General features: G+C 72.8%; 192 protein-coding genes, 2 tRNA genes, 1 pseudogene and 2 riboswitches (2 of these 197 only partly in view). Of the genes and pseudogenes, 84 read left to right on the forward strand and 111 right to left on the reverse strand.

Going from position 1 to position 228,097, the window contains the following annotated elements; all coding sequences use genetic code 11:
• Window positions 1-447: the 3' portion of a hypothetical protein gene (locus ACZ46W_RS00945; protein WP_468329263.1), read on the forward strand. The gene continues 33 nt to the left of window position 1, outside the view; the window shows 447 of its 480 coding nt (coding positions 34-480); its start codon lies beyond the left edge, outside the window; it ends in the stop codon at window positions 445-447.
• A gap of 23 nt (window positions 448-470) precedes the next feature.
• Here ACZ46W_RS00945 and ACZ46W_RS00950 read toward each other — a convergent pair whose 3' ends face one another.
• Window positions 471-1,910, reverse strand: a complete 1,440-nt coding sequence (locus ACZ46W_RS00950) for a dihydrolipoyl dehydrogenase family protein (RefSeq protein ID WP_468329266.1) — start codon at window positions 1,908-1,910, stop codon at window positions 471-473.
• Window positions 1,911-2,035: 125 nt separating this feature from the next.
• On the opposite strand from ACZ46W_RS00950, the gene trxA reads away from it, so the two are divergent.
• On the forward strand, window positions 2,036-2,404 hold the full coding sequence (gene trxA / locus ACZ46W_RS00955) for a thioredoxin (RefSeq protein WP_468329269.1): 369 nt from the start codon (window positions 2,036-2,038) through the stop codon (window positions 2,402-2,404).
• 149 nt (window positions 2,405-2,553) lie between these two features.
• On the opposite strand, the gene ACZ46W_RS00960 is transcribed toward trxA, so the two are convergent.
• From ACZ46W_RS00960 to ACZ46W_RS00970, 3 genes are all read right to left on the reverse strand, one after another.
• Entirely contained in the window at window positions 2,554-3,744 is a 1,191-nt protein-coding gene (locus ACZ46W_RS00960; RefSeq protein ID WP_468329272.1) for a thiolase family protein, read from the reverse strand.
• A 122-nt stretch (window positions 3,745-3,866) separates the two neighbouring features.
• The gene (locus ACZ46W_RS00965) at window positions 3,867-4,121 is read right to left on the reverse strand and encodes a hypothetical protein (RefSeq protein WP_468329275.1); all 255 of its coding nucleotides are present in this window, start codon (window positions 4,119-4,121) and stop codon (window positions 3,867-3,869) included.
• A gap of 74 nt (window positions 4,122-4,195) precedes the next feature.
• Window positions 4,196-5,233, reverse strand: a complete 1,038-nt coding sequence (locus tag ACZ46W_RS00970; protein ID WP_468329278.1) for a LacI family DNA-binding transcriptional regulator — start codon at window positions 5,231-5,233, stop codon at window positions 4,196-4,198.
• A 131-nt stretch (window positions 5,234-5,364) separates the two neighbouring features.
• Here ACZ46W_RS00970 and ACZ46W_RS00975 point away from each other — a divergent pair, with 131 nt between their 5' ends.
• Entirely contained in the window at window positions 5,365-6,681 is a 1,317-nt protein-coding gene (locus tag ACZ46W_RS00975; RefSeq protein WP_468329281.1) for an MFS transporter, read from the forward strand.
• Window positions 6,682-6,735: 54 nt separating this feature from the next.
• Window positions 6,736-7,434: an alpha/beta fold hydrolase gene (locus ACZ46W_RS00980; RefSeq protein WP_468329284.1), complete on the forward strand. Its 699-nt coding sequence runs from the start codon at window positions 6,736-6,738 to the stop codon at window positions 7,432-7,434.
• 9 nt (window positions 7,435-7,443) lie between these two features.
• Here ACZ46W_RS00980 and ACZ46W_RS00985 read toward each other — a convergent pair whose 3' ends face one another.
• Window positions 7,444-8,277, reverse strand: coding sequence for a TIGR02452 family protein (locus tag ACZ46W_RS00985; RefSeq protein WP_468329287.1), 834 nt, complete (start codon window positions 8,275-8,277; stop codon window positions 7,444-7,446).
• A 156-nt stretch (window positions 8,278-8,433) separates the two neighbouring features.
• On the opposite strand from ACZ46W_RS00985, the gene egtA reads away from it, so the two are divergent.
• The 4 genes from egtA to egtD are packed head-to-tail and all read left to right on the forward strand — an operon-like array spanning window position 8,434 to window position 12,816.
• The gene (gene egtA, locus ACZ46W_RS00990) at window positions 8,434-9,777 is read left to right on the forward strand and encodes an ergothioneine biosynthesis glutamate--cysteine ligase EgtA (RefSeq protein ID WP_468329290.1); all 1,344 of its coding nucleotides are present in this window, start codon (window positions 8,434-8,436) and stop codon (window positions 9,775-9,777) included.
• The gene (gene egtB, locus ACZ46W_RS00995; RefSeq protein WP_468329293.1) at window positions 9,774-11,096 is read left to right on the forward strand and encodes an ergothioneine biosynthesis protein EgtB; all 1,323 of its coding nucleotides are present in this window, start codon (window positions 9,774-9,776) and stop codon (window positions 11,094-11,096) included. The genes egtA and egtB overlap by 4 nt, the downstream gene beginning before the upstream one ends.
• A complete protein-coding gene (gene egtC, locus ACZ46W_RS01000) occupies window positions 11,096-11,854 on the forward strand; it encodes an ergothioneine biosynthesis protein EgtC (RefSeq protein ID WP_468329296.1) in 759 nt (252 codons plus the stop codon). Before egtB ends, egtC begins: the two co-directional genes overlap by 1 nt.
• Entirely contained in the window at window positions 11,851-12,816 is a 966-nt protein-coding gene (gene egtD / locus ACZ46W_RS01005) for an L-histidine N(alpha)-methyltransferase (protein WP_468329298.1), read from the forward strand. The genes egtC and egtD overlap by 4 nt, the downstream gene beginning before the upstream one ends.
• Here egtD and ACZ46W_RS01010 read toward each other — a convergent pair.
• The 3 genes from ACZ46W_RS01010 to ACZ46W_RS01020 all read right to left on the reverse strand — a co-directional run bounded on the left by ACZ46W_RS01010 (window position 12,711) and on the right by ACZ46W_RS01020 (window position 16,444).
• On the reverse strand, window positions 12,711-13,574 hold the full coding sequence (locus tag ACZ46W_RS01010) for a lysophospholipid acyltransferase family protein (RefSeq protein ID WP_468332336.1): 864 nt from the start codon (window positions 13,572-13,574) through the stop codon (window positions 12,711-12,713). The two genes, egtD and ACZ46W_RS01010, sit on opposite strands and share 106 nt — an antisense overlap.
• Window positions 13,575-13,711: 137 nt before the next feature.
• Window positions 13,712-14,491 (reverse strand): GNAT family N-acetyltransferase, encoded by a 780-nt coding sequence (locus ACZ46W_RS01015; protein WP_468329301.1) that lies wholly within the window; start codon window positions 14,489-14,491, stop codon window positions 13,712-13,714.
• 681 nt (window positions 14,492-15,172) lie between these two features.
• The gene (locus ACZ46W_RS01020) at window positions 15,173-16,444 is read right to left on the reverse strand and encodes an extracellular solute-binding protein (protein ID WP_468329304.1); all 1,272 of its coding nucleotides are present in this window, start codon (window positions 16,442-16,444) and stop codon (window positions 15,173-15,175) included.
• Between the two features lie 228 nt (window positions 16,445-16,672).
• Here ACZ46W_RS01020 and ACZ46W_RS01025 point away from each other — a divergent pair, with 228 nt between their 5' ends.
• On the forward strand, window positions 16,673-16,900 hold the full coding sequence (locus ACZ46W_RS01025; RefSeq protein ID WP_366126009.1) for a dodecin: 228 nt from the start codon (window positions 16,673-16,675) through the stop codon (window positions 16,898-16,900).
• Here the strand turns inward: ACZ46W_RS01025 and ACZ46W_RS01030 are convergent, their stop codons facing one another.
• Complete coding sequence (locus ACZ46W_RS01030) at window positions 16,901-17,389, reverse strand: phosphatase domain-containing protein (RefSeq protein WP_468329308.1); 489 nt, start codon at window positions 17,387-17,389, stop codon at window positions 16,901-16,903.
• Window positions 17,390-17,687: 298 nt separating this feature from the next.
• Between ACZ46W_RS01030 and ACZ46W_RS01035 the strand changes: the two genes are divergently transcribed.
• The 4 genes from ACZ46W_RS01035 to ACZ46W_RS01050 all read left to right on the forward strand — a co-directional run bounded on the left by ACZ46W_RS01035 (window position 17,688) and on the right by ACZ46W_RS01050 (window position 22,124).
• Complete coding sequence (locus ACZ46W_RS01035) at window positions 17,688-18,698, forward strand: MsnO8 family LLM class oxidoreductase (protein WP_468332338.1); 1,011 nt, start codon at window positions 17,688-17,690, stop codon at window positions 18,696-18,698.
• Window positions 18,699-18,708: 10 nt separating this feature from the next.
• Entirely contained in the window at window positions 18,709-21,054 is a 2,346-nt protein-coding gene (locus tag ACZ46W_RS01040; RefSeq protein WP_468329310.1) for an ATP-binding cassette domain-containing protein, read from the forward strand.
• A gap of 127 nt (window positions 21,055-21,181) precedes the next feature.
• Entirely contained in the window at window positions 21,182-21,604 is a 423-nt protein-coding gene (locus ACZ46W_RS01045; protein WP_468329313.1) for a hypothetical protein, read from the forward strand.
• A 70-nt stretch (window positions 21,605-21,674) separates the two neighbouring features.
• A complete protein-coding gene (locus ACZ46W_RS01050) occupies window positions 21,675-22,124 on the forward strand; it encodes a nuclear transport factor 2 family protein (protein ID WP_468329316.1) in 450 nt (149 codons plus the stop codon).
• Window positions 22,125-22,285: 161 nt separating this feature from the next.
• Here ACZ46W_RS01050 and melC2 read toward each other — a convergent pair whose 3' ends face one another.
• From melC2 to ACZ46W_RS01075, 5 genes are all read right to left on the reverse strand, one after another.
• Window positions 22,286-23,113, reverse strand: coding sequence for a tyrosinase MelC2 (gene melC2, locus ACZ46W_RS01055; protein ID WP_468329319.1), 828 nt, complete (start codon window positions 23,111-23,113; stop codon window positions 22,286-22,288).
• Window positions 23,114-23,137: 24 nt separating this feature from the next.
• On the reverse strand, window positions 23,138-23,533 hold the full coding sequence (gene melC1 / locus ACZ46W_RS01060; protein ID WP_468329322.1) for an apotyrosinase chaperone MelC1: 396 nt from the start codon (window positions 23,531-23,533) through the stop codon (window positions 23,138-23,140).
• Between the two features lie 297 nt (window positions 23,534-23,830).
• A complete protein-coding gene (locus ACZ46W_RS01065; RefSeq protein ID WP_468329325.1) occupies window positions 23,831-24,583 on the reverse strand; it encodes a succinate dehydrogenase/fumarate reductase iron-sulfur subunit in 753 nt (250 codons plus the stop codon).
• Complete coding sequence (locus ACZ46W_RS01070; RefSeq protein WP_468329328.1) at window positions 24,580-26,526, reverse strand: fumarate reductase/succinate dehydrogenase flavoprotein subunit; 1,947 nt, start codon at window positions 26,524-26,526, stop codon at window positions 24,580-24,582. The genes ACZ46W_RS01065 and ACZ46W_RS01070 overlap by 4 nt, the downstream gene beginning before the upstream one ends.
• A gap of 1 nt (window position 26,527) precedes the next feature.
• The gene (locus tag ACZ46W_RS01075) at window positions 26,528-27,232 is read right to left on the reverse strand and encodes a succinate dehydrogenase cytochrome b subunit (RefSeq protein ID WP_468329331.1); all 705 of its coding nucleotides are present in this window, start codon (window positions 27,230-27,232) and stop codon (window positions 26,528-26,530) included.
• A 96-nt stretch (window positions 27,233-27,328) separates the two neighbouring features.
• Between ACZ46W_RS01075 and ACZ46W_RS01080 the strand changes: the two genes are divergently transcribed.
• From ACZ46W_RS01080 to ACZ46W_RS01090, 3 genes are all read left to right on the forward strand, one after another.
• Window positions 27,329-28,210, forward strand: coding sequence for a LysR family transcriptional regulator (locus ACZ46W_RS01080; protein WP_468329334.1), 882 nt, complete (start codon window positions 27,329-27,331; stop codon window positions 28,208-28,210).
• Window positions 28,211-28,352: 142 nt separating this feature from the next.
• Entirely contained in the window at window positions 28,353-30,131 is a 1,779-nt protein-coding gene (locus ACZ46W_RS01085; protein WP_468329337.1) for an aminotransferase class I/II-fold pyridoxal phosphate-dependent enzyme, read from the forward strand.
• Window positions 30,128-30,931 (forward strand): phosphatidate cytidylyltransferase, encoded by an 804-nt coding sequence (locus ACZ46W_RS01090; protein WP_468329340.1) that lies wholly within the window; start codon window positions 30,128-30,130, stop codon window positions 30,929-30,931. The genes ACZ46W_RS01085 and ACZ46W_RS01090 overlap by 4 nt, the downstream gene beginning before the upstream one ends.
• Window positions 30,932-31,155: 224 nt before the next feature.
• On the opposite strand, the gene ACZ46W_RS01095 is transcribed toward ACZ46W_RS01090, so the two are convergent.
• The 3 genes from ACZ46W_RS01095 to ACZ46W_RS01105 form a co-directional block, all read right to left on the reverse strand.
• Window positions 31,156-33,324 (reverse strand): putative bifunctional diguanylate cyclase/phosphodiesterase, encoded by a 2,169-nt coding sequence (locus ACZ46W_RS01095; RefSeq protein WP_468329343.1) that lies wholly within the window; start codon window positions 33,322-33,324, stop codon window positions 31,156-31,158.
• Window positions 33,321-34,133: an SAM-dependent methyltransferase gene (locus tag ACZ46W_RS01100; protein ID WP_468332340.1), complete on the reverse strand. Its 813-nt coding sequence runs from the start codon at window positions 34,131-34,133 to the stop codon at window positions 33,321-33,323. The genes ACZ46W_RS01095 and ACZ46W_RS01100 overlap by 4 nt, the downstream gene beginning before the upstream one ends.
• Window positions 34,134-34,458: 325 nt before the next feature.
• Window positions 34,459-35,487 (reverse strand): SCO0930 family lipoprotein, encoded by a 1,029-nt coding sequence (locus ACZ46W_RS01105; RefSeq protein WP_468329346.1) that lies wholly within the window; start codon window positions 35,485-35,487, stop codon window positions 34,459-34,461.
• A 217-nt stretch (window positions 35,488-35,704) separates the two neighbouring features.
• On the opposite strand from ACZ46W_RS01105, the gene ACZ46W_RS01110 reads away from it, so the two are divergent.
• The 3 genes from ACZ46W_RS01110 (at window position 35,705) to ACZ46W_RS01120 (ending at window position 37,807) form a co-directional block, all read left to right on the forward strand.
• The gene (locus tag ACZ46W_RS01110) at window positions 35,705-36,259 is read left to right on the forward strand and encodes a hypothetical protein (protein ID WP_468329349.1); all 555 of its coding nucleotides are present in this window, start codon (window positions 35,705-35,707) and stop codon (window positions 36,257-36,259) included.
• Window positions 36,260-36,301: 42 nt separating this feature from the next.
• On the forward strand, window positions 36,302-37,066 hold the full coding sequence (locus ACZ46W_RS01115) for a bestrophin-like domain (protein WP_468329352.1): 765 nt from the start codon (window positions 36,302-36,304) through the stop codon (window positions 37,064-37,066).
• Between the two features lie 180 nt (window positions 37,067-37,246).
• Window positions 37,247-37,807, forward strand: a complete 561-nt coding sequence (locus tag ACZ46W_RS01120) for a hypothetical protein (RefSeq protein ID WP_468329355.1) — start codon at window positions 37,247-37,249, stop codon at window positions 37,805-37,807.
• A gap of 127 nt (window positions 37,808-37,934) precedes the next feature.
• Here ACZ46W_RS01120 and ACZ46W_RS01125 read toward each other — a convergent pair whose 3' ends face one another.
• The gene (locus ACZ46W_RS01125; protein WP_468329358.1) at window positions 37,935-38,420 is read right to left on the reverse strand and encodes a hypothetical protein; all 486 of its coding nucleotides are present in this window, start codon (window positions 38,418-38,420) and stop codon (window positions 37,935-37,937) included.
• A gap of 321 nt (window positions 38,421-38,741) precedes the next feature.
• Here ACZ46W_RS01125 and ACZ46W_RS01130 point away from each other — a divergent pair, with 321 nt between their 5' ends.
• A complete protein-coding gene (locus tag ACZ46W_RS01130; protein WP_468329361.1) occupies window positions 38,742-39,404 on the forward strand; it encodes a class F sortase in 663 nt (220 codons plus the stop codon).
• A gap of 49 nt (window positions 39,405-39,453) precedes the next feature.
• On the opposite strand, the gene ACZ46W_RS01135 is transcribed toward ACZ46W_RS01130, so the two are convergent.
• Window positions 39,454-40,317, reverse strand: coding sequence for a polysaccharide deacetylase family protein (locus ACZ46W_RS01135; RefSeq protein ID WP_468329364.1), 864 nt, complete (start codon window positions 40,315-40,317; stop codon window positions 39,454-39,456).
• Window positions 40,318-40,502: 185 nt separating this feature from the next.
• On the opposite strand from ACZ46W_RS01135, the gene ACZ46W_RS01140 reads away from it, so the two are divergent.
• Window positions 40,503-41,951, forward strand: a complete 1,449-nt coding sequence (locus ACZ46W_RS01140) for an amino acid permease (RefSeq protein WP_468329367.1) — start codon at window positions 40,503-40,505, stop codon at window positions 41,949-41,951.
• Between the two features lie 13 nt (window positions 41,952-41,964).
• Here the strand turns inward: ACZ46W_RS01140 and ACZ46W_RS01145 are convergent, their stop codons facing one another.
• Window positions 41,965-43,173, reverse strand: coding sequence for a CapA family protein (locus ACZ46W_RS01145; RefSeq protein WP_468329370.1), 1,209 nt, complete (start codon window positions 43,171-43,173; stop codon window positions 41,965-41,967).
• A gap of 286 nt (window positions 43,174-43,459) precedes the next feature.
• Between ACZ46W_RS01145 and ACZ46W_RS01150 the strand changes: the two genes are divergently transcribed.
• Together ACZ46W_RS01150 and ACZ46W_RS01155 are read left to right on the forward strand one after the other, a co-directional pair.
• A complete protein-coding gene (locus ACZ46W_RS01150) occupies window positions 43,460-43,999 on the forward strand; it encodes a sigma-70 family RNA polymerase sigma factor (RefSeq protein ID WP_468329373.1) in 540 nt (179 codons plus the stop codon).
• Between the two features lie 183 nt (window positions 44,000-44,182).
• Window positions 44,183-44,698 (forward strand): hypothetical protein, encoded by a 516-nt coding sequence (locus tag ACZ46W_RS01155; RefSeq protein WP_468329376.1) that lies wholly within the window; start codon window positions 44,183-44,185, stop codon window positions 44,696-44,698.
• Window positions 44,699-44,716: 18 nt separating this feature from the next.
• Here ACZ46W_RS01155 and ACZ46W_RS01160 read toward each other — a convergent pair whose 3' ends face one another.
• From ACZ46W_RS01160 to ACZ46W_RS01190, 7 genes are all read right to left on the reverse strand, one after another.
• Entirely contained in the window at window positions 44,717-44,944 is a 228-nt protein-coding gene (locus ACZ46W_RS01160) for a DUF6296 family protein (protein ID WP_468329379.1), read from the reverse strand.
• 58 nt (window positions 44,945-45,002) lie between these two features.
• On the reverse strand, window positions 45,003-46,223 hold the full coding sequence (locus ACZ46W_RS01165) for a sensor histidine kinase (RefSeq protein ID WP_468329382.1): 1,221 nt from the start codon (window positions 46,221-46,223) through the stop codon (window positions 45,003-45,005).
• Complete coding sequence (locus ACZ46W_RS01170) at window positions 46,220-47,977, reverse strand: sodium/solute symporter (RefSeq protein ID WP_468329385.1); 1,758 nt, start codon at window positions 47,975-47,977, stop codon at window positions 46,220-46,222. The genes ACZ46W_RS01165 and ACZ46W_RS01170 overlap by 4 nt, the downstream gene beginning before the upstream one ends.
• 17 nt (window positions 47,978-47,994) lie before the next feature.
• Window positions 47,995-48,414, reverse strand: a complete 420-nt coding sequence (locus ACZ46W_RS01175; RefSeq protein WP_468329388.1) for a hypothetical protein — start codon at window positions 48,412-48,414, stop codon at window positions 47,995-47,997.
• 90 nt (window positions 48,415-48,504) lie between these two features.
• Window positions 48,505-48,777 (reverse strand): hypothetical protein, encoded by a 273-nt coding sequence (locus tag ACZ46W_RS01180; RefSeq protein ID WP_366126037.1) that lies wholly within the window; start codon window positions 48,775-48,777, stop codon window positions 48,505-48,507.
• A 123-nt stretch (window positions 48,778-48,900) separates the two neighbouring features.
• A complete protein-coding gene (locus tag ACZ46W_RS01185) occupies window positions 48,901-49,545 on the reverse strand; it encodes a maltokinase N-terminal cap-like domain-containing protein (protein WP_468329392.1) in 645 nt (214 codons plus the stop codon).
• A 74-nt stretch (window positions 49,546-49,619) separates the two neighbouring features.
• Window positions 49,620-50,363, reverse strand: a complete 744-nt coding sequence (locus ACZ46W_RS01190; protein ID WP_468329395.1) for a LytR/AlgR family response regulator transcription factor — start codon at window positions 50,361-50,363, stop codon at window positions 49,620-49,622.
• A 119-nt stretch (window positions 50,364-50,482) separates the two neighbouring features.
• On the opposite strand from ACZ46W_RS01190, the gene ACZ46W_RS01195 reads away from it, so the two are divergent.
• Entirely contained in the window at window positions 50,483-51,136 is a 654-nt protein-coding gene (locus tag ACZ46W_RS01195) for an anti-sigma factor (protein ID WP_468329398.1), read from the forward strand.
• A 1-nt stretch (window position 51,137) separates the two neighbouring features.
• Here the strand turns inward: ACZ46W_RS01195 and ACZ46W_RS01200 are convergent, their stop codons facing one another.
• The 4 genes from ACZ46W_RS01200 to ACZ46W_RS01215 all read right to left on the reverse strand — a co-directional run bounded on the left by ACZ46W_RS01200 (window position 51,138) and on the right by ACZ46W_RS01215 (window position 56,792).
• Window positions 51,138-51,998 carry an Fpg/Nei family DNA glycosylase gene (locus ACZ46W_RS01200; protein ID WP_468329401.1) on the reverse strand — a complete coding sequence of 287 codons (861 nt, stop codon included), beginning with the start codon at window positions 51,996-51,998 and terminating at the stop codon, window positions 51,138-51,140.
• A gap of 36 nt (window positions 51,999-52,034) precedes the next feature.
• The gene (locus tag ACZ46W_RS01205; RefSeq protein WP_468329404.1) at window positions 52,035-53,384 is read right to left on the reverse strand and encodes a wax ester/triacylglycerol synthase family O-acyltransferase; all 1,350 of its coding nucleotides are present in this window, start codon (window positions 53,382-53,384) and stop codon (window positions 52,035-52,037) included.
• Window positions 53,385-53,496: 112 nt separating this feature from the next.
• Window positions 53,497-55,569 (reverse strand): SpoIIE family protein phosphatase, encoded by a 2,073-nt coding sequence (locus ACZ46W_RS01210; RefSeq protein WP_468329407.1) that lies wholly within the window; start codon window positions 55,567-55,569, stop codon window positions 53,497-53,499.
• A 62-nt stretch (window positions 55,570-55,631) separates the two neighbouring features.
• Entirely contained in the window at window positions 55,632-56,792 is a 1,161-nt protein-coding gene (locus ACZ46W_RS01215) for a DUF6777 domain-containing protein (protein WP_468329410.1), read from the reverse strand.
• Between the two features lie 167 nt (window positions 56,793-56,959).
• Between ACZ46W_RS01215 and ACZ46W_RS01220 the strand changes: the two genes are divergently transcribed.
• The 3 genes from ACZ46W_RS01220 to ACZ46W_RS01230 are packed head-to-tail and all read left to right on the forward strand — an operon-like array spanning window position 56,960 to window position 59,755.
• Window positions 56,960-57,778 carry a YndJ family protein gene (locus ACZ46W_RS01220; protein ID WP_468329413.1) on the forward strand — a complete coding sequence of 273 codons (819 nt, stop codon included), beginning with the start codon at window positions 56,960-56,962 and terminating at the stop codon, window positions 57,776-57,778.
• Window positions 57,775-58,320, forward strand: a complete 546-nt coding sequence (locus ACZ46W_RS01225) for a DUF1990 family protein (protein WP_468329416.1) — start codon at window positions 57,775-57,777, stop codon at window positions 58,318-58,320. The genes ACZ46W_RS01220 and ACZ46W_RS01225 overlap by 4 nt, the downstream gene beginning before the upstream one ends.
• Window positions 58,321-58,342: 22 nt before the next feature.
• Complete coding sequence (locus ACZ46W_RS01230) at window positions 58,343-59,755, forward strand: lipase maturation factor family protein (protein WP_468329419.1); 1,413 nt, start codon at window positions 58,343-58,345, stop codon at window positions 59,753-59,755.
• A gap of 93 nt (window positions 59,756-59,848) precedes the next feature.
• Here the strand turns inward: ACZ46W_RS01230 and ACZ46W_RS01235 are convergent, their stop codons facing one another.
• Both ACZ46W_RS01235 and ACZ46W_RS01240 read right to left on the reverse strand, forming a co-directional pair.
• Window positions 59,849-60,019: a hypothetical protein gene (locus ACZ46W_RS01235; protein ID WP_366126048.1), complete on the reverse strand. Its 171-nt coding sequence runs from the start codon at window positions 60,017-60,019 to the stop codon at window positions 59,849-59,851.
• A 251-nt stretch (window positions 60,020-60,270) separates the two neighbouring features.
• On the reverse strand, window positions 60,271-61,737 hold the full coding sequence (locus ACZ46W_RS01240; protein WP_468329422.1) for an SDR family NAD(P)-dependent oxidoreductase: 1,467 nt from the start codon (window positions 61,735-61,737) through the stop codon (window positions 60,271-60,273).
• A 229-nt stretch (window positions 61,738-61,966) separates the two neighbouring features.
• On the opposite strand from ACZ46W_RS01240, the gene ACZ46W_RS01245 reads away from it, so the two are divergent.
• A complete protein-coding gene (locus ACZ46W_RS01245; protein WP_468329425.1) occupies window positions 61,967-62,896 on the forward strand; it encodes a DMT family transporter in 930 nt (309 codons plus the stop codon).
• Here the strand turns inward: ACZ46W_RS01245 and ACZ46W_RS01250 are convergent.
• Window positions 62,777-64,015, reverse strand: a complete 1,239-nt coding sequence (locus ACZ46W_RS01250) for a transglycosylase family protein (protein WP_468329427.1) — start codon at window positions 64,013-64,015, stop codon at window positions 62,777-62,779. The genes ACZ46W_RS01245 and ACZ46W_RS01250 overlap by 120 nt on opposite strands.
• A 207-nt stretch (window positions 64,016-64,222) precedes the next feature.
• Here ACZ46W_RS01250 and gndA point away from each other — a divergent pair, with 207 nt between their 5' ends.
• Window positions 64,223-65,662: an NADP-dependent phosphogluconate dehydrogenase gene (gene gndA, locus ACZ46W_RS01255; protein WP_468329430.1), complete on the forward strand. Its 1,440-nt coding sequence runs from the start codon at window positions 64,223-64,225 to the stop codon at window positions 65,660-65,662.
• A 377-nt stretch (window positions 65,663-66,039) separates the two neighbouring features.
• On the opposite strand, the gene panD is transcribed toward gndA, so the two are convergent.
• Window positions 66,040-66,468, reverse strand: a complete 429-nt coding sequence (panD, locus tag ACZ46W_RS01260; protein ID WP_468329433.1) for an aspartate 1-decarboxylase — start codon at window positions 66,466-66,468, stop codon at window positions 66,040-66,042.
• A gap of 625 nt (window positions 66,469-67,093) precedes the next feature.
• On the opposite strand from panD, the gene ACZ46W_RS01265 reads away from it, so the two are divergent.
• The 5 genes from ACZ46W_RS01265 (at window position 67,094) to ACZ46W_RS01285 (ending at window position 72,180) form a co-directional block, all read left to right on the forward strand.
• Window positions 67,094-67,612: a Pycsar system effector family protein gene (locus tag ACZ46W_RS01265; protein WP_468329436.1), complete on the forward strand. Its 519-nt coding sequence runs from the start codon at window positions 67,094-67,096 to the stop codon at window positions 67,610-67,612.
• 57 nt (window positions 67,613-67,669) lie between these two features.
• Window positions 67,670-68,314, forward strand: coding sequence for a Crp/Fnr family transcriptional regulator (locus tag ACZ46W_RS01270; protein WP_468329439.1), 645 nt, complete (start codon window positions 67,670-67,672; stop codon window positions 68,312-68,314).
• Window positions 68,315-68,419: 105 nt separating this feature from the next.
• Window positions 68,420-69,223, forward strand: coding sequence for a hypothetical protein (locus tag ACZ46W_RS01275; RefSeq protein ID WP_468329442.1), 804 nt, complete (start codon window positions 68,420-68,422; stop codon window positions 69,221-69,223).
• A gap of 51 nt (window positions 69,224-69,274) precedes the next feature.
• Window positions 69,275-71,491, forward strand: a complete 2,217-nt coding sequence (locus ACZ46W_RS01280; protein ID WP_468329445.1) for a hypothetical protein — start codon at window positions 69,275-69,277, stop codon at window positions 71,489-71,491.
• Entirely contained in the window at window positions 71,488-72,180 is a 693-nt protein-coding gene (locus tag ACZ46W_RS01285; RefSeq protein ID WP_468329448.1) for a hypothetical protein, read from the forward strand. Before ACZ46W_RS01280 ends, ACZ46W_RS01285 begins: the two co-directional genes overlap by 4 nt.
• Window positions 72,181-72,594: 414 nt before the next feature.
• On the opposite strand, the gene ACZ46W_RS01290 is transcribed toward ACZ46W_RS01285, so the two are convergent.
• From ACZ46W_RS01290 to ACZ46W_RS01355, 14 genes are all read right to left on the reverse strand, one after another.
• Window positions 72,595-73,254: a nucleotidyl transferase AbiEii/AbiGii toxin family protein gene (locus ACZ46W_RS01290; RefSeq protein ID WP_073759566.1), complete on the reverse strand. Its 660-nt coding sequence runs from the start codon at window positions 73,252-73,254 to the stop codon at window positions 72,595-72,597.
• Window positions 73,251-73,613 (reverse strand): hypothetical protein, encoded by a 363-nt coding sequence (locus ACZ46W_RS01295; RefSeq protein ID WP_468329451.1) that lies wholly within the window; start codon window positions 73,611-73,613, stop codon window positions 73,251-73,253. Before ACZ46W_RS01295 ends, ACZ46W_RS01290 begins: the two co-directional genes overlap by 4 nt.
• Window positions 73,614-74,410: 797 nt before the next feature.
• Window positions 74,411-74,920: a protease inhibitor I42 family protein gene (locus ACZ46W_RS01300; protein ID WP_468329454.1), complete on the reverse strand. Its 510-nt coding sequence runs from the start codon at window positions 74,918-74,920 to the stop codon at window positions 74,411-74,413.
• A gap of 132 nt (window positions 74,921-75,052) precedes the next feature.
• The gene (locus ACZ46W_RS01305) at window positions 75,053-75,541 is read right to left on the reverse strand and encodes a hypothetical protein (protein ID WP_468329457.1); all 489 of its coding nucleotides are present in this window, start codon (window positions 75,539-75,541) and stop codon (window positions 75,053-75,055) included.
• Between the two features lie 211 nt (window positions 75,542-75,752).
• Complete coding sequence (locus ACZ46W_RS01310; protein ID WP_468329460.1) at window positions 75,753-80,315, reverse strand: caspase, EACC1-associated type; 4,563 nt, start codon at window positions 80,313-80,315, stop codon at window positions 75,753-75,755.
• 3 nt (window positions 80,316-80,318) lie between these two features.
• Complete coding sequence (locus tag ACZ46W_RS01315) at window positions 80,319-80,711, reverse strand: effector-associated constant component EACC1 (RefSeq protein ID WP_468329463.1); 393 nt, start codon at window positions 80,709-80,711, stop codon at window positions 80,319-80,321.
• Window positions 80,712-80,786: 75 nt separating this feature from the next.
• Window positions 80,787-81,737, reverse strand: a complete 951-nt coding sequence (locus ACZ46W_RS01320) for a DUF6114 domain-containing protein (protein WP_468329466.1) — start codon at window positions 81,735-81,737, stop codon at window positions 80,787-80,789.
• A gap of 140 nt (window positions 81,738-81,877) precedes the next feature.
• Window positions 81,878-82,399, reverse strand: coding sequence for a DUF6230 family protein (locus tag ACZ46W_RS01325; protein WP_468332342.1), 522 nt, complete (start codon window positions 82,397-82,399; stop codon window positions 81,878-81,880).
• Between the two features lie 252 nt (window positions 82,400-82,651).
• On the reverse strand, window positions 82,652-83,434 hold the full coding sequence (locus ACZ46W_RS01330) for an ABC transporter ATP-binding protein (RefSeq protein ID WP_468329469.1): 783 nt from the start codon (window positions 83,432-83,434) through the stop codon (window positions 82,652-82,654).
• The gene (locus ACZ46W_RS01335) at window positions 83,431-84,444 is read right to left on the reverse strand and encodes a FecCD family ABC transporter permease (RefSeq protein ID WP_468329472.1); all 1,014 of its coding nucleotides are present in this window, start codon (window positions 84,442-84,444) and stop codon (window positions 83,431-83,433) included. The genes ACZ46W_RS01330 and ACZ46W_RS01335 overlap by 4 nt, the downstream gene beginning before the upstream one ends.
• A complete protein-coding gene (locus tag ACZ46W_RS01340; protein ID WP_468329475.1) occupies window positions 84,441-85,472 on the reverse strand; it encodes an ABC transporter substrate-binding protein in 1,032 nt (343 codons plus the stop codon). Before ACZ46W_RS01340 ends, ACZ46W_RS01335 begins: the two co-directional genes overlap by 4 nt.
• A gap of 39 nt (window positions 85,473-85,511) precedes the next feature.
• A riboswitch (cobalamin riboswitch) is annotated at window positions 85,512-85,707 on the reverse strand.
• A gap of 17 nt (window positions 85,708-85,724) precedes the next feature.
• Window positions 85,725-86,543: a class II fructose-bisphosphate aldolase gene (locus tag ACZ46W_RS01345; RefSeq protein ID WP_468329477.1), complete on the reverse strand. Its 819-nt coding sequence runs from the start codon at window positions 86,541-86,543 to the stop codon at window positions 85,725-85,727.
• Entirely contained in the window at window positions 86,531-87,502 is a 972-nt protein-coding gene (locus ACZ46W_RS01350; protein WP_468329479.1) for an ROK family protein, read from the reverse strand. Before ACZ46W_RS01350 ends, ACZ46W_RS01345 begins: the two co-directional genes overlap by 13 nt.
• Window positions 87,499-88,446, reverse strand: coding sequence for an SIS domain-containing protein (locus ACZ46W_RS01355; RefSeq protein ID WP_468329481.1), 948 nt, complete (start codon window positions 88,444-88,446; stop codon window positions 87,499-87,501). The genes ACZ46W_RS01350 and ACZ46W_RS01355 overlap by 4 nt, the downstream gene beginning before the upstream one ends.
• Before the next feature lie 161 nt (window positions 88,447-88,607).
• Between ACZ46W_RS01355 and ACZ46W_RS01360 the strand changes: the two genes are divergently transcribed.
• A complete protein-coding gene (locus ACZ46W_RS01360) occupies window positions 88,608-89,393 on the forward strand; it encodes a DeoR/GlpR family DNA-binding transcription regulator (protein WP_468329484.1) in 786 nt (261 codons plus the stop codon).
• A gap of 168 nt (window positions 89,394-89,561) precedes the next feature.
• A complete protein-coding gene (locus ACZ46W_RS01365) occupies window positions 89,562-92,747 on the forward strand; it encodes a discoidin domain-containing protein (RefSeq protein WP_468329487.1) in 3,186 nt (1,061 codons plus the stop codon).
• A 96-nt stretch (window positions 92,748-92,843) separates the two neighbouring features.
• On the opposite strand, the gene ACZ46W_RS01370 is transcribed toward ACZ46W_RS01365, so the two are convergent.
• The 3 genes from ACZ46W_RS01370 to ACZ46W_RS01380 all read right to left on the reverse strand — a co-directional run bounded on the left by ACZ46W_RS01370 (window position 92,844) and on the right by ACZ46W_RS01380 (window position 96,555).
• The gene (locus tag ACZ46W_RS01370; protein ID WP_468329490.1) at window positions 92,844-93,740 is read right to left on the reverse strand and encodes a geranyl diphosphate 2-C-methyltransferase; all 897 of its coding nucleotides are present in this window, start codon (window positions 93,738-93,740) and stop codon (window positions 92,844-92,846) included.
• Window positions 93,741-93,743: 3 nt separating this feature from the next.
• A complete protein-coding gene (locus ACZ46W_RS01375) occupies window positions 93,744-95,048 on the reverse strand; it encodes a family 2 encapsulin nanocompartment cargo protein terpene cyclase (protein ID WP_468329493.1) in 1,305 nt (434 codons plus the stop codon).
• Window positions 95,049-95,142: 94 nt separating this feature from the next.
• A complete protein-coding gene (locus ACZ46W_RS01380; RefSeq protein WP_468329496.1) occupies window positions 95,143-96,555 on the reverse strand; it encodes a family 2B encapsulin nanocompartment shell protein in 1,413 nt (470 codons plus the stop codon).
• A 365-nt stretch (window positions 96,556-96,920) separates the two neighbouring features.
• Between ACZ46W_RS01380 and ACZ46W_RS01385 the strand changes: the two genes are divergently transcribed.
• Together ACZ46W_RS01385 and ACZ46W_RS01390 are read left to right on the forward strand one after the other, a co-directional pair.
• On the forward strand, window positions 96,921-101,531 hold the full coding sequence (locus tag ACZ46W_RS01385; protein WP_468329499.1) for a phage tail protein: 4,611 nt from the start codon (window positions 96,921-96,923) through the stop codon (window positions 101,529-101,531).
• A gap of 60 nt (window positions 101,532-101,591) precedes the next feature.
• Window positions 101,592-102,191: a hypothetical protein gene (locus tag ACZ46W_RS01390; RefSeq protein WP_468329502.1), complete on the forward strand. Its 600-nt coding sequence runs from the start codon at window positions 101,592-101,594 to the stop codon at window positions 102,189-102,191.
• A 24-nt stretch (window positions 102,192-102,215) separates the two neighbouring features.
• On the opposite strand, the gene ACZ46W_RS01395 is transcribed toward ACZ46W_RS01390, so the two are convergent.
• Genes ACZ46W_RS01395 through ACZ46W_RS01495 form a run of 21 tightly spaced genes read right to left on the reverse strand, consistent with a single transcriptional unit; the run spans window position 102,216 to window position 126,787 of the window.
• Window positions 102,216-102,515 (reverse strand): hypothetical protein, encoded by a 300-nt coding sequence (locus ACZ46W_RS01395; RefSeq protein ID WP_468329505.1) that lies wholly within the window; start codon window positions 102,513-102,515, stop codon window positions 102,216-102,218.
• 5 nt (window positions 102,516-102,520) lie between these two features.
• Window positions 102,521-104,782, reverse strand: coding sequence for an ATP-binding protein (locus ACZ46W_RS01400; protein WP_468329508.1), 2,262 nt, complete (start codon window positions 104,780-104,782; stop codon window positions 102,521-102,523).
• 5 nt (window positions 104,783-104,787) lie between these two features.
• The gene (locus tag ACZ46W_RS01405; protein ID WP_468329511.1) at window positions 104,788-106,557 is read right to left on the reverse strand and encodes a hypothetical protein; all 1,770 of its coding nucleotides are present in this window, start codon (window positions 106,555-106,557) and stop codon (window positions 104,788-104,790) included.
• Window positions 106,554-107,108 carry a hypothetical protein gene (locus ACZ46W_RS01410; protein WP_468329514.1) on the reverse strand — a complete coding sequence of 185 codons (555 nt, stop codon included), beginning with the start codon at window positions 107,106-107,108 and terminating at the stop codon, window positions 106,554-106,556. The genes ACZ46W_RS01405 and ACZ46W_RS01410 overlap by 4 nt, the downstream gene beginning before the upstream one ends.
• 2 nt (window positions 107,109-107,110) lie before the next feature.
• Window positions 107,111-108,250, reverse strand: a complete 1,140-nt coding sequence (locus ACZ46W_RS01415; RefSeq protein ID WP_468329517.1) for a hypothetical protein — start codon at window positions 108,248-108,250, stop codon at window positions 107,111-107,113.
• Complete coding sequence (locus tag ACZ46W_RS01420) at window positions 108,247-110,238, reverse strand: hypothetical protein (RefSeq protein ID WP_468329520.1); 1,992 nt, start codon at window positions 110,236-110,238, stop codon at window positions 108,247-108,249. Before ACZ46W_RS01420 ends, ACZ46W_RS01415 begins: the two co-directional genes overlap by 4 nt.
• A 2-nt stretch (window positions 110,239-110,240) precedes the next feature.
• The gene (locus ACZ46W_RS01425; protein ID WP_468329523.1) at window positions 110,241-111,569 is read right to left on the reverse strand and encodes a hypothetical protein; all 1,329 of its coding nucleotides are present in this window, start codon (window positions 111,567-111,569) and stop codon (window positions 110,241-110,243) included.
• A 12-nt stretch (window positions 111,570-111,581) separates the two neighbouring features.
• Window positions 111,582-113,561: a phage tail protein gene (locus tag ACZ46W_RS01430; RefSeq protein WP_468329526.1), complete on the reverse strand. Its 1,980-nt coding sequence runs from the start codon at window positions 113,559-113,561 to the stop codon at window positions 111,582-111,584.
• Entirely contained in the window at window positions 113,558-115,597 is a 2,040-nt protein-coding gene (locus ACZ46W_RS01435) for a putative baseplate assembly protein (protein ID WP_468329529.1), read from the reverse strand. The genes ACZ46W_RS01430 and ACZ46W_RS01435 overlap by 4 nt, the downstream gene beginning before the upstream one ends.
• Window positions 115,594-117,534: a putative baseplate assembly protein gene (locus ACZ46W_RS01440; RefSeq protein WP_468329532.1), complete on the reverse strand. Its 1,941-nt coding sequence runs from the start codon at window positions 117,532-117,534 to the stop codon at window positions 115,594-115,596. Before ACZ46W_RS01440 ends, ACZ46W_RS01435 begins: the two co-directional genes overlap by 4 nt.
• Complete coding sequence (locus ACZ46W_RS01445; RefSeq protein WP_468329535.1) at window positions 117,531-117,944, reverse strand: GPW/gp25 family protein; 414 nt, start codon at window positions 117,942-117,944, stop codon at window positions 117,531-117,533. Before ACZ46W_RS01445 ends, ACZ46W_RS01440 begins: the two co-directional genes overlap by 4 nt.
• Complete coding sequence (locus ACZ46W_RS01450; RefSeq protein ID WP_468329538.1) at window positions 117,941-118,642, reverse strand: phage baseplate assembly protein V; 702 nt, start codon at window positions 118,640-118,642, stop codon at window positions 117,941-117,943. The genes ACZ46W_RS01445 and ACZ46W_RS01450 overlap by 4 nt, the downstream gene beginning before the upstream one ends.
• The gene (locus ACZ46W_RS01455) at window positions 118,639-119,820 is read right to left on the reverse strand and encodes a phage late control D family protein (protein WP_468329541.1); all 1,182 of its coding nucleotides are present in this window, start codon (window positions 119,818-119,820) and stop codon (window positions 118,639-118,641) included. Before ACZ46W_RS01455 ends, ACZ46W_RS01450 begins: the two co-directional genes overlap by 4 nt.
• 10 nt (window positions 119,821-119,830) lie before the next feature.
• The gene (locus ACZ46W_RS01460; protein WP_366126083.1) at window positions 119,831-120,502 is read right to left on the reverse strand and encodes a CIS tube protein; all 672 of its coding nucleotides are present in this window, start codon (window positions 120,500-120,502) and stop codon (window positions 119,831-119,833) included.
• Window positions 120,499-120,684 carry a putative phage tail protein gene (locus ACZ46W_RS01465; RefSeq protein WP_366126084.1) on the reverse strand — a complete coding sequence of 62 codons (186 nt, stop codon included), beginning with the start codon at window positions 120,682-120,684 and terminating at the stop codon, window positions 120,499-120,501. Before ACZ46W_RS01465 ends, ACZ46W_RS01460 begins: the two co-directional genes overlap by 4 nt.
• Window positions 120,685-120,689: 5 nt before the next feature.
• Window positions 120,690-121,208, reverse strand: a complete 519-nt coding sequence (locus ACZ46W_RS01470; RefSeq protein ID WP_366126085.1) for a phage tail protein — start codon at window positions 121,206-121,208, stop codon at window positions 120,690-120,692.
• Complete coding sequence (locus ACZ46W_RS01475) at window positions 121,205-122,728, reverse strand: phage tail sheath family protein (protein ID WP_468329547.1); 1,524 nt, start codon at window positions 122,726-122,728, stop codon at window positions 121,205-121,207. Before ACZ46W_RS01475 ends, ACZ46W_RS01470 begins: the two co-directional genes overlap by 4 nt.
• 1 nt (window position 122,729) lies before the next feature.
• Window positions 122,730-123,185, reverse strand: a complete 456-nt coding sequence (locus ACZ46W_RS01480; protein ID WP_468329550.1) for a phage tail protein — start codon at window positions 123,183-123,185, stop codon at window positions 122,730-122,732.
• Between the two features lie 34 nt (window positions 123,186-123,219).
• Window positions 123,220-125,484, reverse strand: a complete 2,265-nt coding sequence (locus ACZ46W_RS01485) for a phage tail sheath C-terminal domain-containing protein (RefSeq protein WP_468329553.1) — start codon at window positions 125,482-125,484, stop codon at window positions 123,220-123,222.
• Between the two features lie 11 nt (window positions 125,485-125,495).
• Complete coding sequence (locus ACZ46W_RS01490) at window positions 125,496-126,227, reverse strand: carboxypeptidase regulatory-like domain-containing protein (RefSeq protein ID WP_468329556.1); 732 nt, start codon at window positions 126,225-126,227, stop codon at window positions 125,496-125,498.
• Window positions 126,224-126,787, reverse strand: coding sequence for a Pvc16 family protein (locus ACZ46W_RS01495; protein WP_366126452.1), 564 nt, complete (start codon window positions 126,785-126,787; stop codon window positions 126,224-126,226). The genes ACZ46W_RS01490 and ACZ46W_RS01495 overlap by 4 nt, the downstream gene beginning before the upstream one ends.
• A gap of 201 nt (window positions 126,788-126,988) precedes the next feature.
• Here ACZ46W_RS01495 and ACZ46W_RS01500 point away from each other — a divergent pair, with 201 nt between their 5' ends.
• Together ACZ46W_RS01500 and ACZ46W_RS01505 are read left to right on the forward strand one after the other, a co-directional pair.
• Window positions 126,989-127,186, forward strand: coding sequence for a hypothetical protein (locus ACZ46W_RS01500; protein WP_468329559.1), 198 nt, complete (start codon window positions 126,989-126,991; stop codon window positions 127,184-127,186).
• A gap of 149 nt (window positions 127,187-127,335) precedes the next feature.
• On the forward strand, window positions 127,336-128,097 hold the full coding sequence (locus ACZ46W_RS01505) for an AfsR/SARP family transcriptional regulator (RefSeq protein ID WP_468329562.1): 762 nt from the start codon (window positions 127,336-127,338) through the stop codon (window positions 128,095-128,097).
• A gap of 128 nt (window positions 128,098-128,225) precedes the next feature.
• On the opposite strand, the gene ACZ46W_RS01510 is transcribed toward ACZ46W_RS01505, so the two are convergent.
• Together ACZ46W_RS01510 and ACZ46W_RS01515 are read right to left on the reverse strand one after the other, a co-directional pair.
• Window positions 128,226-128,585, reverse strand: coding sequence for a hypothetical protein (locus ACZ46W_RS01510; protein WP_468329565.1), 360 nt, complete (start codon window positions 128,583-128,585; stop codon window positions 128,226-128,228).
• A complete protein-coding gene (locus tag ACZ46W_RS01515) occupies window positions 128,582-135,685 on the reverse strand; it encodes a polymorphic toxin-type HINT domain-containing protein (RefSeq protein WP_468329568.1) in 7,104 nt (2,367 codons plus the stop codon). Before ACZ46W_RS01515 ends, ACZ46W_RS01510 begins: the two co-directional genes overlap by 4 nt.
• Before the next feature lie 395 nt (window positions 135,686-136,080).
• Between ACZ46W_RS01515 and ACZ46W_RS01520 the strand changes: the two genes are divergently transcribed.
• Window positions 136,081-141,012: an FG-GAP-like repeat-containing protein gene (locus ACZ46W_RS01520; RefSeq protein WP_468329571.1), complete on the forward strand. Its 4,932-nt coding sequence runs from the start codon at window positions 136,081-136,083 to the stop codon at window positions 141,010-141,012.
• 114 nt (window positions 141,013-141,126) lie between these two features.
• On the opposite strand, the gene ACZ46W_RS01525 is transcribed toward ACZ46W_RS01520, so the two are convergent.
• The 3 genes from ACZ46W_RS01525 to ACZ46W_RS01535 form a co-directional block, all read right to left on the reverse strand.
• Entirely contained in the window at window positions 141,127-141,552 is a 426-nt protein-coding gene (locus tag ACZ46W_RS01525; RefSeq protein ID WP_468329574.1) for an ATP-binding protein, read from the reverse strand.
• Between the two features lie 4 nt (window positions 141,553-141,556).
• On the reverse strand, window positions 141,557-142,432 hold the full coding sequence (locus ACZ46W_RS01530) for an MEDS domain-containing protein (RefSeq protein ID WP_468329577.1): 876 nt from the start codon (window positions 142,430-142,432) through the stop codon (window positions 141,557-141,559).
• A gap of 73 nt (window positions 142,433-142,505) precedes the next feature.
• The gene (locus tag ACZ46W_RS01535) at window positions 142,506-142,697 is read right to left on the reverse strand and encodes a hypothetical protein (RefSeq protein WP_468329580.1); all 192 of its coding nucleotides are present in this window, start codon (window positions 142,695-142,697) and stop codon (window positions 142,506-142,508) included.
• 216 nt (window positions 142,698-142,913) lie between these two features.
• Here ACZ46W_RS01535 and ACZ46W_RS01540 point away from each other — a divergent pair, with 216 nt between their 5' ends.
• The 4 genes from ACZ46W_RS01540 to ACZ46W_RS01555 are packed head-to-tail and all read left to right on the forward strand — an operon-like array spanning window position 142,914 to window position 149,615.
• Entirely contained in the window at window positions 142,914-144,038 is a 1,125-nt protein-coding gene (locus ACZ46W_RS01540; RefSeq protein ID WP_468329583.1) for a macro domain-containing protein, read from the forward strand.
• Entirely contained in the window at window positions 144,035-144,712 is a 678-nt protein-coding gene (locus tag ACZ46W_RS01545; RefSeq protein WP_468329586.1) for a hypothetical protein, read from the forward strand. Before ACZ46W_RS01540 ends, ACZ46W_RS01545 begins: the two co-directional genes overlap by 4 nt.
• A 5-nt stretch (window positions 144,713-144,717) precedes the next feature.
• A complete protein-coding gene (locus tag ACZ46W_RS01550; protein ID WP_468329589.1) occupies window positions 144,718-145,371 on the forward strand; it encodes an RES family NAD+ phosphorylase in 654 nt (217 codons plus the stop codon).
• 2 nt (window positions 145,372-145,373) lie between these two features.
• Entirely contained in the window at window positions 145,374-149,615 is a 4,242-nt protein-coding gene (locus tag ACZ46W_RS01555; protein ID WP_468329592.1) for a CHAT domain-containing protein, read from the forward strand.
• Here the strand turns inward: ACZ46W_RS01555 and ACZ46W_RS01560 are convergent.
• Window positions 149,596-151,473, reverse strand: a complete 1,878-nt coding sequence (locus ACZ46W_RS01560; protein ID WP_468329595.1) for a caspase family protein — start codon at window positions 151,471-151,473, stop codon at window positions 149,596-149,598. The genes ACZ46W_RS01555 and ACZ46W_RS01560 overlap by 20 nt on opposite strands.
• Before the next feature lie 193 nt (window positions 151,474-151,666).
• Between ACZ46W_RS01560 and ACZ46W_RS01565 the strand changes: the two genes are divergently transcribed.
• Genes ACZ46W_RS01565 through ACZ46W_RS01585 form a run of 5 tightly spaced genes read left to right on the forward strand, consistent with a single transcriptional unit; the run spans window position 151,667 to window position 156,527 of the window.
• Complete coding sequence (locus ACZ46W_RS01565) at window positions 151,667-152,176, forward strand: hypothetical protein (protein WP_468329598.1); 510 nt, start codon at window positions 151,667-151,669, stop codon at window positions 152,174-152,176.
• Window positions 152,177-152,226: 50 nt separating this feature from the next.
• A complete protein-coding gene (locus ACZ46W_RS01570) occupies window positions 152,227-153,996 on the forward strand; it encodes a hypothetical protein (RefSeq protein WP_468329601.1) in 1,770 nt (589 codons plus the stop codon).
• A 2-nt stretch (window positions 153,997-153,998) separates the two neighbouring features.
• Entirely contained in the window at window positions 153,999-154,301 is a 303-nt protein-coding gene (locus ACZ46W_RS01575) for a hypothetical protein (protein WP_468332344.1), read from the forward strand.
• On the forward strand, window positions 154,298-154,906 hold the full coding sequence (locus ACZ46W_RS01580) for a hypothetical protein (protein ID WP_468329604.1): 609 nt from the start codon (window positions 154,298-154,300) through the stop codon (window positions 154,904-154,906). Before ACZ46W_RS01575 ends, ACZ46W_RS01580 begins: the two co-directional genes overlap by 4 nt.
• A gap of 55 nt (window positions 154,907-154,961) precedes the next feature.
• Window positions 154,962-156,527, forward strand: a complete 1,566-nt coding sequence (locus tag ACZ46W_RS01585) for an AAA family ATPase (RefSeq protein ID WP_468332347.1) — start codon at window positions 154,962-154,964, stop codon at window positions 156,525-156,527.
• 49 nt (window positions 156,528-156,576) lie between these two features.
• On the opposite strand, the gene ACZ46W_RS01590 is transcribed toward ACZ46W_RS01585, so the two are convergent.
• Both ACZ46W_RS01590 and ACZ46W_RS01595 read right to left on the reverse strand, forming a co-directional pair.
• On the reverse strand, window positions 156,577-156,888 hold the full coding sequence (locus ACZ46W_RS01590; RefSeq protein ID WP_468329607.1) for a hypothetical protein: 312 nt from the start codon (window positions 156,886-156,888) through the stop codon (window positions 156,577-156,579).
• 26 nt (window positions 156,889-156,914) lie between these two features.
• Window positions 156,915-158,129 (reverse strand): FAD-dependent monooxygenase, encoded by a 1,215-nt coding sequence (locus tag ACZ46W_RS01595; protein ID WP_468329610.1) that lies wholly within the window; start codon window positions 158,127-158,129, stop codon window positions 156,915-156,917.
• A 138-nt stretch (window positions 158,130-158,267) separates the two neighbouring features.
• Between ACZ46W_RS01595 and ACZ46W_RS01600 the strand changes: the two genes are divergently transcribed.
• Complete coding sequence (locus ACZ46W_RS01600) at window positions 158,268-158,438, forward strand: DUF6131 family protein (protein WP_468332350.1); 171 nt, start codon at window positions 158,268-158,270, stop codon at window positions 158,436-158,438.
• A gap of 101 nt (window positions 158,439-158,539) precedes the next feature.
• Here ACZ46W_RS01600 and ACZ46W_RS01605 read toward each other — a convergent pair whose 3' ends face one another.
• From ACZ46W_RS01605 to ACZ46W_RS01615, 3 genes are all read right to left on the reverse strand, one after another.
• Window positions 158,540-159,103 carry a DoxX family membrane protein gene (locus tag ACZ46W_RS01605; RefSeq protein WP_468329613.1) on the reverse strand — a complete coding sequence of 188 codons (564 nt, stop codon included), beginning with the start codon at window positions 159,101-159,103 and terminating at the stop codon, window positions 158,540-158,542.
• 324 nt (window positions 159,104-159,427) lie between these two features.
• Complete coding sequence (locus ACZ46W_RS01610; protein ID WP_468329616.1) at window positions 159,428-159,904, reverse strand: hypothetical protein; 477 nt, start codon at window positions 159,902-159,904, stop codon at window positions 159,428-159,430.
• Window positions 159,901-161,343 carry a WGR domain-containing protein gene (locus ACZ46W_RS01615; RefSeq protein ID WP_468329618.1) on the reverse strand — a complete coding sequence of 481 codons (1,443 nt, stop codon included), beginning with the start codon at window positions 161,341-161,343 and terminating at the stop codon, window positions 159,901-159,903. Before ACZ46W_RS01615 ends, ACZ46W_RS01610 begins: the two co-directional genes overlap by 4 nt.
• Before the next feature lie 127 nt (window positions 161,344-161,470).
• Here ACZ46W_RS01615 and ACZ46W_RS01620 point away from each other — a divergent pair, with 127 nt between their 5' ends.
• Window positions 161,471-162,121 carry a class I SAM-dependent DNA methyltransferase gene (locus ACZ46W_RS01620; protein WP_468329621.1) on the forward strand — a complete coding sequence of 217 codons (651 nt, stop codon included), beginning with the start codon at window positions 161,471-161,473 and terminating at the stop codon, window positions 162,119-162,121.
• A 132-nt stretch (window positions 162,122-162,253) separates the two neighbouring features.
• Window positions 162,254-162,805 (forward strand): annotated as a pseudogene (locus ACZ46W_RS01625) (peptidoglycan recognition protein family protein); the annotation flags it as partial.
• A gap of 350 nt (window positions 162,806-163,155) precedes the next feature.
• Here ACZ46W_RS01625 and ACZ46W_RS01630 read toward each other — a convergent pair.
• Entirely contained in the window at window positions 163,156-163,776 is a 621-nt protein-coding gene (locus ACZ46W_RS01630; protein WP_468329624.1) for a CAP domain-containing protein, read from the reverse strand.
• A 299-nt stretch (window positions 163,777-164,075) separates the two neighbouring features.
• On the opposite strand from ACZ46W_RS01630, the gene ACZ46W_RS01635 reads away from it, so the two are divergent.
• Genes ACZ46W_RS01635 through ACZ46W_RS01650 form a run of 4 tightly spaced genes read left to right on the forward strand, consistent with a single transcriptional unit; the run spans window position 164,076 to window position 172,906 of the window.
• Window positions 164,076-164,360, forward strand: coding sequence for a phosphopantetheine-binding protein (locus tag ACZ46W_RS01635; protein WP_468329627.1), 285 nt, complete (start codon window positions 164,076-164,078; stop codon window positions 164,358-164,360).
• The gene (locus tag ACZ46W_RS01640) at window positions 164,357-166,072 is read left to right on the forward strand and encodes an amino acid adenylation domain-containing protein (RefSeq protein WP_468329630.1); all 1,716 of its coding nucleotides are present in this window, start codon (window positions 164,357-164,359) and stop codon (window positions 166,070-166,072) included. The genes ACZ46W_RS01635 and ACZ46W_RS01640 overlap by 4 nt, the downstream gene beginning before the upstream one ends.
• On the forward strand, window positions 166,069-170,649 hold the full coding sequence (locus tag ACZ46W_RS01645) for a non-ribosomal peptide synthetase (protein ID WP_468329632.1): 4,581 nt from the start codon (window positions 166,069-166,071) through the stop codon (window positions 170,647-170,649). The genes ACZ46W_RS01640 and ACZ46W_RS01645 overlap by 4 nt, the downstream gene beginning before the upstream one ends.
• A gap of 37 nt (window positions 170,650-170,686) precedes the next feature.
• Window positions 170,687-172,906 (forward strand): NADP-dependent isocitrate dehydrogenase, encoded by a 2,220-nt coding sequence (locus ACZ46W_RS01650; protein WP_468329635.1) that lies wholly within the window; start codon window positions 170,687-170,689, stop codon window positions 172,904-172,906.
• 69 nt (window positions 172,907-172,975) lie between these two features.
• Here the strand turns inward: ACZ46W_RS01650 and ACZ46W_RS01655 are convergent, their stop codons facing one another.
• From ACZ46W_RS01655 to ACZ46W_RS01665, 3 genes are all read right to left on the reverse strand, one after another.
• The gene (locus ACZ46W_RS01655) at window positions 172,976-173,302 is read right to left on the reverse strand and encodes a GYD domain-containing protein (RefSeq protein ID WP_468329638.1); all 327 of its coding nucleotides are present in this window, start codon (window positions 173,300-173,302) and stop codon (window positions 172,976-172,978) included.
• Window positions 173,303-173,480: 178 nt separating this feature from the next.
• A tRNA-Pro gene (locus tag ACZ46W_RS01660) sits at window positions 173,481-173,554 on the reverse strand.
• A 52-nt stretch (window positions 173,555-173,606) separates the two neighbouring features.
• On the reverse strand, window positions 173,607-176,276 hold the full coding sequence (locus tag ACZ46W_RS01665; RefSeq protein WP_468329641.1) for an ATP-binding protein: 2,670 nt from the start codon (window positions 176,274-176,276) through the stop codon (window positions 173,607-173,609).
• Window positions 176,277-176,400: 124 nt separating this feature from the next.
• Between ACZ46W_RS01665 and ACZ46W_RS01670 the strand changes: the two genes are divergently transcribed.
• The gene (locus ACZ46W_RS01670) at window positions 176,401-176,871 is read left to right on the forward strand and encodes a DUF309 domain-containing protein (protein WP_366126117.1); all 471 of its coding nucleotides are present in this window, start codon (window positions 176,401-176,403) and stop codon (window positions 176,869-176,871) included.
• Here ACZ46W_RS01670 and ACZ46W_RS01675 read toward each other — a convergent pair whose 3' ends face one another.
• Window positions 176,872-178,248: a cytochrome P450 gene (locus ACZ46W_RS01675; RefSeq protein ID WP_468329644.1), complete on the reverse strand. Its 1,377-nt coding sequence runs from the start codon at window positions 178,246-178,248 to the stop codon at window positions 176,872-176,874. It abuts the gene before it with no gap.
• Window positions 178,249-178,359: 111 nt separating this feature from the next.
• Entirely contained in the window at window positions 178,360-178,971 is a 612-nt protein-coding gene (locus tag ACZ46W_RS01680) for a TetR/AcrR family transcriptional regulator (protein WP_468329647.1), read from the reverse strand.
• Between the two features lie 174 nt (window positions 178,972-179,145).
• On the opposite strand from ACZ46W_RS01680, the gene ACZ46W_RS01685 reads away from it, so the two are divergent.
• Entirely contained in the window at window positions 179,146-179,883 is a 738-nt protein-coding gene (locus tag ACZ46W_RS01685; RefSeq protein WP_468329649.1) for a phosphatase PAP2 family protein, read from the forward strand.
• Complete coding sequence (locus ACZ46W_RS01690; protein WP_468329652.1) at window positions 179,880-180,779, forward strand: DMT family transporter; 900 nt, start codon at window positions 179,880-179,882, stop codon at window positions 180,777-180,779. The genes ACZ46W_RS01685 and ACZ46W_RS01690 overlap by 4 nt, the downstream gene beginning before the upstream one ends.
• A gap of 19 nt (window positions 180,780-180,798) precedes the next feature.
• Here the strand turns inward: ACZ46W_RS01690 and ACZ46W_RS01695 are convergent, their stop codons facing one another.
• The 3 genes from ACZ46W_RS01695 to ACZ46W_RS01705 are packed head-to-tail and all read right to left on the reverse strand — an operon-like array spanning window position 180,799 to window position 182,817.
• The gene (locus ACZ46W_RS01695; RefSeq protein WP_468329655.1) at window positions 180,799-181,176 is read right to left on the reverse strand and encodes a DUF488 domain-containing protein; all 378 of its coding nucleotides are present in this window, start codon (window positions 181,174-181,176) and stop codon (window positions 180,799-180,801) included.
• 10 nt (window positions 181,177-181,186) lie between these two features.
• Window positions 181,187-182,500: an NAD(P)/FAD-dependent oxidoreductase gene (locus ACZ46W_RS01700; protein WP_468329658.1), complete on the reverse strand. Its 1,314-nt coding sequence runs from the start codon at window positions 182,498-182,500 to the stop codon at window positions 181,187-181,189.
• Window positions 182,497-182,817, reverse strand: coding sequence for a bifunctional 3-phenylpropionate/cinnamic acid dioxygenase ferredoxin subunit (locus ACZ46W_RS01705; RefSeq protein ID WP_468329661.1), 321 nt, complete (start codon window positions 182,815-182,817; stop codon window positions 182,497-182,499). The genes ACZ46W_RS01700 and ACZ46W_RS01705 overlap by 4 nt, the downstream gene beginning before the upstream one ends.
• A gap of 178 nt (window positions 182,818-182,995) precedes the next feature.
• On the opposite strand from ACZ46W_RS01705, the gene ACZ46W_RS01710 reads away from it, so the two are divergent.
• The 9 genes from ACZ46W_RS01710 (at window position 182,996) to ACZ46W_RS01750 (ending at window position 195,251) form a co-directional block, all read left to right on the forward strand.
• Entirely contained in the window at window positions 182,996-183,814 is an 819-nt protein-coding gene (locus ACZ46W_RS01710; protein WP_468329664.1) for an IclR family transcriptional regulator, read from the forward strand.
• Window positions 183,815-184,038: 224 nt separating this feature from the next.
• Window positions 184,039-185,124, forward strand: a complete 1,086-nt coding sequence (locus ACZ46W_RS01715; protein WP_468329667.1) for an S-(hydroxymethyl)mycothiol dehydrogenase — start codon at window positions 184,039-184,041, stop codon at window positions 185,122-185,124.
• Entirely contained in the window at window positions 185,121-185,750 is a 630-nt protein-coding gene (locus ACZ46W_RS01720) for an MBL fold metallo-hydrolase (RefSeq protein WP_468329670.1), read from the forward strand. Before ACZ46W_RS01715 ends, ACZ46W_RS01720 begins: the two co-directional genes overlap by 4 nt.
• 142 nt (window positions 185,751-185,892) lie before the next feature.
• Window positions 185,893-188,340 carry a GcvT family protein gene (locus ACZ46W_RS01725; protein ID WP_468329673.1) on the forward strand — a complete coding sequence of 816 codons (2,448 nt, stop codon included), beginning with the start codon at window positions 185,893-185,895 and terminating at the stop codon, window positions 188,338-188,340.
• A 15-nt stretch (window positions 188,341-188,355) separates the two neighbouring features.
• On the forward strand, window positions 188,356-189,510 hold the full coding sequence (solA, locus tag ACZ46W_RS01730) for an N-methyl-L-tryptophan oxidase (protein WP_468329676.1): 1,155 nt from the start codon (window positions 188,356-188,358) through the stop codon (window positions 189,508-189,510).
• A gap of 9 nt (window positions 189,511-189,519) precedes the next feature.
• Entirely contained in the window at window positions 189,520-190,650 is a 1,131-nt protein-coding gene (locus ACZ46W_RS01735) for an aromatic ring-hydroxylating oxygenase subunit alpha (RefSeq protein WP_468329679.1), read from the forward strand.
• Window positions 190,643-192,115 (forward strand): aldehyde dehydrogenase family protein, encoded by a 1,473-nt coding sequence (locus tag ACZ46W_RS01740; protein WP_468329683.1) that lies wholly within the window; start codon window positions 190,643-190,645, stop codon window positions 192,113-192,115. Before ACZ46W_RS01735 ends, ACZ46W_RS01740 begins: the two co-directional genes overlap by 8 nt.
• Before the next feature lie 32 nt (window positions 192,116-192,147).
• Window positions 192,148-193,704: an APC family permease gene (locus ACZ46W_RS01745; protein ID WP_468329686.1), complete on the forward strand. Its 1,557-nt coding sequence runs from the start codon at window positions 192,148-192,150 to the stop codon at window positions 193,702-193,704.
• Window positions 193,701-195,251, forward strand: coding sequence for a GMC family oxidoreductase (locus ACZ46W_RS01750; RefSeq protein ID WP_468329689.1), 1,551 nt, complete (start codon window positions 193,701-193,703; stop codon window positions 195,249-195,251). The genes ACZ46W_RS01745 and ACZ46W_RS01750 overlap by 4 nt, the downstream gene beginning before the upstream one ends.
• A 137-nt stretch (window positions 195,252-195,388) precedes the next feature.
• Here ACZ46W_RS01750 and ACZ46W_RS01755 read toward each other — a convergent pair whose 3' ends face one another.
• Window positions 195,389-196,747, reverse strand: a complete 1,359-nt coding sequence (locus tag ACZ46W_RS01755) for a carbohydrate-binding protein (RefSeq protein ID WP_468329692.1) — start codon at window positions 196,745-196,747, stop codon at window positions 195,389-195,391.
• Window positions 196,748-197,237: 490 nt separating this feature from the next.
• On the reverse strand, window positions 197,238-198,128 hold the full coding sequence (locus tag ACZ46W_RS01760) for a ketopantoate reductase family protein (RefSeq protein ID WP_468329694.1): 891 nt from the start codon (window positions 198,126-198,128) through the stop codon (window positions 197,238-197,240).
• A gap of 184 nt (window positions 198,129-198,312) precedes the next feature.
• Here ACZ46W_RS01760 and ACZ46W_RS01765 point away from each other — a divergent pair, with 184 nt between their 5' ends.
• Window positions 198,313-199,215, forward strand: a complete 903-nt coding sequence (locus ACZ46W_RS01765; RefSeq protein ID WP_468329696.1) for a LysR family transcriptional regulator — start codon at window positions 198,313-198,315, stop codon at window positions 199,213-199,215.
• Between the two features lie 3 nt (window positions 199,216-199,218).
• Here ACZ46W_RS01765 and ACZ46W_RS01770 read toward each other — a convergent pair whose 3' ends face one another.
• Entirely contained in the window at window positions 199,219-200,490 is a 1,272-nt protein-coding gene (locus ACZ46W_RS01770; protein WP_468329698.1) for an aspartate aminotransferase type Ic, read from the reverse strand.
• A gap of 357 nt (window positions 200,491-200,847) precedes the next feature.
• On the opposite strand from ACZ46W_RS01770, the gene ACZ46W_RS01775 reads away from it, so the two are divergent.
• Window positions 200,848-202,014, forward strand: a complete 1,167-nt coding sequence (locus tag ACZ46W_RS01775; protein ID WP_468329700.1) for a globin domain-containing protein — start codon at window positions 200,848-200,850, stop codon at window positions 202,012-202,014.
• Window positions 202,015-202,080: 66 nt separating this feature from the next.
• Entirely contained in the window at window positions 202,081-202,695 is a 615-nt protein-coding gene (locus ACZ46W_RS01780; protein ID WP_468332353.1) for a pyridoxamine 5'-phosphate oxidase family protein, read from the forward strand.
• A gap of 107 nt (window positions 202,696-202,802) precedes the next feature.
• Here the strand turns inward: ACZ46W_RS01780 and ACZ46W_RS01785 are convergent.
• Window positions 202,803-202,876, reverse strand: a tRNA-Pro gene (locus tag ACZ46W_RS01785).
• A gap of 138 nt (window positions 202,877-203,014) precedes the next feature.
• Here ACZ46W_RS01785 and ACZ46W_RS01790 point away from each other — a divergent pair.
• Window positions 203,015-203,746 carry a transketolase gene (locus ACZ46W_RS01790; protein ID WP_468329703.1) on the forward strand — a complete coding sequence of 244 codons (732 nt, stop codon included), beginning with the start codon at window positions 203,015-203,017 and terminating at the stop codon, window positions 203,744-203,746.
• Window positions 203,747-203,767: 21 nt separating this feature from the next.
• Window positions 203,768-204,673 carry a transketolase family protein gene (locus tag ACZ46W_RS01795; RefSeq protein WP_468329706.1) on the forward strand — a complete coding sequence of 302 codons (906 nt, stop codon included), beginning with the start codon at window positions 203,768-203,770 and terminating at the stop codon, window positions 204,671-204,673.
• Here the strand turns inward: ACZ46W_RS01795 and ACZ46W_RS01800 are convergent.
• The 3 genes from ACZ46W_RS01800 to ACZ46W_RS01810 form a co-directional block, all read right to left on the reverse strand.
• The gene (locus ACZ46W_RS01800) at window positions 204,642-205,043 is read right to left on the reverse strand and encodes an MmcQ/YjbR family DNA-binding protein (RefSeq protein ID WP_468329709.1); all 402 of its coding nucleotides are present in this window, start codon (window positions 205,041-205,043) and stop codon (window positions 204,642-204,644) included. The genes ACZ46W_RS01795 and ACZ46W_RS01800 overlap by 32 nt on opposite strands.
• Before the next feature lie 84 nt (window positions 205,044-205,127).
• Entirely contained in the window at window positions 205,128-205,586 is a 459-nt protein-coding gene (locus ACZ46W_RS01805) for a carboxymuconolactone decarboxylase family protein (protein WP_468329711.1), read from the reverse strand.
• Between the two features lie 103 nt (window positions 205,587-205,689).
• On the reverse strand, window positions 205,690-206,895 hold the full coding sequence (locus ACZ46W_RS01810; protein ID WP_468329714.1) for a Gfo/Idh/MocA family protein: 1,206 nt from the start codon (window positions 206,893-206,895) through the stop codon (window positions 205,690-205,692).
• 865 nt (window positions 206,896-207,760) lie between these two features.
• Here ACZ46W_RS01810 and ACZ46W_RS01815 point away from each other — a divergent pair.
• Entirely contained in the window at window positions 207,761-208,957 is a 1,197-nt protein-coding gene (locus ACZ46W_RS01815; RefSeq protein WP_468329717.1) for an acyl-CoA dehydrogenase family protein, read from the forward strand.
• Between the two features lie 77 nt (window positions 208,958-209,034).
• On the opposite strand, the gene ACZ46W_RS01820 is transcribed toward ACZ46W_RS01815, so the two are convergent.
• The 5 genes from ACZ46W_RS01820 to ACZ46W_RS01840 are packed head-to-tail and all read right to left on the reverse strand — an operon-like array spanning window position 209,035 to window position 212,676.
• Window positions 209,035-209,610, reverse strand: coding sequence for a GAF domain-containing protein (locus ACZ46W_RS01820; RefSeq protein WP_468329720.1), 576 nt, complete (start codon window positions 209,608-209,610; stop codon window positions 209,035-209,037).
• Complete coding sequence (locus ACZ46W_RS01825) at window positions 209,607-210,245, reverse strand: GTP-binding protein (RefSeq protein WP_468329723.1); 639 nt, start codon at window positions 210,243-210,245, stop codon at window positions 209,607-209,609. The genes ACZ46W_RS01820 and ACZ46W_RS01825 overlap by 4 nt, the downstream gene beginning before the upstream one ends.
• Entirely contained in the window at window positions 210,223-210,594 is a 372-nt protein-coding gene (locus ACZ46W_RS01830) for a DUF742 domain-containing protein (protein ID WP_366126147.1), read from the reverse strand. The genes ACZ46W_RS01825 and ACZ46W_RS01830 overlap by 23 nt, the downstream gene beginning before the upstream one ends.
• A 2-nt stretch (window positions 210,595-210,596) precedes the next feature.
• Entirely contained in the window at window positions 210,597-211,031 is a 435-nt protein-coding gene (locus ACZ46W_RS01835) for a roadblock/LC7 domain-containing protein (protein ID WP_366126148.1), read from the reverse strand.
• A 7-nt stretch (window positions 211,032-211,038) separates the two neighbouring features.
• Entirely contained in the window at window positions 211,039-212,676 is a 1,638-nt protein-coding gene (locus ACZ46W_RS01840; RefSeq protein ID WP_468329726.1) for a sensor histidine kinase, read from the reverse strand.
• A 722-nt stretch (window positions 212,677-213,398) separates the two neighbouring features.
• On the opposite strand from ACZ46W_RS01840, the gene ACZ46W_RS01845 reads away from it, so the two are divergent.
• From ACZ46W_RS01845 to ACZ46W_RS01870, 6 genes are all read left to right on the forward strand, one after another.
• Window positions 213,399-213,581, forward strand: coding sequence for a hypothetical protein (locus tag ACZ46W_RS01845; RefSeq protein ID WP_468329729.1), 183 nt, complete (start codon window positions 213,399-213,401; stop codon window positions 213,579-213,581).
• Between the two features lie 131 nt (window positions 213,582-213,712).
• Window positions 213,713-214,363, forward strand: coding sequence for a DUF7691 family protein (locus tag ACZ46W_RS01850; RefSeq protein WP_468329732.1), 651 nt, complete (start codon window positions 213,713-213,715; stop codon window positions 214,361-214,363).
• 167 nt (window positions 214,364-214,530) lie between these two features.
• Entirely contained in the window at window positions 214,531-217,800 is a 3,270-nt protein-coding gene (locus ACZ46W_RS01855; protein WP_468332356.1) for an amidohydrolase family protein, read from the forward strand.
• Complete coding sequence (locus ACZ46W_RS01860; protein ID WP_468329735.1) at window positions 217,797-218,384, forward strand: NUDIX hydrolase; 588 nt, start codon at window positions 217,797-217,799, stop codon at window positions 218,382-218,384. Before ACZ46W_RS01855 ends, ACZ46W_RS01860 begins: the two co-directional genes overlap by 4 nt.
• 132 nt (window positions 218,385-218,516) lie before the next feature.
• A complete protein-coding gene (locus tag ACZ46W_RS01865) occupies window positions 218,517-218,924 on the forward strand; it encodes a YciI family protein (protein ID WP_468329737.1) in 408 nt (135 codons plus the stop codon).
• An 8-nt stretch (window positions 218,925-218,932) separates the two neighbouring features.
• Window positions 218,933-220,117, forward strand: a complete 1,185-nt coding sequence (locus ACZ46W_RS01870) for an RNA polymerase sigma factor (protein ID WP_468332359.1) — start codon at window positions 218,933-218,935, stop codon at window positions 220,115-220,117.
• Between the two features lie 54 nt (window positions 220,118-220,171).
• Here the strand turns inward: ACZ46W_RS01870 and ACZ46W_RS01875 are convergent, their stop codons facing one another.
• The 3 genes from ACZ46W_RS01875 to ACZ46W_RS01885 all read right to left on the reverse strand — a co-directional run bounded on the left by ACZ46W_RS01875 (window position 220,172) and on the right by ACZ46W_RS01885 (window position 222,514).
• Complete coding sequence (locus ACZ46W_RS01875; protein WP_468329740.1) at window positions 220,172-221,044, reverse strand: MOSC domain-containing protein; 873 nt, start codon at window positions 221,042-221,044, stop codon at window positions 220,172-220,174.
• Between the two features lie 36 nt (window positions 221,045-221,080).
• On the reverse strand, window positions 221,081-221,347 hold the full coding sequence (locus ACZ46W_RS01880) for a helix-turn-helix domain-containing protein (protein ID WP_468329743.1): 267 nt from the start codon (window positions 221,345-221,347) through the stop codon (window positions 221,081-221,083).
• Between the two features lie 300 nt (window positions 221,348-221,647).
• On the reverse strand, window positions 221,648-222,514 hold the full coding sequence (locus tag ACZ46W_RS01885) for a D-alanyl-D-alanine carboxypeptidase family protein (RefSeq protein ID WP_468332362.1): 867 nt from the start codon (window positions 222,512-222,514) through the stop codon (window positions 221,648-221,650).
• Between the two features lie 219 nt (window positions 222,515-222,733).
• On the opposite strand from ACZ46W_RS01885, the gene ACZ46W_RS01890 reads away from it, so the two are divergent.
• Window positions 222,734-223,378: a TOPRIM nucleotidyl transferase/hydrolase domain-containing protein gene (locus ACZ46W_RS01890; RefSeq protein ID WP_468329746.1), complete on the forward strand. Its 645-nt coding sequence runs from the start codon at window positions 222,734-222,736 to the stop codon at window positions 223,376-223,378.
• A gap of 26 nt (window positions 223,379-223,404) precedes the next feature.
• Here the strand turns inward: ACZ46W_RS01890 and ACZ46W_RS01895 are convergent, their stop codons facing one another.
• The gene (locus tag ACZ46W_RS01895) at window positions 223,405-224,568 is read right to left on the reverse strand and encodes an MBL fold metallo-hydrolase (RefSeq protein WP_468329749.1); all 1,164 of its coding nucleotides are present in this window, start codon (window positions 224,566-224,568) and stop codon (window positions 223,405-223,407) included.
• Between the two features lie 184 nt (window positions 224,569-224,752).
• On the opposite strand from ACZ46W_RS01895, the gene ACZ46W_RS01900 reads away from it, so the two are divergent.
• Both ACZ46W_RS01900 and ACZ46W_RS01905 read left to right on the forward strand, forming a co-directional pair.
• Entirely contained in the window at window positions 224,753-225,304 is a 552-nt protein-coding gene (locus tag ACZ46W_RS01900; protein WP_468329752.1) for a carboxymuconolactone decarboxylase family protein, read from the forward strand.
• Window positions 225,305-225,370: 66 nt separating this feature from the next.
• Window positions 225,371-226,084 carry a TetR/AcrR family transcriptional regulator gene (locus tag ACZ46W_RS01905; protein ID WP_468329755.1) on the forward strand — a complete coding sequence of 238 codons (714 nt, stop codon included), beginning with the start codon at window positions 225,371-225,373 and terminating at the stop codon, window positions 226,082-226,084.
• A gap of 112 nt (window positions 226,085-226,196) precedes the next feature.
• Here ACZ46W_RS01905 and ACZ46W_RS01910 read toward each other — a convergent pair whose 3' ends face one another.
• Complete coding sequence (locus ACZ46W_RS01910; protein WP_468329758.1) at window positions 226,197-226,991, reverse strand: SGNH/GDSL hydrolase family protein; 795 nt, start codon at window positions 226,989-226,991, stop codon at window positions 226,197-226,199.
• Window positions 226,992-227,165: 174 nt separating this feature from the next.
• On the reverse strand, window positions 227,166-228,062 hold the full coding sequence (locus ACZ46W_RS01915) for a M23 family metallopeptidase (RefSeq protein WP_468329761.1): 897 nt from the start codon (window positions 228,060-228,062) through the stop codon (window positions 227,166-227,168).
• Window positions 228,063-228,066: 4 nt separating this feature from the next.
• A riboswitch (cyclic di-AMP (ydaO/yuaA leader) is annotated at window positions 228,067-228,097 on the reverse strand; it runs 127 nt beyond the window's last position.

Genomic DNA, 228,097 nt, shown 5'->3' on the forward strand with positions numbered 1-228,097 from the left:
CACGGCCGTCCGCCGCGCGCCGTCCTCGTCCTGGCCATGGCGGCGCTGCCGCTCTGTCTGGCCGGGTGCTCGGCCGATGCCCCGTCACCCAGGGAGCGGTCCGTCGCCGCGATCGACGCGTTCTGCGAGGACCTCGGGGCGCTGCGGATGGACGCGGGCCGGCTGGCCGACCTCAGCCCCCGGTCGAAGGGGCGCGAGGAGCTGAGGGACCTGCGGGAGGCCGTCGCCCACGACCTCGGGCTCGTGACGCGCAGCGTGCGGGGCGTGCACAAGGCACGGGCGCGGGCACGCGCGCGTGCGGTGTCGGACGCGTACGGCCGGGTCAGCAGGGCCATCGACGAGCTGCCCGGCGCCACCACGGGCACGCAGGCCGCCAAACTGATCAGGCCTCACCTGGAGGCGCTGGACCAGGCCATCGCGGCCTCGCAGGCGTCCGTGAAGTGCTGATCCCGGCCTGGCCGAAGCCGGGCTCATCCCCGGTAGCCCTCCAGCAGCCTCAGCCACATCTCGCTGATCGTGGGGTACGCCGGGACCGCGTGCCACAAGCGGGCGATCGGGACCTCGCCGGCGACCGCGATGGTGGCCGAGTGGAGCAGTTCGCCGACCGCCGGGCCCACGAGGGTGACGCCGAGGAGGATCTCGCGTTCGAGGTCGACGACCATCCGGGCGCGGCCGCGGTAGCCGTCCGCGTAGAGGCCGGAGCCGGCCACCGCCGCGAGGTCCTGGTCGACCGCCCGTACCCGGTGGCCCGCCGCCTCCGCCTCGGCGAGGGTGAGGCCGACGGAGGCGGCCTCGGGGTCGCAGAAGACGACTTGCGGTACGGCGGCGTGGTCGGCGGTCGCGGCGTGCGCGCCCCAGGCTCCGGTGTCGAGCGGGGCCCCGCCGTCGGCGCGGACGCCGATGGCCGCCCCGGCGATACGGGCCTGGTACTTGCCCTGGTGGGTGAGGAGGGCCCGGTGGTTGACGTCGCCGACGGCGTAGAGCCAGTCGCTGCCGTCGACCAGGCAACTGTCGTCCACGGACAGCCAGGAGCCCGGTTCCAGGCCGACGGTCTCCAGGCCCAGGTCGTCGGTGCGGGGCGCGCGGCCGGTGGCGAAGAGGACCTCGTCGGCCTCGACGCGCTCGCCGTCGTCCAGGACGACCGTGACCGGTCCGGTGGGGTGCGGGCGCTCGACGGCGGTGACGGAGACGCCGGTACGGATGTCGGCGCCCGCCTCGGTGAGCGCGTCGGCCACGTGCTCGCCGACGAACGGCTCCATGCGCGGGAGCAGGCCCCGGCCGCGTACCAGCACGGTGACGCGGGAGCCGAGCGCCTGCCAGGCGGTGGCCATCTCGGTGCCGACCACTCCCCCGCCCACCACGACGAGCCGGCCAGGCACGTGCTTGGCGCTGGTCGCCTCGCGGCTGGTCCAGGGCCGGGCGCCGGCGAGGCCGGGCAGGTCGGGCAGGACGGCGCGGCTCCCGGTGCACAGCGCGACGGCGTGCCGGGCGGTCAGCAGCCGCCGTTCCCCGTCGGGGCCCTCGACCGTGACCCTCTTGCCGCCGTCGAGCCTGCCGTGGCCGCGGTGGAGGCGGGCGCCGATCGAGTCGAGCCAGGCCGCCTGGCCGTCGTCCTTCCAGTGCGACACGTAGGCGTCGCGGTGGGCGAGCACCGCGGGGGCGTCGAGGGGGCCCTGTACGGCGCCGCGCAGGCCGGGGACCTTGCGGGCGTCGGCGCGGGCGATCGCCGGGCGGAGGAGCGCCTTGCTGGGCATGCAGGCCCAGTACGAGCATTCGCCGCCGACCAGTTCGCTCTCGACCACCGCCACGCTCAGCCCGGCCGCCGCCGCCCGGTCGGCCACGTTCTCGCCGACGGGGCCGGCGCCCACCACGACGACGTCGTACTCCAGCGTCTCCACCGTTTCGGTCATGGGGTCAGTCTGGTGGTACGTGTGCGCCGTGGCCACATGGGAAGTCGGAATAGCGCGGCTCCGGACACCGTTGTGCGGGGGCCGGGGCGACCCCCACATAAACCGGATGGGAAGAGGTAGGCAGCATGAGCACCGTAGAGCTCACCAAGGACAACTTCGATCAGGTTGTGACGGACAACGACTTCATCCTGATCGACTTCTGGGCTGCCTGGTGCGGGCCGTGCCGCCAGTTCGCCCCGGTCTTCGAAAGCGCGTCCGAGCGCCATCCCGACCTGGTGTTCGCCAAGGTCGACACGGAGGCGCAGCAGGAGCTTGCCGCGGCGTTCGAGATCCGGTCGATTCCCACGCTGATGATCGTCCGTGACAACGTCGCGGTCTTCGCCCAGCCCGGAGCGCTGCCCGAGGCCGCCCTCGAGGACGTGATCGGCCAGGCCCGCAAGCTCGACATGGACGAGGTCCGCAAGTCCATCGAGGAGGGCAAGGCTGGCGCCTGACCGGGGGGCCGCCCTTCCGGCGGCGGGCCACCGGTGCGGGTGCGGACACCGTCCGGGCCTACGCGCGGGGCCGATGCGCGGGGCCGCCGCGCGGGGGCGCCGCACCGGGCCCACGCGCGGGCAGACGCAGCCCGCGCGGGGCCTCCCGGTCAGCGTTCCAGGACCAGTGCCAGTCCCTGGCCCACGCCGATGCACAGCGCCGCGAGGCCCGTACCCGAGCCCGCGGCCGCGAGCTGGTGGGCCACGGAGCCGGCCAGGCGCGCGCCCGAGGCGCCCAGGGGGTGGCCGATGGCGATGGCGCCGCCGCGCGGGTTGACCACCGACGGGTCCAGCTCGGGCCACTCGGCGAGGCAGCCCAGCGACTGGGCGGCGAACGCCTCGTTCAGCTCGAAGGTGGTGAGGTCGGCGAACGTGCGGCCCGACTTGGCGAGGGCACGCTGGACGGCCTCCACCGGTCCGAGGCCGAAGAGCTGCGGCTCGATGCCCGTGACGGCGGAGGCGCGGACACGGGCGAGCGGCTCGCGGCCGCAGGCCTTCAGGCCCTCCTCGTCGACCAGCAGCAGCGCGGCGGCGCCGTCGTTGAGCGGCGAGGCGTTGCCGGCGGTCACCGTGCCGGTGCCGTCGGTACGGAAGGAGGGCTTCAGCTTGGCGAGCGCCTCCATGGACGTGTTGTCACGGACGCACTCGTCGCGGGTGAGGTCCGCTCCCTCGTACGGCACCACCTCGCCGTCGTACAGCCCCTGCGCCCATGCGGCCGCCGCCTTCTGATGACTCGTCAGGGCGAAGGCGTCCTGCTGCTCCCGGGTGATCGCGTGCTTGTCGGCGATCAGCTCGGCGCCCTCACCGAGGGAGACGGTCCATTCGGCGGGCATCTTGGGGTTGGTCATGCGCCAGCCGAGCGTGGTCGAGTGGAGCTGCTGGTGGCCGGCCGGGAAGGCGCGCTCGGGCTTCTGGAGCACCCAGGGCGCCCGCGACATGGACTCGACGCCGCCCGCGAGGACGACGGACGCGTCGCCCAGTGCGATGGCCCGCGCGGCCTGGATGACCGCTTCGAGGCCGGAGCCGCACAGGCGGTTGACGGTGACGCCGGGTACGGAGACGGGGAGCCCGGCGAGCAGGACGGCCATCCGGGCCACGTCGCGGTTGTCCTCGCCGGCCCCGTTGGCGTCGCCGAAGTAGACGTCGTCGAGCCGGGCGGGGTCGAGCGCGGGCGTGCGGTCCATGAGCGCCCTGACGACGTGCGCGGCGAGGTCGTCCGGCCGGACGGAGGAGAGGGCGCCGCCGAACTTGCCGATCGGCGTGCGGACGGCGTCGACGATGTAGACGTCGCGGATGCTCATCGGGTGCTCTCCCACGTGACCTCGTGCCCTGATTGCCGCTTGTTCGCCAGGTGAAGTAAACTTCGAGGCCCGGCCTGGCCCGAGTTTCGGCCGGGGGCCCGGCCGCTGTCAACGGCACGCGGTCAGCGGATGCGCGCCGAGAGCCCGTAGTCCAGCTCCGCGCCGTCCACCAGCAGGGCCTCCACCGTGCGGGTCTCGGGGTCGATGTCGGCCTCGACGCCCTCGCCGGCGTACCGGGGATAGCCCGACGCACCCGTCTCACCGGTGGCTTCGACGACGGCCGAACGGATCGCGACCTCAGCGAGGTGCGCCGGGTCGCGCCCCTCCGCGTGCTCGGGCACCAGCAGGATCTCGAAGCGCTGCGGATCTGTGCTCATGCAGGCGACGCTAGAGACGTTCGGCGCGGCCTGCACCTCAGGTACCCCCCAGGACGCCAGACACCTCAGGCACCTCAGGTGGACTCGCGGTGGATCGCGCGGGCGCCCATGAGGTCGTGCCCCTCCGGTGTGCGGTCCGGGTCGCCAACCACGCGGTCGACCAGCTCGGCCAGGTGCTGGCCGGTCTCCATGTCGATCTGGACCGTGCTCAGCCGGGGCCTCAGCAGTTTGCCGAGCAAGAGGTCGTCGGAGCCCATCACGGCCGTGTCGTCCGGGACGGACACGCCCGCGTCCTGCAAGGCGCGCATCAGGAGCATCGCGTACTCGTCGTTGTACGCGAAGACGGCGTCCAGGCCCAGGGCGGGCCAGCGGGCGGCCAGGGCCCCGGCCGACTCTTCCGTGTAGGCCAGCGGCACCGGCACGACCTCCGCGCCGGTGCCCGCCACCGCGCCGCGCACCCCTTCGAGGCGGGGCCCGGAGAACAGCTCCAGACCGGTCTCCTCGGGCACGACGACACCGATGCGCCGGTACCCGCGCTCCACCAGGTGCGCGCCGGCGCAGCCGCCCACCCGGCGCTGGTCCATCGGCAGGGCGTGGGCGCCCTCGACGGGCCGGGGGCCGAGGGTGATCACGGCCCGGGCACCGGACCGCTTGAGGACGTCGACGCCCTGCGGGGTGAGCTCCACCTCGCCCAACGACACGACGGCGACGGGCCTCAGCTCCGCCCAGGCGCGGGCCGCCTCGTCCCCGTCCAGGCCCATGGTGGCGTACTGCACGACCGTGTAGTCGAGCCGGCGCAGCGCCCACTGGAGCTCGTTGAGGAAGTGGCCGTAGAGCGGGCCGACGGGGATCTGCGCCGTGGGCAGCAGCACGATCCGGGTGCGGCCGGCCCGCAGACTGCGGGCGGCGGCGTGAGGTACGTAGCCCAGCTCCTCGGCGGCCTCCCGCACGCGGCGGCGGGTCGGTTCGCTGATCCGTACGGCCGAGGTGTTGTTGAGGACGTACGAGACGGTGGCCCGCGAGACACCGGCCAGCCGCGCGACATCGGCGCTGGTCGGGACCGGGCGGGGCGCCGGAGGCCCGGCGGACGGTCTGGGGGGTGTCTGGGTCATCGCTCCCGCATCTTTCCAGACCGGTCCCCGCCCGGGTCTGGCGGATGGCCGGAAAGGGGTGCTACACAGTCCCCCACCAGTTTACTGACACGTGTCACCAATGCGTGTGACCCCACCTCCAGGAGGGCAACGTGGCCCTTTCCGCGTCCGGTGCGGAAACATCCGGGACATCCGGGACGTCCGGCACCGGCTCCCCGCCCGGCTCCCCGTCCGACTCGGCGGCCTCTCCCCCGTCCCCCGCCCCCGCCCCCGTCCGGCGCCCCACGCGCGGGCTGCTGCCACTGCTCCTCATGGGCAACGCGGCCATGTACGCGCTGTACGTCGGCGTCCCGGGCGTCCTGCTGGCCCTCCAGATCGAGGACATCGACCCGGCCGGCAAGGTGACCAGCTTCGGACTCGTCTCCGGCGTCTCGGCGGTGTTCGCGACCGTCTTCAACCCGGTCGCGGGCGCGCTGTCGGACCGCTCCGGCCGCCGCAATCCGTGGATCCTCGCCGGCGGGCTCCTGGCGCTCCCCGTGATGCTGCTGCTCGGCAGCGTCGACACGATCCTTCTGGTGACGATCGCCTGGTGCCTGGGCCAGGCCGTGATGAACGTCTACCAGGCCGCCCTGACCTCCGTGGTCCCCGACCGGGTCCCGGTCGCCGCGCGCGGCCGGGCCTCCGCGGCCGTCGGCCTGGGCCTGCCCGTGGGCACCACCGCCGGCGCCCTGCTGGCCGCGGCGTTCTCGGAGGACTACCGCACCGGCTACCTGGTGTTCGGCGCCGTCGTGGCGGCCGCGGCCGTGCTGTTCACCGCCTGCGCCCGCGAGGAGCGGCTGCCCGCCCGCCGCCCGATGCCGGTCCGGGAGCAGATCGCCGCGTTCGGCAGTGCGCTGCGGGCCCATGACTTCCGGTGGGCCTTCATCGGGCGGGCGCTGCTGATCCTCGGGTACTTCGCGGTCGCCGCGTTCCAGCTCTACGTCCTCCAGGACCACACCGAGCTGCCCGCCGGGCTGAGCGCCGAGGAGGCCGTGGCGATCCTGATGCCGGTCGGCAGCGCGGCGATGGCCCTGTCCACCGTCGCCGGGGGCTGGCTGTCCGACCGGTTCGACCGCCGCAAGCTCTTCGTCGGCGCCTCGGCGGCGCTGACCGCGGCCGCCCTGCTGGTCCCGGCCGTGTCGGCGAGCTGGCCCGCCATGCTGGTCTTCTCCGTGCTCAACGGCCTGGGCTTCGGCTGCTACATGGCGGTCGACACGGCCCTCGTCACGATGGTGCTGCCCAAGGCCGAGGACGCCGCCCGGGACATGGGCGTGCTCAACATCGCCAACGCGGGGCCGCAGATCGTCGCCCCGTTCGTCGCCTCGATGATCGTCACCGCCACCGGCGGGTACACCGCTCTCTTCCTCGTCGCGGCCGCGCTGTCGGTGCTCGGCGCACTGGCCGTACGGCCGATCCGTACCGTGTCCTGATCACCTGTCACACCTGCCACCTGCCACCACTCCTGCTACCGGAAGGGCAGCAACGTGCGGCTGCACACCACCACCTGGGGCGAGGGCGACCGCGTCGCCCTGCTCATCCACGGCATCATGGCTGACCACCGCACCTGGCGGCGGGTCGGGCCGGCCCTCGCCGAGCGGGGTTACCGCGTCCTCGCAGTCGACCTGCGCGGTCACGGCGCCAGCGAGCGGGCGGAGACGTACACGGCGCGGGACTTCGCCGACGACGTCGTCGACACCCTGCCGAAGGGCGCCGAGCTCGCCGTGGGGCACTCGCTCGGCGGCCTGACGCTGTCCCTCGCCGTCGAGCGCCTCGCACCGCGCCGCGCGGTCTACTCGGACCCGGCGTGGCACCTCCCGGTGGGCGAGGGGGGCTTCCGGGGCGACCTGTTCGCCCGGTTCAAGGGCGCGACGCGGGAGATGGTCATGGCGATGAACCCGCGCTGGGAGGCGGCGGACGTCGACATCGAGCTGGAGACCCTGAAGATGTGGGACGAGGCGACGGCGTACGGGCTCGAACCGGTCGCCGGGACCGATCTGCTGCCGCCCGCGCCCGTCGTCCCGTCGCTGGTGACCCTGGCCGATCCGAGTCAGCTCATATCCCCGGAGCGGGCCGCGCTGCTGCGGGAGCGCGGTTTCGAGGTCCGTACGGTCGAGGGGGCCGGGCACACCATCCACCGGGACGACTTCGACGCGTTCATGGCGGCGCTGGACGGATGGGTCTGACCGGCCCCGTCAGGCGGCGGTGACGGCCGCGAAGGTGTCACGGAACGCGCCCAGGGTCGTCCCCCGGGGCGTCCGGTCCAGCACCGCGAACACGACCTCGTCGAAGTGGCGGGCGAACCGGCCCTCCCCGGTCAGCAGCGCCCGGAAGGCGCGCGCCACCTCGGCGGGGTCGTTGCGGAAGACCCCGCATCCCCACGCGCCCAGCACCAGCCGCCGGTACCCGCACACCGCCGCCGTCTCCAGCACGCGTTCCGCGCGGGAGGCCAGGGCCGCCGGTATGCGGCCGGCGTCCTCGGGCGTACGGCCGGCGATCACCCCGGCGTTGGGTGCGGGCGACGTGAGAAATCCCACTGCGCAAGGGGAGTTGAGGAGTCGGCCGCGGTCGTCGCGGAAGACCGGGACGCCCGGCGAGTGGATGACCCGGTCAGTGTAGAAGGGGCTGCGGTCGGCGCGGTGGTGGGCGTAGAACTCCGGTACGCGCAGCAGCGTGGCGTACAGCGCCGAGGACCGGCACAGGGCCTCCTCCTGCGCCTGCGCTCCGTTCAGGTAGCCGCCACCGGGGTTGCGGGCGGAGGAGAAGTTGAGGACGGCGACCTCGCCCGGGGCTTCGTGTGCGAGCCGTCGCGCGGCCTCCAGGCTGGACTCGCCCGTGACCTCGAAGCGGGTGGTCCGGTCGGTGTCCGGCGTCACCGCGACGGGCTCGGGGCCGTACATCGTGGTCCCGGCGAGGGCGGCGGCGATCTCGGCGCCGATGGTGACCGTGCGCCCGTCGGGGGCCTCGTACCGGCCGGCCTCGACGATCTCCTCGGTCCGCTTCGCGATCTCTCGCAGACGTGCACTCATACCCGGCATGGTCGATAATCATTCAAGCGCGCGGCAACCGGTTTTCCGCCCCTGAGGGCACTCTTGTGCGATCACAGACCGGTGGCTTAGGTGGGACGGAACGCCTTCAACGGGCTGTCGGACGACCTTCGACGGCCTTCGACAGGAGGAGCCCGCATGCCACTGGGAGACACGCCGGACAGCGGCGGTCCGCTCGCCGAGGACGAGGCGGAGGACCTGCTGCGCTGCATCTGTTTCAAGACCGGCCCCCCGCGCGCGGTGGGGGTCGAACTGGAGTGGTTCGTCCACGACCTGCACGTCCCGCACCTTCCCGTCACGCACGACCGGCTCCGTACCGCCTTCGGCGGACTGCGGGCCCTGCCGCTGAAGTCGGCACTCACCCTCGAACCCGGCGGGCAGCTCGAGCTCAGCTCGCCGCCCGCGGCGTCCCTCATGGAGTGCGTCAGCACCGTCTCGGCCGATCTGACGGCCGTGCGGACCGCGCTGGGCGCCCTCGGCCTCACCCTCACCGGCTCCGGTACCGATCCCTGGTACCCGCCCCGCGACCGGCTGCTCAGCGAGCCGCGCTACGACGCGATGGAGAGCTACCTGGACCGTACGGGTCCGGCGGGGCGCGCCATGATGCGGGACACCGCCTCGGTGCAGGTGTGTCTGGACGCCGGTCACGAGGAGCCCGGGCCGCTGGGCTTCGAGCGGCGCTGGCGGCTGGCCCACCTGCTGGGGCCGGTCCTGGTCGCCGCGTTCGCCAACTCCCCCGTCCTGCACGGCAAGCCGTCCGGTCTGCGGTCGGCCCGGCAGGGCCTGTGGGCGGACCTCGATCCGGTACGGGGCACGGCGCCCGACGCCGGGCTGGAGCCGCGTGCCGCGTGGGCGGCGCACGTGCTGGACGCGCCGGTGATGTGCGTCCGGGGCGGTGACGACGCCCGGCCGTGGGAGGTGCCCGAGGCGCTGACCTTACGGGAGTGGCTGCGGTCCGGGGAGCCGAGGCCCGCCACCCGGGCGGACCTCGACTACCACGTGACCACGCTGTTCCCGCCCGTCCGGCCGCGCGGGCACCTGGAACTGCGCATGATCGACGCCCAGCCGGGCGAGGACGGCTGGATCGTGCCGCTCGCGGTCACGACCGCGCTGTTCGACGACCCGGAGGCGGCCGAGGCCGCGTACCGGGTGGTCGAGCCCCTGGGGGCGACGGCATCGCCGTCGGGCGCGCCGCCGCGTGACGCGCTGTGGCGCGGCGCCGCCCGCGACGGTCTGACCGCGCCCGCGCTGCACGAGGCCGCCGTCGCCTGTTTCGCGCTCGCCCTGGAGGCCCTGCCCCGGCGGGGCGCCACCACCGCCGTCCTGGACGCGGTCGCCGCGTTCCACGAGCGCCATGTCGTACGGGGCCGGTGTCCCGCCGACGACCAGTTGACCCCCGCGACCGTGACCGTGACGGGCATGACCGTGAAGGACATGACCGTGACGGGGGCCGGGACATCCGGGAAGGACCTCCGTACATGACCGACCCCGAGAAGCTCAGGCGGCGGGCGCTGGACGCGCTGACCACCACCCGGGCTCGCACCGCGCTGCTCACGAGCTGCGTCGACGACGGTGAACTGACCGCACAGCACTCGCCGTTGATGTCCCCGCTGGTGTGGGACCTGGCCCACATCTCCAACCAGGAGGAGCAGTGGCTCTGGCGGGCGGTGGCGGGCCGTGAGGCGCTGCGCCCCGAGATCGACTCGATCTACGACGCGTTCGAGCACCCGAGGGCCTCCCGGCCCACGCTGCCGCTGCTGGCGCCGGCCGAGGCGCGCGCGTACGCCTCCGACGTCCGCGACCGGGTGCTGGACGTCCTGGAGAGCACCCCGCTGGAGGGCGGCCGGCCGCTGGTGGACGCGGCGTTCGCCTTCGGGATGATCGCCCAGCACGAGCAGCAGCACGACGAGACGATGCTGATCACCCACCAACTGCGGCGCGGCCCCGCCGCGCTGGACGCCCCGGCGCCGCCTCCCGGTCCGGGCGCGGCGGACCTGCCCGCCGAAGTGCGGGTGCCGGGCGGGCCGTTCACCATGGGCACCTCTGCCGAGCCGTGGGCACTGGACAACGAACGCCCGGCGCACGCGCGCGTGGTGCCCGATTTCTTCATCGACACGGTGCCGGTCACCAACGGCGCGTACATGGCCTTCATCGCGGACGGGGGCTACCGCGACGAGCGCTGGTGGGCGCCGGAGGGCTGGGCGCAGATCCGCGAGCACGGCATCGGCGCGCCGCTGTTCTGGCGCCGCGAGGGCGGCCAGTGGCTGCGGCGCCGGTTCGGTGTCGTGGAGCCGGTGCCCGAGGACGAGCCGGTGCTGCACGTGAGCTGGTACGAGGCCGATGCCTACGCCCGTTGGGCGGGGCGGCGGCTGCCGACCGAGGAGGAGTGGGAGAAGGCAGCCCGGCACGACCCGGTCTCGGGCCGCTCCCGGCGCTACCCGTGGGGCGACGAGGACCCGACGCCCGACCACGCCAACCTGGGCCAGCGCCATCTGCGGCCCGCGGCGGCCGGGAGCTATCCGGCGGGGCAGTCCCCGCTGGGCGTACGGCAGTTGATCGGCGACGTCTGGGAGTGGACGTCCAGCGACTTCCTGCCGTACCCCGGTTTCGTCGCGTTCCCGTACAAGGAGTACTCGGAGGTCTTCTTCGGGCCGGGGCACAAGGTGCTGCGCGGCGGTTCGTTCGCCGTGGACCCGGTGGCCTGCCGGGGCACGTTCCGCAACTGGGACCTGCCCGTGCGGCGGCAGATCTTCTCCGGGTTCCGCACGGCGCGGTCCGCCGGAGAAGGGGCGGCCGCCTGATGTGCCGTCATATCGCCTACGTCGGACCGCCGGTGCCGCTCGGCGAGGTGCTGGTGGATCCGGCGCACCCGCTGTACCGGCAGTCCTGGGAGCCGCGCCGGCAGCGGTACGGGACGGTGAACGCGGACGGGTTCGGTGTGGGCTGGTACGCGGACGGCGACCCCGTGCCGGCCCGTTACCGGCGCGCCGGGCCCATCTGGGCCGACCTGTCGTTCGCCGATCTGGCCCGGGTGGTACGCACCGGGGCCCTGCTGGCCGCCGTCCGGGACGCCACCCTGTCCGGGGCCGACGCGGAGGCGGCCGCCGCGCCGTACACCGCCGGGCCGTGGCTGTTCAGCCACAACGGGGCGGTGCGCGGCTGGCCCGGTTCGCTGGCGCCGCTCGCGGGGCGACTGCCGGGCGACGAGCTGCTGTCGCTGGAGGCCCGCAACGACTCCGCCCTGGTGTGGGCGCTGGTCCTGCACCGGCTGCGGAGCGGCGACGACCCCGCCCGGGCGCTGGCCGACACCGTGTACGACGTCGCCGCGGCGGCGCCCGGTTCGCGGCTGAACCTGCTGCTCACCGACGGCGAGGCCGTCTGGGCGACCGCCTGGGGCGACACCCTGTGGTACCTGGCCGAGCCCGGCCGGGGCCGCGTGGTCGTGGCCTCGGAGCCGTACGACGACGATCCGGGCTGGCGCGAGGTGCCCGACCGCACCGTGCTCGCCGCGACCCGCACCGATGTTCTTCCGACCCCGCTCAAGGAGCCACCCGCGTGAGCCCGTTCCTGCTGACCCGTACCCTGCCGGAGGACGCCACCGGTGCCGATCTGCGCGCCGACGTCCTGCACGGCCTGACCCGTACGCCCAAGGACCTGCCGCCCAAGTGGTTCTACGACGCGCGGGGCAGTGAACTGTTCGAGGAGATCACCAGGCTGCCCGAGTACTACCCGACCCGGGCGGAGCGGGAGATCCTGATCGCCCGGTCGGCGGAGATAGCCGCCGCCACCGGGGCCCGCACCCTGGTGGAGCTGGGCTCGGGCTCGTCGGAGAAGACCCGCCACCTGATCGACGCGTTGCTGCCGGAGCTGGAGAGCTACGTACCGGTGGATGTGAGCGAGAGCGCTCTGACCGGGGCGGCCGAGGCGCTGACCGCCGAGCACCCGGGGCTGCTGGTGCACGCGCTGATCGCCGACTTCACCCGGGGCCTGGCGCTGCCGGGCACGCCGGGGCCCCGCCTGGTCGCCTTCCTGGGCGGCACGATCGGCAATCTGCTCCCCCAGCAGCGGAAGGTGTTCCTGCGGTCGGTGCGTTCGCTGCTGGCGCCCGGCGACGCGCTGCTGATGGGCACCGACCTTGTGAAGGACGAGGAGACGCTGGTCGCGGCGTACGACGACGCGGCGGGCGTGACGGCGGCGTTCAACAAGAACGTGCTGGCCGTGCTCGCGCGCGAGCTGGGCGCGGACGCCGATCCGGCGGACTTCGACCACGTCGCGGTCTGGGACCGGGAGAAGGAGTGGATAGAGATGCGGCTGCGGGCGCGGGAGGCGCTGACCGTGAAGATCCCGGAGCTGGACCTGGCGGTCACCTTCGAGGCCGGCGAGGAGATGCGTACGGAGGTGTCGGCGAAGTTCCGTCAGGAGGGAGTGCGGGATGAGCTGTCGGCCGCCGGGATGGAGCTGACGCACTGGTGGACGGACGAGGAGGGACGGTTCGCGCTGTCACTGGCGACAGCGGTGTGAACCGCGTTCTGAGCCGCCCGGGCGAGTGAGCGGCGGTCGGTGTGGTGACCGGCGGGGATCGGGGGCAGGATCCGGATCTCCGCGGTGAGCCCGCCGGCCGCCGCCACGCGCCACAGCGAGGCGGGGAGCGGGTCGTCGCCGACGAAGGCCGCCGGGCCGGCCGGATGGTAGGCGAGGCGTACGGGCTGGACGGCGACGCCCGCGTCCAGCGCGGCCTGGAAGGCGGCGGGCCGGAACCGGCCGTGGGCGCGGCCGCACCAGGTGGAGCCCTCGGGGAAGACCACCACGCGGGAGCCCCCTCCGAGCGCCTCGGCGATGTCCCGGACCGTGCCGGGCAGGGAGCGCAGCCGGTCGCGTTCGAGGAACAGGGTGCCGCCCCGGGCGGCGAGCGGGCCGAGCAGCGGCCACCGCCGCACCTCGCTCTTGGCGAGCATCCGGCCGGGCAGGACGGCGGCGACGAGCGGGATGTCGAGCCAGGAGATGTGGTTGGCGACCACGAGCTGAGGGCGGTGTTCGTGTGGTGTGCCGGTGATCCGCAGGCGTACGCCGAAGGCGCGGATCACCGTCCGGCACCACAGGCGGGTGGCCCGCTCGCGGGCGGCGCGGCCGAGGGGGGCCGTGAGGGGCGCGAGGAGTACGCCGGCGAGGACGGCCAGGGTCCCGGCCGCCAGGCGCCCGACGGCCCGGACGCGGGAGGCGGCGGCCGCCGGTGCGGGTGTACGGGCGCAGTGGCGGGGCGTGCAGGGCGCGCCGGGCAGCCATGGCGATTGAGCCGGAGTGGCGCGCGGCTGCCGAGAGGGCGCACGCGCGGAGGTCCTGAGGAACGAAGGACTGAGCACGGTCGACCGTCGGCGGACACCCCGGCGCCACGGAGGCGGACCGAGCGGGAACCTGCTCACCGGACGTCGGGGGCGAGGGACAGGAAGTGCCGCAGGTAGCGGGGGTTGGTGCGGCGCAGCGACAGCAGCACGTACAGGTCGGCGACGCCGAACTCGGCGTCGTGGGCGGGCGCGCCGCAGACCCAGGCGCCGAGGCGCAGGTACCCGCGCAGCAGGGGCGGCAGCTCGGTGCGGCCGGCGGGGCGGGCGACGCCGTCGGCGGACCAGAGCTTGTGCGGGGTGACCCAGTACTCCTCGGGGGCCAGGTGCTTGGCTCTGACCGTGTCCCAGGTGGCGGCGGCGAGGGCGCCGCCGTCGGCGAGCGGGAGGGAGCAGCAGCCGGCCAGCCAGGTGTGTCCGGTGCGGGTCATATAGCGGGCGATGCCGGCCCAGATGAGGGAGATCACGGCGCCGTTGCGGTGCGCGGGGTGGACGCAGGAGCGGCCGACCTCGACGAGGTCGTCGCGGACCGGGGCGAGCCGGGTGAGGTCGAACTCGCCCTCGGAGTACAGCCGCCCGGCGATGCGGGCGCGCTCGGGCGGGAGCAGCCGGTAGGTGCCGACGATGTCGCCGGTGGCCTCCTCCCGTACCAGGAGGTGGTCGCAGTAGGCGTCGAACTCGTCGGCGTCCAGGCCCGGTTCGGGCCCGTCGAGCCGGGCGCCCAGCTCTCCGGCGAACACCTGGTGGCGCAGCCGCTGGGCGGCGCGCACCTCCTCCTGCTCGCGGGCGAGCGCGACGACGTAGCGGGGCTGGGGCGCGGCGGGGCTCTCCAGCGTGGCGGCGGGGGATGCGGGCATGGCGGTCTCCTGTGCCGGAGGTAGGGACCCGGACCCTCGCTGCGGCGGCCCGGCCCCTTACTTCTTCCGTGGCCGGCTGGATTCCGCATGACCGTGCGGCGGAGCGAGGGTGTGCGCCTGCTGAATGCCCGGTACGCGAACACCCCGCGACGCGCGGCGCGCCGTGCGTGGCCGGTTTGCCCCCGCCGCTTGCGGGCGCGTGCCCCTCCCCCGCGTCGGGACGGGCGCCCCTGCCACGCGCTCACGCGCGGGCGGGCCCGGCTGCCCTGCGAACGCTCGTGGGCGGAGGCCCCCGCGGCCCGCCTACCCGGCCGCGCTCGTGGACCGAGACCCTGCGGCCCGCCCACCCGGCCGCGCTCGCGTGCCGAGGCCCCGCGGCCCGCTCACCCGGCCGCGCTCGCGTGCCGAGGCCCCGCGGCCCGCTCGCCCCGCGGCGCTCGCGTGCCGAGGCCCCGCGGCCCGCCTACCCGGCCGCGCTCGCGTGCCAAGGACCCCGCGGCTCGCCTGCCTCGCGGCGCTCAAGCGCCGTTGGCCCCTGGGCACACCCGGCCGGTTCCCTCCTCGCCGCTTACCGGCCGGTCCCCCCGCGCCGCGCGGGCGCGGGGCGCGGGGCGCGGCCAGGCGGCGGTTTGCCCCCGCCGGCCCTCCCCCTCCCCCCCGCTGCCCCTCACCCCGGCCCCGTCACCCCTCGCCGGTCAGGATGGCGGTGATTCTGGCCGAGGCTGCCTTGGCTGCGGGCTCGGGGGATCGGCCCTGGAGGACGGCGGTCATGTAGGGCTTGATGGGGTTGGCGGCCTCGACGGCGGCCCATTCCGGTGAGTTGGGTGTCGCACGGCCGCGTGCGGCGCCCGCGGCCATGGCGGCGGTGGCTTCCTGGCCGTCCACGGCGGCGGCCAGGGAGGCCTTGTTGGGGACGTAGTTCATGGTGCGGGCGAGGTCGGTCTGCCACTTCTCGCCGGCCAGCGCCGTGACGACGTCGATGGCGGCCTGCCGGTCCCGGGAGTTGAGCGGGACGATCAGGTCGGAGCCGCCGGTGAAGACCGCGCACGGCTTGCCGGCGGACTTGCCGGGGATGGGGAAGAAGCCGAGCTTGTCCTTGAGGGCCGGGTTCCGTTCCGTGATGGCGGCGGCGACGCTCGGTGGCGCGATGATCTGGGCGACGTCGCCCCGGGCGAAGACCTGGGCCTGGGGCGGGTTCTCCTCGTCGGCGTCCTCGGGGCCCTCGCCGAGTGCCTGGAGCTCCTTGTAGACGTCCATGCCGCGCAGGGCGGCGGCGGAGTCCAGGGCCCCGGTCCACTGGCCGTTCTTCCGGACGGCCAGCTCGCCCCCCTCGTCCCAGATGAAGCCGGCCAGGGTGTACCAGTCCTGCCCGGCGAGATAGATGCCCTGGGTGCCGCCGGGGCCGTCGTTGAGCTTCTCGGTGTCCTCCAGCCACTGCTCGCGGGTCTTCGGGGGCGTCTTGATCCCGGCCCGGTCGAACAGGTCCTTGTTGTAGACCACCACCCGGTTGGCCGCGTACCAGGGGATGCCGTACTGGGAGCCGTTGACCTTGCCGGGCTCGGCGAGGCCGGGCAGCCAGTCCTGGTAGCCGAGGTCGCGCACCGATTCGAGCGTCAGGTCGTACAGCAGCTCGGTCTCGGCGTACTGGGCGACCTGGGTGTTGCCGACCTCGATGACGTCGGGGGTGTCGTCGCTCTCCAGCGCGGCGGTGACCTTCTTGCCGATGCCGGTCCACTCCTGGAAGGTGACCTCCAGGTCGATGCCGGGGTGCTCCTTCTCGTACGCGGTGGTGAACCGCTTCAGGAAGTCGTCGGAGACGCTGCCCTTCATCAGCCACACGGTCACCGTGCGGGTGCCGGCCTTGTCGTCGCCGGGCAGGAGACCGCATCCGGTCAGGGCGGGCGCGGCCACGACGACGAGCGCGCAGGCGCACGCCAGGAAGCGCTTCTTCACGTAGGTCACCTTTTGCGTGTGCGTGAGGAGTGGACCCGACGTGGGGGGAAGCGAAGCGGGTTCGCCGCGGGCGTGATGGCTGGATTTTGGTATGGACCAAGTGGCGGGTCAAGGGTTCGCGGCAGGGGGTCGGCCGGGCGCCGCATGCCGTGCCCCATCGCCGCGCGGACCTCGGCGTGGTGGTGCACCGTGGAAGGAACGCACCACCGGGCGAACGAGGAGAGCTCCATGTCGCAGCACACCTACCGCGTCACCGAGATCGTCGGCACCTCGCACGAGGGCGTGGACCACGCGATGCGCAACGGCATCGCGCGCGCCTCCGAGACGCTGCGCAATCTCGACTGGTTCGAGGTGACGCAGATCAGGGGGCACATCGAGAACGGGCGGATCGCCCACTACCAGGTCGGCCTGAAGGTGGGCTTCCGTCTGGAGGAAGGCACCGAGGCGGCGGGCTGATCAGGTCCGGCCCTCCTTCTCCTGGGCCTCCACCAGTGCCTCGGAGCTCTCGGCCCAACGGGCCCGTACGACCCGGAAGCCCGCCCGTTCGGCGGCCTCGCAGACCAGTTCGTCGTCGTCGACGAGCATGCGGACCTCGCGGGTACCGGAGAGCCGGCGCAGGATCTCCAGCTTGGTGACCCGGGCCGGGCGGCGGTCCTGGTTGCCGCGCATGTGGAGCGGGCCCTCGGGCAGGCCGTGCTCGGCGAGCCAGGCGACCGTGTCGGCGCGGCACCGTTCGGGCCGTCCGGTGAGGTAGACGACGTCGCACTCCTCGGCCGCCTCCAGGCACAGCTCCACGCCCCGCGCGAGCGGCGGGTCCTTGGGGGCGGCGGCGAAGAAGGCGTCCCAGTCGCGTGGTTTGCGCTCCAGGAACCGCTGCCGGTGCCGGGCGTCGGAAAGTGTGTTGTCCAGGTCGAATACGGCCAGTGGCCTGCTCTTTCGCGTCACGGCCCCCAGCGTAGGGCCTGTCTTTTGGATCAGGCCGGATCAGCGAGTGGGGTCTGGGGTCCCCCCAGGCGAAGCCGAGGGAGCGTGCAGATGCAAGGCGGAGGAGGGAGCCACTGGGGAGCGCTGGCGACTGACGACAACGCCGCAGGGGGTCCCCCCGCCGAAGGTAGGGGGTGGGGGCACCCCCTGGCGAAGCTCAGGGGGAGCGTGCCAGGGCACGCGAACCCGGCAAGATCCGAAAGACGGGCCCTGTGGGAATCCCTGCCGGACGCAGGCGTTGAATCAGGGCGTGAGCTCATTGATCGCTGCGACGCGACTGTCGGTACTGGACCGCTCCCGCACCCGCGAGGGGCAGGACGGCCCTCGGGCGCTGCGGGACACCGTGGCCCTCGCCCGGGAGCTGGAGGCGCTCGGCTACCACCGCTTCTGGGTCTCGGAGCACCACGGCGTGCCGGGCGTCGCCGGTTCGGCGCCGACCGTGCTGGCGGCCGCCGTCGCCGCCGCGACCAGCACCATCCGGGTCGGCACGGGCGGGGTGATGCTGCCCAACCACCAGCCCTTGGTGGTGGCCGAGCAGTTCGGGGTGCTGGAGTCCCTCTTCCCGGGCCGGATCGACATGGGCCTGGGCCGTTCCGTCGGGTTCACGGACGGGATACGGCGGGCGCTGGGCCACGGCAAGAAGGACGCCGACGACTTCGCGGGGCAGTTGGACGAGCTGCTGGGCTGGTTCTCGGGCACGCAGACGGCGTACCCGCAGGTGCACGCCCGCCCGGCCGAGGGGCTGCGGGTGCCGCCGTACGTCCTGGCCACCGGCGAGGGCGCGGCCGTCGCCGCCGCGGCCGGGCTGCCGCTGGTGATAGGGGACCTGAAGGGCCGCTCGAAGGTGGTGGCCGCGATCGAGCGCTACCGCGCGGACTTCCGCCCCTCCGTCTGGTCGGCGGAGCCGTACGTCGTCGTGGCGGGCACCGTCGCGGTCGCGGCGACCGAGGAGGAGGCGGCGCGGCTGCTGATCCCGGAGGCGTGGTCGCTGGCGTACTCGCGCACCGAGGGCGTCTTCCCGCCGCTGGCGCCGCCGGAGCGGATCGAGCGCCTGACGATGACGGCCCGGCAGCGGGAGTTCTACGAGTCGGCGCTGCGCGGCCACATCCACGGCACCGAGGAGCAGGTGCGGGACGCGCTGGAGGAGGCCGTGAAGGAGACGGGTGCCGACGAGATCCTGGTCACGACCAGTACGTACGACCACGCCGCGCTGCTGGACTCGTACGCCAGGCTCGCCCGTCTCGCGGGTCTGACCAGCGTAAACGCCTAGACTGACGGTCATGCGAGGCCCTTACGACCATGATCCGTACGTCCGTGTCCGGGGCGCCCGGGAGCACAATCTGCGCGCCGTGGACGTGGACGTCCCACGGGACGCGATCGCCGTGTTCACGGGCGTGTCGGGGTCGGGCAAGTCGTCGCTCGCGTTCGGGACGATCTACGCCGAGGCGCAGCGGCGCTATGTCGAGTCGGTCGCGCCGTACGCGCGGCGGTTGATCCACCAGGTGGGGGCGCCGAAGGTCGGGGAGATCACCGGTCTGCCCCCGGCGGTGTCGCTGGAGCAGCGCCGCTCGTCGCCGGGCTCGCGGTCCTCGGTCGGTACGGTCACGACGCTGTCGAACTCGCTGCGGATGCTGTTCTCGCGGGCGGGCGACTACCCGGCGGGGGCGGAGCGGCTGGACTCGGACGCCTTCTCGCCGAACACGGCCGCCGGGGCGTGCCCCGAGTGCCATGGCCTGGGCCGCGTCCACCACACCGGCGAGGAGCTGCTGGTGCCCAACCCGGGCCTGTCGATCCGGGAGGGCGCGATCGCGGCCTGGCCGGGCGCCTGGCAGGGCAAGAACCTGCGGGACGTGCTCGACGCGCTGGGGTACGACGTCGACCGGCCGTGGCGGGAGCTGGCCCAGCAGGACCGGGACTGGATCCTGTTCACCGACGAGCAGCCGGTGGTCACGGTGCATCCGGTGCGGGAGGCGGGCCGTATCCAGCGCCCGTACCAGGGCACGTACATGAGTGCGCGGCGCTACGTCCTGCACACCTTCGCCGAGTCGAAGAGCCAGACGCTGCGGGCGAAGGCGGAACGCTTCCTCACCAGCGTGCCGTGCCCGGTGTGCGACGGCAGCCGGCTGCGGCCGGAGGCGCTGGCCGTCACCTTCGGGGGGCGGACGATCGCGGAGCTGGCGGCGCTGCCGCTGACCGCGCTGGCCGAGGTCCTCGCGCGGGACGCGGGCAGCGAGACGGCCCGCGTGCTGACCGCCGACCTGAGGGCCCGTATCGCCACCGTCACCGAGCTGGGGCTCGGCTATCTGAGCCTGGACCGCGCCACGCCGACGCTCTCCAGCGGTGAGCTGCAACGGCTGCGGCTGGCCACGCAGCTCCGCTCGGGCCTGTTCGGAGTGGTGTACGTGCTCGACGAGCCGTCCGCCGGTCTGCACCCGGCCGACACGGAGGCGCTGCTGGTCGTCCTGGACCGGCTGAAGGCGGCGGGCAACTCGGTGTTCGTGGTCGAGCACCACCTGGACGTGGTGCGGCACGCGGACTGGCTGGTGGACGTGGGTCCCCGGGCGGGCGAGCACGGCGGGCGGGTGCTGCACAGCGGCCCGCCGGAGGGGCTGCGCGGGGTGGCGGAGTCGGCGACGCGCCGGTTCCTGTTCGACCGGGGGCCGGTGCCGGCGCGGTCGGTGCGGGAGCCGTCCGGGTGGCTGAGGCTCGGCCCGGTCACGCGGCACAATCTGCGGGCCCTGGAGGCGGAGCTGCCGCTGGGCGTCCTGACGGCGGTGACGGGCGTGTCCGGTTCGGGCAAGTCGACGCTCGTGGGTGAGCTGACGGGCGAACTTCCGGGCGTGGGCCGTGTGGTGACGGTTGACCAGCGCCCGATCGGCCGGACCCCGCGCTCGAACCTGGCGACGTACACGGGTCTGTTCGACGTGGTGCGCAGGCTGTTCACGGGGACGGACGAGGCGCGGGCGCGCGGCTACAGGGCGGGCCGGTTCTCGTTCAATGTGGCGGGCGGGCGGTGCGAGACGTGCCAGGGCGAGGGTTTCGTATCGGTGGAGCTGCTGTTCCTGCCCAGTACGTACGCGCCCTGCCCGGACTGCGGCGGTGCCCGGTACAACCCCGAGACGCTCGATGTGCGGTACCGGGGGCGGAACATCGCCGAGGTGCTGGACCTGACGGTGGAGGCGGCCGCGGAGTTCTTCGCCGACGCCCCCGCCGCCGTACGCAGCCTGCGTGCCCTGCGGGACGTGGGGCTCGGGTACCTGCGGCTGGGGCAGCCGGCGACGGAGCTGTCGGGCGGCGAGGCGCAGCGCATCAAACTGGCCGCCGAGCTCCAGGGGGTGCGCCGGGGGCACACCTTGTACGTGCTGGACGAGCCGACGACCGGGCTGCACCCGGCCGATGTGGAGGTGCTGATGCGCCAGTTGCACGGGCTGGTGGACGCCGGCCACTCGGTGGTGGTCGTCGAGCACGACATGGACGTGGTGGCCGGCGCGGACTGGGTGGTCGACCTGGGCCCGGGCGGTGGCGACGCGGGCGGCCGGATCGTCGCCACCGGCCCGCCGGCCGAGGTGGCGGGTGCGGCGGCCGGCCGCACCGCGCCGTACCTCGCGGCGGCCCTGCGGGGCTAGCCTCGCGGGCGGTGCGTCGCCCCGGCATCTGCTCGCCGTCCTCGACGCCGAAGCCACGGCTCTGTGTACACGGCGGGCCGGAACAACGCGCTGGTCGAACTCCCCCAATCGCTCCTACGATCCCGGCATGACGAATACGGCGTGGCGCGTCGCTCTCGGCGTGGTGGCCTCCAGCGCGTTCTTCTGGGCAGTCGCCGGGGCCGTTGACCTGGGGCTGGTGCGAACCCGTAAGGGCTACACCCTCCCTGACGGCGGAGAGTGGTACACCCTTGCCCTGTTCGCCGGATTCATCGTCGCCTACTTCAGCGTGGCCTCCCTCACCGATACGACCGCCGGTCGGCACGCGGCGCTGGTCCCGGCGGCGGGCGCCTGGTTCGGTGCCGTCTCGTGCCTGCTCATGGGCCAGCAGACGCGGCACTGGGTCGCCGCCGCCGTCATGGCACTGATCGGATCTGCCCTGACGCTCATTGTTCACCTACGGAATCGCGCACGGCGTGCCCGGCTTGGCGCGGACGCCCCGGCTCGGCCTCCGCTGTCGCGTGGGCGGTAGTCCGAGGACCACGCACAACGATGTCTGAATTCCGCGAGCAAGATGCGTATGTACTGATCATGCTGGCGGTATGACGATGCCATGTACCGCAGACTCGGTAACAGTCCTCACCGGCATGTACGCGGCTGAGGCGGAGTACCTGGCGGCCGGAGGGCCTGGCGAGGCTTCGTTCGACTTGCTCGCCCCCTTCTTCGCGCCGAATGTCGAACTGCACCAAGCGGATGCTCTGCCCTATGGAGGTACGTGGCGTGGGCACAGCGGAATGACGCGGTTCTTCCTCGCGATGGGACAGGTCTGGGAGACGTTCGACATGGTGGAGCAGGAGTTCCTCGCCACCGGTGAGACCGCGGTCGTGCTCACTCAGGTCCGTGCTCGCGCTCGTGCGACAGGTCGGGAACTCAGCTTCCCGATCCTGCAAACGATCACGGTCAAGGACGGGCGGATCACCGAGGTCCGTCCGTTCTACTGGGACACTCAGGCCATCGTCGACGCCTGTGCCGCGTCCGCGCCGACAGCCTGAGGCCGAATGCACATCAGATGCCGCCGCGTCCACACCGGCGGACGGCCCGGCTTGATGCCCTGCGGCAGCAGCGGCTCAAGCCGGGCCCCTGGCCGTTCGTCAGGCCCTCCGCCCCATGGAGCGTGGCCGTCCCACGACCAGGACCGATTTCGCGACAGACCTTAGGCGGCCGTGTCGTAGGTGTAGTGCCGGGTGTGGTCGAGCATGTCCGCCGGGGTGACGTCGTTCCACGGGCGCATGGTGTCGTTCAGGTCGACGACGTTCGGTGTGCCGGCGGTGGGCAGGTACCCCGACCGGGGGTGACGGGCCTGCCAGTCGGCCCACAGCTTGTCGATGAAGGCGTGGTGGAGCCAGAAGACCGGGTCGTTGGGGGACGCTCCGGTGGCCATGTGGCCGCCGACCCACACGTGGACGCGGTTGTGGAGGTTGGCGCCGCGCCAGCCCTCCAGGTGGTTGCGGAAGCCGTCGGACGCGCTGTTCCAGGGCGCCATGTCGTACGTCTCCATGGCGAGGACGGCGTCCACCTCGGCGCGGGTGGGGAGTTGGCGGCCGCCGGCCCCGAGGGCGCGGCGGAGGTAGTCGCGGCCGTCGACCCGCACGGAGAGGGTCCAGCGGTTGGTGGAGCGGGCGAACGGCCCGTCCATGACCTGGCCGTCGCGGGCGCGCCCGGTGCCGCCGAGGAAGTCGGGGGCCCACAGGGAGGCGCCGGGGGTACGGTCCGCGGTCCAGTCCCAGTACGGCAGGGCGACGGCCGGGTCGACGGCCTGGAGCGCCTGCTCGAACTGGAGGAGGAAGCGGCGGTGCCAGGGCAGGAAGGACGGCGAACGGTGGCCGACCCGGTCGCCGTTGTCGGTGTCGCTCATGATGAAGGCGTTGTGCGTGGTGACGAACGTGTCGTACTGGCCGGTGCGCTTGAGCTCCAGCACGGCGTTGACGAAGCCGCGCTTCTCGGCGGCGGTGAGCTGGGCCTGGTTCTTGCGTACGGTCATGGTGGTGCGGCTCCGGGTTCCTGATCAGGCGGTGGCGAGGGGCACGAGCGGGGCGCCCTGGAGTTCACGGACGGCGGCCCGGGCCACGGCGCGGGGCGTGGCGAGCGGCTCGTAGTGGTTGATCACGCTGATCCAGGTGCCGTCGGCGTTCCGCATGACGTGCAGTTCCTCGCCGTCGATCCGTACGGCGTAGCCGCCGCCGTGTCCGCCGTGCCCCCCGCCCCCGTGGTGGCCGCCGTGCGAGGGCGCTCCCTGTATGCGGCGCCCCTGGTAGATCTCGTCGAACGCCTCCGGCCCGGTGCCCGGACGGGCCGACGCGGCCGAAGCCTGGTCGGGCGCGGTGATGGCACGCCCGGCGGCGAGGCCCGCGGCGGCCGAGGCGGCGACGCCGAGGGCGCGGCGGCGCGTGATGCTGGACATGGGTAACCCCCTGAGTTCTGCGGTGGTCGATTTCCGCCGGGGGCGTGGTCAGGTGCCCCCGGCACGGCCATGCCTATCCGGGGGTTGTCGGAGCCTGGAATTCCGCGGGGGCCGGTTGGCCGTGATACGGACAACTCGCCATCTAAAGTGCAGAATTGAACGAAGTTGATCTTGTTGTGGGCGCGCACAAGGAAGCCCCGGAACGAAAGTCTTGCGGAGAATGTGACAACTCCGTGAAGAATCTTCCGTCCCGGGGCGACAGGGGTGGCACGGCTCACGGCCGGAGAGTGTCCGGAATCAGTTGCGGCGCGGCGCCTTGCGCGTGGCCCGCAGCCACTCCTTGTTCATGGCCGCGATCGACGGCAGCGGGATGCCCTTCGGGCAGGCGGTGGCGCACTCACCGGTCAGGGTGCAGCCGCCGAAGCCCTCCTCGTCCATGACCCGGACCATGTCCAGGACGCGGGTCTCCCGCTCCGGCGCGCCCTGCGGGAGCACATTGAGGTGGTTGACCTTCGCCGAGGTGAAGAGCATCGCCGAGCCGTTCGGGCAGGCCGCCACGCACGCGCCGCAGCCGATGCACTCGGCGTGCTCGAAGGCGAAGTCGGCGTCCGCCTTGGGGACGGGCGTGGCGTGCGCCTCCGGGGCCGATCCGGTGGGGGCGCTGATGTAGCCGCCGGCCTGGATGATCCGGTCGAAGGCGGAGCGGTCCACCACCAGGTCCTTGACGACCGGGAAGGCGGAGGCCCGCCACGGCTCGACGTCGATGGTGTCGCCGTCCTCGAACGCCCGCATGTGGAGCTGGCAGGTGGTGGTGCGCTCGGGGCCGTGCGCGTCGCCGTTGATGACGAGCGAGCAGGCCCCGCAGATGCCCTCCCGGCAGTCGTGGTCGAAGGCGACGGGGTCCTCACCCCGGAGGATCAGCTCCTCGTTGAGGGTGTCGAGCATCTCCAGGAACGACATGTCCTTGGAGATGCCGTCCACCTCGTAGGTGGCCATGGCGCCGGGGGCGTCGGCGTTCTTCTGGCGCCAGACGCGCAACTTGAGCCTCATGCGTAGCTCCGCTGGGTGGGGTGGACGTACTCGAAGACGAGGTCTTCCTTGTGCAGGACGGGAGCGTCACCGGTACCCGCGAACTCCCAGGCGGCGGCGTAGGCGAACTCCTCGTCCTTGCGGGCGGCTTCGCCGTCCGGCGTCTGGGACTCCTCGCGGAAGTGGCCGCCGCACGACTCGGTGCGGTGCAGGGCGTCGAGGCACATCAGCTCGGCCAGCTCCAGGTAGTCGACGACGCGGTTGGCCTTCTCCAGCGACTGGTTGAGCTCCTCTCCCGTGCCCGGGACCTTGATCCGGCGCCAGAACTCCTCCCGGATCTGCGGTATCCGGTCGAGCGCCTTGCGCAGCCCGTCCGCCGTGCGGGCCATGCCGCAGAACTCCCACATCAGCTCGCCCACCTCGCGGTGGAAGGAGTCCGGGGTGCGGTCCCCGTCGACCGCCAGCAGGAGGTTCAGCCGGTCCTCGGTCTCGGCCATGACCTCCCGTACGGCCGGGTGGTCGGGGCCGACCCGCTCGCTCCGGGGGTTGCGGGCGAGGTAGTCGTTGATGGTGGACGGCAGGACGAAGTACCCGTCGGCCAGGCCCTGCATCAGCGCGGACGCGCCGAGCCGGTTGGCGCCGTGGTCGGAGAAGTTGGCCTCGCCGATCGCGAACAGGCCGGGGACGGTGGTCTGGAGGTCGTAGTCGACCCACAGGCCGCCCATCGTGTAGTGCACGGCGGGGTAGATCCGCATCGGCACCTCGTACGGGTTCTCCGCGGTGATCCGCTCGTACATGTCGAAGAGGTTGCCGTACTTCTCCTCCACCTTGGCCCGGCCCATGCGGCGGATGGCGTCGGCGAAGTCCAGGTAGACCCCCTGGCCGCCGGGGCCGACGCCGCGGCCCTCGTCGCAGACGTTCTTGGCGGCGCGGGAGGCGATGTCGCGCGGGACGAGGTTGCCGAAGGACGGGTAGATCCGCTCCAGGTAGTAGTCCCGCTCGTCCTCGGGGATCTCGTTCGGCGGCCGCCGGTCGCCGCGCGCCTTCGGCACCCAGATGCGGCCGTCGTTGCGCAGCGACTCGCTCATCAGGGTCAGCTTGGACTGGTGGTCGCCGGTGCGCGGGATGCAGGTGGGGTGGATCTGGGTGAAGCAGGGGTTGGCGAAGTACGCGCCTCGCCGGTGCGCCCGCCACACGGCGGTGGCGTTGGAGTTCATGGCGTTCGTCGACAGGTAGAAGACGTTGCCGTAGCCGCCGGACGCCAGGACCACCGCGTCCGCGAAGTGGGTGGAGATCTTCCCGGTGACGAGGTCACGGGCGACGATGCCGCGCGCCCGCCCGTCGATCACGATCAGGTCGAGCATCTCGGTGCGCGGGTGCATCTCCACGTTGCCCGCCGCGATCTGCCGGGAGAGCGCCTGGTAGGCGCCGAGCAGGAGCTGCTGGCCCGTCTGGCCGCGGGCGTAGAAGGTGCGGGAGACCTGGACGCCGCCGAAGGAGCGGGTGTCGAGGAGGCCGCCGTACTCGCGGGCGAAGGGCACGCCCTGGGCGACGCACTGGTCGATGATCTCGACGGAGATCTGCGCGAGGCGGTGCACATTGGACTCGCGGGCCCGGAAGTCGCCGCCCTTGACGGTGTCGTAGAAGAGGCGGTGGATCGAGTCGCCGTCGTTGCGGTAGTTCTTGGCCGCGTTGATGCCGCCCTGCGCGGCGATGGAGTGGGCGCGGCGCGGTGAGTCCTGGTAGCAGAACTGGACGACGTGGTAGCCCTGCTCGGCCAGGGTCGCGCCGGCGGAGCCGCCCGCGAGGCCGGTGCCGACGACGATGATCGTGTGCTTGCGGCGGTTGGCCGGGTTGACCAGTCGCGCCTCGAAGCGGCGCTTGTCCCAGCGCTCGGCGATGGGGCCCTGGGGCGCCGCCGTGTCGGTGACGGGAGCGCCGATCCTGTAGTCGAGGTAGCTCATGTCAGCTCACCACTCCGGTCATGACGGCGACGGGTACGGAGATGAAGCCCGCGGTCAGCACGAGCGCGAGGACGTTGGCGAGGGTCTTGAGCGCCCGGTCGCGCCGCGCGTTGCCCACGCCGAGGGTCTGGGCGGCGGACCAGAAGCCGTGCCGGATGTGCAGGCCGACGGCGAGCATCGCCACGATGTAGATGACGTTGCCGTACCAGGTGGAGAAGGTCGCGACGACGTTCTCGTACGGATGGCCCGGCTGGGCGTTCGGGTTCACGGTCAGCGTCGTCAGGTCCAGGATGTGCCAGACGATGAACAGCGCCACGATCACGCCGCCCCAGCGCATGGTGCGGGTCGCGTAGCTCGCGCGGCGGCGCTTGTGGACGTACGCGGTGGGGCGGGCCTTGAGGTCGCGCCTGCTGAGCTGGTACGCGGAGACGCCGTGGGCGATCACGGCGGTGAGCAGCACCACGCGGGCGATCCACAGGCCCCACTCGTAGTGCAGGACGGGCTCGCCCATGGTGCGCAGCCAGTGGCCGTACGCGTTGAACTCGCCGGGGCCGAAGAAGACCTTCAGGTTGCCCATCACATGCGCCACGAGGTAAGCGATCATGATCAGGCCGCTGACGGCCATGACCGTCTTCTTACCGACGGTCGATCCCCAGAACGTGCGCGTGAGGGACGGTTGTCGATCCGTCCGGGTTGCCAGAGCCATGGCTCCGACGCTAGGGGTGGACCGGGCCAGAGGTCCAAGACATGGTCCGGCTGATCTCCATAGAGGATGCCTATGGAGACGGCTAGGGTGGGTGCCATGCAGTTCCAGCAGCTCCTGTACTTCGTGGCGGTGGCCGAGACCCGGCACTTCACCCGGGCCGCCGAGCGCGTCCACGTCTCCCAGCCGTCGCTGTCCCAGCAGATCAGGGCGCTGGAGAAGGAGCTGGGCGCCGAGCTCTTCAGCCGGGCGCGCGGCAACATCGCGCTCACCGACGCCGGCGAGGCGCTGCTGCCGCTGGCCCGCCGCATCCTGGCCGATGCCGACACCGCCCGCCACGAGGTGCAGGAGCTGGCGCAGCTCAAGCGCGGGCGGGTGCGGCTGGGGGCGACGCCGAGCCTGTGCACCGGGCTGCTGCCCGATGTGCTGCGCGCCTTCCACGACCTGCACCCGGGCATCCAACTGCTGATCGAGGAGAGCGGCTCCCACGACCTCGTACGGGAGCTGGCGCGCGGGTCGCTCGACCTCGCCCTGGTGGTGCTGCCCTTGCCGACCCCGTCACCGGCGCTGACGACCGTGGAGCTGCTCCACGAGGACCTGGTCGTCGTCTCCTCGGCGGCGGCGCCCGCCCCTCGGCGGCCGGTGCGGATCGCCGATCTGGAGGGGCAGCCGCTGGTGATGTTCCGGCATGGCTACGACCTGCGGGAGCTGACGGTGGCGGCGTGCCGCGCGGAGGGGTTCGAGCCGTCGTTCACGGTGGAGGGCGGCGAGATGGACGCGGTGCTCGGCTTCGTCCGGGCGGGGCTGGGCGTGGCGGTGGTGCCCGCGATGGTGGCGGCGCGGGCCGGGCGGGACCTCAGGGTCACGGCGCTGGCGCGGCCGGGGCTGCGGCGCACGATCGGGCTGGCGCACCGCAGCGACGTGGCGCCGCCACGGGCCGCGCGGGAGCTCCAGCGGCTGCTGCTGGCGCGGCGGGGCTGAGCGGCCGGCCCACAGACTCCCGTATCGGCGGCGGACGCGCCTGAGTACGCGTACTCACCTCATCTGCGTCGCTCGGCGCTGACGCGGCCGGGCGGCGTTCCCGACGATGGGGCGACTCGAACCCGCGTCGGAAGAGGTGTCCATGGGCCGTGACTTGCAGCTCCGTACCGCCACCGCAGAGGATCTTCAGTGGATCCACGAACTGCGTCACCGGGTGTACGCACAGGAGTTGGGCCAGCACGCGCCCGACCCGGCCGGCCGGCTCCGCGACGGGCTGGACGGCGACAACGTCTACCTGGTCGCGGCGCGCGGCGCGGACCGCATGGGCTTCGTCAGCCTGACGCCGCCCTGGCTGGGACGGTACGCGCTCGACAAGTACGTGAGCCGTGACGAGTTGCCGCTGCTGGACGGGGCCGACCTGTTCGAGGTGCGCATCCTGACCGTCGAGCCGCGCTGGCGGTCGACCGCGGCGGCGGCGCTGCTGATGTACGCGGCGCTGCGCTGGATCGCCGCCCGGGGCGGCCGCCGGGTGGTGGCGATGGGGCGCACCGAGCTGCTGCCCATGTACCAGGCCGCGGGCCTGCGCCCGGTCGGACGTACCGTCCACAGCGGTGCGTTGACGTTCGAGGTGCTCACCGGTGACGTGGCCGGGCTGACGAGGGCAACGATGGACCGTTACGGCACGATGCTGGAGCGCCTGCGGTCCCAGGTGGACTGGGGGCTCGACGTGCCGTTCGCGCCCCGGCCGGACGGGTGCGAGCACGGCGGCGCCTCGTTCACCGCCATCGGCACGGACTTCCGCAGTCTGGGGCGGCGCCACCGGGTCGTCGCCGCCGACGTGCTGGACGCCTGGTTCCCGCCGGCCCCCGGGGTGCGGGCGGCGCTCGCGGACGATCCGGGCTGGGCGGCCCGGACGTCGCCGCCCACCGGCGCCGAGGGCCTGGTGGCGGAGATCGCCGCGGCCCGGGCGCTGCCCGCCGGGACGCTCGCGGTCGGCGCCGGCTCCTCCGACCTGATCTTCCGGGCGTTCGGCCAGTGGCTGACCCCGGACAGCAGGGTGCTGCTGATGGACCCGGGCTACGGCGAGTACGCCCACGTCACCGAGCGGGTGATCGGCTGCCGGGTGGACCGGTTCCGGTTGCGCCGCGAGGACGGCTGGCGGATCGATCCCGCCCGGCTGTCCGCCGCCGTCGGCTCCGGGCGCTACGACCTCGTGGTCGTGGTCAACCCGAACAACCCCACCGGACGCCACGCACCGGCCGCGGAGCTGCGCTCGGTGATCGCCACCGCGCCGACCCGGACCCGCTGGTGGATCGACGAGGCCTACCTGGGCTACGTCGACATGGCCGAGTCGCTCGCCGGACTCGCCGCGACGGACCCGCGGGTGGTGGTGTGCAGCTCGCTGTCGAAGATGTACGCCCTGTCGGGTGTGCGGGCCGCCTATCTGGTGGCCGAGCCGGTCACCGCGGCGCGCCTGCGCCGGTGGACGCCGCCCTGGCCGGTCAGCCTCCCGGCACAGCTCGCCGCGGTGGCGGCCCTGCGCGACCCGGCGTACTACGGCGAGCGCTGGCTGCGCACCCACGCGCTGCGCCGGCGGTTGGCCGCCGATCTGGCCGGGCTGGACGAGGCCGTGGTGGTCGAGGAGGGCGTGGCGAACTTCCTCAGCCTCACCCTGCCGGCCGACGGGCCGAGTGCCGCACGGCTGGTCGACGAGTGCCGCCGTCACGACGTGTACCTGCGCGACCTGTCGCCGCTGTCGCCGGAGTACGAGGGGCGCACCGTGCGCGTCGCGGTCAGGGACACCGCCGAGAACGCGCGCATCGTGGCCGCCTGCGGGGCCGCCCTGGACGTGCTGCGGCCGGGTCGCGTGGCGTTCGGTGCGCTGCCCCTGGGCGTTCCCGCCGCCGGATCCGCCCGGTGATCACCGTGGCGTCGCTGGCGCCCTGCCTGGGCGGGGCGCTGGTGCTCAGCGGCATCGCGGTGGCGGCGTCCCGGCGCCGCGAGCTGCTGATCCGGTGGTGCGCCTGGGCGGTCGGAGTACCCCTGGTCACCGCCGCGTTCTGGTGGGGCCGCCCCGGCACCGCGGCCATCGCCGGCCTGGTCGGGGTGATCGCGGTGCTGGAGTACGGCGGTCTGCTGCGGCTGGGCCGGGTGGACCGGGCGGTGCTGGCCGCGGCGGTGGTGGGCGTGGTGCTGGCCGCCTGGCTGGCGCCCGGGGAGGTGCTCCGGGTGGTCGCGATCGGGGCGCTAGCGGTGGCCGCGGTACCGCTGGTGGCCGGTGACGCCGAGCACGGCCTGCGCCGGCTCGGTGCCGGCCTGCTCGGGCTGGCCTGGCTGGGGGTGCTGGCGGCGCTGGTGCCGCTCGGGGCGAGCGCGCTGGCGCTGTTCGTGGCGGTGTCGGTCGCCGACATCGTGGCGTATTTCGCCGGCCGGCGACTGGGCGGGCCGAAGCTGTCGCCGCTGTCACCGGCCAAGCGGTGGAGCGGAACCCTGGCCGGGGCGGCGGCCGGTGTCGGCGCGCTGGCTGTGCTGTCGGCGCTGAGCTGGCCGATGGCGGTCGCGGTGGCGGTCGGCGGCCCGGCCGGCGACCTCCTCGAATCGATGGTCAAGAGGGGTGCGGGGGCGAAGGACGCCGGCAGTTGGCTGCCGGGCTCCGGGGGCCTGCTGGACCGGATCGACTCGCTGCTGGTCGCGCTGGCGGTCCTGCTCGTGCTGCGCTGACCCGCGCCGTCCGTACCCGCCCCGGCCCGCGCTCATCCACGCTGTGCGGATCTGGCCGGCCCGCGCTCACCCGCACGTCCGTACCCGGCCCGGCCCGCGCTCACCCACGCTGTGCGGATCTGGCCGGCCCGCGCTCACCCGCGCCGTACGTACCGCTGCCGGCCTGTGCTGCCCCCCGTCGGTCCGGCCGGGCCGGGAGGCGGCCCGCCCACACCGACGGAGGGTCACACCGCGTCGGCGAGAACCAGCGCGTGGATGCGGTCCGGGGCGCCGGGTCTCGCGTAGTACCAGCCCTGGGCCGTGTCGCAGCCCAATTCGCGCAACTGCTCGGCCTGTGCGCCCGTTTCGACGCCCTCAACCGTCACCGCGAGCTCCAGGCTGTGCGCCAGCGAGACGATCCCTTCGACGATCTTCAGGTCGACGGGGTCGATGGGCTGCTGCTGCATGCTCTGGGTGAAGGAGCGGTCCAGTTTCAGCACGCTGACCGGCAGCCGGCGCAGGTTGGCCAGGTTGGAGTAGCCGGTGCCGAAGTCGTCCAGGGCTATGTCCACGCCCATCTCGGCCAACTGCCGCAACGGCTTGAGCAGGTCCTCGTCGGCGCCGATCAGCGCGGACTCGGTGACCTCCAGGCACAGCGCGCCCGGGTCGAGTCCCGAGCGCTCCAGTACGTCGACGGTGTCGGCGACCAGGTTCGGGTGGTGGAGCTGCGTCGGCGACAGGTTGACGTTGATGCGCAGGGGGCCGCCGTCGGTGTGGCGCCGGTTCCAGAACCGGGCCTGGCGCACCGCCTCCTGGAGCACCCAGCGGCCGAGCGGCACGATCAGCCCGGTGTGCTCGGCGAGCGGGATGAACCGGTCGGGGCCGAGCACGCCGTGCTGCGGGTGGCACCAGCGCACCAGCGCCTCTGCGCCGTGCACGCTGCCGTCGCCGAGGTGCACCAGCGGCTGGTACTCGATGAAGAACTCGCCCCGGTCCAGGGCCGCGGGCAGCGCGGTGGTCAGGCCGTGCCGGGTGATGGCGCGGGCATCGGCCTCGGGGTCGGCCCGCTCGAACCGGTTGCCGCCCGCCGATTTGGCCCGGTACATGGTGATGTCGGCGCTGCGCAGCACCTCCGCCGGGCCGCGTTCGCCCGCGGGTCCCTCGACGACGCCGACACTGCCGCGCACGGTCAGCTCGCGGCCGTCCAGCCGGACGGGCGTGGCGAGGGCGGCGAGGATGCGGTGGGCCAGCTCGTCGGCCTGCTGCTCGGTGTCCGTGCCGGTGGTGAGCGCGACGAACTCGTCGCCGCCGAGGCGGGCCACCATCTCCCCCGGCCCGGTCGCGACCGACTGGAGCCGGTCGGCGACCTCGACGAGCAGCCGGTCGCCGGCCGCGTGGCCGAGGCTGTCGTTGATGGCCTTGAAGCCGTCGAGGTCGAGGTAGCACAGCCCGAAGCGGGTGCCGTCACCGGACGACAGCACCTTGTCGAGCCGTTCGAAGAACAGCGTGCGGTTGGGCAGCCCGGTGAGCGCGTCGTGCGTCGCCTCGTACCGCAGCCGGAGGTTGAGCAGCCGGCGCTCGGTGGTGTCCTCCATCAGCGCGAGCTGGTACTGGGGGCGGCCCTCGGGGTCCCGCAGCAGGGAGACCGTCAGGTTGGTCCACAGGACCGTGCCGTCGCCCCGGTAGAACGGCTTCTCGACCTGGAAGTGGTCGCGTTCGCCGCGCACCAGCTCCCCGTACAGCTTCCAGACGTGCGGGGCGTCCTCGGGGTGGACCCACTCGCTGACCTTGCGGCCCTTGACGTGGTGTTCCAGGCCGCCGAACATGCGGGTGAGGGCGCCGTTGACCTCCAGGATGTTGCCCTCCAGGTCGGCGATGCCGATGCCGATGGCCGCGTCCTCGAAGACCGCGCGGAAGCGGGCCTCGGTGGCGTGCAGGGCCTGTTCGGCGAAACTGCGCGCCGACAGGGCCGAGCGGGCGATGGCCTCCTGCTCGGTGAGGGTGCGTTCGCGCAGCGCCTGGGCGAAGCCGGCCGCCAGCGCGTGCTGGAGGCGGGCGCAGCGGGCCCGCAGCTCCTCCACGGCGGCACCCTCCCCGTCGCCCCCGCAGTACAGCACCAGGTAGGAGTCGACCACACCGAGACTGCGGCTGAGCGCGTCCGGGTCGGTGCAGTGCGCCGCGACCAGGGCGGCGCCGACGCGGTGCGCGGGCGCCGGGTCGAACGGCCGCGCGTGCAGGGCGTCGCTCAGGTCCCGGGCCAGCGGCAGCAGGTGCCGCTCGATCTCGGAGCGGGTGAGCGAGGTGGCCGTGACGGGGAAGATGGCCCGGCTCCAGATGGTCGCGAACCTCTGGAGTCTGTCCTCCAGGACGTCCGGTTCCGCGGCGGAACCGGGTGCCTGTGCCGGCATGCTCACGCCTTGCGCCCCACCCCTGCGAAGCCCGAGAAGGCGTATGGATCCTCCTGGTCGACGGGGTTCTCGGGGCGCCACTCCGGCATCGCCACGAGACCCGGTTCCACCAGCTCGAAACCGTCGAAGAAACGCGCCACTTCGTCGCGGCCGCGCATGACCAGGGGGCTGCGGATGTCGTTGTAGACGCCCACGGTGCCGCTCACCCGCTCCTGAGGCAGCGGGACGCCCTCGTAGGAGGCGTGGGTGAGGACCAGGAGGCTGCCCGGCGCGAGGGCGTCGCGCAGTTCGGCGAGCGCCCGGTGCGGCTCGTCGGTGTCCTGGACGAAGTGCAGTACGGCGACGAGGAGCAGGGCGACCGGCCGGTCCAGGTCCAGCAGGGCGCCGGTCTCGGGGGCGGTGAGGATGTCCTGCGGCTTGCGCAGGTCGGCGGCGACGACGCCGGCGTTGTCGTTGCCCTCCAGCACGGCCGCGCTGTGGGCGACGGCGACCGGGTCGTGGTCGACGTAGACGACGCGGGCTTCGGGGCTGGCGGCCTGGGCGACCTCGTGGACGTTGCCGAAGGTGGGGATGCCGGAGCCTATGTCGAGGAACTGGGTGACGCCCTCACCGACGGCGTACCGTACCGCCCGGCGCATGAACGCACGGTTGGCCTGCATGATTTTGGGAAGGCCCGGCATGAACTCCATGGCTTTGCGGGCCGCTTCCCGGTCCACCTCGAAATTGTGCGAGCCGCCCAGGTAGAAGTCGTAAATGCGGGACACGCTCGGCACCGAAATGTCGATGCCCGGCGGGGCCCAGGCGGGACGCTCCATCGATGTCTCCAACAAGTCGCCACGGTATGCGGCCATGTTCATGGCCAGTGTCCGAGCCGAGGCTACTGATCGCCCGCCGGGAGGGCGAGGGGAAACGGAAATTATCGATCCGTTCTTGGTCACACGTCTCGGTCACTGGACAGCGGCACGTGCGACGTGGGAGTGCGTGGAGCGCGTGCGCCTGCGTGGCTTCGAGCGGCCGGCGTGGAACGCCTGGAACGCGTGCGACCGGCCCGCCGCGCACGCGTGGGGCGTGGGACGGCGGGCCGGCGGGGTGTCCGGGCCGGCGGGGCCGGACACCCGGGTCGCGACGTGCGTGGGGACTCTACTTGGACGTCGCGACCATCTTTCCGGTGGGCGAGACGGCGAACCAGGTGCCGCCGACGCCCTGACCGTTGGTGTCACCGGGCTTCTTGTCGCCCGCGAAGGTGTAGAGGGGCCAGCAGTCGATGGTCTGCTGCTTGATTCCATCGGGGCGGTTGAACACCGTGTACCCCTTCAGGGAGATGCCCTCCGTGTCGTTCTTGTCGACGGGCGCGACGACCGGCCACTTGGCCAGGCAGTCGCCGGTGCAGGCGGTCTTCATGGGCCACGCCGAGTCCTTCTCGAACCGGTAGACCGTCATTCCGTTCTTGTCGACGACGATCTCACCGAGCTTGGGGTCCTTGCGGACGGACAGCCCGGCCAGGTCGACGGAGCCCGCGCCCTCGCCCTGGTCCTCGGCCGCCCCCTCGTCGACGGTGCCCTCGTCCTCGGCGGCCCCCTCGTCGCCGCCGCCGGACAGGGCCGCCTTCTTGCCGTCGGGGGCGGCCGCGAACCAGGTGCCGCCCACGCCCTGGCCCTTGGTGTCGCCGGGCTTGGTGTCCTTGGCGTACCGGTACATCGGCCAGCCGTCGATGGTGAGCTGCTTGGTGCCGTCGGCGCGGGTCACCTCGCCCATCAGGGAGGCGTCGACACCGGCCGGGGGCTTGGCGCCCTCGGCGGCGACCACGGGCCACGCCTTGGCGCAGTCACCCTCGCAGGCGGACTTGGGCGGGTTCGGCGTGTCCTTGTCGAAGCGGTAGAGCGTGAGGCCCTCGCTGTCGGTGACGACCTTGCCGAGCTCCTTGCTGTCCCAGACGGCGAGCTGCCCGGCCGGCTTGGCGGCGGCCGCCTGTTCCCCGGACCCCGCACCGGAGCCGTAACCGGCGCCCGAGCCGTAGCCCGCACCGTTCTCGGCGGGAGCGCCCGCCGGCGCCGCCGCGCCGACCGATCCGGCGGGGGTCTGTGTTCCCGTGTCCTGACCGCACGCCGTCGTCAGCGCGAGCACGGCCGCCGCGGACAGCGCGAGCGAGGCGTTCCGCCAGGTCTTCATGTCAACTCCCGTTGTATTGAGGTACTTTGGCGACGCCCAGGTGCGCCGTTCATGGCCCTATGTACGGCGGGGAGGGCGCCGGGCGTTCAACGCGTCCGAAAATTTCTCCGCACGCGACCCGGCGCGCCGGCAAGCACGCACCCCAAGAACCCCTCCATCAGGGGAATCACCCCAGTTCGGGACGTATGACGGCCAACGGCCGATCATGCTCGTCGACGTGTACGCATCCCTCGTCGCGCGGCTCCTGGCGGCCGCCGCCCTCGGCTGGCCGCTGGTCGCGCCGCTGCCCGCGGTGGCCGATAGCTGTGCCGTCGCCCATGTCGGTCCCGGCGAGCCGGTGGTGGCCGTCGCGGGTGACGCCACGTGCCCGGCCGACCCGACCCCGACGCCGACCCCGACGCCGGAGCCCCCGCCACCGCCCGAGCCGCCACCGCCCCCGCCCCCGCCCCCGCCACCACCGCCCACGCGGGCGGTACCGGAGCCGCCGCCCGCACCACGGCCGCCGTCCCCGCCGCCTCCGCCGCCCGCACCGGCCCCGCCGCCGCCCCGCGAACCGGAACCGGCCGCGCCGCCCCCTCCTCCCCCGCCCCCGTCACCCACCCCGTCGCTGCGGCCCCGCCCGTCGTCGCCGGCCCCGGTCCCGCTGCCCGCCTACCGGCGTGCCCAGCGCGCCGAACCGGCCGACGGACCGTCCACGGTCACCGTCATGCTCGTGATCATGGCCCCCGCGGTGCTCGCCGCCGCCGCGATGCGCGCCCGTTCCTCCCGCTAGTACCGCCCCACACCGCCCGCCCAGTACCGCTCGGAGAACACCTTGTCGGAATGGCTTGTCCTGTCCATCGCGATGGCCGCCGCCTGCGCGGTCGTCCTGACCATCGTCGTCATCAACAACCGCCGCATCGGTGACGACGACGACCCCTCCGAGACCCCCGACGTCATCGAGTACATGACGATGATGATCGGCGTGGTGTACGCGATCGTGCTCGGTCTGGCGATCGCCGGCGTCTGGGAGGGCCGCAGCGCCGCCCAGGAGAGCGTCCGCCAAGAGGCGCAGGCACTGCACGAGGTGTCCGCCAGGGCCGAGGTCTGGCCCGAGGGGGTGCGGGAACGGATCCGCGCCGACGTGGACGCGTACGTCTCGCACGTCGTCGACGAAGAGTGGCGGCACATGGCCGACCGGGGGGAGCTGACGGAGGAGGGCACCGAACTGCTGGAGCGGGTACGCCGCAGCGTCTCCGATTACCGGCCGGCCGACGCCCACGAGGGCGAGGCGTACCAGCCGATGGTGGACCAGGTGGCGGTCGCCGACGACGCGCGCAGCGCCCGCGGCGAGAACGCGGAGGCCACGATGCCGGGAGTGGTGTGGTTCGGCCTGATCACGGGCGCGCTGATCACGGTGGGGCTGATCTTCACGCTCCAGATCCGGCGGACGTTCCGCGAACTGCTGCTGGCCGGTCTCTTCAGCGCCCTGATCGCCTTCCTGCTGTTCCTGATCTGGGCGTTCGACGCGCCGTTCGGCCGTGGTGTCTCCGCGACCCCCGATCCCTTCCTGAACCTCTTCCCCCACCTCGACGGTTGATCCGGGGGCGAGCGGAGGCGCACTTCCCGTCCGCCGTCCGGGGGACCTCGGTGCCCCATTCGCCCCTCTGGGATCGCGGCTGTGGTAAGGCGCTCCTAGCGTTTCGGGCATCGAGGTGCATATCAGACGCTTTGTGGAAATCCGTTCCGCAGGTGCTCCTCGGGACCCGGAGGATTGACGATGCGCGCGATAGGTGCCGCCTCCGCCGCTCTCCTCGGAGCGGCCGCTCTCGCCCTGACCGCCCCCGCCCCGGCGGTGGCTTCCGGCAAGTACGCCCCCGGTGACTTCGCCATCAGTCCCTCGACCGTCCAGCCGGGGGGCAGGGTGGTGCTCACGGCTCCCGGCTGCTCCGGCACCGCGATGGCGTCCTCGGGCGTCTTCGACACGGTGACCATCCCGGCCGGCCGTTCGGCGACGGCGACCGTCGACTGGGACGCCAAGCGGGGCGCGGTCTACACGGTGTCCTTCACCTGCGCCGGCGGCACGCCGGGCACCGTCGACCTCACCATCGCCCTGGCCACCAGCACCCCGACGACCAGCTCGACCGCCGTCCCCACGGTGACCGCCACCCGGACGGTGACCCCCACCAGGACACCCACCCAGGGCGTGCGCGGCGGTGTGGGCGGCAGCATCGGCGGCCTGAACGCGGGCGAGCTCGCGGCCGGGACCGGCCTGGTCGTGGCGGCCGCCACCGGGATCATCTACATGCTGCGCCGCCGCGCCGAAAGCCGGCGCCACTGACTAGGTGCCGGCCACTCGGCGAAAGCCGGCGCCACCGGCATCGGGAGCACATGCCCGTCGCCCCGAGTCCTGACCGAACAGGACTCGGGGCGACGGGCGTATTCGGCCGACCGGGAGGTTCGGCCGGTCAGACCTTTCCGCCGTTCAAACGGCGACGGCGGCTGATGAACAGCCCGCCGCCGACGGCCGCCGTGGCGACCAGGGCCCCGCCGATGGCCATCTCGGTGGAGCTCGGGCCCATCGAGCCGCCGAGGCCGCCCCGGGAGCCATGGCCGCGGATGACCGTGAAGGTCCGGGTGACCACCATGGGGTGGTCGCTGCACTTGACCGCCAGGTTGTACTGCCCCGGCGTGGCGTGGTCGTAGATCCGGGGCGTGGCGGCCGAGTGGCCCGAGGCGTTGACGGTGAGGGCCGTCTTGGGGAAGGCGTTGGACGTGACCGTGCCGCCGTGGCCGCACCCCATGGCGCTGACCGCGAGCTGGCCGCCCTGGTGCACCCGGGTCGGGGAGACCGTGACGTTGGTAGGACCGTTGTTGGCGACGGCCAGGGGGGCACAGAGCCCGATGGCCGCGCCGGCGGTGGCGGCCACCGCGAGAGCGCGTGAAGCACGCATCGTGAACCTCCAGTGGAAGACGCCCCGAAGCGGCGCTCCGGGAAGATTCGACGAGTACGCCTTCCACGACGAACCTTCACAAGTCGGTCTGATTACCGCATTTCGACACTCGTCCACCCCGGTGAGCCGACACGCCGGTGTCGCGCCCGCGTACCTGACGGAGCCCCAGGTCACGGACCGTCAGGGGTGGTGCGGCGGGATTTGGCGGACCATGACTCGGATGGGTCATCCCCCCTGGCGCCACCACCCGTTCGCCCCTTCCCTGATCGCCGGTGCGGCACGGCGCACTTAGCGTGCGTACTACGCCGCGAAGGGAGAACCATGGGCAGGGGCCTGTACCACAGTGGCTTCGAGTCGAGGAGGCGCTCGCCGTGGGGCGCGCTGGCTCTCGTCATGCTCACCGGGCTCGCGATGATGCGGAACGGCCTCGACATCCAGCCCGGCCCGCCCCAGCCGGCTCCCGCCTCGGTCGCGCAGAGCGGCCGCGTCGGCAAGGTTCCGGCCCCGCCCCAGGGCCTGCGGCCGCTCGCGTACGCGCCGGCCTCCCGGATCCGGATCGAGTCGATCGACGTCGACGCCCCGGTCATGGACGTGGGCCTGGACCAGGACGGCTGGATCGACGCGCCACCGGCCCAGGACCCCAACATGGCCGGCTGGTACCAGAACGGCATCTCCCCCGGGCAGCGCGGTACGTCGGTGATCGTCGGCCATGTCGACAACGAGGCGGGCCCGGCGGTGTTCTACGGGCTCGGCTCGCTCAAGAAGGGCAGCCACGTGGAGGTGACGCGGTTCGACGGGCGGGTGGCCGTGTTCGAGGTGTACGGCGTCGAGGTCTTCTCCAAGGAGGACTTCCCCGGGGTGCGCGTCTACGGCGACACCGGGCACCCGGAGCTGCGCGTGATCACCTGTGGCGGCGGCTACTCGAAGACCAACGGCTACGACGGCAACGTGGTCGTCTTCGCGCGCATGGTGGCGACCCGCTGAGCGGTCGGCCCAGCGGGTCCTTCGGCGGGCTTCCCGGTGGGGCCGCGTCTCATCGGCGCGGCACGGTGAGGTGGTAGCCGGCGGCCAGCAGCTCCGGCAGGTAGACGCGCAGCGCGGCCACGCTCTGGGAGCGGTCGCCGCCCGCGTCGTGGGAGAGCACCACGACGCCCGGCCCGGCCCCGTCCAGCACGCGGCGGACGATCACGTGCGCTCCGGGCTCCTTCCAGTCCAGGGTGTCCACCGTCCAGGCGAGCGGCTCCATCCCCAGCTCGGCGCCGATCTCGAAGGAGTGGCGGTTCCAGGCCCCGTAGGGCGCGCGGTACCACAGCGGCGGGGAGCCGAGGGTCCGCTCGATGATGTCGCTGGTGCTGCCCAGTTCGTCGCGGATGCGGGAGGGGCGCAGCCTGGGCATCAGCGGGTGGGACCAGGAGTGGTTGCCCACCACGTGCCCGTCGTCGGCCATCTCGCGCAGGAGGTCCGGGTTGACGGCCGCCATCTCGCCGCACACGAAGAACATGGCGCGGACGTCGTGCTTGCGCAGGGTCCGGAGGATGGCGGGCGTGTAGCGGGGGTCGGGTCCGTCGTCGAAGGAGAGGACCATGGTCCGGCCGACCCCGGAGACCCGCAGGAAGGGCCGCTGGCGGACGGGCGGCAGGGCGCGCCGGTGGCGGGGCGGGGCGTGCGCGGTCATCGGCTGGAGCCGGTAGGAGGAGGGCGCCAGGCGCGGGCCGGCCGGGGCTCGGGCCGGGGCGCCCACCGGGGGTCCGGCCACGGGGTGCGCGGGGCCGGACGGGCGGGGCGGCGCGCCGCCGTTCCGTTCGAGGGCGAAGAGCCCGAAGGTCGTGGTGGCCCCGAGGGCGGCGGCGATGCGCAGCACCATCCGCCGCCCCGTGGGCATTTGATCCGTTTTCATGACTAATAACTCGCATGGCGGATGCCTCACGCCCCTGATCCACACCGTACGGCCGTCCGATTGCACCCGATGGGACCAGCGGGCCGGCGGTGGCCGCCGCGGGTGTGTGTCGTCTTCCGCCGGGGCCCGGGGTGGGCCATCATGATCCGCCGTCAGCCGATGCCGTCTGCAAAGAGGTGACGCTCATGGCCGGAATCCGCGCGGGGCAGGGAATTCTGCGCCGCAAACCCATCGCACTGATCGACGAGGGTGTCGAGGAGGAACGGCTCACCCGGACGCTGGGGCTGTGGCAGCTCACCGCCATCGGTGTCGGCGGCATCATCGGCGCGGGCATCTTCACCCTCGCCGGCACGGTCGCCAACGGTACGGCCGGCCCCGCCGTGCTCGTCTCGTTCCTGATCGCGGGCATCGCCAGCGCGGCCGCCGCGTTCAGCTACGCCGAGTTCGCCGGGCTGATCCCCAAGGCGGGTTCGGCGTACACCTACGGCTACGCCGTGCTCGGCGAGCTCGCGGGCTGGTTCATCGGCTGGGACCTGCTGCTGGAGTACACCGCGATCGTCGCGGTCGTGGCCATCGGCATCTCCGGCTACTTCAACTTCCTGCTCGGCGAGGTGGGCGCGGAGCTGCCCGCCTGGATGCTGGGCGCGCCGGGGACGGGCGCGGGCCACAAGGTCGACCTGTTCGCGGCCCTGCTGTGCCTGCTGATCGCCTACCTCCTCACGCTCGGCATCAAGAACGCGGCGCGCTTCGAGACGGTCGTCGTGGTCCTGAAGGTGCTGGTGGTGCTGCTGGTGATCGTCGTCGGCTTCTTCCACGTCACGTCCGACAACTACAGCCCGTTCTTCCCGTACGGCGTGGGCGGCGCGTTCACCGGTGCGGCGACGGTGTTCTTCGCGGTGTTCGGGTACGACGCCATGTCGACGGCGGCCGAGGAGTCCAAGGACGCGCAGCGGCACATGCCGAAGGCGATCATCTACTCGCTCGCCTTCTCGATGGTGCTGTACGTGCTGGCCTGCCTGGTCCTGACGGGCATGCAGAACTACACGGAGGTCGACAAGGAGAGCGGCTTCTCCACCGCGTTCAAGTCCGTCGGGCTCGACGCGCTCGCGGACATCATCGCGGTGGGCGCGATCATCGGCATCCTCACCGTGATGTTCACGTTCATGCTGGGCGTCACCCGTGTCTGGTTCTCCATGTCCCGGGACGGGCTGCTGCCGCACTGGTTCGCCAAGACGCACCCGACACGGCACGTGCCCACCCGCGTGACCTGGATCGTCGGTGTCGCGTCGGCGCTGATCGCCGGGTTCCTGCCGATCGGCGAGGCGGCCGAACTGACCAACATCGGCATCCTGCTGGCGTTCGTCGTGGTGTGCGTCGCGGTGATCGTGCTCCGCTACAAGCGGCCGGAGCTGCCGCGCACGTTCCGCACGCCGGGGATGCCGTTCGTGCCGGCGATCGGGGTGGTCTTCTCCATCTGGCTGATCACCTTCCTCCAGTGGCAGACCTGGGCCCGGTTCGCCGTGTGGTTCGCGATCGGGCTGGTGATCTACTTCGGCTACTCGTACCGCAAGTCCAACCTGGCGAAGGCCGAGGCCCGGGGCCGGGCGCGGACGGACCAGCCGCCCGCGCCGTAGGGCCGGTCCTCCGCTACTCCCCCATCAGCAGGCCGTCCTTGGCCGCGCCGCGACTGAGGGCGACCTGCTGGATCGTGTCGCGTACGGCGGTGAGGTCCTCACCGGCCTTGATCGCGGCGTTGAGGTTGACCACCCGGCCCGTCCCGGTGTTGAACCACTGCGGGAGGAACTCCGCCTTCGCCACGTTCCAGCGGCCGCCCGGCGCGGCGGGCGGGGCGAACGTGAAGCGGCCGATGGTGCCCTGGTTGCCGCGCGGGTCGAAGGCTCCCTGGTAGTTGATCATGTCGCCGGCGATCTGGTCGCCCATGCCGTAGATGATCCAGGTGCCGTTGACCTTCTCGTACGCCTGCGGGACGTGGGCGTGGGTGCCGATGATCAGGTCGATGTCGGGGCGGCCGCCGGTGGCGGAGGCGGTGAGGCTCCGGCCGAGGCTGAGCTGGCGCCGGTCGGGCGCGGTCTGCCACTCGGTGCCCCAGTGCAGGCTGACCACGACCACGTCGGCGCCGGCGGTGCGGGCCGCCCGGGCGTCGGCGAGGATCTTGTTCTCGTTGATGAGGTTGACCGCCCAGGGCCTGCCCTGGGGCAGCGGGATGCCGTTGGTGCCGTAGGTGTACGCCAGGTGGGCCACCGTGGCGCCACCCGCCTTGAGCAGCGTGGGGCGTGCGGCCTCGGCGGCGGTGCGGGCGGAACCGGCATGACGGACGCCCACCTCGTCGAGGGCGTCCAGGGTGCGGCCGAGCCCGGCGACCCCGTCGTCCAGGGTGTGGTTGGAGGCGGTGGAGCAGGAGTCGTAGCCGGTGGCGGCGAGCGCGGTGGCCACCTGGGGCGGCGACTTGAAGGACGGGTAGCCGGTGTAGGGGCCGCCCTCCCTGCCGTACACCGTCTCCATGTGGCAGATGGCCAGGTCGGCCTTGGAGACGACGGGCTGGACGCCGGCGAGCATGGGGCGGAAGTCGTAGCCGTTGCCGCCGGCGTCCGCCTGGGCCTGCCGGATGATCGAGGCGTGCGGCAGGACGTCGCCGCTCGCCACGAGCGTGAATCCGCGCGTCGGCGCCGCGGCGCCGCCCGCCGACGAGGGGGCGGGGTGGGCGGCCTGCGGGGGCCGGCCCGCCGGGGCGGCCGCGGTGCGCGGCTCCGGCTCGGCACCGGCACAGCCTGCCGCCGCGGAAAGAAGGACGGTGGCCACCGCCACCGTGGTCCGTCGCATGGGTGTGGTGGTCATCAGCCGGACTCCGTGGGCTTCAGGGGGGTGTGGAGCACATGGGGCGTGCACCCCCTGATCCCTACGGGAAATGAGGATCAGTCAATCCTTAAATACGCAAAATCATACAAACGCAGTGATATCTGACCTATCACTCCCGGTGACCGCTCACCGCACCATTCGCCGCTCGGTGTGACCGCTCGTCGCACATCCCGGTGCGGCGCCTGTCCCTTCGGCCCCGGATGCGTTCGGATACGCGTCGAGGGTCTGAGCACGGCGTCCGAGTACGGCGGGAAAGGGTGTGACGATGACGACGGCGACCACCGACGAGCGGGCCTTGGAGGAGCTCCAGCGTGAACACGGACCCGCGCTGCTGAGCTTCCTGCTCGGCCTGACCTACGGGGACAAGCAGCGTGCCGAGGACCTGCTCCAGGAGACGCTGGTGCGCGCCTGGCAGCACCCCGAGGCGTTCGAGGCCCCGTACGAGTCGATGCGTCCGTGGCTCTTCACGGTGGGCCGGCGCCTGGCGATCGACGCCCGCCGCTCCCGCATGGCCCGCCCCACCGAGATCGGGGACGGCGTGCTCGCCGGTACGCCCGACCCCTCGGACGTCACCGAGTCCGCCGTCGCCGCGCTGGACGTACGCGCGGCGGTACGGGAACTGAGCCCGGAGCACCGCGCGGTGCTCGTACGGATCTACTTCGACGGCCTGACCGTGAACGAGGCGGCCGCCGATCTGGGCATACCGGCGGGGACGGTCAAGTCGCGGTCGCACTACGCGCTGCGGGCGCTCGGCCGGTGCCTGCCGGGCTACAGCCGGACGCTCTCCGGCTCGCCGGCCTCGTGAGCCCTCCCGTCCCACCGTCCCCTGCGGGCACGTCACCGCCCGTGCGTCACGACCCTGGCCGAAATGTAGGCGAGACCACACCGCCGAGTTGAGCAAAGAGCCGCCCCGGCCCGTGCCTGACGGTGGAGGCTCGTCGTCGAGGACCACACGCACGCGCAGGACGTCCGGGAGAAGGTGGGAACGTTGCGGCCCGAGAGCACGAACGGCACCGGCGGGGGCGGGCTGGCCGTCCCGATGGCCTGGCTGTGTGCCGAGTACATCGCCGATGAACTGCTGAGAGCCGGTGGCCTGGTCGAACCCGGCTCGCTGGAGTACCAGGCGGGCCGCCGGACGCTCGCGCTCACCGTGTACCTGGGCGACGGCACGGACGACGCCCCCGGCACGGGCGCCGAGGACCGGCTGGAGGAGTGGCTGATCCGCACCGCGCACGGCCACCCCTGGGAGGACTGGGTGCGCGAGCGGCTTTCCGCGCGCCGGGAACGCGAGGGGGACGGCGACGAGGGCCTGGCCCTCGCCCGGGAGACCTGGCGCCTGCTGGAGGGGACGCACCTGCTCGCCACCGACCTGGGCGCGCTGTCGGCCGGCCCGGCCGCCTCGCTCGCGGTCGACGAGTCCGAGGCGGTGTGGCTGCCGTCCTGGCGCCTGGGCCTCCCGCTCGGGCACCTGGCGCTGCGGCTGTACGAGCCGCCGCACGTGTGAGCCGCGGCGGCAGCGGGCTCAGTGCGGCTGGACGGGCCGGGCCCGGACCCTGGAGCTGGCGGGCAGGTCCTGGTGGCCGCCGCTGGCCAGCATCCGCACCTCGCCCCGGTCGCTGATCTCGGCCAGGACTATCCCGGTGTCGTCGGCGTAGACCGGGTGCCCGCCCGCCCCGGTGCGGTCCGTGCGGTGCACCTCCACGACGTCTTCCTGCCCGAAGTCCAGTTCGTAGTGATCATGGGTGCCCATGGCTGCCTCCCGGTGAGCGGTCACCGCCATTGCACCCGCGTCCCCATACCGGGACATTTCATTCCTGAACGGACGCGGGCGGATCGCGGTGCACACCCGCGCGATACTTCGGGACACGGACGGTGACCTTCATGCCCGCGCCGACGCCCGTCTCGACGACGAGGCCGTAGTCGTCCCCGTACGCCTGGCGCAGCCGTTCGTCGACGTTGGACAGGCCGATGCCGGACGCCTGGGGGCGCTCGCCCGCGAGGATGGCCCGCAGGACGTCCGGGTCCATGCCCACCCCGTCGTCCTCGATGGTGACGACGGCCTCGGCTCCCGCGTCCTCGGCCGCGATCGTCACGCGGCAGGTGGTACGGGAGTCCTCCAGGCCGTGCTTGACGGCGTTCTCGACCAGCGGCTGGAGGCACAGGAACGGCAGCGTCACCGGCAGTACCTCGGGCGCCACCTGGAGGGTGACCTGGAGCCGGTCGCCGAACCGCGCGCCCGCGAGCGCCAGGTACTGCTCGATGGAGCGCAGCTCGTCGGCGAGCTGGGTGAACTCGCCGTGCCGCCGGAAGGAGTAGCGGGTGAAGTCGGCGAATTCCAGGAGCAGTTCGCGCGCCCGCTCCGGGTCGGTACGGACGAAGGAGGCGATGGCGGCGAGCGAGTTGAAGATGAAGTGCGGGGAGATCTGGGCGCGCAGGGCCCGGATCTCCGCCTCGATCAGGCGCGTACGGGACCGGTCCAGTTCGGCCAGTTCGAGCTGGACCGAGACCCAGCGGGCCACCTCCGTCGCCGCCCGCACCAGGACCGCCGACTCGCGCGAGCCGTACGCGACCAGGGCGCCCAGCACACCTTCCTCACCGGTCAGTGGCGCGATCACGGCCCACCGCAGCGGGCAGTCGGGCTCGCCGCACTCGGCGCGCACGCTCTGGCCCCGCCCGGAGCCGAGCAGCTCGGCGACCCGTTCCATCACCTGCTCGCGGTGGTGGTCGCCCCCGGGACCGTCCCAGGCGAGCACGGCCGTGCGGTCGGTCAGGCACAGCGCCTCCGTGCCGAGCAGCGAGCGCAGCCGGCGCGCGGCCTTGCGCGCGGTGTCCTCCGTGAGCCCGGCCCGCAGCGGCGGGGCGGCGAGGGAGGCGGTGTGCAGGGTGTGGAAGGTGGCCCGCTCCACGGGGGTGCCGAGGTCCAGGACGTCCTTGCCGGCCCGCCGCGCGCTGAGCCGCCCGAGCGCGAACCCGGCGGCGAGGAGGACGGCCCCGGCGGCGGCCAGGGCGGCGAAGAGGGTTCCGCTCACCGCTCGGCCCCTTCCTGGCGTTCCGGCGCCCGGGGGCGTCCCGAGGGGCGGCCGGCCAGGTCCTCGGGCAGGTGCAGCCGGGCCAGGATGGCGGGGGTGCCGGCCGGGACGCGGCGGGGCGTGGCGAGCGAGACGGCGACCATGGTGAGGAAGCCGAGCGGCACGGACCAGACGGCCGGCCAGGCCATCAGGGAGTGCGGCCACCCTTCCGGGGCGAGCCCCGCGCGGGTCGCCATCACGGCCGTGAGCGCGGCCCCGCCGCCCGCCACGAGTCCGGCCATGGCGCCGGGCGGGGTGAGCCGCCGCCACCAGATGCCGAGGACCAGCAGCGGGCAGAACGAGGACGCCGACACGGCGAACGCCAGGCCCACGGCGTCGGCCACCGGCACGTTGGTGGCCACCAGGCTGACGGCGAGCGGCACCGCCATGGCCAGCACGGTCGCCAGCCGGAAGTGGCGCACCCCGCGCGAGGGCAGCACGTCCTGGCTGAGCACCCCCGCGACGGACATGGTCAGCCCCGACGCCGTCGACAGGAACGCCGCGAACGCCCCGCCCGCCAGCAGCGCGCCCAGCAGCTCACCGGCCGTCCCGCCCAGGACCCGGTCGGGCAGGACGAGCACGGCCGCGTCCGCCGCGCCGGTGAGGGCGAGTTCGGGGGCGTAGATCCGGCCGAGCGCGCCGTAGACCGGGGGCAGCAGGTAGAAGGAGCCGACCAGGCCGAGGACGACGAGCGTGGTGCGGCGGGCGGTGCGCCCGTCGGGGCTGGTGTAGAAGCGGACGGCGACGTGCGGCAGGCCCATGGTGCCGAGGAACGTGGCGAGGATCAGCCCGTAGGTGGCGTAGAGCTGGTGGCCGTCGCGGCCGCCCGCCAGCGGCTGCGACCAGCCCTGGGGGTCGGCGCCTCCGGCGGCCCGCTCGGGGACCCGCGCGCCCTCGGGGAAGCGCAGGGTGGTGCCCGCCTCGACGCGGTGGCCGCCCTCGTCGAGGGTGACCCGGTCGTCCTCGTAGGCGGTGGAGTCGACGCGCCCGGTGACGGTCAGGGTCAGTGGTGCGTCGACCTCGATGCGTACGGTGTCGTCGACCGTCACGGCGGTGTGCTCGCGGAAGACGGCGGGCGCGTCGAACCGGGCGCGCGGCGCGTCGTCGCCCCACCAGGCGGTGACCAGGAACAGCGCGGGGATCAGCAGGGCGGTGAGCTTGAGCCAGTACTGGAAGGCCTGCACGAAGGTGATGCTCCGCATCCCGCCCGCCGCCACCGCCCCCGTGACGACGACGGCGACGACCAGCCCGCCGACCCAGTCGGGGGCACCGGTGAGGATCTCCAGCGTGAGGCCCGCCCCCTGGAGCTGCGGCAGCAGGTACAGCCAGCCGATGCCGACGACGAAGAGGCTGGCGAGCCGGCGTGCCTCGGGCGATTCGAGGCGGGCCTCGGCGAAGTCGGAGAGGGTGTAGGCGCCGGAGCGGCGCAGCGGGGCGGCGACCAGCACCAGCAGGACGAGGTATCCGGCGGTGTAGCCGACCGGGTACCAGAGCATGTCGGGGCCCTGGAGGAGGACGAGTCCGGCGATGCCGAGGAAGGAGGCGGCGGAGAGGTATTCGCCGCTGATGGCGGCGGCGTTGAGGCCGGGACCCACGGTGCGGGAGGCGACGTAGAAGTCGGAGGTGGTGCGGGAGATGCGCAGCCCGAGGGCGCCGATGAGCACGGTGGCGAGGACGACGGCGGTGACGGCGGCCACCGCGTAGGTCTGGTTCACGTGCGGTCCATGCGGGCTCAGCGGCCTTCCACGAGGCCGGTGAAGTCGCGTTCGTTGCGCTCGGCGCGGCGGACGTACCAGCGGGCGATGAGCCAGACGACGGGGTACGTGCCGACGCCCAGGGCGGCCCAGAGGAACGGCTGGGCGGTGCCGTGCCCGAGCGCCGTCGGGAGTGTGAACAGCAGGGGCAGTGAGCCGACGAGCAGCGCGAGGGTGCCCAGTGCGTAGAGGGCGGCGCGCAGTTGGCTGCGCATCAGGGACCGTACGTAGGTGTGGCCGAGGGTGGTCTGCTCGCTGATCTCGGAGCGGGCGGGCGCGTGACCGGGCGGACGGCGGGCGGAGCGGGGGACACCGGTGACCGTCTCGCGGCGGGGGCGCGCGGGCCGGTGACCGGCTCGGTGCTCGGCTTCGTGCTCGGCTTGGTGCTCTGCGGGCATCGGTGTCCGTGGGTCGGCTGGCTGGCTCGGGGGGTGGAGTCTACGCAGAAGCCATTACCGAAGGTAGACCCCGTTTTCGGGGTTCTCGGGTCACTTGCCGGTCCGCCGGGCGGCGTCGCCGAGGGCGATCTCCAGCTCGACGTAGCACTCCTCGGCCCGGCGGAACGCCACCTCCAGGGCGGCCGCCGTGCGGGGCCCGACCAGTCCGTGCGTCGACTCCTGGATCTCGTACAGCACGTCGGCCCAGCGTCCGGCGGCGCTCCTGACCCCGGCGAGCAGCGCCTCGGCCTCGCTCGGGCCGGCCGGCCGGAGGTCCGGCAGCGCGCGCAGTTCGGCGAGCAGCGCCTCGATCTCCACGGTCACGGTGCCCCCTCTCCGGTGATCAACACTAGGCGCCGGACGGTGGGCCGTCGGTCCGGTGCCGGGCACCCGTCGCCGAACGGCGCGTACCGCGCGACGAACGGTGGGTGCCGGCACCGGCAGGGGTCAGCGAGCGGTGGCGCGGAGGAGGAAGAACGGGCCGTTGTGCTCGCCGCCGTCCGGCAGGTGCCAGGCGGCGGTGACGTGCCCGTCGTAGGTGCCGGCGCCCTGCGGCGCTCCCAGGGTGCGGATCACTTCGAGGGTCGCGGTGGCCGTCTCCACGCGGGTGCCGTGCTCGTCGTTGTGGACGTTCCCCGGCTCGTCCCCGGCCGGGAGGGCGGCCGTGGAGCAGTGGCTGGTGACGGACGTGTCGGGGGCGCCGGTGACGCTCTGGTGCTGCGCCTTGGCGCGCCCCTGGAGGAGGGCGAGCACCTGGGCGACCACCACGGGGTCGTGCGTGCCGTCGTAGATCCAGCGCCGTCCCAGCACCCCGTGCTCGGACGTGCCGATGAGCCCCTGTCCGGCGCCGTCGAGCGGGGCTCCCCGGTAGCTCAGCGGCACGTGGTACGCGACGGGCCGGTCGCCGGAGAGGTCCGCGACCACCATGAACTCGATGCCCACCTCGCCCTCCGGGTCGTCGAGCCGGAACCCGCCGGCCTTGACCAGTTCCGGTCGGCCGGCTGTGCCGGTGTACCACGGCTGGGTGGGCAGCCAGCCCTGGAGGAGCTCCAGCTTGCCGGGCGACATGGTGGTGTTGTGTATGACAGCCATGTCCCGCTCAACTCCCATGGCCTGCTTCTTCATTCCCGTCGGCCCGGGATTCGCGATCTTGCCCGGGGCCGGTGTCAACCGCGTGCCTGGCGCATCAACAGGTCGCGCAGTTGGCGGGCGTGGCGGCGGCTGACGGCCAGTTCGGCGCTGCCGACCCGGACGGTGGTCGCCCCGGCGTCGAGGCGCAGTTCGTCGATGCGGCGCAGCGCGACCAGGTGGCTGCGGTGGATGCGGACGAACCCGCGCGCCGCCCACCGCTCCTCCAGCGTGGACAGCGGGATGCGGACGAGGTGGCTGCCCTCGTCGGTGTGCAGCCGCGCGTAGTCGCCCTGGGCCTCGACGTAGGCGATGTCGTCGACGGCCACGAAGCGGGTGACGCCGCCGAGTTCGACCGGGATCTGCTCCGCCGCCGCGGCGGCGACCGTGGGTTCGGCGAGCTCGCGGACGCGTCGAACGGCCTCCGCGAGGCGTTCCTTGCGCACCGGTTTGAGGACGTAGTCGACGGCCTTGAGGTCGAACGCCTGGAGGGCGAACCCTTCGTGGGCGGTGACGAAGACGATCAGCGGGGGCCTGGCGAACCCGGCTATCAGGCGGGCGATGTCGAGGCCGGTGAGCCCGGCCATGTGGATGTCGAGGAAGACGACGTCGATGGCGTCCACGCCGTCGGGCCCCGCTTCGAGGGCGCGGCCGATGCGGCGGAGCGCCTCGGTGGCGTCGGTGGCGCCCTCCGCGCTGCGCACCCTCGGGTCGGAGCGGAGGAGGTAGAGGAGCTCTTCGAGAGCGGGCTTCTCGTCGTCGACGGCCAGTACGCGCACCATGGTGCGGAGTGTAGGGGCGGGTCGATTGAGCGGGAAACGGCTCGGATGCGTACTGCATGGCGTAAGGCTTCACGGAAGCACACGGCACACGGACGCGTACGCGGGAATGAGGCACCCCCATGAGTCTGCGGGAGCGGCATCACGATGTCGCCGCCTATGCGCTGGGCGTGCTGGAACCGGCGGACGCCCTCGCGTGCGAGGAGCACCTGGCGCGGTGCGCGGCGTGTGCGGCCGGGCTCCCGGACTTCCTCTTCGCCGCGTCGGCGCTGGCCCAGCTCGCCGAACGGGAGCCGCTGCGGCCCCTGGGGGCGGTCGCGGTGCCGGCCGCCCGGGCGGGGCGCCGGCGGTCCCGTCGGGCGCGTCCGGTGCGGGCGCGGCGGTGGCGGTCGCGGGTCGTCGGGGTGGCGGCGGCGCTGGCGGTCGCGGTACCGGGCGTCGTGCTGCTGGCCTCGCCCGGACCGGGCGGTGGCGACCCGGCGGTACGGCGGGCGGCGGCGACGGACTCGGCGACCGGGGCGTCGGCGTCGGTCGCGCTGCGGGACCGGGAGTGGGGCACGGAGGTGGCGCTGCGGGTGGCCGGGGTGCGGGGCGCTCGCGTGTGCGAACTGGTCGCCGTCGGGGCGGACGGCCGGGCGTGGCCGGTCATGACGTGGGCGACGAAGGAGGGCGACGAGCCGGTCATGGAGGGAGGCATCGCGCTGCGGCTCGGGGAGATCGAGCGGCTGGAGGTGCGGACCGTGGAGGGCGAGCGGCTGGTGTCGGTGCGGCCGTGACCTATTTGAGGAGCCGCGACAGCCGGCGGTCGGCGAGCGGTTTGCCGCCGGTCTGGCAGGTGGGGCAGTACTGGAGCGAGGAGTCGCTGAAGGAGACCTCCCGGATGGTGTCGCCGCAGACGGGGCACGGTTCCCCGGTGCGGCCGTGGACGCGCAGGCCGCTCTTCTTCTCGGCCTTGAGGCGCCCGGCGGCGACGCCGTGGGAGCGCTCGACGGCCTCGTGGAGGGTGGTGCGCATCGCCTCGTAGAGGGTGGTCGTCTCGTCCTCGGTGAGGTTCTGCACGGGTTTGAAGGGTGACATCCGGGCGGCGTGCAGGATCTCGTCGCTGTAGGCGTTGCCGATGCCCGCGATCAGGCTCTGGTCGCGCAGGGCGCCCTTGACCTGGCGCCGCTCCCCGGCGAGGAGGGCGGCGAAGGCGTCCCGGTCGAAGTCGTCGGCGAGCGGGTCCGGGCCGAGCCTGGCGACGCCCGGGACGTCTGCGGGGTCGTGGACGAGGTGGACGGCGAGGCGTTTGGTGGTGCCCGCCTCGGTGAGGTCGAAGCCGTCGCCGCCGGTGAGCGCGACGCGCAGCGCGAGCGGGCCCTTGCCGGGGCGCGGCGGCCCGGAGGGCAGGACGTCCCGCCACTGGAGCCAGCCGGCCCGGGCGAGGTGGACCAGCAGGTGCAGCCCGTCGGCCGTGATGTCCAGGAACTTGCCGTGCCGGCCGACGGCCGTGACGGTGGTGCCGTCGAGGGCGGACAGCGGCGGGTCGTACGTCTTGAGGACGCTGATCGCGACGGGCAGGGCGCGGGCGATCTCCTTGCCGACCAGGTGCTCGTCGAGGAACTCTCGGAGGGCTTCGACCTCGGGCAGTTCAGGCATGGTTCCAGCGTGCCGCAGGGGCGCCCGGCGCGCTGCTCAGCTCCGCCGGGTGAGCTTGACCAGTTCGGCCAGTTCGTCGGCCATCGCGTGGGCGAGCCGGTCCACGTCCGGTACGGCCTTGCCGTCGGCGACGAGCCCGATGTGCACCTGGCCGCCGTAGGGGGACATCGCCACGGCCAGCGCCTGGCCGCGCGCGAGGGGGGCCATGGGGTGCAGGGCGCGCAGCGGGTGGCCGCCGAGGGAGAGGGTGGAGCGGGGCAGCGGCACGTTGGTGACCAGGACGTCGAACAGCATCCGCGCCGCTCCCTGGGCCAGCGGGGCGCCGAACCGGTGGGCGAGCGGGGGCAGTTGGTCGGCGAGCACGGCGACCGCCCCGGCCCCGCGCGTGGGCCCGGCGGCCTTGTTGCGGTCCATCCCGCGCCGTACGGAGTCCAGCCGGCTCAGCGGGTCGGGGTCGGAGAGGGGCAGGTCCAGGAGGTACGCGGAGAAGGTGTTGCCGGGGCCGGGCGCGCCGCCGGGCCGCCGCCGGGAGACCGGTACGAGGGCGCGCGGGTCGGCCGTGGGCGGCCGCTCGCCGCGCTGGAGCATCCAGTGGCGCAGCGCCCCGGCGGTGACCGCGAGCAGCACGTCGTTGGCGGTGCCGCCGGTGACCCGGCGGACCCGCCGTACCTCCTCCAGGTCCAGGTCGGCGGTGGCCAGGCGCCGCGTCCCGCTGGAGCCGGCGGTGAGCGCGGGCGTGCCGCGCGGGTCGAGGCGGCTGGCGCGTACGACGGAGGCGCCGACGCCCAGGGCCCGGCCGAGCTCCTCGATGCGGCCGCGCGCGGCGCCCGCGACGTTCAGCGGGCCGGGCAGCCAGGAGCGGGGTGGCACCGGGCGCGGGCGGCGGCGGCCGGTGGTGGTGCGGGCGCCGGCGATCTCGTCGAAGATGCCGGCGCCGATGGCGACCGCGCGCATGCCGTCGGCGAGCGCGTGGTGGAGCTTGACGAGGACGGCGAAGGGGCCGCCGGGCGCGCCGGTCAGCAGGTACATCTCCCAGGGCGGCCGCCCGCGTTCGAGGGGACGTTCCATCAGCTCGCCGGCGAGCCGCGTCGCCTCGGCGGTGAAGCCGGCCGGGTCTCCCGGCAGGGGGACGTGCCGCACGTGACGGTGTACGTCGAAGGTCTTGTCGGCGCTCCAGGCGGCGCCGCCGACGGGGAGCAGCACGTCGCGGACGCGCATCCGCAGCCGGGGGATGGCGGCGGCGCGCTCGGCGAGCAGGTCCAGGACGTCGCCGGGGTCGTCGGGTCCGGGGTCGAAGCGGGCGAGGGCGCCCAGGTGCATGGGGTGGTCGGCCGTTTCCAGGTGCCAGAAGGCCAGGTCGAGAGGTGCCAGCAGCTCACTGCTCAAGGGATCCCCATGTCGTGGAGGGCCGTGGACGGCTACGGAACTGCAGTCAAACGCGTTCGGTCGGTTACGGTCAAGTACGATCCCTTCACTTACAGTTAACAGCCGGTGTCCATCACATTTCCGGCCGGACGGGGACGGTGAACTCGCACCAGACGCATTTGCCGCTGCCGCGCGAGTCCACTCCCCACACGTCGGTCAGCCGGTCCACCAGCAGCAGGCCCCGGCCCGAGACGCCCGACAGGCCCGCGTCGCGGCGGCGGGGCAGGGCGCTGGAGCGGTCCTCCACCTCGACCCGCAGCCGCCGTTCGTGCCCGGCCAGCATCCGCAGCGTGACGATCGCCCCGCCGTCGGTGTGGAGCAGCGCGTTGGTGATCAGCTCGTCGGCGACCAGCTCGATGTCGTCGGCCCGCTCCCCCGAGCCCCAGGCCCGTACCGCCGCCCTGATCATGTGCCGGGCCGAGCTGAGCGCCTCGGGGTCGCTCTGAGCAACGTGCTGCTGGAGCCGCCCGCCCGCCTGCGGGGTGAACCCGCCCTCGCGGCGCAGCAGCAGGATCGCCACGTCGTCCTCGCCGCCTCGCTCGTCGACCACGTCGCACAGGTGGTCGGCGAGGTCCTGGAGGTCGTCCGGCCCGCCCCGCACCAGGGCCGTCAGCCACTGCATGCCCTCGTCGAGGTCGACGCCCGGCTGCTCGACCAGCCCGTCCGTGTACAGCAGCAGGGCCTGCCCCGGGTCGAGCTCCAGGATGGCGACGGGGTAGTCGAGCGCGCCGAACTCCGCCGACAGGCCGAGCGGCATCCCGCCCTGCACCGGCACCCGGCGGCAGTCGCCGTCGGCGTCCCGCAGCAGCGGGTCGACGTGCCCGGCCCGCACCACCTGCACCACGCCGGTCGCCAGGTCGGCCTCCAGGTACGTACAGGTGGCGAAGCGGTCGGTGTCCAGCTCGTGCAGGAAGGAGGACGCCCGCGCCATCACGGTGGCCGGGGTGTGGCCCTCCGCCGCGTACGCCCGCAGCACGATGCGGAGCTGCCCCATCACGGCGGCGGCGTGCGTGTCGTGCCCCTGGACGTCCCCGATGACGGCGCCGACCCGGCCGCCGGGCAGCGGGATGATGTCGTACCAGTCACCGCCGATGTCCCGGCCGAGCCGGGCGGAGCGGTAGCGGACGGCGATCTGCGCGCCGGGCACCGCGGGGATGCGGCGCGGCAGCATGGCCTGCTGGAGTCCCTCGGCGAGGTCGTGCTCCTGCTCGAAGAGCATGGCGCGCTGGATGCTCTGCGCGATGCTGCTGCCGAGGGCCACGAGCACGTTGCGGTCCTCGGGGGTGAAGCCGTTCTTGTCGCTGTAGAGCAGGCCGAGCGCGCCGATGGGCCGGGCCTGGGCGATCAGCGGCAGATACGCGGCGGAGGTGATCCCGAGGCCGCTGATGTGCGGCCAGAGGATGGGGTAGGAGGTGGCGAAGTCCTCGGGGGACTCGATGAAGCGGGGGGTGAGGGTGCGGACGACCTCGCTCATCGGGTACTGCTCGTCCACCCGGGTGTAGCGGGTGCCGGGGACGAAGGAGCCCTCGGGCCCGTCGGCGACGAGGTGGATGCGGCCCGCCTCCAGCAGCCCCATCACCAGGCTGGTCGCGCCCAGGTGCTCCAGGCCGTGCGAGTCCTTCAGCACGTCGATGACGTCCTGGACGGTCCGGGCGTGGGCGAGGGCCGCCGTGGTGGACTCCACCACGCTGGTCTGACGGCGCCGCTCCTCGTCGACCTCCCGCCGGGCGGTGGACTCGGCGAGCTCCTGGGTGGCGTCGCGGACGATGCCGATGATGCGGCGCGGGCGGCCGGTCTCGTCCCGCCGGATGAACCCCTGGGTGTGGGTCCAGCGCAGACCGCCGTCGCGGGCACGGATGCGGAAGTAGGCGCCGTAGTGCGTGCTGCCGCTCTTGAGGGCCTGCGCGACCAGTCCGTCGAGACGGATGGCCTCGCTCGGCGGGACGCGGGGGGCAAGGCTCTCGGGCCGCCCGTCGTATTCGGTGACGTCCGTCTGGAACACGTCGAGGGCGGTCTTGTCCATGTGCATGAGCCCTGTGTCGAGGTCCCAGTCGAAGCTGCCCATGCGGTTGAGGGACAGACTCAGATCCGGGTGGGCGGGCCAGTCCTCGGGGAGCGACAGGGCATCCGCTGCCGGATCAACCATGGAGCCACTCTGCCATCATTTGTCGGGTTTTTCGACCGTCTGCGGAACCGGATGCGGAGCCATCAGCCCTCGTGGAGCTCCGGTTCGAGGGGCATGTCCTGCGGCTCCCCCGCGTCCTCCGGCAGGCCCAGGCCGTCGGGTGCGCCGGGCCCGTCCGGAGGACCATCGGGCAGGCCCGGCCCGTCCGGGAGCCCGGGGCCGCCGTCCGGGAGCCCGGGGCCGGCGGGCCGGTCGTACGGATCGGCCGGGAGGTCCGGGCCGCCGCCGGGGTCCCCGGCGCCGTCCGGCGCGATGAGGACCGGGGGCGGCGGTGGCGGGGGCGGGGTGGGGCAGCCGGGCGGGACCGTCCGGGCGCCGCTGGTCGCGGTCGGGCAATCGGCCGGCGCCGGGGTCCTGGGCGGCCGCTGCGGCTCTCGCGGCTCCTCCGGCGCCGGGGCGGCCGCGAGGTCACGCTCACCGGGGGCGTACGGCGGCGGTACCTCCGGGCGCCTGTCCCGGTCGGGGCCGCTGCCGGTGAGGCGTTCGAGCCAGGTGTTGTCCAGGACGTTCACGAGGGTCAGGCTGTGGACCACCTGCTGGGTGGGGTTGACGATCACGACCCGCCCGGGGTCGTAGCCGGGCCACCGCCGGCCCTTCTCCACGGCGGCCCCTTCGGCGACGACCGGCGACCGCAGCGGGTTGCCGCACGCGCACCGCACGCGCGGCGCGCCGTACTGGTCGACCAGCACGGCCGTACCGGCCTGGAGGACGGCCTGGAAGGGCGTCGCGGAGCCGTCGCGGTAGCCGTGGCCGGTGACCCGGGTGTCGGCGCGCAGCACCACGGGGGTGAGGCCGCGCAGCCAGGGCGCGATGCCGGCGGGGCCGATCCCGGCGGCCTGGGCGAAGGCGCGCGCCTTGGTGTCGTCGGCGGTCAGCAGGCCCACCTGCCGTTCGACGTCGCAACTGGGGGCGGAGGGCACGCCGCCGTAGAGGCCGGGCGTGGAGCCGGAGACGGTACGGGGACCTCGGCCGCCCCCTGTCCGGGAAGGCGGGGCGGCGGGCGTTCCGGGTGCCGGACGGGCGGTCGACGCGGTGAAGGGGTGGGGCCCCGGGGCGCCGACGGGCTGGAGGCGGACCTCGCGGGAGTTCGCCGCCGCCCCGGTACCGGCCGCACGCGTGTCGCCGCCGCCGCAGCCCGCGACGAGCAGCCCGGCGGCCAGCAGCAGACGTATCGGTGAACGCACGCGAGCCTCCTCCTGAACGACCCTTGGCTGGTCCATATCTGCCGGATCCCGGACGTGCCCGCAACCGGAAGGGAGACACCCAAGAAGGACTTGAACGCGTTCAAGAAAGACCCTAGGCTCTGCTTGAACACGTTCAAGAAAGCGTTCGAGCAAGGGGGTGGGGCCGCGTGTCCGTACTGGTCAATCTGATCGTGACGCTCGGCATGCTGCTGATCGTCCCGGCCGGGCTCCGCCTGATGGAGGCCCCGGAGCTCGACACCGTACGGCGCCTGTGGCCGGTGTTCGCCCTGCCCGGGGCCGTCTGCCTGTGGCTGCCGCGCGGTGTCCCCGCCGTCACGCTCGCCGCATGCTACGCGCTGGGCACCGTCCTCCTCGCACTGCACGCCCCGCGCCGCCTGCTGCGCACCCGGTCGGCGGCACCCGCCGAGGTCGCCGTCCTGACCGCGCTGGCGAGCCCCTCGGTCGCCGCGCTCGCGCTGGTCGCCGAGCGGGCCGGGCACCGGCTGTTCGGGTTCGGCCTGGACATCCTGGCGCTGACCGTCCCCCACTTCCACTTCGCCGGCTTCGCCGCCGCCCTGGTGGCCGGGCTGGTCTGCCGCACGGTGGACCGGCCCGCGGCCCGGTTCGCCGCGCTCAGCGTGCCGCTGGGCACCCTGCTCGTCCTTCTGGGGTACTTCCTGGACGACTGGGCCGAACTGGCCGGGGCAGTGGTCCTCACCGCCGGCATGTGGGCCGTCGCCCTGCTGACGTGGCGCGACGTCGCGACCGAACGGCACGACCGGTCCACCCGCGCGCTGCTCGCCGTCTCGGCCGCCGTCCTGGTGGCGACCATGCTGCTCGCGCTGAGCTGGGCGCTCGGCGAGGCGACCGGCCTGCCGCACCCGAACCTGACCTGGATGGCCGCCACCCACGGCCTCGGCAACGCGCTCGGCTTCGCACTCTGCTCGGTGCTGGCCTGGCGACGACTCAAGGAGCCCGTCACATGACCCGACCGATACGCAGCCTCGGCTCCGCTCCCGGACCCACCGGTTTCAGCTACCCGGACGTCGGCGCCACCCGGACCCGGCCCCTCCCGGCCGGCTACCACCACCTCCGCCACGAGACGCTGATCGGCCACGGCCGGGACGCCTTCGAGGCGGCGGGCACCGCCGTCACCACCTGGGCGATGCACCGGAAGTCCGGCGCACGCGTGCGTGCCGGCTCCGTACGGGCCGAACCCGGCACGGCCGTCGAGATCTCGCTCGGCGCCGGACCGCTGCGGATGGCCGCGCCGTGCGAGGTGGTGTGGACGGCGTACGAGGAGGACCGCACCGGCTTCGCGTACGGCACCCTGGCCGGGCACCCCGAGAGCGGCGAGGAGTCGTTCGTGGCGGAGCGGCGGGCGGACGGGTCCGTGTGGTTCACCGTCACGGCGTTCAGCCGGCCCGCCCGCTGGTACACGCGGGCCGCCGGGCCGCTCGTCCCGGTGCTCCAGCGCGCCTACGCGCGACACCTGGGCCGTACGCTGCGAAAGATCGCCGCGAACTGAGGGGCGGCCGATACTGGAACCGATGGAGTGGTTCTGGTTCACCTCGTCCGACTACTGGCTGAGCCGGCTGGTCTTCCAGCGGGCTCTGGCCGGGATCTACCTGGTCGCGTTCCTCTGCGCCGCCCTCCAGTTCCGGGCGCTGATCGGCGCACGCGGCATGCTGCCGGTGCCCGCGTACCTGCGCCGCGTCCCGCCCCGGGTGGCTCCGAGCGTCTTCCACCTGCACTACTCGGACCGGTTCTTCGCGCTCTGCGCCTGGACGGGGGCCGCGCTGTCGCTGGCGCTCGTCGCGGGCGCGGGCGACGCGGTGCCGCTCGCCGTCTCGATGCTGATGTGGGCGGTGCTGTGGGCGCTGTACCTGTCCATCGTCAACGTCGGGCAGACCTGGTACGGCTTCGGCTGGGAATCGCTGCTCCTGGAGGCGGGTTTCCTCGCCGTCTTCCTCGGCAACGAGGACACCGCCCCGCCCATCCTGATCCTGTTCCTGCTGCGCTGGCTGCTGTTCCGGGTGGAGTTCGGGGCGGGCCTGATCAAGCTCCGCGGAGACGCCTGCTGGCGGAACCTGACCTGCCTGTACTACCACCACGAGACCCAGCCGATGCCCGGGCCGCTGAGCTGGTTCTTCCACCACCTGCCCAAGCCCCTGCACCGGGTGGAGGTGGCGGCCAACCACGTCACGCAACTCGTCGTGCCGTTCCTGCTGTTCACCCCGCAGCCCGTGGCGAGCGCGGCGGCGGGCCTCATCGCCCTGACCCAGCTCTGGCTGGTGCTGTCGGGCAACTTCTCCTGGCTGAACTGGATCACGATCGTGCTCGCCCTGTCGGCCGTGGACGGCTCCCTCGTCGCCGACGCGCCCGCGCTGCCGAATCCCCCGCTCTGGTACGGCGTCCTGGTCATCGCCGTCACCGCTCTGGTGGTGGTCCTCAGTTGGCGTCCGGCACGCAACCTGGTCTCCCGCCACCAGGCCATGAACCGCTCCTTCGACCCGCTGCACCTGGTCAACACCTACGGGGCCTTCGGCACCGTCGGCCGCGTCCGGCACGAGATCGTGATCGAGGGCACCGACGAACCGACCGTCCACCCGGGCACGGTGTGGCGGGAGTACGAGTTCAAGGGCAAGCCCGGCGACGTACGGCGACTGCCGCGCCAGTTCGCCCCGTACCACCTGCGCCTCGACTGGCTGATGTGGTTCGCGGCGCTCTCCCCCGCGTACGCGCACTCCTGGTTCGCGCCCTTCGTGGAAAAACTCCTCGAAGGGGACCGCGACACGCTGCGGCTGCTGCGCCACAACCCCTTCCCCGACGCCCCGCCCGTCCGCGTCCGCGCCCGGCTGTACCGCTACCGCTACACCACCCGGCGCGAACTGCGGGAGACGGGCGCCTGGTGGCACCGGACGTACGTACGGGAGTTCCTGCCACCCACCAGGCTGTCCTGACCGCCGCACGCGCGTGCCCCCCGCCGGAGGGGCGGGGGGCACGGGGCGCACGGTACGAACCGGCTCGCCGGGGCCGGCCGGTGGACCGGCCGGTCAGTCGATGCCGGGCAGGATGTGCGGCTCGGCGAGGTCCTCCTCGTACCCGGCCAGCCGGATCGGGGCCGAACGGGCCCACACTTCGAGGCTGCCGAGGGTGTCCGGCCCCGCGGATCGTTCGCCGATATCCGCCGGCCGCTGCTCCTGCTTCGTGAGTTCTGGTGTCACCGCGCACTCCTTCGTGTCGCGAACCTATGAGGACATGTACTGCCGTTCGGTCGCGGTGGCGCCGGTTACTCGGGCGGAAACGCAGCCTTGGTGGCAGGCTTGTCCCCGAGGCCCGCCTGAGGGGGTTTCGTGGATCCCTGGCGGCGAGCCGTTCGCTTCAGGTTAACCAAATGAGCGCGCTTCCGCTCGATGGAACGCGTCACATGGTCAGTATCCGGACACGTTGCCCGCTTCCGGGCACGCGTGGCGGATCACCACTTGGAGGGCGCGTAGTCCTTCAGGAAGCAGCCGTACAGGTCCTCGCCCATCTCGCCGCGCACGATCGGGTCGTAGACCCGGGCCGCGCCGTCGACCAGGTCGAGCGGGGCGTGGAAGCCCGCCTCGGCGAGCCGCACCTTGTCGGGGTGCGGGCGCTCGTCGGTGATCCAGCCGGTGTCGACCGCGGTCATCAGGATGCGGTCAGACTCGAACATCTCCTGGGCGCTGGTGCGCGTGAGCATGTTGAGCGCGGCCTTGGCCATATTGGTGTGCGGGTGCCCGGCGCCCTTGTAGCCGCGGCTGAAGACGCCCTCCATGGCGGAGACGTTCACCACGTAGGTACGCCGTGCCGACGAGGCGGCCATGGACCGGCGGAGCCGGCTGATGAGGATGAACGGCGCGGTGGAGTTGCAGAGCTGGACTTCCAGAAGTTCGACCGGGTCGACCTCGGAAACCGTCTGGATCCAGCTATTGGTGTCGTGCAGGTCCGGCACCAGGCCGCCCGCGTCGATCGCGGTGCCCGCGGCGATGCGCTCCAGCGAGGCGGAGCCGCTGACGAGCGCGAGGTCGGTGACCTCCTGGGCGGTCAGGCGATCGCCGTCGCGGGGGCCCGGCAGGGCGGCCATCGTCTCCACGGCGCCGCTGCCGAAGGTGCCGATGACCTCGGCGGACGGCAGCTCGCCCGCGGGCAGCGGGGCGGACTCGGCGGCGACCAGCTCGCTGTACGCCTGCGGGGAGCGGCGTACGGTCTGGGCCGCGTTGTTGATCAGAACGTCCAGCGGGCCCTCGGCGGCGACCGAGTCGGCGAGGGCGACGACCTGCGCCGGGTCGCGCAGGTCGATGCCGACGATCTTCAGGCGGTGGATCCACTCGTCGCTGTCCGGCATGGCCTTGAAGCGGCGGATCGCGTCGTTGGGGAAGCGGGTGGTGATGGTGGTGTGGGCACCGTCGCGCAGCAGCCGCAGCGCGATGTACATGCCGATCTTGGCGCGGCCGCCGGTGAGCAGGGCGCGCCGGCCGGTGAGGTCGGTGCGGGCGTCGCGCTTGGCGCGGTTCTCGGCGGCGCACTTCTGGCAGAGCTGGTGGTAGAAGGCGTCGACCTCGACGTACCGGGTCTTGCAGATGTAGCAGGAGCGGGGGCGCTGGAGTATGCCCGCGATCTCGCCGACCACGGAGGAGGACGGCAGCAGGCCCTGCGTCTCGTCGTCGATCCGCTCGGCCGAGCCGGTCGCGGTGGCCTCGGTGACCGCCTTGTCGTGGGCGGTCTTGGCGGCCCGGCGCTCCTGGCGGCGGCGCTGCTTCACGGTGCGGTAGATCCCGGCCGTGGCACGGCGGACGGCGATGGCGTCCGGGTGGTCGACGTCGAGCTGGTCGAGCTCCTCCAGGACGCTCAGGCAGACGGCCAGACGCTCGGGGTCGATGCCCGGCCCGTACGCCTGGTTCTCTTCAGTCACCGTCATGGCCGTTGCCGTTCCTCGATCACTCGTGTGCCACGTTTACTTTTCAATACTTTTCAAAAGCTGCACTTTACGTCAGTCACGGGCCCGGTCCCAAACGGTCGCCCAAGGGTCGCCCCGGCTCCCCGGTCTCCCGGTGTGCCGCCGTGTACTCCCGTACTACGACGGCAGTACGAGCGATTGCGTGCTCACGGACGACGACGTGGGCGGCCGGGGCGGAGATCGTTGACCTATGAGCTCCCTCGCGCTGTCCGTGCTGCTGTCGCTGGTCTCCGCGGTCGCCTACGCGGCCGGGGCGATCGTGCAGGAGCGCGTCTCCGCGGCCGCCTCCCCCGCCCTGTCCGCCCCCGCCTGGTGGGCGGCCGTGCTGCTGAACGGCGTGGGCGGTCTGCTGCACGTCGTGGCGCTGGCGTACGGCCCGCTGAGCCTGGTGCAGCCGCTGGGCGCGCTGACGATCGTGTTCGCCCTGCCGATGGCGGCGGTCTTCGTGGGGCGGCGGGCGGGGGCGGGGGCGTGGCGCGGGGCGGTGATGACGACGGCGGGGCTGGCCGGGCTGCTGACGCTGGCCGGCCAGGGAGACGGCCGGCCGTTGGACGGCGGGGCGCGGCCGCTGCTGGCGGTGGTGTGCGCCGGGGCGGTGGCGGCGCTGTTCCTGGCGGCCCGGGGCGTGCGCCGGGCGGTGGTGCGCGGCGTGCTGCTGGGGGCGGCGGCGGGCGTGGCGTTCGGGACCGCCTCGGTGTTCACCAAGGCGGTCGCGGCGGACTTCACGGCCGCCGCGCCGCTCGGCCAGTGGCCGGGCCTGCTGGTGATCGCCGCGCTGGGGGCGGCCGGGCTGCTGCTGTCCCAGGCGTCCTACCGGGGCGCCGGGCTGACGGCGCCCCTGGCGACCGTGACCGTCGTCAACCCGGTGGTGGCGGCGGTCGTCGGCATCACGCTCTTCGGCGAGCAGTTCCGGTACGGGGTGGCCGGCACCGTACTGGCGCTGGGGTGCGCGGTGGTGGCGGCGGGCGGGCTGATCCTGCTCACCGCCGTGCCGCCGCCGTCACAGCCGGACGCCGCCCGCCCGAAGGTAGGCGAGGGGGTCGATGTCGGAGCCGTACCCCGGCCCCGTGCGCACCTCGAAGTGGAGGTGCGGTCCGGTGCTGTTGCCGGTCGACCCTGAACGGGCGATCCGCTGGCCGCTGGTGACCCGCTGCCCTTCCCGCACGGTGAGCGCGGAGAGGTGGGCGTACTGGCTGTACCTGCCGTCCTCGTGCCGGATGACGACCTGGTACCCGTACGCGCCGCCCCAGCCGGCGGAGACGACCCGGCCGGGGGCCACGGCCTTCACGGCGGTGCCGGTGGGGACCGCGAAGTCCACGCCGGTGTGGTAGCCGCTGGCCCAGGCGGAGCCCGCCTTGCGGTAGGCGGTGCTGGGCCCGGCGTCGACGGGCGCGCTGAAGCCGGCGGTGCGGGGCCGGGGAACGGCCGGTTTCGCGGTGGCGGGCTTGGCGGGGGCGGGCTTCGCGGCGGGCGGCTTGGCGGGGGCGGGCTTCGCGGCGGGCGGCTTGGCGGTGGCCGGCTTGGCGGCGGGCGGCTTGGCGGCGGGTGGTTTCGCGGCGGGCCGCCCGGGAGCCGCCGTCGCGGGCTTCGGGGCGGTCGTGCGCAGCGTCAGTTTCTGCCCCGGCATGATCAGGTCGGGGTCGCTGCCGATGACCGTGCGGTTGTCGGCGTACAGCCGCTGCCAGCCGCCCCTGACCTTCTCCGCCTCGGCGATGCCCGACAGGGAGTCGCCCCGCGCCACGGTGTAGCTCTCGCGCTTGCCGGGCACGGTGGTGGGGGTCGCGGGCGGCGTCTGGGTCCGGGGCCTGCCCTGCTCCTTCGCCGCCGGTCGCGCCTGCGGTGCGATGTCGGGCGCGTCGCCGCCCCGGGTGAGGCCCGCCTTGACCGAACAGGTGGGCCAGGCGCGCGGGCCCTGTCCCTTGAGCACCTTCTCGGCGATCGCGATCTGCTGGTCCTTGGTCGCGAGGTCGGCGCGCGGCGCGTAGCGGGTACCGCCGTACGCCTCCCAGGTCGACTGGGTGAACTGGAGCCCGCCGTAGAAGCCGTTGCCCGAGTTGATCTTCCAGTTGTTGGTGGACTCGCAGGCCGCGACCTTCTCCCAGACGTCCACGGACGCGGCGTGCGCCTGCCCCGCTCCTATCAGCGGCAGCGCCATCCCGGCGCCGCTCGCCGTGACGGTGAGCGATGCCCGGTTGATACGGCTGGGCTGGTACCGGCGGTGTCGTCCGCGTACGGCCATGGGTCGGTCCCCCCTTGCACACGTCAGCAGTCGCCCAAGCTAGAGGCACCCGACAGGCCGTGACAAGGGGGCGCGTTGCACGTCAAATGCCCCGGCTGCGGGGCGGGTTGACGGGGGCACCGGTGAACGCGCAGCTCCCGGGCCGCGTATGGACGCGTACGCCCGCGTGCCCACACGCGGAACCCACCGGAAGCCAGGAGTACACAGATGAGTGGCACTGCCCAGATCGGCGTCACCGGGCTCGCGGTCATGGGCCGCAACCTGGCGCGCAACTTCGCCCGCAACGGTTTCACGGTCGCCGTGCACAACCGGACGCCCGGCAGGACACAGGCGCTGGTCGAGGAGTTCGGTGGCGAGGGGGCGTTCGTCGCCGCGCGGAGCGCCGAGGAGTTCGTCGCGGCGCTGGAGCGGCCGCGTCGGCTGGTCGTGATGGTGAAGGCGGGTGAGCCGACGGACGCGGTGATCGAGGAGTTCACGCCGCTGCTGGAGCCGGGTGACGTCGTCATCGACGGTGGCAACGCGCACTTCGCCGACACCCGGCGCCGCGAGGGCGAGCTACGGAAGCGTGGAATCCACTTCGTGGGAGCCGGCATCTCGGGCGGTGAGGAGGGCGCCCTGCACGGGCCGAGCATCATGCCGGGAGGGTCGGCGGAGGCGTACGAATTGCTCGGCCCCCTGCTGGAGCGGGTGGCCGCCAGGGCGCCGGACGGCACACCGTGCGTGGCCCACGTCGGTCCGGACGGCGCCGGTCACTTCGTGAAGATGGTGCACAACGGCATCGAGTACGCCGACATGCAGCTCATCGCGGAGGCGTACCACCTGCTGCGCGGGGTGGCGGGCTACTCCCCCGCGCGGATCGCCGGGACGTTCCGCGCCTGGAACGCGGGGCGTCTGGACTCGTACCTGATGGAGATCACGGCGGAGGTCCTCGCGCACACGGACGCGGCGAGCGGGGAGCCCTTCGTCGACGTCGTGGCCGACCGCGCCGAGCAGAAGGGGACGGGGCGGTGGACGGTCCAGATCGCGCTGGACCTGGGCGTGCCGGTGCCGGGGATCGCGGAGGCGGTGTTCGCGCGGTCGTTGTCGGGCCACGGCGAGCCGCGCGAGGCGTCCCGGTCGCTGCCGGGGCCCTCCGCCAAGCCCCTGGACGAGGCGGAGGCGGCGCGTTTCGCCGACCGGGTGGAGCGGGCGCTGTACGCGTCGAAGATCGTCTCGTACACGCAGGGCTTCCACCAGATCCGGGCGGGCAGCGAGGCGTACGGGTGGCAGGTCGATCCCGGCACGGTGGCGTCCCTGTGGCGGGCTGGCTGCATCATCCGGGCGGCGTTCCTCGACCGGATCCGGGGCGCGTACGCCGCCCGGCCGGGGCTGGCGTGCCTGCCGGCCGACGAGGGCTTCGCGGCGGAGATCGGGGCGGCCCAGGACGACTGGCGCGCGGTGGTGGCGACCGCGGCGCGGCGGGGCGTGCCGACGCCGGGGTTCTCGGCGGCGCTGGCGTACTACGACGCGCTGCGGGCACCCCGGCTGCCCGCTGCCCTCACACAGGGGCAGCGGGACTTCTTCGGGGCGCACACCTACCGGCGGACCGACCGGGAGGGTTCCTTCCACACCCTCTGGGGCGGCGACCGCTCGGAGGTGGACGCCTGACGTCAGCTCGCCGGGCCGGGCTCGGGCTCCGGTCCGGGCACCGGGTCGGGCCCGGGCGGCTTGGGCACCGGGTCGGGGGACGGCCCGGGGGGTGGCGGCCCTGGGTGCGGTGGCGGCGTCGGGGTGGGTACCGGGCCGGGGGCCGGACCGGGTTCGGGGCCCGGCGGGCCCGGATGTGGCACGGGCGTCGGCGGCACGGGGTCCGGCGGGCCGGGCGGCGGCGTCGGCGCGGGCGGTACGGGGTCGGGCGGGTACGGGTTCGGGCTGGTCATGGCGCGCTCCCTGGACGGTTCGGCCGTGCACGTTCCAGGCTCTCCCGCTGCGCGTTCCCCCGCGCGGCGGGATCACTCATCGGGCTACCCGTACCCCCGAACCGGTCAGCCCCGGGCGGCCGGGACGGCGTGCGGGCTGCGCGCCGTGTCGGTGCCGGGAACGGGCGCGGACGCGTCGGACCCGAGCTCCACGATCCGGTTGGCCCCGTCGACGTGGACGACGCGCGGCACCAGCGAGCGGGCCTCGGCGTCGTCGACCTGGGCGTAGCTGATCAGGATCACCAGGTCACCGGGGTGCACCAGGTGGGCGGCCGCGCCATTGATCCCGATCACCCCGGAGCCGCGCTCACCCTCGATGACGTACGTCTCCAGGCGTGCGCCGTTGTTGATGTCCACGATGTGCACGAGCTCGCCCGGCAGCAGATCGGCCGCCTCCATCAGGTCGGCGTCGACGGTGACGGAGCCCACGTAGTGAAGATCCGCCTGGGTCACGGTGGCTCGATGGATCTTGGACTTGAACATGGTGCGCAGCACTTTGGACTCCTGTAAGACGGCTCCCTGCCAGCTTTCTGCAGGTCAAGGGCGGTATCACTCTACAACTGGCACGCGCCTGAGTCGAAGATTGTGAGGAACATCGCTTCGCTCTATGTAGGGCGCTCCCTGCCTGCGCTTCCGTGCGAAACCAGGCTGTTGCACCATCGCCGACCACGCACCCGTCTGAACAGCCGTCTCGGAATGTGCGTGAACTGATGCTGCCCAGATGCTGACTTACTTGACGATCTGCCAGGTACGCACTTCGTCCAGCACGGAGCCACCCTCCGCATCTACCTGCAAGTCGTTCAACACACCCGGCATCCCGGGGCTTCACCCGGTCCCAAAACGTTAGGCGGTTGAGTGGACCCAATGACTAGCTGATGCTCCACAGGCAGCTGGCCGCGACTACGAGTAGCCCCGACCCGGGCTTAAAGCCGTGATTCGCTGACACGGCCCGCCGCCTCGCTGGGGAGCACACGATTTGGGCAGCCTTGTGGTTCAAACCCAGCCTGGCTCCCGACTGTGACCGATCGATCGCGGCGGCTACCACCTGTTGGGCAGATGCGTTCCGGCCGCCTGCTCAGACTGCTACTCCAAGCCGCAAGGCAACGAAAAGGAGAAGGCAGTGGAAGGATCCGAGCCGCAGAACGTCCCGCTGTCCGCCTCAACAACCACTGGCGTACCCCCGAGTGGCGAAAACAGGATGTTCGTCGAGGTTCAGCGTGCGGATACAAAAGCGACAGCGCTGTGCGGAGTCACCGGTGCACTGCTTGCGATCACGGCGGGGACGGCACTGTCCACACCGGTCAGCTCGTCGCGCATGCTCAGTGTGGCTGTGGCACTGGTGGGCACGCTGGTCGCGGCAGCCCTGGTATCGGCGCTGACGGCACTGCGCCCCATCTTCCCGAAGGACGACGGGCTCGTTTGGCGTGAGGAGTTCGTGGGCGGAGGCACCGGAAGCAGGCACGCGTCGGCATCCGGCCCACGACGCCCGGTGAACTGCACCGAGTTACCGGAACGTGAGGCCGCTCTGACCACCCTCGCGCGCCGAAAGTTCCGGGCGATCAAGGTGGCCGTCGATCTCACTGTGGCCGCAATCAGTGTGGCCGGATTGGTCCTGTTGCTCACCTTCCTCATGTCTTGAAAATCTCACCCTCTGTGGGTTGGTCCCTACGTTTGGGGGGATATGTATCAGTCGCACATGGCAGTGATCGGCGAGAGTCTGTGGTCGCAGTTGCGTGGGCTCGCCCCCATGCGGGTGCGCCCGGCCCGCAGCGTCCTCCTGCGGCAGGGCGATCCCGGCACCCATGTGGTCCTGCTGGCTTCGGGCTCGACCCTCGTGACGCTGACAGGGCCGAACGGTGAACGGGCCCTGCTCGCGGTACGCGGGCCCGGTGAGCTGCTCGGCGAACTGGCCGTCCTGGATGCGCAGCCCCGCTCTGCTTCTGTCATCGCCGCGGAACCCTGCCGCGTCCACCTCATTCCGGCCCCCGAATTCCTTTCCTTCGTCGAGAGCAACGGCCTGCTCAACCCGTTGCTGCGCCATGCGATCGCGCGGGTCAGGGAGTCCGAGGCCGTCAGGCTCGAACTCGCCACCGCGTGTGTTCCCGTACGCCTGGCCAGCGCCCTGAGCCGACTTGTGGATGCGGCTTCGACGAATCGGCCAGCGGTCAGCGTCCGACTGACTCAGGAAGAGCTCTCCCAGATGATCGGTGCGTCCCGCAACGCAGTCGGTGCGGCGATCAAGCCGGGGCGGGAAGAGGGCTGGTTGGAGACGGATCCGGGCGGCGGACTGCTGATCCACGACATCACATCGATCGCGGCCCACGCCCGCAGCGCGATGTGACCGGCCGCACCCGGATGGTGCCCAGTAGTGGGCACCAAGGCGTGTCGGGGCCGATCAGCATGGGGCACTCAATCCCTCCGTCGTGACCGAAAGGTCGGTGACAGCATGTCCCTTGCCCCGCCGTCGTCCCTCGATGTCCCTCCGGAGCAGGCGCTCCTGGCCGTGGACATGCAGGGGTACAGCCAGATCCCGGAAGCGAAGATGGCACCGGTCCGCTCGGACTTGGACGACGTCCTCACCAATGTGCTGGCCCACGTTGGACTGCAGGACCCCCGAGACCGGACCGGTGCATTCAAGGACACCGGTGACGGAGCCATCTTCGTCATGCCAGCCAAGGACATCGCAAGGCTGGTCGACCCGCTGCTGGAGCACCTGCACGCAGCGCTCGTCCGGTACGACCGTGAACGGCTATCCAGCGCTCCGGCGATCCGATTGCGTGCTGCTGTGCACGTCGGACCGCTCTCCCTGCCTGACCACCGTGGCGACGCCATCAACGAGGTGTGCCGACTGCTCGACAGCCAGGTGGTGCGCGCGGGCCTCACCGCGGCCAGGGAATACCGGGGCGGCTTTCTGGCCGCCGTCGTCTCAGAGGCGGCGTTCCGGCGGACCGTCCGTGCGGGACGCACGCCGGACCTCGACGAGGAACACTTCCTCCGCGCCATGGCGCGGGTACACGGCAAGGCGTTCGAGGAGCCGTGCTGGCTATTCGTACCCCAGATGACACCGCGAGCCCTCGCCCCGCTCATCAACCCGGAGCCGCTCGGAGGTGGGGGTGGAACAACTTCGCCGACGTCGTCGGCCGGCCTGAATAACCCGCCCGGCGCCGTCTTCCAGTTCAACGGCGAAATGACCGACACCACCGTGATCAACAGGGTCGGAACCATGCGCATCGACCGGCGCCGGATCTGACCGTCCCGTGCCCCCGCACCCGCGCCGCACCGAAAGGAACCAGAGAAACGCATGTCCGATGATCGCCCCCTTTTTCCACCCCGCCCTCCCGACGAGCCCGAGCCTCCGTTGAAGGGAGCGGACGGCAAAGCTTCGTGGCCGACGGGCCCAAGCAGTAACGCTACTGAAGGCGCGGAGGCCACTGGCGGCGGCCGGGCGGACCCGGCAGCGTTCGTCGTGCCCCCCGTACCGGACACCGGGCCGGCGCCGATCACGGTGAACCGTCCGGAGTTCTTCGTCAACCACGCCGACAAGATCATCAATGAGACCCGCAAGCAGGGGATCCTCGAAGGCCCCACCCTTCCTCGTCACCGGATCAAGCAGGAGCCGATCGTCCGCGAAGGCCAATGGGCCGAGACGTGGCAGCAGGCTCTGGATCCGGCGGGGTTACACCCGCGAAAGCACGTACTGATCATTGTCGCGCCGCGGTCGTACGGATCGACCACCCTGGCCCTGCACCTCCTCGCCCGGCACACGGATGAGGACACCGACATCGTGAAACTGGACGCGGACTGGAAGACACCCAAAGTGGGCCGACTTCCCGCCGAGGAGCGCCGCGCCTACCAGGTCGACCTCAAGGACCCCGAACGCGACCGGATCTCGGCCGATTTCCTCACCATGCTCGAAGAGCATGCGGGGCTTCTGGAGAAACTGGGCTCCTACCTCGTCTTGAACGTGGCCAAGGACCTGTGGACTGATCATTATGTCCCGGTCCAGTCAGGCATTCACATCGTCCACCTAAACGAGCCGCCGCCCGCCCAGAGTGTCGTGGAGGCCCGGCTGAGAGCTCGCAAGGCCCCCGGTCTGATTGCCTACCTTCACTCCGTCGACAAGACCAAGGCTTCGCTGAGCGGTCTCGACGCCGTGGAAGCGGTCCGCGCGGCGGACTCGGTCGTGCTCGCATGGCGAGAACACGAACGGCTGACCGATTCCTCGCTCCCCATGGACGTGCCGTCGTCGTGGTCCGCGCTCGATGCGGGGCTTGCTGAACGGATCACGTCCGCCCTGTCCGACTGGCGGGACAAACTCGACATGCTGTTCGGAGAGGCCGTCTCCGTGCATGGAGGCAAGGACACGTCGCTGCCGCTGGAGGACCGCTGCCTCCTCCTGGCCCTCGCTGTGCGCCAATCCGCTCCATTGCCCGTAGTGGCCAAGGCCGCCCGGGACCTGCAGCAAATCATCTGCGCCGACGCCGCCGACGGAAGCGGCTTTGCCTCGACGACAAGTGCAGCATTCGCCGGCCGCGGGTTGCGCCGCCGTGTCGTCGATACCGGCGCCGGAGTTGGCAGCCACGACGAAGTCGTCTTCGACCAGCCCGGCTACGGCAGGGCCGTCCTGACCTACGTCTGGGACAACTACGAGGTCATGCGTGAGCCCTTGCTGAAATGGCTCACGTCCGGGGACGACAGCGAGGCGAACGAGCACGTCGTGGATGCCATCGCCGCTCTGACCCTGCGGCACGGCAACGTCAACCACCTCGTACAACTCGGCTCTCCGACCTACCCAGTGAAGAAGGAACTCCTCAGCGCCCTCCTGATCCAGGCCATCCAGGACGAGCACATCGGCCGCCAGGTATGGGGCCTTTTGTACGGTTGGGCATCGCTCAAGGAACGCGCAACCACCGTGGTGGCCGTCTGCCGACAGGTCCTGAACACCGCCGATGTCACCTCTTCTCACGCCAAGATGGCCATGGTCCGCCTGCGGCGAGCCGCCAACAGCGGGCACGAATCAGCTTGGCCTGAGGCCCTCAAAGCCTTCGTGGAGCAGGCGCAGCACCCCGCCGGGGTGGCCCGGCTCATCACCGAAGTACGCACGTGGCAGCAGTCAGGTCGGTCCCGCGGGGCCGGTACCGCGGCCTTCCTGGCCCTGATGTCCGTACCGGGCTCCACCACCCCATGGCTGCTGTCCGATGAAGTCCCTTCCGAAGTGGACGTGAACCGGGCACTGCAGGACCTGTTGGGAAACATCGACACGGCACCGGACGCCATCGACCGCCTCACCACATGGATCAAGCAGTCGGCAACCGACCCCGACACCTACGCCCGCGTCCGCGACGGGTTACTCCCCGCCCTACGCGGCCAAAAGATCTTCAAGGCTTCCGTGAGCCTGATGCAGGCACTGGAGCACGTCTCGGTCGACGGGGACACGAATGCCGCCAACGACTTCTGGGACCGTCTCGTAGACCCGCGTGTCCGCACGGTGATTCAGCTCAACAGGGATCCAGCGTGAAGTGGTTCTGGCAGCGCCGGGCCCGTACGATCCACTGCACCCAGCCACGGATGCTCCGCTGCGCGACCCCCGGTATCCATTTCGAGGCCACGTTCACGATCGAGTGGCGTCCCCCGCTACGGGCCCGGCCCAATCTCGAAGACCTCGTACTCAGCCGGACCCTGGCGCGGGCCGGCGAGGTCGCGCAGCTCTTCCCAGCCGTCGAGGTGCGCACCGCGCAGGACACCATCAACGCCGAACTCGGTGCCCCGGAACACACCCGCGCCGCCGTGTACCGGTGTCTGGCTGCCCGTGTGCAACTGGCGCTCTCGGAGAGCGCACGGGAGGACCTTGTTCAGCGGCAGGCAGACGAGGCACGGATACGGCGGCTGCGGTTCCTGCGCACGAACCTGTACGAGCAGCCCGACCTTTTCGTGCTGGACCGGATCGAGCAGCAGGGCGATTGGCCGGGCGCTCAGCAGGTTGCCGAATGGCAGCGCCTGGCGCGGTGGATGGTCGCGGCTGACGAATGGTGGCAGCCCATGCTCGACCAGTGGGAGAAGGTCGGCCAGGGCTTCAACGACATTGAGCTGCAGAACCGGGCCATGCTCGCGCTGTGCGATGCGCTTCAGAAGCTGAAGGGCGATGACGCATCGGACGACGCTTCCGTCCCTTCCCCCGGTGCCACGGAAGGGCGGCGCACGGAATGAGCCTGGCTCTGTGGCGCATCGTTTTGGACCCCCTCTCTTCCTGGCGTGCGCTTCGCCTGCGACGCGAAGCGGGCGGCCACCTGTCATTCGATGCAGCCTGGCGGCAGGCACGGATGCTGTCTGCGCCAGACGAGATGGTCTACCGACTGCACGGCCACCAGTTCCCCATCGAGGACGAGGGAGGCCATGCGCAACCGGACGGGAAGACTTACCGCCTTCCGTAAGCACCTGTTTGTTCGACCGTTACCGCAGCCCGGTTTCGCCGTGAGTCCACTGCGGGTATCGCTCGGCTGCCCTACACATCCGCCGTGCAGGGCAGCCACCCACCGTGGACGGCCCCGGGTTGGAACCTCTGGCTACACCGCATCCTCTCGTTGCAACGGCGGTGGAGAGGATGGATGCGGTGATCGCCTCTCAGGCGTTCTCGTCATGGATCCGCGCACCCAGATCCTCGGCCCACTCCAGCGCCCACGCCTTGAGTTCTTCGATCTGCCGGGAGGTGAGCCCGTACGCGGTGTAGTCCTCATCCTCGTACCAGTCCGCGCCGATGAGCCGGTCCCGGAGGTCTTCGAGGCTGAACTCGTCGTGGGCGCGACGGCGGCCCAGGGATTCGAGGTCTGCGGTGGAGCGGTGGCGGGATGCGGCCTGGACGTCGATGAGGTCGCGGACGGTGCCGCGGTCGGCGAGGGCTCGGACCTTGGTGCCGATCACGTCGTCGAGGGAAAGAACGGGGCCGTATGGGGTCTGGGCGGGCGGGGCCCAGAACGCCTCCTTGAGGACGTCGACCTCGCACTCCTCGCCGGTGTCCGGATCGGTGACGAGGAACCGGCCGCTGAGCGGATCGGTCTGGACGTGCGTGGTCCGCCATCCGCGCGCGCTGAGGCCTGCTGTGAGTGAGGCGACGATCTCCTGCATCGGAGCAGGGTTCTCGGTGGCGACGTCGAGGTCACGGCTGAAGCGTTCGACAAGGCCGTGGGCCTGCACGGCGTATCCGCCGGTGAGGACCAGAGGGTAGGGGGAACCGAGGTCGAGGATGTCGGCGAGGAGACGCTCGTGGAGCGGAGTGAGCTTCACGCGGCAGTCGTGCCGGCCGGAGCGGTCCGGAGCAGCTCGGGGAAGGCATCCTCCCAGACCTCGCGGATGTAGGGACTGATCAAGCGCCGCAGCACAGGCCACTGCTCGGCGAGCAGCCGGTGGTGCAGGAAAGTCACCAGGTCCTCACTCAGTCCTTCGGCGAGGACGGCCCGGTAGAGCGTCATGCGGGACTTCGGACGCTCCAAGCTGTAGCTCGTCCGCCCGGACCAGACGATGTGGAGCGGCAGGTCCACGGTGCCCTCGACGGGGCCGGCCAGCTCCTGCAAGCGCTCGGGCAGTCGCCTGCGGTAGCGGTCCCGCAGCACCTCAGCCCGGGGGGCGGTGGTCGTCGTGTCCATGCATCCAGTATCGCTGCTTGGAGGCGGCGGCGGGCTTCCCTGTCACACGTACGGGTCGGGCCCCGCGCGCGTCCCTCGGTCATCTCACAGTGGACGCTAAGCGCATATGGCCTACCCGTGCAGCCCCCGGTGGCGCGGCAACGGGCCGCCCAGCCGACCCGAGAACCACCGCACTCGCGGGCGCGGGTGATCATACACAGCAGGTCACGTGGAAGGCCGAAGCGGTGGAGTCAGCTGCGGCTTCGGTCTCGGTGTCGGAAATGACGACGCTGCCGAAGCCGAGGCCCATGGCGCCGGTGCAGTGGACGAGAAGGACACCAGGGCGTGCGAGGTCAAGACCCATGCCAGCGGTCGACCTGCCGAGTACGCAGCGAACGTCCCAAGCGGGAGCCAGAGACCTGTCGAGGTCACCGGTCATGGCGGCCACCAGGTAAGCAAGCTAGGACGCTCCCGCACCCGATGCTGACCGTTTGCTGACCCCAGCGGAGCCATCAAGCTTCTGACCTGCAAATACGCCCAAACGCTAGATCTTGGACTTGAACATGGTGCGCAGCATGGAGAACTCCCTGAATTCGGCTCCCTGCCCGCTTTGCGCAGGTCAAGGGCTGTTCACTCAGACTACAACGGCTCCCTTCCACCCCACGGTGAGTGGCGGGCGCCGGCCGGCTGACTGGTCACCGGTGATGACCGCCGGCCCTTATGACCTTCGGCCTCACGGACGACCGACAAGCGCGACCAGAGTACGGACCGACGCCCCGCACCGCAGCGAGATCCCCGTCACGTCCGTTGGTCGACGGTCAGTCGACGGTGACGGTGTAGGTGATGCGCTCGGGGGCCGTGGTCGGGGCGGCGGAGCGGCCGGTCGTCTCGGGGGGCCGGGTGGAGGTGTTGCCCTGGCAGGTGGTGAAAGTGCAGTGCAGCAGCGTGAACCGGGTGGTCCCCCTGCCCTTGGCCTCGAAGGTGAAGGTGAGCCGGCCGCCGGCACCGGGCACCGGCTCGTCGCCGGAGTCGGACGCGTAGTGCCGGCCACGGCTGACCAGCACCGAGCTGTCGGGCTCGGGGTCGACCAGGTACCAGTACTCGCGGGTGGAGGCGTTCTGGTCGAAGGTGAGCGTGAAGCGCTCGCCCGGCTCGGCGTTGACGCTGGTGTCCGTCACCGGGTGGCTGACGGTGGGCGGGGAGCCGCCGGCCGGTTGGCCGGTGCCCTGGCCGCAGCCTGTGGTGAGAGCGAGGAGCGCGGCCGCCACGATCGCGGCAGCGCCCCTGCTACCGGGGGAGACGGACGCCGTGCACGTTGGGGAGATCACTGTGGGGAAGCCTTGCCCATGCGGTCGTTGATGAACTCGTCCTGGCCGGCCCGGGTGGTGGAGCCACGAGGGTCGTGCCCCTGGAGCATGTCACCCTGGCCGGGAGCCCCTGAAGGCAGCCTCCGTGTCCGGTCAGAGGGTGATCTCGCCGCGCAGGGGGCCGACTTGCAGATCCTCTCGGACGGCGTTGCGCAGTACCTGGAGGTGGAGGTTGTAGCTCGACAGGTCGGCTTCGTACTCCGGGGAACCCATGCCCTGGCCTTGAGCGATGCGGTCGCGTATCACGCGCAGGCTGTGAAACGCGGCATCCGCCGCCCGGACGACCCGCTCCGGGGCGGTGAGCACGAGGTGCTCGCGGGTCTCGACCAGCCCCGCGTCGCGCATGGCCGCCCTCGCGGCCAGATCTCGTGGGACATCGTCCGGGTGATCACCCAGCGAGACCGCGCGCAAGGACTGGCCGGCCCGGTGCAGGGCGCTCAGGTAGGCAACGTAGATCTCCCTCTGCACGGTGAGCCGGTGGTCGTTGCGTTCGCGCTTCCAGCGCAGGTTGTCCGACAGCAGGGCCGAGCCCAGGCCGACCACGGCCCCGACAACGGTGGACAGCAATGCGATCCATGTCATGACCCGACAGCGTAGGTCGAGCCCTGGTCCATGGTTCGCCGAGGCCCGGCCGCCCTGTGGCAGCGGCCGGGCACGGTCACTGCCGTGAGGGGTCCTCCCACGCGCCGGTGCTCCGGGAGCGTACGGGCTCGACGAAGCGCGGCGGCGCGGTGTCGGCTGAGGGCCTCTGTCAACCCACTGTGTGAAACCGCTCGCACCGAGCCCGGCGGCGTCAGGACGTGCCGTGTGCGCGGCAGCTCTCCTGGTACGGCAGTCCCGGGGCGTACGTCGCCCACTCCTCGCGGTCGAGCCCTCGGCCCGCCAGGCCGCACGCCATGCCGATGGGGTCGACGCCGAGGGCCGGGAGGGACGCCAGGTCCCAGATCTGCGCCGTGTTGTCACCACGGGCGATGACGGCGAGGCGGCCGTCGGGGCTGAAGGCGAGAGTCGCCAGTTTCTCGGTGGGGTGGGAGAGCCTGGCGGCGACGTGGATCTGGCGGAGGTTGCCGATGTCCGCGAAGAGGACGTCACCGGATTCGCTCGAGGCGGTCAGCAGCTTTCCGCCGGGGTGGAAGACAGGGTCGACCGTGACGTCCCACTCGTCGCCGCTGACGCGGCCGACCGTCCGGCGCGGGTCGGCGGAGGTGATGTCCGTGATGCTCACATCGCTGCTCGCGACGGACGTACTGGCCATGAGGCGCTTGTCGACGGAGAGGCCGGAGCTCATGGGGATGGTCCTCAGCTCCCCGTACGGGCCGAAGTCGACGCGTGATGACGGGTAGCCCTCGACCGTACGCACGTGCCTGGGCCGCCTGCGGTCCGTCAGGTCCCAGGTGGCGGTCCATCCCTGGGAGAAGAGCGTCTCGGCACCGTTGGCGGCCAGGATGGCTCCACGCGGGCTGAGACTGATGTGCATCTCGCGGCCGGCCTCACCACGGTCGATGACGGACAGTCGGCGCGGCCGGGCCGGCGCGGTGATGTCCCAGAGCGTGATCCGGCCCCTGCGGTCGGCACTGGCCAGCGTGGTGCCGTCCGCGCTGACGGCCAGGTCCTGGACGTAGGCTCCGAGGTCCATGGAGGCGAGGCGCTGCGGCCGACTGGGCTGCTTCATGCTCCACAGGTGGACGCTCTGGCCGAAACCGGCGGTCGCCAGTGTTCTGCCGCCGTGCGTGAAGACGGCCGAGCGGATGTAGCCGTCGTCGGCGATGGTGGCCAATTGCCGGGGACGGCCCAGAGGTGTCAGGCGCCAGCGGATGACGGTCTGTCCGTCGACGGAGGTGAGGGTGTCGTCCTTCCGGCCGAAGACGAGGGCGTCGGGCGTGTCCTGGTGCCCGCGCAGTGTCGTCTCCCTCCTCGGCTTCGTCGGGTCCGCGATGTTCCACACGCTGATCGACTCGTCGAACGAGGCCGTGGCCAGCCTCGTCCCGGCGGGGTTGAACGCGAAGGCCTCGATGAAGTCCTTGTGGGCCGTCCACTCCGCCTGCCGCCTCGGCCGGGACGGGTCGGTGACGTTCCACAGGACCACGTTGTCGCCGGAGCTCTCCGTGGCCAGGAGCCGGCCGTCGGGGCTGAACGCTGTTTCCTCCTTGACCCGGTCCAGGCGCGCCAGTCGGCGTGGGCGCGCGGGCGTGGAGACGTCCCACAGGGTGGCTCCTGAGCTGTGGGTGACGGAGTTCCGGTCAGCCGGTTCCTCCTTGCCGCTGACCATGCCCGTCGAACTGACCAGAGTCCGGCCGTCCGGGCTGAAGAGCACCGCCCGGTTGTCGTAGACGCCCCGCTCCACAGCGATCCGCCGTGGAGCGCTGTCGGCGGAGAGCCGCCACAGCACCATCGACTGGTGGGAGGCGGGACTGTCGTCGGTCCCCCACCCGGCGGCCGCCAGGAGGTCTCCCCGGGGGCTGAACGCCACCGCGTACGGAATTCCCTTCAGCCCCGCGACCCTCAAGACGGCCGTACGGCGCGGATGTTCGCGGTCGGCCAGCGACCACAGGATGACGGCTCCGTTGTCGCAGGCGGCGGCGACGGTGCGGCCGTCGGCGCTGAAGGCCAGGTGGCCGAGGGCGTACTTCCCGCACCCGGGCAGCACGGCGAGCTGCCTGCGGCGGGCGGCGTCCGCCACATCCCACAGCATGACCTGGCCGTCGTGCCAGGCGGCCTGGGTCCGGCCGTCCCGACTCAGTACGGAGTTCTCCACCTCGACGTCGCCGGTGGAGCTGCCCCCGTACCCCGTCTCGGCCAGCGTGCCGAACACCGCGGCTCTCGACTCGGCGGACGGGCGCAGCCGGTGCGCGGCGAGCCCGAGCCGGAGCGACAGTCGGGGGTCCTTCGTGCGCTGGTTCTCCGCCTCGGCCTCCAGCGCGCGTACCGTGCCCAGCAGCCGCTGCCGCACGGCGCTGTCCCGTTGCCGGTTCGCTTCGGTTCGTTGCTGGTCGGCGACCATCCGTTGCCGGTCGGCTTCCGTGGACTCCCGCAAGGCGTACCCCGTCGCCATCAGCGCCAGACACAGGCCCACGAGCGCGGCCCGGAGGCGCCAGGTGAGCCGCCGGTTCAGCCGGCTCTGGACCTGCCGCCTGGTCAGGTCCGCGTCGAGGCTCGCCTCCAGGAACTCCCTCTCGGCCCGCGGGAGGCGGTCACCGTCCAGGAGGTCCAGGGCGCTGTCCAGTTTGATGCCGGTGAGCAGGAAGTCCTCGTGCCGCCCGGCCGTGGCCCACTCCTCGGCGCTGTCGGCCAGCCGTTGCCGCTGTACGAGGCGCTCGCGGTCCTCCTCGGCCCAGGCCCGTAGCCGTGGCCAGGCCACCAGCAGGGCCTCGTGCGCGATCTGGGTGTGGTCCTGGTCCACGGTGATCAGCCGGGCGGCGGCCAGTCGTTCGCGTACCGATCGGGTCGCGGCCCGCTGTGCGGCCGGCAGCCCGTCGAGCAGGCTCTCGACGGGGACCCCGCGGCGCACGGCCACCCCGTCGTCGGTCACGTGGACCAGGCGGAGCAGCAGTTCACGGAGGGCGTCCCGGCCGGTCTGGTCGAGCTCGTCGTGGAGCCGGTCGGTCGTCGTGGTGACCGCGTGCCAGATGCCGCCGGTGGCCTCGTACCCGGCGAGGGTGAGCGTGGCCCCGCTGCGCCGCAGCCAGGTTTCGCGCAGGGCGTGGGCGAGGAAGGGCAGGGCGGCGTCGCGGCCGTGGCCGCCCTCGCCGTGGCGGAGGTCGTGCAGCAGGCGGTCGGTCAGGCCCGGCTCCAGGGCCAGGCCGGCGGCCCGGGCGGGGCGTTCGACGGCGGCGCGCAGGGCGTCGTCGTCCATGGGCCGCACGTTGAACAGGCCGTGGTCGAGCGCGCGGGCGAGTCCGGGGTGGGTGAGGCAGTCGCCGTAGTGGTCCCCGCGCAGGCCGATGACCACGCGCGGCGGCTCCCCGGTTCCCTCCGGGTGCGTCAGGACGTCGATGAAGCGGGAACGCTCCTCCGCGTCCGTGCAGCGGGTGAAGACCTCCTCGAACTGGTCGACGACGAGCAGTCCGGTCCGCTCCCGGCCGGGCAGGGGCCCCGGCAGGCGGCCCGTGGACAGGGCGCGGTGCACGTCGTCCGCCGGCCGTCCGGTGGCCCTGGACCACACCTCGGCCAGTGCTCGCAGCGGGTGCGGGCCCGGCGCGGGCAGCAGGACGGGCGGCCACGGCGTACCGGAGGGCCCGGACGGTCCGGACGGTCCGGCTCGGCGGCGCTCCAGGCCGGCCAGGAGCCCGGCGGTGAGCAGTGACGTCTTGCCCACGCCGGACTGTCCGACGAGCACCACCGGCGCGGTGCCGCCGGCCTCCCGCGCCCGCCGGTCGTCGCAGACGACGTCCAGGAGCAGCCGGATGAGGTCCTCGCGGCCGAAGAAGTGCCGTGCCTGCGTGGTCCCGAAGGGCTCCATCCCGGGGTACGGGCAGGGGACGTCGGCCGGTGGTTCGGAGCGGGGGCGCGGCGCGGCGTAGGCGCGGTTGCGGGCCAGCCGCAGGGAGCCGAGGGTGCCCTCGCTCTGCCGCCAGGGGCGGATCGGTCCGCCCTGGAAGGCGCGGTCGAGGGCCTCGTGCAGCCCGTCCAGCGTGAGCCAAGGGGGGCCGGCGGGGTCGCCGTCGCCGAGCAGTTCGATCAACCGGCCGCCGAACAGCGTGTGTCTGCGGCCCTCGGGCGCGTACGACAGGTCGTACCAGGACGCCGAACTGAGCAGGTAGCTCCCGCCGGGCCGGGTGACGACGAACGGCGGCGGGCCTTGCGCCCGGCCGCCGGGGGCCTTGGCCCGTCCCGAGTAGCAGCAGTCGAGGATGACGACACTGCCGCCCGGCGCCTCGGTGAGCAGGTTCCGGACGGTGCTGTACGGGACCGCCTCGGAGATCCGTTCCGGTGACCGGCTGGCCCGGGTGGCCAGGTACAGCTCATCGGCGGGGCCGAGGATGCCGTGGCCGACGTAGCACAGCAGGATCGGCCCGGACGCGTCCCGTACCGCTGCTTCCAAGGCCGCGACGACGTCTCCCTGTGTGGCGTCCGGGGGCACGCGGTGCACTCGGTCCCGCAGGCCGCAGGTGTCCCGCAGGATCGCCTGGAGGTCGTCGAGGGTGGCGGTGACGGCCGGCAGGGCGGGCAGTTCGGAGCCCGGGACGTGGTCGGGTGTGCCGATGAGGACCGCGTGCGCCCCCAGCGCCGGAAGGTCACCGGCGTCGTCGGCCCTGTCCGGGACGGTCCCGTCGAGGGCGGTCCCCGCGTCGTCGGCCCTGTCCGGGGCGGGCCTGTCCGGGACGGTCCTGTCGGGGGCGGTGTCCGGCGGCTGCACGTCCTACTCCCGCTCGGGGCCGCCCTCGTCCAGCGCGGCGGTGATCTCGCGGATGAACTCCGCGCGCTGCTGGGCCGTCAGGTTCCTGACCCGGGTCGAGGTGACGGAGACCTGAGTGCCGTCGGGGCGGGTGACGGTGACCGTGCACTCGGTCCGGCGGGCGGCCAGCCAGGTGACCAGTCCGGCGGCGAACGTCGTGAGGACCCCGCCCGGTTCGAGGAACGCGAGGAGCGCGTCGGCGGGCAGGCCCATGGCGCCGGGCGGCAGCGTGCCCTGGCCGTTGGCGCGGATCCGGCCGCGCAGCTCCGGCTCGGTGGCCAGGCGACGCCTGAGTTCGTGCACCCCGCCGTCCGTCGCCGTGTCTTCGACGCTGATCCCCACCCGTAACTCCGTCACGCCCATACGCTGCCCACCCGCGCCCCCTCTCACCCCTCGTGTGCGACCACTGAGGCGCGGGGGCGGAGGCGGTCGTCAGGAGGCGCGCAGCACCAGGCGCTGCGCCGTGATCGTGTCGGAGGTGACCAGTGCCTGTTCCGCCGTCACGTCCGTGAGGAAGACGAAGGGGGGTACCAACGGCGGCACGGGCAGCCGGTCGGGCGTGAAGGTGAGGCAGATCAGCCCCTCCACGCACCCGTGGAAGCGGGTCAGGTACAGGGTGACGTCACCACGCAGGTCGAGCCGGCTCGCGCCGAGTGCGAGGCGCGGGGCGCCGTCCCGGGTGGTCATGCGGTAGTCGCGCAGGGACGCTGCCCGCATGCGCAGCACCATCACCCTCTGCGTGCCGTCCACCGTCGGGATCTCCCGTACGCCGGCGACGATGAAACCCTGCGGGCGGAACTCCTCGGCGGTGATCGTGGGCGGCGTGCGGGAGGCGGGGGGAGGGCCGCCCGGGGCGGCTTCGGCGCGGCCGCCCCCGGTGGTCACGACCGCGGCGGCGAGGAGGGCCGCGGGCAGCAGTACGGCAAGTGTGCGGGGTGCCGCGGGCCCCGGCCCGGCTGCGCCCGCGTCGTCGGCCCCGGCCTTCGGGGCGGGCTCGTGGGCCGGGGTCCAGCCGAACCCGAGGGCACTGCCCAGGATTCCCAGCGCGGTCCCCACGAGGAACCCGCCGAGATTGGTCGCCGCGAAGGCCACCACCGACAGGATCAGGGCGTTCACGCTCACGTAGTGCCGGGTGTGGGGCAGGACCCACAGGAAGACGCCGGCCGCGATCAGCGCCAGGCCGATGGCGATCGCGGCGATGCCGCCGAGCCCCAGGCTCACCAGGACCGGAATGGGGGACAGCGGTACGAGGAGCAGTTCGGCGCCCGCCAGGACCAGCAACAGCCCGCCCCCGAACGGGCGGGCGCGGCGCCAGGCGCGGAAGCGGTGGCGGGCCCCCGGCAGAGGCAAACGGCGGTCGAGCCGGTCCGCGAACCGCCGCATCCGCGTCCGCACCCGCGTCCGCACCCCCACCCGCTCCCGCTTCCGCTTCCGCTCCCGCAGTCGCCGCGGCAGCCACGGCCGCTCCCCGTGACGGTGACGGTGACGGTCCCTGTGACGGTCCCTGTGACGGCGCAAGACGCTCAGAAGCACTGTGTGCCGCCCAGTTGGACGGCGAGTTTCAGGCCCTTGAGACGGAAGTTCCCGCCCGTGGCCGACCACGCGTGCGAGCGGACATCGCTCACCTCGATGTCTCCCGCCTGGAGACCGAACGCCCCCCGCGGCCCCTTGACGCCGGGCACCTCGTCGAGCGTGGAGGCGTCGCGGCCGATCTCGGCCGTGCCGAACCGCGCGTCACCCACCAGGTCCTCGCCGTCGATCACCAGGTTCTGCGCGGTCACCGCGCCCGCGTCGCCGCCCGCGCTGAGCTTGAACACGACGGTGCCCAGGGGTGTCTTGACCCGCGCGGACTGGCAGATGTCGGTCAGGGTCGCCTGGTCCAGTCCGAGTAGGGCGACCGGGTGCCCCTTGCCGTCGGCGGACCGGTCGGTGTGCACGTACGACGCCAGGCCGTCGCTGCTGAGCTTGCTCGAAGCCACTTGGAAGTTCGTACCGGAGACGGCGAACGAGGCGGCGAGCGCGCCCTCGGCCATCAGGAGGGCCATGGCCCCCACGGCGGCGAAGCCGGGCACGGCCAGAGCCGCCGACCTCCGCCAGTTCGTGGTGCCGGCACGGGGGTGTGCTGATCTGCTCACTGATCCTCCCGAACGTCGTGTGGTGCGTACGGAAGTGCCGGCGGGCCGAGGTCTTCCCGCCGTGCGCCGATGGCGACTGACACAGCATCAGGAGGCTAGGACTCAATTAGACGGCGAGTCAATAGAGTGCGGCGCCTTGACCGCCGGTGACGTGGTCGGCGGTCAACTGCCCTTGTGCGCCGGGGTGCCCAGCACCCGGATGTGCGGGCGGCCGGTCGCGTCGGGGTCGGTGACCGCCGCCCGTACGCCGTAGACGTCGGCGATCAGCGTCTCGGTCAGTACGTCCCGGGGTGTGCCCGCGGCGACGACCCGGCCTCGTCGGAGGACCACGACGTGGTCGCAGTACATCGCGGCGAGGTTCAGGTCGTGCAGGGCGACGACGCTGGTGACGGCGAGCGTGCGGACGAGGTGCAGCAGCTCGTGCTGGTGCTGGATGTCGAGGTGGTTGGTCGGCTCGTCGAGGAGGAGTTCGCGCGGCTCCTGTGCCAGGGCTCGGGCGATCTGGACGCGCTGGCGCTCGCCTCCGGAGAGCGTGTGCCAGGGCTGGTCGGCCCGGTCGGCGAGGCCGGTGCGTTCCAGGGCGTCGATGACGGCCCGCTCGTCCACCTCCGCCGGGGGTGCCCAGGGGCGCCGGTGGGGGATGCGTCCGAGTCGTACGACGTCGGTGACGGTCAGCTCGACGAGGGTGTCCGCCTGCTGTTCGACGACGGCCACCCGCCGGGCGACGTCCCTGCGGCGGAGGCTGCCCAGAGGGATGCCGTCGAGGGTGACCACGCCGGAGGCGGGGGCCAGCACGCCGCAGAGCAGGCGCAACAGGGTGGACTTTCCCGAGCCGTTGGGGCCGAGGAGGCCGGTCATCACGCCGGGGGGCGGCGCGATGCTGACGCCGTCGAGGATCGGTGTGCCGGCGGCGTCGCGTGAGACGTGATCGGCGCTGAGGGTCATCGGTGGGCTCTCCTGGTGCGGTACAGGACGAGTACGAAGGCGGGCACGCCGACCAGTGAGGTCACGACGCCGACCGGTACCTCCTGCGGTTCGATGACGGTCCGGGCGAGGGTGTCGATCCACACCAGGAAGACGGCTCCGCCCAGCGCGGCGGCGGGCAGCAGCCGGCCGTGCCCGGGGCCGACGAGGGCACGGGCGGCGTGCGGCAGCACCAGGCCCACGAAGCCGATGGCGCCGGCCGAGCTGACGAGGGCCGCCGTGAGCAGTGCGGTGACGCAGAGCAGCACCAGCCGCGCACGGCCGACGTTCACGCCCAGCGTGGCTGCCGCGTCCTGGCCGAAGGCGAAGGCGTCCAGCGCCCTGCCGTGGGCCAGGCAGACGGCCAGCGTGAGCGCGAGGGCGGCCAGGCACAGCCATACGTCGGTCCAGCCGGCGCCGCTGAGCGAGCCGAGCAGCCAGAACAGCACGCCACGCGTCGTCTCGGCGTCGGCCGATGTGACCACGACGAAGGAGGTGAGCGCGGAGAACAACTGCATCGCGGCGACGCCGGACAGCACGACCCGGTCGGTGGTCCCGCCCAGCGTGTGGCTCAGCAACAGCATCGCGGCGAACGAGCACACCGCGCCCACGAAAGCGCCCCCGGAGACCGGCAGGGCTCCGCCGCCGGCACCGAGGACGACCACCACGACCGCTCCGGTGGAGGCTCCGGACGAGACACCCAGGACGAAGGGGTCGGCGAGCGGGTTGCGCAGCAGCGACTGCATCACCGCCCCGCACAACGCCAGTCCGGCACCGCACACGGCCGCCAGCAGGGTGCGCGGCAGCCGCAGGTTCCACACGATCCCGTCGCGGATCGGTGTGAGGCCGGAGGCGTCCCCGGCGAGGTGGGACACCACGACGGACCAGACGTCGGCGACGCCGATGTCGGCCGGGCCTATGGTGATGGCGAGGGCGACGGACGCGGCGAGTGCCGCGAGCCCCGCCGCCGTGCGCAGCAGGGCGGCGGTCACTTCGACAGGCCGAACTCACGGAGCGCGGCGGCGACCTGCTCGATGCCCTCCACCGTGCGGATCGTCGGGTTCATGGCCTGGCCGCTGAGCAGGACGTACCGCTTGTGCTTGACGGCGTCCATGGTGCGGGTGACCGGGTTCGACTCCAGGAACGCGATCTTCTTGGCGGCGCTCTCCGCGGTCTGCGCCTTACGGGTGAGGTCGCCGATCACGAGGACGTCGGGGTTGCGGTCGGCCACGGTCTCCCAGTTGATCTGCGGCCATTCCTCGGTGGTGTCGTCGAAGACGTTCTTGGCGCCGACTTCCCGGGTGATGACGCCGGGGGCGCCGCAGCACCCGGCCATGTAGGGGGAGTTCGCGTCGGAGAACCAGTACAGCAGGGTGACCTCCGAGGCGTTGAGTCCCCCGGTCGCCTTGGCGACACGCGAGGTGAGGCTCGCGACCAGCTCCTCGCCGCGCTTCTCCTCGCCGAAGACGCGGGCGAGGTCGCGTACCTCCCCGTACACGGTGTCCATGGTCAGCGGCTTGGTGCGGACGCCGTCACCGTCTCCGCTGTTGTCCTTGCCCACGCAGTCGGACGGGGAGAGGTAGGTGGGCACGCCGAGCTTCGCGAACTGATCGCGCGTGGCCACGCCACCCTTGCCGAGGGTGGAGGCGAACGAAGCGGCGACGAAGTCGGGTTCGGTGTCGAGGACCTTCTCGAAGGAGGGGTTGTTCTCGGCGAGCCGGGTCACGCCCGCGTTCCCCTTCTCCAGGCCCTTCATGACGGGGTCGGTCCAGGTGGCGGTTCCGGCCATCCGGTCGGCGAGACCGAGGGACAGCATGATCTCGGTGGTCCCCTGGTTGAGCGAGACGGCCCGCCGCGGCCCGTCCCCCTTGATCTCCACCTTCCGCCCGCAGTTGTCCAGTACGCGGGTGCCGGCCGAAGCCGGTGAGGGGGACGTGCCGGGGGCACCCCCGCAGCCGGTCAGGAGGAGGGCTCCGCACAGGAGCGCGGCGAACGAGGCGGTGGGGCGTGTGATGGGCACAGCGAAGTCCTCGGCGTCGGGGGCCCATGCGCGGGGCCCGTCCGTACGTGTTCGCCAGCAGGTCTTCGGACTCGGGATCATCCGGGCGCGGCGCCTTCCCGGGCCCATGTCCGGCCCAGTGGCTGCGGTTGCCGCGCCCGTCACCCTCACCGCTGCGCGTCAGTTCCGGATTCGCACCGGATTCCCTGACTCACGTACACGCGTACGGAGTACGACTGGCCTGCGCAAGCTACCACGGGTGCCCGCTCGTGCTCACGCGCTGAGGACGCCGAGCAGCCGGGTCACCTCGTGGGCCATGGCCGTACGCCCGGCACCGAGGTAGTGGCGTGTGTCGGCCACCATGCGGTCCGCGTCGAGCGCCCGGCGGGCGGCGCCGGTGAAGACCCGGTTCAGGTGCGTGGCGATGTTGACCTTGGTCATACCGTGGCCGACGGCGGTGGCGAGGTCGTGGTCCGCGACCCCCGACGAGCCATGCAGCACCAGGGGTACCGGGACGGCGGTACGCAGCGCGGCGATGAGGGCGAAGTCCGGTGCGGCGTCGCGGGTGCGCATGGCGTGCGACGTGCCCACGGCCACCGCCAGGGCGTCCACGCCCGTGGCCGCGACGAAGGCCGCCGCCTCGTCCGGATCGGTGCGGGCGCCCGGGGCGTGCACGCCGTCCTTGCCGCCGACCTCGCCCAGTTCGGCCTCCACCCAGACACCGGACGCGTGGCAGCGGGCCCGTATGCCGGCCGTGGCGCGGACGTTCTCCTCGTAGGGCAGGGTCGAGGCGTCGTACATGACCGACGTGAAGCCCAGCGACACCGCTTCGGCGACGAGGTCCGGCGAGGTCGCGTGGTCGAGGTGGACGGCCACCGGAACCGTCGCGGCGCGGGCGACGGCCAGCGTCGCCGTGCCGACCGGGGTGAGCGCGCCGTGGTAGCGGGCGGCGTTCTCGCTGATCTGGAGGACCACGGGGGCGCCCGCCACGATGGCCTCGGCGTGTTCGAGCTGGATGACGTTGAAGGCCCCGACGCCCCTTCCGGCGCGTGCGGCGGGGGTGACGATGTCGGACGTCCCTACGAGGGGCATGGTGCTTCTCCTGGTGTACGGGGCGGAGGCGGGACGTCCACGGCGTCGGCCAGGAGGTCCTGGGCGAGGTACGCCGCGCCCACGCAGCCCGCCCGGTCGCCGAGCCGGGCCGCGACGACCTGGGGCATGGCACGGAAGCCGGCCTGGAGCGTGAGGCGTTCGGCGAGCGCCGCGCGCAGGGGTGCCAGACAGGACTCGCCCGCCCCGGACAGGCCGCCGCCGATGACGACGCGCTCCGGGGCGTACAGGGTGATCGCGGTGGTCAGCGCGTCGGCGAGGGCCTCGACCGCCTCGTACCAGACGGCGGCGGCCTTGGCGTCCCCCGCTTCGGCCCGGGCCTGGACGTCCCTGGCGGTGGTGCCGCACCTGCCGGTGGCACGGGAGTAGCGGCGGGCGATGGCAGAGGCGGACGCCACGGTCTCCAGGCAGCCCCGCGCGCCGCAGTGGCAGCGCTCTCCCCCGGGCCGCACCACGAGGTGCCCCAGTTCGCCGGCGCCGCCGTGGCCACCGGTCAGGGCCCGGGCCCGGCCCCCGGCGAACACGGCGGCCCCGATCCCGGTTCCGACCGGCACGAAGAGGAAGTCGGCGCAGCCCCGCCCGGCCCCCGCCCTGGCCTCCGCGAGGCCGCCGGCCCGGACGTCGTGCCCGAACGCGACGGGCAGGTCGAGGTGTTCGGCCAGCCAGTCCTTGACGGGTACGTCGCGCCAGCCGAGGTTGGCGGCGAGGACGGAGACGCCGTCGTGCTCGTCGACGATGCCGGGCACGACGACCCCGGCCGCCTCGGCCGCCGGGAAGCGCTCGGCCAGTTCGGCGGCGCGGGCGAGCACGGTCTCCAGGACGGCGTCCGGGCCCCGGTCCGCCCGTGTGCGCCAGCGCTCGGTGTGGCGCAGGGTGCCGTCGTCGGAGAGTACGCCGCCCTTGATGTACGTGCCTCCGACGTCCAGGGCGATGACCGTCATGACTCCACCCGGACGTCGATCCCGGCCCCGGCCCGCGCCCCGGCGTCGGCGTCGGCGTCGGCGTCGGCGTCGGCGTCGGCCAGCACGACGGAGCGGGTGAGGTGGCGGGGCCGGTCGGGGTCGAGGCCGCGCCGGCCGGCCAGGGCGACCGCGAGGCGCTGGGCGCGGACCAGTTCGGCGAGCGGGTCGGCCGCGGAGACGGAGACGTAGGCGCCGGTCGCCCGCACCTCGTCGAGGAGGCCGGCCGGCGGCGCGCCGAGGAACCAGACGGCTCGCCCGGGTCCCGCGATGCTGATCGGGCCGTGCCGGTACTCCATCGCCGCGTACGACTCCGTCCACGCCCCGGCCGCCTCCCGCACCTTGAGCGCGGCCTCGTGGGCGAGGCCGACGGTCCAGCCGGTGCCGAGGAAGGTGAACTGCTCGGCGGCCACCGCCTTTTCTTCGAGTGGAGCGAGCACGGCCCGCTCGGCCTGTTCCGGCAGGTCCGGCGGTACGAGACCGAGGCCGGCGCGCAGCAGGACGAGGGCCGTGGTGGCGAACCTGGTCTGCACGACGGACCGCTCGTCGGCGAACGAGAGGTCGACGACCGTGCCCGCGACATCACGGACGGGTGTGCCGGGGTCGCCGGTGAGCGCGACCGTCGGGGTGTCGCCGGCCAGCCGTCGCAGCGTGGTGAGCACCTCGGTCGTGGTGCCGGAGCGGGTGATGGCGAGCACCCGGTCGTAGCGGCGGGTCACCGGGTACGCGGACGCGGCGAAGGCGTCGGTCTCCCCCATCCCGGCGGATTCGCGCAGGGACGCGTACGCCTGGGCGATGTGCAGGGACGTGCCACAGCCGATGACGGCGACGCGTTCGCCGTCCTGCGGCAGCCCGGCCGGGCGCGCCTCCAGCGCGCGCCGCCAGCACGCGGGTTGCCCGGCGATCTCCGCGTCGACATGACTCATGGTGGCTCCCCGGGACTCATGATTGAAGATGACTCGTTTATAGAGCCAACACTCAGGCTTGAGCAAGAGTGCGCATGAATGCGCACCGTGCCGGGCGGGCGCGTTACGCTCACAGCCCGAAGCGGCCCAGGCAGGCCGTGACGCGACGGAGGAGAACGGTGATGGGTACGCACGAGCGGTGGACGCGGCTCCTCGACGCGCTGAGCGAGCGCGGCAGCATCGAGGTGGGCGAGGCCGCCGAACTGCTCGACGTCTCCCCCGCCACCGTCCGCCGGGACCTGGAGGAGCTGGCCCGCCAGCAGCTCCTGACCCGTACCCGCGGCGGGGCGGTGCTCAGCGGGGTCACATACGACCTCCCCCTGCGCTACAAGACCGCGCGCAAGGCGGACGAGAAGCACCGCATCGCCCGTGCCACCGCCGCGCTCGTCCCGCCGGGCGCGGTCGTCGGGCTCAACGGCGGCACGACGACCTCGGAGGTGGCCCGCGAGCTGGTCACCCGCCCCGATCTGGCCGGGCATCGCGCCGGGACCGCGCTGACGATCGTCACCAACGCCGTGAACATCGCCAACGAACTGGCCGTCCGCCCGTATGTGAAGACCGTGGTGACCGGCGGCGTCGCCCGACCGCAGTCGTACGAGCTGACGGGCCCGCTCGCGGCCGCCGTCCTCCAGGGCCTGTCACTCGACTACGCGATCCTCGGCGTCAACGCGGTCGACCCGCGGTTCGGCGCCTCCACCCACGACGAGGGCGAGGCGGAGGCCAACCGGGCCATGGCCGAGCGGGCCGACAAGGTCGTCGTGGTCGCCGACTCCACCAAGCTCGGCCGGCGCGCCTTCGCCCGGGTCTGCGCGATCAGCCGGATCGACGTCCTGGTCACCGACCAGGAAGCCCCCGACGACCTCGTCGAACAGCTCACCCAGCAGGGCGTCGACGTCCGCCGCGTATAGGCCCCGCGCGCATCGGGCCCCAACGAGCGGTCATGCGCGCTCCTGCGTGGAACAGACCACCTTCGCGCACTTGACGTCATCCAGGGTGACTGTTGTCATGTCCCGTCGACCCGTGTTGTCGGCGGCGCCGCCGGAGGGCGGCTTCCGCATGGCCGGAAGGCGGCTGTGATGCGCGAAAGTTCCGTACGACCCCCGCGCCGGTGGGGAGGGAGCCGGGCCCGCGGCCGACGCCCGGCGATCCTGGGCCTGGTCGCCGTCATGGTGGCGGCCGTCTTCTCGGTCGCCGGGCCCACGAGCCCCGCGGCGGCGGCGGGCGCCGGTGACGTCACGGGGGTCAGCCGGTCCGGGAACACCGTCACGATCACCACGTCGACGGCGGCGAAGGCACGGGTGGTGATAGCCCGTCAGGACATCTTCCGGATCTGGCTGTCGCCCAAGGGCACCTTCACCGACGATCCGGCGGGCAACGCCCTCGCGATCGACACCGACTTCGGGGTGGTGATGACGAGCGTCACGGACGCCGGCGCCTACTACCGCATCACCACCCCGGCGTTGAACATCCGGGTGAACAAGTCCCCGCTGCGGTTCTCCGTCTACCGCGCCGACAACACCACGCTCGTATGGGCCGAGTCGCAGCCGCTGTCCTGGACCGGCTCCCAGACCAGCCAGTACCTGGCCCAGGGCCCCGACGAGCAGTTCTACGGCACCGGTCTGCGGCTCGGCGAGTGGGCGCTGCGCGGCAAAACCGTGCCGGTCTCGGTCGCCAACACGTGGAAGGAGAACACCAACGCCAGCCCCGCGCCGTTCTACATGTCGACCAACGGCTATGGCGTGATGCGCAACACCTGGGCCCCCGGCACGTACAGCTTCGGCGCGCCCGGCACGTTCACCCACAACGAGAGCCGATTCGACGCGTGGTACTTCGTCGGCGACTCGCTGAAGGGCGTCCTCGACGCGTACACGGACGTGAGCGGCAAGCCGTTCCTGGCGCCGATGTGGGGCCTGGAGCTCGGCAACGCCGACTGCTGGAACGCCTCCAACCCCGACTACCAGGGCGACCACAACCGGGCGCGCCACCAGACCACCAAGGACGTCCTCGGGTACGCCGCCGACGCGCGCGCCGCCGACATGCCCTCGGGCTGGTTCCTGCCCAACGACGGCTACGGCTGCGGCTACACGGACCTCAAGGCAACGGTCGACGGGCTGAAGGCCAAGGGCTTCCGGACCGGTCTGTGGACCTCCACCGGCCTGGCGAACATCGACGAGGAAGTCGGCACCGCCGGCAGCCGGGGCGTCAAGACCGACGTCGCCTGGATCGGCCCCGGTTACAAGTACGCCTTCGACGGCGTCCAGCAGGCCGTGGACGGCATCGAGAAGAACTCCGACGCCCGCCGTTACGTCTGGACCGTCGACGGCTGGGCCGGTACCCACCGCAACACCGTCGTGTGGACCGGCGACACCTCCGGGACCTGGGACGCCATGCGCTGGCACGTCCCGGCCATCACGGGCGCGGGCCTGTCGGCCCTCAACTACGCCGCGGGCGACGTGGACGGCATCTTCGGGGGCAGCCCGAAGACCTACGTCCGCGACCTCCAGTGGAAGGCCTTCACCCCGGCGTTCATGACGATGTCCGGCTGGGGGCCCACCAACCCGGAGGCCGGCTACCAGGACAAGCAGCCGTGGCGGTTCTCCGATCCGTACCTGTCCATCAACCGCAAGTACCTGAAGCTGAAGATGCGGCTGATGCCGTACCTGTACTCGGCGAGCCGCGTCGCCACCGAGACCGGCACGCCCACCGTCCGCGCCATGGTCCTGGAGTACCCGAACGACCCCGTGACGCGCGACAACCGGACCAGCGGCCAGTTCATGTCCGGCGACTCGCTGCTGGTGGCGCCCGTCGTCACCGACACCACGACCCGTGACGGCATCTATCTGCCGGCCGGCACGTGGACGGACTACTGGACCGGCAGGACCTACGCCGGCCCCGGCTGGCTCAACGGCTACTCCGCGCCGCTCGACACGCTTCCCCTGTTCGTGAAGGGCGGCGGCATCCTGCCGATGTGGCCGCAGATGAACCACACGGGCGAGAAGCCGGTGGACAGGCTCACCTACGACATCCACCCGCGCGGCTCCTCCACCTTCACCCTCTACGAGGACGACGGCATCACACGCGCGTACAAGAGCGGCGCGTACGCGAAGCAGAAGGTCGACGTCACCGCCCCGGCCTCCGGCACCGGCGACGTGCGCATCGCCGTCGGCGCGAGCACCGGCAGCTACGACGGCAAACCGGCCGCACGCGGCTATGAGTTCACCGTCCACGCGGCCGCCGCGCCCACCGGTGTCACCGTCGACGGCACCGCCCTGCCGGCCCTGCCCTCGAAGAGCGCGTACGACTCAGCCACGACCGGCTGGTACTTCGACCCGGCCGACCGCTCGGGCACGCTGTGGGTCAAGGCCGGGTCGAAGTCCGGGGCGTTCACCGTCACGGCGAACGGCCTGACGCTGCTAGCGGCCACGGCGGTGCCCGCCACCGGTACGCCGATCCCCAAGGCCGCCTGGAAGGTCCAGTACGCCGACAGCCAGGAGACCTCCGCCGAGAACGGCGCCGCCGCCAATGCCATCGACGGCAACCCCGCCACCATGTGGCACACCGCCTACTCCGGCTCCGCCGCCCCGCTCCCGCACGAGATCCAGATCGACCTGGGAGCGCGTTACGACGTCGACGGCCTGTCCTACCTCCCGCGCCAGGACGGCGGCGCCAACGGCCGGATCGGGTCGTACGAGGTGTACGTGTCGGATACGACGGCCGACTGGGGCAGCCCGGTCGCCACGGGTACCTTCGCCGACACCGCCACCGAGAAGAAGGAGTCCTTCGCGCCGAAGACCGGGCGCTACCTGCGGCTCAAGGCCCTGACGGAGGCCGGCGACAGCGGTCCGTGGACCAGCGCCGCCGAGATCTCCGCCACCGGGAAGGCCACCCCGCTCCCGGCGGACGCGACTTTGGTCAACGGAGCCTCGGCCAGTTGCGTCGACCTTCCCCACGGCTCCACCACCGCCGGCACCGAACCGACCCTGTACTCCTGTCACGGCGGCACCAACCAGCGCTGGACGTTCACGGCCGGCGGGACACTCACCGGCAAGGACGGCGTCTGCCTCGACGGCTCCGGCGCCACCGTCACCGTGCGGCCGTGCGACGGCTCGGCCGCCCAGCGGTGGCAGCTCGGCGCCCAGTCGAGCGTGACCAGCGGTGGCCGCTGCCTCGCCCCCGTCCGCTCGGGCACCGCCAACGGCACCAAGCTGGAACTCGCCACCTGCGCGGGCACCGCCGCCCAGCGCTGGACGCCCCGGGCCTGACCCGGTGACGGTCCCTCCACGCCCGCGACGCCGGGTCCGTCAGGTGACGGGCCCGGCGTCGCGGTCGGTGCTCTGCGGGCTGCGGTCCGCGGTCGGTCAGACGCGGTCGGCCGCGATCAGGACGTACTGGAAGGAGCCGTCCTTGTAGGAGTTGATGAACGCCTCCTCGATGCCGGTGACCAGGGACGACGTGGCCCGCAGCTCCCAGTACGGCAGGGTGGCGGCCGTCAGGTCGACCACGGCCTGCGGGACCAGACGGTTGTCGGCCATGGCGCGCAGGTACTCCCGGCGGGAGTGGATGTTGCACTCGAAGTGCGCGTTGATCTGGGAGACCCACTTCGAGGGCTGGCCGTAACGCGGGTTCCAGCAGCCGGTGATGGTCACGTAGCGGCCACCGACCGCGAGGACGCGGGAGTGCTCGGCGAAGAGGTCGTGCAGGTCGACGTACATGCTCGACTCGTTGTTCCACGAGCCCGCCGCCTGCCCGGTCCCGAAGGGCATGTCGAGCATGTTGCACACGCGGGCGTGGACGTGGTCGTCGATGCGCAGTTCGCGGGCGCGCCGGTTCGCGAAGTCGGCCTGCTTGGCCGAGAGGGTGACGCCCTCGACCTTGCAGCCGAACCGCTGGTGGGCCATGACCATCGAACCGCCCCGGCCGCAGCCCGCGTCCACGAGCGTGTCGTCACGCCCGATGGAGCCGAGGTGGTCCAGGAGGACCTCGGCCTGCGCCGACTCCAGGCGGTGCAGCTCGGCGATCAGCTTCTTCTCGTACTCGCTGTCCTCGGGGTCCCCGAGGGCGGCGTGGTCGACGTCGCCGATGCCGTAGTGGTGGTGGTAGAGCCCGTCGACGTCGCCGAGACGCAGGTTCACGGGCCTGGCCTCCTGGTCCCAGTAGCGGGCGATGTCACCCTGGTAGGGGGAGGCCGGGCCGGGGACGAACGTGGAGGTGCCGTCCAGGGTGGTGATGTCAGTGCTGGTCACAGGTGCGTCCATTTCTTACCAGAAGTCGGGCAGGCTGTAGCGGTAGGTGTTGGTCTGGTGCCAGTAGTGGTTGCCGTCGACCCACGCGGCCACTCCGCGGAGGAAGCGCAGCACGCTGGGGACGGGGCAGGCCGCGGCGAGGGCGGCGGCTTCGGCCTCGAAGCCGTGCATGAGGTCGTTGTGGACCTCCACCGCCTTCAGGTAGGCCTGCTGGTCCGATACGCCGTCACGTTCGGCGATCACCACGGGCAGGTTCAGGTGCTTGCCGGGGCTTTCGAGCTCCTTGGTGTAGGAGTACAGGTCGTTGACGATGGTGGTGGCGTTGGCGGCGAGTGCGATGACGCGCTGCATCGCGGGCTGGGCGTGCAGGTCCGCCGGCAGTTCGTAGCCACCGACGGTGTCGGTGATGGTGGGGCAGGGGCGGAAGTTGTTGAACTGGCGCATCGCCAGGTACTCCCACACCTCGGGCACGGTGTCCGTCTCCGCCCATGCGGCCTCGGCGAGGTACCCCATGTGCAGCCGGGCCATGTCGTGCCGGAACCGGTCGGCCTGGGAGGGGGTGGCGAGCTGGACGAAGTACTCCATGGCGGAGCGGTACGCGCGCCGGGGGGCGTCCGAGTGGAGCGACTCCGCCCACTCCGGCTCGTACTCCTTCGTCGTGTGCAGCGGGTCGAGAGCCGTGTGCGCCAGCAGCAGACGGCTGCCGAGACCGACGGGTGAGCCGCCGTGGTCCTCGCAGTAGCAGTCGTCGACCGCGTTCTCGGCGACCATCAGCCGGGTGGCGGCCATCAGGTGGTCGATGGTGGGCGCGTCCGGATGGCAGGCGACCATGTAGCGGCCGACGGAGAAGCCGTCGAACTGGTCCTCCCACTCCGGGGGGTAGACCTGGACCTCGTCCACGGCCCACGCCTTGATCCTCCGGCTGACCTCCTCCACCCGCGCCTGGTCCGGCTCGGGCACGGGGTGGTGGTACAGGCCCGGGATCGGCGTGCCCTCCGCCGGTGGCCGCGACTCCGGCGCCACGGCCGGTTCCTGACGCCGCGCCAGGGACAGCCCGGTCGTGCCCAGACCGCTGGGGCCACGGATGATCCGTTCCAGGGCGGTGTTCAGCGTGCTCGCCCCGTCAGCGGGCGGGGTGGGCGAGGCGGGCGGGGCTGGTACGTCGGGCCGGGCGCCGTCGGCCGGAGCTTCGGCCTCGGGCTCGACCTCGGCCGCGGTCGCGGCGGCCTGGGTGCGGGTGTGGACGAGGACGTGGGCTGCGAAGCCGGCCGCAGCGGCGGGCAGGCTCGACTGCAGAGGGGAAAGCCCTGGATCGGGCATCCGTGACTCCTTGGTGAGGGGGTGTGCTGTCCCGTGTGCCGGGCGGGCTCGCCCGGCCCGGGAGGCCGGGCTGTCGTGCCGCCGGACGGGTCCGCTAGCCGGACCTGCGGGCGATCTGCACGTTCTCCAGCACGCCGAGCGCGTCGGGCACCAGGATGGCGGCGGAGTAGTAGGTCGTGACCAGGTACGAGATGATCGCCTGCTCGCTGATGCCCATGAAGCGCACCGACAGGCCCGGCTCGTACTCCTCCGGCAGGCCGGTCTGGCGCAGCCCGATGACGCCCTGGTTGTCCTCGCCGATGCGCATGGCGAGGATCGAGCTGGTGTTCTCCTTGCTGATGGGGATCTTGTTGCAGGGCAGGATCGGCACCCCGCGCCAGGCCGGGACGGGTTGTCCGTCGACCTCGACGGGGTCCGGACAGATCCCGCGGGCGTTCCACTCGCGCCCGATCGCGGCGATCGTCCTGGGGTGGGCGAGGAACAGCCTGGTGCCGCGGCGGCGGCAGAGCAGGTCGTCGAGGTCGTCCGGGGTGGGCGGGCCGGAGTGGGGCTGGATCCGCTGCTTGAAGGCGGCGTTGTGGAGCAGGCCGAAGTCCCGGTTGTTGATCAGCTCGTGCTCCTGGCGCTCGCGCAGCGCCTCGATGGTGAGCCTGAGCTGCTCCTCGGTCTGGTTCATCGGCTCGTTGTAGAGGTCGGCGACCCTGGTGTGGACGCGGAGAACGGTCTGCGCCACGGAGAGTTCGTACTCGCGCGGGTGGAGTTCGTAGTCGACGAAGGCACCCGGCAGCTCGACCTCTCCGGTGTGGCCCGCCGACATCGCGATCTCGGCCTCGCCGTGGCGGTTCTGCCGCTGGAGGGGCAGCGAGCTGAACCGCTGGATGTGGTCCTGGAGCCCCGGCGACGAGGACAGCACGGCGGCGAAGTCGGCGCGGGACAGGGTGAGCAGGGTGCCGTTGGTCTCGGCGGTGGCGGTGTAGTCCCACCTCGCGTCGGCGTCCAGGAGGGCGTTCTCACCGAACCGGTCGCCGTCGGCGAGTACGGAGACGGTGACCTCGTCGCCGTACTTGCCGACGGAGGTCTGCTTGACGCGGCCGTGGGCGATCAGGTGGATCCGCTCGGCGGGGGTGTCGTGCTCGACCAGCACCTCGCCGGCGCGGAAGTCGCGCTGGACGCACCGGTCGGCGATGGCGGTCAGCACCTCGACGTCCTCGAATCCGCGCAGCAGGGCCAGTTCGCCGAGCTCACGGGGGATCACCCGGACATCGGCACCGTCCTGGAGGAACTCGATGTGCCCGTCGCCGACCGCGTAGCTGAGCCGGCGGTTCACCCGGTAGACGCCGCCCTTCGCCTCCACCCAGGGGAGCATCCGCAGCAGCCAGCGGGAGGTGATCTCCTGCATCTGCGGGGCGGACTTGGTGGTGGTGGCGAGGTTGCGGGCCGCGGCGGTGCCCAGGCTGGACTGCTGGGGCTGTTCCAGCGGCGCTTCCGGGCCGGTCTCAACGGTCATCGGGTCGGGCTCTCCTCGGCGAGGTGGTCATCGGCAGTTCGCGCGCGCCAACTGGTGAAAAAAGGAAGAATGAATAAGGAGGAAGCGGTTCGTTTTTTCTGGGGAAAGGCCCAGATCCCGGGGAACAGTAACGGCCGGTGCCGGGGGCTCGCCGCGCGACGCCGTCGGCATTACCTCGAAGCAGTGATCTTGTTCCGTGCGGGGTTTACCCGGGCAACCGGTGTAACCGGGGCGGCGTACGGCGACGCTTCGGGGACACCGGGGTGACGCACCCGTCACGCCCGTGTTGGCACACTGCGCCGGAGTGTCCCTGGAGCACCGGGCTCCTGCTCACCACCGACGTGCTGTGGGAGGGATTCCGTTCGATGCCAGCGCCGAAGGCTTTCGCGGTGCGGCCGACGGCGTCGACGGCGGCGAACGCGCCGGCGAAGCAGCGGCCGGAGACGACCGGTTCCGCCCGGCCCCCGGTAGGCACCTCCAACGCGGCGGTGAAGAACGCCCTGGCGGGCCGCGGCGCACCGGTGACGGCTCCGCCCTTCCCCGGGCGGCCGACGCCCGCCGCCCAGGACATGGTCGGCAACGGCGCGGTCGCGGCGGCCGGCCGCGGCGAGGCGGGGGCCGCCGCGGCGGCCCGGGGCAGGGAGACGGAGGCCCCGGCGGCTTCCGGCGGCGGGCAGCAGGCGAAGGCCCGGCCGGGCCCCGGGGCGGATCCGAAGTTCGCGGCGCTGAAGAAGGACGTGCGGCACAAGAAGCGGGCGCTGGCCGCCTCGCACCCGCCGCCGCGTGCCGAGGCGGTGGCAGCGCAGGACGCCGCGCTGCCGCCCAAGGACGACGAGGTGGCGCAGGGCAAGACCGCCAACGCCGAGAAGATGAACGAGGCCAAGCCGAAGGAGTTCGACAAGGACGCCTTCATCAGGGCGGTCGAGAAGGCGATCGCGGACAAGGCCCCGAAGAACCTCGACGAGGCGGACAAGTTCTCCGGCTCCGGGAAGGCGGACGAGGTCCGGGCGGAGGTGCACGGCAGGGTCGGCGAGGGCAAGTCGGACTCGGCCGAGCAGATCGCCACGACGACCGCCGCCCCGCCGGACACGTCGGCGGCCGTGCCCAAGAAGGTCGTGCCGATGAGCGCGGACCGGCCCCCGGGTGCTCCGGGCGCGCCGAACCCCGCGCAGGCCGTGCCGGACAGGCTGCCGCCGTCGGCCACCGACATGTCGGCGGGCCCCGCCGACGTCGACCGCCGGATGGCGGACGCCCAGGTCACCGAGGGCCAGTTGCGCAAGTCCAACGAGCCGGCGTTCACCAAGGCGCTGGGCGAGAAGCAGGCCGCCGAGCGGCACTCCGACACCGCGCCCGGGCGGCTGCGCAAGCACGAGGCGGCCGAGCTGCGCGCCTCCACCGCGCAGGCGAAGCGGCTCGGCACCGCCGCCATGGCCGCGATGGGCGCCGATCGGGTGCGCACCGGGCAGCGGGTCGACACGGGCAAGAAGGGCGCGAAGAGCCGCGACGAGGAGAAGCGGGCCCAGGTCACGGCGGTCCTGCAGGGTGTCTTCGACACGATGAAGAAGGACGTCGAGGCGATCCTGGAGGGTCTGGACAAGCTCGTCGACGACCAGTTCAGCCGGGGCGAGAAGGCGGCCCGGGAGGCGTTCACCGCCGAGCACCGGCGGAAGATGGACGAGTACAAGGACCGCCGCTACTCGGGTGCCACGGGCAAACTGCGCTGGGTGCGGGACCTGTTCGCGGGGCTGCCTGCCGAGGCCGACAAGATCTTCGAGGAGGCCCGGGACAACTACGTGCGCCGGATGCGGCAGGTGATCTCCGAGGTCGCCGACACCATCGGCGCGGAGCTGAACCGGGCCAAACGGCGCATCGCCCAGGGCCGGGCCGAGCTGCGGGAGGCGGTGCGCAAGCTCCCGGCCGACCTGCGGGCCATCGGACAGCAGGCGGCGGCGGAGTTCAGCGACAAGTTCGACGAGCTCACCCAGGCCGTGGACGACAAGGGCACCCAGCTCGTCGACACGCTGGCGACCAAGTACACCGAGGCGCTCAAGGCCGTCGACGACGAGATCGCGGCGGAGAAGGAGAAGAACAAGGGGCTGGTGGCCAAGGCCGTGGACGCGGTCAAGGCCGTGATCAACACGATCCTGGAGCTGAAGCGGCTGCTGCTGGCGGTCCTGGCCAAGGCCGCTCAGGCGGTCATGCTGATCCTCAAGGACCCGATCGGCTTCCTGCGCAACCTGGTCTCCGCCGTCGGCGCCGGTCTGCGGCGGTTCCTCCAGAACATCGGCCGCCACCTCCAGCAGGGCATCATGTCGTGGCTGCTGGGCAGGACGGCCGAGGCGGGCATCGAGATGCCGGCCAAGTTCGACACCCAGGGCGTGGTGAAGATGCTCGCCGGCATCCTGGGACTGACGTGGCCGAACATCCGCGCCCGGATCACCCGCAAGGTCCCCGAACCGGCGGTCGCGGCGGCCGAGACGGGCGTCCCCCTCCTCGCCGACGTGCGCAGACGGGGCGTGGCGGCGATGTGGGAGGACCTGAGGACACGCGTCGGCGACCTGAAGAAGAAACTGCTCGACGACGTCATCGCCTATGTCACTCCGACGATCGTGGTCGCCGGCATCATGTGGGTGATCTCGCTGCTCAACCCGGCGTCCGCGTTCGTCCGGGCCGTAAAGCTGATCATCGACTTCATCCGGTTCATCGTCACCCAGGCCCGCCAGATCTTCGACTTCGTCAACGCGGTGCTCGACGCGGTCATCGCCATCGCCCGGGGCGGCAGCGGCGGCGTACCGGCCCTGATCGAACGCGCCCTGGCCCGCTCGATCCCCGTCCTGCTGGGCGTCCTGGCGGCCATCCTGGGCGTGGGCGGCATCGCCGGACGGGTCCGGCAGATCGTCCAGCGGCTGTCGGCCCCGGTCAACAGGGCGGTGGACTGGGTCATCGACAAGATCGTGGGGCTGGTCAGGAAGCTGTGGGCCAAGCTCAGGTCGAAGTCCGACAAGAAGAAGCCCAAGCCCAAGCACCGGCCGGACCGGAAGCGGCCGGGCAGGCCGCGCCGGCGGAAGCGCCCGGACCAGCGGCGGCGTCCGGACCGGCGGAAGCCGCAGCGGAGGCGAAGCCCGGACAAGAAGCGTCCCGACAAGCGGTCCAAGAGGGACATGCTGCGAGCCCTCGACGCCGCCGTACGCGACGCGACACGTCTGCTGAACGCCGAGTCGGCGACGGAGGAGAGCATCCGGCGAGGGCTTCCGGCCATCAAAGCGCGGCATCGCCTCTCTCGCATCGAACTCGGAAAAACGGCTCAGAATACCTACTTCATCACGGTCTCCATCAACCCCGCGAAAAAGACACCGCTCAAGACGCTCTTCCCTTACAAGATCGGCGCGGCCACGGCGTCGACCGAGCTCAGCGATGTCGGCGTGTCGGTCGGCTCTCTGCACGACATCGACAACCGCATGCGGGAGACGCACGCCGTGGGCTTCGTCATCAACATGTTGGCGACGCCCAACGAGGTGACGGGAAAGCCGAGGATGGCCGCACGCTTCATCGAAGAGGCATGGACCGGCTCCCCCGAGAGGGAGGTGGCCTGGGCCAGGACGGCCGTCATCATCGGCGTCAACTCCGCCGAACGCCTGGACCCGACGCAGTCGAAGAGCGGCGCCCCCGCTATCTCCGAGGCGCTGGGGGCCATCCAGCGCCCGGACAAGCTGCGCATGATCGCGTTCGGCTTCGTCTGGACTCCGCAATGGTTCGACATCAACACCAAGAAGACCGCTCCGTTCAGCACGGTGAAAAACGCATACGACAGCTTGGACAACGCATACAAGACAGCCGCACGTGCCGAGGAGGCGAAGGGCATCGGCAGCAAGCGGGCCAAGGCGGTGCCGTACGGGCTCCTGCGCGGACACGTATTCACGTCCTCGCACACCAAGCAGGCGGTCACCGTCCTCAGCAAGGTCAACCGGCAGGTACAGGTCCTGAGTCAGGACCCCGACGGCGGCGTCCGCGCCCCCAAGGGCCGTGGCGTACTGGCCGCATACGACCAGATCCTCCGCACCATCGCCGGCGATCCGGTCCTGATCGTCGGTGGCTATGACTTCGAGGAGCTCAAGTGGCAGGAGGGCGCCCCGGAGCGGGTGGTCCAACTGACGCAGCTCGCCAACGCGATCGACCGGGCGGTCCGGGTGGTCGTCGCCCGGCGCATCCCGGAGATGACGTACCCGACCGAGCCCAACCTGCTGGTCAAGGTCTGGGACGAGAGTCGCCAGAATGGTGTTTTCCAGGTGATGCAGAATCGGGCCGACGAGGCGGCCAAGGACGCGCTTCCCTTTGGATTCGGCGAAGCGGAAGGTCGTAGTTTCCGCAAGTGGCTTCTGCGTCTCTACGGCAGCGCCTTCTCCATCGTCTCCGACCAAAACGCCTCCGTCAGCACCGACGCGAAGCTGAACGACCCTGCTCGCAAACTCGCCGTGCGTGGGCCGAGCGCGCGCAGCAAACGCCACATGGCGTACGCGATCATGCTGCAATCGCAGTCGATGGCGAACGCGCAAGTGCTGGCCCACGAACTCTTCATGGCGAACCAGGGGTTGGGGCTCCCGGCCAAGAACTTCGTACGGGCGGAGGTCTTCTCGCATGTGGAGGCCGTCGTCAAGATGATGGTCGACAACCCTGACCTGACAGTGGACGACCCGAAGGTCCAGAAACGCCTCGAGGCCATGAAAACCTCGGTCGAGGACTACCTCGGGAAGAAGGTCCCGCCGGAGGAAGTCCGAAAACCCGGGGAGCAAAGACTGCACGACATCCTGGTCAGGGCGGAAGCCATGACGCGCGAGATCATCACCGCGTTGACGGCAGAGGAACTCAAGGGCGTCTGGCGGAAGCTGTCCCTCCTGCTGAAGGAGGCCAAGGCCGAGGCCGAGGCCGAGCGAAAAAACGCGGAAGCAGCCAAGAACACGAAAGCAGGGAAGAAGTAAGTGGACGAGTCCGCACTCCGGCATCTGCGGGCGGAGGCGAGTCGCGCAGACTACTCCTCGATGGCCCGTCTGGCGCAGGCCCTGTACGCGAACGGCCGGTCCGTACCGGAGGTCATGCGCGAGTGCTACGGGGTCGACCTGCCGACGGAGTTCCTGGTGCTCGCCGAGGCCGATCTATGGCGTCTCGACCTTCTGTTCGTGTGCACTCATCAGCCCTGGTGGCTGGCCGTCCCGCCGGTCCGGGGCGGCCCGGTGGCCGCCCCGGACACGTCCACCGATACGGAGCGAAAGCTCTTCGCGCTCGACCCCGATCTCTTGCCCCTCGGCTACACGCTCGGCACGAACAGCCCACCCTGGGAGAACAGGGAGGTGCTCTGTTATCGGCTGTCCGAGCTGGCCGCAGGCCGGCCGACCGTCTTCAGGCTGCGGGTGAAGACCACTCGTCGCGACAAGGTGAAGCGGCGGGGTGACTCCCTGATGACCGTGCTGGAGGAACTGCACGTGGAGGAACTTCGCGAGACGGAGCGTCAGATGCGCGACTGGGATGTCGGCGCTCAGGAGGAGCTTGTGGGGGCGGCACGGGAATTGGTCGAGCAGGTCGAGGACCTGCGGCGCAAGGTCGCGGCGCGCGAGCGCGGTGAGCGCGGCCCGGCCCTGTGAAAGCGACCCGCGGCCGGCTGTGGGTCACCGACTCGGCGCGTCCTCGGGACGCGACTTCCCCGGCATGATGTTCGCCGGTACGGCCGGCGTCGCCTGTGCGGCCGCTTTGGTCATGGCTGCGTTGCCGAGCTGGTCCTGTGCAGCAGTCGGCGCTGTCCTGACCAGCGGATGCATGCCGTGGGCCATCGTCGCGTTGCTCACCGGCACCCGCACCGCAGTGGGAGCCGGCATCTGGCGGGTGACCGTCGCAGTGTCCTGGGCGCGGGCCGGGGGGACCGGGGCCACGAGGAGGTGCAACGAGAGCGGGCGTTCGGTGGGCAGCATCGGCTTCACCCCTCCGGTGCGGCGTCGAGCAGATGGGCGTGGGGACCGAGTTCGGACGGGCGCAGCAGGCGGGCCTCGCGCTGGAACTGGCGGGCCACTCCGCGTACGACGTGGCGCATGGTGATCGCGTCGCCGCCGTCGTCCGCCGCGGCCAGGGCGGCGGTGCGGGCCGCCGCGGTGATGCCGGCGCCGGTCATGTCGAGGCGGGCCAGCGCGTCCAGGTCGACGTCGGGGGCGAGCGGGGCCTCCTGGGGGAACGCGAGCCGCCACAGCCTTCGTCGCTCGGCCGCGCCGGGGCGGGGAAAGTGGACCACGAAGTGGAAGCGCCGGGTGAACGCCGGGTCGATGTTGTCCTTCAGGTTGCTGGTGAGGATCACCAGGCCGTCGCTCGCCTCCAGGCGCTGGAGCAGGTAGCCGACCTCCATGTTGGCGTAGCGGTCGGTGCCGTGCTTGACGTCGCCTCGCTTGCCGAACAGGGCGTCGGCCTCGTCGAAGAGCAGCACCGCGTGGCTCTCCTCGGCCTGCCGGAACGCGGTCTCCATGTTCTTCTCCGTCTCCCCCACCCACTTGGAGACGACCTGGGCGAGATCCACCTTGAGCAGTTCCAGGCCGAGCATGCCGGTGACGATCTCGGCGGACATGGTCTTGCCGGTGCCCGGCTCGCCGGTGAAGAGCGCCTTGACCCCGCCGTGCGCCGAGCGGCGGGCGAAGCCCCACGTCTCGGAGATCCGGGGCCAGGCGCGGAACGCCGAGGCGATCTCCAGGATCTGTTTGAACTGGACGTCGGGCAGGACGAGGTCGTCCACGGTGCGCCGGGGCGCGATCGAGCGCACGGCGCTGCCGCTGCGGCCCCGGGTGACGGTGGCGATGGCGGGTTCGACGTGGTCGGCGACCGGTTGGGGGCGGCCGTTGCCCGCCAGGCGCGCCCCGGCGTCCGCGACCGACGCCACGGCGCGCAGCTCCCCGCCGCTCATCCGGTACCGCACGGCGAGGTCCTCCAGGAGGGGGCCGTTCAGGTCCGGTAACGCCGCCGACCACATGGCCCGCCGATCGGTGAACCCCGGCGACGGAACAGTGAGTTCGGCGTACGCGCGTGCGGCGAGCAGGGCCGCCGGGCGCCAGGGCCGCAGCCCGGTCAGGCACACCGGCACGCGGGAGCGCAGCAGCGCTGCGGAGAGGGTGTCGTGTTCCCGCCGCGGTTCGCCGTGCAGGTCGTCGGTGGGGATCCACAGCACCGCGCCCAGCGCGGCGGCCGTACGCAGATCGGCCTCGGGGTCACCGGTCAGCGTCCGCAGCGGCGCTCCGGCGGCCCGGGCCAGGGCCTGTACGGCGTCGAGCTGGCCGTCGGGCGGGCAGCCCCACAGCCCGGCCAGGTCGATACCGCCCGTGCCCAGCGCCCGGCCGAGCCGGGTGAGCCGGTCCGAGGACAGGTGCGGGGCGAGGAGGCGCGGGTCCGGCGGTGCGACCTCGCCGGGGTCGTGGCCGAGCAGGCCGACGTCGGTGCCCCAGCCGAGCAGGAAGTCCAGCACGCCGGGGCCCAGAACGAGTTCCTGCGCGAGCTCGACCGCGGCTTCGCCGTAGGGCCGCAGCAGGCCGTACCGGCGCAGCGGCCCGGCCGGTCCGAGCGCACGGCGCAGCACGAGGCGGGCCGCCGCGCTGCCGTCCCGGTCCCCGTCCGGGTCTTCCGCGCCCGGCCCGCTCCCGGCGGGGTCCTCCGCGTACCCGACCCCTTCGCCGCCGTCCCGGTCCGCCGCCCTCCCGGGCCCGGCGGGGTCCTCCGCGTACCCGACCCCTTCGCCGCCGTCCCGGTCCGCGGCGCTCAGCGCACCGACCGTGACCAGCAGTTCCACGTTCGGCAGCCGCCGGTTCAGGTTGTCCACGATGTACGCGTAGATCCGCTCGTAGCCCCGGTCCAGTTCGGGCGCGGCCACCAGCAGTAGCGCGTCCTGCTCGGCGCGGGTGAGGCCGAACCGGGTGGCGAGCGCGTCGAGCGGGAGGGCCGTGCCGCGGGCCGACGTGCGCCGCCTCAGCTCCCGTTCGGCTTCCGGTTCGGGGCGCCGGGGTGCGTGTGGCGCGGCCATCGCGTCGGTGAAGGCGTGGACCTCGCCGAGCAGCACGTCGACCTGTTCGTCGGTCACGCAGTACGGCGTGAGGTCCGGCCGGGTGAGCCGGGCCGCGAGGCGCGCCTGGCGCTCCACGGCGGCGTGCAGCGCCCGGTGGAGGTCCGCGAGGCGGATCCGCAGGTGTTCCAGCGCCGGTTCCCCCATGTGGGTCACCCTCCCGAGAAGGTCAGGGCCCGCCCGCCCAGCCAGGGCACGTCCGGGACGTCGGCGAGCAGCCCGCCCCGCAGCAGGTCGGCGTGGCGCCGTCCCATCGGGACGCGTACCCGGACGGCGGCGGGCTCGAACCGGACGGTGGCCTCCAGGTCGGCGAAGCGGTGCAGGGCGGACAGCGGGTCCGGGGTCTCGCGCTCCCGCCAGAGCGTCCAGGCGATCGTGGACAGGCTCAGGGCGGCGGCCAGGGTGACGGTGCGCTCCAGTCCGCCGTCCGGTGCGAGCGGTGCCGCCCGGCGCTCGGTGACCAGGGCGGTGACGAGGTCCGCCAACCGGTCGGCGTGGCCGGGCAGTTCGGCGGCGAGGCGCGGGTCGGCGAGCTGCCGCGTGGCGCCGGTCCACAGCGGCGTGCGCCAGGGCAGCCGTGTGACGGGATCACCGCGCAGGGGGCGTACGCCGGTCACGAAAGGCACGCCGGCCGCGTCCAGTTCGCGCAGCGTGCCGGGGGGCAGGGGGCCGTCGCAGACCAGTACGGGTGGCCGCCCGCTGGTCTGCCAGTGCGGCAGCAGCGCCGCGAGGTCCGCCGTCCAGGCGATGGGGAACATGCCCTGGGCGTCGACGAGCAGGAGCCCGCCATCGGCGCCGGTGAGCAGGAGCGGGTCGGCGGGGTCGTGGCCGCGGCACACCGCGAGCGCGAGGACCCCGTCGAGCACCGGGAGCGCGGGGCGGGCGAGGCGGGCGAACGCGGTCAGCCCCTCCTCGGGGACGGGCGGTTCCAGCCCGGCGAAGGCGGCGGCCGCCTCGGCGTCCCGTGCGTCGCGCCGCCAGCCGCGCGCGGTCACGCCCAGGGCCTTGTACGCCAGGGCGGCCGCGAACATCGGCGCGTCCTCGGTCAGTTCGGCGCCGGCCAGGGCGGGGCCGATCGCGTCGAGGTATCCGATGCGGGCCAGCGGGCCGGCGAGCAGGAACGGCAGCACGGACCACACGCGTACCTCGGGGGTGGCGGCGCGCACCGCGACGGGCCCGCCCGCCGCCGGAGGCGGCTCCTCGGCGGCGCCGTGCCCGCCCGCCAGGGACCGGGCGAGCCGCGCCACCTCGTCGTGGTCCGCCGACGTCACGTACGCGGCGAGGAGCCGGGGCAGGGCCTCGGGGCCGGCGCCCGTGGCCTCGGCGCGGAGGGGCTCCGGCAGCAGCCCGGCCAGGCGGCCGGGGGTGGCGCGCCGGGCGAGCTCCGTGAGCAGGCGGGCGGCGGCCGCGTCGCCGTCGCCGTTGCCGTCGCCGAGCAGGGCGTCCACGTACATCCGGAGCGACTCCTCGGGCAACAGCGCGAGCAGCGCGTCCAGTTCTCCCCGCTCGGCGAGTTCGCCGAAGAGCGCGGCGGCCATGGGCTCGGGCCGTGGAACGGCCGGTGCGGCGAAGGATTCCTCGAACGACACGGCGCCGGCAGGTTCCTCGGCCGGGACCTCCACCATGGAGACCGGTGGGACGTGGACCTCGGCGGTCGTGCGGGGGCGGCCGGGCCATCCGGGTCCGCCCGGCCGGACGGTGACGATCACCGGTTCGGTGATCTCCACGTCCGGGCCGTCGCCGGTGAGCTGCTGCGCGAAGTGGTCCGCCAGCAGCTCCGGAAGGGTGTCGACCACGTTGCGCACCAGAGCGCGCGGATCGGGTCCCCAGCTCCACCCACCGCTCCGGACCACCATCACGGAGCATCGGTGCACCGTGATCTCGCCGTCGTCCCCGGCGGTCCGTGCGGTGGGCGCGGTCATGCCACCCCCTCCTTCTCCAGGCGGCCCGCCCAGCCGGCCACGAGCACCAGCACGCCGTGCGTGCCGCCCGGGGCGAGGGTCAGGGGCAGTTTCACCCGGGTCTGCTGGGCGGGTACCGCCCCGGCGAGCACATGGGTGTCCTGGTCGTCGGAGACCAGGGCGACCACCTTGGCGGGCCGGGCCACCGGGACGCCCACGGTGACGGTGAGCCCGTCGGCCGCCAGCGCGATGCCGCCGGGGTCGGTCCAGGCGGGCAGGCGCTGCAGCGTGGGTTTGGGCTTGCCGTCGGCGGTCAGCTCGACGCCGAAGGCCAGCGGGTCGGTGAGGGCGGCCGGTTCGTCGTCCACGGCCGCCACGGCGAGTTCCCTGGCGTTCAGCGGCAGGGTGGCGGTGCGGCCGCCGCCGAGGGAGACGCGCAGCGGCAGCTCGCGCCCGACGAGCGCGGCCACATCGGGCAGGGCGCCGGTGCCGGTGTCGCCACCGGTGCCGGTCAGGGCCAGGGCGCCCACGACGTGGCCGGTGTCGGCCGCGTACACCACGGTGAGAGCCATCGTCAGCCACCCCCGTTCGTCGCCGCGACCGTCGCCAGGACGAGGAAGTCGACGGCCCCGGGCCGTTCGACGACCGTGGGCGGGATGGCCAGCGGGTCGTACAGACGTGTCCGGCACCGGACCCTGCGGTCGTCGTCCACGGCGGCCTCCACCGTGCTGACCAGGGTGGTGTCCGTGGTGGTCGGCGGGGTGCGCGGGGTCAGCCGCACATGGATCACGACCCGGCCGTCGGCGACCTGTTGCGGGGTGACGCCGGCGGGCAGCGGCAGCAGCATCCCGTCGGTGGCGGTACCGGACGCCACCAGGGTGCTGCCGGCCGGCATCCCGCCGCTGAAGCTGCCCTCGACGGTGAGGTTGCCGTTGGCCGCGACGGTCATCAGCGGGGCGACCTTGCCGCTGCCCTGGTACAGGCCGAATACCAGGCTGGGCTGGTCGCCGCCGGACAGCACGAGCGCGGGCTCCCCCTCCTGGACCGCCGGGGCGGTCCGCAGCGTCAGGGAGCCGGAGCGGGCCGCGACGGTGTCCGCGCGTACCCCGGCGAAGCGCACCGCCACTCCGCGCGCCTCGGTCTCCACGCCGCTGAAGTGGCCGTCCGTCCAGCGGACGTAGCCGAGCAGGACGAGCCAGCGGACGGGCGGGGTGGCCGGCGGGGCGCCGGGCGCGGGCGGGCGCTGTTCCTCGACCAGCCGCTCGTCGCCGAGGCGGCCGAAGAGGATCTGGTACGACTCCTCCACCCGCGTCCTGGTGGCGCCGCCGCTGCACGAGACGGGCCCGGGGGCCCTGGCCGGTTCCCGGTCGGCCGCGGTGAGGAAGACCGGGTAGGGCTCGTCCGTCGGCTGGTCCGCGCCGTTGACCTCCTCGAAGTCGCTCTCGCGCAGCACGACCGGTTCGGTGACGACCACCTCGCGGCCGGTGCCGTCGACGGCGATCCCCGGCGCCACGCCCACTTCGACGTGCCGGGCGTTGGTCAGCGGGTCGGTACGGGACTGGGTGACGAGGCCGAGCCCTTCGGCGATGCCCCAGTCGTGCAGGTGCCGCGCGTGCCGGACGGCCAGGCCGCGCGCGTACTCCACCGTGGCCGACAGGTCGGCGGCGGCCAGCACCTGCCCCTCGTGGAAGGTGGGGCGCAGCGGGCCGGTCATTCCGTGCCCCCGGGCTTCTGGTTACGGGGGGAACGGGTGCGCCTGGCCGGCGGCTTGGCGGGCTCGCCCTGGTCCGGCGGCTCATCCGGCGCCTCCTCGGAGGTGCCGGCCGCTCCTGGTTCCTGCCCTCGGTCCGGTGCCTCGACCCGCTCCCGGAGCCGGACCACTTCCGTCCGCGCGTTGCCGAGTTGGGTGCGCAGGCCCTCCAGCGCGGAGGTCAGGTCGGCGACCTGGGTGCGCAGCACGGCCAGCTCGTGCATGCTGTCGGTCACTTCGCTGGGGGTCGTGTAGACCTGCTCGTGCAGCGCCTTGGGCGGGGTCTCGCCGGGTGCGGGGGTGAGCAGCAGGGAGAGCGTCTCCTCCAGGTCGCCCGTGCGCGGCCAGTCGCCGAGCAGCCCTTCGACGTACGGCCGTACCACGTCGCCCTCCGGCGGGAGCGCCGGCTTCGGGTGCTCGGGCACAGGCCGGCAGCACAGCCGCTCGGCCAGTTCCCGCAGCCGGTACAGCTTGGGCAGCCACTCGCCGTACGCCGACCCGCCCGGCAGTACCTGTTCCCGGGTGGCCGAGCAGACCCGTACGACGTCGCAGCCGTCCAGCTCCACGTGCGCGAGCAGGACGTCGGTGTCCGTGCAGTCCCCGCAGGGCGGGTTGAGGGTGGCGCACGCGGCGTCGGTCAGGAAGCGCCGCAGCGCGACGGTCAGCGCCGCCCCGGCTTCGGCGATCTGCTGCACCTCGGCGACGGTCGCCCGCTCCACGCTGTCCGGGGGCGGTGCGGGCAGCGGCGGCGGTACGTCGACGGCGGCGGTCCGCGTGCGCAGCCGGCAGTCGACGGCCCCGCCGTTCTGGTCCAGGCGGCACAGCAGCCACTCCCGGATCAGGCCGAGGTCCGCCCGGAACTCCACCCGCAGCGCGTGGCTCAGCGGTGTGCCCTGGGCCAGCATGCGCACTTCCAGTGGCGCGTCGGCGTCGCCCCGTTCGGGGACGACCCTGGCCCTCGTCTCGGTGACGACCGCGCGGGCGAGCGAGCGGCGCAGCGGGTCGGGCCAGGCCGCGTCCATGTCGGCGCCGCCGAGCCGGTCGCAGGCCGTGCCGAGGACGCGGCGGGCCTCCTGGACGCCGGCGAGGTCCGGGTACTCCCGCCTGAGCCGTTCCTGCCCGGCCTGGTCGTGGGTGTCGTACCGCGCCACCGAGCCGGCCAGGGCGCGGACGTGCTCGGTCATCTCGCGGGCCGCCGTGGGCGGCAGCGGGGCCTCGCCGCCCGCGTTCTCGCGCAGCCAGGCCAGCGAGGTGGCGTACCGCCCGGCGTCGGCGGCGTCGAAGCGGAACGTCCGGCCCGTGGCCGCCGCGGCCGTGGACAGCGCGTCGAGGTAGTGGCCGAGCCTCCGGTCCCGGGTGCGGGCCCGGTCGGCGCGGGCGAGGTCGCCGATGGCGGCGAGCAGGTGGGTGCCGGGGTTGTGGCGGTGGTCCTCGTCGTCGGCGCACTTCACGACGAACCGGAACCCCTCCTGGATCCGGGAGGGTACGCAGCCCGGTGTGGGGCAGGGCTCCTCGGTGGCGTACGGCGCCACGGGCTCGATCGGCAGCTCCTGGTAGCGCACGTAGAGGCCGTAGCGGCGCCCGCCCTCGTCGTCGCAGTCGTCCCCGCAGTCCACGCCGAGGCCGCTGATCCGCTGTTCCCGCACCAGGGCCCGTACGTCGACCTGTTCGGTGCAGGGCACGACGATGTCGTTCCCGGCACAGTCGAGCGCGTGCCCGGGGTGCACCGCCACGCTGCCGCCGCCGCAGGGGGCGCAGGTGACGGCGAGGCCGCAGATGACGCCCGGCCCGTACAGGGAGCGGTTGTGCAGTCTGCTCTTCGCGGTCATGTAGTCGACCAGCAGGCCGAGGTCGTCCTCGGTCAGCAGTTGGCCCGCGAAGAAGCGAGGGCGTACGAAGGCGGAGGTGCGGGTGGCGTCGCCACCGCAGCCGCATCCGCAGTCTGTTCGCATGATCAGCGCTCCTTCACGAAGAACCAGCTCTCGAAGACGTCCCCGCCCGCGCCGGTGCCGGACGTCCAGGGACCGATGCCTGACGGCGGGAGGTCGCACCCCGCGTCGCTGTACGCCGAGGTGTCGGCGTCGATGGTCGGTACGCGTCCGCCGACGTGGGTGCCGTCGACCGGGCGGCAGCAGCGGTCCAGGATGAACGCGGCCCGGACGGTGATCATGACGCGGTCGCCGTCCTGGAGCGTCTCGCGCGTGGTCTGGCGGTAGCGGAAGCTCCGGGTGAACTCGTCGCACTCGGCGTCGGGTTCGGCGAACGTGCCGCCCATGTACCAGGTGGAGGCGTTGCGGCCGCTGCCGCCCTCGATCACCTGGAGTTCCACCACTCCGGGTCGCAAGCAGTCGGTGCGCACGTCGGCGGAGAACCGGACCACCAGCCCGCCGTCCTCGTCCTGGGTGCCGAGCAGCGCCTTGGCCTCGTCGATGGTGTAGGTGTGCCCGTGGATCCAGTTGACGCCGGTGATCACCGTGGGAAGGTGGCGGCCGAAGGGGCGGCGTACGTTCATGTGGATCTGGTGCCGGCGCACCGGCTGGTGCCAGTCCACGCAGTCGATCCGCGCCAGCCACAGCACCTTGTGGTCGCACGGGGAGCAGCAGGTGTCGCAGCGCTCGTCCATGGGCGGTTCGCACCCGGTGACGCAGATCTTGTAGCACTCCTCCGTCCAGCCGTACTCGCAGTCGGAGGTGTCCGCGCAGGCGTCGTTGTAGACCGCGCGGGTGGGTTCGACGGGCCGCTCGGCGTAGCGGATGCCGACCCAGATGGTGTCGGTGTCGCGCTCGCCGGGGGGCAGTGCCTTCCACAGGTCGACCACGCAACCGCCGCGTACGACGACCTCGTTGCCGTCGCAGTCCACGGCGAGGCCGGAGGTGATCCTCACCTTGGCCTTGCGTGCGGTGTGTTCCGGTTCGGCGCCGCTCTGCCCGGGCGCAGTCGATCGCTCATCGGCCTCCGCCACCGGTTCGGCCGCCGCCGGTTCGGTCGTCGCCGCGTCCGCCGTCGCCGGTTCGGCCGTCGCCGCGTCTGCGGTCGCCGGCCCGGCCGTCGCCGGGTGTTCGCCGGGAGGGCAGTCGTCGTCCCACGGCACCGGCTCCACGAACAGGCCGCACACCACGCCGTACCCCAGCAGGCAGCGCATCCGCAGCTTCAGCTTCTCGCGGTGGTAGTCCTGTTCGCGCTGGAAGTCCCTGGCGCCGAGCATCTGCCCGTGGAAATAGCGCAGCCGGCGCAGCGGCGGCGCGTCGAACCCCGCTGACGTCGGTGTTCCTGACTCGGTCATCTCCCCGTCCTCTCACGACACTTGTGTATGCACACCGACGGCGGAGACGACTCCCACGCCCACCCCTCGGCGCAATCCTGCGGGTCCTGGCCTGAGCACCCCGTCGCGGTTCAGCCGCAGCGGGCTTCCGCCACCGAGCACGGGCGGCGGCAGCGGGACGAACGCGGTGTCCACGCCGACCGTGGACCGGGAGCCGACCACGAAGCCGGCCCCGCCGGTCCGTACCGACCCGACCGTGTGCGCGGGTGCCTGGCGCTCCACCAGCCGCCGCAGCGCCTTCGGGTCCGCCGATCCGGCGGGCAGGAGCACCCGGAACCGGTGCGCGTGCGCGGTGAGCGGATCGCCGTCCGGGTCCCCGAACGCGCGCAGCGGCGCCGCGCCCAGGGGCGAGCCGCCGACCCGGAAGCGGCTCGCCGACCGGCCGAACAGCCGTACCGAGCCGAGCCCTTGCCCCTGCCCCTGCCCCACCTCACGCTCCGGGCCGACCGCCGCGCGCAACTGCGCCCAGCGGCGGTCCGTCGCCAGCTCGTCGATGACCGGGGCCACCCCGAACACGATGCGCACCGCCTCCCGCAGCGCCCAGGGTGTGCCCCGGCGCCGGTACAGCTCGGGAGCCGCGGCGAGGAGCGCCCGCCGGGTCCCCGCGTCCCAGCCCGCCTCGAACGACAGCCCCAGCAGCCCGGCGAGCCACGGCAGCACCCGGTCCGGGACGCCGGCCGGGTCGAGGAGCGCCGGGTACCGCTCGATGACCCGGTCCAGGTCGGCCAGCGTGGCGTCGAACAGCGACAGGAAGCGCTCGGTGAAGTCGTCGGCCGCCGGGTCCTGCCGGAAGGCGGGCGGCAGCAGGTCGGCGCTGGTGACCCGGGGGAAGTCCAGCCGGACGCGGTGCACGACGGGGGTCGCGCCGCCGTCGCCGGACAGCTTCAGCCGTAGCCGCAGGTAGCGGCCGGGCGGCTGGTCGACGAGGAAGTCCGTGACTCCCGGGGCCGACGCCTGCCAGTCGCTCTCCTCGTACCGGCCGTCCTCGGTCACCACGATCCCGGCCGACACCGCCGTGCCCGCCGGCACGTCGGCGTCCAGGCGTACGCGGTGCCAGCGGCAGCGCGAGACGCCGCTGTCGATCAGGGTGGTGACGTACGAGCCGCTGGTCACGTACGCGCCGGCCGGCGGCGGCACGGTGTCCCGGGGCAGGCCCCGCCAGGTGTAGCCGTGGGTCAGTGGCCCCTCAGGGCCCTTCTCGCTCAGGCAGAAGCCTTCCTCGTCCACCGAGGTGAGCGCGGACGGCGGCAGGGCGTCGGCCAGTTCGGCCGGGGTGACGGTACGGAAGGGCCGGCCGTGGCCGCCCCGGTGGACGCTCAGCCGGGAGCCGTCGTCGGTGAGCACCCACACCGTCCGCCCGGGTCCGGTGCGCAGCCCGACGATCTCGCCCCGCGCCCCGGTGCGCAGCGTCCCCCGGTAGCCGCCCGTCGAGCCGTACCGGCGCAGCTCGGTGGACCCCTGGCAGGCGATCAGGACCTCGTCGCCCGGCGCCATCGCGGCCCACCGGGGCCGCCGCACCGGGATGACCCCGGCGAGCTGGGCGCCCTCACGGCGCCATACGAGCACCCGCTCGGACTCGACCACGGCCAGCCGGTGTCCGCGCGCGGCGACCGAGACCGGCTCGCGCAGCATGCCGGGGTCGCACGCGGGCGGCCACACGGGGGTGAAGGCGCCGGTACAGGGGTCGCGGCGGAGGAGCCGGCGCTCCCGGGGGACGAGCAGGTACCAGCCGCACGGCCCGCACCCGGGGGTGAGGCGCGGGTCGGGGAACCACGGCAGCAGCTCGGCCCTGGTGGGGCCTTCGGGGGCGTCACCGGGGTGGGCGAGCCGGATTCCGGCCGGGTCGTCGAACCCGACGATGCCGCCCGTGCCGGGCTCGCCGGCCGGGGTCTCGTCCCAGCCGGTGTACGCGTCGAGCAGGCGGAAGGTCGCGGGGTGCGGGGTGCAGGTCATGGCCGGTCTCCTACCGGGATCAGCAGCGGGCGCTCCGGCCAGACCAGGTCGTGGGGCCCGATCGCGTGGTCGGTGCAGGGGGGCAGCCGCACCCCGTCGACGGTGAGCGAGAGCCGGGAGACGGCCAGCACCCCGTCGACCGCGAGGAGGCGCCGCACCAGTTGGGTGTGCCGCAGCGCGCCGCCGAACGGCCAGCCCGCGCCGTCCTCGCCGCCGCGCAGCGGGTCCAGGTACGTGCGCACCGCGTCGCCCGCCCCGGCCAGGACCGCGGCCCGGTCGAGGTCCGGGTCGAGGGCGACCCACGACTCGACGGCGACGCGGCGGTACGAGGGGGCGGCCGCGACGACCGTGACCCCGGCGGGGGCGGCCTCGCGGGTCAGGAAGCCGGCGACGGCCCGCAGCGTGGCGGCGGTGGGCACTGGCGGTTCGCCGCCGCCGTCGCCCGGCGGCACGACGAGGACGCCCACGACGCCGGGGATCGGCGCCCCGGCGAAGTCGGGGTGCAGACCGGGCACGCCCCTGGCGCGGGCGACCGACGCGCCGGGTGCGCGCGTGGCGAGCAGGCCGTAGTCGGCGGGGGCCACGGCGCGGCCCCGGGCGCGGAGTTCGCCGACGCCCCGGCGCATCGCGGCGGCGTCGGGCTCGGCGTCGGTGCCTCCCGATGCGGGGAAGGGGTTGGTGACGCCGATGACGTACGGCAGGGCGGTGACCACGGAGTTGACGGCGCCCGCGCGCACGGCTCCGGCGCTGCCGCCGCCCACCCGGTAGCGGACGGCTCGGACGTTGCGGAAGCCGGGCGGTACGGCCGCGCCGTGGACGCCGTCGCCGAAGGTCACTTCGCCGGTCTCGTGGTCGACGGTGAAGACCCTGTCGTCGGCGCCGTGGGCGGCCAGGCTGTCCACCTCCCGCCAGCGGGAGGCGGAGCCGGCCCGGGTGCCGAACACATCGGCGCCGGGGTCGTCGTCGACCTCGATGACCACCGAGCCGGCGAGGATGGGTACCTGGCTGAGCCTCATACGGCGGCGGGCGCTCGCCCCCGTGTCCTGGATCGGTTGCAGCGGCTCGTCCCTGATGGTGCGGGCGGCCGTGGCGGGAACGGTGTTCAGGCGCAGCCCGGACAGCACCGGCGCGGGCCCGCCGAAGTCGCCGTGCGCGATCCGCAGCCGTAGCCAGCGCAGCGCCGGCCTGGGCCGGGCGCCGGGCGGGCTGCCGGGCTCCCAGGTGCGCGGGACCCGCAGCTCGACGGTGCCGCTCGCCCGGAACCCGGCCGTGGAGTCGCGCACCACCTCGGCGGGGACGAGCCGGGTGCCGTCGAGCACGTCCCAGCGCAGCAGCGGCGCCGGGAGCAGGGGCAGGGGGGTCAGGCCGCCGGAGCCGGCGGGGGCGGGCGGGGCGGCGGCCACGACGAAGCCCAGCGAGAGGCGCGGGTGGGGGGCGGCCGTCCCGGCGAGCCCGATCCACAGGCCGTTGCCGGGCTGCGGGTCCCGGCCGAACGGCGCGAACGGGCGGCCGGGGCCGGCCGCTCCGGTGGGCAGGGTCTCCAGCGTTCCGCCCTCCTGTACGGCGAGGGCGGCGAGGGTGGCCGGGGTGGCGTACAGGTCCTGGTCCGTCTCGTACACCACCTGCCCCGCCGGGCCGGAGGCCGCGCTCTGGAACCCGGCCGGTACGAGGACGGAGGCGCCGTCGGGCGGGTTGACGGTGAACTCCAGGAGGGCGGCCGCCGCCCCGGCCGGGCGCCGTCGCACCCCGGCCGTCGCGAGGTGTTCGGCCAGCACCTTCTCCGGCAGCCGGTTGACGCGCGAGAGCACCGGTTCGGCCTGGGTGCCGAAGAGACGGACGAGCGCCACACCGGCGTCCTGGCGGTCGGGGTCGGTCCAGTCCGGGGTGTAGCCCGCGATCCGGCCGCGTACCTTGGCCCGGACCTCCTCACGGGTGGCGTCGGTCAGTTCGGGCTGGACGCCGGTCGGCCCGGGGCCGGGGACGACGCGGCCCTCTTTCCGCCGCGCGGACTTCTCCCACCACACGTCGCCGGTCATGCCAGGCCCTCCCCCGGTTCGATGGCGGGCACGATCCTGGTGCGGACCGTCCGCAGGACGGGCAGCTCCCCGGGCCCGAGCGGCAGTTCGCGGCAGTCCTCGTCGGGTGCGGCCCCGTCGAGGCCGATCGCCACGGCGGACACGTCCGCGAGGTCGCCCAGCGCGCGTTGCGCGGCCCGCAGCAGGACCGACGGGTGCAGCGGCTGTCCGAACGGCCAGCCGTCCCGGTCCTCGCCGCCCACCAGCGGGTCGAGGAAGCGGCGCAGCGCCTGGGTGAGCACGGCGGTCGCGCGGGCGCGGTCGGCGGGGTCGCCCGACAGGTCGGCGCGCACCGCCACGTCGCGGTAGCGGGGTGCGCGGACGAAGACCTCGGAGGTGAGCAGCCGGGCCCGCTCCAGGTGGGCGGCGACCGCGCACAGCATGCCCGGGTCGGGGCGCGGCGCGGCGACGAAGTCCTCGCCGGTCACGTCGTCGCGCGGCGCCGCCGGTACGAGGTGGACGGTGACCGCGCCGGGCACTGTGGCGCACGGGAAGCCGGGGTGCTCGCCGAGGGAGGCGTACGCGCGGGCGACGGCGACGCCGGGCGTGGTGCGGGCGAGGGTGACGAAGTCGTCGGCGGTGACCGCGCGGGTCACCTCGCCGAGGGAGGCGGCGGCGCGCTGCCGTGCCTCGGTGACGGTCTCCGGTTCGGCGCCGCCTTCGGCGCGGACGAGGCTGACGGCCGTGACCGCCGCCGGGGAGTCGCCGGCCGGGACCCAGTTGGCGGTCATGCCGCCGTTGCCGGCCCGGCCGCCGCCGATGGCGTACTCGACGCTCGCGTCGCCGCCGGGGCGGGGGATGCGGCCGGTGAGTCCGTCGCCGAACACCACCGCGCCCTCGGTCCGGTCGAGGACGTAGACCCGGTCGGCCGGCCCGCCGAAGGTGAGGTCCGGCACCGGCCGCCACGTCTCGCCCGCGAGCCGTACGCGTGCCTCCAGGAGCCGCTCGGCGGCGTCCGGCAGGACGAGGTGCTGGCCGGGCAGTTTGAGCCAGGCGTCGATCTGGTCCCGGAGTTCCTCGCCGCTCGCGGTGCGCCACTGGCGGTGGTGCGCGGCGGAGACGTTGACGGCGAGCTGGAGCAGGCGCGGCGGCGCGGCGTGGGTGGCGGCCCGGGTGGCCAGCAGGATGCCGCAGTCCCGGGTGGTCCAGCCGGCGGGCGGGTGGAGCCTGACGACTCCGGAGCGCCGCAGCCCGGCCGTGCCGTCCTCGACCTTCTCGAACGGGCCGTGGACGTCCGTGCCTGGCCGGAACCAGGACCAGGTCAGCTCGGCGGGCGGCGGCACGTCGGCGACCGCTCCGGGCAGCCACGACGGGGCGGACGCGGCGGGCGCGTCCAGCTCGAACAGCAGGCTGAGCGGGCCGGGCGCGGGGTGCGCCCCGGTGAGCGGCAGGGTGAACCGGGCGCTCGCGGGCGCCCCGTCGCTCGCCAGGAGCGGCACGCCCCGGCGGGCCGGCAGGTCGGCGGTGCGGTCGCGGTCGGTCCATACGGTGACCGGCGCGCCCTCGGCGAGCGGGAAGACGGCCACGTCGTCGTCGAGGGTGAAGACGATCCGTCCCGCCGGGTCGCGGGTGAGTTCCGTTCCGGCGGGGACGACGGGGACGGCGGTGCCCGTCCGGCCGGCGGCGACGCGCAGCACGGTGGCGGCGGGCCGGGCCGGGCGCGGGGGTTCGAGGCCGAGCAGCCGCAGTATGGCGACCACGAGCGGGTCGGGCACCTGGTCGAGCCAGTACAGCCGCTGTTCGAGGAGGTAGGCGAAGAGTTCGAGGAGGGTGACGCCGGGGTCGACGGGCGCGTGCAGCGTCCAGGTGCCGTCCGACTCGGCGGGGATGCGGCGGCGGATGGCCGCCATCATGTCGGCCCAGGTGAGGTCGTCGAGCTTGGGCGCGGGCAGGGTCATGAGCTGCTCCCCGCGGGGCCGGTGAGCCCGGCGTAGAACGGGAACACCAGGTTGGCCTTGGTGTTGCTGCGCCGGATGCGGTAGACGACGGAGACGGTGATCCGCGACTCGTCGGCCGGGTCGGCCTCGGCGCGGACCTCGTCGAGCTCCACCCTGGGCTCGTGGTCGCGGACGGCGGCGGCGATGGAGTTCTCCAGGTCGCGCAGGTTCTGGACGCTGCCGGGCGCGAAGACCAGTTCGTGGGCGCGGGTGCCGAGTTCGGGCCGCATGACGCGCTCGCCGGTGCCGGTGAGCAGCAGCGCCCGCAGGCAGTGTTCGATGCTCTCCTCGCCGACGGCGTACCCCAGCCGCCCGGACGCGTCGGGCAGGATCGGGAACCGCCAGCCGGTCCCGAGGAACTCCTCGCTCATGCCGTCCTCGCCTTCTTGGCCAGGACGGCGGGGGTGAGCGGCGGGGTGGGCGGGCCGGTGGGCCCGGCGGCGGACGGGTGGGTGTGGGTGTTGAACGCCTGGAGCAGCGCGTTGCCGAGGACGAGGGGCTCGGTGGCGCCGCCGCCGAGGTCGATGGAGGGGGAGTCGACCGTCACCTTGGGCGCCTTGAGCGTGATCTCGCCCTGCGCGGTCACGGTCACGCTGCCGCCCGCGGCGGCGGTGATCCGGATCGCCTTGCCCTCGTCGTCCAGTTCCACCACGTGCCCGGCGGCCGAGGTGACGCGTACGGCGGCCTTGGACCGGGTGTCGTCGAGGAGCACCTCGTGCCCGTGCCGGGTGCGGATGACCTTCTGGTCGCGGCCTTCGGTGCGGGCGGTCGGCGGCTTGTCCTTGCCGTTGTAGAGGCCGCCGAGCACGATCGGGAACCGCATGTCGCCGTGGACGAACGCGACGAGGACCTCGTCGCCCTTCTCGGGCACGAACACGGTGCCGTAGCCGTGCCCGGCGTAGAGCTGGCTGACGCGGATCCAGTCGGTGACGGTGACGTCGTCGAACCACGGGAACTTCAGCTTGACGCGCCCCTCGTCGTCGCCCTCGTTCTCCACGACGAGCGCCTCGACGACGCCGTAGTACCGCTTGTCCGTGCTGCGGGCCCGCGGTGTGGTCCTGATGGTCACTGGTCCCCCTGGTGGATGCGCCGTCCGGTGAACTGGGTGAAGAACCCACCGGTGTTGAGCGTGTGTTCGACGCGTTTGACGAAGTACATGCCGGAGAAGCGGCGCCCGAGGCCGTGGATCTCCAGGTTGTCGCCGGGCCGCAGCTCGGGCAGGCCGGCCACCTTGCCGGTGGCGGTGATGAACTCGTACGCGCGCTCCCGCAGCAGGCTGATGGCCAGTTCGCGGGCCTCCTGGTCGCTGCCGACGGGCGCGTCGACGAGGACTTCCTGGCGGCCCTGGAGGGTGGACTCGGCGACCTGCGGCCCGCTCTGCCCGTCGGCGGTGTTCTGCCCGGCCGGAAGGTTCTCGGCGGTGGCGGTGAACGCGATGGGCTGTTTGGTGCGGGGGTCCCAGCCGCGCACGGTGACCTTGCTGACCTGCTGGGACACCGTCAGGGTCGGGGTGAACTCCAGCAGGTTGGGGACCAGCCCCGCGGGCTGGGCCGTGGGGCCGGTCGACAGCCCGGGCGCGTACGCCAGCCGGTACACCCGCATGGGGCGGCCGTCGCGGCCGTCGGTCGGTTTGATGAAGTACAGCGTGTCCTCGCCGGTCTTCGGGTCGGGCAGGATGTAGCAGTCGAAGTCCAGCCGCTTGGCGCGTTCCAGCAGGAACGTGGCGTCGTCCTGGTTCTTCTGCACCACCCGGTCGTGCGTCGGCCCCTCCCGGGTGACCTCGACCCGGAGGTGGTTGCGCTGGGCGATCTGCTCGGCGATCCGCCAGTCGGGCAGATTGCGGTAGATCTTGGTCTCGTTCTCGGTGGGCTTGCGGTCCTTGAGCCGCAGCAGCCCGTCCACGCCGCTCACCTGGACGGTCGGGGACGCGCTCTCGGTGAACTTCGGGGCGAGCGTGGAGATGGTCCCGGTGGCGACCGTGAGCAGTTGGTCGGCGTAGCCGAGCCGTACCGAGACCCGGCCGCCGAGGCGGAAGCTCGGCGAGTCGCTGTGCTTGAAGCGGAGGTTGGCGTCGTCCCAGTTGTTGAGGGTCAGGTCGAAGCCGGACATCTCGTCGATGTCCCGGTTCACCTTGATGTCGATGATGTCGTTCTTGGTGGAGGGGTCCATCTCCAGGCCCTCGATCATCACCTCGAACTCGGGCGCGTACCGGTCGGGTGAGGCGACCTCGGGGGTGGGAGTGCTCATGGCGCGCTCCTCACGGCAGCCGGGGCACGGTCAGCACCCGGCCCGGCCGCAGGTCACGTGGATCGGTGATGCCGTTGGCGCGTGCCAGCTCACGCCAGGCGTCGGGCCGCCGGTACAGGGCGCTGGAGATGGAGCTGAGCGTGTCGCCGCGGCGCACCACATAGCTCTTCTCCACGGTGGGCGAGGAGCGCGGGGTGTCGGCGACCTGCACGGCGGCCGGCCGGAACTCCTTGAGCGTCAGGTCCAGCATGGCGCGCAGCGGTACGCCGTCGGGCCGGAAGAGCTGGTAGTTGACGTCCAGTTTCTCCACGACACCGGTGAAGACCTCTTCGTCCCAGACGAACCGCACGACCGGCGGGGCGTGTTCGCGGCTGTCGGGGCGCAGCAGGTCGCGGAGGGCGTCGACGTAGGTCTTCCGTACGTTCTCCAGGGTGTCGGAGGTGTCGACGAGCGCCTGGACGGTGAGGGTCTCGGTGCCGCCGCGCACGTACTGCAGGGGCGGGGTCTCCAGGCCGGGGATGGTGATCTCGGCGAAGGTGTTGGCCTTGCTCAGCTTGTAGTCGGTGGGGTTGAACCGCAGCGGGATGCGCCGCCGCCGCTCGTCGGCGATCACCGGGCGGACGATCTCCAGGTGGGCCTGGGCCGCGCCCTGGCGGGCGAAGGACACGGGCGTCACGCTCACGGCCGGCCCTCCCCGTCGCCGAAGCCGCGTTCGGCCTCGGTGCGCCTGGCGCGGGCGCACGCGTCCTCGTACAGCTTCGACCAGGCCTGGATGTGCTTGTTGAACAGGCGGGTGAACACGGCACCGTCGTCGCCGTCCACCTGGAAACGCACTTCGAGATGGTGAATGGTCACCTTCGGCACGTCGGTCACCTCCCTCGGTTCGGTCGCGGCAGGACGCTCGCGGCGGTGTCCTGAAGGACCTTGGTCAGTCCCTCGTGGGCGATCTCCAGCGATTCGATGGCGATCGCGTTCTGCTCGGCGTGCAGGTCGGGGCCGGTCCACTTGGCGGCCAGGCCGCCGTGGAACGCCCAGGCCGCGCCGGGCGTCCCGTCCGGGCCGAGCACGATCACCGCGCCGTCGCGGCGGGCGCCCAGCGAGTCGGCGAGCCCGGCGCGGTACCAGTCCCACAGGCCCGGGTCGCGGACCACGCCGCGTTTGAGGGTGATCCGGTTCCACGAGTGGCGCACCGGCAGTTGGTGCACCGAGTCGTTGCGGCCGCCCTCCGGGTAGCTCGTCACCTCCAACTGCGCGCCGAGGCCGGCGACCTCCTGGAACGCGCCGGAGGCGACCAGCGGCAGCAGCAGCGCCTGTGCGGACGGCAGGTAGGCGTCACCGGGGTCCAGGGTGACCAGGAAGCGGTACTTCGGCAGCGGGTCCTGGTTCATGCCTCGATCACCTCCAGGCCCCGGTCCTGGCCGAGTACGAGTCGCAGCCGGATGAACTCCATGGGTACGGCGGGGGCGACCTCGATCTCGCAGACGAGCCGCCCCGGGTCCTGCTCGGGCGGGTTGTTGGTGTCGTCGCACACCACCCGGAACGCCTGCTCGGGCCGTGCCCCGGCGAGCGCCCCGGTCCGGAACGCGGAGAGCAGCACCGAGGTGACCGCCCTGACCAGCGTCAGGCGCAGTTCGGGTGAGTTGGCCTCGAACACCAGCGGGCCGGCGACCCGCCGGATGGCGCGCACCAGGAGGTGCACGAGCCGGCGGTGCGCGATGTGGCGGGTGCGGGGGTCGGCGGAGAGGGTGCGTCCGCCCCACACCATCAGGCCACGTCCGCGGGTGCACCGCACCAGGTCCACCCCCGCGTCGAACAGCCGCACCTGCTGCGGCTCGGGGAACTGGTCCGCCAGGTCGACCGCCTCCAGGATCACGGCGTTGGCCGGCGTGTGGTGCGCCCCGCGCTCGGCGTCGAGGCGGGCGATGACCCCGAGGACGTGCCCGGAGGCGGGGACGGTGCGCAGCCCGTGCCCGTCGGGGGTGCGCAGCGCCGGGTGGTAGACGGCCGCGCAGGCCAGGAGCGCGTTGTCGCCGGTCGACGTGAGCGACCGCACCCAGCCGACCGCCTCGTCCACGGCGGACAGCCCGGGCGGTACGTCCAGGACGGCGAGGCGGTCGTGCAGCGGGGCGACGCCGCGCAGCAGGCCGAGCACCACGTCGGTGTGCGTGCCGCCGGTCAGGTCCGTGCCGAGGTCCGGCAGCGCCACCAGCGCCGGTTCGGGGAGTTCGGCCTGTACGGCGATGGCGTCCTCGTAGGCGTCGCGGGTGGGCGCGGAGTCGGTGCCGCCGGTGAGCGTCAGGTCCCAGGACATCGAGATCGGGCCGGGCCGGCCGGGCTTCGGCGGGGGCCCGTCCGGGACCAGCCGGACGAAGCGGGACGCGGCCAGCCGGTCCGCCGCTTCGGGGAGCGGCAGACCGGGGAACGCCTCGGGCGGCTCGCCGGGCACGGTGACCCGTACGCTCAGCGTCGGCGGCCCGGCGACCGTGCTGGCCTGGTAGCGGATCGCGACGTGCGCGCCGTTGGCCCAGGCGCCGGGGCTGGTGGCGACCGCCCGGTAGCGGGTGGCGGGGAAGCCGCTCAGCGGACCGACCGTCCACCGGGCGCGGGCGGTGGCGGCCGGGCCGGAAACGCGCACCACCCAGGCCGTGCGGCCGCCGTTCTCGAAGAAGCCGCGCAGGGCGTACGGGGTGGCGAAGGCGCCGTCCTGGTGGTCGCCCCGGCCGGAAGGGCCAGGGGGCGGGCCGAAGGTGCCCACGACGTCGTTCCAGCTCTCCACCCGCACCGGGGCACCGACGGGGCCCCGGCGGAGCCGGCCGAGGAACGCCGCCACGTCGGTGCGCAGCGGCTCGGCCTCCAAGCCGCGCGGTGCGGACGTGAGGGTCACCCCAGGAAGCGCTTCACGGGTCATGTCAGGTCTCGATTTCCAGCTTCTCGACGGCGATGACGAGCGTCTCCATGGCGATCTCGTTCTTGGTGGCGCTCAGGGTCGGGCCGGTGTACTTGGTCGGCCAGCCGCGGCTGAAGTTCCAGCGCATGACCACATTGCGGTTCTCGTCGAGGAGCTCGATCTGGCCGGAGGTGCGCTGCACCGTGCCCTCCAGTGCCTTGACGACCCACCTCCAGAAGTCGACGTGTCCGGTGATGCCACGCTTGAAAGTGAGGTTGGTGTACTTCTTGAGCCCCGGGATCTTGCGGACGGTGATGTCCTCGCTCCCGTTGCGGTACTCGATCGGCGGGAGCTCCAGTTCGAGGCCGCTGGCCTCGGTGAAGGACCCGCTCACCGCGACACCGTCGTTGCTGACGTTGCTCACGATGATGCGGAAGTTGTAGGACGCGTACGGGTCGTCCCTGACCGCAGGCGGCATGGCGGCCTCTCCTTATTCCTTGGTCGGGTGGTGCTCAGGTGAGCTGGCTCTCGCGGGTCTTCTGCTGGATCCGGAAGATCACGAACTCGGCGGGGAAGACCGGTGCGACGCCGATGACGCAGATGAGACGGCCGTTGGCCAGGTCGTCCTCGGTCATCGTGGTGCGGTCACAGGCGACGAAGAACGCCTCGCCAGGGGTGCTGCCGGCGAGCGCGCCGCTGCGCCAGACCGTGGTGAGGAAGTCGGAGACCGTCTGGCGGACCAGGGCCCACAGCGACTCGTCGTTGGGCTCGAAGACCACCCACTGGGTGCCCTCGTCGATCGACTCCTCCAGGTAGAGGAAGAGCCGCCGGACGTTGACGTACTTCCAGGAGCTGTCCGAGGAGAGGGTCCGCGCGCCCCACACCCGGTGGCCGAGCCCGGGGAAGTACCGGAGCGCGTTGATGCCCTTGGGGTTCATCAGGTCCTGGTGGCGCCGGGTGATGTCCTGGGCGAAGCCGTCGGCCTGCCGGACGCCCCGGACGACGACGTTGGCGGGCGCCTTGTGGACGCCGCGTTCCACGTCCACCCGGGCGTAGATGCCGGCCATGTGGCCGGAGGGCGGCACTTCCACGTCGCGGTTGGTGGCCGGGTCGCGGGTGACCAGCCAGGGGTGGTACAGGGCCGCGTACTTGGTGTCGAAGGGCTCGCGGAACGCCTGGATGCCCTCCGTGTCGAGGCCGTCGCGCGGGTCGAGGATCGCGAACCGGTCCTTGAGCAGTTCGCAGTGGGTGACCAGGCTCGATTCGACGGTGCCCGACCACATGCCGGGTACGGCGCAGACGGCCACCTCGTCGATGTCCTCCAGGGCGACGATGCCGGTGCGCCGGCCGCTGCCCCCGTCGGTGCCGACGAAGTCGGCCACGCTCAGGGACTCGTACGCGTCGTCGCCGCCCTCCAGCGTGAGCCAGGAGCCGATCGCGGGCACCGGGAACTTGGCCGGGTCGGTGGACAGGCCGGGCAGCGCGGTGGCCCGCACGAGCTGGGAGCGGCTCTCCAGGGCGGTGGTCAGGTTCGCCGGGGTGTCGCCCGAGAACCGCAGGTTGCCGAAGGTCTCGGCGACCGTGGCGCCGCCCGGGTCGGTGAACCGGGTGCTGACCTCCGCCTCGATCAGGTGGATGCGGTCGGTCTCGAAGAACGTGCCCGGTACGTCGCGGTCGAAGGTGACGGTGTCGCCGTTGACCGTTTCCACGCCCACCGCGGTCAGGGCGGTGCCGTCGTCGAGCTGGACGACGGCGCCCTCGTACAGCCTGCTCGCGCCGCCGATCCGCAGGGTGCGTCCCGTCGCGGTGTTGCCCCGGCGCACCCGGCGCACCGTCAGGCCGGTCTCCCAGGCGTCGTGCGTGGTGCCCGCCGGGAAGGTGAGCGTGACCTTGCCGTCGGCCGGCTGGCCGACCTGGGCCTTGAACCGGCCGGGGCCGATCTGCACCCACACGTCGGCGGGGAGGTCGTCGGGGTCGAGCCCGGTGACCGCGGCCACCTCGGCCGTCTCGCTGTTCTCGGCCGCGTCCGCGACCAGGCGGGTGACGAACAGGCCGCCCTCCCGCGGCTCGGGCAGCACCGGCAGCGCGGCGCCGACCATGGGCTGGACCCGGACCTGGACGCCCCCGCCCCATGTGCCGGGGCTCACCGCGGCGAACCGCAGCGTCTGTTCGGTGGCGCGCTCGCCGATCTGGACGTAGTCGCCCCGGGAGCTCCTGACCTCGGCGGGCAGCGGCTGGGCGAGGGTGACGCGGCGGGTGGTCATGTCGTAGCCGGAGACGGTCACGGTGTGGATCGCCTGCTGGTCGTCGCCGCGGAGGACCTGGATCTGCTGCCCGGCCCCGGTGAAGCCGATCAGGTGGCCGAGCTGGAGGCGGGTGGCGCCGCGCGCCGCGTCGGCGGTGATCGGACTGACCAGGCCCTGGCCCAGGGAGCCGGACGCCGCCCGGGCTCCCCCGCTGGCGACCCGCTTGACGTACAGACGCTGGCCCCCGTTGTCGAAGAAGCCCTTGACGGCCAGCGGGAACAGCCACCAACGGCCGCCTTCGGAGGGGTTGTTCGCCCACGCGTCCCGTACGGACACGTCGGGCTCCGGCAGGAAGCCGCCGAAGGTGTTCTGGAACTCCAGGAAGTTGGTGACCAGTTTGGGCTTGCCGGTGTACGGGCCGCGAGCGGTGACGCCGACCATCCCGGCGGTGCTCGTGCTCACCCCCGCGATCGGCCGTGGCCCCGCGTCGATCTCCTCGACGTAGACCCCGGGGCTCAGGTACTCGGCCATGAATGGGCTCCTCACTGCTCGCGGATCTCGATGACGTGCTGTCGCTCTGCGTCCTGGGGCAGGTGCACGGCCAGCGACCCGGTCCGGCCCGGCCGCTCGGTGGCCTCGATGCGGAAGGTCTCCTCGACCGCGTGCTCGGATGCCCTCTCCCCCTCCCACCGCAGGGAGAGCCGGAAGGCTCCCCGGTCGTCGCAGAGGGTGCGTTCGTGCCACGGCGTCAGGTCCTGGCTGGTGCGTCCCCTGGCCTCGACGAGGGCGTTCACCACGGGTGCCCCGGTGGTGGCGTCCAGCACGACGCCGTGGACCGTGCGCGCGCCCGGCCGGTAGGGGTAGGCGGTCGCCGGCAGCATGCGGACCAGTCGTGGGGTCGCCTCGACGGCGGGCGGGTGGGCGTCGTTCCAGGGGTGCGCCAGGAATTCGACGCCGACCAGGCCGGCCGAGAACGGCTCCCCGTCGGCCGGGTACAGCGGCCGGCAGCCGGCGGCCGTGAGACGGACCCGGTGGCGCTCCGGCCGGGCCGCCCACGGCTCGGCACGCCTGCCGAGTCCCGGGTACGCGATGACTCCGCTGGGCGTGCGCACCGCCCGGTCGTCCAGCGGCAGCCAGCGGCCGCCGGCCTCGTCGAACCGGTCCAGGCGCGCCTCCACGCCCGCGGTGTGGACCCGGCGTACGTGGTCGTCGAACGGCACCAGCCAGACGGGGCTGTAGAGCGTCGACCGGCTGAGGGGCATGAAGGCGCTCATGGCGTGGCCGTCCCCTCGATGGTCCGGCTCCGCACCGGCCGCACCGCCGTCTCCACGGCCGAGTCCAGGTCGACCACGCGGACCTCGTAGTTCAGCGAGAGCCGGTAGGGCTTCTGGATCGCGTACCAGACCCAGGACTTCTGGTCGAGGGTCAGCGGTGTCAGGGTGAGGTGCAGGGATTCGGTGCTGCCGGCCAGGCCGCCGGACAACTGCGCGCCGTCCAGGATCGCGTCGTCGTAGAAGGTCTGGAGGGCGCGTCCGAGCATGCGGTGCTGGGTCGTCTGGTCGCCGCCCCAGGGAGTGATCAGGTACCGCAGCAGCAGGGCCATCGGCGGCTTGCGGGTGGTCGGCGGGCCGGGCGGCTGGGAGCGCACCGGAGGCCGGTTGCGCGAGGTGGGGTCCTCGGCGATCTCGTAGAGGAACACGGTGAGTTTGGGCGGTGGCGTCTGCACCGTCTCGGAGAGGTCGTTCAGTTCCGCGATCGGCGGTTCCACCTGGCTGAGCCCGCGCAGGGACTGCGTCAGAGTGCTCACGATGACCGACGAGACGTCGGCGATCACACCGAAGTCACCCAATGCGAAGCCCCCCTAGGCCCGGCGTGCCCTGACCACGTATGCCGAGAGGATGAACAGTCCCCTGTGATCCGTCCGCGACTCACCCGTCGCACCAGCGTCACCGGTGCGTCCGCGCCACGGGCCATGACGTCACCGGACACGGACCGACGACGCCGGGGTGACACCCGTGAGGGACACTCGGTCCCCATGGAGACCCCTTCAGCGCGGTCCGGTGTCCTGATAGTCCGGGTGTGGGTGGAAGGCGGCGGGCCGGACGGCTTCCGCGCACGCATCCTCCAGACCGTCGACGGGGAGGAGACGCCTCCGGCGGCGGCGTGCCGGACCGCCGACGTCCTCCTGGCCGTCCGCGCCTGGCTCGATGAGCTGCTGGAACGCGACGGGTGACGTTCCGGCGACGTTCCATTGATTCCGTTGTGACGCCCGTACCACTAAAGAGTCGAACCTGCGGTCATAACTTGCCCGTAACATGGCTCCGAGAATTCAATGAGCCGAGCCGATAGTTCACCTAACCGACATCGGTACCGGGGGCGTCGATGAACGGACAGGCACATCTCATTACCCTGAGACTCCTCAAGGGCTTCACACTCGCGGTCGACCACACGCGTATTCCGGTTTGCTCCAGCACTCAACGGCTCCTGGCGTTCCTGGCTTTGCAGGACATGCCACGGTCCCGGGCCTACGTGGCCGGAATCCTCTGGCCGGACGTCACGGCGTCACGGGCCAGCGCGAACCTGCGGTCGTCGCTATGGCGAGCGGCGCAGACGGGCCATCCCATCATTGACGTGTCCGCACGTGAGCTGGCGCTTTCCCGGCACATCGCCGTGGACCTGCACGAGGCGGTGGCACACGCCCACCGGCTGCTCGACAGTTCCCGGCCGTGCGACGACATCCTCACCATGCAGACGTTGTCCAAGCTTTCCGCGGACCTACTGCCGGAATGGCCGGAAAATGACTGGATGTTGATCGAGCAGGAGCAGTATCATCAGCTCCGCCTTTATGCTTTGGAAGCGATGACCGAGCGGCTTACTTCCGCTCAGCGCTATGGCGAAGCCGTCGCCGCCGGACTCGCGGCCGTTCGTACCGAACCATTGCGGGAAAGTGCCCACCGGGTCCTCGTAAAGGCACACCTGGCCGCCGGAAATAGGGGCGCGGCCCTGCGTCAATACGAACAATGCCGTCGCATCCTCCTGGAGGAACTCGGGCTGGAGCCCTCATCCTCGCTGAGGGCCCTCGTGCCACTGCGCGACCCTGAGCACAGCGAGCATGCCCGGCTTGAGCCGTCCACCACTGCCTGACCCCGCGCACCCGGACAGGCGACGGCAACGCGAAGGCCCGGTGGCCCGGGCGGAGATGAATCCGCCCGGGCCACCGGGCCTCGGTGTGCGGCCGCCGCGGCGGGGCCGGCATGGGCCCCGCCCCCGGGTCACCCGGCGGTGCCGGGACGCCCCTCGGCGAAGGACGCGATGTCGTCCAGGGCGTCGTCAGCCCTGCCGCCCAGCACGGGATCGCGCAGGAGCTGGTTCAGCAGGGCCACGACCCGGTCGCCGACGGCTCCGTGAATCCGGGCCACATGCCCCATACAGGTCACGGCCAGCGCCCTGACCTGGGGGTCGGCGTCCGGGGCGAGACAGCCCACGAGGACGTCCTCGACGCGTTCCCGGTCCGGGTCCTCGTAGGTCAGGGCCAGCAGGGCCCTGGTCGCCCGTTCCGTGTCCCCGCCCGAGATGTCGGCCAGCATCGCCGCTCGCCACTCCTCGGAGCCCGGCGGGCTCATCTGGTTCATGGGCGTTTCACCGTCCCGTTCTTGACCGCCTTTTTCAGAGCGTTCTTCGCCTTCTGCATGCCCGGGTCGGTATCCATGTCGGTCCGCACGTGACCGTGGAAGACCTCGTTCGTTCCGCCTTCCACCTTGCCGCAGCCACAGGGCACTTCCCGCGTCCGGTCGAGGATCACCGTATCGCCGTTCGTCGGGTCGATGCCGACACGGCGGGGCGACGTCGGTTTGATCTGGACGGAGTTGTCCAGAGCGCCCTGGCCGTCCTTCGGCTCGGCGCTGTTCTCCCCGCGCGAGGAGGACCGGGCCTCCGTGCCGTGCTTGCCGCCCGCCTCATAGGTCCGCTCACCACAGTTGTGGACCAGGGCGGACACGGGCCCGGTCACCACGTAGTACGTGTGGATGTCCGTGACCGTGAGGTTGTGGACCGTCGCCGGCTCCGTCCAGCGCTTGACCGAGGTGACCCGGACCCGACTGCCCGTGGCCGTCTCCAGCCGGTCGCCCGGCTCCAGGTCCGTGGCCTTCACCCATGTGCCGAGCTCCGGCACCCAGAACGGGTGGCCGTCGGTGGCGGTGGTTTCGGCGGTCCTGTCGCCCTTCTCCCCGTCCGTGTCGATGGTGATCTCGACCAGGTCCTTGGAACCCTTGCCGACGATGACCGCGGCGACTTCCTTGACCGCCGTGTCGCCGGTCTTGGGGTCCTTCGCCACGACCTTGTCGCCGGGCTTGACGTCCTTGATGGCCTTCGTGGTGCCGTCGGCCATCAGGACGCCGGTCTCCGGAGCGAAACTGTTCACCCGGCAGGACTCGCCGGCCGCTCCGTCACTGTCGCCGCGGGAGCCGTCGCCCCCGCCGCCGTCACCGTTGCTGTCTGCCTTCCTGGCGGCTGTGGCCTCGACTTCGTCGGCTTTCGCCTTTTTGGCCGCCTTGGCCGCGTCAGCCTGTTTCTTCCATTCGGCCATGTCCTCCGTGTACTTGGCCATGGCCTTGGCATCGGCGTCGGAGCGCTTGATGATGCCGGTGGCCCAGCGGACCTCGTCCTCCCACTTGCGGTAGGCGCTCCATGCCTTGTCCAGGGCCTTGAGGAGACGCTTGGCCTTGCCCGCGAACGGGATGGCCGCCTCCGCGACGAGCATCGCGCACGTGCCGACGGAGCCGTTGAGGCAGTCGACGATGTCGTTGTAGCCGCTGGCCTCCTTCACCGCCTCCTTGGCCACGTGCATGACCATGTCCATCTTGGACTGCTTCTTCAGCCACCTGGCCCGCTCGACGTCCTTCTTGCTGACGCTGGGCGTCGGCCTGGACGGGGCGGGAGGGGTACCACCGGACAGCGAGGCCTGGGCCTTCTTGTAGGCGGCCATCGCCTGCTTGAAGAGCTTCATGAAGAAGCCCCAGAACTCGCCCGACGGATCGCTGAAGGTGACCGGGCTGTTGTTGGCGTACGCGTACGGGTTCATCGTCTGCGACTCGGACACGTCGATCATCGGGTCGACCGAGATGAAGCGCCCGAGCGCCGGGTCGTACTCCCGTGCGCCGAGATGGGTGAGACCGGTGGACTCGTCCATCGTGCCGCCGACGAAGCCCTTCTCGCCGGGCCATATCGACGGCTTCTGGCCGCGCGGCTCGCCGAACGGGGTGAACGCGCGGCGCGTCACCGCGCCCGTCGTCGCGTCCACGGCCGTGGTCGCCGTGCCGTTGTGGTCGGACAGCAGGTAGGCCGTGGTGACCTTGCCGCCCTCCGCCGTCCGCACCATCGCCGGGCCGGCGGGGTGCTGGTAGTAGCGGGTGCCCTTCACGACGTTGCCGGCCTTGTCGAGCTGGACTTCCGTACCCGGCAGGTACAGGGTGGTGCCGTTCGGGTCGCGGCGGATCAGGCGGTTGCCGCCCGCGTCGTAGACGTACTCGGTGGACTTGGCCTTGTCACCGGTACCCTCGGTGACCTTCTCCAGGCGGCCCTCGATGTCCCACACCAGGTCCTGGGTGGTGCCCATGACCGTCCGCTTGGTGGTGTTGCCCGCGGCGTCGTAGCCGAAGGAGTCCTCCCGCTCGCCCTCGGGTCCCTTGGTGCGGACCTTCATGAGCTTGCTGGTGGTGGTGGAGCCCTCGGCGTACTCGTAGTCGCGGGTGACGTCCTTGGTGATGTCACCGGTGACGTCGTGCCTGACCTCCGTCTTCCGGTTGCCGGCCGCGTCGAACGTGTACGACGTCCAGTACGGGTTCGGGCCGCCGACCTGCGGCTTGGCGCCCGGCCCCGCCGGGGTGGAGCAGTCGTCGGCCTTCGCCGACGTCCAGGACTCCGTCATCCGGCGCAGGTAGTCGTACGTGAAGCACTGCGTGTCCGTCGTGGCCGCCGTCGGGTTGGCACCCTGGGCGTCCGTGATCTTCAGGATGTTGCCGGCGGCGTCGTACGCGGTGCGGACGTCGCTGATCCGGGCCGTGCCCGTCGTCCCGACCTCCTGGTCGAAGACCGTGCGCAGCGGGCGGCGGGTCTGCTCGTCGAACTCGCGGCTCGTGATGAGCTGCTTGCCGGCGGGGCCGACCCGGGTGCGGAGCACGTCACCCAGCGGCGTGTACTCCGTACCGGCCACGAACGTCTTGCCCGCGACCGCCATGGAGTTGACGACGTCGAACCCGTTGTACGCGACGGACACGCGCTCGCTCGGGAGGCCGGCGACCGCCGGATGGGTGATGGTCTGCGGCAGGCCGACCGTCTTGGTGTACGTGCTGCCGAACGCGTACTCGCCGGCGAGCTTGCCCTCGGACTCGGGGATGACGAGCTTCGTTCCGGTGGGCCGGTACTCGGAGTCGTAACCCGTGACCGCCTGGGTGTAGGCGTTGCCGTTCACGAAGCGGGTTGCGGCGACGGGCATGCCGAGCGCGCCCGGCAGGGTGTCGTACGTCTGCTCGGTGAGCTTGCGGCCCTTGAGCGACCCCTCGTACGTCCCGGTGATCCGGCCGAGCGCGTCGTAGGCGTACGCGATCGTCTTCGCCGGGTTACGGCCGTCCGTGCTGGTCAGTAGCCGGTCGCCCTTGTCGTACGTGGCCTTCGTGGTGCCCTTGTCGGGGTCCTTGGACTCCTGGAGGCGGCCCCGCAGGTCGTACGTGAACGACCAGACGTTGCCCGACTGGTCCGTGACCGACTCCAGCAGCCCCCGGCGCTCGTAGGTGTACCGAGTGCGGTCGTACGCACCCGACGGACCGTCGCCCTTGTACTGGCGCAGCTCCGTCTTGCGGCCCCGGGCGTCGACCATCGCCATGGTCGGGGTCTCGCCCTTGGGCGGGTCGACCGCGATCCAGTCACCGCCGTACGTGGTGGTGGTCCGCCAGGTCTCCTCGCCGAACTTGCGGGCGATCGTGGCGACCGGACGGCCCTGGCCGTCGTACTCGGTGCGGGTCGACGCGGGCACCTTGTTGTCGTCCGAGACCCATAGCTCCGGGGACGGGTCCTTGTCGTTGAAGTGGGCGCCGTTCTCCTTCCAGAGCAGGCCACGGCTGTCGTAGAAGGAGTCGGTGATGACCCGGCCGCCGTCGAGCGCGGGCTGCTGGGTCTGCCGCAGGCGCAGCGCGCCGTCGTAGATGTCGTAGGTGAGCCGGTAGTTGCCGCGCTCCAGCAGCTTCTTGGTCGTGACGACGACGGGCTTGTCCGGGGAGACCGAGTAGCTGAACTCGGCGTCCGGGATCTGTGTGGCCGGGTCGCGGTCCGGCGACCAGGTCTTCACCAGGCGGCCGAGCGCGTCGTACTCCAGGACCTGGCGCCGCTTGTTGGCGTCCTCCTTCGCGAGGGCCAGGCCTCGGCCCGGGTCGAGCTCGGTGGTCTCGGTGTGGCCCTTGGGGTTGGTGACGACCGTCTTGACCGGCAGGGAGCCGGCCGCCGGGACGTACGTCGTGCGGATGGTGTTGTCGTGGATGTCCGTCGCGGAGGTGACGCGGCCGTGCTTGTCGAAGGTGGAGGAGGCGTCCAGTTGGTAGACCGGCTTGCCGTCCTTGTAGTCGGCGAGCGACTCGACCTTGGTGACGTTGTAGGCAGCGTCGTAGGAAATCACCTTGTCGGTATCCACATCGGCGGGGCGCCCGATGTCCTTGGCGTCACACGCCTTCGTCAGGACCTCCATCCGCTTCTGCGGCGTGTACACGTGCTTGTCGGCGTCGTCGACATACTCGTAGCGGGTGCACGTGTCGTCGTCGGTCTTCGACAGGTCGCCGTGGTCCGTGGTGTGGGCCACCCGGCCCCGGCTGTCGTAGGCGTGCTCGACGGCCGTGCGGCGCTGGCCGCGGTTGTCGGACAGGACCGTGCGGGAGGCGATCTTCGTCGTGCCGCCCATCCAGGCCTGGAGGGGTTCGGCGCCTTCCGTGCGCTTGCGGGTCGCGGTGGGGCCGCGGACCCAGGGGGTGTAGAGGGTGGCGGACTTCAGGGCGCCGCCCTCGCCGTCGTAGTACAGCGACTCGCGGACCTGGCCGGCGTGGAGGCGGTGGTCGTCGACCGTGCCGCCCTCGCTGTCCTTGATCTTGGCCTCGCGCTTGCCGGTGGGGAGCTTGTCGCCGTCCATACCGCGGAAGTAGACGGTCTCGACCTGGGAGCGCTTGTCCGGGGCGGTGCCGACGAGGGTGCGGACCTTCTCGTAGCCGCGCCACTGCGACCAGGTGCGGGCCTTCTCGCTGAGCAGCTCGCTGTCGTCGTCGTAGGCCCAGGCCGGGTCGCCGAGGTACTGGAACGTCGTGACCTTCGTCGGCGACGTGCCGTTCTTGTCCTCCTCGCGGACCTCGTCGACGCGGTGCTTGTGGAACCAGTCCGTGAAGTACTTCTTCTTCAGGCCGGTCTCGTCGGTCGGGTCGGGGACCTCGTTGATCACCGGGTAGCAGCGCATCGTGTTGGTGTGCGCGGCAGCGGGGAGCTTCTTCGGGCTGGTCTCCGTCGAGCACTCGGGCTTGGCGTACTCGACGGCGATGCGGGCGCCCGTCTCGGTCTGGATGGTCTCCACGCGCCAGCGCAGGAACGGCGGGTTGCCGTCGCTGTCGTTGTCGACGCGGTTGGGCAACTGCTTGCCCTGGAAGGTCACCGCGGGCAGCGAGACCGGCGTACCGTTCTTGCCGGTGTGCTGGATGGCGCCCAGCCACAGCGGGTAGTCGCCCGCGACGCCGCCGTCACCGGTGGACTTGAAGTCCTGGGTGAGGGTCCAGGTGTCGACCGGCTGGTGCTTGCCGTCCTTGAGGATCTCCGTGGTGATGGAGGTCAGGCGCTTGCGGGTGAAGAACGTGGGCGCGTAGCGGTCCTTGCAGTCCTTGCCCTCGGCGCAGAGCTGGTCGGCCGGCACGTCGGGCCAGTTGCGGGTGACCTCCCACTTGGCCTCGGAGGTGAGCTTGTTCTCGGCGCAGTCGAACGTGGTCGTCCTGACGCAGCGCTCGGCGACCTCGAAGACCACCTGGGCCGGGGCGGTGGCGAACAGGTCGTCGCTGCGCAGGCCGTAGGAGATGCGCTTGAGCCAGCCGCCGCGGTCGTAGCCGCGGTTGGTGGACTTGCCCTCGCGGGTGACGTTGGAGCCGTAGTGGTTGCGCTCCTTGCCGTACCAGTACGTCATGGCGTTGCCGCGCAGGTCCACGACGTAGTCGAGGTTCCAGCGGTACACCTGGTCGCAGACGGAGTTGGCGTACGCGGCCTGGTGGCAGGGCTCGTTCGGGTGGTTGCCGTACACCGGCACCGACCAGGCGGAGTTGGTCTCGGCCTTGCCGGACGCCCAGCCGGGCAGCCGGTCCATGCCGAAGTAGTACTGCACGCCCTCCTCGTTGGTGACGCGCCAGTACTCCTTCTCCTTGTCGCCGTTGGCGGCGCCCTTGAGGAGTTCGACGCGCGAGCCGTCGTCGCTGGCGGGGACCCACTTCTTCGTCTTGTCGTCCAGGACGAGCTGCGTGGAGCTGCCGTTCAGCGACAGGGTGACGACGGGCGGACCCTGGCACAGGTCACCGGTGGGGTGCTTGGGGTTGTTGTACCCCGACCCCTCCTTGCGGTCGTTGGAGCAGGGCACGAACTGGCGCTCGATGAAGTTGGCGCCCGTGTCCCAGCCGTCGCCGACCCAACTGCTCTGCTGCGACGACGCCGAGGAGCGGCCGTCGACACTGGCCGAGGAGTAGCTCAGGCCCAGCGTGGGACCGGGGCCGCCCAGCGAGGAGGGGATCTCCATCGGGTACGACCAGGTGAAGTCACCGGAGGAGCCGCCCGCCTGCCACGAGCCCGAGGGGCTCAGGGAGGTGGCGCGGTAGTCGCCGGACGGGCCGTTGGGCGCGGCCGTCGCGGCCAGCACCACGGCCCCGGCACGCGGCGCTGCCGCGGCCCGGGCGGACGTGACCGACGCCGTACGGGCACCGGTGGCCGTGGCCGTGGCCGGGGGCGCCTGGACGGTGGCCGTCAGGGTGCCCTTGGCCGGGTCGTTGGCCGTGGTGACCGGCGTACGGGTCTGGCACTCGGCCTTCTGCGGTGTCGTCAGCGCGCACGCGGGCATCGCGACGAACGTCAGGCGCGAGCCCCAGCCGCCGCCGTAGGCGTTGCGGAAGCCCTTGTAGTCGAGTTCGACCTGGACCGGTGCGGAGGCCGGGGCCCGGTCGGTGCGGTGGACCTTGAGCAGGACGCCGTCGACGCCCGCCTTGTCGGCGGCGGCGCGGTCGGCGACCTCGACCTGGGCGGTGACGGGCTGTTGGGCCGCCGTACGGCCCTGCGGGGCCGCGGCCAGGCTGACCGGCAGCGAGCCGGCGCGCACGCGCGAGGCCGGGGCGGCGGGCTTGGCGGTGGGCTTGGCGCCGGTCTTGGTGGCGGGCTTGGCGGTGGGCTTCGCCGCGAGCCGCACCTCCGCGGAGCCGGGGGCCGGCCAGGTCACCGAGGGGGACCCGGTCCAGGTCCGCTTCGGCACCGGGTTCCCCCCGGAACCCCCCTTGGCCGGTTTGCCCGGCACGTTCACGAGCTTCTGCAACTCCGGCAGTTCGCCGCCGGCCGCGAATGCGTCCGGGGTCAGGGCCGGGAGTCCGGTCAGCAGAAGCGAGGTGGCGAGCGCCGGCAGTGACCAGCGTATCGCCGTACGTATTCGTCTGTGGGCATGGCTGTGCCCACGTGGTCTTGGCATAGAGATTTCCCCAGTTCATCCCCCGTGAAAAACAGTCGGTGCGAAAGCTACCACCGGGTTCAGCCAGGCGCCCACCCCCGTCCGCGCCTCCGCACTTGGCTCGCGTTCGGGCCATCCGGCCTGCTAGAAAGCACGGTTGGGGGGCGCGCGTCCACCGTTCGTCACAGTGAGCGACGGAGGTGCGAGGGCGGGGAAACCGGAATGCTTCACACCGGATGCCTGTGCGCCGTCATCCCGTGCACATCGACCAATGCACCGCAAGGAAACGGGCGGTAGAAAACCGTATGAGAAACATACCGAGACGGGTCGCGGGCGACCCGGGGGGAACAACCGGAAAGGCAATGTCAGCGGTATTGCTGATGGCGCTTTCCGCGGGAATGGTGACCCTTTCACCGGTGGCCGCCGGCGCGGCCGAACCCCCGGCGTCGGAGCGTTCCGGCGCCACACTGGCCGAACAGCGGCGCACGGAGACCGACGCGGCCGTGGAGAAGGCGGCGAAAACCGGCCAGCGCGTCGAGATCGTCTCCGAACGCACCGAGACGGACGAGACGTTCGCGAACCCGGATGGAACGTTCACCGTGGAACGCGCGCTGATCCCCGTCCGCGTGCGGCAGAACGGCAGGCTCGTCCCCGTCGACACCCGTCTTTCCGAGACGGACGGCGGCCGGGTCGCGCCCAGGGCCACCGGAATGTCCGTCTCGTTCTCCGGCGGTGGTGACGGCGCCTTCGCCACCATGGTCCGGGATGGCCGAGAAGTGTCCCTTTCCTGGCCCGGGAAGCTCCCCGAGCCGGTCCTTTCCGGCCACACGGCCACCTACCCCAATGTGCTGCCGGGCGTCGACCTCACGGCCACCGTCGACGTGGACTCGTTCTCCCACGCACTCGTGGTGAAGAACGCCGAGGCGGCGAAGAACCCGGCGCTGAACGCCATCACCTTCGGCTACACGAGCAAGGGCCTGGACCTGAAGGCCGGGGCGGACGGCCGGCTGGAGGCCCTCGACCCGACCGGCACGGCCGTCTTCTCCGCGCCGCGGCCGCGGATGTGGGACTCGGCCGGCTCGGAGGACCCGGCCGCGGCGCCGCCCGCCGAGCCCACGGTGAAGAGCGCCGCGAAGGGAGCCGTGAAGAGCGCCTCTAAGGGCTCCGCCAAGGCCCGCACGGCCCGCTCTGCGCCCGCCGCCGCACCCACAGCCACCACCCCGGCCGCCGCGCCCGCGACCACCACCCCGGCCACCACCCCCGCCGCCCCGCCCGCCACCGCCACCGCCGACGCGGCGCCGCGCCCGCTCGCCGAGACGCTGGCCGGCGCCACCGAGGGCTCGCGCCAGGCGGGCCTCGGCGTCGAACTGACGGACCGGGCACTGACCCTGCGCCCGGACAGGCAACTGCTGAGCGACCCCGGGACCGTCTTCCCGGTCGTCATCGACCCGGTATGGGCGAAGGACGCCTGGAAGAACGCCTGGTCCCTCGCGTACAAGCACACCGCCTACCCCAATTCCGACGACACCGTCTACTGGAACGGCGGCACCAACTCCGATTTCGCGCGGGTCGGTGTCTCCAACGACACCCAGCGCGGTGGAACGGTCCGGGCGAACACGTATTTCCGGATCTCCACCTCCAACACCTGGAACAAGCAGATCATCCGGTCGACGCTCCGGATCAAGCAGACCCACGCCGGTTCCTGGTCCTGCAAATCCGGCGCCGTCCGGGTCCACACGATCGGCAAGACCCTCCCGACCAACATCACCTGGAACAGGCAGCCCAAATGGGGCGCCCTAGTGGATTCCTCCGGTGAATCCTTCGGCGGCCGAAACTGCCCCGCCGACAAGGCCGGACTCGTCGAATTCGACGTGACCGACGCGATCAGCAAGGCGGCCAAGGAGAAATGGGGCTCCTGGGCCTTCGTGCTGTCCGCGAAGAGCTCCGAGATCGACGTTTCCTGGCGGAAGTTCGACCCGCATTCGGTGCGCGTGTCGACGTACCTGAACACGATTCCGTCCAAGCCGAGCGGTCTGTCGACCGACCCGTCCGTGCCCTGCACCGGCGGCACCTTCGGCACCACCGACTACGTCACTCTGCGTGCGAAGGTGAACGACGCCGAGGACAACAACCTCGTCGCCGAGTTCCACTACGCCCCCCAGGGCGACTCCTCCCCCGAAGTCGCCAAGGTCAAGGCGAGCCGCGGCTCGGTCGCGAGCCTGCGCATCCCCACCAAGGACCTGAAGTCCGGAACGTACTGGTGGGACGTGCGGGCCAGTGACGGCACCGCGAACGGCCCCTGGGCCGGCCGGTGCGTCTTCACCTTCGACAAGACCCGCCCCTCGAAGCTGCCGGGCGTGACGTCCGCCGAGTTCCCCGAGGAGAAGGACGGCAACCCGGCCCGCACGGACGGGAAGTTCCAGTTCTCCGCGGGCGGCGTGACCGACGTGGTCAAGTACGTCTGGTGGACCGACTCCGACACCCGTGAGCGGTTCGTCGACGCCTCCAAGCCCGGCGGTCCCGCGAAGGAGCCGGTGACGTACAAGCCGCTCAACGCCGGCCCCCAGTACCTGTACGTCCGCAGCCTCGACGCGGCGGGCAACCGGTCCGACCTGAAGACCTACCTCTTCTACCCGACGCGCGCCCCGCAGCGGGACAAGCCCGGCGACCTCAACGGCGACACCACCGTCGACGTGTGGTCCGTCGACCCGGGCAGCGGCGCCCTGTGGGTCCACCCGGGCCAAGGCAACGGCAAGTTCGGGGTGGGCCGCCAGGCCGACGAGGAGTCCTTCGGCGACGCGCAGCTCACCCACCGCGGGAGCTGGAACGAGGACTACTACGAGGACCTCGTCGCCCTGCGGCCCGGCGTCGAGGACCCGGCCGTCAAGGAGCTGTGGGTCTATACGAACCGCGGCGACGGCGAGCTCGGCGGCGCCGACACCGGCCGCTGGCCGCTGGAGGTCGCCGTCGAGGAGGCCAACCACTGGAAGAACGCCGACCAGGCGCTGACGATCGGCAGTGTCAACGACGACAACGCCGACGGCAGGGTCGACGACAACGACGCGCCCGACCTGCTCGTCAAGGCGGGTGCCGAGCTCTGGCTCTACCTGGGCAGCCAGGGCAGCCCGCTCATCGACGAGGTCGAGCCGGTGTCCCTCGGCAACGCCGACTGGCAGAACATGACGCTCCTCGCGCCCGGTGACCTCAACGGCGACGGCCTGCCCGAGCTGTGGGCCCGCGACGTCAAGAGCGGCAAGGTCCACCAGTACACCAGCCGGAAGAACCCGGTCCAGGACGACGTCACCGCGGCCGACCTGACCGTGTACGCCGACCCGGCCGTGCGCGCCACGTCCATCGGCAGCGGCTTCACCGGCACCGCGTACCCGCACCTCGCCACGAACGGCGACTTCGAGGGCGACGGGTTCCCGGACCTGTGGTCCCGCGACGGGCAGGGCAGCGCGGTGGAGTTCCCGGGCAGGGCGTTCGCCGACGGCTCCGCCTTCGGCCCGGCCCGCCCGCTGGTGACCGGCGGCACCCCGTGGGGCACGTGCGAGTCCTTCGAGTCGAAGGCCACCGGCAAGCACACCCTGTGCGGACCGATCCTCGCCAAGTACAAGGCGCTGGGCGGCCCGGCCGGGTTCGGCCACCCGGGCACGGACGTCGTCACCGCACCGGACAAGATTGGCCGGTACACGCACTTCCAGGCGCCCGGTACCACCGCCAACAACCGGTCCATCTACTGGAGCCCGGAGACCGGTGCCTGGGAGGTGCACGGCTCCATCTGGGCCAAGTGGACGGAGATGGGCCGCGAGGGCGGAGTCCTCGGCTACCCGACCTCCGACGAGCGTCCCACCAGCGACGGCGTCGGCCGGTTCAGCACCTTCAGCAAGGCCGGCAAGGGCAGCGCCGTCTACTACGCGCCCGGCATCGGCGCCCATGAGGTGCACGGCGCGATCTACACCCGCTACCTCGCCCTGGGCGGCCCCCAGCGCGTCGGCTACCCGATGGACGACGAGAAGGCCACCACTCCCAAGGCGGGCGCGTACCAGCGGTTCCGCTTCCGGGACGAGGAGACGTACAGCACGTCCATCTACTGGAGCAAGGCGACCGGCGCGTGGCCGGTCCACAACGCCATCATGCGCAAGTGGACCGAGCTCAAGTCGGAGAACGGCTGGCTGGGCTTCCCCACGTCCGGCGAGTACCAGGTGACCGGAGGCGTCCGGGCCGACTTCGAGAACGGCTACGTCCGCTGGAACCGCACGAGCGGCACGACCACCGAGCACAAGCCGGACGACCGCACCGCGCACCTGCGGACGGACCTCGCCGGTGACGTCAACGGCGACGGCCGCACCGACATGATCACCGTCTACGACTACGGGAACGCGTCCACCGGCATCCACGTCCTGACCGCCGACACCGACGGCGGCGTCCGCCCGCCGAAGGAGGCCTGGACGAGCGGCCGCGGCAGCTTCGACGCGGCCCGCGCCAAGTGGACCGCCGGGGACGTCAACGGCGACAAGCTCGCCGACGTCGTGGCGTTCTACGGCTACGCGGACGGCACGGTCGCGATGTGGTCGTTCCTCGCCCAGAAGGACGGTGGGTTCCGGCCCGTCAAGAGCGCGGCGCTGCCGGCCAAGAGCTGGTACATGGAGCGGGTCGTCTCACTCCAGGCCGGTGACGTCAACGGTGACGGCCGCAGCGACCTGACGGCCGTCTACGACTACGACGACGGCCAGATGGGCGTGCACAAGTTCCTCGCCCGCGCCGACGGCGGCTTCGACAACCCCGTGCGCGGCTGGAACTCGGGCGACGGCAAGTGGTGGGCGAAGAACGCCCGCTACACCATGGGCGACGCCAACGGCGACGGCCGGGCCGACCTGATCGCCTTCTACGGCTACAGCACCGGCGCCGCCGCCCTGTTCACGTTCCCCGCCAAGGCCGACGGCACCCTGGAGCACCCGGTCAAGTCGTGGAACGCGGAGCCGGGCAACTGGGAACGCGACCGTGTGGAGCTGACCAGCGGCGACTACAACGGCGACAAGCGCGCCGACGTGGCGGCGATGTACCGGTACGACGGCGGTGTGACGGGGCTGTTCACCTTCGCGGCGAACGCGAACGGCGGCTTCGGCGCCCCGGTCGCCGGCTGGAAGTCCGAGCCGGAGTCCTGGTACGCCAGCAGCTCGGGCATGCCGCTCTCGGGCGACGCCGACGGCGACGGCCGCGCCGACGTCCTGATCATGTACAACTACGCGGTCGGGTCCACCCGCGCCTTCACCTTCCCCTCGCGGGCGGACGGCACGTTCGAGAACCCGCAGCGCTCCTGGTACGCGGAGCCGGGCACCTGGTGACGCCGGGCCGGTGACGAGCCGGCGCGACCGGTGAACGACCACTGCCGGGCCCCCTTCGCGGGTGCCCGGCAGTGGTGCGTCCGGCGCGGCGCGGTATCCGTCGGCCCCGCCGCTTCAGCCCAGCCGCATCGCGAACGTCACGGTGCTGCCGTCCGGGCCCGGGGTGATGGTGAGGCGGTCGGTGATCAGGCGGGTGAGCCACAGGCCCCGCCCGTGGCAGGCGCCGTTGAGACCGGGGGCCAGGTCGGGGATGACGTCCTCGGTGAAACCGGGCCCCCGGTCGCTGACCCGGCACTCCAGTTCCTTCGGGGTCCTGGCCAGCACGAGCACCCCGTGGCCGCCCGCGTGCTGCACCACGTTCCCGGCCACGGCGTCCATGGCCACGACGAAGTCGCCGCGCCGGGGTTCCGGGAGTCCGGACACGGCGGCGTAGCCCTCGACCAGAACGCGCAGCCGGGGGATGTCCGCGCCGCCGAAGCGGCGGTGCAGCAGGAGTTCCTCACCGATGCCGGGCGGGCCCCCGGCGGAGTCCAGCGTCATGGGCCTACCCCGTCACATCGAGGGCGGCCGGGTCCGCGCCGAGCCGGCGCAGCAGCGTCGCGTGCCGCTCGGAGCAGCGGATCCGTACGGACCGGTGGGCCGGCGCCCGGTCGGGCAGGCGGACGAGCTCGCTCGCGCACTCGGCGCCGAGGAAGCCGGTGCGCAGCAGGTCGACGGTGAGGGGGCCGGGCGGTGGGGCGGGGTCGCCGAGGAGCTCGCCCAGGGCCCGGGTGAACTGCCGGTGCGTCGCCAGGTCCGCCTCGCCGATCACGCTCAGTGTGCCGTCGCCGTACCGGCACCGCAGGTGTCCGAGCCGGGGCAGCAGGTTCTGCGGATGTGCGCGGCACATGGCCTCCAGGACCCGCTCGGGGAAGCGCCGCCGGTCGTACGCGCAGATCTCGCTGTAGAAGCCGTCGGTGAAGAGGTGACCGGCCCGGCGCTCACGCTCCATCATCATGTCGAGATCGGCCCCGAGGTCCGCGACCCAGCCCATGTCGATGTACGTGCGCAGTCCGGTGTACCCCTCGTCGCGGGCGGCGCCGGACTCCTCGACGATGCGCTGCCACTGCCGGTCGGCGGTGAACCGCCGCGCGGGCAGGATCAGTTCCCGCATGCTGCTCAGCTCCAGTTGCGCCCTCTCGTACCCGGACGCGACCAGCGGCCCTGGGGCGTCCCGCAGCCGCGACCGGACCTGTGACTCCGTCAGATGCGGCGGTCCGAAGACGATGACCTTCTCGCCACGGGCCAGTCCGGACCAGACGAACGCGGCCAGGACGTCCCAGCCGGGTGTGTCGTCGTCGTAGCACAGGAACGCGTGGTGTCCGGCGCCCATGTGCTGCACGGGAAGCGTCCCGGGATGGTGCTCATCGCTCGCGAGCACGCCCACCTCACCCCACCCCCGTGTAACCGCCGAGTGGCTCTACGTTACCAAGTGATTCACCGGCGGACGCACGTCACTGGCGTTCCTCCGCGTCCGGGTGCCTCTCGCGCAGCGCGTCGCCGGGCACCGGGCCCTTCGGCGGGGCCGGCTCCGGCGGCTGCTCCGCCCGGTCGGCGGTGTCGCGCTCGTGCTGCCGGCGGGCCTGCCGCTTCTCCTCCTCCAGCCGCTTGCGGACCTCTTCGGGCTTGTCCCCGACCTGGTTCATGGCCTTCTCCGTCCCGTCGGACCCGTCGGACGAGCCGGTCGGCTCGTCCCGCCGCCAGCGTCACACAGACCCGCTCCGCCCGCATTTCTCCGTGATCCGCCCGCCCCGACCCGTATCCGACCCGAAAGCGGCCGGGGTGCGACCGGGAGGTCCGGTGCAATGGAGAGCGCGGAACCGGCTTGTGAGTGGGGCGGCGGGGGTGCGATCCTTTCCGCCATGCCCTCCCACCCTCCTCACCTGCCTGAACACGGGGCGGTCCTTGCGGAGGTGAGGAAGGTGAGGCGAGCCGGTGTCGTCAGGCTGCGCGAGCTCGACGTGCCCGAACTCGGCCGCATCGCCCGGGACCTGTCCGCCGGTGGCGCGGTGGACGCCGGGTCGCCGGGCGCCGGTGGCGCCGTCGAGCGGCTGTTACGCACGGCGGTCTCCCGCATCGGCGGCGGTTCGTTGCAGACGGCCGCCGAGTACAGCCTCGGGCTCGCCCAGGGCACCCGTGACTGGCCGGCCGCCGACCGGCGCCGCAGGGCTGCCCAGGTCTACGGCGTCAGCGTCGAGAGGTTCCGCAAGCACCACGAGCTGATGGTGCTGGGGCAGATCGCGGAGCAGTTGGTCGGGCTCGCCGGGGCCGGCGGCGTGGTCGGCGCGGACGCGACGCCTCTCGCGGTCGCCGCCGTGCACCGCACGCACCGCACCGTGCGCACCCGGGGGCCGGCGACCGTACGCGTCCACGTCCACTCGGTGGACCTGCTGCGCGACGTCGACGTCATCGTGTCGCCCACCAACACGTACTTCGCACTGCCCGCCACCTACAAGTCGTCCGTATCCGCCACGCTGCGGCGCGCCGGGGCGGAACTCGACCCGACGGGGGGACTCGTCGCGGACCACATCCACGACGAGTTACGGGGGTGGGCCGCCCGGCACGGGACGCCGGGCCGGGCGGTCCTGCCGGGTACGGTCGCGCCCACCTCGTCCGGCGCGCTGGCCGCCCAGGGCGTCCGGCGGATCTACCACGTGGCCGTGGCACAGCCCAGGCCCGGCACCAACGACTACGACGTCCAGCCCGCCGACGTCACCCGTGGGGTGACCCGGGCGTTCGCGCTGCTGGCCGAGGAGTCGGCCCGCTTCGACCCGCCGCTGCGCTCGGTGTGCCTGCCACTGCTGGGGGCGGGGCGCGGCGGGCTGACCCCGCTGGAGAGCTTCGGCGCGGTGTGGCCGGCCGTGGAGGCGGAGCTCGCCCGGGGCATGGGCTGGGAGGTGCACTTCGTCGTCCGCGCGCACGCCCGCGCGGACCTCGTCGAGAGACTGCTCGGCCACGACCACGCACAGGATGGGGGGACCCGATGAATCCGTACGCCGTGCTGGCGGCAGCGGCGGCCCACTGGGACCGCGTCGCCGGCCGTATCGACGGCCCGCTGCGCGACCGGCTGGCGGCGCTCCTGACCGACGTACGCCGCAAGCGGGCGGACGGGGCCGGGGAGGGCGAGCTGCGGGGGGCGGCGGAGGCGGCGGCCCGGGTGCTGCGGGAGGAGCTGCCGGAGGAGTTCGGCGGTCCGGGCGGGGCGCGGCTGGTGGCGGACGCGGTGGACATGGTGGACGCCCTCGACGACACGTACCTGGGCTTCCGCGCCGAGGACCTGGCCGTGCTGCTGGTGGACGGGCACCGGATGGTGGGCCCGGTGCTGGGGCCGGTGCGCGACCGGCTGCTCGCGGTGCCCGCGCTGAGCGCCGACGCCGTGCTGCGCCGGGGCGGCGACCCGTACGCGCCGGAGCTGATCCGGCTGCGGGGCGCGGGCGGAACGGTGCGGCTGCCCCGCTTCCAGTTCTCCGAGGACGTGCTGCCCTGGATGGTCGTCCTGGAGGTCAACACCTTGCTGGAGGCGGACCGCGACCCGTGGGGCGCCGCCGACTGGTGGCTGTCCGGCAACGCCTGGCTGGGCACGGCGCCCGCCGAGCTGCTCGGCCGGGGCGCCGACCGGAGGCTCGTGGACACCGCCGGTTTCCTGATGGACGGGGAGTAGCAGCCGTGCCCAACTACCGGCCTCCCGAGGCCATGACCGGCACCCCGGGCAAGGTCACCCTGCCTCGGGGCACCACGCTGTACCGGGTGCACGCGGCGCACCGGGACGCCGCCGCGTTCAACCCGCTCCCGTCCCACTGCCTGTATGGCGGTGGGCGGTTCGACGGTACGGCGTGCGACCCGTACGGCTATCTGTACGCGGGCCTGGGCGCCGAGGCGGCGCTGTGCGAGACGCTGCTGCGGTCGCTGCCGTTCGACCCGGAGGGCGGGCCCCGGCTGCTGCCCCGGGTGAGCGTGGCGCGGCGGCGGCTTTCCCGGCTGCGGCTCGGCACCGACCTGGACGTCGTCTCGCTGGTGTCCGCGCGGGACCTGGCCGCCGTCCACCAGGACAGTTGGCTGGTCCACACGGAGGCGCACGACTACGCGTACACGCGGGACTGGGCGCACTGGATCCGGCGGCACACCGATCCCTGGGCCCAGGGTCTGATCTGGTCGTCCAAGCGGGAGCCGGGCGACCGCACCGTGGTCCTCTTCGGGGACCGCTGCCCGCCGGGAGCCGTCGAAGCCGTGGCGGAGGGAGCCGTCGACTTCGGGACCCCGGACGGCGAGGAGTGGCTCGACTCCGTCCTCCAGCCCTACCACGTGAGGCTCGCCCCCTGACGATGAACGAACCGGACACGCCCACCGACGACGAGCTGCGCGACGAGCGCGACGAACTCCTCGACGCCCTGGCGCGGATGCCCGCCGACGACCCCCACGCGCCCGCGTGCTGCGCGCACACCGGCCGGATCAGCTACGCGCTGTACCTCCGCCACCGGGAGCCGGAGGACCTGGAGCTGGCCCGTGAGGCGTTCGAGCTGGCCTTCCGCCGGCCGGGCGACGACGGCGACTGGCACATGTGGCGGATCCAGTACGGCCACGTCCTGGCCTTCGGGTACGACGAGGAGCCGACCGCCGAACGCCTCGACGAGGTCATGGAGCTGGCCCGCGCGGGCGTCGGCCAACTGCCGCCGGACGACGAGGAGTACGCGGCGGTCCGGGCGGTCGGGCTGCATCTGCTGGCCCTCGGCGCCAAGGCCCGGTACGAGGCGCGCGCGGACGACGGTGAGCGGGAGGGACTGCTCGACGAGGCGCTGCGGTGGCACGAGGAGGCCCTGGCGGTGTTCGGCCCGGGCACGGCGGAGGCGGTGGACCTCCAAGAGGCGCTCGGTCACCTGTACCTGGAGCGGTGCACGGTGCGCGACAGCATGGACGACGCGGCGGTCTCGGCCGGCCACTTCCGTGCGGTGCTGGACGCCGCGCTGCCCGGGACGGATCTGCCCTTCGTACGCTGCGGTCTGGGCATCGCGCTGATGCTGCACGGCCGGGCCGGGCGGGACCGGGACGAGCTGGAGGAGGCCAGGGACGCCTTCGGCCGGGCGGTGGCGGAGGCGCGGCGCGGTGGCGGGCCGGAGCCGGAGTGGGTGTGGGAGGCGCAGGTCCGCGGGGTGTTCATCCGCGCGATGATCTGGGCCACCTGGCACGACCAGGGGCACGCGGCGGCGGCCGAGACGGAGCTGAAGGCGCTGCTGGCCGTGGAGGGCGCCCTGGACCGGCTGATGCCGCAGTACCTCGACGTGTTCGGGCGGCTGCTGTACGAGCGGGCCGCCGCCCGGCACGACGCGCCGGGCCGTGACCGGGCGCTGGCGCTGATGAGCCGGGCGGTGACGGAGTGGCGGCCTGAGCGGGACGGGAGCGTCACCGCCGCGGCCTTCTGCCTGGCGTCCTTCCAGCAGATCCGCCATCAGGAGGACCCGGACGATCCGCAGCGGCTCCAGGACGTGGCGCGCGGCGCCGCGCTCGCCCTCCAGGACGAGGGCCTGGACCCGGACCTGCGCAACGGCGCCCGGCTGATGGCCCACTGGGCGCGGCAGCGGATGGAGGAGCGCGGGATCGAACCGGCCGCCGGGGACCTGCCGGAGGGGCTCGGCTTCGAAGAGACGCGCCGCATGTACCTGGAGATGCTCCAGGCGATCCAGGACGGCCGGCTCTTCTTCGACCTGGACACGGACTACGGGTTCCCGGGCATGTCCGGCGAGATCACCGACGCCGGTCGGCTCGCCCGCGGGTTCGACGCGCTCTACGAGAACTGGTGCGAGCTGGAGGAGGGCAGCCGGGAGCGCTCGCAGGGTGCCGCGATGCTCCTCACCCACCTGCCCTTCTTCGATCCGCACGGCGACCGGGTCCCCGAGGAGCGGCGCGACGAACTCATGCGCGCCCTGCTGCGGCCGGGCGACGAGGAGGACCCCGCGTGGCTCAGCAAGGCGCACGCCGTGGCCGGTGCCGTGCGGATGCGGGAGGAGATGGCCGGGACGGGCGCGCGGATGGACGAGGTGATGGCCCACTTCGCCGAGGCGCGTACGACGGCGTCGGCCGACGGCGGGATGCCGGAGGGGGACCTCGACTTCGTGACCCTCGTCGCCCGCACGCACCGCGGCCAGACCGCCGGGGCCACCGACGACGTCGAGGCGGGCATCGACGACTGGCGCCGCATCCGCGACGACCGGCGCATCACCCCGCACGTACGCCTGCTGATGGACGCCCAGCAGGCGTCGCACGAGGCGCACCTGGCCGCCCGGCGGGGCGACCTGGCGACCGTGGACGCCAGGATCGCCCTGATGCTGGAGGTCCACGGCGGGCTGGACCCGGAGGACCCGTCACGAGTGGAGCTGTGGACCGCCATCGAGAACTCCCGCGTCACCCGGGACGAGCTCGCCCGCCGGCTCGGGGCACCGGCCGCGCCACCGCTGCCCGGGCGTCCCACGGCGGCGCAGCTCCGCAAGGACGCGGCGCGGCTGCCGCGCGACCACCGCGCCTGGGTGCTGGGGGACGGCGGACTGACCCGGTTCGTCGGGGCGGTGGGCAGGCAGGACCCGGCCGGGATCGCCGAGGCCATGGAGCTGGTACGGGAGGCGCACGGGCTCGTCGACAAGGGCAGCGACAGTTGGCTGCGGTACACCAACTGCCTGGGTGCCGGGCACTGCGCGCTGGCGTCCGCCCAGCGGGACCGGCGCGCCCGTGACACGCACCTGGAGCAGGGCATCGCCCTCCTGGAGGAGGCGAACGCGGCCGTGGCGGGGCCCGAGCACCGGCTGCACGCCAGTGTCCGCCTCGGGCTGGGCCGCGCCTACCGCATGCGCGGGTCGCTGTACCGCGGCGACCGGGACGCGGGCCGGCGCCACGGCCTGGAGGCGCTGCGCGGTCACGCCTGGGCGGCGCTGCTCCAGTCCGGTACGGACCACGCGGCGGACGCGGCGGCGGAGGCCACCGGGACGGCGCTGGAGGTCGCGGGCTGGTGCCTCCGGGACAACGTCCCCGAGGAGGCGGTGACCGCCCTGGACTCGTGCCGCGGGCTGGTCCTGCACGCCGCCACCACGTCCATGACGGTGCCGGAACGGCTCGTCGCCGCCGGCCGCGAGGACCTCGCCGACGAGTGGCGCACGGTGGCCGGCACCGACCCGGCCGCCGATCCGCTGGCCGCCGTGCGGGAGCCGATGAGCGTGCCGAGCGAGCTGCGCCGCCGGGTGCTGGCGGTGCTCACGGGTGAGGGCGCGTTGCAGGGCAGGCTGCTGGAGCCGCCGGAGCCGGGAGAGATCGGGCGGGCGCTGCGGGCGGTCGGCAAGGACGCGCTGGTGTATCTGGTGCCCGCGTCGGAGGAGTCGGGCGGTACCGCGGTGGTCGTGACGTCCTCGGGCGAGGTGCACGCGGTGCCCCTGCCGACCCTGAACGAGCAGGCCGCGCCGCTGCGCGACTACCTGCCGGAACCGGGCGGGGCGCGGGACATGGGCCCGGTGACGGGCACCCCGACGGCGCGGGTGCCCGAGCTGCGGGCGCAGTTGGACCGGCTGTGCGGGTGGGCCTGGTACGCCGGGATACGGCCGCTGTTCGACGCGTTCGCCGCGCCGAGCCGCCCGGGGCGGGTCCCCCGGCTGGTGCTCGTGCCGATGGGGCGGCTCGGGCTCGTCCCGTGGCACGCGGCGTGGGAACCGACCGGCGGGGGTGGGCGTCGTTACGCGCTCCAGGAGGCCGAGATCTCGTACGCGGCGTCCGCGCGGCTGCTCTGCGACGTGGCGGCGAGGCCCCCGGCGCACCCGGGCCCGGGGCGGGACGGGGCTTCGTGGGACGGGGCTTCGCGGGACGGGGCTTCGCGGGAGGGGGCTTCGCGGGACGGGGCTTCGCGGGACGGGGCTCTGCGGGACGGTGCGGCGCTCATCGTGGGCAATCCGACGGGCGATCTGCGGTTCGCGGGCGAGGAGGCCGACGCCGTGCAGCGGGTGTTCTACCCGGGCGGGCAGTTCCTCGGGCGGCGCGACGGCGGGCAGGTGGCCGGGGCGGGGACGCCCCGTGAGGTGGTGTCCTGGCTGCGCGGCGGCGCGGCCGACGGCGGGGTGCTGCACCTGGCGTGTCACGCCACGGTCGCCGAGCGGGCGCGGCGCAGCGCGTACCTGTCGCTGCACGGGGGCGAGTTGTCGGCGGAGGAGCTCACCGAGGCGGTGGGCGGCGGCGCGCGCGGCAGCCTGGGCCTGGTGCTGCTGGCGGCGTGCCGCAGCCATGTGTCCGGGCGGGGGCACAACGAGGCGTACAGCCTCGCCACCGCGTTCATGGTGGCGGGGGCGCGGTCGGTGATCGGCTCGCTGTGGCCGGTGCCCGACGACGCGACGTCGGTGCTGATGTTCATGGTCCACCACTACCTGCGCCGGGAGGGCGAGCCGCCCGCGAAGGCGTTGCGCCGGGCCCAGTTGTGGATGCTGGACCCGGCGCGGGAGCTGCCCGCCGAGTTGCCGCCGCTGCTGGCCGAGCGGGCGGGGCGGGTGGACCCGGACGACCTGAGCGCCTGGGCCGGCTTCACGCACCTGGGGCAGTAGGGACGACCGTACGGAGGCGGATGGTGCGCGCCGTCCACCGGCCGGTGGGCGCGGGCACACCGCCCATGTCGCGGGCGCCGCCCGGCGCTTGGGGGTTCCAGGCGGGCAAATGGTAGGGGGTGGTGTTGAGTTCGCTCTCCGAAACGATCAGTTTCAGCCAGTCCTGCGTGCTCGCTCCGGGCACGACGGGCCGGGTGGCGGGCAGGGAGAGCTGCACCGGTTCGCCGTCGAGGGCGTGGCCGGTGCGGCCGGGTCCGATGAAGTGGCCGGGGTAGAGCAGGGTGTGGCTGGCGTAGCTGTCGGTCAGATTGATCAGGACGCACCACAGGGTCCGGTCGGTGGAACGGTTGTGCAGCCGTACGGAGACCCTCGGCGGCCGGGGCCCGTCGGGTCCGGGGGTGTAGGCGCAGACGATCTCCCCGTCGCCGTCCGGCGTGAGGGGTTCGGGGCCGTCCCAGGGCGCTATCTCCACCCGGACCAGCCCGTCGAGGCGGGACGGGCCGGGCTCGAGGTCACGGATCTGGTGCCAGCGGGTCAGATGGGTCAGGCACGCGGCCACCCGCTCGGCGTCATGGCGGCCGGTGAGCGGGAGGGGGTCGGTGAAGGGGGTGCCGTCGGAGCGCAGCACATGGGCGCGGGTGCCCTCGACGTGGACGCGGAAGTGGACGCCGGTGGACGGCGCCGGGCCGTCGGTGAGCTTCAGGAGCGGGGAGGCGACGATGCTGCGGCGTACGTCGTCCTCGGCACCGGGCCGGCCGGGTGCGGTCAGCGTGACGGTGGCCGGCGGCAGGGGCAGCGCGGCGAGCGCGACCGGGTAGACCCGGGCGGGCGACGGCACCCAGCCGACCGGGTCGACGAGGGTGCGCCCCGCCTCGACGGCGCGGGCCTCGACGGCGGGCGCCGGGGTGTCCGGGGCGCCCGCGTCCTCGGGCACCAGCGTGAACACGGTGCCCGCCACGGCCGTACCGCCCGGCAGGCCGTGGCTGGTGCCGCAGTCCACTTCCCAGCCGTCCGGGCCGAGACGCAGCAGGTACGGGCTCGGGAGGCGGGCGGCCTTACCGCCCAGGAACGGCAGGTCGGCGTACCCGCCGGCCTCCTCCGGGTACAGGACCGGCTGCTGCCGGCCGCCCGCGCGCCGCAGCCGCGCGTCGGCGGCGGCCAGCAGTTGGCGGTAGGTGGCGTCCGGTCCCGCGTCCTGTACGGCGCCGATCAGGGCGTGGGTGAACGCGCCGTGCCGGCGGCCGCCGTAATCGCCCTCGTACGACAGTTGGTTGAGGCGGCTCGCGGCCATCAGGACGTGGCGCGGCGCTGGTCCGCCGCCCTCGGGCGACGTGCCCCGGAAGCCGTACGAGCCGGCGGGGGCGTGGAGGTTCCAGTGCGCGGCGGGGGGCGCGTAGCGCGCGGTGAGCTCCGTGTCGCGGGTCGCGCCGCCGGAGAAGCAGCAGTCGAGGACCGCCGCGACATGGGCGCCGCCCGCCGCCACGGCGTCCAGGAGGGTGCCCAACCGCTTGTCGAGCAGCGGTCCGTCGACGCAGACGAGGGCCTGGTTGCGTCCGGTCGCCTCGATGCGCAGATGGGCCTCGTCCTGTGCCAGGGACTGGGTGCCGTGCCCGGAGAACCAGAACAGCGCGGTGTCGCCGGGCCCGGCCTGCCCCAGGTGGTTCCTGATGCCGTCCTGGACGGCCGCGGCGGTCGCCTCGGCGTTCAGGAGCGTACGGATCTCTCCCTCGCCGCCGGGCATGCGGTCACGGACCAGCCTGCCGGCTTCGGCGATGTCGTTGAGGCAGCCGGCGAGCGGTGTGGCGACGGCGGGCGGGTAGTCGTCGATCCCGACCATGAGTGCATAGAACAAGCCCATGGCGGAGAGTCTGTCAGCCGGGTGCCGGCGGTCGGGGGGCGGGCCGGTCCGAAAACAGGTCGTGTTCTGGGCGTCGTTGGGTTCCTATGGCGACAATCCGCTGTTCAGGAACCATTATTGATGATGCGTCACTAGTCTTTTCCCGTCACACACAAGATCTGTCGGGTCACCACCCATGACATTCGGGGGACACATGGGGCACATCGAGCGTCCCCGCCGCGTCGTCCAGTCCGGCGGGACGCAATCGCCCGGTCCGGCACCGCGTACGGGCCGGCGGCTCACCACGGGAGCGGCCGGGCCGCACACCGCCGCGACCGGTGGGCCCGCTGTGGATCCGTCGCGGCGGGGGCTCTACGACCGCCGCTCGGACCGGCTGCGCCAGGCCGTCGGCCGGCTCGACGCCGGGCTAGACGAAACCGCGTGCCGGCAGCTCGCCGAGTGGGCCCGTGAGGAGTACGCCGCGGCCCACGGCGACGTACCGCTCGGCTTCGTCGCGCGCTGCTACCTCGGGCCGCCCTTCGTCGACCACCAGCTCAACCTGTTCCACGTCATCGTCCAGCACTTCGCCCCGGCCGACCCGATGCCGGAGCCCTTCTCCAAGGCGCGGATGCTGGCGCGCTCGGGCGGCTACGCGTACGTCGAGGTCTACAGCGGCGGCCTGGTGCTCCCCGTACTCGACGACGGCACCGTCGTGCGTCCGTGACCCCGTAGCCCGCAGTCCTTTACCCAGCACCACCCTGAACGGAGATCCGAATGGTCGAGGTGGATTTCGCGCTGCACCAGAAGGTGCGGGAGGTCGGCAACCTCGTGGCCCGGCTGAGCGAGCAGGTCGGATCGGTGTCCGGCCAGGTCTCGTCCGTCGAGGCCAAGCAGCAGCAGACCGCCACCGAACTCCAGCAGTTGCGCAACGACTTCCTCGCCTTCATGCAGCAGGCCCAGCTCATCGCCAACGTGCAGCGGGCCGAGACGCGCATCGGCGTGATCCAGGACCAGGTCGACCATGAGTTCGGCCACCACAAGACGGTCCGGCGCACGGCGGTGGGCATGCTCCAGGCCTTCGACGTGGGCCTGGTGTCCGAGGAGAACGTCCGGATGGTCAGCGAGCAGCTCATGCTCCAGACCCCCCGCTACTGGCTGGCACCCGCGCTGGTCGCGCTCGCGTCCTGGTCCGCCGACGACCGGGACCTGTGCGGGCGCGCCGTGGAGGAGGCGTTCCGCCGCTCGCCCGACCGGACGTCGCTCTTCTTCGCCCTCGTACTGCGCCGCCAGAACCGCCGGCAGGGCGCGGTGCGCTGGCTCAGGCACTACCTTCTGGCCCAGGACCCCGCCCGGCTGGGCAGGGAGTTCGCGGTCATCCTGGAGTCGATCGCGCAGGGCGCCTTCGGCCTGGAGGGGCGCGAGCTGCTGAACAAGACGCTGCACGGCTGGCGCGAGCAACTGATGGACAGCGCGGACGCCCAGGCACGGCAGGTCAAGCGCTGGCGGGACGAGATCGACACGCTGCGCGCCCCGTCCGCCAAGGCGGAGTTCCCGCGCCTCGCGAGCGTGTCGCCGCAGTGGCCGGAGCTGGACGCCGTGCTGTCCGCGGCCCGCGCGCAGCAGGCGCTGCTCGACAAGTACACGGCCCTGATGGAGCAGGAGTTCCAGCCCTCCGGCCGGCTGGAGGACGCGGTCGACGACATCCTGGACCGGCTGGTCTCGGAGTACGACGACGACGAGCTGCCGCTCCGCCGTGACCTCGCCTTCAACAAGGCGGTCGTCGACCACGACGGCGACCTGGACGCGGCCCGCTCGGCGGCGGATGCCGACTCGGCCTCGTACGAGGAGACGCTCGACTACCTGACGGTGCAGAGCGCCGCCGCGCTCAACCCGGCGGCCATCGGCACCTCGGCGGCCACGCAGCGGCTGGCGGTCGCGGCCTGCCACGAGTGGTTCTTCCAGGCGCACGCGGGCTTCACCCGCGACTGCCGGGCGGCGGTTCCGCAGGACGTGCAGGCGTGGTTCGGCTCGGCGCACAGCGTGGGCGCGCAGATGTTCCAACTGCCGCCGTGGCAGGGGTCGTTCACCCAGCCGCTGGCCACGCTGGAGGGGTCGCTGGCCGGGCACTGGGACCAGCAGATGGCGCCCTTCATCAACGGGCTCGCGTACCCGATGGTGAAGAAGGTGCTGCCCCTGGCGCTCGTGGTGGTCGGCATCCTGGTGATCATCGGTCAGATCAGCCTCGGCTTTGCGTTCTTCGCCGCCCTCGTCACCGGTGGCGTCTGGGGGGCGTTCATCTTCAACGGCGCCCGGGCCGCCCAGAACCACCAGGCGAACGCCCGTCGGCTGCTGGAGCAGGCGAAGACGGACTCGCTGCACCAGCTCCGGGCCGCCTCCGCCGAACTGACCGACTGGTACGAGAAGTTCCGGGCCGCCGACGCGGTCGAGGCCCGGTGCCGTGAGCTGATCACCTCGCTGAGCACCGCCACCGAGGGCGGCTCGCCGTTCGAGGGCCGCACCGTACGCAAGGAGGACGACCGGTGAGCATGCCGCATGTGCCGCCGCAGCCGCACCACCCGCCGCGCGAGTCGCGGGAGTCGCAGGCCGGCCCGCCACCGCCTGCCTCCCCGCCCGCTTCCTCGCCCGCTTCCTCGTCTGCTTCCCCGCCTGCTTCCCCGCCGCCGGTGCGCAGACCGGCGACCGGTTCGCCGTGGGGGGCCTCCCGCGCGACGGCACAGGCCGAGCGGGCGACGAACCGGCTGCGGCGGGTCGTGGAGGGGCTGCCGGACTGGGAGCCGCTGCCCCCGGGGGAGACCTTCGTACGCCGTCGTCCGGGCTCCGAACCGTGAGCGGCCTGTGGGGACACGGCGGCGCGTACCAGGAGTGGGTCGGCTTCCTGCGCCGCTGGGCGGCGTTCGAGCCGGTCGACCCGGGTGCGCTGCCGCCGGTCGAGGAGGGCCGGTACGACGGTGACACCATGGCCCGGCTGACCACGCACCTCACCGAGGCGCTCGGCACCCGGCTACAGGCCTGGGCCGACTCGCTGGTACGGGCGATGGAGGCCGCCGATGACGAGTTCTCCGCGGGGCGCGCACTGACCCAGGCCAGGGCGGGGCTCCAGAGCATCCGCCTGCTGGCCCGCCATCCGGGGCTGCCGGAACGGCTGCGTGAGCGGCTCACCGAGCTGGTGGACCGCCAGGTCCCGGAGCTCCAGGCGCAGTTGGAGCGGAACCTGGAGGACACCGCGCGGGCACAGGGCGCCGACGCGTACTGGGTCGAGCAGCGCCGCCGCACCCTGCGGGACAACGCTCTCACCGGCGTCCTCGCCCAGGACCCGGCACCGCCGTCGTCGCCCTCGTCCCCGGCGTCCCCGTCCGCCCGGGCGCGGCCGTCGGCGGACGCCTGGGCCTACGACCCGGCGGCGGCGCCCAGGCGGCGGGTCATCACCGACTGAACCGGCCCGCCCGCCCCCCTTTCCGTAACACCCGCCCTTGAACGCGAAGGTCCGCATGTCGAACTACGCCGAGAGCCTGCACCACCTCGACAGCTACATCTCCGCGCGCGTGCCGGTCATCGGCATGCGCACCATCGAGCAGCAGCGCGCGCGGCGCCTGTTCCTGGAGGCGGCCACCCAGCCACGGCGCAGCAGCATGCCGTTCTGGATCTACACCAGGGCGACCGGGCTGCGTGATCTGCGAACGAACGCCACGGTGCTGGACGACCGTTCGCTGACCGGTGCCATGGACTTCGCCGCCTCCCAGTTCACCAGCCGGGCGAACGCCACCGTCGTCTTCGTCGACCCCGCCGACCTGGAGGGCGACAGCCCCGTCACCCGGCACATGGCGGAGCTCGCGCGGCTGGCCGACAACAACATGGGCAGCATCGTCATCATCACGGACACGCCCATCTGGAGCGGTCTCCAGCGACTCGGCATGAGCCTGCACCTGGACCTGCCGAACTCGGACGAGATGTACGGGATCCTCAGCGCGTTCCTCGACGACCACCAGGGGCACATCCCGGTGGCGTGGGACGAGAGCGACGCGCGGCGGGCCGCCGAGTTCCTGGCCGGGGTGACCGAGGCCGAGGCGATCAACCTGATGGCGACGGTCGCCGCGAAGGGCTCCATCGACAAGCAGGACGTGCTGGGGCTGGCCCAGGCCAAGGACCGCATCTTCAGCGATCTGACCGGGCTGGAGCGGGTCCACCTCAACGAGGACGACTACACCGTCGGCGGGCTGATCAGTCTGCGTGAATGGCTCAAGCGCAAGCACCAGTTGATGCACGCCGATCTGCGGGACACGGCGCTGCGGCCGCCGCGCGGGGTGCTGCTGGTGGGCGTGCCGGGCTGCGGCAAGTCGCTGTCCGCCAAGGCGATCGCCCACGAGTGGCAGCTCCCCCTCTACCGGCTGGACATGGGCAGCATCCACGGCAAGTACCTGGGCGAGTCGGAGGGACGTTTCCGCGAGGCGCTGGCCATGGCCGACCGGGTCGCTCCGTGCATCCTGTGGATCGACGAGATCGAGAAGGGGCTCGCGGGCCGGGACGACGGCTCGGGCGTGCCGCAGCGCATCATCGGGCAGTTCCTCTTCTGGCTCCAGGAGTCGCAGTCCCGTGCCTTCGTGGTCGCGACGGCGAACGACATCCGCAGCCTGCCGCCGGAGCTGCTGCGCAAGGGGCGCTTCGACGAGCTGTTCTTCGTCGACCTGCCGGACTCGCAGGACCGCAAGGAGATCATCGAGCTCTATTTCCGCCGCTACCTGAGGACCGTGCCGGAGGCGGAGCAGTTGGACCGGCTGGTCGACCTGTCGGAGGGGTTCGCCGGCTCCGACATCGCCTCCGCTCTGCACGACGTGGGCGCCGAGGCCTACCTGTGCGGCGGCGTCGAGAATCTGAAGCCCTCGCTCATCATGGACACCTTCGCGAACACGGTGCCCTTGAGCCGGGTGAACCCGGAGCAGATCGAGGAGATCCGGGCGTGGGGACGGGAACGCGCCGTGCCCGCCGGCCGCGCCGCGATCGCCGCGGCGACCCCGGGCGGCACGGCTCCGCGCCGCATCGTCTTCCGGGAGGACTGAGTCCGGTTCGGGGTCGGTCGGGCGGTTAGGAGTCGGCGGCCGGTACGGGTCACCGTGTCCTTCGGGTACGGCGGTCTCGGCCTGCCCTGACGTGGGAGACCGCGAGCGAGGCCTTGTCGAGGAGCCAGATCGCGCTGAGCGAGAAGAGGGCGAAGCAGACGAGGAACGCCACGACCGCCGTCACGATGAGCAGCGGGCCGCCGGCGGAGGTCACTCCCCGCAGCAGCGGCCCCGCCGCACCGCCGGCCGCGCCCACGACGGGGACGAGCACCGCCATGAGCAGGACGTGGCCCCGGTGGGGCGGGGCGTCGTCGTCGCGTACGTGCTCGTACCCCTGGTGGTCGCTGCTCTCGTCGTTCACAGGGAAAGTGTGCGGGGTGCGCCGCCCTATCGGAAACTCCGTTCCAGGCCGCGCCCGACCGTCCGGGCGACCCTCGGACCCAGCCAGCGCTTGAGGGCGCGCAGCGGTTCGAGTCGCCCGGCCGCCCGGTCGATCCGGTAGTACAGCCGGGGCGGGAGGTGCGGCAGCAGGGGTGAGTGGCGCTGGCCCAGCAGCGCGAACATCTCCGGCGGTGCGAGGTCGATGTAGCGGGGCAGGTTCTCGTACCAGCGGGCGCTGTAGCGGGCCGCGCTCTGGGTGGGGAGGAGGGCGGTGCGGCGTTCCCGCTCGTAGCGGGCGAGGGCGGGCTGGAGGCGGGGGCTCGTGTGCAGGGCGCCGGACAGGGCGATGGCGTCCTCCAGGGCGAGGGTGGTGCCCGCGCCGATGGAGTAGTGGGTGGTGTGCGCGGCGTCGCCGATCAGGACGAGGTTGTCCCGGTACCAGGTCCGGTTGGTCACGGTGCGGAAGGTGCGCCACCGGGCGCTGCCGTCGGCGTGCGGCCGGCCGATGAGCGGATGGCCGTCGAGTGGTGCGGCGAAGAGGCGCTGGAGCAGGGCCAGACCGTCGGCGTGGCTCGCCTCGTGGAGGCCGAGTCCGGTCCAGGTCTCGGGGGAGCACTCGACGACGCAGGTGCTGTGGTCCTCGCCGTACCGGTAGCCGTAGCACCAGATCCAGCCGTGCGCGGTCTCCACGAAGGCGAAGGTGAAGGCGTCGAAGACCTTGGTGGTGCCGAGCCAGATGTACGTGTTGCGCCCGTCCGCGATGTCGGTGCCGAAGTGCCCGGCGTGGCGGCCGCGCAGTCCGCTGTTGGCACCGTCGCCGGCGACGACCAGGTCGGCGCCGGCCGGTTCGGTGGCGCCGGTGACCGGGTGGCGGAACTCGACGCGCACGCCGAGGGACCGGGCCCGCCGGGTGAGGATGCCGAGGAGGGTGTGCCGGCCGATGCCGAACCCCTGGTCGCCGTGGTGCACGGTCGTGCGGTCCCGGACGTACGCCACGCCGTCGCTCCACCCGACCGAGTTCTCGCGGATGGCGCGGGCGGAGACGGGGTCGTGGCGGTGGAGCGTGTCCAGCAGGCCCGCCCAGTAGGTGACTCCCCAGCCGTAGGTGGAGCCGGCGGGGTCGCGTTCGTAGACGGTGATGTCGTGGGACGGGTCCCGCAGCTTCATCAGGATCGAGAAGTACAGGCCGGCGGGCCCGCCGCCGACGCAGGCGACCTTCACGCGCGCTCCCCTTGGATGACATCAGTGACACCGCATGGTCAATTGCGCACGAAAGGTAGCAGCCCGCTGGCCGTTGTGTAGTTATTTGGGCGGTTTGCTCCCGCTCTGGCCGGGGACCTCTTGTGTAGTGGGACTCTCCTGATCGGAGGCGTCATGATCATCCTCGGCTTGGTCCTGCTCATCATCGGAGCCGTCGCGGGCATCAGCATTCTGTGGACCATCGGACTCATTCTGATCGTCATCGGAGCGGTCCTGTGGGTTCTGGGCACCCTGGGGCACGCGGTCGGCGGACGGCGTCACTACTGGTGAGTCGTCACCGGTGAGCCGTCACCACGTCCACACCGGGCCGGTCCGGCCCGTCCGACCCGCTGGGTGACCGGGAAGGCGGACCGGGCCGGGTTCGGCCGCGCTCAGGCAGCCCCGCCGTCGCCCTCGGCACCACCTTCGCCGCCCTCGTCGGCGGTCTCCGCCAACTGCTCCACGGCGCGCTTGCCCACCACGGCCGCCGCGGCCAGGGCGCTGCCGACGAACGCCGCCGCCAGGATCAAGGGCTGGTCGAAACGGTGGCCGGTCACATGGTCCAGCGAGTACCGGCCTGCACCGGCGACGCCGATCGCCGCCGCCATGAAACCGAGGTACGCCGGGTACTCGAAGCCGCCGGACTGGTTGAAGAACCCGGCCGGGGCGTGCACCGACACCGCGCCCGCCATCGCGCCCGCCGCGGCCGCCCCGGCGGCGGGTGTGGCGAGCCCGAGCATCAGCAGCGTCCCGCCGCCCGCCTCGCCGAGACCGGCGGCGACGGCGCTCTGCCGGCCGGGCCGGAAGCCCATCGCCTCCATCGCCTTGGACGTGCCGTCCAGGCCACCGCCGCCGAACCAGCCGAACAGCTTCTGCGCCCCGTGCGCCGCCAGCACCGCTCCGGTGCCGGCGCGCAGGGCGAACAGGCCGAGGTCGCGTCGGTTGACGGCGCTCATGGGGTCTCCCGGGCGTGAGGCAGCATCTCCGTACGTCTCCACTGTGGCCCCGGAACGCCCGGCCGGAACCCCGTTGCTGCGCCGTACGGGTGCGCGCCGCCCGGCTGAGGGCTGGGTCGGCTGAGGCGCGGGGCCGGCTGAGGGTGGGCCCGATCAGCGCGGGGCTGGCTCAGGCCGGGGCCGGGACAGCGCGGGACCGGCTCAGGGGCCGCCCGGCTGAGGGCGGGACGGCCCACGGCCACCCGGCTGAGCGCGCCGCCCGGCTGAGAGCGGGCCGGATCAGGGCGCACCGGCTCAAGGCCGTCCGACTGAGCGCCGCCCGGCTCAGGGTGGGCCGGGGGGTGGTTCGACCTCCAGGAAGCGGCGCTTGCGCGGCCCGCGGTACAGCAGGGCCTCCCAGCCGAGCCCGCCCAGCACGCGGGCGCATTCGGCCAGGGCGCGCTCCTCCTCCTGGGCGGCGCCGCTGCCCGGGGGGCCCAGCCATTCGACCCGTACCGTCCCGGGCCCCTCCCCCGGCCCCACGCGGTAGCCGGTCGCCACACGCCGCCCTTCCGCGTCGACGGCCGAGGGCGCGAGCCCCGCGGCCTCCAGCGCCAGGGCGACCGCTCTGACCGGCCGGTTGCGCTCCCACGCGGCGGGCACCGCCGCCGGGTCGCCGCCCGCCACGTTGGTCAGGCGCCGGATCTGGAGCATCCCCTCGAACGCCACCCGCACCTCGGCCGCCCTGCGCTCGGCCGCCCCGGCCTCCGGCGGCGGTGCCGAGCCGTCCCCGGTCGCGGCCTCGAACCCGTCGTCGGTCACAGCAGCCTCCTGATGTCGCCCCGGACCCGGTAGAAGCCTCCCGACGCGGGGTGCAGCGCGTCCACCACGTACCGCGCTCCCGGCTCCCGTATCGCGCGCGGGAACTGGACGTTCCACGACCTCTCGTAACCGTCCGACACCACGTGCACGCGCACCCGGCCGCCCTCCTGGACGCACTCCACGACCACCGCTCCGGCGGGCGCCGCCGTCACCGTGGTCACCGAGGCGGCGGCGGTGGCCGGCGCGTACGTGGGCAGCGCGGCGGCCAGCTTCACGTCCCGGGCGACCGGCACCGTGCCCTGCTGGGCGGCCGTGATCGCCGCCTCGCTCGCGTCCACGCACACCAGGGAGCCGTCCGTGGTGACCAGGTAGAGCCGCTCCTCGTGGTACTGCATCGACAGCGCCGAGCCGCCGCCCGTGCCGAGCTTCCACAGGCGCGTGCCGTCCCGGTCGAAGCAGTACACGGACGACGCGGCGTCCCCGGCGAACACGAACCGGCCACCCGGCGAGGTGGCGCACGAGTAGACCGCGCTGTCGCAGCCGTACGTCGCCTCCAGCGCGCCGTTCGCCTTGGACAGCCGCTGCACCACCCGGTGCCCCGTGCCGGCGTACACGGCGTCGGCCTCCTGCCAGCCGAACAGCACCGCGCCCTTGGTGGGCGTGTGCCACAACTCGCCGCCGCCGTCCGGTGCGTACGCCGTCACGCCCCGGTGGTGGCCGTGGTAGACGGCCCGGTCGTCGGCGCGCACCATCCAGGCGTGTTCGCCCCGGCCGCCGCGCGCCCACTGGTGCTCGTCCTCGTGGTCGATCACGGTGAGGCGGCCGCCCCGGTCCGCGACGTTCAGCACGCCCTCGTGGATGTCGAGCCAGAAGATGTCCACGTCGGCGGCGATGTCGTACGCCGCGAACGGCAGCTTCGACGACAGGTCGTACACCCGGCCGTCGTCACACCCCGCGTAGATCCAGAAGTCGTCGGCGACCAGGCACTTGACGCCGTCGGGCAGGCTGAAGCGGGCGAGGACCTCCCCGCCGTGGTCCAGCGTGTACACGTCCCCCGACTGGTTGCCGACCCAGCAGCGCTCGTCGTCGACGTGGATGCCGAACGCCGACGAGCCCGTGCGGAACCGCCACAGCACCGGCGCGACCGCCCGAGCGGTGGACGGCGCCGAGGAGACCTGGCGCCGGGTGACCGCGCGGGGCGCGCGCTGCCCCGGGACGGCCGGCGCGTACCCCTTGCGGACCTTCTCGCCCACCTTCTTCGCCGCCGCGGCCTGTGCCTTCTGCGGCGTCGGGAACGTGGACGTCTGCGTCTGCCCGGCGGCCCCGATCCGCCCGTAGCGCACGGACACGACCTGCCCCTGCACCGTCACCTCGTAGAACTTGTGCGCACCGCCGCCGTCCTGTGACAGCTCCAGATACGTCGTCGACGTCGTCGACATGGCAGACCCCTCCCCAGGACGGACCCCGCGGCCTGTTCCGCGAGTCCCACTTCCTGAACGGTAGAAGGCACCACTGACAATCACCCGGCGCGGGCGGCCGGTTCGCGGATCGCTAGGGTCGCGAGCCATGACCGAAGCACCCTATGTACGGACCACCCGGCACTCCTACGACGCCATCGCCGCCGACTACGTGGCGTACGCCAGTGGCGACCTCGACGCCAAGCCGCTGGACCGCGCGATGCTCGCCGCCTTCGCCGAGACGGTACGGGCCGAGGGCGGGCAGGTCGCCGAGATCGGCTGCGGCACCGGCCGCATCACGGCACATCTGCACTCCCTCGGACTGGACGTCTTCGGCGTCGACCTGTCGCCCGGGATGCTGGAGATGGCCAGGCGGGCGTACCCGGACCTGCGGTTCGACGAGGGGTCGATGACCGGCCTGGCCCTGGGGGACGGCGTGCTCGGCGGCATCGTGTCCTGGTACTCGCTCATCCACATCGAGCCCGCCGACGTCCCGGGCGTGCTGGCCGAGTTCCACCGGGTGCTCGCCCCGGGCGGGCACCTGCTGCTGGCCTTCCAGGTCGGCGACGAGCCGCTGCGCCTGACCGAGGCGTTCGGACACACCGTCGCGCTCGACTTCCACCGGTGGTCCCCGGACCGCCTCGGCGCGCTGCTGACGGACGCGGGGTTCGCCGTGGACGCGCGCCTGGCGCGGGAGGCGCAGGCGACGGAGAGGACCCCGCAGGCCTGCCTGCTGGCCCACAAGCTGGCCCGGACGTAGCCACTTGGAGCAGTCCGGCGGGCGCGGGCGGCCGGGTGGCGGGGAGGATGGCACCGGGCGACGCCGGTCACCGGTGGGGTGCGGCACCACCGCGGCCGCGTGCCGACGAGCGGAGGGTGGAGCATGCAGCTCATGCGGAGGCGCCGGTACCGTAGCGCCGCCGCGCTGGCGGTGCTCGTGCTCCTCGCCGCCACGTCGCTGTGGCTGAATCCCGCCCGGTGGCCACTGGGCAGCGCGTCGTCGTCACCGGAGCGTGCGCGGCAGCCCCATCACCAGGGCCCCCGGCCCGCCATCGTGCCGCGCCGGGCCTGGCACGCCGAGACCGTGGACACCGCCCCGGCCGGTGCCGCCCGCTACGCCCCGGCCGTGAAGGCCGCCGTCATCCACCACACCAGCACCCCGAACGGTTACGACTGCGCCACCGTGCCGCGCACGCTGCGCGATCTGTACGCGGGGCACGCCTACGGCAGGCACTGGGACGACATCGGCTACAACTTCCTCGTCGACGCGTGCGGCACCATCTACGAGGGCCGGGCGGGCGGCGTCGACCGGCCGGTGATCGGGGCGCACACGAAGGGGTTCAACGAGGGGACGGTCGGCATCGCCGCGATCGGGACGTTCACGCGCGGGGAGACGGTCCCGGCGCCCATGCTGGAGGCGATCGCGCGACTGGTGGCCTGGAAGCTCGGCCCCAGGGGCCCCGATCCGCGCGGCCGGGTCGCCCTGGTGTCCACGCACGACGAGGCGCGCTACCCGAAGGGGACGAAGGCGGTGCTGCCGGCGGTCGGCGGCCACACGGACGGCTACCCCACGCGCTGTCCGGGAGCCGCCCTGTACGAGAGACTGCCCGACATCGCCGCGAGGGCCGCCCGCCTCCAGCGCCGGGGCGGCGCGGCGCTGGAGGCGGAGGACCGGGGCGGGGACGACGCGGCTTCGCCCGTGCGGGACCGGGCTCCGGGCCCGGGCGGGGGCCAGGACCGGGACCGGGACCGGGACCGGGACCGGGATGGGGGCGGGGATGGGGGCCGGGACGGTCAGCCCGCCGCGCCGAAGTTCTGGACCCACCAGGGCCCGTTGGACCGGAGGTTCACGCCCACGCCGACGTCCTTGAACTCGCAGTTCACGATGTTCTTGCGGTGGCCCGAGCTGGCCAGCCAGTCCCGCACGGCACGGGCGGGGTCCCTGGGGCCCCGGTGGATGTTCTCGCCCCACGTACGCCAGTTGTAGCCCGCCGCCTCCATCCGGTCGCCCGCGTCGCGCCCCTCGGGGCTGTTGTGGGCGTAGTAGTCGCGGTCGGCCATGTCGTCGGCGTGTCGCTGGGCGGCGCCGCGGAGCCGGCTGTCGACCCGCACCGGTGAGCAACCCGCCTTGGCACGGGCGGCGTTGACCAGGGCGACGATCCGCTCCGCGTACTCGGCGGCGGCCCCGACGGCCTGGCCGCCTGGCTCGCGCGCGGGCCTCACCTCCCGGCCCGTGCCGGGTACGGCCTCCGCACGGGTGACGCCGGGGGCCTCGCTGTCGCGGCCGGTGTCGCCGGCCATGAGGATCCCGGCGACCACGGCGGCGGCCGCCGCCGTACCGGCGACCACGATGCCGAGACCCTGCCGGGTCCGGGAGCGCCTCGGCGTGCGTTGTTCGTGGGGGTGCGGCTGCACGGGGACTCCGCTCCGCTCTTCGACCCGGTTCCTACGAAGAGAAGACTTCCGTACGGGTCTCCGCCGGAAACCGCCCGTACGCGTAAACGGGCCACATGAGGAGGTCGTCAGGAGGTCGTCAGTAGGTCGTCCAGGAGGCTGTCCAGGACCGGCCGCCCCGCTCCGATCGAGCCAGCCATGGGGCAGGATGTGCGAAGGCTCGCCGGACTTGTTCGATAAAACCCGTCCGGCGGTGGTGGATTCAAGCCGCGAGAGCGGAGCCGAGAGCAGAAGGGACATCGAGGGTGTCAGCCCCGCACGTGAGCACTGAGAGCGCCTCGCCCGCCGAGCATGTCGTGGATGTCGTGGGCGTCGTGGATGTCGTGGACGTCGTGCTGTCCGTCGTGGCAGAGGTGACCGGCGCCGGGCCCCACCGGCTGACGGACAACTTCTACGACTTCGGCGGCACCTCCCTGGACGCGATACGCATATGCCTGCGCGTCGGCCGCGAACTCGGCCTGGACGTCGCCCCCGAGACCCTCCTGGACAGCGACGACCTCGCCGGTTTCGCCTCCGCCGTGACCGCCGCCAGGGACGCCCGGTGACCGGCGCCGCCGTGGCACCCGGGCTCGCCGTGGCACCGGGCGCAGCCCAGCTCCTCGCGACCGACGCCGACACCGGCACCGGCACCGGCACCGGCGTGGGTACGGATGCGGGGGACGGCGGGCGCCCGTCTCTGATCCACGAGGCCGTCGAACGGCACGCCGCGCGCGTGCCGGACGCCATCGCCCTCGTCGACGGCGCCCGGCGCGTCGGCTACGCGGAGCTGGACGCGGCGGCCGACGCATGGGCGGCGCAACTCCTGGACCTGGGCGCCGGACCGGGCGGGTTCGTGCCGGTCGTGCTGCCGCGTTCGGCGACGCTGGTGGCGGCCCTCCTGGGCGTGCTCAAGACCGGGGCCGCGTACGCCGCCCTGGATCCCGGCTGGCCCGTCGAGCGGCTGCGCGCGGTGACCGGGATGCTCGCGCCCCGCGTGATGGTGGCGCCGGACCCGTGGGAGGGCCGGGAGGCCTGGGACGGCCCACTGTGCGCGCCGTCGCCGAGCGGCCTCGGGCCCCGCGACGCCGTGGCGCGGCCCGACGGCCCTCGGCCGCAACGGGCACCGCGGCCGCCGGTGGACGGCTCCTGCCCCGCCACGGTCTTCTTCACCTCCGGCACCACGGGCCGCCCCAAGGCGGTGGTGTCCGGGCACCGGGCCACGCTCAGCCTGTTCGACGGCGGCTTCGAGCCGTTCACCTCCGGCGGCACGAGGGGGCCCGTCATGCCCCAGGCGGCACCGGTCTCCTGGGACGGATTCACGCTGGAGACCTGGGGCCCACTGGTCAACGGCGGGACCAGTGTGCTCCTCGACAGCGGCTACCTGCTGCCCGGCACCCTGCGTGCCCTCGTCGAGCGCGAGGGGGTGGACACCGTCTGGCTCACCGCCTCGCTGTTCCACCTCTTCGTCGACGAGGACCCCGGCTGCTTCGCCGGGCTGCGCCATGTGCTGACCGGTGGCGAACGGCTCTCCGTGCCCCGGGTGCGGGCCTTCCTGGACCGCCATCCGGACGTCGGGCTGACCAACGGTTACGGGCCCGTCGAGACGTGCGTGTTCGCCACCGCCCGGCGCGTGCGCCGCTCCGACTGCGACGTCCCGGCGGGAATCCCGGTCGGCGAGCCGGTCCCGGGCCGCCGCGTGCACATCCTGGCGGACGGCGGCCGGCCGGCGGCGCCGGGCACCACGGGAGAGATCTGCGTCTCGGGTGACGGCGTCGCACTGGGCTACCTGGGCGACGCGGAACTGACCGCCCGTATGTTCCCCACCGTCACCGTCGACGGCGTACCCACCCGGCTGTACCGGACCGGGGACCTCGGGTTCCAGGACGGCGACGGCGTCGTGCACTTCACCGGGCGCGCGGACCGGCAGGTCAAGGTGCGCGGCCACCGCGTCGAACCGGAGGAGGTGGAGGCGGTCGTACGTGCCCTGTCCGGCGTGGCCGACTGCGCGGTCGTCCCCGTTCCCGGCGCGAACGGCGGGTACGAGCGGCTGGCGCTCTTCTACACGCAGGCCCCCGGCGACGACCCGCTGCCGCCCCCGGCCGTGCGCCGGGCACTGACCGCGAGGCTGCCCCGCCACCTCGTGCCGGACCTGGTACGACGGCGGGCCGACCTGCCGCTCACCGCCAACGGGAAGCTGGACCGGTCCGCGCTGCTGCGCACGCTCCCGCAAGGCCGAAGCGGTGGCTCCGGCGGCAACGGCACGGAGGCCGGCGCGTGAGCACGTACGAGAACGGGGACGCCCCCACCACCCACCCCATGTCGTTCGAGCAGGAGTCGATCTGGCTGAACGACCAGTTCCAGGCGGGGGCCGGGCGTTATGTCGAGTCCTGGATCCACCGCCTGCACGGCGACATCGATGTCCGGGCCGTCGGGGCGGCGCTGACCGGCGTCGTCGCCCGCCACGAACCCCTGCGTACCGCCCTGGTCATGGAGGACGGCCGGACGGTGCAGCGAGTGGCCCCACCCGAGCCGGTGCCGCTCACGGTGCGGCGCGTCGAACCCGGCGCGGTGGCCGACGCGGTACGGGCGGCCGTCTCCGGTCCGCTGCCCACGGACCGGCCGCCGCTGCTGCGCGCGACGCTGCTGCGCACCGGTGAGCGGGACGCCGTCCTGGCGCTCGCGCTGCACCACGCGGTCATCGACGGGTGGTCGTTCCGCCTGCTCGACGAGGAGTTCAGCGAGCTGTACCGGGCGGCCGTCGAGGGCGGTGCGCCCGGCCTGCCGGAGCTGACCACGACGTTCGGCGCGTACGCCCGTACCCAGCGCCAACAGGCGCGGTCCGCGCCGGACGACGGCATGGAGTACTGGCGCCGGACGCTGGACGGCGCACCCGCCGAGTCCACGTTCCCGCTGGACCGACCGCGCCCGGCGGTTCCGGACCACCGGGGCGGGATGGCCGAGTTCGCCGTCGGCCCGGAGCTCGCCGACGCCGTACGCGAGGCCTGCCGCCGGCTCCGTACGACCCCCTTCGTGTTCTTCACCGCCGCCCTGACCGCCCTGATGACGCGGCTGGGCGGCCAGGACGACATCGTGCTGGGCACCCCCGTCACACGGCGCGACCGACTGGAGCTGGAGCCGCTGATCGCCTGCCTGAGCGACGTCATGCCGCTGCGTCAGCGCGTCCGCCCCGGGCAGACGTTCCGGGAGCTGGTCAAGGAGAGCGCCGCCGTCGTACGCGGGGCCATGGCGCACCGTCACGTCCCGCACAGCCGGCTGGTGGCCGAGTTGGCGGGCGAGCGGGTGCCGGGGCGGTTCCCGCTGTTCCAGGTCGTGTTCACGGTCGACGACTCCGGTGCCCCCGGGCTGCGGCTCCCGGGTGTGGCCACGGAACGCGTCCACGGACACAACGGCACGGCCAAGTTCGACGTGTTCCTCGAACTCGTCCCGTGCGAGCGCCAGGGCGGTTATCGGGCGCTGATGGAGTACGCGACCGGGGTCTTCGACCCATCGACCGCCGAGCGCCTGGCCGAGCGCTTCCTGGCTGTCGTCGAGGACGCCACCCGGAACCCGGACGTGGCCGTGGAAGACCTGGCCGTCATGCCGGAGACGGAACGGCGACTGGTGACCGAGACGCTGCCCCGGGGCCCCGAGCCCCAGGGCCCCCGGCCACTCCCGCACGCCCACGAGCTCGTCGCCCGGACGGCGCGGTCGGCACCGGACGCCCCCGCCATGGTGCACGGCGAGCGGACCATGACGTATGCCGAGCTCTGGGACGCCTCCCATGGCCTTGCCCAATGGCTGGTGTCCCAGGGGCTGGCCCGAGAGCGGATAGGTATCCGCATCGGGCGGTCGACCGATGCCCTCGTCGCCCTCCTGGGCACCCTCCGGTCCGGTGCCGCCTGCGTCCCGCTGGACCCCGCCCTCCCCGCCGAACGCACCGCCCACATGGTCCGCGACAGCCGTATGGCCGCCATCCTGACCACCCGGACGACGGGGACTCCCCCGGAGACCGGGGCCGGCATACGCGTGCTGTTCCTGGACGACGTCCCGAGCGGGCACCCAGGCCCTCCCCTTCCCGGGACGTCCCCGGAGGACCTGGCGTACGTCGTGTACACCTCCGGCTCCACCGGGCGTCCCAAGGGCGTGGCCCTGCCCCACCGGTCGCTGGCGGCGCTCCTCGACTGGCAGTGCCGCTCCTCCGCCGCGGGCGCCGGCTCGCGCACGCTCCAGTTCGCACCGCTCGGCTTCGACGTGGCGTTCCAGGAGACCTTCTCCACATGGGCGTGCGGCGGGGCGCTCGTCCTCACCGACGACGGGACGCGCGGCGACCCGCACCGCCTTCTCGACCTCATCGAGCGGCACGCGGTCGACCGGCTCTTCCTGCCCTACGTGGCTCTGCAACAGCTCGCCGAGTACGCCGTGGCCGCCGGCCGTTCCGCCGAGAGCCTCCGGGAGGTGATCACGGCCGGTGAGCAGTTGTACGTGACCCCGGCGATCCGGAGGTTCTTCGCCACCGCGTGCCCGAGGGCGCGGCTGGAGAACCAGTACGGCCCCTCGGAGACCCATGTGGTCACCGCCCACCCCCTCACCGGCGCGCCGCCGGCGTGGCCGGACCGCCCGCCGATCGGGCGACCGGTGCCGGGCAGCAGGGTGTACGTCCTGGACGGCCGGCTGCGGCCGTGTCCCGTGGGCACGGCAGGCGAGATCTGCGTCGGCGGGGACGCGGTCGCGGTCGGCTACCTCTCCGAGGACGCCGCGCGGGCCGACCGGTTCCTGCCGGACCCCTTCGACGCGGGCCGGCCCGGCGCCCTGCTGTACCGCACCGGGGACCTCGGCCGGTTCCTGCCGGACGGCACGATCCAGTTCCTCGGCCGCGACGACGACCAGGTCAAGATCCGTGGGTACCGGGTCGAGCCCGGCGAGGTGGAGGCCGCGCTGAAGGCGGTGCCGGGCGTGACCGACGCCGTGGTGCACGTGGACGGGACGGGCGCGGACGAGAAAAGGCTCGTGGCGTACTTCACGGCGACCACGGCGACCGGCCCGGACGGGCCCGAGACGGACGGGCCCGAGGCGGACGGGCCAGAGGCGGAACGGGTGCGCGCGGCGCTCCTGGAGCGGCTCCCGCGCCACCTGGTCCCGGCGGCCCTCGTCCGCGTCCCGGGCCTCCCGCTCACCGCCAGCGGCAAGACGGACCGGGCGGCGGTGCACCGGCTGTACGCGCCCCCGGCGCCCCCGGCATCCCCGCCGTCCCCGGCGCCCCAGCCGCCCCCGGCGTCCCCGTTGCCCCAGCCGCCCTCGACGCCCGCCGCCCCGGTCACGCCGACCATCGCGGCCGCACCCACCGGCCCCGGCTCATCCACCGCCCCGGCCCCGTCCACCTCATCCACCGCACCCGCCCCCGCCCAGCCGCCGGACCGCCTGGCCGCGATCTGGGCCGAGGTGCTGCGGACCGGGAGCCCCGACCCGGACCGGTCGTTCTTCTCCCTGGGCGGCGACTCCCTGCTGGCCGTACGGCTGTCGGTCCGCCTCCGTACCGAACTGGGACTGGACGTCCGCCCCGCCGACGTCGTCGCGGCCCCCACCCTGGCCGCGCTGGCGGCGCTCGCCGGCTCACGCGCCCGGGCCGTCCCGGTCATCGCCCGCGAGACGCTCGCCGCGGACGTCGTGCCCGCGCGGGAGGTGGTGCGCGTCGCCGACGAGCCGCGTCACATCCTGCTGACGGGCGCCACCGGCTTCCTGGGCGCGTTCCTGCTGCGCGAGCTGCTGGAGCGGACCGGTGCCGTGGTGCACTGCCTCGTCCGCGCCGAGGAGACGGCCGCGGCCGGGAAGCGGCTCCGCGCCGCGCTGGAGCACTACCGGTTGTGGGACGACTCGCGCGCGCACCGCGTCCGGGCGGTAGCCGGCGACCTCTCCCTGCCCCGGCTGGGGCTCGGGCAGGACCGGTTCGACGAGCTGGCGCGGACGGTCGACGTGGTGTTCCACTCCGGCGCCGAGGTGAACCTGGCGTACGGCTACGAGCGGCTGAAGGCGGCCAACGTCGACGGCACCGCGGAAGTGCTGCGCCTGGCCGCCGCCCACCGCACGGTCCCGCTGCACCATGTCTCCACCGTCGGGGTCTTCCCGCCGGCCGGTCCGCCGTCGGGGCGGGTCCTGCCCGGTCAGCCGCTGGGGGACGTCACGCTGCTGCGCAACGGGTACGCCGAGTCGAAGTGGGTGGCCGAGACGCTGGTCGCCCAGGCCCGGGAGCGCGGCCTGCCCGTCACGGTGTACCGCCCCACACGGATCGCCGGCGCGAGCGGGACCGGGGTGTGCCAGACCTCCGACTTCCTGTGGCTGCTGGTGAAGGGCTGCGTCGAGGCGGGCATCGCGCCGGGCGACTATGTCTCCGACTTCGATCTGGTGCCGGTGGACCACGTCAGCGGGGCGATCGCCGTCCTGGCCGCCGATCCGTCGGCCGCCGGGGAGACGTTCCACGTATCCAGCGAGCGGCTGCGCACGTTCGGCGGCATCGCGGACCGGCTGAGGTCCCTGGGGTACCGGCTGGACGACGTACCCCTGGAGCACTGGCACCGCCACCTGGAGCGGCACCCGGAGAATCCGGCGTACCCGCTCCTCGGTCTCCTCCCGCCCACGGGCCCGCACCCGGGGACGCCGAACGAGCCGGACTCCCCGCTGTTCGACTCGTCCTCCACCCGCCGGGGCCTGCACGGCTCCGGTGTGGTGTCCCCGGAGGTCGACGACCGACTCTTCGACCGCTATGTCCGCTTTTTCGTGCGGGAAGGCTTCCTGCCGTCGCCGACCGCTGGAAAGGAGCTCGACCCCTGTCGAGAAGACGTCGATCACGAGATATCTTGATGTCGAGCAATGTTGCAGACGTGGAGCGGAGCACCCGGTGACTGACTCGACCATCATCTATACACACACTGACGAGGCCCCGGCCCTGGCCACGTACTCGTTCCTGCCCGTGATCGAGGCGTACGCCTCGACGGCCGGGGTCAGCGTGGAGACCCGGGACATCTCGCTGGCGGGCCGGATCATCGCCGGCTTCCCCGAGTACCTCCAGGAGGGGCAGCGCATCGACGACGCGCTCGCCGAGCTGGGCGAGCTGGCCAAGACGCCCGAGGCCAACATCATCAAGCTGCCGAACATCTCGGCGTCGATCCCGCAGCTCAAGGCCGCGGTCGCCGAGCTCCAGCAGCAGGGCTACGCGCTGCCGGACTACCCGGACGACCCGAAGACCGACGAGGAGCGGGACATCCGCGCCCGCTACGACAAGGTCAAGGGCAGCGCCGTCAACCCGGTGCTGCGCGAGGGCAACTCCGACCGCCGCGCCCCCGCGTCGGTCAAGAACTACGCCAAGACCCACCCGCACCGGATGGGCGCGTGGACCCCCGAGTCCAAGACCAACGTCGCCACCATGGGCCAGAACGACTTCCGCTCCACCGAGAAGTCCGTGGCGATCTCCGAGGCCGGCTCGCTCCGTATCGAGCTCGCGGGTGACGACGGCACGACCACGGTGCTGCGCGAGTCCGTTCCCGTCCTGGCGGGCGAGGTCGTCGACGCGTCCGTCATGCGCGTCGCCGCGCTGCGCGAGTTCCTCACCGCGCAGGTCGCCCGCGCCAAGGCGGAGGGCGTGCTGTTCTCCGTGCACCTGAAGGCCACGATGATGAAGGTCTCCGACCCGATCATCTTCGGTCACGTCGTGCGCGCCTTCTTCCCGAAGACGTTCGCGAAGTACGGCGAGACGCTCGCCGCGGCCGGTCTGACCCCGAACGACGGTCTGGGCGGCATCTACAAGGGCCTGGAGTCCCTGCCCGAGGGCGCCGAGATCAAGGCGTCCTTCGACGCCGAGCTGGCCGAGGGCCCGGAGCTCGCCATGGTCGACTCCGACAAGGGCATCACCAACCTGCACGTCCCCTCCGACGTCATCGTCGACGCCTCCATGCCGGCCATGATCCGCACCTCCGGTCACATGTGGGGTCCGGACGGCCAGGAGCACGACACGCTCGCCGTCCTGCCGGACAGCAGCTACTCCGGCGTCTACCAGGTCGTCATCGACGACTGCCGGGCCAACGGCGCGTACGACCCGGCGACCATGGGCTCGGTGCCCAACGTCGGCCTGATGGCGCAGAAGGCCGAGGAGTACGGCAGCCACGACAAGACCTTCGAGATCCCCACCACGGGCACCGTCCGTCTCGTCGACGCGGCCGGCAACGTCGTCCTGGAGCAGGCCGTTTCGGCCGGCGACATCTTCCGCGCCTGCCAGACCAAGGACGCGCCGATCAAGGACTGGGTGAAGCTGGCCGTCACCCGCGCCCGCGCGACCGGCGACCCGGCGGTGTTCTGGCTGGACGAGACCCGCGCCCACGACGCGGTGCTCATCGAGAAGGTCAAGCAGTACCTCCCGGAGCACGACACCGAGGGCCTGGACATCCGCATCATGTCCCCGGTCGAGGCGACGAAGCTGTCCGTCGAGCGCATCCGCCGCGGCGAGAACACGATCTCGGTCACCGGCAACGTACTGCGTGACTACCTGACCGACCTGTTCCCGATCCTGGAGCTGGGCACCAGCGCCAAGATGCTCTCGGTCGTCCCGCTGATGAACGGCGGCGGTCTGTTCGAGACGGGTGCCGGCGGCTCCGCGCCCAAGCACGTCCAGCAGCTCGTCAAGGAGAACTACCTGCGCTGGGACAGCCTGGGCGAGTTCCTCGCCCTCGCGGTCAGCTTCGAGCACCTCGCGCAGACCACGGGCAACGCCCGCGCCCAGGTCCTGGCCGACACGCTGGACCGCGCGACCGCGACGTTCCTCAACGAGGACAAGTCGCCGAGCCGTCGCCTGGGTGGCATCGACAACCGCGGCAGCCACTTCTACCTGGCGATGTACTGGGCGCAGGAGCTGGCCAAGCAGACCGAGGACGCCGACCTCGCGAAGGCGTTCGCCCCGATCGCGCAGACGCTCACCGACAACGAGCAGAAGATCGTCGACGAGCTGATCGCGGTCCAGGGCAAGCCGGCCGACATCGGCGGCTACTACCACCCCGACCCGGCCAAGGCCTCGGCGGTCATGCGCCCGTCGGAGACCTTCAACCAGGCTCTCGCGACCCTGGGCTGACGCCACGGCAGCACCACGCGACGACCGCCCCGGCCGGGACCTCCGGCCGGGGCGGTCGTCTCGTCCGGCCTAGTGGCCGGGCGGCTGGTAGTGCACGTCCCGCGCCTTGCGCAGGGCGTCCATCGTCTCGTCCACGGTGATGAGAACCGTCGTCTCGAACGACGCCAGCGCGCCTCCCCCGGTGATGGCCAGTGCGACCGCGGCCATGGACGTGTTGTCGGGGGCTTCCCACAGCGTGCAGCCGTCGTGCCGGCCGAAGGCGTACCAGAAGCCGTGCAGCCTGCCCCCGACCGACTCGATGTACGTCCGAGCCGCCGTGCGGCGGTCTTCCGGGTTGTCGATCAGCCTGGCCCAGGTTTCCGGCGTGTAGCTGAATCGCGTCATGTAGAGCGGCATCGTCTCTTCCTCACGTGCCCCGCTTCCGCGCGGGCGTGCCGTAGAAGCAGAAGCCGCACTCTAACCGGAGGAGATCCTTCCGGAGCGGGACCGCACCGAGTCCGCGTGTCACCGAAAAATGCGCGAGGGGCCGTTTCGGAATAATCCGAAACGGCCCCTCATCTACGACTCTCACGAGTCGGGACGACAGGATTTGAACCTGCGACCCCTTGACCCCCAGTCAAGTGCGCTACCAAGCTGCGCCACGTCCCGATGCGCGTGTCCCGCGGCTTTCGCCGTGGTGAGCGCGCAAGAGAAGATTACCTCACTCCGGGGGCGGGTTCGTGTCGCGGGTCAGGAGGGCGTGGTCGGCGAGGGCGCGGGCGGCGAGGGTGTCGGCGCCGCAGGCGGCGGCCAGGGCGGCGGCGTGGGTGAGCCGGGCCGGGGAGCGGAGGGCCAGGGCGTACTCGTGGCGGGCCAGCGCGTGTTCGTACGCCGACGGGGACGCCTCCAGGTGGTGGACCGCCTGGGACAGGAGCTGGACGGCTTCGTCGGGGCGGGCGAACAGGGCGGCGCAGCGGAGGGCTTCGCCGATGGCGGTGTCGGTGCCGAAGCGTTCGGCCTGGACGCGGGCCCGGGTGGCGAGGCGGGCGGCGCGGGCGGGGTCCTCGGTGGCCAGGGCGCGGGCGAGGTCGCAGGCCCAGGGCGCCCACAGGCCGTTGTGGCGGTCGCGGGCCTCGAAGGCGCGGCCGGCGGCTTCCAGTTCGGCGACGGCTTCGTTCGTACGGCCTTCGGCGAGGAGCAGGCGGGCGTGGACGCAGGGGCCGTCCGGCATGAGCATGGCGCTGGGCCAGGGCGGGCCGAAGCGGTAGCGGGTGGCGACGCCGCGTGCTTCGGTGACCCGGCCGCGGGCGAGCAGGGTGTCGATGAGCAGGCACGCCGCGTCCCACTGGACGGGCAGTCCGCTGCCGACCCGGTCGGCGAGGCGCAGGCCCTCGCGGAGGAAGCTCTCGGCCTCGACGAGGGCGCCGCGGCGGCGGTGGGCGAGGCCGACGAGGGTGTGCGCGAAGGCGAGGTGGGCGCCGCTCCAGCCGGAGATCTCGAAGGCGCGTACCGCCTCCTCGAACAGGGCCAGGGCACGGTCGGGCCGGTCCGTGAAGGCGTACGTGACGCCGACCATGGCGGGGGTCTCGAAGCCCCACTCGGTGTCGGTCCAGCTCAGGCCGCGCGCCGGGCGGCCGTCGACGAGGGCGCGGTCGCACAGGTCCAGGACCAGTTCGGCGTCCTCGCCGCGCAGCATGGCGTCGAAGGCCCGCAGGGACAGCAGGGCGCGCTCGGCGTTGTCGGCGCCGGGGAGGTGGTCGGCGAGGCCGGCAAGGCGGCGGGAGCGGCCGGGCCCGTCGTCCTCGGTGGCCCGGAACGCCTCGTACATGAAGTGGGCCGCCTGCAGCCGGGTGCGGGCGGCGCCGGCGGGGGTGCGGGCGGCCTCGGCGGCGACGGAGTGGGCGGCCTCGCGGAGCTGGTCGTTGTGGGCGAGTGCCTGGGCGAGGCGGCAGGTGGCGTCGGTGCGGAGGGCTCCGTCGAGGCCGGGTAGGGCGAGGGCGGAGCGCAGGTGGCGCACGGTGGCCGGGGGTGAGGTGAGGAGGGCGGCGCAGCCGAGCTCGTAGAGGACCTGGGCGTAGGCGTGCGGCGGCGGGGGTTCCTGGAGCGCGCGTTCCAGGCAGCGGCGGGCGGCGTCGGGGGCCCCGACGGCGAGGTGTTCGCGGGCCGCCCGGCGCAGTTGGTCGACGACTTCCTCGTCGTCGTCCGGGTGGATCTCCAGCAGGTGGCGGGAGGCGGCCGCAGCGCCGAGACCGGCGCGGGCGACGGCCCAGGCGGCCCGGCCGTGCATGGCGGTGCGGGTGGCGGGCGGGATGGAGCGGTATATGGCGGTGGCGATGAGCGGGTGGACGAACTCCAGCGGGTCGGAGCCGGTGACGATCCGGGCCTCCCGGAGCCGTTCGGTGCAGCCGGCCGCCTCGGCGGGGGTCATCCCGGCCAGGGTGGCGGCGAGCCCCCGCGAGATGTCGGTGCCGAGCACGGCGGCGGCCCAGGCGAGCCGGGTGGGTCCGGTGCCGAGCCGTTCCAGCCGGGCGACCAGTCCGCTGCCGCGCGCGGAGGAGCCGAGGTCGCGCAGTTGGGGCACCGACCGCTCGACCGGGTCGAGCATCCGGTCCTGGACCTTGGCGAGGAGTTCCACCGTTTCGTACGGATTGCCGCCGGTCACCGCCCACACCTCGCGGCAGAACGGGTCGTCCGCCCCGTCACCGAGGGTGCCCCGGGCCAGTTCGGCGGTCGCGCCGGGGCTGAACGGGTGCAGGGTGACGCGCAGCCGGGCGGCGGCGCCGAGCCGGTCGAGCAGGGTGGCCACGGGCCCGGGCGGCGGGTCGCCGCGGTGGGCGAGGACGACGAGCAGCGGCAGGCTCGGCAGGCTCACGGCCAGCGAGGCGAGCCAGGTCAGGGATTCGGTGTCCGCCCAGTGCGCGTCGTCGACGAGCAGGACGAGGGGCCGGGCGCGGTGGCGCTCGGCGAGCCGGGCGACGACCCAGTCGAGGCCGTCCCGTACGCCCTGGGGGTCGGCGGCGGGCCCGCTGGGGGCCGCGATGCCGAGGGCGGGGGCGGCGACGTCGTACCAGTCGCCGAACAGGGGCCCGACCCGGTCGTCGCCGATCGCGGCGAGGGCAGGCCGCAGCAACTGGCGTACGACGTGGAAGGGCACGGAGGTGACGGTCTCGCCGCCTTGCGCGCCGTGGACGGTGCACCGGTCCCGGGCGAGCCGGCGGACCTCGGCGAGCAGCGCCGTCTTGCCGATGCCGGCCTCGCCCCGGTAGATCAGCAGGCCGCCCGAGGCGGCGGGGCCGCACAGTGCCGCCACCGCGCGGCCGGCGGCGGCGAGCTCGGGCTCGCGCTCCAACAGCGGTACGGCAAGCCGGTGTTCCGGCCGGGACGGCAGCATCGCCTTCCCTCCCCCACGAGTACCCGACGAGTCCCCACACATCGTGGCAAGGTGAGCGTAGCCCCGTGCCCCGGGTGGCGGACATGGTTGGGACAGTGCCCGCCGGACGGGTGACAATTGGGGCGTGAACAGGACGCGACGGGACCGGGACGAAGAGGGGCGGGCACGCAACGCGCGCCCGAGGGACGGCCTGGGCCGCCCCCTGCCGTACGGCGAGGCGGGGGTGGAGCGGCAGCCCGAGGGGGTGGAGCGCACGCCGGCCGAGACCGTGCGGGAGGCGCAGCGGCTGCTGGACGCGGGGATGCCGTTCCACGCCCACGAGGTGTTCGAGGACGCCTGGAAGTCCGGCCCGGAGGAGGAACGGGAGCTGTGGCGGGGGCTGGCGCAGCTCGCGGTGGGGCTCACCCATGCCGCCCGGGGCAACACGGCGGGCGGGGCGCGGCTGCTGTTGCGGGGCGCGGACCGGATCGGGGCGTTCACCGACCGTCCGTACGGGATCGACGTGGGCGGTCTGGTGGCGTGGGCGCGGGAGCTGGCGGGGCGGCTGGAGGGGGTCGTCGATCCGGTGGCGGAGGCGCCGAGGCTGCGGGGGTGATCACCGGGCGCCCGGACCGGGTTCCCAGGTGAGGTGGAGTTCCCGGGGCGAGCGGTGGATCAGGGTGGGCCGCATCACGACGTCGTGTCCCTCGGCGAGGCGCAGGCCCGGCAGGCGGCGGGCGAACAGCTCGATGGTGAGCCGGAGTTGGGCGCGGGCGAGCTGGGAGCCGGGGCAGCCGTGCGCGCCGTGGCCGAAGGCGACGTGGCGGATGTGGGGGCGGGTGAGGGGCCGGGTGATGTCGAAGGTGTCGGCGCGCTCGTAGCGGGTCTCGTCGCGGTTGGCCGAGCCGTACGCCACGAACACCGTGGCCCCGGCGGGCAGTCGAGTGCCGGCCAGGGTGACGGGGCGGGTGGTGGTGCGGCGGAAGCCCTGCACGGCGGTGTCGTAGCGGACCGCCTCCTCCACGGCGGCGGGGATCAGCTCGGGCTTGGCGCACAGCAGGCGCCACTGGTCGGGGTGGCGGAGGAGGTGGAGCAGGGTGGTGCCGATGAGCGCGGTGGTGGTCAGGTGGCCGGCGATGAGGAAGTTCTGGAGGGTGGCGACCAGTTCGTGGCGCTGGTCGAGGGTGAGTTCACCGGTACCGGGGGCGAGGGCGGCGACGAGGGCGGAGCACAGGTCGTCGCGCGGGTGGACGCGCCGGTCGCGTATGCAGGTGTCCAGGAGGTGCTGGAGGGCGACGACGTCCTCGGCGGCCTCGACCTGCTCGGCCTCGGTCATCGGCCGGAACAGCAGTTGTTCGGCGCGGTGGCCGCCGTGGACGGCGGCCGGGACGTCGGCGGGGTCCAGGCCCAGCAGGCGCCCGACGACCGCGCCGGGGAGCTTTCCGGCGTACGAGGCCATCAGCTCGGTGCGGCCGTCGGCGGCGAAGCCGTCGACCAGTTCGTCGGCGACCTCGGCCGCGTACGGCAGGAGCGCGGCCACCCGGGCGGCGGACAGGCCGCTGTTGAGGGGCGCGCGGTGGCGCCGGTGGGCGGGGCCGTCGGTCGTGACGACGGTCGGCCGGTTGCCGAGGCCCCGGCCGAGGACGGCGAGCGCGGCGGGCGAGGGCATCACATCGGGGCGCAGGGACTGGGCGGACGAGAACTCCTCGGGCCGCAGCAGCACTTCACGGACGTCCGCGTCGCGGGCCACCAGCCAGGCGTCCAGCTCGGGTACGTAGGTGAGCCCCTCGGCGCGGCGCGCACGTGAATAGACGGGGTACGGATCGCGCTGGAGCGCGTCCAACGCCGCGCTCGGCCCGGCGGGCCCGGCCGGGGTGGACGGGGTGGACGGGGTGGACGGGGCGGCGGCTGCCGGGGTGGTGGGGTCGGCGGGGGCTGGGTGACCGGCGGCGGCTGCCGAGGTGGTGGGGTCGGCGGGGGCGGTGGGGTCCATGCGGCGGCGCCTCCTGGCGGAAGGGTGCGGGCACGGTGCGGTCCGGCCATGGTGCACGAGCGGCCGTGCGCCGGGAAGACGGCGGCCCCACGTCAGGCGTCGGCCGGGGCGTCAGGCGTCGGCCGGGGGGAGGCCCAGCGCCGGGAGGATCACCGCGTCGACGTACGCGGGCAGCGCGTCCGCCCCGCCGAAGCGGTCCTCGAAGAGCCGCTCGATGCGCAGGACGCCCAGGAAGCCGGGGGCGACGAAGGCGATGGCCGGGTTGTCGGCGGCGATCTCGCCCCGTTCGACGCCCCGCCGCAGCATCGCGTCGAGCGCGGCGACCTCGGGGTTGATGACCGTTTCGCGCAGCGCCCGGCGCAGGTCGGGGTGCTGGAGGTAGGCCTGCCCGACGGCCTCCATCAGCTCGGTGTCCCGGCCCCGGCGCCCGGCGGCGGCGACCGCGGCCGCGCGCAGGTCACCGGCCAGGGAGCCGGTGTCGATGCCGGTGAACAGACTGCACCGGCTCTTGTCGAGCGCGGCCGTGACCAATTGGGACTTGGTCTTCCACTGGCGGTACAGCGTGGCCTTGCCGCACTTGGTACGGGCGGCGACGCCCTCCATGGTCACGGCGTCGTAGCCGCCCTCCCGCAGCAGGTCGAGGACCGCCCCGTACAGCTCCTGCTCGCGCTCCGGGGTGATCTTGCTGCGGCGCGCGGCGGCCGTGGCGGCCTGCGTGGACATCGGTTCCTCCACGGGTGCGGGCGGGACGTCGTGCACGTACGGGAGCCGTGCACGTACGAGAGTAGGCGGCGCTCAATCGAGACGCAAACGTATCGAGACGTTTGCGTCTCGATAAAATCGGATCTACGCTTCCTCCGTTTTTGTTTCTGATGTGAACCTTCAGAGGGGCCGAGCATGGCTGCCGGGATACCGCCGGATAGGACCACCGCCCCGCGGCCGCCCCTGGTGCGCGAGGTACTGCTGGTGACGGCGCTGTTCCTCGTCTACAAACTCGGCCGGCTCGTCGCCAACGGGCACGAGGGCCTGGCCTTCGGCAACGCGGACCGGGTCTGGCACCTGGAGCGGGCCGTCCACCTGCCGGGCGAGGGCGGGGTGCAGGACCTGCTGCTGGACAGTGGGACCGCCCTCGTCCACACCGCCAACGCCTACTACGCGTGGGTCCACTTCCCGGCCACGGTCGCCTTCCTCACCTGGCTGTACTGGCGCAGGCCCGCCCACTACCTCTGGGCGCGCCGCGTCCTGGCGCTGCTGACCGCCACCGCGCTCGCGCTGCACCTGCTCGTGCCGCTCGCACCGCCGCGCATGCTGGCCGAGGCGGGGCTCGTCGACACCGCGCGGCTCTACGGGCCGTCCGTGTACGGCGCCACTCCCGCGACGGACACCATGGCGAACCAGTTCGCGGCGATGCCGTCGCTGCACTTCGGGTGGGCGCTGGTGGTGGCCCTCGGGCTGATCGCCGCCACGCGCGGGCGGTGGCGCGGCCTGTGGCTGCTCCACCCGTTGGTCACCCTGCTGGTGATCGTCGGGACGGCGAACCACTACTGGGTGGACGCGCTGGTGGCCACGGTGCTGCTGGCCGCCTGCCTGATCCTCGTACGAGTGGCCCCGGTACGCGCGGCGGCGCCGCGATGAGGGCCACGCTGTTCGCCGTGCTGCTCTCGCTCGCGTCGGCCGCCGGGTACGCGCTGGCGGCGGTCGCCCAATCGCGGCTGGCGGCGGTACCCGGGCCTGCCCGGGCACTGCCGGCCCGGCCGCTGTGGTGGTGGGCGGTCGGGCTGAACGGGGCCGGCGCGCTCACCCATGTCGCGGCGCTCCACTACGGGCCGCTCACCCTGGTGCAGCCGCTGGGCGCCCTGACGCTGGTCGCCGCACTGCCGGTCGGGGCGTACTACGAGCGGCGGCGCGTGACGCGGACGGAGTGGCGGGGCGCGCTGTGGACGCTGGGCGGTCTGGTCGGCCTGGTCGCGGTGGTGGGCCCGGCGGCGCCGGGCGACGCGCTGTCGCTGCCGGAGGCGCTGGCGGTGGTGGCGGTGGCGGCCGCGGGGATCGCCGTGCTGGTACGCCGAGGGGGCCGGGCACTGGGGCCGGGGCTCGGGCTGGGGCTGGGGCTGGGGCTGGCCACGGCGTCGGGTATCTCGTCGGGCGTGGCCTCGGCGCTGACGCAGACCGTCACCGCGTCCATGGCGCGGGAGCTGCCCGGCGGACCGATGACCTGGTGGCAGACGGCGCTCCTGGCGCTGCTGGTGTCGGTGTTCGCCGTGGGCGGGCTGCTGCTGTCGCAGGCGGCGTTCCGGGGCGGGCTCGCGGCGCCGCTCGCCGTGGTCAACCTCGCCAACCCGGCGGCGGCCGCCGTCATCGGCGTCGCCCTGCTCGGCGAGACGTTCCGGGCGGGCCCGGTCGGCTGGCCGGTCGCGGCGGCGGCCGGCGCGGTGGCGGCGCGCGGGGTGGTCCTCCTGACGGCCGGTCACCCGGCGCCCGTGCCCGCGCCCCGGGCGCCGGAAGCCGATCCGAGTCCGGCGACCCCGTGACCCGCGCGGTCACGTGCGGTCACCCCTTGAGCAGCTCCACCAGCACGGCCGCGTGGCTGCGTTCCGGGTCCTTGGAGGCGGTGAGCAGCGTGAGCGGCCCCTTACGGGCGAGGTCACGCAGCCGGTCGAGGGCCTCGGCGGCCTCCGGCTCGGCGAGCTCGGCCTCGTACCGGCGCCGGAACTCCTCGTAGGCGTCGCCCTCCGCCGCGTGGTACCAGCGCCTCAGCTCGGTGGACGGAGTGAGGGACTTGGGCCACTCGTCGACGTGCGCGTCCGCCTTGGACAGGCCGCGCGGCCAGAGCCGGTCGACGAGGACTCGTACCCCGTCACCGGGTTCGGCCGGATCGTAGATGCGGCGGATCTTCGGTCTTTTCGGGCGAGAAGCGGCTCGCGTCATGCTTCCCAGGCTAGATCGCGGGCGCCGGCTGGGCCGCCCGGGCGAGGTCGCGGCGTGCCTTCATGAAGGGGCGGGGCCGGTCCACCGCGAGGATGGCCGTGGGGGCGCCGTCGCGCTCGTACAGGGCCAGGAAGCCGCCTCCGTCCGTGGAGCCCTCGGTGATGCGGACGGTGTCGCCGTCCCTCCGGCGCCCCGCGAACTGGATGCGCGCGCCGTACTGGTCCGACCAGAAGTAGGGCAGCGGGCGCACGGTGGCGGCGGTCCGTCCGGCGAGCAGGTTGCGTATCGCGACGGCGGGCTGCTCGGTGGCGCTGGTCCAGTGCTCGGCGCGTACGCCCCCGACGCGGGCGACGTCGCCGACGGCCACGACCTGCGGCAGCGAGGTGACGCAGCCGTCGTCGCACAGCACGCCGTCGCCGAGGGCGAGGGTGGAGCCCGCGAGCCAGGCGGTGTTGGGTACGGCTCCGATGCCGACGACGACCACGTCGGCGGGCAGCACGCGCCCATCGGCCAGCTCAACGGCACGAACCCGCCGGTCGCCGCGGAGCCCCGCCACGGAGGCGCCGGTGACGAGCTGGCTGCCCCCGCGCGCGTGCAGGGCGGCGCACACGGCGGCCATCTCGGGGCCTAGTTGCGGGAGCAGCGGGAGCGGGGCGGCCTCGACGACGGTGACGTCGTGGCCCAGCGTGGCGCACGAGGACGCCGTCTCGGCGCCGATGAAGCCGCCGCCGATGACCACGACCCGGCGCGGTCCGCCCACCAGGTCCGCCCGCAGGGCGCGCGCGTCGTCGAGCGTACGGAGGGTGTGGACACCGGCCATGCCCGTGGACCCGGGCAGTCGGCGGGCGGACGCCCCGGTGGCGATGACGACGCCGTCCGTGGAGATGGTGCGCCCGCCGTCCAGGAGCAGGGTGCGGCCGCGCGGGTCGAGGCCCCGGGCCCGGGTGCCGAGCAACCACTCGGCGGCCAGGCCGGCCTCTTCCTCGGCGTCGGCGAGGGCGAGCCACTCTTCGACAGCAGGGGTGCCGGCCGGGTCCCCGGGCTGGTCGCCGACCGGGTCCCCGGGCCGACCGCCGGTTTGATCGCCGGCCCGGTCGCCGGTGGCTCCGGCGGCTCCGGTGGCTCCGGTGACTCCGGTGGCTCCGGTGGCTCCGGTGGCTCCGGTGGCTCCGGTCAGGAACTCCTTGGACAGGGGCGGCCGGTCGTAGGGGCGGTGCGGTTCCTCACCGACGATCACCAGGCGGCCGTCGAACCCCTGGGCGCGCAGCTCGCGGGCCGCGTACAGGCCGGCCAGCGACGCGCCGACCACGGTCACGGTCTTCATGCCGCGGTGTCCTCCTGTACGGCCGGACGGACGTGGATGACGCCGTCGGTGACGATCACCTGGTGCGTGCGGACGGGGCGGCGGGCGGGCAGGCAGGTCGGCTGTCCGGTACGGAGATCGAATGAGGCGGCGTGGAGCGGGCATTCGACCAGACAGCCTTCCAGCCACCCCTCGGAGAGGGAGGCGTCCTGGTGGGTGCAGGTGTCGTCGATGGCGTACAGCTCACCGTCGGCGTTGAACACCGCGATGGGCGGCGTGGTGTCGACACGGACGGATTCGCCCGCGGGGAGGTCTTCGAGGCGGCAGACGGGAATCACGGGCCCCCCTCTTGGTCCAGGATTCTAGGACTCTTGGGTAACATGACGTTTCACATAACGTTCCGCATGGCGCATGAGGGCGCGCTATGCGCAACAGAATCCGGTCGGGGTGCCTGCCGCGTCAAGGGCTTCCCGAAGATGCGGCCCGAACCGGCCGCAAGGTGGTGAGAGTTGAACCATGACCCGCAATCAGACAGCGGCTGACCAGACCGACGACACGCGGGAGCGAACGGCCAAGGGCGCGGCGGGAGCCATCCAGTCGGTGGACCGTGCGGTGAGCGTGCTGGAAATCCTCGCCCGGCACGGCGAGGCGGGCGTCACCGACATCGCCGACGAGCTCGACGTGCACAAGTCGACGGCCTTCCGGCTGCTCGGCGTGCTGGAGAACCGGGGCCTGGTCAGCCAGGCCCAGGACCGCGGCAAGTACTTCCTGGGCGCGGGCGTTCTGCGCCTCGCGGGGGCGGCGGCGGTGCGGCTGGACATCTCCCAGGAGGGCGCCCCGGTCTGCCGGGAGCTCGCCGACGAGCTGGGCGAGACGGTCAACATCGCGGTGCTGGACGACGACGCCGCCGTCAACATCATGCAGGCCCGCGGCCCGTCGTCCGTCACGGCGCAGAACTGGCTGGGCAGACGCACGCCGCTGCACTCCACCTCCAGCGGCAAGGTGCTGCTCGCCCATCTGCCGGTCACGTTGCGGGAGGGGCTGCTGGCACGGGCGCTGCCGAGGTTCACCGAGCACACGGTGACCAGCGCCGGGATGCTGCGCGGCGAGCTGGAGTCGGTGGTCGCGCAGGGGTTCGCGCTGGCGGCGGAGGAGCTGGAGCTGGGGCTGAACGCGGTGGCGGCTCCGGTGCGGGCACACGACGGCAAGGTCATCGGCGCGCTGAGCGTGTCGGGGCCGGCGTACCGGCTGGAGCGGGAGCGGCTGCCGGAGCTCGCACGGCGCACGGTCACGGCGGCCGACGAGCTGTCGCGGCGGATGGGGTACGGCATCTGACGCACCGCCGACCGTACGGGCCCGGAAGACGGGCCGGAAACGGATCCGGGAGCGGGGTCGGGGAAACCCGGCCCCGCTCCTTCATGTGTCCGGCGCGTTTCCGCGGTGGTGAACGGATTTCCCGGGCGTTGACACGCACCTCTTGACGGCAACTTGTCGGCGTTCCCAGTATGTTCCCCGTCGCGCAACCCATAGCGCAGTGCGCAACAGCAGAGGAGTCTGTCGTGCCGCATGAGGTCCGTGCCGTCGTCGCCGTCAAGAAGGGCGCACCCGTCGAGGTGCAGACGATCCTGGTGCCCGATCCGGGCCCCGGCGAAGTGCTCGTCTCCGTCCAGGCCTGCGGGGTCTGCCATACGGATCTGCACTACCGGGAGGGCGCCATCAACGACGACTTCCCGTTCCTCCTCGGCCACGAGGCGGCCGGCACGGTCGAGGCCGTGGGCGACGGCGTGACCGCACTCGGCCCCGGTGACTACGTCGTCATCGCGTGGCGCGCGCCCTGCGGGGACTGCCGGTCCTGCCGCCGCGGACGGCCCTGGTACTGCTTCGACTCCCGTAACGCCACCCAGCCGATGACCCTGCTGGACGGCACGCCCCTCTCGCCCGCCCTCGGTATCGGCGCGTTCGCCGAGAAGACGCTGGTGGCCGCCGGCCAGGCGGTGAAGATCGACCCGGCGGCCCGGCCAGAGGCGGCGGGGCTCATCGGCTGCGGGGTGATGGCCGGGTACGGCGCCGCCGTGAACACCGGCAACGTCGGGCGCGGCGACACCGTCGCGGTCATCGGCTGCGGTGGCGTCGGCGACGCCGCCATCGCGGGCGCCTCCCTGGCCGGGGCGCGGCGGGTGATCGCCGTCGACATCGACGACCGGAAGCTGGACGCCGCCACCCACTTCGGGGCCACCCACACGGTCAACTCCCGTGGCACGGACCCGGTCGAGGCGGTGCGTGAGCTGACCGGCGGTTTCGGGGTGGACGTGGCGATCGACGCGGTCGGGCGCCCCGAGACGTACCAGCAGGCCTTCTACATGCGCGACCACGCCGGGGTGCTGGTGCAGGTCGGGGTGCCGGACCCGGACATGCGGCTGGAACTGCCGCTGATCGACCTGTTCTCGCGGGGCGGCGCGCTGAAGTCGTCCTGGTACGGGGACTGTCTGCCCAGCCGGGACTTCCCGATCCTCATCGACCAGTACCTCAGCGGCCGGCTGGACCTCGGCGCCTTCGTCACGGAGAAGATCGCACTGGACGAGGTCGAGGGCGCGTTCGCGAAGATGCACCGGGGCGATGTGCTGCGCTCGGTGGTCGTCCTGTGACCTGCCACGGGGACGTACGCGCCGAACGGGTCGTCACCTCCGGCACGTTCAGCCTCGACGGCGAGACCTTCGACGTCGACAACAACGTGTGGCTCGTCGGTGACGACGCCGAGGTGCTGGTCGTGGACGCCGCCCACGACGCGGCCGCGGTCCTGGCGGCCGTCGCGGGCCGCCGGGTCACCGCCGTCGTGTGCACCCACGGCCACGACGACCACATCGGCGCCGCGCCCGCGCTGGCCGAGGCCACCGGGGCGCCCGTCCTCCTCCACCCCGCGGACCGGGGACTGTGGGACGCCGTCCACCCCGGCCGGGCCCCGGACGGCGACCTGCGGGACGGGCAGGTGCTGCTGGTGGCCGGGGTCCGGGCGCGGGTCCTGCACACGCCCGGCCACACCTGGGGGAGCTGCGTGCTCCACATCCCGTTCCTGGACGCCGTGTTCACCGGCGACACGCTCTTCCACGGCGGCCCCGGCGCGACCGGCCGTTCCTTCTCCGACCGCCCGACGATCCTCGCGTCCATCCGCGAACGGCTGCTCACCCTGCCGGGCGGCACGGTCGTCCACACCGGACACGGCGACGACACGACGATCGCCGCCGAACGCCCGCACGTCCCGGCCGCCGTCTGACACCCGGCCAAGGCCACCGTCCGACAACCGGCCAAGCCCTGCCGTCCGACAACCGGCCAACGCCACCGTCCGACAACCGGCCAAGCCTGCCGTCCGACACTCGATCAAGGCCACCGTCTGACACCCCCAACCAAGGAGGGGCATGTCCAGCACGTCCCACGCCAACCCCCGAGTCGTCGTCATCGGCGCCGGCATCGTCGGCTGCTCCCTCGCCGACGAGCTGACCGCCCGCGGCTGGACGGACGTCACCGTCCTCGAACAGGGCCCGCTCCCCGCGCCCGGCGGTTCCACCTCCCACGCGCCCGGGCTCGTCTTCCGGACCAACCCGTCCAAGACGCTCACCGAATTCGCCGCGTACACCGTGGAGAAGTTCAGCGCCCTGGAGGCCGACGGCCTGTCCTGTTTCAACCCCGTCGGCGGGCTGGAGATCGCCACCACCGAGGAGCGCCTCGCCGAACTGCACCGCCGGGCCGGGTTCGCCGCCGCCTGGGGCGTACCCGGCGAGGTGGTACCGCCGTCCCGCTGCAAGGAGCTGTGGCCGCTGCTCGACGGGACCAAGGTCCTCGGCGGCTTCCACACCCCCGGCGACGGGCTCGCCCGCGCCGTCCCGGCCTGCCGCGCCCAGATGGCCCGCGCCGTGGCGCGCGGCGCCCGCTTCCTGGAGCGGCACACCGTCACCGGCATCGAGCGGGAGGGCGGCCGGGTGACCGGGGTCGTCACCGACCGGGGCGTCTTCCCGGCCGACCACGTCGTGTCGGCGGCCGGTTTCTGGGGCCCGGTCGTCGGCCGCATGGCCGGGGTGGACGTCCCACTGCTCCCCCTCGCACACCAGTACGCCAAGACCGGCCCACTGCCGGAACTGGCCGGCGCGTCCGCCGAGGCGTCCCGGCCCATCCTCCGCTTCCAGGACCGCGACCTGTACTTCCGCGAGCACACCGACCGGATCGGCATCGGCAGCTACGCCCACCGGCCGCTGCCCGTCGACCCGTTCACCGTCCCCGCGTACGACGAGGCGTCCGACACGCCCGGCGGGATGCCGTCCTCGTACCCGTTCACCCCCGAGGACTTCGCCCCGAGCTGGAAGGACTGCGCCTGGCTGCTGCCCGCGCTCGCGAAGGCCGAGGTCCAGGAGGGCTTCAACGGGGTCTTCTCCTTCACACCTGACGGGATGCCGGTCCTCGGCGAGTCCCGCACCCTGCGCGGCTTCTGGCTCGCCGAGGCGGTCTGGGTCACGCACTCGGCGGGCGTCGCCAAGGCGGTCGCCGAGTGGATGGTCGACGGGCGGCCGGCGACCGACGTGCACGAATGCGACCTCACGCGTTTCGAGGACGCGCAGCGTTCACCCGTGTACATCCGTGAGCGGGGTTCACAGCAGTTCATCGAGGTGTACGACGTGATCCACCCGCTCCAGCCCATGGAGCGGCCACGCCCGCTGCGGGTCAGCCCCTTCTACGAGCGGCAGAAGGAACTGGGCGCGTACTTCCTGGAGGGCGGCGGCTGGGAACGGCCGCACTGGTACGAGGCGAACGCCCCGCTCGCCGAGGGCCTGGACCTGCCCGAACGGGACGCCTGGTCGGCCCGCCACTGGTCGCCGATCGCCGCCGCCGAGGCGAAGGCGACCCGCGAGGGGGTCGCCATGTACGACATGACGCCGCTGCGCCGGCTGGAGGTCACCGGGCCCGGCGCCCTCGACTTCCTCCAGCGCATGACCACCAACAACCTGGCCAAGAAGCCGGGTGCGGTGACCTACACCCTGCTCCTGGACGAGACGGGCGGCATCCGCTCGGACCTCACCGTGGCCCGGCTCGCGGAGGACCGGTTCCAGATCGGCGCCAACAGCCCGGCCGACGAGGACTGGCTGCTGCGCCACGCGCCGGGCGATGTACTGATCCGTGACATCACCTCCGGCACCTGCTGCATCGGCGTGTGGGGGCCGCTCGCCCGCGACCTCGTACAGCCGCTGACCCACGACGACTTCTCGCACCGGGGCTTCGGCTACTTCCGCGCCAAGCGGACGTACCTCGGGCACGTGCCCGTGACGGCCATGCGTCTGAGTTACGTCGGCGAGCTCGGCTGGGAGCTGTACACCAGCGCCGACCTGGGGCTGCGGCTGTGGGACACCCTGTGGGAGGCGGGCCGGGAGCACGGCGTCGTCGCCGCCGGGCGATCCGCCTTCAACAGCCTGCGCCTGGAGAAGGGCTACCGGGCCTGGGGCCACGACATGACCGGTGAACACACCCCGTACGAGGCCGGTGTCGGTTTCGCCGTGCGCATGGACAAGGGCGACTTCGTCGGCCGCCAGGCTCTGGAAGGGGCGGGCGAGCCGGAGCACCGGCTCACCGCGCTGCTCCTCGACGACCCGTCGGACGTCGTGCTGGGCAAGGAGCCGGTCCACGTGGGCGGCTCACCGGCCGGTTACGTGACGAGCGCCGCGTACGGCTACACGCTGGGCCGCTGCGTCGCGTACGCCTGGCTGCCGCCGCTGCCCACGGGCACGGCCGTGCACGTGGAGTACTTCGGGCGGAAGGTGGCGGCGACGGTCGCCGACGAGCCGCTGTTCGACCCGGGGATGAGCCGTATCCGCCGCTGAGGAGGCCGAGGAAGCATGTCACCCACCTATGACGTGATCGTGGTCGGCCTGGGCGGTATGGGCAGTGCCGCCGCCCACCACCTGTCCGCGCGCGGCGCCCGCGTGCTGGGGCTGGAGAAGTTCGGCCCGGTGCACAACCGGGGCTCCAGCCACGGCGGTTCGCGGATCACCCGCCAGTCGTACTTCGAGGACCCCGCGTACGTACCGCTGCTGCTGCGCGCGTACGAGCTGTACGAGCGGCTGGAGCGGGACACGGGCCGCGACATCGCCACCCTGTGCGGCGGGCTGATGCTGGGCCGCCCCGAGTCCCGTACCGTCGCCGGTTCCCGGCTGTCGGCCGAGCGGTGGGGCCTGCCGCACGAGATGCTCGACGCCAAGGAGGTCCGGCGCCGCTTCCCGACCCTGACGCCGGCCGACGACGAGGTGGCGCTGTACGAGGCGCGGGCCGGGCTGCTGCGGCCCGAGAACACCGTCGCCGCCCACCTCCAGCTCGCCACGCGAGCGGGCGCGGACCTGCACTTCGAGGAGCCGCTGCTGCGCTGGGAGCCGTACCGCGACGGCGTGCGCGTCCACACCGCCGAGAACACCTACACGGCCGGCCAGTTGGTGATCTGCCCCGGCGCGTGGGCGCCCGCGCTGCTCACCGGCCTCGGGGTGCCGTTCACCATCGAGCGGCAGGTCATGTACTGGTTCCAGCCGGAGGGCGGCACGACGCCGTTCCTCCCCGAGAACCACCCCATCTACATCTGGGAGGACGCGGACGACGTCCAGATCTACGGGTTCCCCGCGATCGACGGGCCGGAGCTGGGCGCGAAGGTGGCGTTCTTCCGCAAGGGCACCGTCTGCACCCCCGAGACCATCGAGCGGACCGTGCACGACCACGAGGTCGCGGCGATGGCGCACCAAGCCGCCCGGCTGCTCCCGGCGCTGCCCGGCCGGTTCCTGAAGGCGGCCACCTGCATGTACTCCAACACGCCCGACGAGCACTTCGTGATCGCCCGCCACCCCCGGCACCCCGAGTCCGTGACGGTCGCCTGCGGGTTCTCCGGGCACGGGTTCAAGTTCGTACCGGTCGTCGGCGAGATCGTGGCCGACCTGGCGCTGACCGGCACCACCGCGCACCCGATCGAGCTGTTCGACCCCAGCCGCCTCACCGCCGCGCCCGCCTAGGAGGCCGCAGTGACGACAACACCCCTGCCCCCCAGCCTCATCGCCACCCTGCCCGGCCACTACTACACCGACCCGGACGTCTTCCGGCAGGAGCAGGAGCGGCTCTTCGAAGCCATGTGGTTCTGCGCGGTGCGCGGCGCGGACCTCGATCGGCCCGGGGCCTTCCGCACGGTCCGGGTCGGCCGGGAGAGCGTCATCGTGACCCGCAACCGGGCCGGTGAGCTGCGCGCGTTCCTCAACGTCTGCCGGCACCGGGGCGCCCGCCTCTGCCTGGAGGAGTCCGGCGAGGTGCGCCGCAACCTCCAGTGCCCGTACCACGCCTGGACCTACGACCTGGACGGCCAACTGGTCGCGGCGCCGAACCTGACGAAGATGCCGGACGTCGACCGCACCGCCTACGGCCTGGTCACGGTGCACCTGCGCGAGTGGCTCGGCTACGCGTGGGTGTGCCTGGCCGACGAACCGCCGTCGTTCGAGGAGACGGTGATGGGCGCGGCGGTGGAGCGGCTCGGCGACGCGGCGTCCATCGAGCGCTACCGCACCGAGGAGCTGGCGCTCGGCCGGCGCGTCTCGTACGACGTGAAGGCGAACTGGAAGCTGATCGTCGAGAACTTCATGGAGTGCTACCACTGCGCGACCATCCATCCCGAACTGACCGATGTGCTGCCCGAGTTCGCCGAGGGCTACGCGGCGCAGTACTACGTCGGACACGGCGCCGAGTTCGGTGACGGCGTCAAGGGCTTCACGGTCGACGGCAGCGAGGGCTTCGCGAAGCTGCCCGAGGTCACGCCCGACCAGGACCGCCGCTACTACGCGATCACGGTGAAGCCGACGGTCTTCATCAACCTGGTCCCCGACCATGTGATCCTGCACCGGATGTTCCCGCTCGCCGAGGACCGCACGGTCGTCGAGTGCGACTGGCTGTACGCGCCCGAGGTCGTCGCGTCGGGAGCGGACGTGTCCAAGTCGGTGGAGCTGTTCCACCGGGTCAACGTCCAGGACTTCGACGCGTGCGAGCGCACCCAGCCGGCGATGGCGTCCCGCGCCTACCGCTTCGGCGGCGTCCTGGTGCCGACCGAGCACCACATCGGGATCTTCCACTCCTGGCTTGCCGAGCACCTGGGAGGCTCTCGTGCCTGACCTCTTCATCGGCGGGACGTGGACGAGCCCCCGCGACGGGCGCACCCGCGAGATCCGCTGCCCGGCCGACGGCACGCTCGTCGGGGAGGTGGACGAGGCGGGTGGCAAGGACACGGCGGACGCCATCGCCGCCGCCCGGCGCGCCTTCGACATGGGCCCCTGGCCGCGCACGCCGGACGCCGAGCGCGGGGACCTGCTGCTGCGGGTCGCCGACCTGCTCGTACGGGACCGGGAGGCGGTGGCGCGCGCCGAGTCGCTGGACACCGGTAAGCGGCTGGTGGAGAGCCGGTACGACGTGGACGACGTGGTGGCGTGCTTCCGGTACTTCGGGCGGCTGGCCGCGACGGAGACGGGACGGGTCATCGACACGGGGCCGGCGTCGGCGGACAGCAGGGTGGTGTACGAGCCGGCCGGGGTGTGCGGGCTGATCACGCCCTGGAACTATCCGCTGCTCCAGACGGCGTGGAAGGTCGCCCCCGCGCTGGCGGCCGGCAACACGTTCGTGCTGAAGCCGAGCGAGCTGACCCCGCACACCGCGATCCGTCTGATGCGGCTGCTGGCGGAGGCCGGGCTGCCGGACGGCGCCGCGAACCTGGTCCTGGGCGCGGGCCCGGAGGCGGGTGCTCCGCTCGCCGACCACCCGGACGTGGACCTGCTGTCGTTCACGGGCGGGCTCGCCACCGGGCGGCGGCTGATGGCGGCGGCGGCCGGGACGGTGAAGAAGGTGGCGCTGGAGCTGGGCGGCAAGAACCCGAACATCGTGTTCGCGGACGCCGACTTCGAGGCGGCGGTGGACATGGCGCTGACGGCGGTGTTCCTGCACTCGGGTCAGGTGTGCTCCGCGGGGGCGCGGCTGCTGGTGGAGGACTCGCTGCACGACCGGTTCGTGGACGAGGTGGTACGCCGGGCCCGCCGCATCCGGCTCGGCGGGCCGTTCGACGAGCGGGCGCGGACCGGGCCGCTGATCTCGGCCGCGCACCGCGCGAAGGTCGAGGCGTACGTGGCGGCCGGGCTGGCGGAGGGGGCGGTGCTGCGCTGCGGCGGGGCGCGGCCCGAAGGCCCGGCGTACGAGGCGGGGTTCTACTACCTGCCGACGGTGCTGGACGAGTGCCGTGCCGGGATGTCGGTGGTACGGGAGGAGTCGTTCGGGCCGGTCCTGACGGTGGAGCGGTTCCGCGACGGCGACGAGGAGGAGGCCGTACGGCTCGCCAACGACACGGTCTACGGGCTGGCGGGCGCGGTGTGGACGGGTGACGAGGGGCGGGCGGCCCGGGTGGCGTCCCGGCTGCGCCTGGGCACCGTGTGGATCAACGACTACCACCCCTACCTGCCGCAGGCGGAGTGGGGCGGGTTCAAGCAGTCCGGTACGGGGCGCGAGCTCGGTCCGGCGGGCCTTGCCGAGTACCGCGAGGCGAAGCACATCTGGCGCAACACGGCCCCGGCCCCCCAGGGTTGGTTCGCCTGACTCGACGACCTCTCCCCCACCAGGAGTTGCTCATGACGTCTGCACCACCAGGACACGCGAACAGCGATGACAACGCCGAGCTGGCCGAGTTCGGCTACCGGCCGGAGCTCAAGCGCACGCTCGGGAACTTCCACACCTTCGCCGCCGGCATCTCGTACATCTCCATCCTCACCGGCACCTTCCAGCTCTTCTACTTCGGTTACGCCAGCGGCGGCCCCGCCTACTGGTGGTCCTGGCCGATGGTGTTCGCCGGCCAGTTCATGGTCGCGCTGTGCTTCGCGGAGCTGGCGGCCCGGTACCCGGTCGCCGGGAGCATCTACAACTGGTCGAAGCGGCTGGGCAATCCGCACGTCGGGTGGCTGGCGGGCTGGATGATGCTCATCGCCTCGATCGTGTCGATCGCGGCCGTCGCCCTCGCCTACCAGCTCACGCTCCCCCGGATATCGTCCGTGTTCCAGTTCGTCGGGGACGGCACCGGGACGTACGACGTGGCGACCAACGCGGTGGTACTGGCGGCCGGTCTGATCCTGTTCACCACCCTGGTCAACGCCTTCGGCGTGAAGCTGATGGCACGGATCAACACCGCCGGCGTCTTCATCGAGCTGCTCGCCACCGTCGTGCTGATCGCGCTGCTCGCGGTGAACGTCGTACGCGGCCCCCAGGTCGTCACGGACACGGCGGGCACCGGCTCGGGCCAGTCCTTCGGCTACCTGGGCGCGTTCCTGATCGCGTCGCTGGCCTCGGCGTACGTCATGTACGGCTTCGACACGGCGGCGTCGCTCGGCGAGGAGTCCCTGGACCCCTCGCGCAACGCACCGCGCGCCATCATCCGGGCGATCGTCGCCTCCTTCGTCCTGGGCGGGCTGATCCTGCTGCTGGCGCTGATGAGCGTGTCGAGCCTGCGGGGTGAACGGCTGTCGACGGAGGGCCTCCAGTACGTCGTGCTCGACGTCCTCGGGCCGACGGCCGGCAAGGCGATGCTGTGGTGCGTGCTGATCGCCGTGACGGTGTGCGCGCTGGCCGTCCACACGGCGGCGATCCGGCTGGCGTTCGCGATGGCCCGGGACAACAACCTGCCGGCGTCGTCGCGGCTGGCGAGGGTGAGCCCGCGCTTCAGTACGCCGGTCCTGCCGACCGTGATCATCGGGGTGCTGGCGCTGGCGATCCTGGTGGTCAACATCCGCCAGCCGCAGATCTTCACCGTGGTCACCAGCATCGGCATCATCATGATCTACCTGGCGTACCTCCTGGTCACCGTGCCGATGCTGGTGGCGCGGGTGCGCGGCGGGTGGCAGCCGGCCGAGGGGAAGTTCTCGCTGGGCCGCTGGGGCCTGCCGGTGAACGTCCTCGCCGTGCTGTGGGGCGCGGTGATGACCGTGAACCTCATCTGGCCGCGCGCCGCCGTCTACAACGCCGCCCCGCCGTACCACTGGTACCTGCGCTGGGGCGCCGTCCTGTTCGTCGGGGCCATCGCGGTGGGCGGCTTCGCCTACTACTGGTTCGTGCAGCGGCACCGTACGGGCGTGCTGGCCGAACACGCCGCCACGGCTGAGGAAGCCGCGCTTCCGAAGGAGGTCACCCTTTCATGACCGAGGTGTTCGACTACGTCGTCGTGGGCGGCGGGACGGCCGGGAACGTCGTCGCCGCACGGCTGAGCGAGGGCCCGTCCGTCACGGTGTGCGTCCTGGAGGCGGGGCCCAGCGACGTCGGGGACGACAACATCCTGCGGCTGGAGCGCTGGATGGGTCTGCTGGAGTCGGGGTACGACTGGGACTACCCGGTCGAGCCGCAGGCCCACGGCAACAGCTTCATGCGGCACGCCCGCGCCAAGGTGCTCGGCGGCTGCTCGTCGCACAACTCGTGCATCGCCTTCTGGGCGCCGGCGGAGGACCTGGACGACTGGGCGGCGGCGGGCTGTACCGGGTGGAGCGCGGCCGACCTGTTCCCGCTGTACCGGCGGCTGGAGAGCAACGACGCGCCGGGCGACCACCACGGCCGCACCGGCCCGGTGAGGCTGCGCACCCTCAAGGGCGGCGACCCGTGCGGGGCGGCGCTGCTGGAGGCGTGCGCCCAGGCGGGCATCCCCACCACGCCGTTCAACACGGGCACGACGGTGATCCGGGGCGCGGGCTGGTTCCAGATCAACGCGGACGAGAACAACGTCCGCCAGTCGTCGTCGGTGGCGTACCTCCACCCGGTGATGGGCAAGCGGCCGAACCTGGAGATACGCACCGGGGTGCGGGCCAAGCGGCTGGTCTTCGACGGCCGCCGCTGCACGGGGGCCGAGTACCTGGACCCGGATCTGGTCCACACCCGTGTCGTACGGGCCCGGCGCGCGGTGGTCGTGTCGTGCGGCTCCATCGACACGCCGAAGCTGCTGATGCTGTCGGGCATCGGTCCGGCGGAGCACCTGCGCGAGGTGGGCGTGGACGTGCTCGTCGACTCCCGGGGCGTCGGCGAGAACCTCCAGGACCACCCCGAGGGCGTCATCATGTGGGAGGCGAAGCAGCCGATGCCCACGACGTCGAGCCAGTGGTGGGAGGCGGGGATCTTCTACGACACCGAGCCCGGCCTGGACCGGCCCGACCTGATGTTCCACTACGGCTCGGTGCCGTTCGACATGAACACCGCCCGGCACGGCTACCCGACGTCCGAGAACGCCTTCTGCCTCACGCCCAATGTCACCCGGGCCGGATCGCGGGGCACCGTGCGGCTGCGCACCCGTGACTACCGGGACAAGCCGATGGTCGACCCCCGGTACTTCACGCACGAGCACGACGTACGGGTGATGACGTACGGCCTGAAGCTCGCGCGCCGGATCGCCGCCCAGCCCGCGCTCGCCGGGTGGGCCGGTGCCGAACTGGCCCCGGGCCCCGACGTCCGGAGCGACGACGAGCTGCTGGACTACATCCGCAAGACGCACAACACCGTCTACCACCCGGCCTGCACGGTGCGCATGGGCGCCGACGACGACCCGCTGGCGCCGCTCGACGCGCGGCTGCGGGTGAAGGGCGTCGCGGGGCTGAGGGTCGCGGACGGTTCGGTCATGCCGGACCTCGTCACCGTCAACCCGTGCATCACGACGATGGTGATCGGCGAGAAGTGCGCCGACCTGCTGGCGGAGGACAACCGCTGACGCCGGGTGCGCGCGGCGGCGCCTGGGGGCCGGTGCGCCGAGGGGCCGTGCGGGGGCCGTACGCCGGCGAGGGGCCCGGGCCGGTGACCGGCCCGGGCCCCGGCACGCCGTGTGCCGTCAGACCCGCCGCGTGCCGGTCAGACCCGCTGCCACAGGCCCGTGGCGCCCGGGGGCCGCCAGCCGGGCTGGGCCTGGTGCGTCTGGAGGCACCGGTAGGAGACCCCGTCGTACGTGACCTGGTCACCGACGTGGTAGATCTTGCCGGCGGCCCAGGTGCCGCCCGCCTTCCCGGTGTCGCCCGGGTCGGCGGAGTTGGTCTTCAGCGTCAGCCCGTACTCCTGGAGCACCGGGTTGAGCGGCTGGTGGAAGGTGGTTCCGCCGTCCTTGCAGTTGCCGGAACCGCCGGAGGTGACGCCCTGGGCCTGCGTCCCGGAGATGTACGGGCCGCCCGAGTCACCCGGCTCGGCGCAGACCGTGGTGCGGGTCAGGCCCTTCACGGTGCCCTGGAGGTACGACACGCTCGTGTTGTGCTGCTCGATCGTGCCGCAGTGCCAGCCGGTGGTGGAGCCGGACCGGCAGATCGACGCGCCGACGAGGGCCTCGGTGGAGCCGGCGACCTCGACGTTCTGGTCGCCCTGCCCCTTGATGTACGCCGTCGCCGCCCAGTCGCCGTTGGCGCCCACCCAGGCCATGTCCTTGCCGGGGAAGGTGGAGGCCTTGAAACTGCCCTGGGCCACCTTGTTGTGGCCGTTGGTCGTGGCGCCGGTCTGGCCGCAGTGGCCGGCCGTGGCGAAGCCCTGCTGGGTGCCGGAGGTGACGGCGAAGCCGACGGAGCAGCGGGCGTTGCCGATGTAGTAGGCGTCGCCGCCCCGGATGTCGTGGACCAACGGGCGCGGCCGCTCGGTCGTCGCCTTGACCTGGACCAGGGTGCGGTCGACGCCGGTGGCGGTGAGGAACACATCGGCGGCGGACGCCTTGGCGGCCTCCAGCGTCACGGTGTTGTTGCGGAGGTCGACGTACCAGACGGGTGCGTCGGCGGTCTTCGTCCGGACGGAGCCCTGGTCCAGCTTGGCTTTGGCGCCCTCCAGCCGCTTGAGGTTGTGGCGGACCACCTTCGCCTCGGCGCCGCCCGCCTTGATGGCGGCCTTGTCGGCGGCGTCGGTGGTGGCGACGGTGAGCGTGGCGGAGACCGGTCCGCTCACCCACGCCCCGGCGAACCGGTCGCCGAGGGCGTTCTGGAGGCGGCCGGCCCGGGCCCCCGCCTCGGCCTCGTTCTTCAGCCGCGTTTCGGCCTGCTCGCGGGTCAGGCCCAGGTCGCGCTGCATGGCGTCGAGCAGCGCGGGCGACGGCTTGTCGGCGCCGAGGGTGCCGGCCGCCGAGGGGATGGACGGCGGCGCGGGCGCCTCGGCGGCGACCACGCCGGGCGAGCCGGCCAGCACGAGCGCACCGACGGCGGTGAGGGTGGCGCACGCGGCGGTGGCGTGTCTGTGGAGCATCGGGTGTCACCTCTGTTCGGGGTCTGTTCGGGGGAAAGACGTGCCGAACCGTAGGTGTTTCCAACAGCGCGTCCGACAATGTCGGTTTGTCGGTTCTTCGGCTTTATGGGAGACATGGGCGCCCGCCATGCGGCGTAATGGCACGCGTGGCGAACCCTGGCGCCGCCACCACCCCGACCGTCGGCCGCCCACCACCCCGGGCACCCGCGCCGCGCCGCCACCCCGACCGTCGGCCGTCGGCCGACCAGGGCCCGGCCCGTCGCCCCGCCGTCAGCCGACCGGCGCCCCGAACGCCCCCTTCGCTCCTCGCTCTCGTCGCCCCCGCCACCCCCGGCCGTCAGCCGACCGGCGCCCCTGCCGGCCCGGGCGTTCCTGCCGGCCCGGGCGTCCCCGCCGGCCCGGGCGTCCCCGCCGGCCTGGGCACCCCTGCGGGCCCATGTGTCCCCGGCGCCCCCGCGGCCACCTAGGCCACCTTGGCCATCTTGGCCACCTAGGCCACCTCGGCCACTTCGGCCACCAGGCGGTCGGCGACCGGCACCGGGACGGCGTGCCGGGCGGCGGCGCGCAGCAGGGCTCCGCCGATCGCGTCCAGTTCCAGCGGGCGTCCCGCCTCGGCGTCGCGCTGCATGGAGGACTTGGTGCCGTACGGCCAGGCGTCGTACCGCGCCAGGACCGCCGCCGGATCGGCCGGCGCCCCGCAGGCGCGGCTCACCGCCGCCGCCTCCGCGACGAGCGCGACCAGTTCGTCACGGTGCCCGGTGCGCAGGTCGCCGATGGGGACCCCGTACCGCGTGGTGAGCAGGGCGAAAGGCGCGAGCAGCGCGAGCTTCGCCCAGAGCGTCGTCGCCTCCTCCTCGGCGACCCGGACGCGCACCCCCGCCGCCTCCAGCACACCGGCGAGGCCGTCGAGCCGCTCGGGAGGTCCGGCCAGGTCCACCTCGGTGAACGGGGTGCCGTGCTCGATGACGCCCGGCGCCACCCGGGTCGACTCGGCCCGGATCACCCCGGGGACGACCCGGTGCTCCCCGTACCGCTCGCGCAGCGCGTCCGGGTGTTCGACGCCGTTGAGCAGCGGCACGACGAGGGCGGCGTCGCCGAGCACGTCGGACGGCACGCGCTCCAGCGCCGCGTCGAGCGCGGTGTGCTTGACGGCCACCAGGCACAGGTCGACCGGCTCGCGCAGCTCCGTGTCCGCCTCCACCGTGGCGGTGAAGTCGCCGAACTGCCCGCTGCGTACGCGGATGCCGTCCTGGCTCAGGGCTCGGACCGTGTCCTCTCCCGCCAGGCAGATGACCCGGTGCCCGGCGCGGGACAACAGGCCGGCCAGCAGGCCGCCGATCCCTCCGGGGCCGAGTACGGCGACGGTCCAGGGCTTGGGCATGCTGTGACGTTCCTTCCGCGACGAGTGGTGGGTCGGCACCCGTCCATGCCCTTCGCCAGGGCCCGTTGGGGTGCGAAGGGGGGGACGGGTTGCCGCCCGAGGGCCCTGGAGTGATCTTCCGGCGCGCCAACCACCAAGTCAATCCTAGGATTTGCTCCGCAGACCCAAGGGGTACCTTGGATCGGTGACTCTTGACGACCTCCGCGTCTTCGTCGCCGTCTGCCGCGCGGGCAGCCTCAGCGCGGTCGCCCGCGACCTCGGCTGTACGCAGTCGGCGGTGAGCCAGCATGTGAAGCGCCTGGAACGGGAGACCGGCGCCGCCCTCCTGGAACGCCATACCCGCGGTGTGGTGCCCACCCAGGCGGGCCGAGTGCTCCAGGCGGCCGCCGCGCACGGCATAGCCGGCCTCGACCTGGCCGTGCGGAGCATCCAGGAATCCGTGCGCGGCGACGTCGGCTCGGTTCGGGTGACCACGGGCGCCACGACGTTGCGGCACTTCATGTCCGAGGCCGTGGTCGCCTTCCACAAACGCCACCCCCGGGCGAGCCTGGAGTTCCAGACGGAGAGCTCCGGCCGCAGGTGCTTCGATGCGCTCGCCGCCGACGACCTCGACCTGGCCTGGGTCACCATCGGCGAGCGCGTGCGCGGCATCGAGCAGCGCCCGGTCGTCGACCTGCCGTGGGTCCTGGCCGTCCGCGCCGACGACCCGCTCGCGGCGCGTCCCACGATCGAGGTGGCCGACCTCGCGGACCTCCGGCACATCCGCCTTCCGGCGAGGTCGACGTCCCGGGCGCACCTGGACGCGGCCTTCGCCGACCTGGGCGTACCCCACCGGTCCGACACGAGCGTCGCCGACTGGGACACCGCGATCCTCCTGGCCGAGCTGGGCCTCGGCCACGCCGTCGTGCCCGCGCTTCCCGGCCGCTCCACCAACGGCGGGGACGCGCTCCGGTTCGTCCCCATCCCCGCGCTGCCGCCCCTGTCGGTGGGGTGGGCCGTCCGGAGCTGGGACGCCCTCACCCCACTCGCCCGCGCCTTCGCCGACACCGTCCGCCGGACGTGCGAGCGCACCGGGGCGCGGGCGTGACCCCTACCGGGCGCCCCGCCGCTCGTAGCCGACCAGCCTGACGCACACGGCGAGTCCCTCGATCGCCTGCTCCAGCTCCCCGAGCCCCGGGTAGCTGGGCGCGATCCGGATGACCGCGTCACGCGGGTCGTCGCCGTACGGGTGCGTGGCGCCGGCGGGCGTCAGCACGATGCCCGCCTCGGCGGCACGGCGTACGACCTCCTTGGCGCAGCCGTCCGGCACCTGGAGCGTCACGAAGTAGCCGCCCTTGGGCGAGGTCCAGGTCGCGAGCCCGGTCCCGCCGAGCTCGGCCTCCAGGATCCGCGCCACCGCCTCGAACTTGGGCCGCAGCAGGGCGCGCTGGCGCTCCATGTGGGCCGCCACCCCGTCCGCGTCCCGCAGGAACAGGACGTGCCGGAGCTGGTTGACCTTGTCGGGGCCGATCGACCGCTTGGCGTTGTTGGCGAGCAGCCACCGTACGTTGGCGGGGGACGAGCCGAAGAAGGCGACGCCCGCGCCCGCCGCGGTGATCTTCGACGTGGAGCCGAACACGAATGCCCGGTCCGGGTTCCCGGCCTCCGCGCACGCGGCGAGCAGATCGGCGATCTCGACGGGCTCGTCGGTGAGGTGGTGGACGGCGTAGGCGTTGTCCCAGAAGATCCGGAAATCGGGCGCGGCGGTGCTCATCGCGGCGAGCCGCGCCACGGTCGCGTCGCTGTAGCAGACGCCGTCCGGGTTGCTGTACTTCGGTACGCACCAGATGCCCTTGACCGCCGGGTCGTCGGCCACCAGCCGCTCCACGGCGTCCATGTCGGGACCCTCGGCGGTCATCGGCACCGGGATCATCTCGATACCGAACCGCTCGCAGAGCGCGAAGTGCCGGTCGTAGCCGGGTACCGGGCACAGGAACGCGATCCGCTCCTGGTCCGCCCAGCGTCCCTCGGCTCCGGGCAGCACGCTCAGCAGGGCGTGCACCAGGCAGTCGTGCATCAGCTCCAGGCTGGAGTTCCCCGCGGCGAGCAACTGCGCGGCCGGCACCTGGAGCACCCCGGCGAAGATCTCCCGCAGCTCGGGCAGCCCCTGGAGCCCGCCGTAGTTGCGCACGTCCGTGCCGTCCGCCGAGGTGTACCGCCCGCCGGGCAGGCTCAGCAGCTCCTCGGAGAGGTCGAGCTGCTCCGGCGCGGGCTTGCCACGGGTGAGGTCGAGCGAGAGCCCGCGTCCCACGAGGTCCTGATAGTCCTGACGGGCGCGTTCGAGGAGCCCGCTCAGGGCGTCGGGGCTCAGCTCGGTGGTCATGGTGTGTCCTCTCACAGGTACCACTCAGGTACCCAGCGGATCGGGGGCGTCGCGCGTGCCGAGGATACAAACCCGCCACGGCCGGTCGCGAAGCGCCGCTTAACGGATATAGCGCTGCGGCTACTTCTGAGTACCCACACGGTCATGTAGCGTCCGGAACCGCTTGATCCGTTTCACCGCTCCGGCCCCGCAACGAGGACTCATGATCGCCACACTCGACATCCCGGTCACCGCGCTCCGTGGGCAGCCCCATCGAATAGCGGACGAGAGAGCGCTGGTCCCTTGAGATTCCGGATCAATCGCTCGGGCCGTGCCTCCGCGCACCCCTCTGGGGCGGAACCAGCGCCCGCGCCGGCCGTGCACACCTCCGCACCGGAGTCCGCCGAGGCGCCTCTGTCGCCGCACGAGATCGGCCTCATACGTGCCTCCGCCGCGGTGGTCGCGCCGCTCGCCGCGGACATGACGGTCTACTTCTACGCGATCCTCTTCGCCCGCCACCCCGAGGTCCGCCAGCTCTTCCCGCCGGGGATGGACGCCCAGCGCGGCCGCCTGCTGCGCGCCCTGCTGCACATCGTGGACCTGGTCGACGACCCCGAAAAGCTGGTGCGCTTCTGCGGCCACCTCGGCCGCGACCACCGCAAGTTCGGCACCCTCGCCGCGCACTTCCCGGCCGTGGGCGAGTGCCTCCTCGCCTCCCTGGCCCGCTACGCCGGCCCCGCCTGGACCGCGGACATCGCCGCCGCCTGGACGAAGGCGTACGGCCTGGTCGCCGACGTCATGATCAGCGCCGCCGAGGAGGACGAGGCGGTACGGCCCGCCGTGTGGCCCGCCACGGTGGTGCACCGCGTCGCGCGCGGGCACGGCATCGCCGAGATCACCGTACGCCCCCACACACCTTACGAGTACGCCGCCGGACAGTACGTCAGCGTCGAAACCCCCTGGTGGCCCCGGCAGTGGCGGTACTACTCCCCCGCCAACGCGCCCCGCGAGGACGGCACCCTCACCTTCCACGTGCGCGCCGTGCCCGGCGGCTCGGTCAGCCACGCGCTGGTGCACCGGGCCGCGGTGGGCGACGTGGTCATGCTGGGGCCCCCGATGGGGGACATGGTGCTGGACGCCGCCGTCTTCGGAGACCTGCTGTGCGTGGCCGGCGGCACCGGCCTCGCTCCCATCCGGGCGCTCGTCGAGGAGGTGGCCCGCCGCGGCGGACGCCACCAGGTGGACCTGTTCCTCGGGGCCCGCACCGGCGCCGAGTTGTACGGGGTCGACGACATGCTCCGCATGGCCCAGCGGCACCACTGGCTCACCATCAGGGGAGCGGTCTCCCACGAGTACACCCCCGGAATCCGGGGATCGCTGCCGGAGGTCCTGGCCGAGTACGGCCCGTGGTACCAGCACGATGTCTATCTCAGCGGTCCGGCCCCCATGGTCGTCTCCGCCCGACAGACTCTCACCGACAACGGCACCTCCCCCGAACGCATCCACCACGACCCGTTCGACACTCCCGTCCTGTCCATGCCCTGAGCCCCGCGCTTGGCCGTCCCACCAGGAGAACGTCCCGTGACCTTGCCTCCGCCGCCTTTCGGATCAATGGGTGAGCACCGGCTCCAGCAGCACCTGGGCACCAGCGAGCGCGCCGCCCGGTTCTACGACCAGCAGGTGCGCAGCCGTCTCACACCCGAGATGCGGGACTTCATCGGCCGCCAGGCCATGGTCTTCCTGGCCACCGCCGACTCCCGCGGCGAGTGCGACGCCAGCTTCCGCGCCGGGCCGCCCGGATTCGTCCAGGTGCTGGACGACAGCACGCTCGCCTACCCCGAATTCCGCGGGAACGGCGTACTCGCCAGCGCCGGCAACATGACGGAGAACCCCCACCTCGGGATGCTGTTCGTGGACTTCACCCACCACCACGTGGGACTCCACGTCAACGGCGTGGCCCGCCTCTACGGCGACACCGAGCTGCGCTCGCTCCACCCCGCCCTGCCCACCGACATCGCACCCGGACGCAGTCCCGAGATGTGGGTCCACCTGAGCGTGGAAGAGGCCTACATCCACTGCTCCAAGTACATACCCCACCTGGAACCGGCCCCCCGCCCCGCCGGCCACGACGCCACCCGCCCCAAGGACGCGCAGTACTTCACCGGCTCCGAGCCGACCCGGGCCAAGCCCATGGGCAACGGAAGCACCCTGCAACGGACCAGGTGACCCTGCCGGCCCCCGAAGGCCGGCGGCCGGACGGGCGCCCCCGACAATGACCAAGGGGCCGTTTCAGATTCCTCTGAAACGGCCCCTTGACCTGTGACTCTCACGAGTCGGGACGACAGGATTTGAACCTGCGACCCCTTGACCCCCAGTCAAGTGCGCTACCAAGCTGCGCCACGTCCCGGTGCCCGTCTGACCTGGGGTTTCCCCCGGCCCGGCGTGCACGAGAACAATACCGCACTCCTGCCGCTGATCACGAACCGCTTTGCGCGCACCCGGCGCGCTTGACCTCAAGTGCGGTTCAAGTTGCACGGTGAGTGGCATGACGAACACGGCCCAGACATCCGTATCGCGCGACGCACGCGAGGACACCCGACAAGACATCCGCGAGCTGAACCGGCTCATGGCCCTGATGACCGGCGACGAGAAGCACGGGCCCGCCGCCACCTCCACGCTCGACGCGCTGTGGGTGCTGTACGACCGGGTGCTGCGCGTGTCGCCCGGGAGCGCCGACGCGCCGGGGCGGGACAGGTTCCTGTTGTCGAAGGGGCACGGCCCGATGGCGTACTACGCCGTGCTCGCCGCCAAGGGGTTCTTCGCCGAGGAGCTCCTGCCGGGATTCGGGGCGTACGACTCGCCGCTCGGCCACCACCCGGACCGGCTGCTGGTGCCCGGGGCGGAGATCGGCAGCGGGTCGCTGGGGCACGGGCTGCCGCTGGCGGTGGGCACCGTGCTCGGGCTGCGGGCGCAGGGGCTCACCGACCCCCGGGTGTGGGTGCTGATCGGGGACGCCGAGCTGGACGAGGGCAGCAACCACGAGGCCATCGCGTACGCGGGGCCGGCCGGCCTGGAGCAGTTGCACACGCTGGTGATCGACAACGCGTCGGCGACGTTCGGCCGGCCCGGCGGGATCACCGCCCGGTTCGAGGCGGCCGGCTGGTCGGCCGAGACCGTCGACGGGCGGGACCACGAGGCGATGTACGCCGCCTTCACCCGCCCGCACCCGGGGCGGCCGCGTGCGGTGGTGGCCCGGGTCGAGCCCAAGAACGCGTAAAGGCAGAGGGGGAGAACACACATGGACACGATGCGTGACCGTTTCATCTCGACGACCAGCCGGCTGCTGGAGGAGGACCCGCGCCTGGCGCTGGTGCTCGCCGAGATCAGCCGCGACGGCTTCCGGCAGGCGGAGGAGAGGCATCCGGACCGCGTGATCAACGTCGGGATCAGGGAGCAGTTGCTGATCGGGGTGGGCGGCGGGCTCGCGCTCACGGGGATGCGGCCGGTGGTGCACACCTTCGCGAGCTTCCTGGTCGAGCGGCCGTTCGAGCAGGTCAAGCTGGACTTCGGCCACCAGGGCGTGGGCGGGGTACTGGTGAGCGCGGGCGCGTCGTACGACTGGCCCGCCGGCGGCTTCACCCACATGTCGCCGGGCGACGTGGCCCTGATGGACACGCTCGACGGCTGGACGGTCCACGTGCCCGGGCACCCGGACGAGGCGGAGGCGCTGCTGCGGCACGCCGTCGCGGGGGACGACCGCGTGTACGTACGGCTGTCGCTCCAGTCGAACGGGCAGGCGCGGCCCGTCACCGGTGACGGCTTCCTCACGGTCCGCGAGGGGCGCGGCGGCGTGGTGGTGGCGGTCGGGCCGATGCTCGACAACGTGCTGGCCGCGACGGAGGGCCTCGATGTGACGGTGCTGTACGCCACGACCGTGCGCCCCTTCGACGACCGGGCGCTGAGGCGCGCGGTGGCCGGCGGCACGGCGGACGTCGTGATCGTGGAGCCCTACCTCGCCGGTACGTCCACCGCCGCCGCCAACGACGCCCTGGCGGACCTTCCGCACCGGGTGCTGGGGCTGGGCGTCGCCAAGCGGGAACTGCGCCGCTACGGCCACATGGAGGAGCACCTGGCCGCCCACGGCCTCGACCCGCGGGGCCTGCGGGAGCGGATCACCGCGTTCCTGGGCGGCCGGAGCCGCTAGAGCCGTCCTGTCCGGTGTCCAGGTCCGGGTGGGCGGCCAGGAGGCGGCGCGGGGCGGCCTGGCGCCAGGAGTCGACGAGGATGGCGTACAGCTCGTCCTCGTCGTCCAGCGCCGCCAGCCGGACCCGCAGCCAGGCGTAGGTGTCGTCGTGGCCCTCCCGTATGAAGAACTTCCCGGGCTCGGCCGCGATGAGCTCGTCCCGGTCCTCCTTGGGGCACTTGACGCCCATCGTCCGGTCGTCGTCGTCCAACGAGGCGAAGATCTTCCCGCCGGCCCCGCCCGCGCGGAACGTGGGCATGCCCCAGGAGAGCTTCTCCACGGCTCCCGGCAGGGAGAGCGCGATTCTGCGTACGTCGTCGGCTGTGGCCATGTGACGACCGTACGACGCGCCACTGACAACGCCACGGGACCGCCCGGTCCGTGGGCCGCCCCCGGGGGCGGCCCACGAGGGGCGTCACCAGCCCGTCACGCCCGCCGGCTGCTTCACCGTGACGTTGATCCGGTTGAAGAAGTTCGTCGTGGCGACCCACAGGATGATCGAGGCGAGCTGCTTCTCGTCGAAGTGGTCGGCCGCCTCGTCCCAGACCACGTCCGGCACCGGGTCCGAGCGGTCCGCGAGCCGGGTGGCCGCCTCGGCGAGGGCGAGCGCGGCGCGCTCGGCGTCGCTGAAGTACGGCGCCTCGCGCCAGGCGGCCACCGAGTGCAGCTTCTCGTCGCTCACGCCCGACTTCTTCGCCTGACGGGCACCGAAGTCCACGCAGAAGCCGCAGCCGTTGATCTGGCTCGCGCGCAGGTGCACCAGCTCGAGGATGGTCTCCGGCACACCGCCCGTCTTCGCCGCCTTGATCAGGTCCTGGATGGCGGGCATCGCCTCGGGGAGGACGGTGGCGGGGTTGGTCATCCGAGCCTGCATGGGTGTTCTCCTTCGCTCCGTATCTCGTCGGTCACCCATACGACGGAACGGGGGTGCGCGGATGTGACACGCGAAAGGCGCCGGTTCGCCGATGTGACGTGCTTCACTTTCCGGCCTGCCCCCGTTCGAAGTACGCCACCAGATCGCCGTCCAGGTCCGGCACCCTCCGCGGCGTACCGCCGTCCCGGAGTGACGCGGTGGCCTCGCACCCCACGGCGACGGCCATCCTGGCGGCGACCGGCGAGGTGTCCGTCGGCCCGCCGTCCCGTACGAAGCGGACGAACTCGTCGATCAGCAGCGGGTCCGCCCCGCCGTGCCCCCCGCCGCTCCCGCCCTCCGCCGACTCCGGGATCCCGTACGTCTCGTCGGCGTCCGGCCGGTAACCGGACCGCCGGGCGTTCCAGACCTTCACGCACGCGCCCGGCCCGTCACCGAAGTTCTCCAGCCGGCCCTCGTCGCCGATGACGGTGTAGTTGCGCCAGTAGTCGGGCGTGAAGTGGCACTGCTGGTAGGCGGCGAGCACGCCGTTGTCGAGCCGCATGTTCAGCAGGGACACGTCCTCGACGTCGATGACGGGGTTGAGGGCGCGCTGGGTGTGCGGCGGCCAGTGGCCGTCCTTGGTGTACCAGTCGTCGGCCTTCGGCTCGCCGACGGCGCGGCGGTGCGGGTTGTCGCCGTACACCATCAGGTCGCCCAGCGCCTGTACGTCGCGCGTCCACCCGCCGGCGAGCCAGTGCAGGACGTCGATGTCGTGGGCGGCCTTCTGGAGCAACAGGCCGGTGGTGCGGCGGCGTTCGGCGTGCCAGTCCTTGAAGTACCAGTCGCCGCCGTAGCCGACGAAGTGCCTGATCCACACGGTCCTGACGCGGCCGACCGCGCCGCGTGCGACCAGCTCCCGCATGGTGCGTACGACCGGCATGTGGCGCATGTTGTGGCCGACGTAGAGCCGGGTCCCGGTCTCGTACGCGGTACGCAGGACGCGGTCGCAGCGCTCGACGGTGATGTCGAGCGGCTTCTCCACGAACACGGGCTTCCCGGCGCGCAGGAGGCGGCAGGCGAGGTCGGCGTGGGTGTCGTCGGGGGTCAGCACGAGCACGGCGTCGACGTCCGGCGCGTCGATCACCTCCTGGGCGCCGGTGTGGAGGCGTACGCCGGGGAGGGCGGCGGCCGCCGCCGCCCGGGCCCTCGGGTCGGGGTCGGCGACGGCGGTGACACGGCGGCCGGCGCCGGGCCGGTGCGCGGTGCGGGCAAGGCTGCCGCGCAGCCCGTAACCGAGGACGCCGAGACGGAGGTCGGTCGTCGTCGTCATGTGCGGGACCTCGTTCCTGGTGGGGACGGTCCCCTCTCCCTCCCCAGGGCGGCGCCCGGTGACGCGCCGTGGTGAGCCCCTGCTGCGGGGGCGGCCGGTCGGTGGCGGGAGAGGCGGTCACCCCCGGGGCGGCGTGTGCCTGGCCCGGGGGGCGCCTGGCCCGGCTGTGAGCTGCGCCAGGGGCGCCGAGCGGGACAGGGGCCCGGTGCCGGACGGGCGCCCGGCCGGGCGGGGCCCGTGCCGGACGGGCGCCGGGCGGGGCGGGGCCCGTGCCGGACGGGGCGCCGGGCGGGAGGGGCACGCGCGGGCGTGCGGCCCGGCTCCGCACGCCGTGCGGCGCCCGTGCGGGTGGCGCGCTCCAGAGTGTGCGCCGTGAAGACCACGGTGCGCGGGTCACTCCGGCCGGTGCTCCCACGCGCCGCACCGCCGGGGCGCAACCGCTGGGCTCCGGCGCGCGAGGGGCCTACAGGACAGCGCAGTTCCCGCTCACGTACGGAACTGTTTCGGTCGACATTCACGCTGAATCGATCCGGAAGACGTGTACCCGTGGGGCAACTGCGCATCCATGAGGTGGAGGCCCGGCCCCCGGTGCCATATGCCCACGAAACCTTTGCCCTTGGCATGTGGCAGAAAGAAGCGCTGGGGGAATGCCCTTCGGATAGGACCGGACAGGCCACTACCACGTGACACACACTTCTAATCAAACGTCAATGGCCCCTGATTCAGCCAGAGTTGGCGACCGCATTGAACCGTTCCGGAATGATCAACACCATGAGGTGGTCGGCCTGTTCGGGACGGGACCACTGCCGATGCACCATCTGCTCGAACAACCGCGCGAGCAGGCGTTTCGCAGAGGAGGGCTCGCATGGACGGGTACTTCGCCAGTCGACTGCATCACCAGCTACGGGGGCACGTTCGGCACTTCGCGGAGAGCGAGGTCCGGCCGCTGATACCGGCCATGGAGGCGGCCCGGTCGGTCCACCACGAGCTGTCCCGGCGCATCGCCCGCCAGGGCTGGCTGGGCGCGACCATCAGCAGGGACCACGGCGGGATGGGCGTGGGCCATCTCGGAAAGACGATCATCATCGAGGAGCTGTCCCGGGTCAGCGGCGCCATGGGCGCCATGGTGCAGGCCTCACAGCTCGGCGCCGCCAAGATCGTCCACTTCGGGACCGACGAGCAGAAGAAGACCTGGCTGCCGGCCATCGCGGCGGGCGAGTGCCTGCCGACCATCGCGGTCACCGAACCCGAGTCGGGCGGTCATGTGCTGGGCATGAGCGCCACCGCGGTGCGCGACGGGGACGACTACCTCCTGAACGGCCGAAAGGTGTACGTCGGCAACAGCCACGTCGGTGACCTGCACGGGGTCGTCGTACGCACGGGCCCCGGCTCCAAGGGGCTGACGGCCTTCCTCGTGGAGGCCGACCGGCCTGGTTTCCGGGTGGGTGACCAGAAACCCACCATGGGCCTGCACGGTTTCAGCTTCGGGGAGCTGTTCTTCGACAACTGCCGTGTCCCGGCGGCCAACCGGCTCGGCGACGAGGGCGACGGGCTGGCGGTCGCGTACTCCTCCAGCGTGCTCTACGGCCGGGCCAACCTCACCGCCGTGTCCCTGGGCCTGCACCGGGCCATCCTGGAGGAGACCACCAGGTTCTGCGAGGAGCGCCACCGGTACGGCAGGCCCTTGCACGAACTGCCGTCGGTGAAGCTCAAGCTGGGCCAGATCCAGTCGCGGCTGATGACCGCCCGGCTCGCCGCGTACCACGCGGTGCACCTGCTCGACGCGGGACTGCCCTGCGACGCGGAGCTGATGAACGCCAAGCTGGTCAACGTGGAGTCGGCGCTGGACTCGGCACGCAACGCCATGGAGATCCACGCGGCGGCCGGGCTCTTCACCGACCGGCCCATCGAGCGCTACCTGCGCGACGCGCACCACATCTTCGCCCCGGCCGGCACGTCCGACATCCAACTGCTGCGGCTCGCCGAGGTCGCCCTGGGCACGGCGAAGGGTCAGTGGTCCGAGCGGCTCGCCGACGTCGTGCGGATGGAACCCGCCCTGTAGCCCGGCACGGCCCGCGTGACGTCCCCGGTGGCTCGCGGAGCCCCGGGGACGTCACCGGGTCCGTGACGCGGGGCGCCTCACAGCCGGCGGCCGTCCTCGCGCCGGTGGATCTGCTCCACCAGCTCGGCGGCGAGCGACTTGATGGTCTCCAGCCCCGGCCGCCCCCACGGCCGCGGCTCGGTGTCGACCACGCAGATCGTGCCGAGCGCCGTCCCCGTACGGTCGATGAGGGGCGCGCCCAGGTAGGAGCGGATGCCGATCTCGTCGACCACCGGGTTCCCGGCGAACCGCGGATAGTCGCAGACGTCCTCCAGGACCAGCGCCTTGCGCCGTACGACCACGTGCGGGCAGTAGCCGTGGTCGCGGGCCATGTACCGGCTGACGCCGCCGCCGGCGGCCGCCGTGGCACTGAGCTGCTCCGTCCGGTGGGTGCCGTTCGGCGTGTGCAGGCCCGCGAAGAACTGCTGGTTCTCGTCGATGAAGTTGACCATCGAGTAGGGCGCGCCGGTCACCTTCGCGAGCTTCTCCGCGAACGCGTCGAAGTCGGGGTCCGGCCGGTCGCCGATGCCGAGCTGGCGCAGCCGCTGGACGCGCAGCGGGGCCTCCCGGTCGACGGGGGTGAGCAGCAGATGGCCGGTCGGGTCATACGTCATGTCGGTGCTCCGTAGCTCGGCGCCGGTGCCGGGGCCGGGTTGGTGTCCAGCAGGTGCTGGACGAGGGTGACCAGGGTCTGGATCCCGGAGCTGGCGATCCGGGCGTCGCACATGACGACCGGCACCTCCGGCTTGAGGTCGATCGCCGCCCGTACCTCCTCGGGTTCGTAGCGGTAGGAGCCGTCGAACTCGTTGACCGCGACCAGGAACCGGATGCCGCGCCGCTCGAAGAAGTCCACGGCCGAGAAGGACGCCTGGAGGCGCCGGGTGTCGGCGAGGACGACCGCCCCGAGGGCGCCCTCGGACAGCTCGTCCCACATGAACCAGAAGCGCTCCTGGCCGGGCGTGCCGAAGAGGTAGAGCACGTGCCGGTCATCGATGCCGATCCGGCCGAAGTCCATGGCGACCGTGGTGGTCGTCTTGCGCTCCACGCCCTCCAGGCTGTCGGTAGCGGCGCTCACGGTGGTGAGCAGTTCCTCGGTACTCAGCGGTTCGATCTCACTGACCGCCCCCACGAACGTCGTCTTGCCGACCCCGAAGCCGCCCGCGACGAGGATCTTCAGGGCGGTGGGGAAGACGTCGTGGTGGTCGTCGCGGTCCTCTGGTCGCTCCTCAGAGCCGTCGTCGTAGGCCATCGAGCACTGCCTCCAGCAAGGAACGGTCGGTGGGGGTGTCGTGGAAGCGGGGCGCCCGCGCGGTCAGCGCCCCACAGTCCACGAGGTCCGAGAGCAGCACTTTGGTGACCACGGCGGGCAGCCGTAAGTGCGCCGCGATCTCGGCCACCGAGGTCGGCCCGTGGCACAGCCGGAGGGCCGTGGTGTGCTCGGGGCCGAGGTGCGCCTGGGGCGCGGTTCCGGTGGCCATCACCAGGGAGAGCAGGTCCAGCGCCGCCGTCGGCCGGGTGCGGCCGCCGCTCACCGTGTACGGGCGGATGAGCCGGCCGGCCGCGTCGTCGACCCAGGGGCCGTCCTGTCGCCGCGGCACGGTCAGCGTCCCGTGCCGCCCGGCGCCGCCGCCGCTTGTCTGGCCGGCGTGACCAGGTAGGGCCGCACGCTCTTCACGAGCATCGTCATCTCGTACCCGAGGACCGCCGCGTCCGTCTCCCGGCCGGCGAGTACCGCCAGGCAGGTGCCGGTTCCGGCGGTCGAGACGAACAGCAGGGTGGAGTCGAGTTCGACGACCACCTGGCGGACCTCGCCGTCGTCGCCGAAGCGCGTGCCGGCGCTGCGGCCGAGGGAGTACAGGCCCGAGGCCAGGGCCGCCATGTGGTCGGCGCTGTCGGCGTCGAGGCCGTGCACCGATTTCACCAGGCCGTCCGAGGAGAGCAGAACCGCGCTGCGGGTGTACGGCACCCGCTGGACCAGGCCGCTGAGCAGCCAGTCGAGATCCGAGGAATGGCCGGTCGGCACATCGCTCGCCATGGTGCATCTACTCCTTGTGGGCTTCGTCGTGTCGTTGCGGTTCCGGGTGTTCGGGGTGTCCCGGTCGTTCGGGGTGGTGCGCGTCCCGGGAGGCCGGGGGCATGGACTCGGCCAGGCCGATGCCGCGCCGGAAGGCCGCCATGAGGCCCGGGTCGTGCAGGGCTTCGTCGTCGGTCTTGCGCGGGGTGGGCGCGTCCCGGAGCTGCGGGACGAGGTGCTCCTGGGCGCGGCGCTTGGGCAGTTGGGGGCGGCCCGGGGTGCCGGGCGTCCCCGCCCCCGCCGCGGGGTTCGGCCGGTCCGGCCGTTCGCCGCGTACGGGAAGCGGCGCGTTGCCGCTGTGCTGGTGCGGGAGCATGGGCGGGGCGGTGGCCGCGTGGACGGGCTTGCGGTGCACGGGCTCGGGGACCGTGACCTCGCCGGGGATGCGCGGCGGGGGGCCGGAGGCCGGGTGGCCGGCCTCCAGGGCGGGCTCGTGGCCCGGCTGGTGCGTGGGCTCGTGGCCGGGCTCCTGGCCGGTTTCGTGGCCGGTTTCGTGGCCCGTCTGGAGCCTGGCCTGGCGTTCGGCCGGGGAGAGCCCGTCGGGGTCGGCGCCGAGCAGGCCCTGGGGCAGGACCAGTACGGCCTGGACGCCGCCGTAGATGTTGGACTGGAGGCGTACGGCGATGCCGTGCCTGCGGGCGAGCGCCGAGACGACGAACAGCCCGATCCGGCCGTCCTGGAGCAGGTGGGCCACATTCACCTGATCGGGGTCGGTGAGCAGGGCGTTCATCTTGTTCTGCTCGGTGACGGACATGCCCAGGCCCCGGTCCTCGACCTCGACGGCGAGCCCGGCCGTCACGTACTGCGCCCGCAGCAGCACCGGGGTATGCGGCGCGGAGAACAGCGTGGCGTTCTCGACGAGTTCGGCGAGGAGGTGGATGACGTCGGCGACCGCGTGGCCGCGCAGGGTGCCGTCGATCGGCGGTACGAGCTTGACCCGCGGGTAGTGCTCCACCTCCGCGATGGAGGAGCGCAGCACCTCCGTCATGGTGACCGGGTTGGACCACTGGCGGCGCGAGATCGCCCCGCCCAGTACGGCGAGGTTCTCGGCGTGCCGGCGGATGCGGGTGGCCAGGTGGTCGATGTGGAACAGGCCCTTGAGCAGCTCGGGGTCCTCGACCTCGTTCTCCAGCTCGTCGAGGAGCTGGATCTCACGGTGGACGAGGGACTGGAGGCGCCGGGCGAGGTTGACGAAGACCTCGACCTTCTGCTCGTTGCCGACGCTGCTGGACAGCCGGGACGCCTGCACGACGGTCGTCACCGCCACCTCGTGGGCACGGCTCAGCTCCTCGGTCAGGAGCTCGAACTCGTCGCCGCCCACGGAAGGCAGCGGCGAGCCCTGACGGGCGGGCGGGCGTTCCCCGCGGCGGAGCTGCTCGACCAGGGCTCGCAGCTCGTTCTGGCCGCGCGCGCTGCGCCGCCGCAGGGCGTCGCACCGGTCCAGTACGGCCGTGGCCACGCGGTTCGCGCCCAGCACGGCCGCGGCGACGGCGGCGACGGCGAGCGCCGTGGAGGCGGCGAGCGCGGCCCACAGGGTGGGCGACGGGCGGGCACCGGTGGATCGGATGGTGAACAGTACGGCGGCCGCCCCGCCGAGTGCGACCACGACGGCGGGCAGTACGGCGGCACGCAGGAGTTGGGGTCGTATGCGGACTTCAGGAGAGGGGGACGAGGAGCGCGACCTCCCGGTGTACGAGAGGGAACGGGCGCCTGGCCGGCCGTGCCGCCCGCCTTCACGGCGGTCCGGCCGCGCGGCGGGTGCGCGAAGTTGAGACATCAGCGTCCTTGGTACGTGGGGCCCCAGGAACAGGATTCGGCGTACTAAACGGATGTTCGACATCGGTGCCAGGGCGGGCACGGCATGCGTCGCATGAGCCCGCCGTTGATCACCGGCCACACACGGTAGTCGTCAACCCGGCATGTGCGATGCGCAGTTGACAAACTTGCCCGCCAAGCGTCCCGCTCTGGTATGAGGCCTCGTACGGCCGCCCGAAATTCCCTCCTGGCCGACACGCCGTGCCCCACACCCCGGCACCGTGCGCCGCACCGGGGGTCACCGCCCCGCTCCCGGTGGCCGCCGGGGCGGCCGCCCCGGCCTTCCCCACGCCACCGGCCGGGCCGCCGGCCCCCTCGTCGTAGGGCCTCGACGCTGTCCTGGACGCGGCCCTTGACAGCCCGCTTCCGCTACGAATCGGGCTCGCGCCGCGTCACGCCGCCCAGGCCCCGGCGGCGGCCCTCCTGGTCACGAGTGAGATCAGACTCCGGGCGACATACGTTCGAAGGGTCTATCGACGTGACGCCGTTCGGGGGACGGCGGTTGAACCGGGCATGAAGAAGCGCAGCATGCTCGCCGTCGCGTCCCTCGTCGTCGGAACGGCGATCGCCGCCCTCAGTCCCGCGCCACCGGCCGCCGCGGTGTCCGCCCCTGACGGCCCGTCGAACAGCGCGGACATCGTGGACTCCGCCGAGGCCCCGGAGGACGGCAGCGATGCGGCCACGGCGCACGCGTAGGCACGACGCGGTCGGCTGACGAGAGCGTTCGCGGGGGCGGGTCCGTCGTCGGCACCGAGGGCGAATGGCCACCGCCCTCGAACCCCCTTGACGACCGGGGATTGTCAGTGGCGACTGGCAGCATTGCGGTCATGAGCCACAACATCGCGTACTCGACCGCCGACAAGGCCGACGTCCTGGCCTACCTGGGCAGCAAGGGCGACCTCACGGCGGAGCAGCGGCGCCTGCTCGACGGGATGCGCAAGGACGCCCAAGCCCAGCAGGCCGACCTCGATCGCCAGGGGGTCGACTGGGGCCTGTCCGTCCCCGAGGCGCTCGACCACCTCATAGCCGGGCACACGGACTCGGAGGCGCGGTGTTCGGGCAACGCGTACCACGCCGCGCTTCAGCACATCATCGACCACAACGCCTCCGACCCCGCTCACCTGGGCACGTACTCCAGGCCCAGCACGTTCTTCGGCCTGGTCGACGAGGAGATGAGCCGCCTCGGCGTGCCCGCCGACCTCCTGCCCCACGGCTACCTCTACGGCGGGCTCCCCGACGACTTCCCCGATGTCCCGTACTCGATGGACGGCTACCCGGCGATCGGCCACCTTCCGCTGGCCAGGACGAAGTCCGCCGCGGACGCGTACCGCGCCGTCCTCGATCGCATGGACCAGGGCTTCCGGTACGACGTCCAGGAGCTCATCGACAAGCTCGACCAGGAACACCAGGCATGGGAGTACGCCACGAAGAACATCGACTGGTACAGCCAGGACACACTCTTCTTCAAGCTGACCTGAGGATGTCGCGTCGGGGTAAGTCCTCCGGGGCCCGAGACGTGGTGTTCGCAGCTCGTCGGCGTCTGCCGTGCGGGATCATGTGCTCCGTGTCGGCTTCGGTACTCCGGGCGGCCACGACCGGGCGGAGCCTGCTTCCTTGAGTGGGAGGACTGTTGAACGCCAGAGGGATGGGCCGGGCGGAGACCGGGACGACCACGGATACGGCGGACGCCGCCGGTACGGAGGTCCCGGGCGACCCGCCACCACGCGCGTCGGCGCTCTCCCGCCGCCGTTTCCTCGCGGGCGCCGGAACGGCGGCGGGAGCCGTGCTGGTGTCACCGGCGGCGGCCGCGGCCGTGGCGGCCCGGGACCAGGTCGTCTCCCTGCGGTACACCGCCGCCACCAACGGGGCGGCCGACATCGCGCCTTCCGGCGACCGGCTGATCGCCGAAGTGCAGCACGTCCTCTGGTCGTTGCCCCGCACGGGCGGTACCGCCGTCGCGCTCACCCCGGCGGCGCTGGAGCCCAACCGCCCCGTGTACTCCCCCGACGGCTCCCTGATCGCCTTCTGCGCGTACCGGGACGGGGCCTTCCACGTGTGGACCATGCGGCCCGACGGCTCGGACGTGCGCCGGCGCACCGACGGGCCGTGGGACGACCGGGGCCCCGCCTGGTCGCCGGACGGGACGCGGATCGCCTTCGCCTCCGAACGCGGCGGCGACCCCGTGACCGGCGCCCCGTACCGCATCCGGGTGCTGGACCTGCGCACCGGAGCGCTCACCGCCGTCAGCGGTCTGCCGGAGCAGGACGGTCCCCTTCAGGACGGGCGCTGGGAGGACTTCGACCCGGCCTGGTCGCCGGACGGCGAGCGGATCGTGTTCGTACGGGCGGCGTTGACGACCACTCCCTCGGGGACGTCCCTGGAGGCCCGGACCGTGGTGTCCGTACCGGCGGACGGCGGCGGGCCGGTGAGCGTCGTGCACGCCGAGACCGCCGCCGCCCAGGTGATGACCCCCGCCCTCTCGCCGGACGGGACGCGGCTCGCGTACCTGCGCGTCACCCCGGCACCCCACGGCGCGTGCACGCTGGTCGTGGACGGCGAGCCGGTGGCCGTAGCCGGGGACATCTCGCCCGTGCCACCCCGGTGGACCGCCTGGGGCGAGCTCCTGCTCACCGTGGACGGCCGGTTCACCCTCGTACGCCCCGAGGCGCCCGATGCCCCGGAGCCCATCCCCTTCGAGGCGACCCTGCCGGTCCGCCGGCCGCGCTACCGGCCCAAGCGGCACGACTTCGACGGCGGCCGGACGCGCCCGGTCCGGGGCATCCACCTGCCGGCGCTGGCGCCCGACGGACGCCGGATCGCCTTCGCCGCGCTGAACTCCCTCTGGCTGGCCGACACGACGGGCGGCCGTCCGCCGCGCCGGCTCGTACGGGCGGAGGCGACGCGGTACCTCCTCGGACCGGTGTGGGCGCCCGACGGAGAGTCGTTGGTGTACGCGGATGACAGCGACGGCCTGCTCGGGGTGCACCGCCACGACCTCGCCACGGGTACGCGCACGGCGCTGGCGACCGGCGGGCGGGTCCATCCGGCCCTCTCCCCCGACGGCGGCCGGCTCGCGTGCCTCGACCTGACCGGCCGCCTCGTCGTCAAGGACCTGGCCACGGGCACCGAGCGCGTGATCGCCACTCCGCTGGGCGGCGGCGGCCTGCCCGGTCGGCCCAGTTGGTCCCCGGACGGCCGCTTTCTCGCGCTGTGCGACCGCAACCGGCTGAACCAGCGGTTCCGCGAGGGCTACAACCTCGTCCGGGTCGTGGACACCGCGACCGGCGCGGCCCGGCTGCACGCCGTCGCGCCGCACACCTCGATCTCGGACCGGTACGGCTCCGGGCCCGTGTGGTCGCCGGACGGCCGCTGGATGGCGCTGATCGTGGAGTCCGCCCTGTGCCTGCTGCCGGTGACGGTGGACGGCCGCCCGGCGGGCCCCCCGCGTACGCTCTCCACCGAGCCGGCCGACCACCCCTCCTGGTCCGGCGACTCCCGCACGCTGTTGTACCTGTCCGGCACCCGGTTGCGGTTGACCGGCATCGACGGCCACGGCTCGCGCACCGTGCGCGTACCGCTGGACTACCGGCGGCCCGAGCCGGCCGACACGGTCGTGCACGCGGGCCGGTTCTGGGACGGCACGGGCGGCGACGCGTCGGTGCGGGAGGACGTGGACGTCGTCGTGCGCGGCGGGCGCGTCGCGGCGGTGGAACCGCACCGGCCGGGTCGTGCGAGGCCGGCGGCGCGGCGCGTGGACGCCACGGGCCGGACGGTGCTTCCCGGGTTGTGGGACGCGCACACCCACCCCTGGCAGTACACGTACGGCGGCCGCCAGACCGCCTGCCAATTGGCGTACGGCATCACGACCGCCGTGTCGCTCGGCGGGTTCGCCCACGAGCAGGCCCGCATCCGGGAGGCGGTCGACGCCGGGCAGTTGGCGGGCCCACGGCTGCTCGCCTGCGGCGAACTGCTGGACGGCTCCCGGGTGGCGTACAGCATGGGCAGGGCCCACCTCACGCGCGAGGGGCTGCGCCGGTCGCTGGAACGGGGCGCCGCGCTCGACTGGGACGTGGTCAAGACGTACGTCAGGGCCCCGGGCTGGGTGATGGAGGAGGCGGCGCGGTTCGCCCACGAGCGGCTCGGGGTGCGCGTGGGCAGCCACTTCTGCTCGCCCGGGATGCAGACGGGCCAGGACCTGACCACCCACCTGCAAGCCACCCAGCGCGGCGAGGCAGGGCACGCGGTGACCGCCGCCGGCCGGGCGTACCAGGACGTGCGGGAGCTCTACACCGCTCCCGGCGGCGGTTTCACCCTGATCGCCACACCGTTCACGGCGTCGTGGCTGATGGGCTCCGATCCCGCCCTCGCACGGGACGAACGGGTCACGTCGATCATGCCGCCGTGGGACTCCGCGCTCGTACGGGAGATGTCCGCCCAGCCGCCGAGCGACGCACGACTGGACACGCTGCGTACGGAGATCGAGGTGTACCGGCGCGTGCTGGCGTCCGGCGGCCTGGTCGCGCTGGGCACGGACGCCCCGATCGTCCCGGTCGGGCTGTCCCTGCACCTGAACCTGCGGGCACTCCACCTGGGCGGCCTCTCCCCCGCCGAGGCCCTCGGAACGGCGACCCTGCTCCCCGCGCGGGCGTTCGCCCTGGACCGCGACCTGGGCACGCTGGAGGTGGGCAAGGTCGCGGACCTGACGGTGGTGGACGGCGATCCCTTCACGGACTTCGACTCGCTGGTCCGCACGGTCTCGGTGCTCAAGGCCGGGGTGCCCCACGAGACGGCCGCCCTCGTCCGGGCGTTCCAGCCACCGGCCGACCGGCGAGGGGCGCGGGAGTGGCTGGACGTCGGCCGCGCCATGCGCCAGGACGGCTGCTGCTCGCCCGCGCAGGAAGGTGCCGCGCCTTGACGCCTGAACCTCCCCCCGCGCCGGCGCCCGGCCGGTTCGCCGCGCCCGTGGACGTCCACCTGATCCTGTGCCGCACCGGCGCCCGTGGCCGGGAGGTCCTGCTGTCCCGCCGCGCCGGTCCGGTGTACGCCAGTGGGCTGCTCCACCTGCCCTCCGGGCACGTCGACGGCCCGCACGAGGACGTCGTCGACGCCGTGGTGCGCGAGGCCCGGGAGGAGACCGGCGTAGTGATCGACCGGGCCGACGTACGCGCCGCGGTCACCGTCCACCACCGCAGCCCGGGCGGAGGCGCCCGCGTCGGCTTCTTCCTCGAAGCCGTGCGCTGGCGCGGGACGCCCACGATCCGCGAACCGCACCTGTGCGGCGAGATGACCTGGGCACCGCTCGCGGCGCTGCCGGACGACATGGTGGCGTACTGCCGCGCCGGTCTGGACGCCTACGTTCGAGGGGCCCGTACGGCGACGCACTTCCAGTACCCGGGCGATCCGATCGCCTACGACGCGAGCACCGACCGCCTCCGCATCGTGCCCGCACCCCCGGAACAGGCCGTCGGGCCGCTGGACGCCGTCCGTGACACGCCATGAGCGCCACCGTTTTCGGCTCCGTCTCGCCGGCCGGAAAAAATGTCGGCCGGCGATGTCGAGAACCCGCGTCCGGCTCCGTCCCCGCCATGAACGCGACCACAATGGGTCGCACCAGCACCGAGGAGACAGACGATGGCCAAGTACCTGCTGCTCAAGCACTACCGCGGCGCTCCCGCCCCGGTCAACGACGTGCCCATGGACCAGTGGACGCCGGAGGAGATCTCGGCGCACATGCAGTACATGAACGACTTCGCGGCCCGGCTGGAGAAGACCGGCGAGTTCGTCGACGGTCAGGCGCTCGCCCCTGAGGGGGCGTGGGTCCGGTACGACGGTGAGGGGCGCCCGCCGGTCACGGACGGCCCGTTCGCCGAGACCAAGGACCTCATCGCTGGCTGGATGGTGATCGACGTCGACAGTTACGAGCGCGCCGTCGAGCTGGCCGGGGAGCTGTCGGCCGCCCCCGGGGCGGGCGGGAAGCCGATCCACGAGTGGCTCGAAGTGCGCCCGTTCCTGACCGCGCCGCCCACCATCACGGAGTGACCTCGTCGATGAACGAGGCCCTGCTCAGGAGCCTCACTCCGAGCGTGCTCGCCATCCTCGTCCGCCGCGGAGCCGACTTCGCGGCGGCCGAGGACGCCGTGCAGGACGCGCTGGTCGAGGCGGTCCGCGTCTGGCCCGCGGACATGCCGCGGGAGCCGAAGGGCTGGCTGGTCACCGTGGCCTGGCGCAAGTTCCTCGACCAGGCCCGGGCGGACGCGGCCCGCCGACGTCGTGAGGACCTCGTCGAGGAGCAGCCGGCGCCCGGGCCCGCGCCCTCGGTGGACGACACGCTCCAGCTCTACTTCCTGTGCGCCCACCCGTCACTGACGCCGTCCTCCGCGGTCGCGCTCACGCTGCGCGCCGTCGGCGGGCTCACCACCCGCCAGATCGCCCAGGCCTACCTGGTGCCCGAGGCGACCATGGCGCAGCGGATCAGCCGGGCCAAGCGCACCGTCTCGGGCGTCAGGTTCGACGAGCCCGGCGACGTCGCCACCGTGCTGCGCGTGCTCTACCTGGTCTTCAACGAGGGCTACTCCGGTGACGTCGACCTGGCGGCCGAGGCCATCCGGCTCACCCGGCAGCTCGCGGCCGCGATCGACCACCCCGAGGTGGCGGGGCTGCTCGCCCTCATGCTGCTCCACCACGCCCGGCGCGCCGCCCGTACCGCGCCCGACGGCAGCCTGGTGCCGCTCGCCGAGCAGGACCGCAGTCGGTGGGACACCGAGCTGATCGCCGAGGGCGTCGAGATCCTCCAGGCGGCCCTCGCCCGCGACCGGCTCGGCGAGTTCCAGGCCCAGGCAGCCATCGCGGCACTCCACGCCGACGCGCCCACCGTCGAGGAGACCGACTGGGTGCAGATCGTCGAGTGGTACGACGAGCTCGTGCGCCTGACCGACAGCCCGGTCGTCCGGCTCAACCGCGCGGTGGCTGTCGGCGAGGCCGACGGACCGCGCGCCGGGCTGGCCGCGCTCGCGGAGCTGGACGCCTCCTCCCGGAGCGCTTCGGGCAGGGGGCACCCGGGGCACCCCGTCCCCCGGCACGCCGCGGTGGCGGCGTACCTCCACGAGCGCGACGGCGACCTGGGGACGGCGGCCCGGCTGTACGCCGAGGCGGCCCGGAACGCACCCAACCTCGCGGAGCGCGACCACCTGACGCGTCAGGCTGCCCGGCTCAACGCCCTCCGACGTGGCTGACGGGTTCGCGCTCCGGACAAGCGCGTCCTCCTCGGCCGCTCCACTCCGGCGGGCCTACAGTTCGGCGTCGCCCCATTCCTGGACGACCACCTCGTCGCCGACCGAGAGTTTGCCCGGCCGTACGACGGAGAATTTCGTGCCGAACACCACGCCGCCCTGAGCGGATCGGCGGTAGGTGGCGAGGGTGCGCAGGGGCTCCGGGCCCTGCCGGGAGCCGGCTTCCTGCTGGACGAGGGTGACGGCGCAGCGGATCGCGAGTTTGGTGTAACCCAGCTCGGCTTCGCCGATGGCGAGGCGGCGTGCGCGGTCCTCGGTGTGCGGTTCGGCGGCCCAGTCTTCGCCGTCGCTGTCGTGGCCGGCGCGGGTGTCGACGACGATGTTGGGGCGGAAGCGGTTCATGGGCAGGGGTGGGGCGCCGCGCTCGGCCATCCGCCGGTTGAGGAGGGCGAGGGAGGAGCGGGACAGCAGGTGCACCGCGCTGCTGTCGGCGTAGGCGGAGGGGCCGGGGGTCAGGCCGTCGGCGATCCGGTCGTGTTCCGGGGGGACGCGGACCAGGCGGCTGGGGGTGCCGAGGACCTCCGAGATCCAGGTGGCGGCGTCGTCGCCCTGGTCGATGCCCTGGAAGGCGGCGCCGAACAGGTCGACGTCGCGGCGCGGTGCGGACGTGGTCACGTCGAGGTGCACGGTGCCGTGGCGGGCTGCCGGGTCGGCCGAGTCGAGGGTGAGCCGGGTGCCGTCGGAGCTGACGGTGGGCCGGATGAGGGCGAGGCGCGGGTGACGGCGCTGGGTGCGGTAGATCCCGTCCTCGCTGATGACCATGAAGGTGCGGTCGTGGGCGAGGCCGGCCGGGGTGAGGAGCGCGTCGCTCATCGACGTGCCGGCGCATCCCTTGACGGGGTAGCAGATCAGATCCACGACGTCGGCCATGTGCCGCCTCCTTCGATCGACGACCAGGCTAGAACATCAGTCCGAGGTGAGCAGCCGCCAGGTGGTGAGTGCGAGCGTGGCTCGTACCAACCCGGCCGGTTCGGTGAGTTCGACGCCCAGCGCCTTGGCGATCTGTTCGAGCCGGCGGGCCACGCTGCTGTGGTGAAGGTGGAGGAGGTCGGCGGCCCGGCGCAGGGAGCCGGTGGCGCAGTAGGCGTCCAGGGTCTCCAGGTCTTCCGGGTCGCCCGCGATCCGGGCGATCGCGGCCACGTCGGCGTTGTCTCGCGCGGTGTCCCCGGGCACCTGGGCGAGCAGTGGATCAGGGCACCGACCCGGTCCAGTGGAAGATCCGCGTGTACGGCGACGACGCGGACCGGCAGGCCGGCGGGAAAGCCCAGGAGCCGCAGGGTGCGGGCTCTGGCCGCCTCGGGCCCTCGGGGAGGTCGCAGCCCCACCCCCTCGACGACGCGCTTTCGACGCTGTACGAGCGAGCGACGTGCGGCACGGGCTCGGGCTCGGCCACCGGCACCGGCACAGACACCGGCGCCGGCTGGTCTCGGCCCTCGGACGGGCTCAAGACCAGCCTGCCGCAGCGAAGGCCGGCTACTTCCTGAATCCGTGGTCCAGGAGCTTGGCCGCGTCCGCGTTGCGGTTGGCCTCCGAAGAGGAGGCCAGGACCGTGCCGATCACCGTCTTGCCGTTACGGGTGGCGGCGAAGACCAGGCAGTACTTGGCCTCCGGACCGGAGCCGGTCTTGACGCCGACGGCTCCCCGATATGTGCCGAGCAGCTTGTTCGTGTTGCTCCATTTCATATCGCGGTAACCGCCGTTCTTCGTCGTCACCCTCTGCTTCGTCGACTTCGTCTTGACGATGGCGCGGAATGTCGGGTTCTTCATCGCCTGGTTCGCGAGCCTGGTCAGATCCCGCGGCGTTGAGTAGTTCTTGCCGTTGCCGATGCCGTCGAAGGAGTCGAAGTGGGTGTTCTTCAGCCCCAGGTTGGTGGCCGCGGCGTTCATCTTCCCGACGAACGACTTGACGCGGGCCTGCCGGGTGGAGCCGGTGCCGTAGGTGTCGGCCAGGGCGTACGCGGCGTCGCACCCGGAGGGCAGCATCAGCCCGTACAGGAGCTGACGGACGGTCACTTTGTCACCCACGATGAGCCGTGCCGACGAGGCGGTCTTGGCCACGATGTAGTCGCTGTACGCCATCTGGACGGTGACCTTCGCGTCCAGGTCGAGGTTCTTCTGCGCGAGGACCACATGGGCGGTCATGATCTTGGCCGTCGATCCGGTGGGAAGGCGACGGTCGGCCGCCTTCCCGTACAGGGCGGCCCCGGTACCGGCGTTCATCACGAAGCCACCCTTGGCAGCGATCGACGGTCCCCGTGCCGGGGCCGCGGCCGCCTGGGCCGGGGCAAGGGCCGCCCCGGCCGCCAGCGTGGCGCAGGTGATGACGTGTACCGCCCCCAAGCGGCTGAAGGTCCTGCTGTTCACAGTCGAAGCTCCCGTACATGCAGCCGCGGTGGCGCTGCTCGAATGAACCGCTACCGGCAAGACACACCGGCCGCCCCCAGGGATGCACACCGTCCGTCGGAAGCCCTCGAAAGAGTGACGACGGCCGGGCCGGCACAGCCGGGGGCGGCGGGAAATCGCGTGGCGCGGTGAGCGGCGAAGGCGGAGACTCGTCGCATGACTGACATGGGGGCGTTCCGGCAGGCGGTCATCGCGTGGGCGGCCGGTGGCCCCGGCGACCCCGCGCGCGAGCTGGCCGCGCGACTGCCCGTCCGGGCGGCGGTCCTGCTCGAAGGTCCGAGCGACGTCGCGGCGGTCGACGCGCTGGCCGCGAGCCGTGGCCGCGACCTGGCGGCCGAAGGCGTCTGCGTCCTGCCGATCGGCGGTGCGATGAGCGTCGGGCGCTTCGCCGAACTCCTCGGGCCACCCGGCCTGGGCCTCCACCTCACGGGACTGTGCGACGAGAGGGAGCGCCGTTACTACGCCCGCGCCCTGGAGCGGGCCGGTGCCGCCCAGCAGGGCTTCTTCGTCTGCGCGGCGGATCTGGAGGACGAGCTGATCCGCGCGCTGGGCGTGAGACGGGTGGAGGAGCTCATCCGGGCGGAGGGCGACGTGCGCCCTCTGCGGACCTTCCTGCGCCAGCCCGCACAGCAGGGGCGCACCTCACAGCAGCAGTTGCGGCGCTTCTTCGGTACGAAGAAGGGGCGCAAGATCCACTACGGCCGCGTTCTCGTCGAGGCCCTCGCCCCCGACCGCGTACCCGCCCCACTCGACAGCCTGCTGACCAGCCTGCGACCGGCGGACGACGTCAACCTCGGGTGACGTGCTCCAGGGCAGCCCGGCCGGCGTCAGCGGTCGCCCGCGAAGTCGAGATCGCCGCTCCGGGGCTCGGCCGAAGACAAGTCGGCGATCTTCGGGCCGCGCCACGGGCGCGTGATGGGGTGGGACACCGCACGCCACCAGGGGGCCGTGGGGAGCTTGCCGGTGGGCTCGAAGGGCTCCCCGGGCCGTGGGCAGGCCACCGCCTGGCCGGCCGCCTCGGCCGCGTCCCTGGTCCACTCCCCCGGCTCGGCCCATGCGTGCGGGGCGAGGTTGAAAGTCCCCCAGTGGATCGGCAGGAGGACGCCGTGCGGCTTGCCTCCCTGGAGGTCGAGGTGGGCCCGTACGCCCTCGTCCGGGGTCATGTGGATGTCCGGCCAGTACTCGCTGTACGCGCCGATCTGGATCATCGTGGCGTCGAACGGGCCGTGTTCGGCACCGATGTCCCGGAAGCCGTCGAAGTAGCCGGTGTCGCCGCTGTGGTAGACGCGGTGCTCGGGCCCGGCGACGGACCAGGACGCCCACAGGGTGTGCTGCTGGTTGCGCAGGCCGCGGCCGCAGAAGTGCCGGGCCGGGGTGGCGGTCAGGCGGAGGCCGCCGACCTGTGTCGACTCGTTCCAGTCCAGTTCGCGCACCCGGGAGGCGGGCACGCCCCAGTGCTCCAGGTGGGCGCCGATGCCGAGGGGCACGGCGAAGAGCGTGTCCGTGGTGGCGAGGGCGCGGACGGAGGGGAGGTCGAGGTGGTCGTAGTGGTCGTGGGAGATGACGACGACGTCGACCGGCCCGAGCGCGGCGAGCGGCACCGGGGCGGGGTGCAGCCGCTTGGGTCCGGCGAAGGGGAAGGGCGAGCAGCGCTCCCCCCACACCGGGTCGAACAGGACCCGGTGGCCGTCGATCTCGGCGAGCACGCTGGAGTGGCCCATCCAGGTCAGCCGCAGTCCGGTGACGGGGGGCCGGGCCAGGTCGGCGACGGTGGTGGCGTGCACGGGTATGGGCCCCGCCGGGGCCCGGCGCGCCCGTGACTCCTTCGCGAAGTAGATCTTCGCGAACTCCACGGTGGAGCCGGAGGGTCTGTGCCTCGTCCCCACCGGGTTGCGGAACACGCCGTCCACGAAGTTCGGCGAGCGGCGGATCCGCTCCATCCGCTCGCCGCCGGGGTCCGCGCCGAAGGCGGCGGGGCGCAGGGAACGCATTCGGGAAAGCAGCGGGTGCGGGGAGCCGACGCCGGTCACGGAACCTCCAGGGGTGAGGGTCCCCCCATTATGGGCGGACGGTACGACAGCGCGGGATCACGCCCGCTGGAGCGCGATGTCACACCGGGCGGCCCGGCGTCCGTCATGACGGTGAAGGCACGTTCACCACCTCAGGAGGCACACCATGGCCCGCGTCTCGCTCACCCCACCGCGCACGCTCCTCTTCCGCGCCGTCGAGTGGTACGCGAAGCGTACGTACGGGAAGGCCCTCGACCCCGTCCTCGCCGTCGGGCACAACGGGCGCGTGCTGCGCACGACGCTGCGGTTCGAGATGGCCGTCGCCAGGTGGAACAAGCTCGACCCGCACCTCAAGGCGCTGGCCGAGCTGGCCTCGGCCGCCTCCATCGGGTGCAGTTGGTGCATGGACTTCGGGTACTGGGAGAGCACCCGGCGCGGCGTGGACGCGCGCAAGCTGCGCGACCTGCCGGTGTGGCGCGACAGCGACGCGTACACCGCGCTGGAGCGCGATGTCCTGGAGTACGCCGAGGCGATGACCGCCAATCCGCCGATCGTCGGCGACGAGCTCGCGGAGCGGCTGCGCAAGGCGCTCGGCGAGCCGGCGTTCGTGGAGCTGACCGCGATGGTGGCGCTGGAGAACATGCGCTCCCGCATGAACTCCGCGCTGGGGCTGACCAGCCAGGGTTTCAAGGACCACTGCGAGCTGCGGACCCATTGACGCCCGCCCAGCCCGTTGACGGCCGAAGGTCCGGCGTGCCGCCGTACCGGGGCCTAGTGTGGCGGCGTGGGCAGAGTGCGGTTGAGCGTGGCCGAGCGGCGGGAGGAGCTGCTGCGGGCCGCCGTCGAGCAGATCGAGGCGCGGGGTTTGGCAGCGGTGCGGATCGCCGATGTGGCGTCCGCGCTGGGGGTGAGCAACGCGCTGGTGCTGTACCACTTCTCGACCAAGGAGAAGCTCGTCGCCGCCGCGTTCGCGTACGCCGCCGAGGGCGATCTCGCGCATCTGCGCCGGCTGCTCGGCCGCCGGACGACGGCGGCCCGCCGGCTGCGGGCGGCCGTGCACTGGTACGCGCCGACGGGCCGGGCCAAGGGCTGGCGCCTGTGGATCGAGGGCTGGGCCGCGGCCCTGCGCGAGCCCGCGCTGCGGGAGGTCGCCCAGGACCTGGACCGGCAGTGGAAGGCGGCGATTGCCGAGGTGATCGCGGAGGGCGCGGCGGCGGGCGAGTTCCGCTGCCCGGACCCCGCGGCGGCCGCCTGGCGGCTGACCGCGTTCCTGGACGGCCTCGCCGTGCAGATGACGGCGTACGCGGCGACGTACTCCCGCGCCGCCATGCTCGCCTGGGCCGACGAGGCCCTCGCCCGCGAACTCGGCCACCCGGACGGCACTCCCGGCGCTCCCGCATCACGCGGTACGCCAGCCGAGCCGGGCGTGCGCGACCGGCCCGCCGAGCGCCCCCTGCTGCCCGGCCCTCACGGCACGCCCACCACGCCCGGCACCTGACCGCCCGGCCCCCGGACGCCTCGTCGCCTCGCCCGTCCTCGGGCGCGCGGCCCGCCTGAAGGGCCCGCCTGAACGACCGGCACGGGAGGACACCCGCCCGGGTGCGGCGGTCCTAGAGGGGGAGCAGGTCCGGGCGCTTGGCCGTGACGTGGTCGCCGGAGGACTCGCCGCGCAGGCGGCGGCCGATCCAGGGGACCAGGTATTCGCGGGCCCAGTTGATGTCGTCGCGGCGCAGTTCGAGGGGCCCGCGCGGCGGTAGCGGCGGCCAGGGCTGGTCCGGGTCGGCGGGGACCTCAACGCCCAGGACCTGGCCGGCCCGGAGCGCGACACGCGTGTGGCCCTCGGGCGACAGGTGCAGCCGGTCGTCGTCCCAAGCGCGCCTGTCCTGCACGGTCTTGAGGGACCACAGGTCCAGCACCGGGCAGCCGTAGCGGTCCGCGACGGCGCGCACGTGCCCGTTGTACGTGGCGATCTTGCCGCGCAGGTGGCGCAGCACCGGCACGCCCCGGGTGTCGAACCCGGTGGTGACCAGGACCGTGCCGACCGCGGACGTCAGGTCGGCGACGGCCCGTTCGAAGCGCTCGGCGACGTCGTCCGGGTCGCTGCCCGGCCGGATGATGTCGTTGCCGCCGGCGCAGAAGGTCACCAGGTCCGGGGCGAGTTCCTTGGCCCGCGGGACCTGCTCCTCCACGATCTGGTCCAGGAGGCGCCCCCGTACGGCGAGGTTGGCGTACCGGAAGTCCTCGGGCTCCGGGAGCCGGTCGGCGAGCAGCACCGCGAGGCGGTCCGCCCAGCCGACGAAGGTTCCGCCGGGCCCAGGGTCTCCGACGCCCTCGGTGAAGCTGTCACCGATCGCCGCGTACGACCCGAATACGTCACTGTCTCTGAATGTCGAATCGTCTGCCACGGGAGCACATCTTTCACCCGGGGATGTGACCTACGCGACCGTAAGGAGGGGTTGACGGGGGGTGATGTTTACCACCGGTCAAGATTCACCCAAGCCCGGAATACGCCCGGAACGCGACTCCGCCCGGCACCGGGAGGCGGTGCCGGGCGGAGCGCCGTTCAGGAAACGGAGGCGTCAGATGGCGACGCCGTGCTGGCGGAGGTACGCCAGCGGGTCGATGTCCGAGCCGTAGCCGGGGCTGGTCCGGACCTCCATGTGGAGGTGCGGGCCGGAGGAGTTGCCGGTGGAGCCGACCAGGCCGATCTCCTGGCCCCCGCTCACGGTCTGGCCGGACGAGACGGAGAGGGAGGACATGTGGGCGTACTGCGAGTAGTTGCCGTCGGCGTGCTGGATGACGACCTCGTTGCCGTACGCGCCGCTCCAGCCGGCCGAGACGACGGTGCCGGCGCCGATGGCCTTGACGCTGGTGCCGGAGGGGGCCGCGAAGTCGACACCGGTGTGGTAGCCGGAGGACCACATGGAGCCGGAGGCGCGGTACGGCGTGGAGACACCGGCGGAGACCGGGGCGGTGAAGCCCGAGGCCGCCGGGGCCTCGGCCTTGGCGGCGGAGCGCGAGGCGCGGCTCTCGGTGCGGGTGTCGTCGGCCTTCGGCTTCGCCGGGGCGGCCTTCTCGGCCGGGGCGGCCGTGGACTTGGCGCCGAGCGTGAGCTTCATGCCCGGGAGGATCAGCGACGGGTCCTCGCCGATGACCTGGCGGTTGTCCTGGTATAGCTTCTGCCAGCCGCCCTTGACGTTCTTGTTGCGGGCGATCTTGGAGAGGTAGTCGCCGGCGACCACGGTGTACGTGCGCGGCGCGGCCTTCTTCGCCGGGGCGGCGGCCTCGGGGGCGGCCTGGGCGGCGGTGACGGCCTGCTGCGGAGCGGTGGCCGGGGCGGCGGCCGGGGCCGCGGCGTGCGCGCCGGTGGCACCGAACAGCGGCAGGGCGATGGCGGCGCCACCCGTACCGGCGGCGACGAAACCACGCGTAATGGAGCTGGACTTGGGACGGCGGTGCTTACCCTTCGCGGGCATGGCGAATTCCTCTCCGGCGCCTGCGAGGTGAGCTG

The sequence above is a fragment of the Streptomyces sp. NPDC031064 genome (assembly GCF_055570965.1).

What these genes read in the sequence shown, in the direction of transcription:
- ACZ46W_RS01440 (WP_468329532.1), bottom strand. Translation starts at nt 117,534, where the DNA reads ATGACCCTGCCCGCGCCCAAGCTCGACGACCTCACCTGGGCCGACATG.
- ACZ46W_RS01040 (WP_468329310.1), top strand. Translation starts at nt 18,709, where the DNA reads ATGCGAGGCCCTTACGACCATGATCCGTACGTCCGTGTCCGGGGCGCC.
- ACZ46W_RS01435 (WP_468329529.1), bottom strand. Translation starts at nt 115,597, where the DNA reads ATGACCGGCGACGTGTGGTGGGAGAAGTCCGCGCGGCGGAAAGAGGGC.
- ACZ46W_RS01690 (WP_468329652.1), top strand. Translation starts at nt 179,880, where the DNA reads ATGAGGGCCACGCTGTTCGCCGTGCTGCTCTCGCTCGCGTCGGCCGCC.
- ACZ46W_RS01125 (WP_468329358.1), bottom strand. Translation starts at nt 38,420, where the DNA reads ATGCGTGCTTCACGCGCTCTCGCGGTGGCCGCCACCGCCGGCGCGGCC.
- ACZ46W_RS01525 (WP_468329574.1), bottom strand. Translation starts at nt 141,552, where the DNA reads ATGACGCTGGACTCCGCCGGGGGCCCGCCCGGCATCGGTGAGGAACTC.
- ACZ46W_RS01685 (WP_468329649.1), top strand. Translation starts at nt 179,146, where the DNA reads ATGGCTGCCGGGATACCGCCGGATAGGACCACCGCCCCGCGGCCGCCC.
- ACZ46W_RS01820 (WP_468329720.1), bottom strand. Translation starts at nt 209,610, where the DNA reads ATGACGTATGACCCGACCGGCCATCTGCTGCTCACCCCCGTCGACCGG.
- ACZ46W_RS00965 (WP_468329275.1), bottom strand. Translation starts at nt 4,121, where the DNA reads ATGAGCACAGATCCGCAGCGCTTCGAGATCCTGCTGGTGCCCGAGCAC.
- ACZ46W_RS01130 (WP_468329361.1), top strand. Translation starts at nt 38,742, where the DNA reads ATGGGCAGGGGCCTGTACCACAGTGGCTTCGAGTCGAGGAGGCGCTCG.
- egtB (WP_468329293.1), top strand. Translation starts at nt 9,774, where the DNA reads ATGACCGACCCCGAGAAGCTCAGGCGGCGGGCGCTGGACGCGCTGACC.
- ACZ46W_RS01845 (WP_468329729.1), top strand. Translation starts at nt 213,399, where the DNA reads ATGAAGAAGCGCAGCATGCTCGCCGTCGCGTCCCTCGTCGTCGGAACG.
- ACZ46W_RS01145 (WP_468329370.1), bottom strand. Translation starts at nt 43,173, where the DNA reads ATGACCACCACACCCATGCGACGGACCACGGTGGCGGTGGCCACCGTC.
- ACZ46W_RS01065 (WP_468329325.1), bottom strand. Translation starts at nt 24,583, where the DNA reads ATGAGGCTCAAGTTGCGCGTCTGGCGCCAGAAGAACGCCGACGCCCCC.
- ACZ46W_RS01135 (WP_468329364.1), bottom strand. Translation starts at nt 40,317, where the DNA reads ATGAAAACGGATCAAATGCCCACGGGGCGGCGGATGGTGCTGCGCATC.
- ACZ46W_RS01085 (WP_468329337.1), top strand. Translation starts at nt 28,353, where the DNA reads ATGGGCCGTGACTTGCAGCTCCGTACCGCCACCGCAGAGGATCTTCAG.
- ACZ46W_RS00950 (WP_468329266.1), bottom strand. Translation starts at nt 1,910, where the DNA reads ATGACCGAAACGGTGGAGACGCTGGAGTACGACGTCGTCGTGGTGGGC.
- ACZ46W_RS01855 (WP_468332356.1), top strand. Translation starts at nt 214,531, where the DNA reads ATGGGCCGGGCGGAGACCGGGACGACCACGGATACGGCGGACGCCGCC.
- ACZ46W_RS01365 (WP_468329487.1), top strand. Translation starts at nt 89,562, where the DNA reads ATGCGCGAAAGTTCCGTACGACCCCCGCGCCGGTGGGGAGGGAGCCGG.
- ACZ46W_RS01150 (WP_468329373.1), top strand. Translation starts at nt 43,460, where the DNA reads ATGACGACGGCGACCACCGACGAGCGGGCCTTGGAGGAGCTCCAGCGT.
- ACZ46W_RS01410 (WP_468329514.1), bottom strand. Translation starts at nt 107,108, where the DNA reads ATGGCTCTCACCGTGGTGTACGCGGCCGACACCGGCCACGTCGTGGGC.
- ACZ46W_RS00960 (WP_468329272.1), bottom strand. Translation starts at nt 3,744, where the DNA reads ATGAGCATCCGCGACGTCTACATCGTCGACGCCGTCCGCACGCCGATC.
- ACZ46W_RS01160 (WP_468329379.1), bottom strand. Translation starts at nt 44,944, where the DNA reads ATGGGCACCCATGATCACTACGAACTGGACTTCGGGCAGGAAGACGTC.
- ACZ46W_RS01615 (WP_468329618.1), bottom strand. Translation starts at nt 161,343, where the DNA reads ATGTCGACGACGTCGACGACGTATCTGGAGCTGTCACAGGACGGCGGC.
- ACZ46W_RS01545 (WP_468329586.1), top strand. Translation starts at nt 144,035, where the DNA reads ATGAATCCGTACGCCGTGCTGGCGGCAGCGGCGGCCCACTGGGACCGC.
- ACZ46W_RS01420 (WP_468329520.1), bottom strand. Translation starts at nt 110,238, where the DNA reads ATGCGAACAGACTGCGGATGCGGCTGCGGTGGCGACGCCACCCGCACC.
- ACZ46W_RS01755 (WP_468329692.1), bottom strand. Translation starts at nt 196,747, where the DNA reads ATGCTCCACAGACACGCCACCGCCGCGTGCGCCACCCTCACCGCCGTC.
- ACZ46W_RS01100 (WP_468332340.1), bottom strand. Translation starts at nt 34,133, where the DNA reads ATGGAGCGTCCCGCCTGGGCCCCGCCGGGCATCGACATTTCGGTGCCG.
- ACZ46W_RS01560 (WP_468329595.1), bottom strand. Translation starts at nt 151,473, where the DNA reads ATGGGCTTGTTCTATGCACTCATGGTCGGGATCGACGACTACCCGCCC.
- ACZ46W_RS01070 (WP_468329328.1), bottom strand. Translation starts at nt 26,526, where the DNA reads ATGAGCTACCTCGACTACAGGATCGGCGCTCCCGTCACCGACACGGCG.
- ACZ46W_RS01045 (WP_468329313.1), top strand. Translation starts at nt 21,182, where the DNA reads ATGACGAATACGGCGTGGCGCGTCGCTCTCGGCGTGGTGGCCTCCAGC.
- ACZ46W_RS01330 (WP_468329469.1), bottom strand. Translation starts at nt 83,434, where the DNA reads ATGACCCTCAGCGCCGATCACGTCTCACGCGACGCCGCCGGCACACCG.
- ACZ46W_RS00970 (WP_468329278.1), bottom strand. Translation starts at nt 5,233, where the DNA reads ATGACCCAGACACCCCCCAGACCGTCCGCCGGGCCTCCGGCGCCCCGC.
- ACZ46W_RS01515 (WP_468329568.1), bottom strand. Translation starts at nt 135,685, where the DNA reads ATGCCAAGACCACGTGGGCACAGCCATGCCCACAGACGAATACGTACG.
- solA (WP_468329676.1), top strand. Translation starts at nt 188,356, where the DNA reads ATGTCACCCACCTATGACGTGATCGTGGTCGGCCTGGGCGGTATGGGC.
- ACZ46W_RS01360 (WP_468329484.1), top strand. Translation starts at nt 88,608, where the DNA reads ATGGGTACGCACGAGCGGTGGACGCGGCTCCTCGACGCGCTGAGCGAG.
- ACZ46W_RS01075 (WP_468329331.1), bottom strand. Translation starts at nt 27,232, where the DNA reads ATGGCTCTGGCAACCCGGACGGATCGACAACCGTCCCTCACGCGCACG.
- ACZ46W_RS01655 (WP_468329638.1), bottom strand. Translation starts at nt 173,302, where the DNA reads ATGCCGCTCTACATGACGCGATTCAGCTACACGCCGGAAACCTGGGCC.
- ACZ46W_RS01700 (WP_468329658.1), bottom strand. Translation starts at nt 182,500, where the DNA reads ATGAAGACCGTGACCGTGGTCGGCGCGTCGCTGGCCGGCCTGTACGCG.
- ACZ46W_RS01505 (WP_468329562.1), top strand. Translation starts at nt 127,336, where the DNA reads ATGAACGGACAGGCACATCTCATTACCCTGAGACTCCTCAAGGGCTTC.
- ACZ46W_RS01780 (WP_468332353.1), top strand. Translation starts at nt 202,081, where the DNA reads ATGGGTGAGCACCGGCTCCAGCAGCACCTGGGCACCAGCGAGCGCGCC.
- ACZ46W_RS01565 (WP_468329598.1), top strand. Translation starts at nt 151,667, where the DNA reads ATGGGGCACATCGAGCGTCCCCGCCGCGTCGTCCAGTCCGGCGGGACG.
- ACZ46W_RS01370 (WP_468329490.1), bottom strand. Translation starts at nt 93,740, where the DNA reads ATGGACGCACCTGTGACCAGCACTGACATCACCACCCTGGACGGCACC.
- ACZ46W_RS01140 (WP_468329367.1), top strand. Translation starts at nt 40,503, where the DNA reads ATGGCCGGAATCCGCGCGGGGCAGGGAATTCTGCGCCGCAAACCCATC.
- ACZ46W_RS01835 (WP_366126148.1), bottom strand. Translation starts at nt 211,031, where the DNA reads ATGGCGAGCGATGTGCCGACCGGCCATTCCTCGGATCTCGACTGGCTG.
- melC1 (WP_468329322.1), bottom strand. Translation starts at nt 23,533, where the DNA reads ATGTCCAGCATCACGCGCCGCCGCGCCCTCGGCGTCGCCGCCTCGGCC.
- ACZ46W_RS01405 (WP_468329511.1), bottom strand. Translation starts at nt 106,557, where the DNA reads ATGACCGCGCCCACCGCACGGACCGCCGGGGACGACGGCGAGATCACG.
- ACZ46W_RS01895 (WP_468329749.1), bottom strand. Translation starts at nt 224,568, where the DNA reads ATGCGTTCCCTGCGCCCCGCCGCCTTCGGCGCGGACCCCGGCGGCGAG.
- ACZ46W_RS01380 (WP_468329496.1), bottom strand. Translation starts at nt 96,555, where the DNA reads ATGACCGTTGAGACCGGCCCGGAAGCGCCGCTGGAACAGCCCCAGCAG.
- ACZ46W_RS01185 (WP_468329392.1), bottom strand. Translation starts at nt 49,545, where the DNA reads ATGGCTGTCATACACAACACCACCATGTCGCCCGGCAAGCTGGAGCTC.
- ACZ46W_RS01790 (WP_468329703.1), top strand. Translation starts at nt 203,015, where the DNA reads ATGACGAACACGGCCCAGACATCCGTATCGCGCGACGCACGCGAGGAC.
- ACZ46W_RS01915 (WP_468329761.1), bottom strand. Translation starts at nt 228,062, where the DNA reads ATGCCCGCGAAGGGTAAGCACCGCCGTCCCAAGTCCAGCTCCATTACG.
- egtA (WP_468329290.1), top strand. Translation starts at nt 8,434, where the DNA reads ATGCCACTGGGAGACACGCCGGACAGCGGCGGTCCGCTCGCCGAGGAC.
- ACZ46W_RS01680 (WP_468329647.1), bottom strand. Translation starts at nt 178,971, where the DNA reads ATGTCCACGCAGGCCGCCACGGCCGCCGCGCGCCGCAGCAAGATCACC.
- ACZ46W_RS01050 (WP_468329316.1), top strand. Translation starts at nt 21,675, where the DNA reads ATGACGATGCCATGTACCGCAGACTCGGTAACAGTCCTCACCGGCATG.
- ACZ46W_RS01280 (WP_468329445.1), top strand. Translation starts at nt 69,275, where the DNA reads ATGTCCGATGATCGCCCCCTTTTTCCACCCCGCCCTCCCGACGAGCCC.
- ACZ46W_RS01535 (WP_468329580.1), bottom strand. Translation starts at nt 142,697, where the DNA reads ATGAACCAGGTCGGGGACAAGCCCGAAGAGGTCCGCAAGCGGCTGGAG.
- ACZ46W_RS01015 (WP_468329301.1), bottom strand. Translation starts at nt 14,491, where the DNA reads ATGCCCGCATCCCCCGCCGCCACGCTGGAGAGCCCCGCCGCGCCCCAG.
- ACZ46W_RS01355 (WP_468329481.1), bottom strand. Translation starts at nt 88,446, where the DNA reads ATGAGTCATGTCGACGCGGAGATCGCCGGGCAACCCGCGTGCTGGCGG.
- ACZ46W_RS01240 (WP_468329422.1), bottom strand. Translation starts at nt 61,737, where the DNA reads ATGACGGTGACTGAAGAGAACCAGGCGTACGGGCCGGGCATCGACCCC.
- trxA (WP_468329269.1), top strand. Translation starts at nt 2,036, where the DNA reads ATGAGCACCGTAGAGCTCACCAAGGACAACTTCGATCAGGTTGTGACG.
- ACZ46W_RS01275 (WP_468329442.1), top strand. Translation starts at nt 68,420, where the DNA reads ATGTCCCTTGCCCCGCCGTCGTCCCTCGATGTCCCTCCGGAGCAGGCG.
- ACZ46W_RS01795 (WP_468329706.1), top strand. Translation starts at nt 203,768, where the DNA reads ATGGACACGATGCGTGACCGTTTCATCTCGACGACCAGCCGGCTGCTG.
- ACZ46W_RS01500 (WP_468329559.1), top strand. Translation starts at nt 126,989, where the DNA reads ATGGAGACCCCTTCAGCGCGGTCCGGTGTCCTGATAGTCCGGGTGTGG.
- ACZ46W_RS01230 (WP_468329419.1), top strand. Translation starts at nt 58,343, where the DNA reads ATGGAGTGGTTCTGGTTCACCTCGTCCGACTACTGGCTGAGCCGGCTG.
- ACZ46W_RS01200 (WP_468329401.1), bottom strand. Translation starts at nt 51,998, where the DNA reads ATGCCTGAACTGCCCGAGGTCGAAGCCCTCCGAGAGTTCCTCGACGAG.
- ACZ46W_RS01490 (WP_468329556.1), bottom strand. Translation starts at nt 126,227, where the DNA reads ATGAGCGCCTTCATGCCCCTCAGCCGGTCGACGCTCTACAGCCCCGTC.
- egtC (WP_468329296.1), top strand. Translation starts at nt 11,096, where the DNA reads ATGTGCCGTCATATCGCCTACGTCGGACCGCCGGTGCCGCTCGGCGAG.
- ACZ46W_RS01385 (WP_468329499.1), top strand. Translation starts at nt 96,921, where the DNA reads ATGCCAGCGCCGAAGGCTTTCGCGGTGCGGCCGACGGCGTCGACGGCG.
- ACZ46W_RS01345 (WP_468329477.1), bottom strand. Translation starts at nt 86,543, where the DNA reads ATGCCCCTCGTAGGGACGTCCGACATCGTCACCCCCGCCGCACGCGCC.
- ACZ46W_RS01555 (WP_468329592.1), top strand. Translation starts at nt 145,374, where the DNA reads ATGAACGAACCGGACACGCCCACCGACGACGAGCTGCGCGACGAGCGC.
- ACZ46W_RS01870 (WP_468332359.1), top strand. Translation starts at nt 218,933, where the DNA reads ATGAACGAGGCCCTGCTCAGGAGCCTCACTCCGAGCGTGCTCGCCATC.
- ACZ46W_RS01295 (WP_468329451.1), bottom strand. Translation starts at nt 73,613, where the DNA reads ATGGACACGACGACCACCGCCCCCCGGGCTGAGGTGCTGCGGGACCGC.
- ACZ46W_RS01605 (WP_468329613.1), bottom strand. Translation starts at nt 159,103, where the DNA reads ATGAGCGCCGTCAACCGACGCGACCTCGGCCTGTTCGCCCTGCGCGCC.
- ACZ46W_RS01080 (WP_468329334.1), top strand. Translation starts at nt 27,329, where the DNA reads ATGCAGTTCCAGCAGCTCCTGTACTTCGTGGCGGTGGCCGAGACCCGG.
- ACZ46W_RS01900 (WP_468329752.1), top strand. Translation starts at nt 224,753, where the DNA reads ATGGCCCGCGTCTCGCTCACCCCACCGCGCACGCTCCTCTTCCGCGCC.
- ACZ46W_RS01475 (WP_468329547.1), bottom strand. Translation starts at nt 122,728, where the DNA reads ATGACCCGTGAAGCGCTTCCTGGGGTGACCCTCACGTCCGCACCGCGC.
- ACZ46W_RS01710 (WP_468329664.1), top strand. Translation starts at nt 182,996, where the DNA reads ATGACCCGCAATCAGACAGCGGCTGACCAGACCGACGACACGCGGGAG.
- ACZ46W_RS01875 (WP_468329740.1), bottom strand. Translation starts at nt 221,044, where the DNA reads ATGGCCGACGTCGTGGATCTGATCTGCTACCCCGTCAAGGGATGCGCC.
- ACZ46W_RS01815 (WP_468329717.1), top strand. Translation starts at nt 207,761, where the DNA reads ATGGACGGGTACTTCGCCAGTCGACTGCATCACCAGCTACGGGGGCAC.
- ACZ46W_RS01485 (WP_468329553.1), bottom strand. Translation starts at nt 125,484, where the DNA reads ATGGCCGAGTACCTGAGCCCCGGGGTCTACGTCGAGGAGATCGACGCG.
- ACZ46W_RS01425 (WP_468329523.1), bottom strand. Translation starts at nt 111,569, where the DNA reads ATGACCGAGTCAGGAACACCGACGTCAGCGGGGTTCGACGCGCCGCCG.
- ACZ46W_RS01400 (WP_468329508.1), bottom strand. Translation starts at nt 104,782, where the DNA reads ATGGGGGAACCGGCGCTGGAACACCTGCGGATCCGCCTCGCGGACCTC.
- ACZ46W_RS01675 (WP_468329644.1), bottom strand. Translation starts at nt 178,248, where the DNA reads ATGGACCCCACCGCCCCCGCCGACCCCACCACCTCGGCAGCCGCCGCC.
- gndA (WP_468329430.1), top strand. Translation starts at nt 64,223, where the DNA reads ATGAGTGGCACTGCCCAGATCGGCGTCACCGGGCTCGCGGTCATGGGC.
- ACZ46W_RS01570 (WP_468329601.1), top strand. Translation starts at nt 152,227, where the DNA reads ATGGTCGAGGTGGATTTCGCGCTGCACCAGAAGGTGCGGGAGGTCGGC.
- ACZ46W_RS01850 (WP_468329732.1), top strand. Translation starts at nt 213,713, where the DNA reads ATGAGCCACAACATCGCGTACTCGACCGCCGACAAGGCCGACGTCCTG.
- ACZ46W_RS01195 (WP_468329398.1), top strand. Translation starts at nt 50,483, where the DNA reads ATGAGTCTGCGGGAGCGGCATCACGATGTCGCCGCCTATGCGCTGGGC.
- ACZ46W_RS01250 (WP_468329427.1), bottom strand. Translation starts at nt 64,015, where the DNA reads ATGGCCGTACGCGGACGACACCGCCGGTACCAGCCCAGCCGTATCAAC.
- ACZ46W_RS01210 (WP_468329407.1), bottom strand. Translation starts at nt 55,569, where the DNA reads ATGGTTGATCCGGCAGCGGATGCCCTGTCGCTCCCCGAGGACTGGCCC.
- ACZ46W_RS01825 (WP_468329723.1), bottom strand. Translation starts at nt 210,245, where the DNA reads ATGGCCTACGACGACGGCTCTGAGGAGCGACCAGAGGACCGCGACGAC.
- ACZ46W_RS01105 (WP_468329346.1), bottom strand. Translation starts at nt 35,487, where the DNA reads ATGAAGACCTGGCGGAACGCCTCGCTCGCGCTGTCCGCGGCGGCCGTG.
- ACZ46W_RS01810 (WP_468329714.1), bottom strand. Translation starts at nt 206,895, where the DNA reads ATGACGACGACGACCGACCTCCGTCTCGGCGTCCTCGGTTACGGGCTG.
- ACZ46W_RS01375 (WP_468329493.1), bottom strand. Translation starts at nt 95,048, where the DNA reads ATGCCCGATCCAGGGCTTTCCCCTCTGCAGTCGAGCCTGCCCGCCGCT.
- ACZ46W_RS01760 (WP_468329694.1), bottom strand. Translation starts at nt 198,128, where the DNA reads ATGCCCAAGCCCTGGACCGTCGCCGTACTCGGCCCCGGAGGGATCGGC.
- ACZ46W_RS01665 (WP_468329641.1), bottom strand. Translation starts at nt 176,276, where the DNA reads ATGCTGCCGTCCCGGCCGGAACACCGGCTTGCCGTACCGCTGTTGGAG.
- ACZ46W_RS01430 (WP_468329526.1), bottom strand. Translation starts at nt 113,561, where the DNA reads ATGACCTGCACCCCGCACCCCGCGACCTTCCGCCTGCTCGACGCGTAC.
- ACZ46W_RS01305 (WP_468329457.1), bottom strand. Translation starts at nt 75,541, where the DNA reads ATGACATGGATCGCATTGCTGTCCACCGTTGTCGGGGCCGTGGTCGGC.
- ACZ46W_RS01620 (WP_468329621.1), top strand. Translation starts at nt 161,471, where the DNA reads ATGACCGAAGCACCCTATGTACGGACCACCCGGCACTCCTACGACGCC.
- ACZ46W_RS01320 (WP_468329466.1), bottom strand. Translation starts at nt 81,737, where the DNA reads ATGCGGCGGTTCGCGGACCGGCTCGACCGCCGTTTGCCTCTGCCGGGG.
- ACZ46W_RS01120 (WP_468329355.1), top strand. Translation starts at nt 37,247, where the DNA reads ATGCGCGCGATAGGTGCCGCCTCCGCCGCTCTCCTCGGAGCGGCCGCT.
- ACZ46W_RS01585 (WP_468332347.1), top strand. Translation starts at nt 154,962, where the DNA reads ATGTCGAACTACGCCGAGAGCCTGCACCACCTCGACAGCTACATCTCC.
- ACZ46W_RS01750 (WP_468329689.1), top strand. Translation starts at nt 193,701, where the DNA reads ATGACCGAGGTGTTCGACTACGTCGTCGTGGGCGGCGGGACGGCCGGG.
- ACZ46W_RS01540 (WP_468329583.1), top strand. Translation starts at nt 142,914, where the DNA reads ATGCCCTCCCACCCTCCTCACCTGCCTGAACACGGGGCGGTCCTTGCG.
- ACZ46W_RS01395 (WP_468329505.1), bottom strand. Translation starts at nt 102,515, where the DNA reads ATGCTGCCCACCGAACGCCCGCTCTCGTTGCACCTCCTCGTGGCCCCG.
- ACZ46W_RS01190 (WP_468329395.1), bottom strand. Translation starts at nt 50,363, where the DNA reads ATGGTGCGCGTACTGGCCGTCGACGACGAGAAGCCCGCTCTCGAAGAG.
- ACZ46W_RS01800 (WP_468329709.1), bottom strand. Translation starts at nt 205,043, where the DNA reads ATGGCCACAGCCGACGACGTACGCAGAATCGCGCTCTCCCTGCCGGGA.
- ACZ46W_RS01390 (WP_468329502.1), top strand. Translation starts at nt 101,592, where the DNA reads ATGGCCCGTCTGGCGCAGGCCCTGTACGCGAACGGCCGGTCCGTACCG.
- ACZ46W_RS01225 (WP_468329416.1), top strand. Translation starts at nt 57,775, where the DNA reads ATGACCCGACCGATACGCAGCCTCGGCTCCGCTCCCGGACCCACCGGT.
- ACZ46W_RS01325 (WP_468332342.1), bottom strand. Translation starts at nt 82,399, where the DNA reads ATGGCCCTCCTGATGGCCGAGGGCGCGCTCGCCGCCTCGTTCGCCGTC.
- ACZ46W_RS01025 (WP_366126009.1), top strand. Translation starts at nt 16,673, where the DNA reads ATGTCGCAGCACACCTACCGCGTCACCGAGATCGTCGGCACCTCGCAC.
- ACZ46W_RS01890 (WP_468329746.1), top strand. Translation starts at nt 222,734, where the DNA reads ATGACTGACATGGGGGCGTTCCGGCAGGCGGTCATCGCGTGGGCGGCC.
- ACZ46W_RS01805 (WP_468329711.1), bottom strand. Translation starts at nt 205,586, where the DNA reads ATGCAGGCTCGGATGACCAACCCCGCCACCGTCCTCCCCGAGGCGATG.
- ACZ46W_RS01725 (WP_468329673.1), top strand. Translation starts at nt 185,893, where the DNA reads ATGTCCAGCACGTCCCACGCCAACCCCCGAGTCGTCGTCATCGGCGCC.
- ACZ46W_RS01350 (WP_468329479.1), bottom strand. Translation starts at nt 87,502, where the DNA reads ATGACGGTCATCGCCCTGGACGTCGGAGGCACGTACATCAAGGGCGGC.
- ACZ46W_RS01745 (WP_468329686.1), top strand. Translation starts at nt 192,148, where the DNA reads ATGACGTCTGCACCACCAGGACACGCGAACAGCGATGACAACGCCGAG.
- ACZ46W_RS01575 (WP_468332344.1), top strand. Translation starts at nt 153,999, where the DNA reads ATGCCGCATGTGCCGCCGCAGCCGCACCACCCGCCGCGCGAGTCGCGG.
- ACZ46W_RS01470 (WP_366126085.1), bottom strand. Translation starts at nt 121,208, where the DNA reads ATGAACCAGGACCCGCTGCCGAAGTACCGCTTCCTGGTCACCCTGGAC.
- ACZ46W_RS01455 (WP_468329541.1), bottom strand. Translation starts at nt 119,820, where the DNA reads ATGAGCACTCCCACCCCCGAGGTCGCCTCACCCGACCGGTACGCGCCC.
- ACZ46W_RS00985 (WP_468329287.1), bottom strand. Translation starts at nt 8,277, where the DNA reads ATGAGTGCACGTCTGCGAGAGATCGCGAAGCGGACCGAGGAGATCGTC.
- ACZ46W_RS01695 (WP_468329655.1), bottom strand. Translation starts at nt 181,176, where the DNA reads ATGACGCGAGCCGCTTCTCGCCCGAAAAGACCGAAGATCCGCCGCATC.
- ACZ46W_RS01480 (WP_468329550.1), bottom strand. Translation starts at nt 123,185, where the DNA reads ATGCCGCCTGCGGTCAGGGACGACCCGTACGCGTCCTACAACTTCCGC.
- ACZ46W_RS01175 (WP_468329388.1), bottom strand. Translation starts at nt 48,414, where the DNA reads ATGCCCGCAGAGCACCAAGCCGAGCACGAAGCCGAGCACCGAGCCGGT.
- ACZ46W_RS01770 (WP_468329698.1), bottom strand. Translation starts at nt 200,490, where the DNA reads ATGACCACCGAGCTGAGCCCCGACGCCCTGAGCGGGCTCCTCGAACGC.
- ACZ46W_RS01245 (WP_468329425.1), top strand. Translation starts at nt 61,967, where the DNA reads ATGAGCTCCCTCGCGCTGTCCGTGCTGCTGTCGCTGGTCTCCGCGGTC.
- ACZ46W_RS01415 (WP_468329517.1), bottom strand. Translation starts at nt 108,250, where the DNA reads ATGACCGGCCCGCTGCGCCCCACCTTCCACGAGGGGCAGGTGCTGGCC.
- ACZ46W_RS01270 (WP_468329439.1), top strand. Translation starts at nt 67,670, where the DNA reads ATGGCAGTGATCGGCGAGAGTCTGTGGTCGCAGTTGCGTGGGCTCGCC.
- ACZ46W_RS01445 (WP_468329535.1), bottom strand. Translation starts at nt 117,944, where the DNA reads ATGAGCGAGGAGTTCCTCGGGACCGGCTGGCGGTTCCCGATCCTGCCC.
- ACZ46W_RS01865 (WP_468329737.1), top strand. Translation starts at nt 218,517, where the DNA reads ATGGCCAAGTACCTGCTGCTCAAGCACTACCGCGGCGCTCCCGCCCCG.
- ACZ46W_RS01510 (WP_468329565.1), bottom strand. Translation starts at nt 128,585, where the DNA reads ATGAACCAGATGAGCCCGCCGGGCTCCGAGGAGTGGCGAGCGGCGATG.
- melC2 (WP_468329319.1), bottom strand. Translation starts at nt 23,113, where the DNA reads ATGACCGTACGCAAGAACCAGGCCCAGCTCACCGCCGCCGAGAAGCGC.